This window comes from Vibrio sp. Vb0888 (assembly GCF_033338835.1).
Classification (GTDB): Bacteria; Pseudomonadota; Gammaproteobacteria; order Enterobacterales; family Vibrionaceae; genus Vibrio; species Vibrio alginolyticus.
On sequence record NZ_JAWOTL010000001.1, the window covers coordinates 113,121 to 343,806 of the forward strand.

General features: G+C 43.7%; 190 protein-coding genes and 3 pseudogenes (2 of these 193 only partly in view). 80 read left to right on the plus strand and 113 right to left on the minus strand.

What is annotated here, in order from left to right:
• The 3 genes in view from R7P72_RS00585 to R7P72_RS00595 are tightly spaced (each overlapping or abutting the next) and all read left to right on the plus strand, a layout consistent with a single transcriptional unit that may run on beyond the window.
• Positions 1–211, plus strand: the end of a protein-coding gene (locus R7P72_RS00585) for a 5-oxoprolinase subunit PxpA (protein WP_005376312.1). 545 nt of this gene lie to the left of the window's left edge; the window shows 211 of its 756 coding nt (coding positions 546–756); its start codon lies beyond the left edge, outside the window; its stop codon occupies positions 209–211.
• Entirely contained in the window at positions 211–894 is a 684-nt protein-coding gene (locus tag R7P72_RS00590; protein ID WP_005376314.1) for a 5-oxoprolinase subunit B family protein, read from the plus strand. The genes R7P72_RS00585 and R7P72_RS00590 overlap by 1 nt, the downstream gene beginning before the upstream one ends.
• Complete coding sequence (locus tag R7P72_RS00595) at positions 891–1,826, plus strand: biotin-dependent carboxyltransferase family protein (protein WP_005376316.1); 936 nt, start codon at positions 891–893, stop codon at positions 1,824–1,826. The genes R7P72_RS00590 and R7P72_RS00595 overlap by 4 nt, the downstream gene beginning before the upstream one ends.
• 28 nt (positions 1,827–1,854) lie before the next feature.
• Here R7P72_RS00595 and R7P72_RS00600 read toward each other — a convergent pair whose 3' ends face one another.
• The 3 genes from R7P72_RS00600 to R7P72_RS00610 form a co-directional block, all read right to left on the minus strand.
• Positions 1,855–3,294 (minus strand): FAD-dependent oxidoreductase, encoded by a 1,440-nt coding sequence (locus R7P72_RS00600; RefSeq protein WP_005376318.1) that lies wholly within the window; start codon positions 3,292–3,294, stop codon positions 1,855–1,857.
• A gap of 352 nt (positions 3,295–3,646) precedes the next feature.
• A complete protein-coding gene (locus R7P72_RS00605) occupies positions 3,647–6,103 on the minus strand; it encodes an ABC transporter permease (RefSeq protein ID WP_213907031.1) in 2,457 nt (818 codons plus the stop codon).
• Positions 6,103–6,795: an ABC transporter ATP-binding protein gene (locus tag R7P72_RS00610; protein ID WP_005376323.1), complete on the minus strand. Its 693-nt coding sequence runs from the start codon at positions 6,793–6,795 to the stop codon at positions 6,103–6,105. Before R7P72_RS00610 ends, R7P72_RS00605 begins: the two co-directional genes overlap by 1 nt.
• Between R7P72_RS00610 and tesA the strand changes: the two genes are divergently transcribed.
• The 4 genes from tesA (at position 6,794) to R7P72_RS00630 (ending at position 12,498) form a co-directional block, all read left to right on the plus strand.
• Complete coding sequence (gene tesA / locus R7P72_RS00615) at positions 6,794–7,396, plus strand: multifunctional acyl-CoA thioesterase I/protease I/lysophospholipase L1 (RefSeq protein WP_005376324.1); 603 nt, start codon at positions 6,794–6,796, stop codon at positions 7,394–7,396. The genes R7P72_RS00610 and tesA overlap by 2 nt on opposite strands.
• A gap of 82 nt (positions 7,397–7,478) precedes the next feature.
• A complete protein-coding gene (fabV, locus tag R7P72_RS00620; RefSeq protein WP_005376325.1) occupies positions 7,479–8,678 on the plus strand; it encodes an enoyl-ACP reductase FabV in 1,200 nt (399 codons plus the stop codon).
• A 179-nt stretch (positions 8,679–8,857) separates the two neighbouring features.
• Positions 8,858–10,771, plus strand: a complete 1,914-nt coding sequence (locus R7P72_RS00625; RefSeq protein WP_005376326.1) for a sensor domain-containing phosphodiesterase — start codon at positions 8,858–8,860, stop codon at positions 10,769–10,771.
• A gap of 71 nt (positions 10,772–10,842) precedes the next feature.
• A complete protein-coding gene (locus R7P72_RS00630) occupies positions 10,843–12,498 on the plus strand; it encodes an ABC-ATPase domain-containing protein (RefSeq protein ID WP_005376327.1) in 1,656 nt (551 codons plus the stop codon).
• Between the two features lie 79 nt (positions 12,499–12,577).
• Here R7P72_RS00630 and R7P72_RS00635 read toward each other — a convergent pair whose 3' ends face one another.
• Positions 12,578–13,198, minus strand: coding sequence for a DNA-J related domain-containing protein (locus tag R7P72_RS00635; protein WP_005376328.1), 621 nt, complete (start codon positions 13,196–13,198; stop codon positions 12,578–12,580).
• A gap of 128 nt (positions 13,199–13,326) precedes the next feature.
• A complete protein-coding gene (locus tag R7P72_RS00640) occupies positions 13,327–14,166 on the minus strand; it encodes an isopenicillin N synthase family dioxygenase (protein ID WP_005376329.1) in 840 nt (279 codons plus the stop codon).
• Between the two features lie 242 nt (positions 14,167–14,408).
• On the opposite strand from R7P72_RS00640, the gene R7P72_RS00645 reads away from it, so the two are divergent.
• Positions 14,409–15,005: a DUF2238 domain-containing protein gene (locus R7P72_RS00645; RefSeq protein ID WP_005376330.1), complete on the plus strand. Its 597-nt coding sequence runs from the start codon at positions 14,409–14,411 to the stop codon at positions 15,003–15,005.
• On the opposite strand, the gene cutA is transcribed toward R7P72_RS00645, so the two are convergent.
• The 5 genes from cutA to R7P72_RS00670 form a co-directional block, all read right to left on the minus strand.
• A complete protein-coding gene (gene cutA, locus R7P72_RS00650) occupies positions 14,967–15,299 on the minus strand; it encodes a divalent-cation tolerance protein CutA (RefSeq protein ID WP_005376332.1) in 333 nt (110 codons plus the stop codon). The two genes, R7P72_RS00645 and cutA, sit on opposite strands and share 39 nt — an antisense overlap.
• A gap of 14 nt (positions 15,300–15,313) precedes the next feature.
• Complete coding sequence (locus R7P72_RS00655) at positions 15,314–15,565, minus strand: hypothetical protein (RefSeq protein WP_005376334.1); 252 nt, start codon at positions 15,563–15,565, stop codon at positions 15,314–15,316.
• Positions 15,549–17,258 carry an SgrR family transcriptional regulator gene (locus R7P72_RS00660; protein WP_005376336.1) on the minus strand — a complete coding sequence of 570 codons (1,710 nt, stop codon included), beginning with the start codon at positions 17,256–17,258 and terminating at the stop codon, positions 15,549–15,551. The genes R7P72_RS00655 and R7P72_RS00660 overlap by 17 nt, the downstream gene beginning before the upstream one ends.
• Before the next feature lie 79 nt (positions 17,259–17,337).
• Positions 17,338–17,571, minus strand: coding sequence for a DUF3389 domain-containing protein (locus R7P72_RS00665; protein WP_005376338.1), 234 nt, complete (start codon positions 17,569–17,571; stop codon positions 17,338–17,340).
• Between the two features lie 6 nt (positions 17,572–17,577).
• Entirely contained in the window at positions 17,578–18,012 is a 435-nt protein-coding gene (locus R7P72_RS00670; RefSeq protein WP_005376340.1) for a hotdog fold thioesterase, read from the minus strand.
• 201 nt (positions 18,013–18,213) lie between these two features.
• Between R7P72_RS00670 and R7P72_RS00675 the strand changes: the two genes are divergently transcribed.
• On the plus strand, positions 18,214–19,002 hold the full coding sequence (locus tag R7P72_RS00675) for a M48 family metallopeptidase (protein ID WP_017634168.1): 789 nt from the start codon (positions 18,214–18,216) through the stop codon (positions 19,000–19,002).
• 74 nt (positions 19,003–19,076) lie between these two features.
• Here the strand turns inward: R7P72_RS00675 and R7P72_RS00680 are convergent, their stop codons facing one another.
• Entirely contained in the window at positions 19,077–20,105 is a 1,029-nt protein-coding gene (locus tag R7P72_RS00680) for a site-2 protease family protein (RefSeq protein ID WP_225452562.1), read from the minus strand.
• A gap of 422 nt (positions 20,106–20,527) precedes the next feature.
• On the opposite strand from R7P72_RS00680, the gene R7P72_RS00685 reads away from it, so the two are divergent.
• The 4 genes from R7P72_RS00685 to R7P72_RS00700 all read left to right on the plus strand — a co-directional run bounded on the left by R7P72_RS00685 (position 20,528) and on the right by R7P72_RS00700 (position 25,384).
• Positions 20,528–21,763, plus strand: a complete 1,236-nt coding sequence (locus tag R7P72_RS00685; protein ID WP_005376347.1) for an outer membrane protein transport protein — start codon at positions 20,528–20,530, stop codon at positions 21,761–21,763.
• A 20-nt stretch (positions 21,764–21,783) separates the two neighbouring features.
• Positions 21,784–24,192 (plus strand): VolA/Pla-1 family phospholipase, encoded by a 2,409-nt coding sequence (locus R7P72_RS00690; RefSeq protein ID WP_258460730.1) that lies wholly within the window; start codon positions 21,784–21,786, stop codon positions 24,190–24,192.
• 136 nt (positions 24,193–24,328) lie between these two features.
• On the plus strand, positions 24,329–24,538 hold the full coding sequence (locus R7P72_RS00695; RefSeq protein WP_017634171.1) for a YgdI/YgdR family lipoprotein: 210 nt from the start codon (positions 24,329–24,331) through the stop codon (positions 24,536–24,538).
• Positions 24,539–24,826: 288 nt separating this feature from the next.
• Entirely contained in the window at positions 24,827–25,384 is a 558-nt protein-coding gene (locus R7P72_RS00700) for an alkylphosphonate utilization protein (protein ID WP_258618120.1), read from the plus strand.
• A 184-nt stretch (positions 25,385–25,568) separates the two neighbouring features.
• Here R7P72_RS00700 and R7P72_RS00705 read toward each other — a convergent pair whose 3' ends face one another.
• From R7P72_RS00705 to R7P72_RS00715, 3 genes are all read right to left on the minus strand, one after another.
• Positions 25,569–25,760 (minus strand): hypothetical protein, encoded by a 192-nt coding sequence (locus tag R7P72_RS00705; RefSeq protein ID WP_005376351.1) that lies wholly within the window; start codon positions 25,758–25,760, stop codon positions 25,569–25,571.
• A gap of 279 nt (positions 25,761–26,039) precedes the next feature.
• A complete protein-coding gene (locus R7P72_RS00710; protein ID WP_064354768.1) occupies positions 26,040–27,059 on the minus strand; it encodes a TerC/Alx family metal homeostasis membrane protein in 1,020 nt (339 codons plus the stop codon).
• 622 nt (positions 27,060–27,681) lie between these two features.
• Entirely contained in the window at positions 27,682–29,424 is a 1,743-nt protein-coding gene (locus R7P72_RS00715; RefSeq protein ID WP_005376363.1) for a bifunctional metallophosphatase/5'-nucleotidase, read from the minus strand.
• A 268-nt stretch (positions 29,425–29,692) separates the two neighbouring features.
• Between R7P72_RS00715 and R7P72_RS00720 the strand changes: the two genes are divergently transcribed.
• The gene (locus R7P72_RS00720) at positions 29,693–31,327 is read left to right on the plus strand and encodes an ATP-dependent endonuclease (RefSeq protein ID WP_213907027.1); all 1,635 of its coding nucleotides are present in this window, start codon (positions 29,693–29,695) and stop codon (positions 31,325–31,327) included.
• 153 nt (positions 31,328–31,480) lie between these two features.
• Here R7P72_RS00720 and R7P72_RS00725 read toward each other — a convergent pair whose 3' ends face one another.
• Positions 31,481–31,963, minus strand: a complete 483-nt coding sequence (locus R7P72_RS00725) for a DUF1097 domain-containing protein (RefSeq protein ID WP_054576000.1) — start codon at positions 31,961–31,963, stop codon at positions 31,481–31,483.
• Between the two features lie 228 nt (positions 31,964–32,191).
• Positions 32,192–33,097: a LysR substrate-binding domain-containing protein gene (locus R7P72_RS00730; protein ID WP_005376369.1), complete on the minus strand. Its 906-nt coding sequence runs from the start codon at positions 33,095–33,097 to the stop codon at positions 32,192–32,194.
• A gap of 301 nt (positions 33,098–33,398) precedes the next feature.
• On the opposite strand from R7P72_RS00730, the gene focA reads away from it, so the two are divergent.
• Positions 33,399–34,850, plus strand: coding sequence for a formate transporter FocA (gene focA, locus R7P72_RS00735; protein WP_171342929.1), 1,452 nt, complete (start codon positions 33,399–33,401; stop codon positions 34,848–34,850).
• 137 nt (positions 34,851–34,987) lie between these two features.
• On the opposite strand, the gene R7P72_RS00740 is transcribed toward focA, so the two are convergent.
• The 3 genes from R7P72_RS00740 to R7P72_RS00750 form a co-directional block, all read right to left on the minus strand.
• The gene (locus tag R7P72_RS00740) at positions 34,988–35,557 is read right to left on the minus strand and encodes a YceI family protein (protein ID WP_017634178.1); all 570 of its coding nucleotides are present in this window, start codon (positions 35,555–35,557) and stop codon (positions 34,988–34,990) included.
• Positions 35,554–36,093 carry a cytochrome b gene (locus R7P72_RS00745; RefSeq protein ID WP_005390157.1) on the minus strand — a complete coding sequence of 180 codons (540 nt, stop codon included), beginning with the start codon at positions 36,091–36,093 and terminating at the stop codon, positions 35,554–35,556. The genes R7P72_RS00740 and R7P72_RS00745 overlap by 4 nt, the downstream gene beginning before the upstream one ends.
• 174 nt (positions 36,094–36,267) lie before the next feature.
• Positions 36,268–36,510 (minus strand): DUF2164 domain-containing protein, encoded by a 243-nt coding sequence (locus tag R7P72_RS00750; protein ID WP_005390155.1) that lies wholly within the window; start codon positions 36,508–36,510, stop codon positions 36,268–36,270.
• A 183-nt stretch (positions 36,511–36,693) separates the two neighbouring features.
• Here R7P72_RS00750 and R7P72_RS00755 point away from each other — a divergent pair, with 183 nt between their 5' ends.
• Positions 36,694–37,326 (plus strand): hypothetical protein, encoded by a 633-nt coding sequence (locus R7P72_RS00755; RefSeq protein WP_005376385.1) that lies wholly within the window; start codon positions 36,694–36,696, stop codon positions 37,324–37,326.
• Positions 37,327–37,513: 187 nt separating this feature from the next.
• The gene (locus tag R7P72_RS00760; protein ID WP_017634180.1) at positions 37,514–38,302 is read left to right on the plus strand and encodes an EAL domain-containing protein; all 789 of its coding nucleotides are present in this window, start codon (positions 37,514–37,516) and stop codon (positions 38,300–38,302) included.
• A gap of 27 nt (positions 38,303–38,329) precedes the next feature.
• On the opposite strand, the gene R7P72_RS00765 is transcribed toward R7P72_RS00760, so the two are convergent.
• From R7P72_RS00765 to R7P72_RS00775, 3 genes are all read right to left on the minus strand, one after another.
• Positions 38,330–39,589, minus strand: coding sequence for a DEAD/DEAH box helicase (locus R7P72_RS00765; protein ID WP_005376383.1), 1,260 nt, complete (start codon positions 39,587–39,589; stop codon positions 38,330–38,332).
• 67 nt (positions 39,590–39,656) lie between these two features.
• Positions 39,657–40,259, minus strand: a complete 603-nt coding sequence (locus R7P72_RS00770) for an ACP phosphodiesterase (RefSeq protein ID WP_053303599.1) — start codon at positions 40,257–40,259, stop codon at positions 39,657–39,659.
• Positions 40,260–40,340: 81 nt separating this feature from the next.
• The gene (locus R7P72_RS00775) at positions 40,341–40,514 is read right to left on the minus strand and encodes a hypothetical protein (protein ID WP_017820948.1); all 174 of its coding nucleotides are present in this window, start codon (positions 40,512–40,514) and stop codon (positions 40,341–40,343) included.
• A 314-nt stretch (positions 40,515–40,828) separates the two neighbouring features.
• Here R7P72_RS00775 and R7P72_RS00780 point away from each other — a divergent pair, with 314 nt between their 5' ends.
• Positions 40,829–42,259 (plus strand): methyl-accepting chemotaxis protein, encoded by a 1,431-nt coding sequence (locus R7P72_RS00780; protein ID WP_005376380.1) that lies wholly within the window; start codon positions 40,829–40,831, stop codon positions 42,257–42,259.
• Between the two features lie 430 nt (positions 42,260–42,689).
• On the opposite strand, the gene R7P72_RS00785 is transcribed toward R7P72_RS00780, so the two are convergent.
• Positions 42,690–43,358 carry an HAD-IA family hydrolase gene (locus R7P72_RS00785; protein ID WP_213907026.1) on the minus strand — a complete coding sequence of 223 codons (669 nt, stop codon included), beginning with the start codon at positions 43,356–43,358 and terminating at the stop codon, positions 42,690–42,692.
• Positions 43,359–43,553: 195 nt separating this feature from the next.
• A complete protein-coding gene (locus tag R7P72_RS00790; protein ID WP_161440945.1) occupies positions 43,554–44,063 on the minus strand; it encodes a flavodoxin in 510 nt (169 codons plus the stop codon).
• Between the two features lie 145 nt (positions 44,064–44,208).
• Here R7P72_RS00790 and R7P72_RS00795 point away from each other — a divergent pair, with 145 nt between their 5' ends.
• The 4 genes from R7P72_RS00795 to glgC all read left to right on the plus strand — a co-directional run bounded on the left by R7P72_RS00795 (position 44,209) and on the right by glgC (position 49,954).
• Entirely contained in the window at positions 44,209–44,679 is a 471-nt protein-coding gene (locus R7P72_RS00795; protein WP_005397614.1) for a CreA family protein, read from the plus strand.
• Positions 44,680–44,912: 233 nt separating this feature from the next.
• A complete protein-coding gene (locus R7P72_RS00800) occupies positions 44,913–46,217 on the plus strand; it encodes an inosine/guanosine kinase (protein ID WP_213907025.1) in 1,305 nt (434 codons plus the stop codon).
• 234 nt (positions 46,218–46,451) lie between these two features.
• Positions 46,452–48,200 (plus strand): formate--tetrahydrofolate ligase, encoded by a 1,749-nt coding sequence (locus R7P72_RS00805; RefSeq protein WP_186585332.1) that lies wholly within the window; start codon positions 46,452–46,454, stop codon positions 48,198–48,200.
• Positions 48,201–48,736: 536 nt separating this feature from the next.
• Entirely contained in the window at positions 48,737–49,954 is a 1,218-nt protein-coding gene (glgC, locus tag R7P72_RS00810) for a glucose-1-phosphate adenylyltransferase (protein ID WP_213907024.1), read from the plus strand.
• 97 nt (positions 49,955–50,051) lie between these two features.
• Here glgC and R7P72_RS00815 read toward each other — a convergent pair whose 3' ends face one another.
• On the minus strand, positions 50,052–53,213 hold the full coding sequence (locus tag R7P72_RS00815; RefSeq protein ID WP_005376389.1) for a chitinase C-terminal domain-containing protein: 3,162 nt from the start codon (positions 53,211–53,213) through the stop codon (positions 50,052–50,054).
• A gap of 277 nt (positions 53,214–53,490) precedes the next feature.
• Positions 53,491–54,372, minus strand: coding sequence for an AraC family transcriptional regulator (locus R7P72_RS00820; protein WP_005376392.1), 882 nt, complete (start codon positions 54,370–54,372; stop codon positions 53,491–53,493).
• 206 nt (positions 54,373–54,578) lie between these two features.
• Here R7P72_RS00820 and R7P72_RS00825 point away from each other — a divergent pair, with 206 nt between their 5' ends.
• The 7 genes from R7P72_RS00825 (at position 54,579) to R7P72_RS00855 (ending at position 61,120) form a co-directional block, all read left to right on the plus strand.
• The gene (locus R7P72_RS00825; RefSeq protein ID WP_005376393.1) at positions 54,579–55,727 is read left to right on the plus strand and encodes an iron-containing alcohol dehydrogenase; all 1,149 of its coding nucleotides are present in this window, start codon (positions 54,579–54,581) and stop codon (positions 55,725–55,727) included.
• A 294-nt stretch (positions 55,728–56,021) separates the two neighbouring features.
• Positions 56,022–56,678: a lysoplasmalogenase gene (locus tag R7P72_RS00830; protein ID WP_005376394.1), complete on the plus strand. Its 657-nt coding sequence runs from the start codon at positions 56,022–56,024 to the stop codon at positions 56,676–56,678.
• Between the two features lie 169 nt (positions 56,679–56,847).
• A complete protein-coding gene (locus tag R7P72_RS00835) occupies positions 56,848–57,582 on the plus strand; it encodes an amino acid ABC transporter ATP-binding protein (RefSeq protein ID WP_005376395.1) in 735 nt (244 codons plus the stop codon).
• Positions 57,582–58,379: an amino acid ABC transporter permease gene (locus R7P72_RS00840; protein ID WP_005376396.1), complete on the plus strand. Its 798-nt coding sequence runs from the start codon at positions 57,582–57,584 to the stop codon at positions 58,377–58,379. Before R7P72_RS00835 ends, R7P72_RS00840 begins: the two co-directional genes overlap by 1 nt.
• Before the next feature lie 9 nt (positions 58,380–58,388).
• The gene (locus R7P72_RS00845; RefSeq protein ID WP_005376397.1) at positions 58,389–59,207 is read left to right on the plus strand and encodes a transporter substrate-binding domain-containing protein; all 819 of its coding nucleotides are present in this window, start codon (positions 58,389–58,391) and stop codon (positions 59,205–59,207) included.
• An 81-nt stretch (positions 59,208–59,288) separates the two neighbouring features.
• Complete coding sequence (locus tag R7P72_RS00850) at positions 59,289–60,209, plus strand: amino acid ABC transporter permease (protein ID WP_005376398.1); 921 nt, start codon at positions 59,289–59,291, stop codon at positions 60,207–60,209.
• A gap of 92 nt (positions 60,210–60,301) precedes the next feature.
• Entirely contained in the window at positions 60,302–61,120 is an 819-nt protein-coding gene (locus R7P72_RS00855; RefSeq protein ID WP_005376399.1) for an EAL domain-containing protein, read from the plus strand.
• Between the two features lie 106 nt (positions 61,121–61,226).
• On the opposite strand, the gene R7P72_RS00860 is transcribed toward R7P72_RS00855, so the two are convergent.
• Positions 61,227–61,760: an RNA-binding S4 domain-containing protein gene (locus tag R7P72_RS00860; RefSeq protein ID WP_005376400.1), complete on the minus strand. Its 534-nt coding sequence runs from the start codon at positions 61,758–61,760 to the stop codon at positions 61,227–61,229.
• Between the two features lie 226 nt (positions 61,761–61,986).
• Between R7P72_RS00860 and R7P72_RS00865 the strand changes: the two genes are divergently transcribed.
• On the plus strand, positions 61,987–62,940 hold the full coding sequence (locus R7P72_RS00865) for an endonuclease/exonuclease/phosphatase family protein (RefSeq protein ID WP_005376401.1): 954 nt from the start codon (positions 61,987–61,989) through the stop codon (positions 62,938–62,940).
• Positions 62,941–62,957: 17 nt separating this feature from the next.
• On the opposite strand, the gene cra is transcribed toward R7P72_RS00865, so the two are convergent.
• Positions 62,958–63,938, minus strand: a complete 981-nt coding sequence (gene cra, locus R7P72_RS00870; protein ID WP_005376402.1) for a catabolite repressor/activator — start codon at positions 63,936–63,938, stop codon at positions 62,958–62,960.
• Between the two features lie 373 nt (positions 63,939–64,311).
• Between cra and fruB the strand changes: the two genes are divergently transcribed.
• Genes fruB through fruA form a run of 3 tightly spaced genes read left to right on the plus strand, consistent with a single transcriptional unit; the run spans position 64,312 to position 68,184 of the window.
• Positions 64,312–65,445 carry a fused PTS fructose transporter subunit IIA/HPr protein gene (fruB, locus tag R7P72_RS00875; RefSeq protein WP_005376404.1) on the plus strand — a complete coding sequence of 378 codons (1,134 nt, stop codon included), beginning with the start codon at positions 64,312–64,314 and terminating at the stop codon, positions 65,443–65,445.
• 9 nt (positions 65,446–65,454) lie between these two features.
• Positions 65,455–66,426, plus strand: a complete 972-nt coding sequence (gene pfkB, locus R7P72_RS00880; protein WP_005376406.1) for a 1-phosphofructokinase — start codon at positions 65,455–65,457, stop codon at positions 66,424–66,426.
• A gap of 18 nt (positions 66,427–66,444) precedes the next feature.
• Positions 66,445–68,184: a PTS fructose transporter subunit IIBC gene (gene fruA, locus R7P72_RS00885; RefSeq protein ID WP_005376409.1), complete on the plus strand. Its 1,740-nt coding sequence runs from the start codon at positions 66,445–66,447 to the stop codon at positions 68,182–68,184.
• 82 nt (positions 68,185–68,266) lie between these two features.
• On the opposite strand, the gene R7P72_RS00890 is transcribed toward fruA, so the two are convergent.
• The 4 genes from R7P72_RS00890 to R7P72_RS00905 form a co-directional block, all read right to left on the minus strand.
• Positions 68,267–68,977 carry a hypothetical protein gene (locus tag R7P72_RS00890; RefSeq protein ID WP_005376411.1) on the minus strand — a complete coding sequence of 237 codons (711 nt, stop codon included), beginning with the start codon at positions 68,975–68,977 and terminating at the stop codon, positions 68,267–68,269.
• A gap of 175 nt (positions 68,978–69,152) precedes the next feature.
• Positions 69,153–72,212, minus strand: a complete 3,060-nt coding sequence (locus R7P72_RS00895) for an efflux RND transporter permease subunit (RefSeq protein ID WP_005376413.1) — start codon at positions 72,210–72,212, stop codon at positions 69,153–69,155.
• Positions 72,212–73,273, minus strand: coding sequence for an efflux RND transporter periplasmic adaptor subunit (locus tag R7P72_RS00900; RefSeq protein WP_005376420.1), 1,062 nt, complete (start codon positions 73,271–73,273; stop codon positions 72,212–72,214). Before R7P72_RS00900 ends, R7P72_RS00895 begins: the two co-directional genes overlap by 1 nt.
• Positions 73,273–74,346 carry an efflux RND transporter periplasmic adaptor subunit gene (locus R7P72_RS00905; RefSeq protein WP_031778922.1) on the minus strand — a complete coding sequence of 358 codons (1,074 nt, stop codon included), beginning with the start codon at positions 74,344–74,346 and terminating at the stop codon, positions 73,273–73,275. The genes R7P72_RS00900 and R7P72_RS00905 overlap by 1 nt, the downstream gene beginning before the upstream one ends.
• Positions 74,347–74,506: 160 nt before the next feature.
• On the opposite strand from R7P72_RS00905, the gene vdeR reads away from it, so the two are divergent.
• A complete protein-coding gene (vdeR, locus tag R7P72_RS00910) occupies positions 74,507–75,235 on the plus strand; it encodes an efflux transporter transcriptional repressor VdeR (RefSeq protein ID WP_005376423.1) in 729 nt (242 codons plus the stop codon).
• A 71-nt stretch (positions 75,236–75,306) separates the two neighbouring features.
• On the opposite strand, the gene gcvT is transcribed toward vdeR, so the two are convergent.
• On the minus strand, positions 75,307–76,425 hold the full coding sequence (gene gcvT / locus R7P72_RS00915) for a glycine cleavage system aminomethyltransferase GcvT (RefSeq protein WP_017820967.1): 1,119 nt from the start codon (positions 76,423–76,425) through the stop codon (positions 75,307–75,309).
• Positions 76,426–76,685: 260 nt separating this feature from the next.
• Positions 76,686–77,309 carry a helix-turn-helix domain-containing protein gene (locus R7P72_RS00920; RefSeq protein WP_005376429.1) on the minus strand — a complete coding sequence of 208 codons (624 nt, stop codon included), beginning with the start codon at positions 77,307–77,309 and terminating at the stop codon, positions 76,686–76,688.
• A gap of 379 nt (positions 77,310–77,688) precedes the next feature.
• On the opposite strand from R7P72_RS00920, the gene R7P72_RS00925 reads away from it, so the two are divergent.
• The 3 genes from R7P72_RS00925 to gcvP all read left to right on the plus strand — a co-directional run bounded on the left by R7P72_RS00925 (position 77,689) and on the right by gcvP (position 82,409).
• Positions 77,689–78,984, plus strand: a complete 1,296-nt coding sequence (locus R7P72_RS00925; protein WP_005376430.1) for a serine hydroxymethyltransferase — start codon at positions 77,689–77,691, stop codon at positions 78,982–78,984.
• Positions 78,985–79,037: 53 nt separating this feature from the next.
• The gene (gcvH, locus tag R7P72_RS00930; RefSeq protein WP_005376432.1) at positions 79,038–79,418 is read left to right on the plus strand and encodes a glycine cleavage system protein GcvH; all 381 of its coding nucleotides are present in this window, start codon (positions 79,038–79,040) and stop codon (positions 79,416–79,418) included.
• Positions 79,419–79,544: 126 nt separating this feature from the next.
• Positions 79,545–82,409, plus strand: a complete 2,865-nt coding sequence (gene gcvP / locus R7P72_RS00935; RefSeq protein WP_017820968.1) for an aminomethyl-transferring glycine dehydrogenase — start codon at positions 79,545–79,547, stop codon at positions 82,407–82,409.
• 239 nt (positions 82,410–82,648) lie between these two features.
• Here gcvP and R7P72_RS00940 read toward each other — a convergent pair whose 3' ends face one another.
• The 3 genes from R7P72_RS00940 to R7P72_RS00950 all read right to left on the minus strand — a co-directional run bounded on the left by R7P72_RS00940 (position 82,649) and on the right by R7P72_RS00950 (position 85,300).
• Entirely contained in the window at positions 82,649–83,050 is a 402-nt protein-coding gene (locus tag R7P72_RS00940) for a VOC family protein (RefSeq protein WP_005388788.1), read from the minus strand.
• 250 nt (positions 83,051–83,300) lie between these two features.
• Positions 83,301–84,128, minus strand: a complete 828-nt coding sequence (locus tag R7P72_RS00945) for an MBL fold metallo-hydrolase (protein ID WP_225452537.1) — start codon at positions 84,126–84,128, stop codon at positions 83,301–83,303.
• 266 nt (positions 84,129–84,394) lie between these two features.
• Positions 84,395–85,300, minus strand: a complete 906-nt coding sequence (locus R7P72_RS00950) for a LysR family transcriptional regulator (RefSeq protein ID WP_054730378.1) — start codon at positions 85,298–85,300, stop codon at positions 84,395–84,397.
• Positions 85,301–85,393: 93 nt separating this feature from the next.
• Between R7P72_RS00950 and R7P72_RS00955 the strand changes: the two genes are divergently transcribed.
• From R7P72_RS00955 to R7P72_RS00965, 3 genes are all read left to right on the plus strand, one after another.
• Positions 85,394–86,305, plus strand: a complete 912-nt coding sequence (locus R7P72_RS00955; protein WP_047104114.1) for a DMT family transporter — start codon at positions 85,394–85,396, stop codon at positions 86,303–86,305.
• 196 nt (positions 86,306–86,501) lie between these two features.
• Positions 86,502–86,963 (plus strand): carboxymuconolactone decarboxylase family protein, encoded by a 462-nt coding sequence (locus tag R7P72_RS00960; RefSeq protein ID WP_047104117.1) that lies wholly within the window; start codon positions 86,502–86,504, stop codon positions 86,961–86,963.
• A gap of 104 nt (positions 86,964–87,067) precedes the next feature.
• Positions 87,068–87,808: a helix-turn-helix domain-containing protein gene (locus tag R7P72_RS00965; protein WP_213907022.1), complete on the plus strand. Its 741-nt coding sequence runs from the start codon at positions 87,068–87,070 to the stop codon at positions 87,806–87,808.
• Between the two features lie 119 nt (positions 87,809–87,927).
• Here the strand turns inward: R7P72_RS00965 and R7P72_RS00970 are convergent, their stop codons facing one another.
• The 6 genes and pseudogenes from R7P72_RS00970 to R7P72_RS00990 form a co-directional block, all read right to left on the minus strand.
• Positions 87,928–88,422, minus strand: a complete 495-nt coding sequence (locus R7P72_RS00970; protein ID WP_005388773.1) for a YcxB family protein — start codon at positions 88,420–88,422, stop codon at positions 87,928–87,930.
• A gap of 223 nt (positions 88,423–88,645) precedes the next feature.
• Positions 88,646–88,906 carry a DUF5062 family protein gene (locus R7P72_RS00975; protein WP_005376453.1) on the minus strand — a complete coding sequence of 87 codons (261 nt, stop codon included), beginning with the start codon at positions 88,904–88,906 and terminating at the stop codon, positions 88,646–88,648.
• A gap of 82 nt (positions 88,907–88,988) precedes the next feature.
• Positions 88,989–89,213, minus strand: a pseudogene (locus R7P72_RS00980) (Low-specificity L-threonine aldolase); the annotation flags it as partial.
• Between the two features lie 52 nt (positions 89,214–89,265).
• Positions 89,266–90,126: an immunity 49 family protein gene (locus R7P72_RS00985; protein ID WP_017820972.1), complete on the minus strand. Its 861-nt coding sequence runs from the start codon at positions 90,124–90,126 to the stop codon at positions 89,266–89,268.
• Positions 90,127–90,408: 282 nt separating this feature from the next.
• A pseudogene (locus tag R7P72_RS26350) lies at positions 90,409–90,516 on the minus strand (threonine aldolase); the annotation flags it as partial.
• On the minus strand, positions 90,517–91,377 hold the full coding sequence (locus R7P72_RS00990; RefSeq protein ID WP_017820973.1) for an immunity 49 family protein: 861 nt from the start codon (positions 91,375–91,377) through the stop codon (positions 90,517–90,519).
• 355 nt (positions 91,378–91,732) lie between these two features.
• Here R7P72_RS00990 and R7P72_RS00995 point away from each other — a divergent pair, with 355 nt between their 5' ends.
• The 3 genes from R7P72_RS00995 to R7P72_RS01005 all read left to right on the plus strand — a co-directional run bounded on the left by R7P72_RS00995 (position 91,733) and on the right by R7P72_RS01005 (position 95,166).
• Positions 91,733–92,347 carry a PolC-type DNA polymerase III gene (locus tag R7P72_RS00995; protein ID WP_017820974.1) on the plus strand — a complete coding sequence of 205 codons (615 nt, stop codon included), beginning with the start codon at positions 91,733–91,735 and terminating at the stop codon, positions 92,345–92,347.
• Positions 92,348–92,520: 173 nt separating this feature from the next.
• Positions 92,521–94,281, plus strand: a complete 1,761-nt coding sequence (locus R7P72_RS01000; RefSeq protein WP_017820975.1) for an ABC transporter ATP-binding protein/permease — start codon at positions 92,521–92,523, stop codon at positions 94,279–94,281.
• 492 nt (positions 94,282–94,773) lie between these two features.
• Positions 94,774–95,166 (plus strand): hypothetical protein, encoded by a 393-nt coding sequence (locus tag R7P72_RS01005; RefSeq protein WP_005376463.1) that lies wholly within the window; start codon positions 94,774–94,776, stop codon positions 95,164–95,166.
• Positions 95,167–95,206: 40 nt separating this feature from the next.
• Here R7P72_RS01005 and R7P72_RS01010 read toward each other — a convergent pair whose 3' ends face one another.
• The 4 genes from R7P72_RS01010 to R7P72_RS01025 all read right to left on the minus strand — a co-directional run bounded on the left by R7P72_RS01010 (position 95,207) and on the right by R7P72_RS01025 (position 98,850).
• Positions 95,207–96,211, minus strand: a complete 1,005-nt coding sequence (locus R7P72_RS01010; protein WP_017820976.1) for a metal-dependent hydrolase — start codon at positions 96,209–96,211, stop codon at positions 95,207–95,209.
• A 328-nt stretch (positions 96,212–96,539) separates the two neighbouring features.
• Complete coding sequence (locus tag R7P72_RS01015) at positions 96,540–96,998, minus strand: hypothetical protein (RefSeq protein WP_005388759.1); 459 nt, start codon at positions 96,996–96,998, stop codon at positions 96,540–96,542.
• A gap of 93 nt (positions 96,999–97,091) precedes the next feature.
• On the minus strand, positions 97,092–98,120 hold the full coding sequence (locus R7P72_RS01020) for a phospholipase A (protein WP_017820977.1): 1,029 nt from the start codon (positions 98,118–98,120) through the stop codon (positions 97,092–97,094).
• Between the two features lie 226 nt (positions 98,121–98,346).
• Positions 98,347–98,850, minus strand: a complete 504-nt coding sequence (locus R7P72_RS01025) for a DUF2938 domain-containing protein (RefSeq protein ID WP_005376471.1) — start codon at positions 98,848–98,850, stop codon at positions 98,347–98,349.
• A gap of 84 nt (positions 98,851–98,934) precedes the next feature.
• Between R7P72_RS01025 and R7P72_RS01030 the strand changes: the two genes are divergently transcribed.
• A complete protein-coding gene (locus tag R7P72_RS01030) occupies positions 98,935–99,342 on the plus strand; it encodes a helix-turn-helix domain-containing protein (RefSeq protein ID WP_031778925.1) in 408 nt (135 codons plus the stop codon).
• Positions 99,343–99,414: 72 nt separating this feature from the next.
• Here the strand turns inward: R7P72_RS01030 and def are convergent, their stop codons facing one another.
• The 6 genes from def to R7P72_RS01060 form a co-directional block, all read right to left on the minus strand.
• Positions 99,415–99,921, minus strand: coding sequence for a peptide deformylase (gene def / locus R7P72_RS01035; protein ID WP_005376474.1), 507 nt, complete (start codon positions 99,919–99,921; stop codon positions 99,415–99,417).
• A 234-nt stretch (positions 99,922–100,155) separates the two neighbouring features.
• Entirely contained in the window at positions 100,156–100,620 is a 465-nt protein-coding gene (locus R7P72_RS01040) for an ABZJ_00895 family protein (protein ID WP_005376477.1), read from the minus strand.
• Between the two features lie 32 nt (positions 100,621–100,652).
• Positions 100,653–100,982 (minus strand): YceK/YidQ family lipoprotein, encoded by a 330-nt coding sequence (locus R7P72_RS01045; protein ID WP_005376478.1) that lies wholly within the window; start codon positions 100,980–100,982, stop codon positions 100,653–100,655.
• Between the two features lie 419 nt (positions 100,983–101,401).
• Positions 101,402–102,847 carry an AGE family epimerase/isomerase gene (locus R7P72_RS01050; RefSeq protein WP_085569062.1) on the minus strand — a complete coding sequence of 482 codons (1,446 nt, stop codon included), beginning with the start codon at positions 102,845–102,847 and terminating at the stop codon, positions 101,402–101,404.
• A gap of 107 nt (positions 102,848–102,954) precedes the next feature.
• Positions 102,955–103,497, minus strand: a complete 543-nt coding sequence (locus tag R7P72_RS01055; protein ID WP_170960430.1) for an AAA family ATPase — start codon at positions 103,495–103,497, stop codon at positions 102,955–102,957.
• A gap of 289 nt (positions 103,498–103,786) precedes the next feature.
• Positions 103,787–105,130: a magnesium transporter gene (locus R7P72_RS01060; protein ID WP_213907021.1), complete on the minus strand. Its 1,344-nt coding sequence runs from the start codon at positions 105,128–105,130 to the stop codon at positions 103,787–103,789.
• 215 nt (positions 105,131–105,345) lie between these two features.
• Between R7P72_RS01060 and R7P72_RS01065 the strand changes: the two genes are divergently transcribed.
• Positions 105,346–106,221 (plus strand): universal stress protein, encoded by an 876-nt coding sequence (locus R7P72_RS01065; protein ID WP_005376485.1) that lies wholly within the window; start codon positions 105,346–105,348, stop codon positions 106,219–106,221.
• A gap of 43 nt (positions 106,222–106,264) precedes the next feature.
• Here R7P72_RS01065 and R7P72_RS01070 read toward each other — a convergent pair whose 3' ends face one another.
• Both R7P72_RS01070 and R7P72_RS01075 read right to left on the minus strand, forming a co-directional pair.
• A complete protein-coding gene (locus tag R7P72_RS01070) occupies positions 106,265–106,654 on the minus strand; it encodes a MazG nucleotide pyrophosphohydrolase domain-containing protein (protein ID WP_054574607.1) in 390 nt (129 codons plus the stop codon).
• 26 nt (positions 106,655–106,680) lie between these two features.
• Positions 106,681–107,109, minus strand: coding sequence for a PaaI family thioesterase (locus R7P72_RS01075; RefSeq protein ID WP_213907020.1), 429 nt, complete (start codon positions 107,107–107,109; stop codon positions 106,681–106,683).
• Between the two features lie 211 nt (positions 107,110–107,320).
• Here R7P72_RS01075 and gloA point away from each other — a divergent pair, with 211 nt between their 5' ends.
• Together gloA and R7P72_RS01085 are read left to right on the plus strand one after the other, a co-directional pair.
• Entirely contained in the window at positions 107,321–107,707 is a 387-nt protein-coding gene (gloA, locus tag R7P72_RS01080) for a lactoylglutathione lyase (protein WP_005376490.1), read from the plus strand.
• 11 nt (positions 107,708–107,718) lie between these two features.
• Positions 107,719–108,819 (plus strand): alkene reductase, encoded by a 1,101-nt coding sequence (locus tag R7P72_RS01085; protein WP_054576024.1) that lies wholly within the window; start codon positions 107,719–107,721, stop codon positions 108,817–108,819.
• 117 nt (positions 108,820–108,936) lie between these two features.
• Here R7P72_RS01085 and R7P72_RS01090 read toward each other — a convergent pair whose 3' ends face one another.
• Positions 108,937–109,212 (minus strand): nitrogenase-stabilizing/protective protein NifW, encoded by a 276-nt coding sequence (locus R7P72_RS01090; RefSeq protein WP_054576025.1) that lies wholly within the window; start codon positions 109,210–109,212, stop codon positions 108,937–108,939.
• A gap of 241 nt (positions 109,213–109,453) precedes the next feature.
• Here R7P72_RS01090 and R7P72_RS01095 point away from each other — a divergent pair, with 241 nt between their 5' ends.
• Positions 109,454–111,304: an acyltransferase family protein gene (locus R7P72_RS01095; RefSeq protein ID WP_318110360.1), complete on the plus strand. Its 1,851-nt coding sequence runs from the start codon at positions 109,454–109,456 to the stop codon at positions 111,302–111,304.
• A gap of 79 nt (positions 111,305–111,383) precedes the next feature.
• Here the strand turns inward: R7P72_RS01095 and R7P72_RS01100 are convergent, their stop codons facing one another.
• From R7P72_RS01100 to R7P72_RS01115, 4 genes are all read right to left on the minus strand, one after another.
• Positions 111,384–111,854 carry an RES family NAD+ phosphorylase gene (locus R7P72_RS01100; protein ID WP_005376497.1) on the minus strand — a complete coding sequence of 157 codons (471 nt, stop codon included), beginning with the start codon at positions 111,852–111,854 and terminating at the stop codon, positions 111,384–111,386.
• 1 nt (position 111,855) lies between these two features.
• Complete coding sequence (locus tag R7P72_RS01105; protein ID WP_005376498.1) at positions 111,856–112,308, minus strand: antitoxin Xre/MbcA/ParS toxin-binding domain-containing protein; 453 nt, start codon at positions 112,306–112,308, stop codon at positions 111,856–111,858.
• Positions 112,309–112,482: 174 nt separating this feature from the next.
• A complete protein-coding gene (katG, locus tag R7P72_RS01110; RefSeq protein WP_213907018.1) occupies positions 112,483–114,657 on the minus strand; it encodes a catalase/peroxidase HPI in 2,175 nt (724 codons plus the stop codon).
• Between the two features lie 186 nt (positions 114,658–114,843).
• A complete protein-coding gene (locus tag R7P72_RS01115) occupies positions 114,844–116,385 on the minus strand; it encodes a glutamate synthase-related protein (protein WP_238972398.1) in 1,542 nt (513 codons plus the stop codon).
• A gap of 156 nt (positions 116,386–116,541) precedes the next feature.
• Here R7P72_RS01115 and R7P72_RS01120 point away from each other — a divergent pair, with 156 nt between their 5' ends.
• Complete coding sequence (locus R7P72_RS01120; protein ID WP_005376501.1) at positions 116,542–117,021, plus strand: aminoacyl-tRNA deacylase; 480 nt, start codon at positions 116,542–116,544, stop codon at positions 117,019–117,021.
• Positions 117,022–117,196: 175 nt separating this feature from the next.
• On the opposite strand, the gene R7P72_RS01125 is transcribed toward R7P72_RS01120, so the two are convergent.
• From R7P72_RS01125 to R7P72_RS01135, 3 genes are all read right to left on the minus strand, one after another.
• On the minus strand, positions 117,197–118,609 hold the full coding sequence (locus R7P72_RS01125) for a coniferyl aldehyde dehydrogenase (RefSeq protein ID WP_033906502.1): 1,413 nt from the start codon (positions 118,607–118,609) through the stop codon (positions 117,197–117,199).
• Positions 118,610–118,734: 125 nt separating this feature from the next.
• The gene (locus tag R7P72_RS01130) at positions 118,735–119,307 is read right to left on the minus strand and encodes a GNAT family N-acetyltransferase (protein WP_033906501.1); all 573 of its coding nucleotides are present in this window, start codon (positions 119,305–119,307) and stop codon (positions 118,735–118,737) included.
• Positions 119,308–119,411: 104 nt separating this feature from the next.
• Positions 119,412–119,870, minus strand: coding sequence for an NUDIX hydrolase (locus tag R7P72_RS01135; protein ID WP_053303530.1), 459 nt, complete (start codon positions 119,868–119,870; stop codon positions 119,412–119,414).
• 168 nt (positions 119,871–120,038) lie between these two features.
• Between R7P72_RS01135 and R7P72_RS01140 the strand changes: the two genes are divergently transcribed.
• On the plus strand, positions 120,039–120,944 hold the full coding sequence (locus R7P72_RS01140; RefSeq protein WP_053303529.1) for a DMT family transporter: 906 nt from the start codon (positions 120,039–120,041) through the stop codon (positions 120,942–120,944).
• A gap of 79 nt (positions 120,945–121,023) precedes the next feature.
• On the opposite strand, the gene R7P72_RS01145 is transcribed toward R7P72_RS01140, so the two are convergent.
• Positions 121,024–121,338, minus strand: coding sequence for a DMT family transporter (locus R7P72_RS01145; protein WP_005376506.1), 315 nt, complete (start codon positions 121,336–121,338; stop codon positions 121,024–121,026).
• Between the two features lie 394 nt (positions 121,339–121,732).
• Between R7P72_RS01145 and R7P72_RS01150 the strand changes: the two genes are divergently transcribed.
• Entirely contained in the window at positions 121,733–123,097 is a 1,365-nt protein-coding gene (locus R7P72_RS01150; protein WP_213907016.1) for an endonuclease/exonuclease/phosphatase family protein, read from the plus strand.
• A gap of 284 nt (positions 123,098–123,381) precedes the next feature.
• Here R7P72_RS01150 and R7P72_RS01155 read toward each other — a convergent pair whose 3' ends face one another.
• The 4 genes from R7P72_RS01155 to R7P72_RS01170 form a co-directional block, all read right to left on the minus strand.
• On the minus strand, positions 123,382–123,915 hold the full coding sequence (locus tag R7P72_RS01155) for a DNA mismatch repair protein (protein WP_213907015.1): 534 nt from the start codon (positions 123,913–123,915) through the stop codon (positions 123,382–123,384).
• Positions 123,909–124,295 (minus strand): MAPEG family protein, encoded by a 387-nt coding sequence (locus tag R7P72_RS01160; RefSeq protein ID WP_053349157.1) that lies wholly within the window; start codon positions 124,293–124,295, stop codon positions 123,909–123,911. Before R7P72_RS01160 ends, R7P72_RS01155 begins: the two co-directional genes overlap by 7 nt.
• Before the next feature lie 209 nt (positions 124,296–124,504).
• The gene (gene rarD, locus R7P72_RS01165) at positions 124,505–125,410 is read right to left on the minus strand and encodes an EamA family transporter RarD (protein WP_213907014.1); all 906 of its coding nucleotides are present in this window, start codon (positions 125,408–125,410) and stop codon (positions 124,505–124,507) included.
• Between the two features lie 102 nt (positions 125,411–125,512).
• Positions 125,513–126,235, minus strand: a complete 723-nt coding sequence (locus R7P72_RS01170) for a sulfite exporter TauE/SafE family protein (protein WP_213907013.1) — start codon at positions 126,233–126,235, stop codon at positions 125,513–125,515.
• A 444-nt stretch (positions 126,236–126,679) separates the two neighbouring features.
• On the opposite strand from R7P72_RS01170, the gene R7P72_RS01175 reads away from it, so the two are divergent.
• Entirely contained in the window at positions 126,680–127,210 is a 531-nt protein-coding gene (locus R7P72_RS01175; protein ID WP_005376513.1) for a prepilin-type N-terminal cleavage/methylation domain-containing protein, read from the plus strand.
• Between the two features lie 49 nt (positions 127,211–127,259).
• Here the strand turns inward: R7P72_RS01175 and R7P72_RS01180 are convergent, their stop codons facing one another.
• Entirely contained in the window at positions 127,260–128,240 is a 981-nt protein-coding gene (locus tag R7P72_RS01180) for a chemotaxis protein (protein WP_025998672.1), read from the minus strand.
• Between the two features lie 683 nt (positions 128,241–128,923).
• On the opposite strand from R7P72_RS01180, the gene R7P72_RS01185 reads away from it, so the two are divergent.
• Positions 128,924–129,532, plus strand: a complete 609-nt coding sequence (locus tag R7P72_RS01185) for a response regulator transcription factor (protein ID WP_017635344.1) — start codon at positions 128,924–128,926, stop codon at positions 129,530–129,532.
• Here R7P72_RS01185 and R7P72_RS01190 read toward each other — a convergent pair.
• The 5 genes from R7P72_RS01190 to R7P72_RS01210 form a co-directional block, all read right to left on the minus strand.
• Positions 129,529–130,416 (minus strand): LysR family transcriptional regulator, encoded by an 888-nt coding sequence (locus tag R7P72_RS01190; RefSeq protein ID WP_213907012.1) that lies wholly within the window; start codon positions 130,414–130,416, stop codon positions 129,529–129,531. The two genes, R7P72_RS01185 and R7P72_RS01190, sit on opposite strands and share 4 nt — an antisense overlap.
• A 157-nt stretch (positions 130,417–130,573) precedes the next feature.
• Positions 130,574–131,944: a GGDEF domain-containing protein gene (locus R7P72_RS01195; protein ID WP_005376517.1), complete on the minus strand. Its 1,371-nt coding sequence runs from the start codon at positions 131,942–131,944 to the stop codon at positions 130,574–130,576.
• Between the two features lie 9 nt (positions 131,945–131,953).
• On the minus strand, positions 131,954–132,550 hold the full coding sequence (locus R7P72_RS01200; RefSeq protein WP_017635347.1) for a response regulator transcription factor: 597 nt from the start codon (positions 132,548–132,550) through the stop codon (positions 131,954–131,956).
• Positions 132,543–133,709, minus strand: coding sequence for an EAL domain-containing protein (locus R7P72_RS01205; protein ID WP_017821555.1), 1,167 nt, complete (start codon positions 133,707–133,709; stop codon positions 132,543–132,545). Before R7P72_RS01205 ends, R7P72_RS01200 begins: the two co-directional genes overlap by 8 nt.
• The gene (locus R7P72_RS01210; protein ID WP_318110361.1) at positions 133,693–137,358 is read right to left on the minus strand and encodes an ATP-binding protein; all 3,666 of its coding nucleotides are present in this window, start codon (positions 137,356–137,358) and stop codon (positions 133,693–133,695) included. The genes R7P72_RS01205 and R7P72_RS01210 overlap by 17 nt, the downstream gene beginning before the upstream one ends.
• A 676-nt stretch (positions 137,359–138,034) precedes the next feature.
• Between R7P72_RS01210 and R7P72_RS01215 the strand changes: the two genes are divergently transcribed.
• On the plus strand, positions 138,035–139,255 hold the full coding sequence (locus tag R7P72_RS01215; protein ID WP_213907011.1) for a tyrosine-type recombinase/integrase: 1,221 nt from the start codon (positions 138,035–138,037) through the stop codon (positions 139,253–139,255).
• 79 nt (positions 139,256–139,334) lie between these two features.
• Here R7P72_RS01215 and R7P72_RS01220 read toward each other — a convergent pair whose 3' ends face one another.
• The 11 genes and pseudogenes from R7P72_RS01220 to mads1 all read right to left on the minus strand — a co-directional run bounded on the left by R7P72_RS01220 (position 139,335) and on the right by mads1 (position 158,815).
• Positions 139,335–142,526: a hypothetical protein gene (locus tag R7P72_RS01220; RefSeq protein ID WP_176311527.1), complete on the minus strand. Its 3,192-nt coding sequence runs from the start codon at positions 142,524–142,526 to the stop codon at positions 139,335–139,337.
• A 12-nt stretch (positions 142,527–142,538) separates the two neighbouring features.
• Positions 142,539–143,954, minus strand: coding sequence for a hypothetical protein (locus R7P72_RS01225; RefSeq protein ID WP_176311526.1), 1,416 nt, complete (start codon positions 143,952–143,954; stop codon positions 142,539–142,541).
• 176 nt (positions 143,955–144,130) lie between these two features.
• Positions 144,131–144,431 (minus strand): annotated as a pseudogene (locus R7P72_RS01230) (IS3 family transposase); the annotation flags it as partial.
• Positions 144,432–144,533: 102 nt separating this feature from the next.
• Complete coding sequence (locus R7P72_RS01235; protein WP_176311525.1) at positions 144,534–148,781, minus strand: DUF3883 domain-containing protein; 4,248 nt, start codon at positions 148,779–148,781, stop codon at positions 144,534–144,536.
• Between the two features lie 246 nt (positions 148,782–149,027).
• Complete coding sequence (locus R7P72_RS01240; protein ID WP_213886096.1) at positions 149,028–150,581, minus strand: class I SAM-dependent DNA methyltransferase; 1,554 nt, start codon at positions 150,579–150,581, stop codon at positions 149,028–149,030.
• A gap of 1 nt (position 150,582) precedes the next feature.
• The gene (locus tag R7P72_RS01245; protein ID WP_176311524.1) at positions 150,583–151,500 is read right to left on the minus strand and encodes a hypothetical protein; all 918 of its coding nucleotides are present in this window, start codon (positions 151,498–151,500) and stop codon (positions 150,583–150,585) included.
• A complete protein-coding gene (locus R7P72_RS01250) occupies positions 151,500–153,146 on the minus strand; it encodes an AAA family ATPase (RefSeq protein WP_176311523.1) in 1,647 nt (548 codons plus the stop codon). The genes R7P72_RS01245 and R7P72_RS01250 overlap by 1 nt, the downstream gene beginning before the upstream one ends.
• Positions 153,136–154,944, minus strand: a complete 1,809-nt coding sequence (locus R7P72_RS01255) for a restriction endonuclease subunit S (RefSeq protein WP_176311522.1) — start codon at positions 154,942–154,944, stop codon at positions 153,136–153,138. Before R7P72_RS01255 ends, R7P72_RS01250 begins: the two co-directional genes overlap by 11 nt.
• Before the next feature lie 13 nt (positions 154,945–154,957).
• Positions 154,958–157,723 carry a DEAD/DEAH box helicase family protein gene (locus R7P72_RS01260; protein WP_213886097.1) on the minus strand — a complete coding sequence of 922 codons (2,766 nt, stop codon included), beginning with the start codon at positions 157,721–157,723 and terminating at the stop codon, positions 154,958–154,960.
• 6 nt (positions 157,724–157,729) lie between these two features.
• Positions 157,730–158,635: a restriction endonuclease gene (locus tag R7P72_RS01265; RefSeq protein WP_176311520.1), complete on the minus strand. Its 906-nt coding sequence runs from the start codon at positions 158,633–158,635 to the stop codon at positions 157,730–157,732.
• A 9-nt stretch (positions 158,636–158,644) separates the two neighbouring features.
• A complete protein-coding gene (mads1, locus tag R7P72_RS01270) occupies positions 158,645–158,815 on the minus strand; it encodes a methylation-associated defense system helix-turn-helix domain-containing protein MAD1 (RefSeq protein ID WP_176311519.1) in 171 nt (56 codons plus the stop codon).
• A gap of 223 nt (positions 158,816–159,038) precedes the next feature.
• Between mads1 and R7P72_RS01275 the strand changes: the two genes are divergently transcribed.
• On the plus strand, positions 159,039–160,196 hold the full coding sequence (locus R7P72_RS01275) for a phospholipase D family protein (protein ID WP_176311518.1): 1,158 nt from the start codon (positions 159,039–159,041) through the stop codon (positions 160,194–160,196).
• A gap of 44 nt (positions 160,197–160,240) precedes the next feature.
• Here R7P72_RS01275 and R7P72_RS01280 read toward each other — a convergent pair whose 3' ends face one another.
• Genes R7P72_RS01280 through R7P72_RS01300 form a run of 5 tightly spaced genes read right to left on the minus strand, consistent with a single transcriptional unit; the run spans position 160,241 to position 166,592 of the window.
• Positions 160,241–162,142, minus strand: a complete 1,902-nt coding sequence (locus tag R7P72_RS01280) for a DNA/RNA helicase domain-containing protein (RefSeq protein WP_213886098.1) — start codon at positions 162,140–162,142, stop codon at positions 160,241–160,243.
• A gap of 12 nt (positions 162,143–162,154) precedes the next feature.
• Positions 162,155–162,556 (minus strand): (deoxy)nucleoside triphosphate pyrophosphohydrolase, encoded by a 402-nt coding sequence (locus R7P72_RS01285; protein WP_176311516.1) that lies wholly within the window; start codon positions 162,554–162,556, stop codon positions 162,155–162,157.
• Positions 162,553–163,389 carry an HNH endonuclease signature motif containing protein gene (locus R7P72_RS01290; protein ID WP_176311515.1) on the minus strand — a complete coding sequence of 279 codons (837 nt, stop codon included), beginning with the start codon at positions 163,387–163,389 and terminating at the stop codon, positions 162,553–162,555. The genes R7P72_RS01285 and R7P72_RS01290 overlap by 4 nt, the downstream gene beginning before the upstream one ends.
• A 7-nt stretch (positions 163,390–163,396) precedes the next feature.
• A complete protein-coding gene (locus R7P72_RS01295; RefSeq protein ID WP_318110362.1) occupies positions 163,397–165,421 on the minus strand; it encodes a hypothetical protein in 2,025 nt (674 codons plus the stop codon).
• A complete protein-coding gene (locus R7P72_RS01300) occupies positions 165,402–166,592 on the minus strand; it encodes a hypothetical protein (protein ID WP_176311513.1) in 1,191 nt (396 codons plus the stop codon). Before R7P72_RS01300 ends, R7P72_RS01295 begins: the two co-directional genes overlap by 20 nt.
• A gap of 180 nt (positions 166,593–166,772) precedes the next feature.
• Between R7P72_RS01300 and R7P72_RS01305 the strand changes: the two genes are divergently transcribed.
• Positions 166,773–167,633 carry a WYL domain-containing protein gene (locus tag R7P72_RS01305; protein WP_318110363.1) on the plus strand — a complete coding sequence of 287 codons (861 nt, stop codon included), beginning with the start codon at positions 166,773–166,775 and terminating at the stop codon, positions 167,631–167,633.
• A 226-nt stretch (positions 167,634–167,859) separates the two neighbouring features.
• Here R7P72_RS01305 and R7P72_RS01310 read toward each other — a convergent pair whose 3' ends face one another.
• From R7P72_RS01310 to R7P72_RS01325, 4 genes are all read right to left on the minus strand, one after another.
• Entirely contained in the window at positions 167,860–169,398 is a 1,539-nt protein-coding gene (locus R7P72_RS01310; RefSeq protein ID WP_176311512.1) for a hypothetical protein, read from the minus strand.
• A gap of 43 nt (positions 169,399–169,441) precedes the next feature.
• Positions 169,442–169,564 carry a hypothetical protein gene (locus R7P72_RS01315; protein WP_255201256.1) on the minus strand — a complete coding sequence of 41 codons (123 nt, stop codon included), beginning with the start codon at positions 169,562–169,564 and terminating at the stop codon, positions 169,442–169,444.
• A 133-nt stretch (positions 169,565–169,697) separates the two neighbouring features.
• Positions 169,698–169,904, minus strand: a complete 207-nt coding sequence (locus tag R7P72_RS01320; protein ID WP_079749082.1) for an AlpA family transcriptional regulator — start codon at positions 169,902–169,904, stop codon at positions 169,698–169,700.
• A 125-nt stretch (positions 169,905–170,029) separates the two neighbouring features.
• Positions 170,030–170,467, minus strand: a complete 438-nt coding sequence (locus R7P72_RS01325; RefSeq protein ID WP_213886100.1) for an RNase H family protein — start codon at positions 170,465–170,467, stop codon at positions 170,030–170,032.
• A 228-nt stretch (positions 170,468–170,695) separates the two neighbouring features.
• Here R7P72_RS01325 and radC point away from each other — a divergent pair, with 228 nt between their 5' ends.
• From radC to R7P72_RS01350, 5 genes are all read left to right on the plus strand, one after another.
• A complete protein-coding gene (gene radC, locus R7P72_RS01330) occupies positions 170,696–171,172 on the plus strand; it encodes a RadC family protein (RefSeq protein ID WP_123015105.1) in 477 nt (158 codons plus the stop codon).
• Positions 171,169–171,594 (plus strand): DUF2787 family protein, encoded by a 426-nt coding sequence (locus R7P72_RS01335; protein WP_213886101.1) that lies wholly within the window; start codon positions 171,169–171,171, stop codon positions 171,592–171,594. The genes radC and R7P72_RS01335 overlap by 4 nt, the downstream gene beginning before the upstream one ends.
• A 26-nt stretch (positions 171,595–171,620) precedes the next feature.
• Positions 171,621–172,049, plus strand: a complete 429-nt coding sequence (locus R7P72_RS01340) for a DUF2787 family protein (RefSeq protein ID WP_213886102.1) — start codon at positions 171,621–171,623, stop codon at positions 172,047–172,049.
• Between the two features lie 209 nt (positions 172,050–172,258).
• Positions 172,259–172,819 (plus strand): tyrosine-type recombinase/integrase, encoded by a 561-nt coding sequence (locus tag R7P72_RS01345; RefSeq protein ID WP_025503359.1) that lies wholly within the window; start codon positions 172,259–172,261, stop codon positions 172,817–172,819.
• 100 nt (positions 172,820–172,919) lie between these two features.
• Positions 172,920–173,420 (plus strand): lecithin retinol acyltransferase family protein, encoded by a 501-nt coding sequence (locus R7P72_RS01350; protein ID WP_213886103.1) that lies wholly within the window; start codon positions 172,920–172,922, stop codon positions 173,418–173,420.
• A 50-nt stretch (positions 173,421–173,470) separates the two neighbouring features.
• Here the strand turns inward: R7P72_RS01350 and R7P72_RS01355 are convergent, their stop codons facing one another.
• A complete protein-coding gene (locus R7P72_RS01355) occupies positions 173,471–174,127 on the minus strand; it encodes an inovirus Gp2 family protein (protein ID WP_176311506.1) in 657 nt (218 codons plus the stop codon).
• 448 nt (positions 174,128–174,575) lie between these two features.
• Between R7P72_RS01355 and R7P72_RS01360 the strand changes: the two genes are divergently transcribed.
• From R7P72_RS01360 to cqsA, 3 genes are all read left to right on the plus strand, one after another.
• Positions 174,576–175,538 (plus strand): hypothetical protein, encoded by a 963-nt coding sequence (locus R7P72_RS01360; protein WP_176311505.1) that lies wholly within the window; start codon positions 174,576–174,578, stop codon positions 175,536–175,538.
• A 406-nt stretch (positions 175,539–175,944) separates the two neighbouring features.
• Positions 175,945–176,889, plus strand: coding sequence for a ribosome biogenesis GTPase YlqF (gene ylqF, locus R7P72_RS01365; protein ID WP_054866316.1), 945 nt, complete (start codon positions 175,945–175,947; stop codon positions 176,887–176,889).
• A 337-nt stretch (positions 176,890–177,226) separates the two neighbouring features.
• Entirely contained in the window at positions 177,227–178,408 is a 1,182-nt protein-coding gene (gene cqsA, locus R7P72_RS01370; protein WP_005376522.1) for an alpha-hydroxyketone-type quorum-sensing autoinducer synthase, read from the plus strand.
• 103 nt (positions 178,409–178,511) lie between these two features.
• Here the strand turns inward: cqsA and R7P72_RS01375 are convergent, their stop codons facing one another.
• On the minus strand, positions 178,512–180,557 hold the full coding sequence (locus tag R7P72_RS01375; RefSeq protein WP_005376523.1) for a response regulator: 2,046 nt from the start codon (positions 180,555–180,557) through the stop codon (positions 178,512–178,514).
• A gap of 363 nt (positions 180,558–180,920) precedes the next feature.
• Here R7P72_RS01375 and R7P72_RS01380 point away from each other — a divergent pair, with 363 nt between their 5' ends.
• The gene (locus R7P72_RS01380) at positions 180,921–181,538 is read left to right on the plus strand and encodes an HAD family hydrolase (protein WP_005376524.1); all 618 of its coding nucleotides are present in this window, start codon (positions 180,921–180,923) and stop codon (positions 181,536–181,538) included.
• Between the two features lie 89 nt (positions 181,539–181,627).
• On the opposite strand, the gene R7P72_RS01385 is transcribed toward R7P72_RS01380, so the two are convergent.
• Entirely contained in the window at positions 181,628–182,176 is a 549-nt protein-coding gene (locus R7P72_RS01385) for a GNAT family N-acetyltransferase (protein WP_005376525.1), read from the minus strand.
• Between the two features lie 271 nt (positions 182,177–182,447).
• On the opposite strand from R7P72_RS01385, the gene R7P72_RS01390 reads away from it, so the two are divergent.
• Both R7P72_RS01390 and dcuC read left to right on the plus strand, forming a co-directional pair.
• Entirely contained in the window at positions 182,448–183,572 is a 1,125-nt protein-coding gene (locus R7P72_RS01390) for an acyl-CoA desaturase (protein ID WP_318110364.1), read from the plus strand.
• 359 nt (positions 183,573–183,931) lie between these two features.
• On the plus strand, positions 183,932–185,299 hold the full coding sequence (gene dcuC, locus R7P72_RS01395; protein ID WP_005376528.1) for an anaerobic C4-dicarboxylate transporter DcuC: 1,368 nt from the start codon (positions 183,932–183,934) through the stop codon (positions 185,297–185,299).
• 102 nt (positions 185,300–185,401) lie between these two features.
• On the opposite strand, the gene R7P72_RS01400 is transcribed toward dcuC, so the two are convergent.
• Entirely contained in the window at positions 185,402–185,758 is a 357-nt protein-coding gene (locus R7P72_RS01400; protein ID WP_005376535.1) for a hypothetical protein, read from the minus strand.
• 576 nt (positions 185,759–186,334) lie between these two features.
• On the opposite strand from R7P72_RS01400, the gene R7P72_RS01405 reads away from it, so the two are divergent.
• The 4 genes from R7P72_RS01405 (at position 186,335) to R7P72_RS01420 (ending at position 190,413) form a co-directional block, all read left to right on the plus strand.
• Positions 186,335–187,567, plus strand: coding sequence for an OFA family MFS transporter (locus R7P72_RS01405; RefSeq protein WP_005376536.1), 1,233 nt, complete (start codon positions 186,335–186,337; stop codon positions 187,565–187,567).
• A 68-nt stretch (positions 187,568–187,635) separates the two neighbouring features.
• The gene (locus R7P72_RS01410; RefSeq protein WP_005376537.1) at positions 187,636–189,249 is read left to right on the plus strand and encodes a VRR-NUC domain-containing protein; all 1,614 of its coding nucleotides are present in this window, start codon (positions 187,636–187,638) and stop codon (positions 189,247–189,249) included.
• Between the two features lie 165 nt (positions 189,250–189,414).
• Complete coding sequence (locus R7P72_RS01415) at positions 189,415–190,062, plus strand: AcfA family outer membrane beta-barrel protein (protein ID WP_005376538.1); 648 nt, start codon at positions 189,415–189,417, stop codon at positions 190,060–190,062.
• Between the two features lie 15 nt (positions 190,063–190,077).
• The gene (locus R7P72_RS01420) at positions 190,078–190,413 is read left to right on the plus strand and encodes a YgiW/YdeI family stress tolerance OB fold protein (protein WP_005376539.1); all 336 of its coding nucleotides are present in this window, start codon (positions 190,078–190,080) and stop codon (positions 190,411–190,413) included.
• Between the two features lie 81 nt (positions 190,414–190,494).
• On the opposite strand, the gene yegS is transcribed toward R7P72_RS01420, so the two are convergent.
• The 11 genes from yegS to R7P72_RS01475 form a co-directional block, all read right to left on the minus strand.
• Positions 190,495–191,397, minus strand: coding sequence for a lipid kinase YegS (gene yegS / locus R7P72_RS01425; protein WP_318110365.1), 903 nt, complete (start codon positions 191,395–191,397; stop codon positions 190,495–190,497).
• Between the two features lie 8 nt (positions 191,398–191,405).
• The gene (locus tag R7P72_RS01430) at positions 191,406–192,311 is read right to left on the minus strand and encodes a LysR family transcriptional regulator (RefSeq protein ID WP_005376541.1); all 906 of its coding nucleotides are present in this window, start codon (positions 192,309–192,311) and stop codon (positions 191,406–191,408) included.
• Positions 192,312–192,483: 172 nt separating this feature from the next.
• Complete coding sequence (locus tag R7P72_RS01435; protein WP_005376542.1) at positions 192,484–192,909, minus strand: bifunctional diaminohydroxyphosphoribosylaminopyrimidine deaminase/5-amino-6-(5-phosphoribosylamino)uracil reductase RibD; 426 nt, start codon at positions 192,907–192,909, stop codon at positions 192,484–192,486.
• Positions 192,910–192,958: 49 nt separating this feature from the next.
• The gene (locus R7P72_RS01440; RefSeq protein WP_005376543.1) at positions 192,959–194,260 is read right to left on the minus strand and encodes a BatD family protein; all 1,302 of its coding nucleotides are present in this window, start codon (positions 194,258–194,260) and stop codon (positions 192,959–192,961) included.
• Positions 194,257–195,987: a vWA domain-containing protein gene (locus R7P72_RS01445; RefSeq protein WP_206954607.1), complete on the minus strand. Its 1,731-nt coding sequence runs from the start codon at positions 195,985–195,987 to the stop codon at positions 194,257–194,259. The genes R7P72_RS01440 and R7P72_RS01445 overlap by 4 nt, the downstream gene beginning before the upstream one ends.
• The gene (locus tag R7P72_RS01450; protein ID WP_005376545.1) at positions 195,980–197,050 is read right to left on the minus strand and encodes a vWA domain-containing protein; all 1,071 of its coding nucleotides are present in this window, start codon (positions 197,048–197,050) and stop codon (positions 195,980–195,982) included. The genes R7P72_RS01445 and R7P72_RS01450 overlap by 8 nt, the downstream gene beginning before the upstream one ends.
• Positions 197,043–197,621, minus strand: a complete 579-nt coding sequence (locus R7P72_RS01455; protein WP_005376546.1) for a DUF4381 domain-containing protein — start codon at positions 197,619–197,621, stop codon at positions 197,043–197,045. The genes R7P72_RS01450 and R7P72_RS01455 overlap by 8 nt, the downstream gene beginning before the upstream one ends.
• Positions 197,622–198,584: a DUF58 domain-containing protein gene (locus tag R7P72_RS01460; protein ID WP_005376547.1), complete on the minus strand. Its 963-nt coding sequence runs from the start codon at positions 198,582–198,584 to the stop codon at positions 197,622–197,624.
• A 12-nt stretch (positions 198,585–198,596) separates the two neighbouring features.
• Complete coding sequence (locus R7P72_RS01465) at positions 198,597–199,580, minus strand: AAA family ATPase (RefSeq protein ID WP_005376549.1); 984 nt, start codon at positions 199,578–199,580, stop codon at positions 198,597–198,599.
• Between the two features lie 85 nt (positions 199,581–199,665).
• On the minus strand, positions 199,666–200,967 hold the full coding sequence (locus tag R7P72_RS01470) for an anaerobic sulfatase maturase (RefSeq protein ID WP_053303500.1): 1,302 nt from the start codon (positions 200,965–200,967) through the stop codon (positions 199,666–199,668).
• A gap of 106 nt (positions 200,968–201,073) precedes the next feature.
• The gene (locus R7P72_RS01475) at positions 201,074–202,600 is read right to left on the minus strand and encodes an arylsulfatase (RefSeq protein ID WP_085569083.1); all 1,527 of its coding nucleotides are present in this window, start codon (positions 202,598–202,600) and stop codon (positions 201,074–201,076) included.
• 141 nt (positions 202,601–202,741) lie between these two features.
• Here R7P72_RS01475 and R7P72_RS01480 point away from each other — a divergent pair, with 141 nt between their 5' ends.
• Positions 202,742–203,599, plus strand: coding sequence for a LysR family transcriptional regulator (locus R7P72_RS01480; RefSeq protein WP_005376559.1), 858 nt, complete (start codon positions 202,742–202,744; stop codon positions 203,597–203,599).
• A gap of 135 nt (positions 203,600–203,734) precedes the next feature.
• Here the strand turns inward: R7P72_RS01480 and R7P72_RS01485 are convergent, their stop codons facing one another.
• Positions 203,735–205,282: an arylsulfatase gene (locus R7P72_RS01485; protein WP_005376560.1), complete on the minus strand. Its 1,548-nt coding sequence runs from the start codon at positions 205,280–205,282 to the stop codon at positions 203,735–203,737.
• Between the two features lie 306 nt (positions 205,283–205,588).
• On the opposite strand from R7P72_RS01485, the gene R7P72_RS01490 reads away from it, so the two are divergent.
• The 3 genes from R7P72_RS01490 to R7P72_RS01500 all read left to right on the plus strand — a co-directional run bounded on the left by R7P72_RS01490 (position 205,589) and on the right by R7P72_RS01500 (position 208,620).
• Positions 205,589–205,975, plus strand: a complete 387-nt coding sequence (locus R7P72_RS01490; RefSeq protein WP_005376561.1) for a winged helix-turn-helix domain-containing protein — start codon at positions 205,589–205,591, stop codon at positions 205,973–205,975.
• An 80-nt stretch (positions 205,976–206,055) separates the two neighbouring features.
• Positions 206,056–208,410 (plus strand): fatty acid cis/trans isomerase, encoded by a 2,355-nt coding sequence (locus tag R7P72_RS01495; RefSeq protein ID WP_005376562.1) that lies wholly within the window; start codon positions 206,056–206,058, stop codon positions 208,408–208,410.
• A gap of 18 nt (positions 208,411–208,428) precedes the next feature.
• Complete coding sequence (locus R7P72_RS01500) at positions 208,429–208,620, plus strand: hypothetical protein (protein WP_005376565.1); 192 nt, start codon at positions 208,429–208,431, stop codon at positions 208,618–208,620.
• 50 nt (positions 208,621–208,670) lie between these two features.
• On the opposite strand, the gene torS is transcribed toward R7P72_RS01500, so the two are convergent.
• Positions 208,671–211,634: a TMAO reductase system sensor histidine kinase/response regulator TorS gene (torS, locus tag R7P72_RS01505; protein WP_005376567.1), complete on the minus strand. Its 2,964-nt coding sequence runs from the start codon at positions 211,632–211,634 to the stop codon at positions 208,671–208,673.
• A 43-nt stretch (positions 211,635–211,677) separates the two neighbouring features.
• Here torS and torT point away from each other — a divergent pair, with 43 nt between their 5' ends.
• Both torT and R7P72_RS01515 read left to right on the plus strand, forming a co-directional pair.
• Positions 211,678–212,727, plus strand: coding sequence for a TMAO reductase system periplasmic protein TorT (gene torT / locus R7P72_RS01510; protein ID WP_262631379.1), 1,050 nt, complete (start codon positions 211,678–211,680; stop codon positions 212,725–212,727).
• A 64-nt stretch (positions 212,728–212,791) separates the two neighbouring features.
• Positions 212,792–213,247, plus strand: a complete 456-nt coding sequence (locus R7P72_RS01515; RefSeq protein ID WP_005376571.1) for a methylglyoxal synthase — start codon at positions 212,792–212,794, stop codon at positions 213,245–213,247.
• A 77-nt stretch (positions 213,248–213,324) separates the two neighbouring features.
• On the opposite strand, the gene helD is transcribed toward R7P72_RS01515, so the two are convergent.
• Positions 213,325–215,394 (minus strand): DNA helicase IV, encoded by a 2,070-nt coding sequence (helD, locus tag R7P72_RS01520; RefSeq protein WP_005376572.1) that lies wholly within the window; start codon positions 215,392–215,394, stop codon positions 213,325–213,327.
• Positions 215,395–215,718: 324 nt separating this feature from the next.
• Here helD and yccS point away from each other — a divergent pair, with 324 nt between their 5' ends.
• The 3 genes from yccS to R7P72_RS01535 all read left to right on the plus strand — a co-directional run bounded on the left by yccS (position 215,719) and on the right by R7P72_RS01535 (position 218,675).
• The gene (yccS, locus tag R7P72_RS01525; protein ID WP_005376573.1) at positions 215,719–217,872 is read left to right on the plus strand and encodes a YccS family putative transporter; all 2,154 of its coding nucleotides are present in this window, start codon (positions 215,719–215,721) and stop codon (positions 217,870–217,872) included.
• 189 nt (positions 217,873–218,061) lie between these two features.
• Positions 218,062–218,292 carry a hypothetical protein gene (locus R7P72_RS01530; RefSeq protein WP_005376575.1) on the plus strand — a complete coding sequence of 77 codons (231 nt, stop codon included), beginning with the start codon at positions 218,062–218,064 and terminating at the stop codon, positions 218,290–218,292.
• Between the two features lie 80 nt (positions 218,293–218,372).
• Positions 218,373–218,675: a hypothetical protein gene (locus tag R7P72_RS01535; protein WP_213907008.1), complete on the plus strand. Its 303-nt coding sequence runs from the start codon at positions 218,373–218,375 to the stop codon at positions 218,673–218,675.
• Positions 218,676–218,858: 183 nt separating this feature from the next.
• Here R7P72_RS01535 and R7P72_RS01540 read toward each other — a convergent pair whose 3' ends face one another.
• A protein-coding gene (locus tag R7P72_RS01540; protein WP_318110366.1) for a retention module-containing protein crosses the window boundary here: on the minus strand, positions 218,859–230,686 show its 3' portion. Its footprint extends 6,790 nt past the window's final position; the window shows 11,828 of its 18,618 coding nt (coding positions 6,791–18,618); its start codon lies off the right edge, out of view; its stop codon occupies positions 218,859–218,861.

The following is a 230,686-nucleotide window of genomic DNA, read 5'->3' on the forward strand; positions in this document are numbered from 1 at the left end:
GACTCCTAGAACACAGCCCAATGCCGTGTTAAAAAGCGAGCACGCGATACTTGAGCAAGTCCGGACCTTAGCTGACTCTGGGCGTGTCAAAACCGCTTCAGGCGGTTACATATTATTGGAAGCCGACACAATTTGTGTTCATGGTGACAATGAAGAGTCGATCGCGCTGATCCAAAAGATCCGCCAAAGCCTATACGCTGGAGGAAATTAATGCATAAAGAGAAATTTAATATCTCTTTGATCTCCGAGTGCAGTATTTTCATTAAGTTTGATGAGAGTATTTCTGAAAATGCAGTCGGAGAGCTTGCTCGCAGCATAAGAGAAACTTTCGCTTCAATTGTTATGAACGTTGTCCCCTCCTATCAAACTATTCTCATTGATTACTTACCTTTTCGAATCAACGAAAAGAACTTAGCCAATGAGCTGCAACAAATCGTGAGCCAGTTTGATACTCAATCACTTAAGCTTTCCCAGCCGAATCACATTACTATCCCTGTATATTACTCTGAAGAAACCGCGTTAGATCTATCTCGTTTTAAAAAGCGAGGTCTGTCATTAGACGATCTTATTACCCTGCATACGAAAACCGAGTACGCGGTTTCTGCAATTGGCTTTGCTCCAGGCTTTGCATTTCTCTCTGACGTTGATACTCAATTGCACATGGCAAGGCTTGCCACACCAAGAACTCAAGTGCCGGCCGGAAGTGTAGGAATCGCAGACTCTAAAACGGCCGTCTATCCATCAGATAGTCCTGGCGGATGGAACATTATTGGTAAAAGCCCGCTTGCGCTCTTCTCCGACTCTCCTCCTTTTATACCGTTTGAAGTGGGTGACAAGGTCACCTTTAATGCTATTTCAAAACAAGAGTTTATCGATTTAGGAGGCGTACTATGAGTTACGGTGGATTACTGGTGGAAAAGCCAGGGCCGCTCTCTTTAGTTCAAGACTTTGGTCGTTTTGGATTAGCGCATGTCGGTGTGACTCAAGGTGGGCCGGTCGACGACTATGCTTACAGCTGGGCCAACCATTTGCTTGGTAACGTAGTCAATTGCGTTGCGATTGAAATTACTTTGGGTAACGCTTGTTTTATTGCCTTGCATAACTGCCACCTTGCTATATGTGGCGGTGATTTAAATGCAAAAATAGATGGTGAACCTATTTCAAATTGGTCCGACTTTACGTTGAAAAAAGGACAGAAGCTTCAGTTCGGAGTCGCAAGAAATGGACTCCGCTCCTACCTGGCGGTTAAAGGTGGATTTAATGTTGCTCAGCACTTAGGAAGCGCATCGACCGTCTTGCGAGAATCTCTAGGTGGTTATGATTCAAATGGTGGCGCTTTGAAAGCTGGCGATATTCTTCCCTTTGTCCCTCATAACTTACCGAAACGTAAACCAAGGCAAATGACGTTTCGCTTTAAACCAGATTACAACTTACCCATTAAGCTGAGAGTGATTGAAGGCTATCAGAACGAGGACTTTGATGAAGACGCTCGCCAAGCATTTTACAACAAAGCATTCATCATCTCCCCCAATTCGAATCGCATGGGCTACCGTCTTGAGGGCAATAACATTCGTCCACCTTACGAAGGCGTCCTATCAGAGGGAATTGCATTAGGTTCAATTCAAGTACCTAGCGATGGTAACCCTATTGTGCTGCTCAACGATCACCAGACTATTGGCGGGTATCCTAAATTTGGCTGCGTAGCTCGTATTGACTTACCTAGACTGGCACAGGCGAAACCCGGACAAAAAGTCAATTTTGTGAAAGGAGATAGACTAGGCTTGCAAGAAGTATGGTGCCAATGGGCTCAGTTTTTTGGGTATTAATACAACCACTGAGCCCAAACACAGCCGATTATGCAGGCATACCATAACGCACTGCTAAAGCTTGTGGATAGCCTCGCTCTTGAGTGAGTTTAATCGCGTACTGCTCGACCTCTTGTTCAGACCACTTCACAGCGACCGGATGCTGTGTTTCCACATTTTGGTTAGGATCGATGTCAAACCAGAATTGAAGCATTTTTTGCGCTGCGAGTAGTGTCGATGACGCTTTTACCACCTCTATTCTCGCGTAGTGGTTATCTTCAAAAGTCACATCTGCCGCTCTGAGTACTGGATCTGTGCCGGGAATTTGCTGAGCGCCAAATAATGCTTTTCCTCCTTTTACAGCAGAGTGATAGTCGGGAATGAACTGCGCCATGTGTTTGATGGCATTGTTCGTTCGCTCTTCTAACACTTCTTCTCTCCAGCCGTTACGGATCTTCGAGAGTAAAGGCATAGGCAGTTCAGGTTGAGCAGATGAGTTCGTGCTCTCCACTAAACCATCTTCAAACAGCGTGATTCCTTTTGTCATACCATGAAGTTGAAAGTAACCATCGCCATAAGGCGTCAATTGAGCCATTCCTTTATCGGTTCCACGCGGGCCATGAAAAATAACTTCTGGCCATTGTTGTTGACAGTCTGCCCACCTCGTAACGTAAGCGGCTTTAAACTCCACCAACCTGTCACGCTTGGCACCAACTGTGTTGTCAATTGAGCCTGTTTCAAAGCCACACGCGTTAACCAAGTAGTCGCATGTCATCAGGTAATCGATACCTTCACGTTCATAGCCAAGTTGCCAGTGTTCCCCCATCCAATCGGCTTGCTTAAACGTTGCTTGTGTGAAGACCGAAGCATTAGGAAGCGTATCTAGTGTTAAGTTGGCAATTGCGGCGAGGCGAAAAACACTCCAACCATATTCTTGAACTGCGACAACAGGATACTTTAGCGCTTCAAGATCAGCATGTTGAGCAAAAGGAATGCACCACTCATCGAAGTTTGTAGGATGACTTGGTTGAGTACGTTGCGCGAGAGCTTCTAGCTCCGCTTTTGAATACAGTTTGTAGTATTCGCTTGGCTCGCCGAGCACTTTATTACTCTCATCTTTATCAACGAGCGTCTGATAAGCACTTTTCACAACCTCTAATCGCGGAATTAGTGTGGATGGGTCTCCACCATCGGAATGAGGAACCGCGATGATTGTCGGACGAATATTCAGTGAAAGCGGATACAGGCGAACAGTATCAATAGATTGTGCTAACAAGTCTAAGCATTGTTGCTCGGAAATCTCTCGATATAAATTACCACCAGCATGCAAATGACAAATGGGTGGACCATTTACTAGTGATACGCCCTTCTCTATTACGGAAACTTTAAAACCCAGCTCCGCAAAATGAATTGCTGCTGTTGCACCTGCTACACCGCCACCAACAACAGCGATATGCTTATCTTTATAACTTGGAAACTCAGACTTCATTGCTTCACTAAAAATTTTATAAGGAAAATTCTTTACTAACGGTGGATTCTACTCGTGTTTGGACTTGATTAAAATCACAAAAAGTTCATGGGTTTGCGAAATATCCAACAGCGCCTGTAAAGTGCATTAAAGTAGAAAAAATTTGCGAAAAAGTACTTGACGACATGGTTAAGAAGACACTTTTTTGTGTCTATGTGAATAATAATTTCACTGTAAGACCCATGGCGCAAAGCCTGCAGAAACACCCCACTTTTTACACCATTTAGTTATCCCAAAAGTTATCCACTGTTTTTGTGGATAACTAAAATAAAAGTGTCATGGAGTGTTCCAAATTTGATAACACTCGCTGCGATTAAGTGTTTACTGGCGTTAACAATCTTTTCAACAAACTCATCACTACAAGTGCCAACGTAACAAATGTTGCAAGCGGTAAAGCTATCCACAATTCGGGGTGAATTTGTGCATTGAGATCGAACCCATATGTCATGACTGCGGCCACACAAATTTCCGCAGCGAATACCGCAACACCACTAGCAATCAACGCCATAATTCCGTACTCGGCCCACAGGGTTGTGTTGATCCGTTTCTTACTTGAACCTAATGTGCGATACAAACGAATCTCTTGTTGACGTTGGGACAAGCTTAACCTCAGTAGAGTAAAGATGAGCAGCAGACCAGCAACAACGCCTAAAAGAGCAAGGATGGTGACTGCTGATACGATTTGCTGAATCAAAGCCTGAATTTTCTCGCCCATAGTTCGGATATCTAAAACAGAGACCGTTGGGTGAGCACGTGACATTGACGTCAACAACGCTTCATTTCCTTCTTCAATCCTATAACTGATGAGGTAAGAACCAGGTAAATTAGCCATCACGTCAGATGAGAAAATAAAATAAAAGTTAGGCTTCATGTCACGCCATTCGACATAACGGATGGTATCTACTACTGCATCGTAATTCTGACTGTTTATTACAAAGCGCAGCGTATCACCGAGTTTGATGCCTAAGTCATTTGCTACATCCGCTTCTACAGATACACTCCCTTTGTTTGTCCATTCACCCGAAAGCACATCATTATATTCTGGTAGGCTATCTCCCCATGTCAGGTTTAGCTCTCGACGTATCGCGTCAGAACCTTCTCCTTCGTACTCAATCTCTTTGACGTTTTGACCGTTGATCTCTGTTAGTCGTCCACGAATTATTGGATAAGCTTGTGACCGCGTAACTCCATTTTTGTCTAGGGTTTCTAGGTAGTTATCGAGTTCATAATCACCAATATTCAAAGCGAACACATTTGGCGCGTCTGCAGGTAAGGTTCTCTCCCAATCAGCGAGAATATCGCTGCGCACAAGCCAAATGATAGACAGCAACATCAAAGATAATGCCAAAGCACCAAACTGTAGGCCGCTGGTTACTGGCGTCCGGTTGATACGACTCAACGCAAGCTTCATTGCAGGATGGGTTGACACACGTGCAAACAGCTTTGTGAGTGTGACGCTAACTGCTGCGAGTACCACAAACAGTACCGCTATACCAGTGAGCACGATCCAAACTAAGGTGTTATCTGCATACAGTAAAAGCAGTGGAACAACGGGAACTAGAACAAGTAACATTCGCTTCCAAGAACGTTGCGCTTTACCCTGCTGTAGCACTTCTAACGCGGGAGTTTTAATCAAGCCTAACAATGGTATACCGAGAGCAGGCACCGTAATCAAGACTGCTGAGATAAATGCCACCAAAAATGGTGTGACACCGTAACCAGGAAGTGGCTCGGGTAATAAATCTTTGAGTGGAATGCGTAATAAATATTCCAGCCCGCTCCCTAACAATAGACCGACGACACTGGCACTAATGAGAAGGATTGTGACTTGAATAAATAACCACTTTTCAATCCATCGGCGGCTCGCACCAAGACTTTTCAACATCGCGATAGTTTGTGTCCGGCTGTTCACGTAATTTTGACACGTAAGAACCAATGTTGTCGCCGCCATAATGATGACAATTGCTACTGTCAACGACAGATACTGCGTCGTGCGTTCAAAAACCTCATTACTACGACTGGCAGTATCTTGCGTGCGCCAGCGATCGCTCGGAGAAAGCTGCGTATCATCTTGTAAGCTCTTTAGTGTTTTATCATCGGCTTGTAAAAATAGGCGGTATTGAACTCGACTCCCAACTTGAATTGCTCCTGTTTTATCTACGTCACTTTGATGAATGTATGCAGAAGGCATTTGCTGAAATGGATTAAAGCTCAAGCCTGGTTCCATCAATACTGCGCCTGATACAGTAAACTCGGCATCGCCTATCGTGACGCTGTCACCTGAATTTACGTTTAGTTGAGTTATAATCCGCTCATCAAGCCAGAGTTGGTTCTCTTTAACGCGACCGGCCGGATTATTTTCAAGAACGAGCTCTCCCATTAAAGGGTAATTATCATCCACCGCCCTTACAGAAATAAGCTGCATACCATTATCGCTAAATGCCATAGTGGCAAATCGCGTCATCATCGAACGTTCAAGGCTTTCAGTCGAGGCTAACAACGTGTCCGGAATGGGATTAGCAGACACAAACACCGCATCTGCCGTTAATGCGTCCTTCCCCTGCTTGACGATCACCTGCTCCATTCGTTCTGCTAATGCAGAAAGCGCAAAGATACTCGCAATCACGAGAATAAGAGCAACGCTAATAGGCCAAAGATTCCCCTGCCTTATTTCGCCGAAACTCCAGCGTATCAAACTTTTATTCGACGAGTGCTGTGTTGTACTGTTTTGCTCTGTGGATGTTGCTTCACTTGATGATACTGCAGACATTATATCTCCTCCTTAAGCTCACCCGCCTCCATACGATAGATACGGTCACATCGGCTTGCTAGATGACCATCGTGTGTTACTAAAATCAGAGTTGTCCCGTGCTGTTCATTAAGATCGAATAGCAGCTCAATCACTTTGTCTGCGGTTTGATGGTCAAGATTGCCGGTAGGCTCGTCTGCGAACAACAGCTCAGGCTGTGTCATAAATGCACGCGCTAGCGCAACTCGCTGTTGTTCACCACCAGATAACTGGCTTGGTAAATGGTCGACACGTTTTTCCAATCCAACAGCAGCTAATAATTCCGCTGCTCTTGCTTCATCTTCGGCTTCACCACGTAAAAGACAAGGAAGCGTGACATTACGTAATGCACTCAAACTCGGGATTAATAGGAAACTTTGGAAAACGAAACCTAAAGAGTCAGCCCGAATTTTCGCACGTGCTTCATCGTCCAGTTTTGATAATTCATGACCTAATAAAGTAATTTCGCCTGATGTCGGCGTATCAAGACCAGCTAGCAACGTCATCAATGTTGACTTACCTGCACCGGAAGTTCCGACGATGGCGATTTTTTCTCCTTTTCGGATGTCAACATTTACGTCTTTGAGGATTGTTAATTGTTCTTGATTAGTAGAGACTTGTTTAGAAACCAAATTGGCTTGAACAATAGGTGCATTAAGTACAGGTGTTTGCATGATTCGTATACTTTCCTTAGTTCTATTTTTTTGTTTTTCCGCTACTGCACATGCGAGCGAAAAACTACTTGTCTTGGGTGATAGCTTGAGTGCAGGCTATCAGATGCCGATCGAAGAGAGTTGGCCTAGCTTACTCCCTGATGCGTTGTCAGAACATGGTCAAGATGTAACAGTTATTAATGCCAGCATTTCTGGCGATACCACTGGCAATGGCTTAGCACGGTTACCTCAGTTGCTAACTCAGCATAGCCCTGACATGGTACTTATTGAGTTAGGTGCCAACGATGGCCTAAGAGGTTTCCCTCCTAAACTTATTACGTCGAATCTTTCAAAAATGATTACCATGATAAAAGATTCTGGTGCGGACGTTGTCATGATGCAAATTCGGGTTCCGCCTAATTATGGTAAGCGCTATAGCGATATGTTTTACGATATCTACCCTAAGCTTGCACAGCATCAACAAGTTGCCTTGATGCCATTCTTCTTAGAGCATGTTGTCACCAAACCAGAATGGATGATGGATGATGGCCTTCACCCAAAACCAGATGCACAACCTTGGATCGCTGATTTCGTTGCTCAAGAATTAATTAAACATCTCTAATTTTAATGGTCTAGCTCAATAAGTTTTACGTAACTTTACGTTAATCTATTTTCAATTCCACTCATCGAGGATAGATAACAACATGCGAATAGAACCGTTAATTCAAGGTGTTGTTGCTCGCTCTGCGCACCCCAAAGGGTGTCATGCATCTATTAAAGAGCAAATTGAATACGTAAAGCACGCCCCACAGATCAAAAAAGGCCCAAAACGGGTTTTGATTATTGGTGCCTCCTCTGGTTTCGGCCTAGCGGCACGAATAGCCCTAACGTTCGGTGGCGCTAACGCCGATACCATTGGCGTCTCATTTGAGCGTGGCCCTTCAGAGAAAGGGGTTGGGAGTGCGGGTTGGTATAACAACGTCTTTTTTAAGCAAGAAGCAAATCAAGCCGGGCGTACCGCAATAAATATTGTTGGCGATGCATTCTCTGGTTCGGTGCGCAATCAAGTGATTGAAGCCATTGAAACGTACTTTGAGGGTGAAGTTGACTTAGTCATCTATAGCTTGGCAACCGGTGTTCGACCTAAACCTGAATCTGATGAGTTTTGGCGCAGTGTCATTAAACCTATTGGTGAACCTGTCACTGGCGCTTCTATCATGCTGGAGAACGATAAGTGGATAGAAACCACCTTAACGCCTGCAACAGAAGAGGAAGCCAATGCCACCATTAAAGTAATGGGCGGCGAAGACTGGGAAAGCTGGATTGACACACTCATCAATAACGACTCTATCGCAAACGGCTGCAAAACCATCGCCTTTTCTTACATGGGCCCTGACATCACGCACCCAATTTATCTCGATGGTACGTTAGGTCGAGCGAAAATCGATTTACACCAAACCAGTCATTCATTAAACCTCAAACTCGCCAACTTTGACGGCGGTGCTTACGCAACCGTGTGTAAGGCGTTGGTGACGAAAGCCAGTGTATTCATCCCTGCGCTAAGTCCCTACCTGTTAGCGCTTTATCGAGTGATGAAGGAAAAAGGTACTCACGAACGCTGTATTGAACAAATGCAGCGACTGTTTACTACGAAGTTATACGATCAAGAGAAAGTGCCAGTTGACGGCGAACGCTTGATTCGAATAGATGACTTGGAACTTGAACCGCAAGTTCAACAAGAAGTCCACGCTCTTTTAGAACAGATGAATGCTGAAAACTTTAAAGAGATTGGTGATTACCAAGGTTTTAAAGATGAGTTTATGAAGCTCAATGGCTTTAACTTTGAATATGTCGACTATTCGCAAGACATTTCTATTGAATCGTTAATGTCGCTTAAGCCTTGATGCTTGTTACCTGTTTCAAGGATGAGATATGTGACAACTATTCCTAGTCCTGAACACTTTTCAGGACTTTTTTTGTTTCGAGCCCTAGCCACCCTATACTTAATTAAAAAGCGAGAACAAAATAGAGCAGTCTGCATTTTTAATTCACAGGAAGTGAAACCACGTAAAGGATGACCTATATGGGGAGATTGCAAACATTAGACTACGAAATCCCTGAGTCTATGCGAAGAAGTTGGCAGGAAATCGTCAACTTACTGGCTCAAATAACACACGTACCCACCACATTAATTATGCGTATCCATCCGGATCGCATAGAAGTAAATACATCTAGCGAAACTCTAGGTAATCCTTATCGTACTGGCGATGCAGAGCTGCTTGGTAACGGTTTGTATTGCGAGCAAGTTATAGAACAGAAAGGCGAGCTTGTAATCCCCAATGCGCTTGAAGATGAAGAATGGCAAAATAACCCAGACATCAAACTAGGCATGATTTCTTATTGCGGCTTACCGCTATTCTGGCCAAATGGGGAAACATTTGGAACAATCTGTATGCTTGACTCTGAGAGAAACGAGTACAACGATAGTTACCGTCAGTTGCTTGAAACTTTCAAAGATTCAATCGAAGCACAGCTTTCAGTTGTGTACCAACAACATAAACTTCAGCGACTTAACACCGAGCTAAAGAGTCGAATTGAAAATCGTACCACGGATTTAGCCCAGTTAAGTTACTCCTTAACACAAGAAATTGATCGCCGTAAAGCCGCGGAAAAACAAGTGAGCTACCAAAAAACACATGATCAGGGAACTGGGTTTCTAAATCGCTCTGCACTTGAGAACATTGTCCAATACACCTTACAGTCCCTTGATAGTGATCAGCAATCGCTTGTGGTCATCAACATTGGTTTTAGTAACGCTCGCAGTATTCAGACCAGGCACGGGTTCGAGGTCTTTGACAACATTTTAAAAGAATTTCACTCCAGATTAACCAGACACGGTGCTAGCGGATTTATCACTGGTAGACCAAGTTCGAATGACATGGTTTTATTGATTTGGGGAGAGGATATTGAAGCTCGGTTAAATCAACTATTAGATGATATCACTAAAATTAGCGTAGATGGATTTGTCTTCAACAAAACAGAAATACATTTGCACACGTATATCGGTATAGTTCAAGCTTACAAAGATTGCAGCAATGCTAAGCGTATCCTTCAACATGCATGTTACGCGATGCTTCTATGTAAAGAATCCGGCGAACCTTTTAGTTATTTTAGAGAAAATCATTCGGCGGATCTCAATAGTCACAATGAACTGGAAAGTTACCTTTTACAAGCAGTGCGTAACGACGATTTAGTGTTGTACTTTCAACCTCAAGTAGACTCCAAAACACGTAAATGGATTGGCGCAGAAGCCTTGCTTCGCTGGAGACATCCAATACTTGGCGACGTTTCCAACGAAGCATTGATACATATGGCCGAACAAAACGGGCTTATCTTTGAAGTTGGCTCTTTTGTTCTGCGTACCGCGATAGACAAAGCGAAACAATGGTCTGAGTTAATCGATAACTTCAAAATTGCCGTCAACGTTTCTCCCATTCAATTACAAAACGTAAATTTTGCAGAACAAGTGCAACACCTACTCGACACTTTCCATTTGCCAGCACACTTTCTCGAACTCGAAGTAACCGAGAGCGCTCTAATTGCCGATGAAATAGTAGCACGCACAACGTTAAATAAGTTGCACAAACTAGGTGTGACATTGTCACTTGATGATTTTGGTACAGGATATGCCTCGTTCAGCTATTTAAAGAAATATCCATTTGATGCCATCAAAATTGATAAAAGCTTCGTCCAGCAAATGGAAAAGTCGGACGATGATCGCGCGATAATTTGTTCTATCATACACATTGCGAAAAAACTGGAACTCCAAGTCGTGATCGAAGGCATTGAATCTCCCCAACAAGAGCAGTTTCTCATTGGTGAGGGCTGTGATATCGGACAAGGTTTTCTTTATGGTAAACCTATGCCTTGTAATGAATTTGAGCAAAGTTTGTTTAATCAGCGCCTTTCTGGCGGGCAATACGCCTACTCTTCCTAAGCATTCTCTTTACTATGAGGGCGGTGGTTTCTATAATCGCCGCCCGCTTCTATTAAAAGGCTAATATCTTCATGGATCAGTTGACTGCCACGCTTAAGAAAATTGAAAAGCAGAACTATCGAGCTTATCAGCAAATCAAAGGTCAATACGACTTAACTGATTTCACTTTGTTTATCGATCATGTACAGGGTGACCCTTATGCATCGGCGTCACGTTTTCGTGCGACTCGCGCATGGTCTTTGACTGGTCTTGAGTGGCTAAGAGACGAGTCTCCTGCATTTCAAAGAGCTGCACGTGATTTTATTGCGCGTAGTTTTGAACAGTTTGCTAAACAAGAAAACTCAGTATCAATTTCACTGACAGGCCAAACTGTACTGGATAGCACCGCGGTGTTGTTTACTGAAGAAGGTATTGAACTGCGTTTTCGAGTTAACTTACCAGCCGAAGGTCGTTCAGTATTGGGGAAAAAAGCCAACAACATACTGACTTTCCACCTGCCTAAGTTTATCCGTCGAGCAACTTTAGAGCGTGAACTCGACAAAGCCGCTTTAATTAAGCACTGCCAAGTTGTTGAAGACCAAGATGCCCTGCGAGAACAGTTGGAGGCCAATAACTTAGTCGCGTTTGTCGCAAACGGCAGTATCCTTCCTCGAATTGCAGGTAATTGCGACCTTCCTATGAAAGAAGCCGTTGAGTTTAAAGCCCCTGAATCTCTACAAGTCACTTTACATGCGCCAAACAAGGGCCATGTCACAGGATTAGGAATTCCAAAAGGTATCACACTGATCGTAGGTGGCGGCTTCCACGGTAAATCTACCTTATTAAATGCAATAGAGCGTTCAATTTACGATCATATTCCAGGAGATGGTCGCGAATACATTGTTGCCGATAACAAGGCTATGAAGATTCGTGCCGAAGATGGCCGATGCGTACACCACTTGAACCTGTCGAACTACATCAACCATTTACCAATGGGTAAAGATACGGCGGACTTTTCTACTCAAGACGCATCAGGCTCAACGTCGCAAGCCGCTTGGCTTCAAGAGTCTATTGAAGCCGGTTCAAGCACATTATTGATTGATGAAGATACTTCTGCTACCAACTTCATGATTAGAGATGAGCGTATGCAGGCATTGGTGGCAAAAGGTGATGAGCCAATTACTCCTCTCGTCGACCGCATTGGTCAATTACGAGATGATCTTGATATCTCTACCATTATCGTTATGGGTGGGTCGGGCGACTACTTAGACGTTGCCGATACCGTCATTCAAATGCACGACTACCAAGCCGTTGATGTGACTGAAAAAGCGAAAGAAGTTATCGCTCAGCACCCTACTCAACGCCATAACGAGTCAGAAGAACGTTTACAGACCTTCCCACCTCGAGCACTGAACCGCGTTGCGTTGATGAATATTCTGACTGACGGCAAGTTCCGTGTGAATGCGAAAGGCAAAGAGTCACTTCGATTTGGTAAAGAGTTTACTGATCTTAGCGCTTTGGAACAGATAGAGTCAGCCGATGAAGTCAACACAATTGGCTGGTTATGGTTCCAAATTGCTCAACTTCCAGGTTGGTGTAATCATCCGGCGAAGGAGATTGAAGAAATGCTGTCTGGTGAGTGGCATGCCGCTCTTCCTAAGCAAGGCGACTTAGCCAAACCACGCACACTAGACGTTATGGCTGCCCTCAACCGCATGCGAAAATCTCAGTTTAAGTCATCATGCTAGTTTTGATACGCTGACAGAGACAGTTCAATCAAAAGGCAGCTATAGTTAGCTGCCTTCCTTTATCTTTATTCTTAGCGAATCATTCGTTTCTCAGTACATTCCACGCTTCACAAAGAACTCTAAATCTTTCTGCATCGCCATTTTCTCGATCAGGATGCCAACGAAGCGCGAGTTTTCGCCATTGTTTTCTAATTTCCGCAGGCGTAGCGTCAGTGTTAAGTTCAAATAGTGACAGTGCCTTTGTCTTATCTACGCTGGCTACTGACGAACCACCGATGAACTTTTGATAAGTTGTCCAAAATTCATTCAACAGTCGACGCACTTCATCTTCATCCGCTTCGTAATTGCGCCAATCTAAGTAATACTCACGCAAAGGATCATGAATATCGATCTTATGCCTCAAAGCTTCCATCGAAGACATGAGCTGAATATCCATGGCTTCGACTTGAAGCCAACTATCCGGATACAGAGTGTCTTGCAGTTGATATAATGCATTCATGATCAGGAAATTTCTTTTGAATAAATCCTTATCGGGAGAGTCGTCCAGCTTTGAAATATAACCTTGTTCACCCAACGAGCTTGCCAAGGTGTGCACTTTCCAATTAGAGGGCTGTTTTCTCAGAATTTCTAACATTGGCCAAAGCAGCGGATTTTCTATTGCATGAGGCTCAATACTATTGACAGTACGTTGTCCTTCCATTCATCCTCTCTGACACGAGTTTAGGGCCCCATTCACGGCACAAAAAACATAGTTTCCACTTTGTAGCATAAATGCAAAAAGGCCGATAGTCATTCACCATCGGCCTTTGTAAGGAGATCACGTAAAGGTTAAATAACCCCTAGCTCACGTAAACGTTCCATAAGGTAGCTATGTGCAGTGTAGCGCTCAGATAACACCACTTCCGGCTTTGGATGCAGGAACAACGGTAATGAGATACGTGACTTTTCTTGACGGCCACCCGTAGGGTTGATTACACGGTGAGTCGTTGAAGGGAAATAACCACCTGACGCTTCTTGAAGCATATCACCAATGTTGATGATTAAGTTCCCGAAGTCACATGGTACATCGATCCAATCACCCTCTTTACTCTTTACTTGCAGTCCAGGTTCATTAGCAGCAGGCAAAACCGTTAACAGGTTAATGTCTTCATGCGCAGCAGCACGAATAGCGCCTGGCTCTTCTTCGCCTGTCATCGGTGGGTAGTGAAGCACGCGTAGTAATGTTTTGTCACTGTTATTGATCATTTCTGACAACGCGATAGAGAACTTCTCTTGAACGTCCTTAGGTGCGTACGCTTCAACCCAACCTAATAGCTCTTGAGCAAATGCATTGGCACGCTCGTAGTACTCTAAGATTTCAGCTTTAAGCTGCTCTGGGATCTGCCCCCAAGGGTAAACATGAAAGTACTCTTTGATGTCTTTCACTTTGTGCCCTTTCGCCACTTCAGACACAGAAGGTGGGAAGTAGCCATCTTGGGTGTCTACGTTAAAGTGAAAATCATTCTTTTGATCTGAACAGAAAAACTCATGCCAGTTTTTGTAAATTGACTCTACAAGCTCTTGTGGAATCGGGTGGTTTTTCAACACACCAAACCCCGTTTCTCGTAGAGAGGTAACGAACTGTTGAGCAGCATCGTCAGCAAGATAATCGACAGTTTCCAGTTTCATGGCTTTACTTCTTTTTTATTAGACTGAATCATGGATTCTATGGATGGGCATGTTGTAAATCAAACTTTAATGAAAAGTGCACGCGCAAACGTTTTAATGTTGAGCAGTTTGCCAATAAATCAACATTTTCAGTGATCAAAAAACCCATTAAAATATCAATTGCACACCGTTCAATTAAGTGCAATCATTAACACAATCTATGGAGTCCCACTGTAAGATAAATTGAAGGATCAAATAACTCTATGAAAAGCACCTCGACACTCTTAGGATTAACGATTTTTTATGCCATCGTGTTTTTATTTTCTGCGTTGGAACCTAACTCACGTGCAGTTTGGTTTGCGGAGATTATCCCGGCGATTGGTATTCTTGTTGCTATTTGGGCGATTTCGATTCGCTATCAGTTCAGTAATACGGCTTACTTTTTAATGTTCATCTGGCTCTGTTTGCACACTATCGGTGCGAAATATACGTTCTCCGAAGTGCCGTTTGACTGGTTTAACGACATGATTGGTTCAGAGCGAAATAATTTTGATCGCGTTGCGCACTTTTCAATTGGCCTTTACGCATATCCGATCGCTGAATACTTGATAAACAAAAAACGGTTCAACAAAGCGTTCTCTTGCTGGTTTGCTTTGTTTGCTATCATGTCACTTGCTGCTGGCTATGAGATTATCGAATGGTGGTATGCGGAGTTGGCTGGTGGCGATGAGGGAATTGCCTTTCTGGGCTCGCAAGGTGACATATGGGACGCCCAGAAAGATATGTTGTGCGATACCGTTGGTGCAGTGTTGTCGTTATTCTTAATGTCGGCTCAACGTCGATTCTCTCAACCATTCTAAATAAGGGTTAAACCCATCAACAATTGGAACCTGTACGATTTGAGCGACCTCGTATTCGTGCAGGTTTTCTATTTTCTCTTCCACCAATTCATAAAGTTCTCGACGAGTTTTGATCACCAGCAACCATTCGTTGTCAGTACAAATCTCCCCTTTCCACACATAGTGACTTTCAATAGGCATCGTTTGAATACACGCGGCTAATTGAGCATCTAGCAAACCTTTAATGATCTGATCTCGATTTTTTTCATTACTGGTTGTACTTAAAACCATGCAATAGTCATGTTTCATACTCATTTTCTAGCCCTTTATTATTTCATCGTCACTTTGCCGCCAATCATTTTGTAAGCGGGGGTTCCTCTTACTAAAGTATCTCTTGCAAACTCTTGTCCGCAAGCGGGGCAAATACATGGGGTTTGTGTGAAATCGTCAACAATGCGCTCTTTGAAGCATTTAACCAGTGCGCCTTTCCCGCCTTTACGGTACTTAAATAGTTGAGTTTTACATTTAGAGCAAAAGATATCGACGGTTTTCGTCGGTTGTTTTTTATTCGGTTTCGCCATGGTTACTTTCTATATCCGGTTTGACCCATACATTATTAAAATCAAACCAACCTAAGGCATTACACTTTGCATTTTGTAACGCACCGCTGTGGTCTTTATTCACGCCTAGCCAGCAGTGAAACATAGGAATCACCTGACAGCTTTTTACTAACTGTCGTCCTAGCTCACGCGCAGGAAAGTCTGTGTGCATGCCGGCACGCCATTGATCGACAAGTTTAGCCCATTCACTAAAATCGTAACCTGAACTGAACTTCTCAATATCACTGTAATCCAGGAGCCAGCCCGCCAACGCGTCATTTCGGTTCGTTGCAATGCCCATAGCTTTCACCCAGATATCCACTTCCCCAGGCGCGGGCGGTTGAGAATCATAACGAATAAACTCAACCTCTATACCGTGCGGTTTTAAGAGTGTCTTGATGGCCTTGGCAACTACTGGAAACATCGGATGCTTTTTCTGATACGCTACGGAAATTACCTTATTAGCCTGTGGTACGCTGCCCGCTTCCGCTGGCCTGAGATCAATCCAACCGGGCTTAAGGCCAAAGGCTTGCAATACTCCCAGTTCCATCACTTTATCTTGTGGAACATGCGCGTAAATCTGGTGACTGTTGAGGGTTTGCGAGAGGAACTCTGCCCAACGTGGATCTTTTGCAATTCCGGTGTTTTTGTTTAGTAATAGGAATGTACAGCCAGGGTCCAGCTCGACTTCATCGGATGAACCTTGTTTATCCATCTTCGGCTTTGACAGGCTTGGATAAACCATTGAAGAATAGGCTTCATCGATTACCCACACCTCCACTTGGTCAAGTAAAGGGCGAAAACCAAAGTAGCCATCAAAAGCAGTCAAAATAAGACGCTTATCATCATTCATTTTAACTTGGAACGGCCCTGTCCCTATCGGTTGTCTATCGAAGCTTTCAGAACGCAAAGCACTCGGTAGCAAAATTTTTGCTTGCGACTCACTCAGAGCCAGAGGAAGGTAGCGATCAGGACGGACGAGCTCAATATCAACGGTCCACTCTTGTGGTGAAGACACCCGCTTTATGTGAGAAAACAAGTTCAAGCTATTTAACGCAAGCACACTTTCAAGAACACAACTAGTTGTTAACGGTTCACCGTTATGAAAGCGTACTCCACGACGAAGATAAAAACGCCAATGTGTATCAGAAATTGCTTCCCACGTGTGGGCTAAATCTGGTTGAAGTTGTTCATTTTCATCAAGGCGAGTGAGTCCGCTAAAAATTTGTCTGGCGATGTGCTGTTCAGAACGCCGCATCGGTTTCTGCGGGTTTAACATCGACAATGGTCGATAATAAGGCAAACGCACGACCTGCTCGCCCTGTCGATGTTGAAGCCCTAGATAACCTTGGATAACCTGCGTCAATCGTGCCGCATCGTTATCAAGCGCATCTAGAGCCTGACCGATTTTCCCTTCATCGAGATAACGCCTGGCGAGGTTTTCGCTGACGTCGCTTCGATTACGTTTAAAAACGAGTTTCGAAAGCTTTCCTCGACCCGCTGCCGGATGCCACTCAATCCAGCCCTCTTCTTCAAGTTTATTTAGAACAATACGAGCATTACGACGTGTACAAAACAACGCTTCGGTGATGTCTTCGAGCTGAACGTCCGTATCGTGACCGGAAAATTTTTCAAACAGTGTTTCGAACTGAACACGTAAACGAGGGCTACTCATAAAGAGGAAATTCTTATCTTGTTGTCGATAAGCTAAGTTTCCTCATTTTTACCAAAAAGTGCAAACATCACACTATAGATTATTGAATATCGATACCAATTTCTCGCGAAAGTTCAGCCAGTTGTTCCTCGTTGTCCAGCTTGATAGACCATTTGCACTCTGCTCCATGAGATAAAACAACGTTCGCTCCTCTACCCAGCAACTGAATTGCATCGGTTTGCGCTTGCAAGGTTACCATTGCACTACCGGAGAGCTTAATCACTATTTCACGCTGGGTTGCAATGATTTTTCCTAATGAAAACTCAATCACCATCTTAGTTTATACCGACTTTGTTTTGTGTTGTTTCACAGCGATGGTCAAGCGACTGGTACACACTAAACGGCCTCGCTCATCAGTGATATCGATTTGCCACACTTGCGTTGAAATACCCAGATGAAGCGGTTTTGCCGTACCAATCACATGACCACTTCGCATGGCTCGCACATGGTTCGCGTTAATATCTAAACCGACGCAGTAGCTGCCTTCATCGACAGAGAAGTTTGCAGCCAATGAGCCTAATGTTTCTGCGAGCACGACTGATGCACCACCGTGAAGCATTCCTAAAGGTTGATGAGTAAAGCTGCATACGGGCATGGTTGCTGTAAGGGAGTCGTCAGTGAAATCTGTATATTTAATTTGTAGGTGCTCGATCAGGGTATTTTTTGACGTGGCATTCAGAATCTCTATGCTTACGGGCTTTTTCCATATACTCATTGTTTTACTCTTAGTTTCACAAACTGGTTTGTTAGGTTGTAACGATGTGCTAGGAAGCTAGCATAGACGCTACTTGGGCATAACTTCAAGACGTAACATCTCACCCTCTTTATTAATCAGATGAATAACTTGATCCATGCATCATGTTACTATTTGGGTATATACTATTGCTTCAAAACAAAAAATTAAATGGAGCCTGTTATGAAGGTATGGATGAAAGCCTCTGCTCTTTTAACTATCGCGGGTTTAACAGCGTGTAGCGCATCACCGACGGGTCGCAACCAGATCCTGATGTTTTCAGATCAGGAAATGTCATCGCTTGGCGCTAAATCTTTCGAACAAATGAAGAAAGATATCCCAATCAGCAAAGATCGCAAAACGAATGCCTACGTTCAATGCGTTGCCAAACACATCACTGACACCATTCCCGCTCAATCTGGATTTAAAGACTGGGAAGTCGTTGTTTTTGATAGTGAACAAGTCAATGCGTTTGCTCTACCAGGTGGGAAGATCGGCGTGTATACCGGGCTTTTAGATGTCGCGAAAAACCAAGATCAGTTGGCAACAGTTATTGGTCACGAAGTCGCTCACGTCCTCGCTGACCACAGTAATGAACGTCTTTCACAAAGTCAGTTAGCAAATGCCGGGTTGTCTCTAGCAAACGTTGCCATTGGAGCTTCCGAGTACAAACAGTATCAACAAATGACGATGGCGGCACTTGGTGTCGGTGTCCAATACGGTGTTATTTTGCCATACGGTCGTACTCAGGAATCTGAGGCTGATATTGTCGGGCTGGAATTCATGGCAAAAGCAGGTTTCGACCCACGTCAAAGTGTCGATTTATGGAAAAATATGAGTGCTGCATCAGGTGGTTCTCAACCACCTGAATTCTTCTCAACCCACCCATCGCACAGTACGCGCATTAAAGATTTACAAGCAACCATAAATAAGCTGCCTGCGTATAACGCGAAAGCACCAAGATGTGGCTAATTCATTGCTACTATCGTCTACTACTTAAGCTTGCCAAATAAAAAAGCTCCCTAGGGAGCTTTTAATGATTCTAATCAAGTGCCCAATATCTGTAGCGGCAAACTTAACAAACTATCTCCGAGAGTGGCAAAATACCAGATGATAGAAACAAAACCTCCGACAGAGACCAAGTACCAAGCCAGTGAGAATAGCTGCCCATAACGGGTTAATGGCAATAAATGGCTTTGATGTCGAGCTCTCCATTCCATCACCACTTCCAACATTCCCATTAACAATAAAAACCCTAGCAACGTCAGACCGAAATAGTAACTGATAAAAATGCCTAATAAAGCGGTCGCAATACTGCCAACTAACCCGACCCAAGTATTCATTGAGAAGGTAATACTTTTGAGCACATGGCCACCATCTAATGGTAAAATAGGCAGCAGATTAAATAGGTTTAGCAAGGCGTTAAACACAGCAAGCCCAGCGAAGATCACCTCACCAGTCATCCAATAAAGCAAAGTAAAAACAATACTAAGTACTAAACCGAAAAATGGTCCCATGATTGAGATAACCACATCCTGCCAGCGCGTGTTTATCTTTTCGTCACTTAGCGCCAAACCACCTAGGAATGGAATCAAATAGATTCCTTTGGTCTTCATTCCAAAATACTTCATCGCTCTAATGTGACCATATTCATGAAAAACCAAACAAGCGATCAACGCTAGCGCGAACTCGATGGAAAATAGCCAAGAATATGCAGCGAGACTTGCAGACGCTAACGCCACTTTAATAACTTTCGCACTTTTAAGTGCTTTCATCCCAAGAGATACGAGGCCTATTACACTTAAACGCTTTTCGGATGGTGGCGTAACTTCTGGCACTTGGCGCTCGATGTCTTTTTCATTTCGACAACCTTCATTGACGAGCTCACCGTTAATTGTGACCTTGTAACTCAATTCAAACGGTTGCCATGTTAAAGAACACTCTAAATGACAGTTCAGGATTTCCTCACCCGCAGAGAGCCTAAACTGGTGTAGACAAGTCTCTGCGGTATTGTCACTGGCATCGATTTGAGACACCAACGTATTATCCCAATATAACTGCTGCCACCCAGCCATCGATCCTTCGAGCCTTAGCGAACGACCTAAAAATTCAACATTCAGTAATTCCAATGCGGTTCCTATTGCGTCTATTGAATAACTACATAGCGAGCGCGAATTATGCCTGTGAAGTGAAGAAACAGCAAAGCGAGCTATCTCTTGATTTGATCGTTATTTAACTATAAAGCTCGCAAAACAATTCTGGTCGTACCATTCTCTTCAAAAATATAAAGATAATACATGCCCTTACAAGCCATCGTTTGACCTATGCATCATATTTTAAACGCAAAATACGCTCAAACTTTGACAAGTTATTAAACATACAATTAACATTACATTTACATCATCGTTGTATTTCGCGTATTAACAATTGGTGTAAGTACCACACAACAATTACAAGGACTTCGGTCCAGCATTATGACACCCTAGGAGGGTCAAGGATGAACAAGAAGCACTGCTCTCTGCTTACAATTTCAATATTGTTTGCGTGTAATGCCCACTCAGCGGGCTTCCAGGTAGCTGAACATTCGGCATCTGGTCTTGGTCGAGCATTTTCAGGTGAAGGGGCTGTCGCAGATAATGCCAGCGTCCTTGCTCGTAACCCTGCAGCAATGACACTTTTCAAAGAAGCTCAATTTTCGGGCGCGTTATCTATCATCGACCCTGAAGTCGATGTGTACGACACTGTAAACAATGAACACGCGAAAGATGTCGCTCCTTTACAGATCGTGCCAGCAGGTTATTACATCAGCCCTATCAATGATAACTGGGCTTGGGGTATCGGTATGTTCACAACATACGGTGTTGCTACCGACTATCCAAATGATATTTCCGCAGGTGATATGGCGGGTGACACTTCCCTACTTTCAGTAAACATCAACCCTAATGTCGCTTACCGTATCAACGAGTCTTTCAGTGTCGGTGGTGGTATCAACCTCGTATACGCTGAAGCAGAGCTGACTCGTCACAAAGGCGCACTCGCCGGTATTTTAGGTGGTAATAAGTCCGATAACCTTGTCGGCATGGAAGGCGAAACTTTCGCTTGGGGTTGGAATGTCGGCGCTTTATTTGAGCTAAATGAAAACAACCGTTTTGGCTTTGGCTACCGCTCTAAGGTTGATCTAGATTTTGATGACGGTGAGTTTAGTAGTTACGACTCTGGTCGAGCTTCATCACCAAAAGTGGATGGCCGTTTAAAAATCTCTCTTCCTTCAATTATCGAATTATCGGCTTTCCATCAATTGAATGAACAATGGGCTGTACATTACGGCTGGCAACAAACCGACTGGAGCACATTTAAAGAACTAAAAGCGACCAGTAACGAATGTAATGACGGAGTATGTTTCTTTAAACCTGAGAAATATGAAGACAACAATCGCTACTCCATTGGTGCAACTTACATACTTAATACAGACTGGACATTCCGTGCAGGCTTTGCGTACGACGAACAAGCAGGTGAAGCGACATTGAGTATCCCTGACAGTGACCGTTTTTGGTACAGCGCGGGCCTAACTTACGCAATGAGTGAGAATTTAACTTTCGATGCAGGCTTTGCACTTGTTAAGAGTAAATCAGGCTCTTTCACTGAGACAAATGCTCTGGGTGAAGAGATTAAGTTTGACTCAGAAGGTACTGCTTACATCAGCGCGGTACAGATGAACTACACCTTCAAATAATGGGATTACGGAGTAAACCAATGAAACACACGTTTAAATTATCAATGCTTTGTTCTGCAATCCTTCTTGCTGGTTGTGGTGATGATACCTCCAGCTCTGGTACTTCCGACAAAGTTCAATTTGAAGATGAAGTCCAAGCATTGCTTGATCGCGAAACATCCATCAGTTTTACGCTTCAAGGAGCGAACGCAGATGTACCGGCACCGTCTTACTTATTAATGGACACAAGCGATGGTACGCTTGGTCTGCCAACTGATGGCGATGATGCTTTAACCAACCCTAGAGCCTCGATGAATACGATGGATGGATGGTCAACGTCTATGCCAATCGTTCTGAACTTTAAAGGCGATGGTTTTGCAACGGGCATGTTGCCGTCTGGTGTTAAAGTCATCAAGATTAACCAACGCTTAACCGAGTGGGACGGTAAATCTAACCCAATCGAAGAGGTGCTCGTTCAGAATCAGGACTACGTAGTTCAAGCAAAAGGTAACTCTCTATACGTCCAGTTCTTGGCTGCACTTGATGAGTCAAGCGAGTACATTTTTGCGGTTACACAAGATGTTACTGACGTGAATGGTGAGCCAATTGGTACATCAGCAAGTTATGCGACTGGTAAATCGAAAGAAATCGTTTATGAAACTGGCGACCTTGCTTCTGTTCAAGCAGTCACTCAGGCGGTTGAAGGCATTTTTGGTATCGCCAAAGTAAACCCTAACGACATCGTTTACTCCTCATGGTTCAGTACCCAGTCTGTAGGTGATACGTTAGCGGCAGTCAAAGGAGTAACCGCTACTGGTTTTTCTACCGGCGCAAACACACTAAATACCGTTTACAAAAATGACTCAAACGAAGGTTCAGTTGACTTATCAACGGCCTACACAATAACGCTCGGTGAAACCCAAGACTTTAGCACTGCGCTAGACTCTGACGATGACTTTAGTAAATACATTAGCGATCTAGACGCAGCTAAAACGGCAATTAAAGGCCTTTACATGCAATCAGGTGCCGATGTAAGCGTGACACAAGGTGTGGTAAGACTGCCTCATTACCTGGAAAAAGGCGCAAGCTGGAACATGCAACCAATGGTATCTGCGATGCCAAGCCTAGCGAAGCTAAGCGCAGCATTAGCGGATCCGAACGAGCAAGCAAACATGGTTCAGCAGCTATCAACAGGCGTTTTTGCAAATGATCCTGTTGATGTGACAAAGCTTGCTACAGATCCTACAGAGCAGCTAAAACTTGTTGGAGCTAAGCTTACTCTTACCGATGGTACCCAGCTTGATAGTGAGCGTATCATTACTCGCTACTCGCCTGTTCCCGTAGTGAAATCGGTTGAAGATGTCGAAGTACTGGTCTTCACACCTAAATCTGGCGTCGCGACAGACGTTGTGATTTATCAACACGGCATCACCTCAGCGAAAGAGAATGCGTACGCGTTCGCGTTCAATATGGTAAAAGCAGGTGTGGCAGTTATCGCTATTGACTTACCTATTCATGGTACGCGCAGCTTAGATGAACAACGTTCCGCAAATGCGAATGTACTGGCTTATCTAAATCTTTCCAACTTAGCCGTTGCGCGTGACAACCTACGTCAAAGTGTTCTGGATGTGTTAGGTTTGCGCGCTAGCTTGGTAGTATCTGCTCAAGGCGGTCTTTTAGCTGGAGGTCCTCTGCAAGGCTTCAACCCAATGACGGGTTCAAAGGTCAAAATGCTAGGTCATTCACTTGGCGGTATTGTAGCTACATCTGCCGTCGCAGCAGCAAACAATACATTGGGCAGCCCTACTGCCGATGCGCTGTACACCTTTAGTTCTGCATCAGTACAGAACTCTGGTGGACAAATTGGTAATTTGTTACTGGGTTCAGACAATTACGGCCCTCAGATCAAACATAACCTCGCTTATGCAGCATCAAAAGACTATGCGACTTACGCTGATGCATCATGTGCGGATCTAGAAGATAAAACATGTTACGAAGCATTTGAGGCTGCGGCAACGGAAGCTCAAGTAGCAGCGCTAGAAGCAGGTTTCTCACAATTTATCTATGCAGCACAGACTACACTAGACACTGTCGATCCGTTCACAAACGCTTCAGATTTAGTGGCATCTGGTTCGCTAACGACACCATTCTTTATGACAGAAGTGGATGGCGATAGCACAGTACCAAACAGCGTTCCAAATGCACCATTCGCGGGTACTGAACCGCTTGCTAATAAGCTAGGGTTGAAGACTGTGAACAGTACGGACACTGATGTGAATGCAACTGCGAGCTTTGTACAGTTTAATGCTACTGCATCGCACAGTACTTTTGCTTCGCCAAATGGCACTCTGTCTGATATTGATCATCATGTAGAGATGCAGATGGAAAACACTGACTTCTTAATGGATGACGCACTAACAGGTGTCACTAACACTTCTGTTTTGAAGTAATCGTAACGCCCTTCCTACCAAAGCCCAGTTTCTACTGGGCTTTTTCATTTCAATTGTATTCAAACCCACTCATATTTCCTCTGCTATAGTTAAATCGATGTCTTTGCCTAACTCACTTGTTTAAAAGGAAAACTCTATGCGCGTATTGACTGTTATTGCCACTGTATTACTTCTTTCTGCATGCGGAAGTAGCCAATATCTGATGTCGACAAATGAAGGGAAAATTATTACCTCTTACGGTAAACCAGACCTGAACGAGGAAACGGGTATGTACGAATATGAAGACATGGATGGTAAAGAAATGAGTATTTCAAAAGAGCAAATTGTCCAGATTGTCGAACGTTAACGACAGGCCCTCTGTAAATTAGAGGGCTATGTTCTAGCCACCCTCTCTCTAAATTTACCTCTTTTAGGCTTGTAATCGTTGTAGAATTGACACAACTAATTCATAAGCCAAAACAATTAATAGTGTCTTTTATACTTCCGTATTATTTATTTAGCGAATATTTTACATCTTCACCTTAATCAGGTTGGAGTATTGTAAAATCTAGTCTTTAATTCGCTAACACCCTTTTATTTCTCAGGATAAAGTGGATAATACCGCCACAAAATAACATTACTAAGGTGAGTCCTTATGTCTATTGAAGCTACTCTGCTTGCGCGCTGCGAGTCAAAATGTGAACTGTGTTCTTCTGAATCTCAACTAACTGCATACGCTGTCCCACCTCACGGTAATGTGACGGTTGATACTGCCATCATGGTTTGTGATAAGTGTCTGGGTGAGATCGATGAGCCAAAAGACATTAACCACTGGCGTTGTCTAAACGAAAGCATGTGGAGCCAGGTTCCTGCTGTACAAGTGACCGCATGGCGCCAACTCACTCGCCTAAACACAGAAAGCTGGGCTCAAGATGCTCTTGACATGATGTACATGGAAGAAGAGCAAGTGAACTGGGCAATGAAAGGGATGTCTGCTGACGATAAAACGGTTGACTGTAACGGCACTGAACTTAAGAAAGGTGACGATGTAACAGTAATTAAAGACCTACCAGTAAAAGGCACTAATCAAGTAATCAAGCAAGGTACCGTGATTCGTGGTATTAGCCTTGGCGATGATCCAAAGCTAGTTTCGGGTAAGGCAAATGGTGGTCAGTCGATGTACGTGATCGCAGAATACTGCCGCAAGAAGTAATATCGCACTTCAGTCATGTCAAAACGGGGCACCAATGGTGCCCCGTTTTTCTATACAACACTTAATCTACTCTCATGTCTACCTCCTCTAGAGTGTTTCTTTTCTAGGGCGTAGGTTGAGTAGGCATGTTTTACAAATAAGAAATACCGGCTCATAGGCCGGTATTTCTTACATTATTTCAATATTAACGGTACATACCGATGTCTTTTTGAATATGTGCTGACAAGTCTTCTGCGTAGTAACTGCGTGGCGCAGTGTTATCTACAAATAGAATGTCCAGTAAGTGAGCAATCAGTCCTTTGAAGTTAACCGCGTAGGTTTTCTTATCCATAGAGGTTGGTAAAGCTACATTTGTCATTTGCATTGCTTGTGCCATGATTGCCTCTCTTTAAAAGCAGTAGTCTGTTTAGTTGGTTGTATATTAGTCAGTTTCTTATTGTTTAAGAAATGACAAATTTTACCCATTCAAATTAGAATTTCTAATAAAACAAACTCATTACAAAACTCAAAAATACAAATGAATAATAACGGCATAAATAATCACAATTGCTGTAATCACATTGAATAACTGAACATTACCTGCATAATCGCCCCTTAACTCACAACATATATTTAACAATATTTTTCGTTATTTCTTTTGATTTTTGTGCTTACTTTATATTTTTTGATTAGTAATATTAACGCTAGTTTGACGCTTCGCTTTATTTTTTAGGAGTGATGCCACCACTGCCGATGTCATCACAACAACTAAAAATGTGAGAGACCATGTTGTAGGAATCTCATATTCTGTTCCAACCAATAGCATTTTTACCCCGATAAACATCATGATTACTGATAATGCTGGTTTTAAGTATACAAACTTGTCTAACATTGCTTGAAGAACAAAGTACAGCGATCGCAAACCCAATAATGCAAATACGTTCGCGGCTAAGACTAAAAATGGCTCTCGCGTTACCGCGAATATAGCTGGTATAGAATCCAACGCAAACATAACGTCCATTACTGCAATGACACCAACAACGATCAGCATCGGTGTTGCCACCCACTTACCAGCTTGCTTTAAGATTAAGTGATTTCCTTGGTAGTCATCTGTAACTGGCAATACCTTTCGAATCAACTGCTCCGGATATGGATTAACCTCTTCTGCTTCGCCTTTGTCGCGAGCTAGCTTAACACCTGTCCAAATAAGGAAAGCAGCAAATAAGTACAATACCCAGTGATACTGTGCAAGTAACTGAGCACCAACCGCAATCATGACAGCGCGTAAAACTAGCGCACCTATCACCCCCCAAAGCAATGCTCTCGGACGCAAATGCTCCGGCACACTGTATTGTGCAAAGATGATGGCAAACACAAACAAGTTATCCACGCTTAACGACTTCTCTAGTAAGTAACCAGTTAAGAATGAAATCGTTGCTTTGTCGTTCGTATAAGCGCTATGTGGCGCGTAAAAGTCCCAGAATAAATAAATAGAACCTGCAAAAACAAAGGCAAGCAAGAACCAAAAAACACTCCAAACGATGGCTTTTTTCATCGTGATAACGCCACCACGTGTTTGATAGATATCAAGCGTAACAAGAACAAGGGTAAATAAACCAAAAGCACCATACATCGCTAATGATTCTTGAAGAGGCACCGATTGGCTCAATTGGGTGGTATTTTCGATAAGAGACATATTTCCTCCCATGGCGGAAGGACTTCGTTTGGTGACCTTCCGCAGACAATAACAACCAACAGCCACATAACGATTATGTGCTGCTAGTCAATGAATGCGTTGGTCTCGTTGAAGTGTTGACGTGAATAAACCACGTAACACCTTTACTTACCGGATAAGCTGATGCTTAACGAGATGACGATAAGTAAACTTGCGCTAACTACTCCCCAAACGCCGACATAATAACGCCGAGCGTCAGGCTTTCCAACAAAAAAACCTTGTCTTATCGAAATAAAATTCTTATCAAAAATCAGGAAGCACTATAAAAAGAAAGAAATGGATTCAACCACCTGAACTATAGTAAACAGACAAAAAGCAGCAAATGGCTCAAGACAAACTCTTCATTAGTTAGGGCCCTAACGGGGAAGATAGATACAAAAAAGGAGCATTACTGCTCCCTTTTGTAACATCCACATTCTTAGCAATTCAAAAGCAGCTTAGAGGCACAAAGTAGACCAGTGTTGACCAAATTGCGATCCAGGCAACCACGACTGCCGTATCTGCCCAATCTTTATTCCACATACTGCCATCCTCATCAACCCATGTAGTAAGTGGAGAGCAGCAAAATCAATACCAGTATCTATTATCGACGTCGCTTTGTGTAAAGTTTGTGACTTTGATTCAAACAGTTTGGCTCATCGGTCAGGAGTTCAATAAAACAATCAGCCATGGACAAACTGGTCACACGCCCTTCTCCTTTCATCTCCTGCAATGCGTCGTACCCCTCTTTCCCTTTCATCGTATAGGCAGAAGAAGTCCCTCGATACCAAACATCATCTTGAACACCTACCCATTGTTTACCATCAAAAATCACTAATGATTGAACTCTTTCACCTTTTGGGGCATCTGCGTGGTACTCGAAGTTTAAATTGTAAGTGTACGGATAACTGCCAGATCCAGTGCCTTCTACGCCATTGTTGAGTGCATTATTTATCGCGCCTTCAAGTGCACGGCGAATAGCGCTGCCTTTTACATCGTAAAAGCCGATAGGAACGGCAAAAGGCAACAGCCGTCCGGCAATGTCTGCCACTGTAATGTTGCCAGGGTTCAAAGAGGTTCGCACACCACCCGCATTATGAATTGCAAATTGAACGTCATATCCACGTTTGTTTAAACAGTGCAGAAATGATCGGGCAACGGAGGAAGCCAACTCACTCTCACCAAATTCATCGGGAATTCTCACATGACGCTTTTTGGTGTCAACACTAGCAATGACTTGTGACTGTAACTGCCTGACCTGAGGAATATATTTATCGCTCAGGATCGCTTGAGTTTCCGGGTGTTTCTTACAAACCACGACATTCGGTTGACCATGGATGAAGTCGCACGCGGTTTCGAATACACCTTGGTCGAGCTGTTGGTTTAGCGTCGAGTCCCAAAAAATACGTCGACCCAGCAACAGTTCATTTTGTCCACTCAACATCGTTGCTTTACCGTGTTCATCAAACTCAATGACACAGTGCCCCATTGTCAAAGCATGGAAACCCGCTTGCACCACATAGGTATCATTAATTTTGATACCGTAGGGATCGTCTTGTCCTAACCCTATTGATGAAAAATCACCTTGCAACCGGTGGCTGTGTCCACCAACAATTATTCCAATACCTGCGACTTGCTCAGCTAACTCTAAATCACCTTCATAACCTAAGTGGCTCAGAAGAATAATATTTTTTATACCTGATGAATGGATTTGTTTTACGGTCGCCTTGGCGGTTTCAATTGCTGAGTGAAAAGGCGTGTCTGCATCAGGGTTTGCGATGTCGCTCATTTTATCTATGGATAATCCGAAAATCGCGACCCGCTCACCATGGAATTCTTTAACAATGTATTGAGCGCTCTGTGTATCCGGTTGGTAACTATATACATCCTTGCAATCACTGATACGGTGAGGTTTTTTAAGTGATTCATTGGATAAATCCCAGTTGCCAGCAAGCAATGGGAACTGAGTACGTTGGCAAAACAATGCAACTGGCTCATTCCCCATATCTAATTCATGGTTACCTAACGCCATTGCATCAATCTTTAATGCGTTCAATAAGTCGGCATTGGCTTTGCCTTTAAATAGTGAGAAATACAGCGTGCCTTGGAAGCAATCTCCGGCATGGAGGAACAACATCCCATGACCTTGGCGCTGAGCATCATCTCTTAACTGCTCGACTCTGGTTGCGATACGAGAAAAGCCGCCAGCACTGACATAGGGTTCTAGCGTGAGTTCATTGTTTATCTTAAGCTTTAACTGTAATGACGTTGGTTCAAAGTAGGAATGTGTGTCATTGATGTGTGCCAGTTTGATTCTCACTGGCTTATGATTGTTATTCATCTTCATCTTCTCTTTTTTCATTCCTTATAATAATAAGAAGTGAATCATGACAGAATCATGAATTTTATGAAACTGCGATTTAGGGTTTCATGTTTAAGTGATCACGATGCTGTCCCCCGGCTTTGAAAACAAGCCTCGCTTGTAACGGTCTCTATTCAGTAAGAGGCTCTCGTAATTTTGTGAACTGAGCTTAACTCAAAAATTCCGAATTCATATATGCTTAGGAGTAGCAAAATAACTCTCGATAATTCAAATAATTGCAAGGAGGATTGAGATGAGACTAGAACGCATCGAAATCTCCGGGTTTAGAGGCATCAAACGCCTTTCACTCTCTTTTGACGAACTCACCACGCTCATCGGTGAAAACACGTGGGGCAAATCATCATTGCTCGATGCCCTTTCCATCGCACTACCTGCCAATGGCTCATTGTATCAATTCAAACTGAAAGATTTTCACGTTGACTACTCAATTTCTCATCCACAAACACAACACTTACAGATCATTGTTTGTTTTAAAGCACAGGATAAAAACGAAGTAAAAGCGGGACGCTACAGACGCATAAAGCCTACATGGTGCACCAACGAAGATGGTGAGCAAGTCATTTACTATCGTATTAGTGCGTCTCGCGATGAGCACGGCATTAATACAAAGTACGCGTTTTTGGATCATAACGGCAAACCCAAAAAACTTCACCACTCAGAGAAACTCGCTATTGAGTTAATGACACTTCATCCTGTAATCCGACTACGTGACTCCCGACGCTTCCCAGATTTAAACCATGTCAACGGCGATGGTAAAAATGCTCGGATTGAAAAACGAATCAGCAACACCTGTCGACGCTTATTGGCTATGCCTGGCCATGTGAATAAAGGTGAGATTCGTAGTAGCCTCGACTCAATGCAAACGCTTGTTGAACACTATTTCGCGTTCAGAAGTGTCAGTAAAGGCAACCCACGCAAACCTCGTGATGGTCTTTTCTATACAAGCCCTTCCTCTGATAAAGGCTTGAGTCAGTTCTTGAAAGAAACCAATGACAAACAAAGCCGCTTGCTTTTAATGGGGTTACTCAATGCCTATCTTCAAGCTAAGGGTCCCACCGATTTAAGGCGCTGTGCGAGACCAATACTGATCATTGAAGATCCAGAAGGTCGACTGCATCCAACTCATCTAGCGAGAGCGTGGTCCTTATTGCAATTGTTGCCAATGCAAAAGATATTAACCACCAACAGTGGCACGTTACTCGGTTCTGTTCCACTGTATTCAATTCGACGTTTAATTCGGCTATCAGACAGAACCATCGCTAAGAGTTTAAACTCAACAAAGTTTGGTCGAGATGAGTTGCGCCGAATTGGTTTCCATATTCGTTTTCATCGTTCAGGAGCATTATTTGCACGGTGCTGGTTACTTGTTGAGGGCGAAACCGAAGTTTGGCTTTTTCATGAACTGGCTCGTCAATGCGGGTATGACTTGGCTGCCGAAGGGGTTCAAATCGTTGAGTTTGCTCAATCAGGTCTAAAATCACTCATCAAAGTAGCAAAAGAGTTTGGTATTGATTGGCATGTCGTTACCGATGGCGACCCAGCAGGGAAAAAGTACGCGCATGCAGTGCGAGCACAGCTCGACCATGATCAGGAAAGGCATCGACTTACGGAGTTACCCGACCGAGACATCGAGCACTTTCTGTACAACAATGGTTTTGAACTTTTCTTTAAGGACATCATCAAAGTTCCTCATGACCACCCTATCCCTGCTAAAAAAGTCGTAAATCGTGTTTTGAAAAAACATGCAAAACCGGACTTAGCTTTGGCTATTGTTTCTCATTGTGAAGAGAAAGGCATGGAGTGTATTCCTGTTCTTCTGCGCTGGACACTTAAACGCGTTGTTACCATGGCCAACGGCAATACATGAGTTAGGCGTATTTTACACTCAGCGTATTGTCTTGTAATACAAAAAAAGCACACCAATTTGGTGTGCTTGTATCAAACATCATTAATTTTGATTAAGGGTATTGAGAGGGATAAAACTCAATACACAGTGGATACCAATAAGATCGGGGGTTCACTACTGTGCTTGCTCAGCAAGCGAAGAAGAAGTAGCGGTTGATTTCGTATGCAACCATAGCCCTGTCGCTTTCATTAGATAGCCAAACACACCACCTAGCAACAACGATGGAATGACTAGTTGCCAGTTTCCGTCAGCCGCAAATGTTGCGCATGAACCAATAAAAGTACCAGGGATGTACGCGAGCCAAGCCTGTTTAGCTTGAATACACATGAAGAATGCCACAATAGCGGTAATCACATAGCCAATAATTTCCAACCCCACGTAAGTGGAACCGTGAATAATTACCATTGCCCAGAATACGCCTGTCATATTGGTGATTAAGCTGATACCTAGTCCTTTCAATCCGCTCGTTGGCGCTGCAAAGTAGCTCGTGCAACCTAAAAAACCAGCCCAAGAAAGCAAACCTGAAGAGATGGCGATCCAACCCCATACGCCAGATAAAATTCCAGTAGTGATAGAAATAGCTAAAAGTGTCGTCATGGTAGTCATACCTGCTCGGCTATTATCGTACCTATATGGTTCAATAACTGCCTTCATACATTGAAATCAAGGACACATGTTAGATACATCAGCTCAGCTTATCGGTGATATTGATCACAATAAGATATTATTATTTTCACAATTTACATTAAAAGTTTGACGCAACCGATAAATCAACAGATTTAGGGAATAAACCCAACTCATCTCGTAGGCATGTTTAATCAACCTTTAAAGAACTGAAGGCTTCCCCTTCATCATTCGCAGTCCCTCTCTTTTAATGCAGTCGACTAATGGGTTTTCTGCCATATCTGAGCGCCATATAAATGAAAGCGTCCTTTCCATTTTTAACTCAGGTACATTTAATGCCACAAGATGACCTGCTTCTATATATCGCTCTACATCTAAATACGGTAAGCAAGTAAGGTACTGACCATTAGCAACTAAACTACGTAACACCGGAACGTGTTCGTACTCGCGCCACACATCCAAATCTTCAATAAGGTGGTGAATAGAACTATCAAATGTTTTTCGTGTGCCAGAGCCATGCTCTCTTAGTACCCACTTCGCTTGCTCTAACTGCGCAAGGCTAACAGACTGATTACGCGCAAAAGGATGATGAGAAGCTGCGACAACAGTAAGATGATCACGACACCATACTTCTTGGTGTAAACGGTTATCATCACAGCGCCCTTCAATAATCCCTAAGTCATACTTGTAATCTAATACCCCATCAATCACCCCTTTTGTACTTTGTACACCGAGGGAAATACGCATTTCTGGAAAGTCATTATCAATGATACTGATAAGGTCGGGAACTAAGTGCTCTGCTGGGGTTTGACTCGCTCCCATACGAATCTCACCACTCAATAAATGTTGCTCATAGAAGCCCATTTCAATCTGCAATGCATCTTGTAGCAAGCGTTTTGCTTTTGGTCGTAACCACATCCCCCAATGGGTTAACGCCATTTGCTTGCCTTGCCTCTCAAACAACGGCCTGCCAAGCATCTTCTCTAATTGCGCAAGCGACATACTCGTCGCTGATTGTGTCAAAGCCAATTTTTCTGCGGCTTGGCTTACACTGCCGGTATCTGCAACTGCGTCGAAAACCGCTAATTGCTTAAGTGAGTAGCGCAAAGTGTCCTCCATTATTAGTGGGTATTTCCCAATTCCCACAATTGTTAAAGCATGCCCCAATAAGCAATAGAGTTCATTTTACCTAGCCCCGTAAAGTTATCAATTAATTTGATGAGGTTTCTAAACATTATCAATTTTACCTTACTAACCGTTCTCCCTATTCTGAGTACGCGGTTCGGGAACACCGCAAGCCTCAATGGTTTTGAAACCGAAGTCATTGAGGCTCTTAATAAAAACAACAATTTCATTTTTGAGTTAATAACCAAGGATTTTTTATGCGATTACAAATTAAGGAGTCAATATGGCGGTGACCAGTTCTCAAAATCACCAGTATTTTTCTCCAAAAGAGATGATGGTTGAAGCGGAAAAATTTGCGTTAAGTAAGGCAAACAAAACCAGCAGTATGACATTAAGCCTCGCGATTATGGCCGGCGCGTTCATCGGGTTAGCATTCTTGTTTTACATCACGGTGACCACCGGCAGTACGGGCGCTGGTTGGGGCTTGAGCCGCCTAGCTGGTGGACTCTCATTTAGCATGGGATTGATCCTCATAGTGATCTGCGGTGGTGAATTATTTACCAGCTCCGTCCTATCCAGTATTTCTTGGGCCAATAAACAAATCTCGTTCGGTAAGATGCTTTCGATCTGGGGCAAAGTTTACGTTGGTAACTTTATTGGTGCGATGTTCCTACTTGCGCTGGTTACTGCTGCTGGTCTTTATCAGATGGATGGCGGTCAATGGGGATTAAATGCGCTTAACATCGCACAACACAAACTTCACCACACTCTCATTCAAGCGTTTGCACTCGGTATTCTCTGTAACCTGTTGGTCTGCCTAGCGATTTGGCTGACATTTAGTTCTGCAAATGCAATGACAAAAGCAGCAATGACAATTTTGCCTGTGGCAATGTTTGTCAGCAGCGGTTTTGAGCACTGTGTTGCGAACATGTTTATGGTTCCACTTGGTATTGTTATCGCGAATTTTGCACCTGAATCTTTTTGGGCATCTGTCGGTGTGCCCGCGTCACAATACACAGACCTAAACATTAGCCACTTTATTACCGCTAACTTAATTCCTGTCACGCTTGGCAACATCGTCGGCGGAGCGGTATTAGTTGGCCTTTCAAACTGGTGTATTTTTCGCCGACCAGAACTAAAAGCAGCGAATATTTCTTCTATCACTACAACTACAACACTGTCGTCAGTTAAGGATTTCACCATGAAAAATGCTTCTTTTGTTAAAGACATTATGAACCAAAAACCAGTCACCATTCGTGCAGAAACGCCAATTGCAGCCGCGCTGGATGTGTTACTTGATAACAACGTAACTAGCGCACCTGTTGTAGACGTACAAAATCGATTAGTTGGCTTCTTCTCTGCTCACGATGTGATGGTAGAACTATGGTGTGAGGACTACATTCCGGTGAAAGACCAAAAAGTCGTAGACATCATGAGCCGAGATGTGGTCGCAATTGACGCTGGTGATCGCCTCGTTGATGTTGTGGAATTCCTATGTATCGATAAAGAGCAGTTGTACCCAGCGAGCAGTATGGGTATTGCCACTCGCTTGACGTCTTTGTCTCTCGAAGAACGCGCTAAAAGTATCAAAGTAAGTAAGCCACAAGTGCTTCCTGTGCTTGAAAATGGGCAGATGGTCGGGGTGGTTACTCGTACTGAAGTATTAAAAGCACTACGCCCGATTTTTGGTGAGCGTTTAAACCTAGTGGAAAAAAGCGAGTTAGAAACAGCGTAATTCGCTAAACATTTACAACGTCTATTGGCTTTCAATCGCTATCACTGACGGGTTTATCGATGTTAGTGATGTGATTAAGATAATAAAAAAGCGCTCTTCAAGTGAAGAGCGCTTTTAGTGTATCTAAAAGGAACTAATTACTTCTTAATACCTTCGATATGAAGTTCCATATCGACGTAGCTTGAAGCACCCATTACTGGGATGTCAAAGTCAGCAAGCTCTAGGCGAGTGTTGCCAACAAAGCCAGCGCGCTCGCCGCCCCATGGGTCACTGCCAGCACCAACGAATTCAGCCTCAATAGTAATAGGCTTAGTAACACCGTGTAGCGTTAGATCACCAGTTACATCTAGTTTGCCATTGCCTTTATCAACCACTTTCGTGCTCGTAAAGGTTGCTTCACTGTATTTACCAGCATCAATGAAGTCACCACTACGAATGTGTTTGTCACGTTCAGCATGGTTTGAATCTAGGCTGGTTGTATCAACAACAACATTTACTTTTGAGTCAGCAATGTTGTTTTCATCAAAAGAAAAGTCACCAGAAAATGTATTGAAACGACCTTTGATGAAACTGTAACCCAAGTGGCTAACTTTAAAGTTGATTGAAGCGTGAGCACCTTTGGTATCGATGACATAATCTGCAGCTTGCGCACCAAATGGCAGTGCCATAGCGATAGCTAATCCTGTAGCGAAAAGTGACTTTTTCATTTTGAAGCTCCTAACATTTTTCTTAATGTGTTGTCTTTATCGATAAAGTGGTGTTTTAGTGCAGCAATAGCATGTAAACCTGCAATCAGGATGACTGCCCAAGCTGCATAGAAGTGAATCTCACCTGCAATATCTGATTGGCCTGGGAATAACTCTCCCGCTCCTGGCACGGTGAACCAATTAAACACTTCGATGCCGCGTCCATCAGACGTTGAAATGAGGTAACCTGAAACAAAGATGGTGACCAATAGTAGATACATGACACCATGCGCCGCTTTAGCAGCAAGCACTTCGTAACGTTTGCCTTCTACCTTTGGTGACGCCGTCACATGTTTCCATACGATGCGTGCCAAAGTTAAAATAGCGAGTAAAATACCGACAGAGCGATGGTAATGCGGCGCAGTTCGATACCATTCGCTGTAATAGCTAAGGTCGACCATCCACAAACCCACTGCAAATAGACCAATAATGCACAGCGCTGATAACCAATGCATCACGCGTGCAGTAAGGTTGTAATTCTTTACCAGTGTATCCATCTCAAGTTCCTAGATATATTCCTAAGTTAATGCTGAGCAAGAAACACTACATTAACCTATTTACGTCATATGAAACAGATTATTTACCATCATTTACATCCAGCCAATGGTACCGTATCTATCAAGTTGTTCGAATTTTTTGAAGGAACTTTAAATCGTTTGCAAAACTGAAACTTACAGCTTAACTTCTTGTTCTATCTCATACAGCTCTTCGGAAACTTCTAACATTCTGCGTTCAACCAGTAACTTAGCATCTTCAACACCCTTGTTATAGTAAATTGGCCCTAGTTTTTCTGTAATAAAATCAATTAGAAACTCACTATCGAACTGGCCAATTTCAACATCTAGCTCGTCTTGCATGTAATCTTGAATGGCGGTGGCCAGCGCCTCTTTTTGTGCGCGTTCTAGCTTTATCATTTTTTCCCTTTCAAATTTTTGTTCAACTTCTGCTTCTTTCGTGTTGCTCTATTAAAGATTAGACACGGTCATTTGTGAGAAATTTGGTGTTTAGATCAAGAAGTTGCCGAAGTAAATTAGTCTATTCTCAAAAGACTATGCTAACCTTTTGCAGTTCGTTTTGTAATTATTAAGGGATATTCTTTGCTACTCGACCTAGTTATTCAAAGTGTTAATGATTTTCAAGACGACTGTCTTAAGCTGTGTGAAAAGCATTACCCTGCGGTGCATAACCAAGGCATGAGTGAGCATCATCTTGGTCTCGCGTTTTCAAGAAGGATGGAACATACTTTTCGTCACTTTGGATACAACTGCGTGATAAAGCCAATCGAAGTGTTGGATTCTCCAGACCTTCCCCATCACTATCGAATTTCATCCGACATCGGCACTGTCTGGGTTCTGAGTCACCATATGGTCAGTGCCGGAAAATCTTGCCGGGAAAACTTACTCTCATCAATTACGGAATGGCAGAGTGAATATGGCTATGCCTTACAGCCTAATGACCTACTCTTTTTGGTTTGTGATCATTGGATAAGTCGCAGCAAAACGAGCCGAGAATTGCTTCATTGGTGGATGGGGGAACTACCCGATCAGATCAACGAATACACAGAACAAGGAATCACACTGTACACCAGCGAGTCGCAACTCACGCAATCGTTGGACACTCGATTCGGTATTAGCCCTTGTTACATTAAGTTTGGGCATCCTTTACGGCGTTCGAACAAACAGCAGTTAGTCAGAAAATATTTGCAGTTGTATGCCGTACTGCAATGGTAGCATCAAATTGAAGTGCTGAGATTATCAATTATTTCATCAATTTGTTTGATGTCACTCGACAAACCTACCCATCCATTACCATCGTTCTTGCTTGAGTTAATGAGCACACTTAGATTCATTGCCAATGAAATAGAAAAATTAGCGCGATAACGCTGATGTTGAGACATTGATTTAGGTTGTGGTAACAATGATGAGCATCTCGCAACTACTTAGTTGCATCCGGAAACAAGCCGACGGGCAGTATATTGCGAAATACGCGAACTTCACTCTCCGCAGTGTCTTTCAACCCATATATAAGAACGATATTTCCATCGTTGGCCTTGAAGCACTGGTAAGAATTAGCAATGCCAATGGCAACATGGTTAGGCCAGATCAGTTTTTCCAATCCAAAGCGACTCCCACTCAAGATTTGCTCAATGTTGAACGCTTAAGTCGCCTAATCCATATCAAAAATTTCTCTCAGTCTCGCTTTCACACAAAACAATTGTTTCTCAATGTATTACCGGTAGCGGCAGAGATACTAGTCAAAGACATCACGTATAACCGACTGCTAAAACAAACCATTTATGAATCGCATTTGATGAATGAACAAATCGTCATGGAGTTACTTGAATTGAAGGTGGAGGATGAACTCTCTTTGTCTCAAGCTGCTCGGGAGTTAAGTCTTGAAGGATTTAAATTAGCGATTGACGATTATGGCGTCAATGCATCGACAACTGAGCGAGTGAGAAGCGTTTGCCCAGATATAATCAAGATGGATCGCTCTTTATTGCTAAGGTATGAAAACGGTGATTTTAAAGCGCTTAACGATGCATTATCACTCGCAAAAGCGTTATGCTCTAAAACCGTTATCGAAGGAATTGAAACCGAGCATCAACTTCGCTTAATGAAAAAGCTCGGTTTCGATATGTATCAAGGGTACCTACTTGCTATCCCCCAAACGTTAGACGCCTATGAAGAGGCAAAAACAGCCTGACTATGTAAGAACAAAAGTTTGCGCGGTTTAGCGAGAGCTACGTGATTTACCACGATTCTTATGAATCGCCAATTTTGCTTTTAGCTTACGCTTCTCAGATGAACGACTACGACGACGCCCACCCCCATTTTGTTCAGGCTCAACTTCTTCTACAAGACTTGGTTCGAAACCTGCCAGCCATTCTTGGGGTAAGCGTTGATCAAGCAGATTCTCGATAGCTTGCAACAAGTACTCCTCATCTCTACTCATCAGAGAAACCGCCAAACCTGACTTTCCTGCTCTTCCAGTGCGGCCAATTCGATGGACATAATCTTCTGCTTTGAATGGCATATCAAAGTTCACGACTTGTTCTAGCTCTTGAATGTCTAACCCTCGTGCTGCCACATCGGTTGCAATCAAAGCACGTACCTTACCTTGTTTAAATTCATCCAAAGCTCTTTGGCGGGCACCTTGTGATTTATCGCCGTTGATAGAAACCGCTTTGATGCCATCTAACTTGAGCTCTTTCGCTAACTCATCACTGCCTTGCTTCGTTTTTGTAAATACAAGCACTTGCTGCCAATTCCGCGAGCCAATTAAGTACGCTAGCAATTCACGTTTCCGTTTTTTATCCACTGGATAAACCATTTGTGTTACCGTTTCAGCAGTCGTATTTGCTGGTGAAACTTCGACTTCAACTGGCGATTCCATGAGTTTATACGCTATAGTTTTGATTCGCTTCTCAAATGTCGCAGAGAACAATAGGATCTGTTTCTCAGCAGGCAAACGTCGGAAGATGCGCTGCAAGTCAGGCCAAAATCCCATATCTAACATACGGTCGGCTTCGTCTAACACGAGCATACCGGTTTTAGAGATGTTTACGTTACCATTAAACAGGTGATCCAAAAGGCGGCCTGGCGTGGCAATCAAAATATCAGCGCCCTCTTCTAACTTTCTCTTTTGTACGCCAATGCTTGTACCACCATAAACACACACGATGCGAAGTTCTGTTTCTGCCGAGTACTGATTCAAATTATCAAATACCTGCTGTGCAAGCTCGCGTGTTGGAACCAAAATCAATGCTTGAGGTGTGCCGTTAAGTTTCTTTTGCTGAACGGTTTGTATGATAGGTAAACCAAACGCAGCCGTTTTTCCCGTACCAGTTTGTGCAGCAGCAAGTAAGTTTTTTCCTGCAAGGACGTGTGGAATTGACTTTTCTTGCACTGGTGTTGGCGTCACGATATTTAGATTGCCTAGCGTCTCGATTAGCTTTTGTTCGATGCCTAAATCAGCAAAATTAACAGACATGTGTAACCTCATTATTTTTGGAGCGCAGAGTTTACCAGAGCCCCTAAAGCCATACTACTTTTCTATCTCATTGAGTTGAGTCATTAAGCTGTTGCTGAAAATCATACGACTGGCGCAAAACATCTCGATAAAGTGACGAGAACTTCTCTTCTAATTCAGTGTAATCACTTTCAATCACTTTAAATGTTGTGGTTAAGTCTGCCATTCTAGGACTTCTTTGCGACATCCGATGTAGTGCAAATTCTATATTGTCTAGATCTTGATAGGATTGAAGCCATCGGCCATGCCACATTCTGCTGTGGAGCACCAAAAAACGTGGCGGCAAATGTTCATGAACCTCTCGGTTTACTCGCTCGTATGCCGTTTTTACAAAGTGTTCGAGAGACACGGAATGAAAGTCGTTCCAGTGTTTTGCGAGGCAATGATCCCAAAACATATCTAAAGCGATAGGTGCAAAACGTCTCGCAACACCAGTGAAATGAGGCTTACATTCGTTGACGATTGGATGATGGTCAGTAATACGGTCAACAAATCTATGTAATCTGATGCCATTTGAGATATCGCGATCATACAGCTTGCTTGGATCTCCTTTTACGAAGTCTCCAAGCAAGTTTCCCAATAAATGGCTGTTACTGTGTTCTGCGATATGCAGGTGGGCTAGAAAGTTCATTCGACGCCAGTTTTGGCCTCTAGGGCTTGGTGTGACATGAACCTAGTATAACGTCAATTACGACGAGATGAGAGTGTTCCGCTATTCGGCTTCGTTGTCTGAGCCAACGTATTCCGACAAGATAATGCCAATTTCAAGCGCATCTAGCAGCTCTAGGCTCTCATCGTTTTGGTATTGGTCGCTCATTGTGACCTCCTTTATTTTAAGCTCTCTTGCTTTTACTTGCTGACGGCCTGGCTCTTGCCATATCCACATCAGCAACTCCTTTTTATAGTCTTTATATGACACATTCATGACAGCGAGAAGTAAAGATTTAAAAACCTATGAGCATAATCAAAAGTAAACGATTGCAATTAGATTTCATATCCGCTTAACACTTTAGAGAAATGACTCTTTTATCAACATTCATGTCAATTTAAAGATATAACATACTGTTATAGGCGTCCTTAGATCTCATTTCTTAAACTAAATTTAGTATTCGTTACATATTTTGCTGATTAACTTCGCATATTTTGTTTCGATATAGCAATAGATTTGGTCAATATCTTTTATCTCTAATGGAGCTTTAAATGAGAGAAGTTGAGTTTAGAACGATAGACAGGCTGTTTATCAAGATGTCTATCAACGACAAAATGTGGGTTATATTCCTACTATTTTTAGTAGCCCTCACTTCAGTGGCTGGAAGCCGCTACTTCAATGAAATACAACAATTTGAGCAGCAAGCCATCTCGGCGAGCGAAGCGAAGCTTTCTGGTATCGTTGATGCTCAATCAAACCGCGCTACAGAAATTGACGGCGTATCGAAATCGAACCGCGTAAGCGAGAGTTCTTTTGTCGATGGGTCTGTGACCGCTTATGCCAAGTTGCATTCTGGAGAAGTGATTAAGCTGACTCAAAATGTGTCCACACAATACGAATCGTTAAAATCATCAGCTCTATCGTCACTATTACTCAGCTTCTTATGGGTTATTCCTTTTGCCCTATTCTCTTACTGGGTGGCAACGTTTATCGGAGGAGCTCTGTGGGTTTTATATACAACAACCGAAAAAATTGGTGACGGTGACTTAACCTCTCGTCTTGGTTTCCATCCAGGTCGAGATGAATTCGGTACCATCGGCTGTGCGCTAGACAAGTCTATGGATACCTTAAGTGAACTGGTTAATAGTGTTAAAAATAATGCAACGATGTTGAGCGAGACATCTTCTGCATTCGAAAAAGATATGCAGTTGAGTGAAACCCAGATATCTCATCAATATCAAACGCTTGATTCAGTCGCGACGGCAATGGAAGAAATGACAGCCTCTGCAAAGGAGGTATCAAGTATTTCTCAACAAGCAACGACGCAGTCAGACCAAGATGCCCAGAAGATCGAACTAAGCAGAAGCCGTGTACAAAACGTGATTGGCGAGATAGAGACGTTATCTAGCTATATTGAACAAGCCTCTACGTCAGTAACCAATTTAAACGAGAATACGACGCAGATTAATGACGTGATCACAACGATTAACGCCATTTCAGAACAAACTAATCTGTTGGCACTAAACGCAGCAATCGAAGCAGCCCGTGCTGGTGAACAAGGTCGTGGATTTGCAGTGGTTGCCGATGAAGTACGTACATTAGCAAGCAGAACTCAACAAGCAACAGTAGAGATCCAAGCCATGATTGAGAAGCTTCAAATTGAGAGCCAGAACATTGCTTCAATCACCAACCGAACCGTTCAGCAAGCTCAAACCAGCAGCCAGCTTATTGATGAAATCGGCCATGATGTTACCTCTATTGCCGAGTCAGCACGCTCATTAATGGACATGAGCATTCAGATTTCCACATCTGCTGAAGAACAAAGCGCAGTTGCTAACGATATTGCATCGGAACTTTCAGAAATTCGTAGTCAATCAAGCACAATCAGAGAAGTGGCGGAGCAATCTACCGCTGGCGTCGCTAATCTCACGCAAGCCTCCGTTTCTCTTGGTGAGATATTACAACGCTACCGCACCGCATAACGTTGTGGAACTTATGATCAACAAGGGCTCCTTAGGGAGCCCTTTTCTTTAAACCGTGTTCAACTATTACCTTCGATATTTTCTACGACATCCAAGTGGATATTTGAAGTGAATCTCAAGTTCTCGCTGTACCGGATGAAATAATGTTCTTAAACAGAGCGTTCCGCTATGCTTGATCTTGCCAATTCCAATTTGCTGCTGGAAAACAATATGAATAATTACAAAGACACAAAAGACATAGAGAACCTGAATTGCCCACTCTGCCAAGGAGATGAATATCTCATTTCATCGGATGGCGAGAAATTCACATGCGCTGCTTGCGGATTTCATACAAAAAACTTCTCATCTATCCAATGTCTACATCAAACGCCTTACCTACAGTCTAAACTTAAGCACATCCACAGCTTGAATCCGGTTTGCCATTAGTAGGTCAAACAGAGCAGCCACACAGCTGCTCTTTTAATTCATCTAAATGATGGATGCGAATTACACGCTCGTCCTCAACACGATTGATAGCTTCACCATTAAATAACTGTATCGTTTTGATACCGGCGTTTAGTCCCGCCTCAACTCCTTTAGGCGTGTCATCAATATAAAGACAGTCACTTGGTAAAAAGCCCATGCTCATAGCACTGTACATGATTAAATCAGGCTCAGGCTTCCAACTATTCGCATCGAATGCCGAGAACACTTTGCCTCGGAAAGCATCGAGTAAACCGGTTAACTCCAAAGCGTATTCAATTTTATCTTTAGGTCCATTAGACGCCACACAATATTCGATATTATGCGAATCCAAAAACTGAATTAATCGTTTTGCGCCATCCATTGGCTGTAAGTGACGCACAAAAAGAGACTGGACTTCTTCTCGGTATTGCGGCTCTAAAACATCAATTGGGACTTTGATATCTTTCAATTCTTTAGTATCTAAAAGGATGTCAGCGAGCTTTCCTCCTTTAAAGTGAGAAACGCACTCTTCCATCGTTAACTCAGCCCCATGCTGGTTAAATACATTGACGAGCGCTTGGCAACACAGTCTTTCGCTGTCGACCAACGTACCATCACAGTCAAATATCACGCACTTAATATTGGTAATTGCCATAGCCATCTCCAGACGTCTTAAAGGCTCAAGCCCAAGCTGATTTTAAGAATGTTTGGATTAATCTTATTTGAGTTTGGGATTGTTGAAACGACGAGCTTGGCATTTCATGGAAATAGAAGGGAGCAATTACAGTTTTTCTAAGCAAGATCACCCAACGTCATCTTGCTTTACTTTTTATGCACATTGATGTGTAAGTTAGTCTTCGATAACCACTGAGTCTAACAGTTTTTGCTCGGTGCTTAGTCTTTTAGCCAGATCAGCCACAAACGAGCTTTTGTATTTTGATTCAGAAACAGCAACATCAGAGATGAGTGTATATCCTTCGAGATGGCTAACAATAGCAGCACCAATTGGGACTCCAGATTTAAAACCAACATATAATTCAAAATCTGGCGTGAGGATAATCTGTGTCAGATATTCAATGATCATATCTTTATCATACTGCTGTTCCCAGCGCTGAGATTGCAAGATAGAGAACATAATGGTCAGTCGATGAAAATCGACCAGAAAAATATCGTCGGGGTTAAATTCAGAGTCACTTTCCAGTAATGTGTCTTTGTCGACTACTTGATAGGTTGCTTTTTCTAGCGTTTTGAAATAGACATCGCGCCCTTTCAAACTCTCTGGTGTCGGAAATTCAACTTCGACCAGATCATACAGCCATGTATTTTTACGCTCGATACTGGCTAACTGTTGTTCATTCATCTTGATACCTTCGTTTAGAGCAGTACATTAGCATGAAGCCCGCAACAAACCTAGCGCACATAGACCTTTCCGTGGCTAAATTTTGTTTTAGGTGCAAACCTCTGATAGATTTCATCAATATCTTTCCTAGTTAAGGACAAAAATAATGAAAAAGATGCTGTTAAGTGCATTGCTTGCTACTACTCTAGTTGGTTGTTCAGATAACGATGTTGCTGACGTGGGGCTCGGTTGGTTTACTTTGAAAGACATCAAAGTCGGTGAGTTGAAAGACGAGGTGGTAACAGGTGTCACATGTCACATCGCCTCTATCGAAGCGGATTTCAGCTTAGCAGATCCAAGTGATAGCTCAATATCATGTCGTCAGACTGGCGAAATCACACCGGAAATGATTGCAAAAATAGATAAGAGTAAGTCCGGTGAAATTGTATTTAAGAAGTCAAAAAGCATTTTCTTCAAAACAATGAAGGTTCGCCGTATTTATGATGCCGATAACCAAACCTTACTCTACTTGTCTTATACAACAAAAGAGACCGATGGTAGTTTTAAGCATAGCCTTTCGACAGTCCCACTTTGGGGTACCAAGGCTTACGTTGAGCCAACTGAAGTGAAAAAGTAACGCGGGTAAATTTAGTTAGCGCGGAGCAGGCTCTTTCCGGGCGCTGCTGAGCAACAAGTTTAAAAAACAACCCATTGCAATACGACAAGCCTCATAAATTGCAGCTGCTTTGGTTGCTATTTACTCAGCTCGCTGATTTTTTCAGCGAGCAGACTTCTTTGTAATAAATCGCCACGATTTTCATTTTTTTGTGATACAATCCCGCCTCTTTTTTTTCTCACTCAAGAACAAGCATGAAGTTTCCTGGTCAGCGTAAATCTAAACACTACTTCCCAACTCACGCTCGAGATCCATTAGTAAACCAAATCCGACAGGCACCTAAGCTATATCGCCCAACTATTGTTGGTGTCGGTCAAACCATTGTAGATATCGAAGCACGTGTAGATGACGCGTTTTTAGAGAAATACAACCTGAGTAAAGGACATTCGCTCGTTCTTGAAGAAAGCAAAGCAGATGCACTTTACGAAGAACTGGTTGAGCAAGGCCTGATCACACACCAATACCCAGGTGACACGATTGGCAATACTCTTCACAACTACTCAGTTTTAGCCGATAGCAAATCCGTTTTGCTCGGTGTGATGTCTAAGAACATTCAAGTCGGTTCTTTTGCTTATCGCTACCTTTGCCGTACGTCTTCACGCATGAACCTTAACCATTTACAAACGGTAGATGGCCCTATTGGTCGCTGCTACACCCTAATTTCTCAAGACGGTGAGCGTACATTTGCTATCAACGAAGGTCATATGAATCAACTACTTCCGGAAAGCATTCCTGAAGAGATCTTTGAGAAAGCATCAGCCCTGGTTGTTTCTTCTTACCTAATGCGTGGTAAAGAAGAAGATCCAATGCCTAAAGCGGTACAAAGAGCAATCGACTTTGCTAAGAAGCACGATGTCCCTGTTGTACTTACGTTAGGGACGAAGTACGTTATCGAAGGCAACGCACAGTGGTGGCAAGAATACATTCGCGAAAACATTTCTGTTGTCGCTATGAATGAAGAAGAAGGTGCGGCGCTAACAGGTGAAACAGAGCCGCTAGCAGCTGCTGATAAAGCACTTGAGTGGGTTGATCTCGTACTTTGTACAGCAGGACCAAATGGTCTGTACATGGCTGGTTACACCGACGAGAAAGTAAAACGAGAAACCACACACGACATCCTTGAAAGCTCCCTCGAAGCCTTTAACCAGTACGAGTTTAGTCGTGCGATGCGTAAAGAAGACTGTCAAAACCCAATGAAGGTCTACTCTCACATCGGCCCTTACCTTGGTGGACCACTAGAGATTAAGAACACTAACGGTGCAGGTGATGCAGCCCTTTCAGCCTTACTGCATGACATGGCAGCAAACTCTTTTCACCAAAAAGAAGTGCCTAACTCAGAAAAGCACGAATTACGATGCTTAACCTACTCCTCACTTTCTCAGATTTGTAAATACGCAAACCGAGTAAGCTATGAAGTGTTGACGCAGCACTCTCCTCGCCTATCGCGAGCGCTTCCTGAACGAGAAGATAGCTTAGAAGAGACTTATTGGGATCGTTAAAACGACAACTTTAAAGCTAAAAATATATCAAGGTCACCATTTGGTGGCCTTTTTGTTTTTATCTAGCACTATAACGAGTAGATTTCGTTAGTATGTCGCACAATACGAAGCAGTAAACTCTTTACAAGCCTAACCGAAACAGTACCATCACCAAGCAGACCTTTGCCTCACAATAATACTCGTTATAACTCAGGTAGTTTTTCAACGCTACCTGTGCCACTTTGGGGATTCTCCATGCAGTCAGATATCGAAATTTGCCGAAACACACCACTTTCTTCTATTGATGTTATCGCGGAAAAAGTAGGACTATTGCCCGAAGAGTATGACACTCACGGGAAGCACAAAGCCAAAGTCCACCCAAAATGTTTGGAACGACTCAAAGCAAATGATGACGGTAAACTTGTACTCGTCACTGCGATCACGCCGACTCCTCTTGGCGAAGGAAAAACCGTTACGACGATAGGACTGGCGCAAGGTTTAGCAAAGCTTAATCAATCTGTTATTGCATGTATAAGGCAACCTTCGATGGGACCCGTCTTCGGTATTAAAGGTGGCGCAGCGGGCGGTGGTTATTCTCAAGTAGCTCCAATGGAAGAGTTAAACTTACACCTTACTGGTGACATTCACGCAGTGACAGCGGCGCACAACCTTGCTTCAGCCGCTCTTGACGCTCGCTTGTTCCATGAGCAACGCGAGGGTTATGATGCCTTTGAATCACGCACCGGGTTAAGAGCACTTAAAATCGACACGGCAAGTATTACTTGGAAACGAGTGATGGACCATAATGATCGTGCACTACGTAAAGTCAAAATTGGCCTCAATGATGCAGGAAAAACCATCAATGGTTTCGAGCGTGACGAAGGGTTCGATATTTCAGCGGCTTCCGAGTTGATGGCTATCATTGCACTAGCCAAAGATTTAAAAGATTTACGTCAACGTATTGGGAAAATTGTCGTAGCGTACGATTTGAACGGAAACCCCGTCACTACGGAAGATCTACAAGTTGCAGGAGCAATGGCAGTAACACTAAAAGAGGCGATTGCACCAACACTGATGCAAACTCTAGAAGGTGTTCCTACGTTGATCCATGCAGGTCCATTTGCAAACATCGCCCATGGAAATTCATCCATTATCGCGGACGATATTGCGCTAAAACTGTCAGGTTACACGGTAACTGAAGCCGGTTTTGGTTCGGATATGGGATTTGAGAAAGCGTGTAACATTAAAGCTGCTGCCGCCAACAAAGCCCCGGACTGTGTAGTGATCGTAGCAACATTACGCGGCCTCAAAGCGAATTCTGGACACTACGATTTACGCCCAGGTATGGCTATTCCAGATTCCATTTTTAATCCGGACCAAGCAGCATTGGAGGCTGGGTTTGAAAATTTAAAATGGCACATAAATAACGTTCATAAATACGGTTTACCTGCTGTCGTTGCCATTAACCAGTTTCCACAAGATTGTGTGAAAGAGCTTAAAGCTCTTGAAGAGCTGATTCACCAATTTAATCCCGAAGTTAAAGTAGCCATCAGCACCGCTTTTTCGCAAGGCGGACAAGGCGCAACGGAACTAGCTCAACATGTTATTGATGCGTGTACCACGCCTGTAGAGTTTTGTCCGTTATACAACAAAGAGCAATCATTACTCGAAAAGCTCATGGCAGTATGTGAAGCGGGCTATGGAGCAACCAATATAGAAATGACTCCTATCGCGACTGAACAGCTCAAACATTTTGAGCAATTAGGCTTTAACAACTTAGCGGTTTGCATCGCGAAGACACCACTATCGATAACCACAGACTCCGCAGTCAAAGGCGCACCAACTGGTTTTACCGTCCCAATCCGCGAGCTGCGCTTGTGTGCGGGCGCAGGATTCGTTTACGCATTATCTGGTACCGTGATGACGATGCCAGGCTTACCTGATAAACCCGCATTTATGAATTTAGATCTTGATGATGAAGGAAATATCATCGGTCTCTCTTAGTACAGTGATAACGTATCGCTATCAGTGAAGTGAGCATATTCATTAAGTGAGTGGTCTACTTACCTACCCACTCACTCTCAACAACTGTGAAAAGAGTTGTCTCAGGCCTTCTACTCTTGAATTGTTGATACAAAGCTCTCCTGCCTTACATCAACGCGCCTGTTTTAGACCTTTAGAGTTAAGACGCTAACCCTAAGCCTTGTTTAGCCATAGTTATTAAGATAGAAAACCCTATTTATCTTCTTGTTTTGTCGCCACTTTACATTGTAAATCCATACTTGTTGACTTCTCCTTTCTACAATTTTGCGCCAATTTGATGCACGGGCTATTTAGCGCTTCACTAATATGGTGCAGTTGTCTTACAGTGAAATTTTAACCTCCTTGATTTTTAAGGAGATATTCTATGGCTCGATTCTTGTAGTAGACTTTTCACTAATAAGCACATTAGCACATGCTTTTCAAAACCTCTGCGTTGCATACCACCTCCTTCAGGTTAGCACCGTTTTGATGCATGTCAGAAAGGGAAAGGGAATACTATGGAAGACGCACTTGCCGTAATTTTAGCAGGAGGGATGGGGTCTAGACTCAGCCCACTCACCGATGACAGAACCAAGCCAGCCGTACCTTTTGGCGGAAAATATAGAATTATAGATTTCACACTAACCAATTGTTTACATTCGGGTTTACGCAAGATCCTTGTTTTAACCCAATATAAATCTCATTCACTTCAAAAACACTTACGAGACGGCTGGTCGATATTCAATCCAGAGCTAGGCGAGTACATCACTGCTGTTCCACCACAAATGCGCAAAGGTGGTGCATGGTATGAAGGAACCGCCGATGCGATTTATCACAACATGTGGTTGCTATCGCGAAATGATGCAAAGTATGTGGTTGTGTTATCCGGCGATCATATCTATCGAATGGACTACGCCGCAATGCTTGAAGAGCATAAAGAGAAAGGTGCTAAGCTCACCGTTGCCTGTATGGATGTTCCCGTAGAGGATGCTTCAGCATTCGGTGTAATGGGCACCGCAGAAAACGGGCTCGTTACTTCGTTTATAGAGAAACCTGAAACCCCACCAACTCTTCCTGGAAGCAAAACCAGAAGCCTCGTTTCCATGGGAATCTATATCTTTGATATGGATGTTTTAAAAGAAGCACTCGAAGACGACTCAAAACTCGATTCATCAAGCCATGACTTCGGAAAAGACATCATACCTAAGCTAATTGATACCGAATCCGTTTACGCTTATCAATTCTGTGGAAGTAAAGGGCGCGTCGATAAAGATTGCTATTGGCGCGACGTGGGTACCATTGATTCCTTCTATGAAGCGAATATGGATCTACTAGAACCTGTGCCGCCAATGAACCTTTATCAGTCTAATTGGGCGATTCGTACTTACGAGCCGCAGTTTCCACCAGCTCGTACTGTATCGTCGGCCACGGGTAATGAAGGCATTTTTATTAACTCCATCATTGCTACCGGTGTCATCAATTCCGGAGGCTCGGTACAGCACTCCATTATTTCCTCTAATGTACGCATTCAAGATAGTGCAACGGTAGTCGATTCCATCATTTTTGATGACGTAGAAGTTGGTGAAGGAAGTCAGTTGGTCAACTGCATAGTTGATAAACATGTTCGTATTCCGCCACATACTCAAATTGGCATCAACAAACTTGAAGATGCGAAGCGATTTAAAATCTCAGACAAAGGTATTGTCGTCATACCCGAAAGTTACCAATTCGATTAAACGACAAACTATCACAACAAAAAAGCGCACGATAGTCATCGTGCGCTTTTGTTTAAGTGCCTGTAAACATTAGGCTATAACAAATAATCCATAATAATTAGATGTTACATACCGTTGACCAGCTACCATCTGTACCCGGTTCAGCCGCTGTCCACCAGTTCGCTTGGTAAACCACACCGTTGTGGATGATCTTATCACCTTGGTTAGCGTGGCTTGGATTACCTGCCCAATCCGTTTGTGGCAGAGCTGGGTATGTCACTAAACCTGTCGTATCACACGTACCTGGTTCAGTGGTACCACCACCCGTGCCCGCATTTAGGTCACCAATTGGTAGATCTGGCTGTTCAAACTTAAACGCAAACTCTTTACCACCAGAAATCACTGAGTAGTTAGCCGGACCAGAGATTGGTAGGTAGTAAACCATATCAAGCTCGTAAGTGCCGCCCGCTGGCAAGTCTTTCCATGCTGGTAGAGAGAACGACACACGGTGCATTACGCCATCTAAGCCACCAATGTTGTTTGCTCGAGTATGTCCAGAAGCAATCACTTTCAAACCACCACCTGATTGGTCTTTCGCGTTGTCCGGTGCAGATACTGGGATATCGAATTGGAATTCAGTACCGCCAGGGATCGCTTGACCAGTGTTGTTCGTAAACGTGATTTTCGGGTTAATTGGGTAGTTTTGGTCGCCAACTTTGAAGCCGCCAACACTAACAGTAATGTCTACTGCTTCAGTTGGTGTTGGGCCAGTCGCTACTTTGTTGCCGTAAGGCGTCGCAGACTTAAACTTGTCGTAGATAGCTTTGGTCATAGTGTTACCCATGTGGTATTCACCATTACCCGCCGCACAAGCTTGTTCAGTTGCATCTACTGCCGTACGATTACCATTTGCATCCAGTACGTAACAGTTGTAATCACCGGCTAGTTCCCAGAACATGATACCGCCGATCTCTTTATCGATAACGTAATCGGCTTTCACCTCGATAGAAGCTTTATCTTCCGTAGATAGGAATACGCTCTTCTCTGCGTTCCACAACCAAGGTGCCACAGCAACGCTATCGTAATGACGGGTATAAGTACCAACAAACTTATCTGAAGGATCGTTGACAGGGTCGAGACCGTAAGCAGCTGCGTAAGAGCCCCAAATACCGTTTTCTAGGTTCTTAGCATGCCACATTGGGTTAGAACCAGCGCCCATTTCGTTTCCTTTAGGGTCGGTATCATGCCACATGTTGTCGATACCAATAGCGCCGTGACCACAGTTGTTCTTCTCACCTTCACCTGTGCCCGGTTGGCACTCTGCTTGGTTTGGTAGTGCCGCTCGGCCCCATAGGCCATTTTCGCCACCAGTAACACCTTGCCAACCACGGGTGTAGTAAGGAACACCAATGTTGATACGACCTGCTGGCATAGAACCACGGAAGTAATGGTAAGCCCAGTCTGTGTTCAAGTAACCGATACCACCGTATGCAGCAGTGCCGTATACGTTCCACTGCGCTAACTCAGAGTCTTTACCTGTATCGAATAAAGCCGCGTTATGACCAACGTGATCATTCCAAGCCCCATGCAAGTCGTAAGACATGATGTTTACGTAGTCTAGGTACTTAGTTACATCGAAGGTTTCCATCCCACGTAGCAAGTAACCTGAAGATGGTGCTGCGATAGTCAGCATATAATGAATACCATCTTGCGCGGATGCCGCATCAAGTTTCTCACGCAATACTTTCATCAGCTCTTGGTAAGACGCCCATAAATACTGACGACGTGGTTCCATGAAGTCTTTGTCGTAAGGGTTACCAGCACCAGCCATTGACGTCGGGTATTCATAGTCAATATCCAGGCCATCGAACTTGTACTGACGCATCATTTCAACGGCAGAAGTTGCGAACTTCTCAATACCAGCATGATTAATAGAACCGTCCGCATTCGTCGTCATGGTGTAGAAGCCACCATCAGCTACACGATCGCCGTTCGTATCGAAGTGACCGCCCGTTTCAGCCCAACCACCAATCGAGATTAGCGTTTTAACATCATGTTTTTGCTTGTAAGTTGCTAGTGCACCAAAATGACCTTTAAAACCAAGAGCAGGATCTACCTCAACGCCTGGCCAAGTTTTACCTGTAGCAGGGTTGTTAGGATCATTAACGTCGCCAACGTTTACTTTGCCGTCAGAACCAATGCTCACAAACGCGTAGTTAATGTGAGTAAGTTGTTCCCAAGGAATGTCTTTAACAAGGTAAGTCGCTTGTGGGTCGTCACCTGATCGCCAACTGGTGAAGTAGCCGATTACACGACGTGGGTGATCAGCCCCCATTTTCTCACGACCTTCTTCATCATAAATAGAACAGTAAGGAACATCTACACCCGTTGTTTGATAAAGACCATCAGGACGACAATTAGATGTCACTGCGCCGCCGTTTACTGTTAACGTCGCAATTGCAGAATCTGCTGTTGCTCCAGCATCATCGGTTGCTCTCGCATAAACACTTAATGAGCCAGCTTGTGAAGGGGTTACATCCAGCGTGTATGGCGCTGTTGTAGCAGTGCCAGCAAGCACACCTGCAACATAAAAATCAACTTTAGCAACGGTACCATCCGCATCCGTAGCATTTGCAGTCAGTGTTACGGAACCACCCAGGTCAATAGAGCTCGCAGAAAGCGCGACATCCACTGTCGGCGCTTCGTTACCAGGTTGCGCTGATGCCACAGTTAACGTCACAACACTTGCCGTACTAACGGCACCTGCATCGTCATAGGCCTTGGTAGAGAACTCGTGCTGTCCTTCAGTTGCTGTCCACGATGCAGCATACGGCGCAGACGTTGCCTGACCAACTAATACACCATCAACAAAGAACTCTACTTTGCTAACAGTCCCATCAGTATCTGCCGCATCTGCAGCTAGGTTAACAACATCACCCGCAGTCACAGAAGCCGACGCAGAAGGCGATGTCAGAGTAACCGTCGGGACTTCATTCTGAGGTGGTTCAACCGGTCCAGTGCCATCACAAGCGCCAAGTGTTTCCCACTCGCCCCACTCACCAGATTGCGCTGGATTGTTGTTTTGCGTCCAGTAACGCGCTTTATAAGCATTACCTTCATGCTGAACTTGGTCGCCACCGTTATAAACTTTTGATGATTGCCAAGTTTCTAGAGGGGCACAGTCAACTGCTGCGTAGCTATTGAAGGCCATAAGACAAGAAGCGGTGAGTGTGCTTAGTGTGAACACGTTTTTCACTGCGTTGCCGTTTTTAAGGTGCATAATCGCTCTTCCTTAAGTTATTGTTAAAACAATACTAAATGCGCTAAACGAAGCGCATCTATACTTTTATTTCGACGTAAAATAACTTAAGTACAAGTTGGTGATTTCACACTATCTATTTACGAGTTTTCCACACCGCCTCGCAACAATCCACTAAATGATTGCAACAACGTACCTATTATTTGGCACCAGTAACTAATTTTATAACTCAAATAAATATGTCACTCGCAAATTAATAAAAAAGGTAAAAAAAGTCGCCATTTTGAAATAAAGATCACTAAGCCTTTGTTGACCTTGGCGTTTCATTAAAATGCCGCTTGTACTCGCGACTAAACTGTGATGGGCTCGTGTACCCGACCATTCTCGCTGCATCATTAACACGTCTCCCCTCTAACTGGATCAATTCGCGCGCTTTGTTAAGTCGAACTTTCTTAATATATTGCAACGGAGATTCAAGCGTGACATTGCGAAATGCTTGATGGAAAGCAGACACACTCATGTTGGCTTCTTCAGCCAATGCTTGTACGTTCAACTGTTCATGATACGCTTGATGTACACGATTTAGTGCTTTAGCTACCCTCGCGTAAGAACCTTCTTGATGTGCTAGGTCAAATAAAACATACCCCTCTTTGCTCACCAAAGTACGATACACAATTTCCTCAAGAAGCAACTCGCCAAGCATGATGACATCAAGCTCGTTACACATTGCTTTCATTAACCGTTTGCACGCATCCAACATACCTTCATTCATACGTACCGACTTAAGGCCGCAACGGGTAGCATCCAGACACTTATTACTGAATTTTTCAGCCTCTAATTTTTTAACGAGTTTATGAAGAAGCGTTGGCGAAATATCTATCGAAATGCCAAGTAAAGGCTCATTGTTTGTCGCAAACGCTTCGCACTCTAGTGGCATGGGAACCCCGACAACAAGGTAATCATCGGGCCCATATTGCACTGGTGTATCACCAATATGAATGTTCTTATGCCCTTGACCCAATACGATGATGCCGGACTGATAGACAAACGGCTGGCGATGATTCCCTTTGCTACTGCGATAAAACCATACGCCATCTATCGCTGTTTTCTTCATACCTTCTAGGTCATGCAGCCCCTGCTTTTCAACATATTGCTGCATGATATTTGCGAGAGTGTGCATTAGAGCGCTCCATCAATGACCAACGAGTTTGGTCTCTATTATCGTTTCGAGCACTATACTTCCTCTCGACTTTAACTTTCTAGCTCAAGAGCATTAATTTTGTAGAAATAGGCAAATTATTTACAGAAATCGACCTGTTAACCATCATTAATCAGGACTAATATGCATGTATTCAATCTCCTTCACTGGAAGCAAGAGGGCTAATAATGAACTTTTCTTATGTAAACCCAACCAAGATTTTCTTTGGTCAAAAACAAATCGCAGCAATCAAAGAAGCTATCCCATCCGACCAAAAAGTTTTAGTGGTATACGGTGGTGGCTCCATCAAAAAAAATGGCGTGTACGACCAAGTAGCAGAAGCTCTTGAGGGACATGAATGGCTAGAGTTTTCAGGTGTTGAACCAAACCCAACCAAAGAAACACTCGATAAAGCAGTCGCAATGGTAAAAGAGCATGGTGTTGATTTTATTCTAGCGGTAGGTGGTGGTTCAGTCATCGATGGTTCCAAATACGTAGCAGCGGCATCAATGTATGATGGTGATGGTTGGGATATCATGATTGGTAAGCACCAAGTCACTGAAGCGACGCCTCTAGCTGCAATTTTGACATTGCCAGCAACAGGCTCAGAGTCAAACATGGGCGCAGTTATCACTAAAAAAGAAACTCAAGACAAACTTCCGTTCATGTCTCCAGCAGTGCAGCCAAAATTTGCCGTGTTAGACCCAGATGTAATGAAAACACTGCCAGAACGCCAGCTTATCAACGGCATTGTTGACGCATGGGTGCACGTATGTGAGCAATACTTGACGCTTCCTACCGGTGCAATGGTTCAAGATGGTTACGCAGAAACACTGCTGAAAACTTTAAAAACACTCGGAGAACAGTTTGCGGAACGAGACGACGATATGTGGCGCGCAAACTTAATGTGGTCTGCTAACCAAGCATTGAATGGGTTAATTGGTAGTGGCGTTCCACAAGACTGGGCGACACATATGATCGGCCATGAATTAACCGCTCTATGGGGCGTTGATCATGCGCGTTCTCTTGCAATTGTCCAACCATCGTTACTTCGTAACCAAATGCAGTTTAAGCGCCCTAAGTTAGAACAAATGGGTCGCAACGTATTTGCTCTTGAAGCAGGTGAGGATTTAGCAGAGCGCACAATCGAAGCTATCGAAGCGTTTTATCATCAACTTGATGTCGCAACTAAGCTCGAAAACTATGGTGAGAGCCGTGAACAAGCTATCGATGCCATCATTGATCAACTAAACAAACACGGCATGACTGTTTTAGGTGAAAACCAGGCGATCACACTTGAACGTAGCCGAGAAATCTTAGAGTTAGCTGTCTCATAACTGCAACAATTCTTCACTGCCCTTCCTAGGGTTTAACGGTATTGTGACTTAACAGTCACAATACCGTTTTTTTATGCTATTTTGTAAGCCACATCACGTTCAAAACGAGGAGGCTTCTAAAAACAACGATTCCCTCCAGACAAAAAACCGGCCGTGTTGGTTAGTAAAGAGACAACTGTCCAGCTTTACACAAATAAAAATAATTGAGATCAAAGAACGAGTTAACTCGTTAATTAAGTTTTGATTTGTTGTAGTGATGTACTACATAATTTTGTCTGTTCGAGAAAACACTTTATGTGGCTAGTTGTTGTCGTATTAGCATTCATACATATCATCAGTATCCGTAAAGGCTCTAAATGGCTCTTTTACGTTTCTAAACCATTACCAGTGCTCTGTATGCTTGGTATTTTAATTCAGTCCCCGGCTTACCCAATGCCATATGCGCATTGGATTTTGATTGGCTTATCGCTCTCGTTGCTTGGTGACGTGTTATTAATGCTCCCTAGAGACAAGTTCATTACAGGATTAGTGCTCTTTTGCTCTGCCCATCTCTCCTATAGTTATGGTTTTGCCATCATGTCAGCGTGGCATTTTACACCTTGGCTCCCAATTGCCTTGTTCGGACTCGGTATATGCGTCTACTGGTTGTTCCGACCGGATCTCGGTAAAGAAAAACGGCCAGTTGCTAGTTATATATTGGTACTGATGACTATGTGCTGGGCTTCGATCGAGTATTATTTGAGTGGGAAAACACAATCCTCCTCTTTTGCAGTGCTCGGAAGCTTTATCTTTATTATCTCTGGCATCGTATTGGCTTTCGAACGCTTTGGAGGACGGTCAATATTTTCACGACAAGTTGTCATGGTGACCTACTATTCTGCACAGACACTAATGGTTATGTCTGTTGTTGCGATTGTTGTTCGTTATCCGTATCTCGTTGAACTGAGTTAGTCATACTCTAGACTCTAGACTGCACCAACATTAAAGAAACATGGATGTATCTTGTAAGCGATCTGAATAGAGTCTTAAAATCATCGCCTAAACATTAGCTTATTCTTAATGAAATTACGCGCACAACTTGCTATTGTAAAAGGATATTTTTCCGTTATAGCGTGCCCCTTTGAAAGAGAATACTCCCGTCGTTGAGTTTAGCGACGTAAATAAGTGGTATGGCGATTACCACGCTCTAAAAGACATCAACTTCTCCGTGCATTCTGGCGAGATCGTCGTGGTGTGTGGCCCTTCAGGTTCCGGAAAATCAACGCTCATTCGTTGCATCAACCATCTTGAATCGATTCAAGAAGGCCAGCTTCATGTGTTCGACCAGCCTTCTCACGCAAAATCTCTCAAGCCCGGTAAAATCGGCATGGTGTTCCAACACTTTCACCTTTTTCCTCACTTGACTGTACTGGAAAACCTCACCTTAGCGCCGATTCGCACACTCAAATTATCAAAACAAGAAGCTGAAAAACGCGCAAAACATTACCTAAAGCGAGTCAATATTGAAGAGCAAGCGAGTAAGTATCCTATCCAGCTTTCTGGCGGTCAGCAGCAACGCGTCGCGATTGCCCGCTCCTTGTGTATGGAACCGGATTTACTCCTGTTTGACGAGCCAACTTCAGCGCTTGATCCGGAAATGATCAACGAAGTGTTGGATGTCATGGTTGAGCTGGCTCAAAGCGGAATGACGATGATTTGCGTCACGCATGAAATGGGATTTGCCAAAAAAGTAGCGAACCGCGTGGTATTTATGGATGAAGGCCAAATCTTGGAAATGAACTCTCCAGTCGCCTTATTTGAGACACCACAGCATCCACGCACCCAAGCATTTTTGAACCAAATTTTAAGTTACTGATGATAGTTCGCGTAATCAAACCTGTCCTTCAAGCTTTACTGCAAATGACGCTCCTCTTCATAGCGATTGTGTGGGTGTTGGACTCTGGTGCCGACGCTATGGGCTATCAATGGCAATGGGAGCGCGTACCTGATTACATCGCTTTTTATGAAGATGGCGAATGGTGGCCGGCAGAACTTATTGATGGGCTATTGGTCACGCTTAACATCTCTGCTATTAGTCTATTTTTTACCTTAGTGTTGGGGTTGGTCACCGCGTTACTAAGGCTTAGCGATTCGAAAGTCGGCAATGTTATTGGTACCACTTATGTCGAAGTAATACGTAACACGCCGTTGTTGGTGCAAATCTATTTACTCTACTTCGTGTTTGGCCCCGTGATTGGTTTGGACCGATTCAGCACCGCCGTTTTGGCATTATCCCTTTTCCAAGGTGCCTACACCGCGGAAATATTCCGTGCAGGTTTAAACAGTATTCCTAAAGGGCAATTCGAAGCAGCACAAACTCTCGGACTATCACCGTTTTACACCTACAAAGACGTGATTTTGCCTCAGGTTTTACAGCGCACATTACCGCCATTAACCAATGAAGTGGTTTCTTTGATCAAAAACTCTTCCATTGTAAGCGTGATGGCGATTTTTGATCTAACGACACAGGCACGCAACATCGTCTCAGAGACGGCGATGCCGTTCGAAATTTGGTTTACCGTGGCAGCAATTTATCTTGCTCTCACTCTGTCACTTTCTGGCTTGTCTGCATGGCTAGAACACAAACTCGGAGCCAGTTGGCGCAAATTATAAGGAGATAACATGAAGTTATTCAAAGCGACCATTACTGCATTATTAGGGCTAGCCATAGCTATGCCTACAATCGCGAAAGAAGATGTCGCCACAACCAATGTAGATCAAATCAAAGAACGAGGCACTTTGCGCGTTGGTATGTCAACATTTGTACCTTGGGCAATGCGTAACAAGCAAGGTGAGTTAATCGGTTTTGAAATCGATGTTGCCAAACGCTTAGCACAAGATTCAGGTTTGAAAGTGGAATTCGTACCGACTGCGTGGGATGGCATTATTCCCGCACTACTGGCGAAAAAGTTCGACGTGATCATCGGTGGCATGTCGGTTACGCCTGAACGTTCCAAAAGCGTGTTGTTTACTGAGGCCTACTCGCACTCAGGCGTTCAAGTAGCAGCAAACAAAGAACTCGCCTCTGGTTTTAGCGAATTTTCGGATTTTGACTCACGACGCGTAAAAATTGCGGCTCGTCGCGGCGCATTCACCGTTCAAGTAGCCAGAGAAACCTTCCCGAAAGCGAAGATCCTGCAATTTGATGACGACGTGCAAGCGTTCCAAGAGGTGCTGAATGGTAACGCCCACGCGGTCATTGCTTCTAGCCCAAAACCAGAACATGAGACAGTGAAACACAGCGACAAACTATTCCTTCCATTCTCTGAGCGACTATCACAAGGCAACGAAGCCTTTGCAGTTCGCTTGGGGGAAGAAGATAAAAAGGCCTTTTTCAATAAATGGATTGAAGCAAGAACCCAAGATGGATGGTTAAAACAACGTTATAAATACTGGTTCTCGACATTAGATTGGCAAGATCAAGTCGCGCAAGGCCAGTAATCTAAATGGCTCGTGGACGCCGCGAGCCTATACTCTCCAATCATCCATTTTACTTTTCCATAACTTATCGGAGTCAAATTTTTGGGCGAACACACTACCACTCGCACAGCACCCGCGAAATCCAGCACAGGCTACCTTTTACCGCAATTAAACACACTAGACTGGGTACTACTTGTTATGTGCGGTATCGGTGGTGTTTGGCTGTACCATCGGTCCGCTGTTGGTGTGCATTATTTGTGGCAGTGGAAAGAGGCGCTTGAATTACTTTTCACGCCTAGAGCAGGTGGTGGTTTGCCCTACTTCTTCCAAGGTTTGATTTCGACGTTAAGGCTCAGTATTTGGGGCATCAGCTTCGCATTAGTGTTTGGCACTTTGTTAGGCTTAGCACGCTTCTCTCGTTCCGTTTGGTTGCGCACACCTGCCAATGCGTTTATCCAGTTAGTGAGAAACATCCCTCCGTTGGTGTTTGTTTTTATTTTCTACTTTTTCATTTCTAACCAATTGATCCCGTTACTCGGTTTGGAAGATCTTCTACGAAACTACAACGGCGAACCAAATGCACTACAGCGCTTTCTGTTTGGGCCTTCAAACCTTTGGGAAAACCTTGCCTCTGGCGTATTATGCGTCGGCTTACTCTCTTCTGCCTACATTGCAGAAGTTGTGCGCGGTGGTTTACAAAGTATCGACCAAGGTCAGTGGGAAGCGGCTGACTCATTGGGCTTGTCTCGATGGGTGAAATACCGATTTGTTATCGCGCCACAGGTGCTTAAATCAATAACACCTGCACTTGCCGGTCAAACAATCTCTTTGGTGAAAGACACCTCTATTGTTTCACTGATTTCGATACAAGAAATGACGTTTGTTGGGACAGAGATGGCAAATTCATCAGGGTATATATTTGAAATCTGGTTGATTGTCGGCCTTGCTTACTTCTTAATCTGTTTTGGTCTGTCACTTATTTTCCGCCATATTGAAGCAAAATCGGAAGCCATTTCAAATTAACTCAACCGCATATGTAATTAGGCACATTTGATTCTTCAAATCAGAATTGCACCCTGTTACATTGGCAAGATGCTAAATTTTCGGCGTTTTTCATGGAGTTAAAGAATCAATCCGACTACGAGCGATACATAAAACAAGATAATCTTGGTGAATATTACGTAGTTCTCAATCAATTCACTTTTCACAGTGTTTATCAGCCAATTTTTGATAGACGCCAACGTATTATTGGTATGGAAGCCTTACTGCGTATTCGTGGCATTGATGGTTCCCTAATTCGTCCTGACGTGTTTCTGGCCAATAATGCTCTTGATCCCTACTTTCGCTTATGTGTAGAGTTTTTATCCAGAGCAATGCACATTCGAAATTTTGCACGCTATTTCGCAGGGACACCGATCAAACTGTTTCTTAACGTCATGCCTCAAACGCTACTCACGCTAACCAAAGACATGGGCTTTAAAGATAACGGCCTGCTTTACAAACGCCTTTCCGAACTTGGTATGAGCCCATCAGACGTAGTTTTTGAAGTAGTCGAAGAGTCATGCGGAAATACGGATTTATTAATCAAAGCCGTACAGTTAATGAAAGCGAATGGTTTTATCTTTGCTATCGATGATTTTGGCGCCCAACATTCTGATATCGCACGTGTTCAGCAGCTCTGCCCTGACATCATCAAAATCGATCGTTCCTATTTGCTAGACTACTGCGCCGGAGAAACCTTTTCCATACATAGCGCCGTTGATCTAGCGGATCATATGGGAGCAAAAGTCATTATAGAAGGGGTTGAAGAAGACGTGCAACTACAAGCTATGTATCAACTTAATTTGGATTATTACCAAGGCTTTTACTTAGGAAAGCCTTGTGCCATTCATCACTGGACAGATAGCCTAAACATCGAGACGACAGTGCATTAACACTACCCACTTACAGCACAGTGAAACCAAAAAAGCGCCGATATAATATGCTCGGCGCTTTTTAGTTTTACTCAGATGTCACTTATTTAGTTAAGCGTTCATTTCCCTAGAAAAAATCAATAGAATTACGTCCGCTCTTCGGATCACGAGTGGCTTGCGGTTTGTCTTCTTTTTTGCCTTTCTTAGCAGACTGAGACAACGCTTCTTTCTGCGCTTTACGCTCTTTATGTGCCGCTTTACGGCCTGTTGATTTAGGCCCAGAGGCTTTGGGTGACTTACTTTGACGAGACTTATCTTTACGAGAAGACTGTGCTTCTTTTTTCGCTTTCTTTTCTGCTTTTTGCTCTGCCGTTTCAGGTTCGGTTACTGGCGCATCGCAAACCACAACATAATATTCCTGGTTAAACTCAAAAAAGTCACCATCATACATCTTGCGGCGCTTACGTGTTTCTAGTTCACCATTCACCGCGACATAGCCTTCCTCGATGATATGTTTTGCTTCGCCGCCACCGCTGACCAAGTTTGCGATTTTAAAAAGCTTGTATAGTTCGATTGGATGCGCATCAACATCGATGCCAATCGCTTCGATCTCAATCTCTTCGCCTTCTAAATACTCTTCGTGGTCGTAATCTTGGGTCATGTTACTTACTCTTACTATTTGATGCCCTGAAGTTTAAACGCAATGCTTAAAAATAGAAACCTCTGCCGATGTTCAATCACCGATTCGCCTTGGCATTTGAGCACCTCTTAACCCATTTAACTTGTCGCTCGTTAGCTTGTATACCGATGCGTAGCTCAAACGAAGCTGCAATTACGCAACCTGAAGGTATATACTCTCTAAGTTATTGTTGAAAAGAGTGAATACTTTGTCTCAACCAAGTAGAATTACCTTTGTCACTGCGAACTTGTTTAATTTTGTCGCACCGCCTAACGCCTACTATGATTTCGAGAACATATACTCGTTAGAGCAATGGCGAGACAAACTTTCGTGGACGCAACGTCAAGTTGAAAAACTGGAAGGCGACGTGATTGGCTTACAAGAAGTGTTCAGTATCGAGAAGACCCAGGCATTCTTTTCAACCATCGGCTACCCCTACTTTGCGACCGTTGACACCCCACATGTTGAGGATGAGTACATTTACTCAAGCCCTGTTGTGGCAATCGCCTCTCGGTTTCCAATAGAAAAAGTACAAGCGGTAGAGTTTGACTTAGCAACGCTTGAGCCTTTTGGAGTAAGTGTTGCTCCAGAGTTCAGTCGCAAACCTATCTATGCCCAAGTAATACATCCTGTACTTGGTCATATCGCCGTTTACGTAACGCACCTGAAATCTCAACGCCCGGCCGACTCAGAACAACCAGAAACGTCTAGCACGATTATTGGGCGCTGGTTATCCACCCAGCAAAGAGGCTGGGAAGCAGCGATGTTAAGAGACGCGATGCAAAAGAGGTATCGAAAAGAACCAATGCCGACAGTGTTAATGGGCGATATGAATCAACCTATCACTCCTATCAGCGTTAACAGCGCATTGGTATCCAATACTGGTGACAGCGTCACTGAATTACAACTCAAAGATGGTTGGTTATTGCAAAGTGCCCCCCTGAAGGATGAACGCCCAGCCACGCACTATCATTTTTCCACTGGGAATGTACTCGACTATATCTTGCTCTCACAAGAGTTTGATACCTTATCAGATATATCGGTTGCCGAGGTTGTTGACTATCAGGTGTCTAACCAACATCTGATCAACCCGATTTATGACAGAGATAAAAACGCCAGCGACCACGCATTTGTGGCGCTGACGGCTGAAGTAAAGCTTTGAGCAACCTATTTAGTTACTTAGTGACGTTTCACAATTTTACGCGGGATAAGTTCTACGCCAGGCTTGTAACGCTTGGCGGAAGCGTTGAGTGCTAACTCCATTGCGCTGTCCGCGATCAACTCAAACTGTTGAGGCAAAGAGTTGATTTTCACAGGCAAGAAGTCCAGCAGTCGATTATCACCAAATGTCGCTAAACGCACCTTTCCCATCAGTTCTGGTTTTTCTAGCATTACATCCAACACACCTTCTAACAGTGTGTATGACGTTGTAACAATGGCATCTGGCAATGCGTTCTCTATTAACCATCTCTCTAAGACTTTCTTGCCTTCTTCCCGGGAGAAGTGTTGTCCATAACCCACTGTTGCCGTTTTGCCACCTTGTTGAGAAGCAGATAGAAAACCGAGCTCACGCTCTTTTGAGACTTGAAGATCTTGCAATGCACCGATTAAGCCAATGGACTTAATATCCTCTGACAGTACTGACTGAGTGAGTTCAAGTGCGGCATCAAAATCTTCGCTGATGACACAACAAAAGTGCTCATCATCCATTGGACGGTCTAGCGCGATAACTGGCGTACCAGAATTTTGCAACTTAAGGTAATACTCGTTTGCAGTGGGCATACCACTTGCCACAAACAACGCATCAATGCGACGACTGACTAATGCTTCCGCCACCTTTTGCTCTGTATCAGGATCATCATCAGAGCAGCCAATCAAAATTTGGTACCCCGCTTTCCGAGAGTTCTGCTCTATCAGCTTTGCAAGACGCGCATAACTGGTGTTCTCTAAGTCTGGGATGATAAGCCCAAATGAGCGTGAATTACCTGCCCGCAAGGAAGACGCCGCATGATCTGGCTTATAATTGTACTCATCTACAACGGCCATCACCTTTTTCTGAGTCTTCTCGCTGATGCGGTATTTCTGCGCTTTTCCGTTAATCACATAGCTTGCAGTTGTCTTAGAAACACCCGCTAATTTGGCTATTTCATCCAGTGTCATATTCTAAACCTTATTCTGTGCGCGCGATCATATTAATACATCAACGATCTTTCGATAAGTTGAATTATAAGCTGAACCGATTCAGTATAAAAGCTGAAAGGATTCAGCAAAACTTAAAAATTGACGTAAATCACCCGAACACGCAACAAACCAATTTGTGAGCTAGGCTATAGGACAGCGGCAAAGGCTCGTTTGTTAACGTCAGTTTTTAAAACAGTTTTTCTGAGTCTTTTAAAAAATTTACCAACAAGCTGAATCGATTTAGCTTGAAAGATAAAAGGTTTGAGGAGTGATAAGCGCTCAGAAGCAGCGGCGTTCAACTTCTCACACAGAATACATTTTTAAATTGATACCTTAAGGCTGGAGAAGCACCATGCTTAAGCTAAATAAGAACGACATTACCCTCTCGCAATCAGCGACAGATAAGTTTGAAGCAATAAAGAGTATTGCTCATAGCCTTACTGATAAAGGCCTAGTTGAACGCGGTTACGTTGAAGGCATGCTAAACCGTGAAAACCAAAACTCTACGTTTTTGGGGAACGGTATCGCCATCCCGCACGGTACAACCGACACTCGTGCAATGGTGAAAACAACGGGTGTTGCTGTGCATCACTTCCCACAAGGTGTCGACTGGGGTGATGGCAATACTGTGTTCGTCGCTATCGGTATCGCAGCTAAATCTGATGAACACCTTGGCATTCTTAAACAGCTCACCAAAGTGCTAGGCGCAGATGGCGTAGAAGAGCGTCTGCGTAATGCAAAAAATGAAGACGAAATCATCGCCCTACTGCACGGTGATGTTCAGCTTGAAGCAGACTTTGACGCTTCTTTAATTCAACTGATGTTCCCTGCGAGCGACATGCTACAGATGAGTGCTGTTGCAGGTGGTCTGTTGAAAAATACGGGATGTGCTGATAACGAATTCGTTGCCGATCTCGTTACCAAACAACCAACTCACTTAGGTAATGGCCTGTGGTTAATTGGCAGTGACAAACATGTCACTCGCACAGGTGTGTCATTTGTCTCGACGGCAAACGACTGCGAATATGAAGGTCAAAAAGTGCGTGCACTTTTCGCGTTCGCAGCATGTAACAATGCTCACCAACCTATCCTAAAAACCCTTTCTAATATTGTGTTTAACAATGAACACGGCAAGCTTTTAGATGCATCAGTAGAACAGATTCTTGCTTTGTTCAAAGGTGAAGAAGTCACAGCCGCATCTTCAGAAGAAGGCAATACCGCTGTATTTAAAATCAAAAACTCTCACGGCCTACATGCTCGTCCGGGGGCAATGTTAGTCGCAGAAGCGAAAAAGTTTGAATCCACTATACGTGTTACCAACTTAGACGGAGATGGAAAAGCAGTAAACGCGAAGAGCCTAATGAAAGTCATCGCACTGGGCGTTAAGCACGGTCACCAACTTCAATTTACAGCAGAAGGCCCTGATGCGCCGCAAGCCTTGGAGTCTATCGGAAATGCAATCGCTTCTGGCCTTGGTGAAGGTTAAGGATCCGATATGACAAACAAAACAAATAAGGTTGTCACTATTACGCTCAACCCGGCATTGGATTTAACAGGTTCAGTAAATGAACTAAACGTTGGTTCCGTGAGCTTAGTACAGCAAAGCAATCTCCACGCTGCAGGTAAAGGTGTCAACGTAGCAAAAGTATTGAGCGATTTAGGCGCAGACGTCACGGTTACCGGCTTTCTCGGTAAAGATAACCCAGAGCTATTTCATCAGCTTTTCAATGACATCAACGTTAAGAATGAATTTGTGGAAGTAGAGGGTGCCACTCGTATCAACGTTAAGCTGGTTGAGGCCAATGGCAACGTCAGTGATATCAACTTCCCTGGCGTTCAAGTAGCGGCCGACGAAATTACTCGCTTTGAGGAGACACTATTTCGTCTAGCGGAGACGCATGATTACTTTGTACTTGCAGGTAGCTTACCTGGAGGCGTAACCGCTGAACAATGCGCTGCATGGATAGAAGCACTGCATCAACAAGGCAAAAAGGTGTTGTTCGACAGTAGCAAAGCCGCATTGAAGTCAGGTATTGATGCTCACCCATGGTTAATTAAACCTAACGATGAAGAACTTGGTGATTTTGTTGGCGAACATCTAGCAACACCTGAACAGTGCCAAGCTGCAGCGCAAACACTGAGCGACAAAGGCATAGAAAACATCGTGGTTTCTATGGGACCTGACGGTGTTATGTGGCTCAACCAAGGCGAATGGCTTAGTGCAAAACCGCCTCGAATGCATGTCGTGAGCACCGTTGGCGCAGGCGATACGCTGGTCGCTGGCTTGTGTTGGGGCCACATGCAACTGATGCCTAAAAACGATTTATTGCGCTTCGCTACGGCACTTTCTGCTTTGGCAGTTAGTCAAGTTGGCGTAGGGCTAACCAGTCAGGAAGAACTGGAAAATATCAAGCGACAAACTGAAGTTAGCGCGCTTTACCCTATTACAAACTTAGAACAAAACTAAGGAACAGAAGGTTATCGTATGAATATTGCCATTATTACTGCCTGTCCGAGCGGTGTAGCAAATAGCATCCTTGCGGCAGGATTACTAGAACAAGCCGCCGCAAAATTAAACTGGAATGCCAAAATAGAATGTCAATCAAGTGTGGTTGAACCAACACTATTGACGGAAGCTGACGTTGAACAAGCCGAAGTCATTGTCATTGCGGCAAATACTAGCGTCGACACTTCTCGTTTTGTAGGAAAAAAGGTTTACCAAGCGGAAATTAGCGAAGTAGCAAAAGACGCAACTGCGTTTCTCCAGCAAGCGGTTGAAAACGCCACTTTACTTGAAAAAGCAACCACACTTGCAGCCCCTATCACTACAGATACAACATCAGCATCAAAGAAGATTGTTGCAATCACGGCATGCCCTACTGGCGTTGCGCATACCTTTATGGCGGCAGAAGCTTTAGAAGAAGAAGGCAAGCGTCGTGGCCATCAAATCAAGGTGGAAACTCGTGGTTCAGTTGGCGCTAAAAACCAACTGACTGAGCAAGAAATTGCAGACGCCGATCTGGTGATCATTGCTGCGGATATTGAAGTGCCACTTGATCGCTTTAACGGCAAAAAGATGTACCGCACGAAAACAGGTCCAGCTCTGAAGAAAACAGCCGAAGAGATGGACAAAGCATTCGAGCAAGCCACGGTGTATCAACATTCTGGTTCAGCTAACTCTTCATCTTCCACCGAAGAGAAAAAAGGCGCTTACAAACACCTAATGACGGGTGTTTCGCACATGCTTCCTGTCGTCGTTGCAGGTGGTTTGATCATCGCTCTATCTTTCGTGTTCGGTATTGAAGCATTTAAAGAAGAAGGCACACTAGCAGCAGCCTTGATGAACATTGGTGGTGGCTCTGCATTCGCATTGATGATTCCTGTACTTGCTGGTTACATCGCGTTCTCAATTGCTGACCGTCCGGGTCTGGCTCCTGGTCTTGTTGGCGGTATGCTAGCAAGTTCAACGGGTGCTGGTTTCCTAGGTGGTATCGCAGCTGGCTTCATTGCCGGTTATGCAGCGAAGCTCCTTGCGGACAAAGTAAAACTCCCACAATCGATGGAAGCGCTTAAACCAATTCTGATCATTCCATTTGTAGCAACATTGTTCACTGGCCTTGTCATGATCTACATCGTAGGCGGCCCAGTTTCAGGCATCATGAACGGCCTGACTGACTTCCTAAACAACATGGGTTCTGACAGTGCAGTACTACTGGGTATTATCCTTGGCGCAATGATGTGCTTCGACCTAGGAGGCCCGGTAAACAAAGCCGCTTACGCATTTGGTGTTGGCCTTCTGGCTTCACAAACTTACGCACCAATGGCGGCAATCATGGCCGCAGGTATGGTTCCTGCGCTAGGTATGGGTTTAGCGACCTTCATTGCGAAGAACAAATTTGAACAAAATGAACGTGAGGCTGGTAAAGCATCATTTGTCTTGGGCCTGTGTTTCATCTCTGAAGGCGCAATTCCATTTGCTGCGAAAGATCCAATGCGCGTGATTCCATCTTGTATGGCAGGTGGCGCGCTTACTGGTGCCCTATCGATGCTATTCGGTGCGAAATTAATGGCACCACACGGCGGTCTATTCGTGCTGCTAATTCCTAACGCAATTTCACCAGTATTAATGTATTTAGTGGCTATTGCAGCGGGTACAGCGGTAACTGGCTTTACTTACGCATTCTTAAAAAGCAAAGCAGAAGCGAAGCAAGAAGTCGCAGCTTAATTAGAGCGACTCCGGTTAACAATGCCACCCTCGAATTTGGCATTTAGCACCTCCCTTTAATTCCGGTTAAGGGAGGTGTTTTTTATTCCGCAGCCGGAACGGCTACAATGTCTACTTCCCCACTGCTCATATCCACCGTTGCTTGATAAGCGCTATGCGGATCACCGTAGTGCTTGAAGGTAAAGTGGTAAACGTTAGCTGGCGTCCACAAGGTTTTTGACTCTGCGGGCAGAATGTCATAGCCGTCTTGCTGATAAAGCTCTGTCGCCATTACATTTGCGATTGCCGCCTGCTGGTTAGCGTCTCGATCCACCTTTGGCTCTAGTGACGGGTTACTTGGATAAGACTCACCGTTGTAACTCATGAGTCGATATGAGCCATTACTCCAAACGATAAAGTCCTGCCAACCATTACTGTAACTGTCGGCTAGTACAATAGGCGTGCGAGTTACCGACATTCGATTAATAACGTTTCCCTCATTATCAAACATATATGCAGAGCAGCCACCACTACCACAGAAATAGCGATCTTGAAGCAACACTATGTGTTCTGCCTTGCCGTCGCTGTTTAGGTCGGCGCTACCCGATAGATAACGTAGATTGTCTTGCTCGAGCGACAGCCCTTCAGGGGCTAAAACCTTACTATCAATCCAACTGGAAATGACTTCAGCACTAACACTGTTGACTTTAGGGGCAGGTTGTTTGGTTTCTGTCGGCATGCTATCCGTCGCGGTGCAGCCAACCAAGGTGAAAGAACCAACGAAGAAGAGTCCGTTTAATATGCGCTTATTCATGTAATCTCAATCTTTGATGTGTCGTTACATCAGTATACGCATGATTTGCATTGTAATCGTAAGAAAATCATTAAAATCAAGCAAATGAATGGTTTGGTATATATTAGTAAGATCAAAAAAGCCCCGAAGAAAACCTTCAGGGCTAGGCAGGAAGCTGGCAAATAGCCAGGAGTCCCTATGCAGTGGTCGGTTTTACCCTAAACAGAATTGCAAACATCACTGGCACCACTATCAGTGTCAGTACAGTAGCAAAACCAAGACCTGCCATAATCGTTATTGCCATCGAGCCAAAGAAGGCATCGAAGACCAGTGGAATCATCCCCAAGATAGTCGTTAGCGCAGCCATACTTACCGGACGAACGCGGCTTATCGCACTATCGACAATCGCCAGGTAAGGATCTTTACCTGACTCCAACTCAAGGTTAATTTGGTCAAGCAACACAATACCGTTTTTCAAAATCATGCCACTTAGGCTTAACAAACCAAGGAATGCTGTAAAACTGAACGGCATGTTCGTGGTAAGCAAACCAAAAGCAACGCCAATGATCGCTAACGGAACGGTGAACCAAATGACCAACGGCTTTTTGATTGAGTTAAACAGTAAAATAGTAATGATGAACATCAACAAGTAACCCATCGGCAATGAACCGAATAGGCCTTCTTGTGCATCTTTGGATGATTCGTACTCACCACCCCATGTGATTTCGTACCCTTCTGGAACATGCAATGCCATCACTTTAGGCTGTACACGAGCAAATAAGCTTGCTGCCGTGTCGTCACTCAACACATCATGGTCCGCGAGAACGGTTAACGTACGCTTACGGTCACGACGCTGAATTAGCGGCTCACTCCAATCCAGTTGAACGCCATCAATCACTTGATCAACCGGAATATACGTTTGCAACGAAGGACTCCAAATGGTCACGTTTTGTAGTGATTCAAAATCTACGCGTTCTTCTTCAGGAAGGCGTGTCATAATTGGCAACGTATGTGTACCATCACGCAAGTAACCTAAGGTGCTACCACCAAACGCCATTTGCAGTGTGCTTGAAAGATCTTCTTTCGAAATACCTAAGCGACGAGCTTTAGACTCATTGAAAACGGGTACAAGTTCCTTGGTGCGCTCTCGCCAATCGTGACGAATGTTTCGGGCACCAGGATCGGTATGAAGGATGTCTTCAACTTGCACCGCCAAGTCACGTAAAACTTGTGGATCAGGGCCAGTAATACGCGCTTCGATCTTAGACGCTGGTGATGGACCAAATTCCATCAATTTAAACTGGAACGTAGGCGCATCAAATGTTTTCGCCAGATTCTCATCTAACTTATGCAGTAAACCAAACATTTTCTCACGATCAGTCGCGCGAACTTGGAACTGAGCGTACGCTTCGTAACTTTTTTCTGGTTGATAGGTTAAAGCAAAACGCTGTAGGCCCTGCCCAATCGAAGCAGAAACAAAGTCAATATCATCTTGCTGACGAATGTAGCTTTCGACCTCTTCAGCTTTTTTGATCGTTTCACGGATGTCAGTACCCTCTGGCATCCACATATCCACGTAGAACATCGGCGTATTCGATGGTGGGAAGAACTGCTGTTTTACATTACCAAATGCCACGACAGCACCCACTAATAGCGCCACCATGCCAGCAACGGTAAGCCAGCGGAATCGCAATGCAAATTTCAGCGATGCCCCAAATACGACAAACAACCAGCCTTTATAAGGATCATCTTCGCTAGTACCTTGCTCTTTGTTTTCCTCTTTCAACAAAAGATCGGCAAGGAAAGGCGTCAGTGTAATAGCGGTAATCCAGCTTAAAAATAGTGAGAAACACAGCACCCAGAATAGAGAGCCCATGAACTCACCTGTCGCATCTTGCGACAAGCCGATAGGTGCAAAAGCCGTAATTGCAATAACAGTCGCGCCCAGCAAAGGCCATTGTGTTTGCTTTACAATATCGACAGCCGCTTGAACTTTGGTACGCCCTTTCTTTAGGCCAACCAATATGCCTTCCACGACAACAATCGCGTTATCAACCAGCATACCTAAGGCAATAATTAACGCGCCAAGAGAAATACGATGCAGTTCGATGTTGTTGTAATTCATCAAAATGAAGGTACCAAATACCGTCAATAACAACACAACTCCAATGATGACACCACTGCGTAAACCCATAGTAAACAGCAACACAATGATTACGATCGCCACTGCCTCCGCTAGACTAATTACAAACGCTTTAACAGATTCATCCACCTCATTGGCTTGGTTGTAAAAGTAGTTCATATCGATGCCAGCAGGCTTGATAGACTCAAGGCTCGCGAGCTCCGCATCCAAACGTTCACCAACCTCAACCACGTTCACACCCGATGCAAACGAGATACCGATATTAATCGCTTTTTGACCGTTAAAGAGTACGACGTTGCCTGGCTTCTCTTGAATACCGCGAGAAATCGTTGCTACGTCTTTTAGACGAATTAGATTTCCTGTGTCACGGCCATGAATGATCAGATTTTCTAGTGCTTCTACAGTGTTTAAGGTGCCGCTTGGGCGAATAACAAGGCTTTCGCCATTGACCATCACTTCCCCTGCTGAAACCACATTGTTTTGCTGGTTCAACAAGCTCGAAACCACATTCATGTCTAAGTTCAGTGCAGCAAGGCGATCAAGTGAGATCTCAACGAATAGCATTTCTTGCTGATCGCCCGTGATGTCTACCTTACCAACACCATCAACAAGCTCGATTTCACGGGTCAGGTAATCCGCATAACGTTTCAGCTCTACATAGTCGTAATCGTCACCAGTGAGCATTAACATCACGCCATAAACGTCACCGAAATCATCAATGATCTGTAAAGACTGAACACCTTGAGGCAATGATGGTCGTAAATCATTAATTTTACGGCGCATTTCATCCCAAATTTGCGGCAGTTCATCAGGACCATAGTCCATTTCCATGCTCACCGTTATTTGAGACATACCATTAGAAGACGTAGAGGTAATTTTGTCGATATAAGGGAGTTTTCGAATCTCTTTTTCTAGAGGATACGTCAGCTCTTCTTCAACTTCTTTTGACGTCGCGCCAGGGTATGTTGAGATGATCATGGCATCTTTGATCGTAAATGCCGGGTCTTCTAATCGTCCAAGCTCCAAAAATGACGTTAAACCACCAACAGCAAGGATAATAATGAACAACCAGCTGATGACTTTGTTTTTTATTGAATACTCAGCAATGTTCATTATTGGTTATTCTCCACAACATCCACATGTTTACCTTCGCGTAATTTACGCAGATTTGAATTAATCAGAATATCGCCCTGGCTAACACCTGACGACACAATGGCTCCATTGCCATTCACTTGAGAAATCATGACAGGCACTCGTGTGACAATGTCACCTTCTTTTTTCCACACAAAGAACTCATTCCCTTCACTGCCTGCTTGAAGCGCCGTGACAGGAACACTGTAACCATCAATAGAGGTAATGCCCGCCTTCACCATATCGACCAAAACGCTTACGCTGGTTCCCGGCAATATCTCTGTTTTTGGCTGTGGCATCGTCAAGTACATTTCGTAGGTTTGAGTTTCAGCGTTGGGTTCACTTGTGTGCTCTAAATAGTCCAAAGCAAATCTGCCATCGATGCCGGAGAAGGTTGCTCTAGGCTTGTAGCTCATGCTGTCTGAGTTTGGGTCTACCATCGCTAAAACATTGTCGGAAAGCTCAATACGCACGTAAACCAAATCGTTTTGGTATAGGTTTAACACGGGTTCACCAATTGCCACACGCTCAAAACGTTCTTTGAAAACATCAGATACTTTACCGGCGAACGGGGCGAATAAACGGGTGTAATTCAATTGATTGGTCGCGTTATAGAAAGTAGCCTCAGCTAGCTCTTTATTGGCGGTTAGCTCATCAAGTTCCGCTTTTGAAATCATTTGACGTGCATGCAAGTCTTCACCGCGTTTAAGCTGACGAATTGCGAGTGTGTATTGTGCTTCTGCGTCATTCACGGCTTGCTTCTCTTTGCTATCATCTAGCTTTGCGATCATTTGCCCCTGCTTCACAACGTCACCCGCTTTAACCAATACGTGCTGAACTTCCCCAGCGCGGCGAAATGCCATTGGCGTTTGCTCTGCAGGCACTACTATGCCTTTGAACGCGCGATGTTGACTTTGTACTGGTGCATCCACCGAGATAGTCGACACAAAAAGTGGCTGCTCGACGATAGCTTGGTTTTCATTTTTGCACCCTGTTAAAACTGCAAGTGCAATCGCAGAGATCGTAAGTAGAGAACGTTTCATTAAATGCCTCCCTCACGAACCCAAGCTTTCACCACTTGTCCTTCAACCAGTCTCTCAACACCAGCAATAACAACGTAATCATTGTTATCAAGCCCGGCTTTCACACCACCTGCTGCGTCAAGTGACACAGTGACTTTATTGACCTGCTGCGTGCTTCTGTCCATTACCCAAACTTCACCTTGCGTCCCATTTTTGTTGACCCAAGCAGACTGAGGTAACGTCATCGCGTCCGATACATGTTGTTTAGCAATGTGTACCTGCCCAGTCATACCTGTCAGCAAATTGCGATCTTCTGGTCGAGTGATGGTCACGATCGCCTCATAACTATTGGTATCGATGTTTGGCTGCGTCGAAATTTCTTTAAATTGCCCAGGGATACGTTTTCCTGGCTCGCTATCCATCGTCACCCACATATCGGAGTTTTGCAGTGACTCAAGTGATACAGATTCCGCATAACTTACTGGCAAGGTGAAAGATACATCCAACGTCGTGTTATCAATGAGATTCAAGATCTCCTGCTTCTCTGCTACTACTTGAAACGGGTTGACATAGGTATATGACACAATGCCATCAAACGGTGCGTGAATTTTGGTATAGCTCAAATCGGTTTTAGCTTGTTCGTAGTTCGCCAATGCCGCTTTATATTGAGTTTCTTTCTGATCGTACTCATCAGTACTAATGAGTTTTTTTCCGTAAAGGTTTTTCGCGCGGTCCCATTGTGTTTTCGCTAACGCGTACTGCGCTTGAGCGGCATCTAACGCAAGCTGAAGATCTTTAGGGTCTAACGTTGCGAGCACTTCACCTTTTTGGACTTTTTGACCCATGCGTACACGTAATTCATCAACCTCTCCACCAACCTGAAAAGAAAGCTGCGCGCGATGTGTTGCATCAATACGCGCTAAAAAGGCGTGCGAGTCTTCAAGTTCTAGGTCTTTCACCGCCAGTAATTTTACAGGTTTGATTAAAGGTTCAGACGGCTCAGAAATGGCTTTATTACACCCAGTTAGCATCCCAGAAAGACTTAATGTCACCACTGCGCCAACTAAAGTGCGCCTTAAATATTGTTTTCGCACCCGCTTTCTCCGTAGGTTTTATATATTACACAGCCGTGCAGTATAAGCAGAATTTGAAATTGATCAACATATTTTCCAGGTGGATAGCAAATTAATTAGTCAAAGCGTTCGGTTTCTGGTAAAAGTAAGCGCGTGATTAATATTCGGGAAAATTCGAACTATGAATGAAAGAAAGCAGGGGCGTAGAAGTGCTGAAGCAGCAGAACAAACTAAGTGTCTGATCCTTAAAGTGGCAGCAGATATGTTTTGTGAACTTGGTTACGAGCGTGTCTCGCTGCGCAATATCAGTGAAAAGGCTGGTGTTTCACATAGTTTGATCCGTCACCACTTCGGCAGCAAAGAGAAAATCTGGCAAGCGGTTAGCGATGCAATGGACGAGTTCATGCAGTGCTATATGGCTGAACTCATCAATGAAATGCCGGAGAACACACCTTCGAATAGAAAAATTTATCTGTTTATGGTTCGCATGCTAGCATTTGCTCTCGTCAATCCTCATCCAGTACAGATGATCGCCGATGCCATTCGACAAGGCGATGACGGTGCTCTGCTGCAGTATTTCTTAAAGTCAAAAGATGAGTTCGCTGCGATATTTACCGGAATTTTCGAGCAGTACAACAGCGAAAACCCTAATGCACAATTTGATCAGTGGGAATCAAAGTGGCAAATGTTGATCTTCGCACATGGTGCTGTCAGTCTCGCGCCAATGATGCAAGAAACATGGCCGGATATTGCAGATAATCGCGAAAAACTGCTGATCAAGCATTGGGAATTGTTTAATACCATTATGGCCTCTCAATTTGGGATCCCAAAAGAAGAGATGATTCATCCGGAAAAGCTTGAAGATATCGTTATTGATATGTGCTGTACTATTGATGAAGCAGTAAACTAAAAGTAAACAAGCGAAAAGAAGACATAAAAAATGCCGAGCTACAAAGCTCGGCATTTTTGTTTCAATTCGTTTTAACCACGGTAGTAGCGTTGTGGTACGAACGGCATTTTTTCAACTGTCATTGGTAGCATTTTACCACGCACTTCAGCGAACACTTCAGTACCAATCGCCGCCAAATCCGCACGAACATAACCCATTGAGACTGGCTTACCTGCATTCGGACCCGCCGTACCGCTGGTTACAACGCCAATTTTAACGCCGTCAGCATCAAACAGTTCAACACCTTCACGCACTGGCGCTTTGGTTTGACCTACTAGACCCACACGCTTACGCGCCACATCTTTAGTCTCAATCTGCTTAAGAATAATGTCTGCGCCAGGGAAACCACCTTCACGTTCACCACCAATACGACGAACTTTTTGGATACCCCATAGCAAGCTCGCTTCAACAGGTGTTGTTGTTGTGTCTAGGTCATGACCGTATAGACAAAGGCCACACTCAAGACGAAGCGAATCACGAGCACCAAGGCCAATCCATTCAACTTCATCTTCAGCAGTCAGTTTACGTGCTAGCTCTTCCGCTTTGTCAGCAGGAACCGAGATTTCGTAACCGTCTTCGCCTGTATAACCACTACGAGAAACAATGCACTCGGCGCCTAAAATATCGACTTTACGAATATCCATGAACAGCATTTCAGAAACTTCTGGTGCAAAACGCGCCAATACAGCCGCCGCTTTAGGGCCTTGGATTGCAAGTAGAGCTCGGTCTTCGATAATTTCTAGCTCAACACCAGATGGTAAATGCGCTTGTAGGTGTGCGATATCTTGCGCTTTACATGCTGCGTTCACAACCACAAACAGATGATCGCCTAGGTTAGCCACCATCAAGTCGTCCATGATGCCGCCCTCTTCATTAGTGAAAAAAGCGTAACGCTGTTTACCCGACTCAAGATCCACAATATCCACTGGAACTAATGTTTCTAGGAACGCAGCTGCACCGTCACCAATTAGGCGAAGCTGTCCCATGTGAGAAACGTCAAACAGACCTGCCGCATCACGAGTATGTAAGTGTTCCTTCTTTACGCCTAGAGGATACTGAACAGGCATATCGTAACCCGCGAACGGGACCATTTTGGCACCAACTTCAACGTGAAGTGCGTGTAGTGGTGTTTTCAGTAGTTCTTGAGTCATTTTCGTCTCCATTTAGATAGACCCGAGAATGCTATCGGCATTCGATGTGTTTCCAATAATAAACATGGCTCATTCTATTTTGCACGAACAAGACGTAGATCGACTTGCAAAAGTGTGACTCTTAACATTTTAATCACAACAAATCGTACAAAAAAAGCGCTTTAATGAGCAAGTTCTCATCAAAAAAGCGCCTTTTCATCATAACGACCACCAACAGCAATCGTTTGCTTTCACTATAGGAAATTTACAAGTATTTATCACTATTTGGCTGTCACCCACAAAATGAGCGCATCTTCCTCGCTAACACTGGTCAACATATGTCCCATATTTGCATCGTAATAAACGCTGTCTCCCTCGCTTAAAACAACAGGTTCGTAAAACTCAGAATAGAACATGACCTCACCAGATAAGATAAGCAGAAATTCTTCGCCATCATGACGAACCCAGTCTTTATATTCATCAAAACTACGAGCTCGAATTTGGCTCTTAAACGGCATCATTTTCTTATTGGAAAGTTGTGTCGCGAGCAGTTCATGTTCATAAGTTTGTGTTGGGTGTGGTTTACCTTCATTCTTCTTGGTAACATCCCTACGCCCTGTCGCTACCTTTTTTCTAGGTGGCTCAAATAGTTGTGGCATGTCAATTTGTAAGCCAAGTGCCAATTTTTGCATCGCTTGAAACGTCGGGGAGATCTGCTCATTTTCTATTTTGCTCAGTGTAGATCGAGCAAGCCCGGTTCGCTGACTGGCCTCTTCTAATGTGATACCGAGTTTCGAGCGGATATCCTTAATACGCTGGCCCAGTTTTAACGGCTCGATATTTTGGTCATGTTGCTCTTTTGCCAACGTCATCGATGGGTATTCATCGTAAATACTTTCTGCCATAAATCCCTCTATAGATATCCATATTTTTTGTCTTACTCGCATTGTGCATGAAGCACATAGTGGATAGAAGTCCACCAAGTGAATTAAACCGTGCTCTTGTTAACAAATTTTGAAATCTTGTTTCCTATAGGAAATTTTTGGTTGATTGTTCCCGTCACAGGCGCTATGTTACCAACTTGTTAGATGTAGAGATGCATATTTCCGTAAGAGATTGGTAAAGGAAACACGCAATCCAACGGAGTTTTTGCCCAAATTTAGGGCCGGATGTTCACTCTGTTCTGCTACGCAGTTCAGCTGTTTTTGAGGACAAATGAACCACAACCGCAAATCATAACTCATCTATTGCGGGTTCATTTTCAGATTTGGAAGGTCAACTACCATGAATAAGAGTTACCCTAACCACAGCTTGGAAAACTTTTTCTCTACCAACCTCTCTGCGACAGATGATGCTGTCTTTGCTGGAATTCAAGCGGAATCCGCTCGCCAAAACGAACAAATCGAACTTATCGCTTCTGAGAACATTGTTTCTAAAGCGGTAATGCAAGCTCAAGGCACATGCCTAACAAACAAATACGCTGAAGGCTACCCAGGTCGTCGTTACTATGGTGGTTGTGAGCACGTAGATACAGTGGAAGCCATTGCTATCGAACGCGCAAAAAAACTTTTCAATTGTGAATACGCAAACGTTCAACCACACTCAGGCGCACAAGCAAACGGCGCAGTAAAACTAGCACTGCTTCAACCTGGTGACACCATTCTTGGTATGTCTTTAGACGCAGGTGGTCACCTGACGCACGGTGCACGCCCTGCACTTTCTGGTAAATGGTTTAATGCAGTTCAATACGGTGTTGATCGCGAAACACTGGAAATCAACTACGAAGATGTTCGTGAGCTAGCACTTGAGCACCAACCTAAAATGATCATCGCAGGTGGTAGCGCTATTCCACGTACTATCGACTTTGCAAAATTCCGTGAAATCGCAGACGAAGTAAATGCAATTCTTATGGTCGACATGGCACACATCGCCGGTCTTATCGCAACAGGCGCGCACCCTAGCCCACTGCCACACGCACACGTTGTTACGACTACAACACACAAAACATTGCGTGGCCCTCGCGGCGGTATGATTCTTACTAACCACGAAGACATCATTAAGAAAATCAACTCAGCCGTATTCCCTGGCCTACAAGGTGGCCCACTGATGCACGTTATCGCAGCCAAAGCGGTCGCATTTGGTGAAGCGCTTGGCCCTGAATTTAAAACTTATATTGATTCGGTGATCAATAACGCAAAAGTCCTAGCGGAAGTATTGCAAACTCGCGGTTGCGACATCGTAACTGGTGGCACAGACACGCACCTAATGCTGGTTGACCTTCGTCCGAAAGGGTTGAAAGGCAATAAAGCAGAAGAAGCTCTAGAGCGTGCTGGGATCACATGTAACAAAAATGGCATCCCATTCGATACAGAGAAGCCTATGATTACATCGGGCATCCGTTTAGGAACGCCTGCGGGTACAAGCCGCGGCTTTGGCGCTGAAGAATTCAAACTCATCGGTAATTGGATTGGTGACGTACTGGACGGTTTAGTGAACAACCCTGAAGGTGACGCAGAAGTTGAAAAACGCGTTCGCAAAGAAGTAAAAGAACTTTGCAGTCGCTTTCCTCTATACCAGTAAACGATTTTTTTAAAATCATAATAATTCCTGACAAGTTATTCGGAGATTAAGCAATGGACAAAACACTGAAGTTTGCAGATAGCCACGAGTGGGTACGTGACAACGGTGACGGCACAGTAACAATTGGTATTTCTGAGCATGCACAAGAAATGCTAGGTGACGTGGTATTCGTTGACCTACCAGACGTAGAAGACGAAGTTGAAGCAGGTGAAAGCTTCTCTCTCGTTGAATCTGTAAAAGCAGCGTCAGACATCTACGCACCAATCACTGGTGAAATCGTAGAAATCAATGAAGAACTAGAAGACAGCCCAGAGCTAATTAACGAAGAGCCGTACGAAGGTGGCTGGATCGTAAAAGTGAAGATGTCTGATGTATCTGAACTAGATAACCTGAAAGACGCAGACGAATACCTAAACTCTATCGAAGAAGAGTAATTAGGATGTGACGAAAGCTGTTCCCTAGCCTGTTTAGAGAACAGCTTTTTTTCTAGGTTCGGACGTATAATTTAATTTATCAGTAACGCAAATCCGTTACCCGAACCAAGGAGTAGGTAAAGGACAATGACTGAATTACTTCAAAGCCTCAGCACACAAAACGAGTTCGTTGCTCGCCACAATGGACCAAACAAATCTGACCAACAGAAAATGTTGGAAGCGATCAACGCAGTTAGCCTAGATTCGCTTATCGACGAAACCGTACCAGCACAAATTCGCCTAGAGCAACCAATGAGCTTGGCAGAAGCGAAAAGCGAAGCAGACATGCTGGCAGCAATGCGTAAGTTCGCCGATCAGAACCAAGTTAAACGTACATTCATTGGTCAGGGTTACTACAACACCTTCACGCCGAACGTGATTCTACGCAACGTGATGGAAAACCCGGGCTGGTACACTGCTTACACCCCTTACCAACCAGAAATCTCACAAGGTCGTTTAGAAGCACTTCTAAACTACCAACAAATGGTGATGGATCTTACTGGTATGGAAATCGCGAACGCGTCATTGCTCGATGAAGCAACGGCAGCAGCAGAAGCGATGACACTTTGTAAGCGTGCGGGTAAAAGCAAGAGCAACGTATTCTTCGTTGCTGACGACGTTCACCCACAAACCATCGAAGTAGTAAAAACTCGTGCGAAATTCATCGGCTTTGAAGTCTTGGTTGGTTCTTTAGAATCACTACCAGAGCAAGACGTGTTCGGCGCACTAGTTCAATACCCAAGTACAACAGGTGAAGTTCGTGACCTAACGGACATCATCGCTAAAGCGCAAGCAAACAAAACACTAGTGACTGTAGCAACGGACCTTCTTGCTTCTACCCTACTTAAACCTGCTGGTGAAATGGGCGCAGACGTAGCAATCGGTTCAGCACAACGTTTTGGCGTGCCGATGGGTTACGGCGGTCCACACGCTGCCTTCATGGCAACACGTGACAAGCACAAGCGTACTATGCCAGGTCGTGTTATCGGTGTTTCTATCGATACTAACGGCAACCAAGCACTGCGCATGGCAATGCAAACGCGTGAACAGCACATCCGTCGTGAAAAAGCGACATCAAACATCTGTACTGCTCAAGCACTGCTAGCGAACATGGCGTCTTTCTACGCGGTTTACCACGGCGCAGAAGGTCTACGCACGATTGCTCGTCGTACGCACCACATGACAGCCATCCTAGCCGCTGGCCTAACTAAAGGCGGCTTCGAGCTTGCTCACAACAGCTTCTTCGACACCATCACTATCAACACAGGTGCACAAACTGAAGACCTATACGCGAAAGCACTAGCCGCAGACATCAACCTACGTAAGTTGGGTACTCAGCTAGGTGTGAGCTTCGACGAAACCACAACCGTGGCAGATGTAGAAGCCCTATTCGCAGTATTCGGTGTGAAAGAAGAAGTCGCAGCACTATCAACTGAAATCGCAGGCAACGAGTTTGCAGCCATTCCAGAAGCATTGCGCCGCACAACAGAATATCTAACACACCCTGTGTTTAACACGCACCACAGCGAAACACAGATGATGCGTTACCTAAAACAGCTAGAGAACAAAGACTTCTCACTCACGCACGGCATGATCCCACTGGGCAGCTGTACGATGAAGCTGAACGCAGCAGCAGAGATGATCCCAGTTACTTGGCCTGAGTTTGGTTCGATCCACCCGTTCGCACCAGCAGAACAAGCAGCTGGTTACGCAGCACTCGCAAAAGACCTTAAAGAAAAGCTATGTGAAATCACTGGCTATGACGCATTCTCACTACAACCAAACTCTGGTGCATCGGGTGAGTACGCAGGCCTTATCGCGATTCAACGCTACCACGAAAGCCGTGGCGAAGGTCACCGCAACGTATGTTTGATCCCAAGCTCTGCGCACGGTACTAACCCTGCGACAGCATCTATGGTGTCAATGAAAGTGGTTGTGGTTAAGTGTGATGAAGAAGGCAACATCGACATCGACGACCTAGCAGCGAAAATCGAGAAACACAAAGACAACCTATCAAGCATTATGATCACTTACCCTTCTACGCACGGCGTTTACGAAGAGAAAGTGAAAGAAGTGTGTGAAATGGTTCATGCCGCTGGTGGTCAGGTTTACCTAGACGGCGCTAACATGAACGCGCAGGTTGGTCTAACATCACCAGGCTTCATCGGTTCAGACGTTTCTCACCTAAACCTACACAAAACCTTCTGCATCCCGCACGGTGGTGGCGGTCCGGGTATGGGTCCTATCGGTGTGAAATCTCACCTAGCTCCTTTCTTACCAGGGCATATTGAAGACGGTGTAGAAGGCGCAGATTTCGCAGTATCAGCAGCAGATATGGGTAGCGCTTCTATCCTGCCTATCTCTTGGGCTTACATCGCAATGATGGGCGAAGCTGGCCTAACAGATGCTACAAAAGTAGCAATTCTGAACGCAAACTACGTGATGGAAACACTTCGCCAACACTACCCTGTTCTTTACCGTGGCAAAAATGGCCGCGTAGCGCACGAATGTATTATCGACATTCGTCCGCTGAAAGAAGAAACAGGTATCAGCGAAGAAGACATCGCGAAGCGTCTAATGGACTACGGTTTCCACGCACCAACTATGTCGTTCCCTGTAGCGGGCACGCTAATGGTTGAGCCAACGGAATCGGAAGATCTAGAAGAGCTAGACCGCTTCTGTGATGCGATGATCGCTATCCGCGAAGAAATGGAGAAAGTGAAAAACGGTGAATGGCCACTGGATAACAACCCACTTGTTAACGCGCCACACACACAAGTTGATCTTTCAGCTGAAGATTGGGACCGCCCTTACTCTCGCGAGATTGGCTGCTTCCCGTCTAAAGCGACCAAATCTTGGAAGTACTGGCCAACGGTAAATCGCGTAGATAACGTATACGGTGACCGTAACCTAATCTGTTCATGCCCAAGCATCGATAACTACGAAGATTAATTTTTGTAGAATCTAAATAAACAAAGGCGAACCGATTGGTTCGCCTTTGTTTTTGGTGTGCCGCCGTAACATTTGTTGATACATCGAGAAGGAATGATGGCTAGTTATTGTTTGCACAAAAGTGATTTAGAAATACAGTGACTTCTGAGAACCTTTGAATTAGCACTAATATCTCAGAGCCTTAAAAGCTTGTTGGAAACTCCTCATGAACACTATGTTATGCAGGTGCTATGTAGTTTCTAGTTCAGTTGCAGTAAGTCCCATTTATTACCATAGAGATCTTGGAACACCACCACTGTCCCGTATTCTTCCACACGAGGCTCTTCATTAAATACAACACCATTTTTCTTCATCAACTCGTAGTCACGCCAAAAATCATTAGTTTGCAGAAACAGGAAAACACGGCCACCTGTTTGATTTCCTACTGCATGCGTTTGCTCCGGTGTACTCGCTTGAGCTAAAAGTAGGTTTGTACCATTGGAGTTTGGAGGAGAAACTTGAACCCAGCGTTTACCACCACCTAGGTTGGTATCTTCAACCAGAGTGAATTGAAGTTTTTGAGTATAGAATTCGATAGCATCGTCGTAATTTTCAACGACTAGAGCAATGTTTCCGATTTGCTGCTGAACAGTTTTGGCCATGATGATTTCCGCTGTGTCAAAACGCTAATTGTACGCTATTTTGAGACTTTTCTAGAAAGCACGTAACGCCTTGCAAATGTTTAAGGCACACAATACGAATGTTTACGCACAGCGCCTTTGCCACTAGAACCGACAAACAATACAGCTACCACAAGTGTCGAATCTTGATTGAGCAACTCATCAAAGCCTTAGCTATAACTCAAGAGCAAATCTCTAACCTAATAACGAAGGCTGCTCGTATACCACGGTATTATAGTTCTTCTAGTTTTCCCTTAGCTAAATCTTCTTGTTGCTTAAGGAACATGAAGAAGTTTGCCTCACTGATAAACGGGTTACCGCTTGTACCGAGCTTCTTCCTATTTTCAAAAAGGAAATTTTTATGTGGATGGTTCGAAAGGTTAACGTTCACAATAGGTGCCTGTAGTGAAATTTTTCGAATTTTCTCCATGCTAGTCAGGAACTGGCCAATAACTTCTGGATCATTGCTACTTACGCTATGCCCACCAACGATAAAAGCACGATATTGTTCGCCATTATCTTCAACAGTGAAGTCTAAGGAATAATCACCTTCCGTGTGGCCAGGTGTGAGATAGAACTTAAACTCATGTCCACCAATAGCCATAGAGCTATCGCTTTTTATCTCTATGTCTAAATTTGGAGGAAGGAACTTGTTCTCACCTTCGCTTTTGTTTGATTGCTGTATAGATAGTTCATGAGCGCTTTTGGTCATCACGACTTTGGAACCATACTTCTCTTGAAGTAACTGGGCGCCCCCAACGTGGTCAGAATGCCCATGAGTTACCAATATGTGCGTTATTGGCTTATCTTTTAGCCCTAGCTTCTCTAGGTTGATAGGTATCCACTCAGAGTAAGGGAAGTCAAGCGTATCAATGATAACGAGTCCGTCGTCTGTAGCAATGGCATATGATGAGACCCACTTGTCTCCTACATAATAGACATTATCAAACATCTGAAATGGTTCTACATAACCGTTCTTATCATTCATTGCTGGAACATATTGACTTAAGGAAGCAAAAGACGAAGCACTGAAAAGTAAACCTACAATAATTTTTTTCACGAAATCACACACAAATATATCCTTAATAATTTCTTATAGAACCTCGCGGATGAGAAAGCTCTAAACGATTTTCAGAGGCAAATACAACTGCAAATACTTTCTACTTAGCTTGAATTTTAGCTGACCGAATCACTTGTAAACTCGAATCCCATTAACTGCCTATGTATTCATGATTCTTTTAGAGGTTAAATAAATGAACTCAATTGAAGCAGAGTCATGAAGCTTCACTTGAGGTTACCGGCACAGCACAATGTGATAAACCTCTTTCAAGCAAACATTTGAATGCGATTTTTCCAATTTAAGACATGTTCAATAAATGCATCAACTCTTGCAGGCCTTTTATCGCGGTCTCGATACATAATGAATACTTCTTTACCCGAGCATTGCCATTCCGGCAACAAAGGCAGCAGGTTATGTTGATCATGATTTAGCTCATGAAAGTAATAGGTTGGAATCCACGCAATTCCTAAACCATGGATGACGGCGTCTCTAACTAGTAGTACATCATTTGAAGTGAATTGAAACTTTAGCGGATGATCAAATGTTTCATTGGTGATTTGATTAACTAATTTCCATTGGCTGTCGTTGTTTACCGTAATTAGGCGATGATGAACAAGTTGTTCTGGATGGGTAATCGGTTGGTGTTGTTCTAAATAGCTTCGTGATGCACAAAGCGCAAATGGAATCGACCATAATTTCTGAGCAATCCAGTCTTGTTCAATAAGATCACCAAGACGAAAACTAACATCGACACGGTTAGATACAAGATTGATTTTTTCATTCTGTACATCTAAATCGATACATATCTTCGGATGTTGCTCTGCAAATTCATAAACGCACCGCTTTAACCACATCTGTGTCATGTTAATTGGCGCTGATAGTTTTATCGTTCCGCTTAAAGACTGACGCTCAGTCGCAATTCTCGATGTCACATTATTTAAGCTAAGAAGTAATGGCTCACAGAGTTGATAATATTTTTCGCCATCAGTTGTTAACGCAAAGTGGTGTGCACTGCGGTTAAATAGTCTGCAATTTAAGTTTGTTTCCAGCCTTTTTAACTTCCGGCTTAGCGTGGCTAACGGGACATTAAGACGCTCAGATGCTTGTGTTAGGCTTTGATAACGAGCAACAGAAACGAATAACAAAAGGTCATCCAAAGAGTGACGTTCCATATTTGGGATTAACCCTCTTAAATTTGGCTATTAAAAATCAAATATGAAATATATAGCATTATCGCGTCAAGTTAATTTTTATCAGGAAGATCTATGTCTAAGCATTTATCAATTTGGTGCGGTGTTGTTGTCGCTATCTTTTTTTGGTCTAGTAATTTTAACGTAATAAAGGCTATTAATAGCGATGTCTCTCCTTTGGATTCAGCGACGTTACGGTTTTCCGTTGCAGCTTTAATACTCTTGTTGATAAGAGGTACTAAACGCTCTCCATATGGAGCCAAGCTCACACGAAAAAGTATGTTGTCGTTGTTTGTTATAGCAACCGTGGGTGTAACTATCCAAAACTTCTCTATTTTCTCTGCAATGAGCTTTACTACCCCAGTGAACGCAGCGGTTGTTCAGGCAAATCTACCACTTGTCACTATCTTGTTGTCGGGCTTTATTCTCAAAACTTCCATTTCGGTTAAAACTATTTTAGGTGCACTAATCAGTTTTTGTGGAGTGGTAATCGTCATTACAGGGGGAAATATTCATTCTATTAGCAGCAATAGTAATATTGGTGATCTATACATGTTATTTGCTTTAATTAGTGGGTGTTTATACACAATTCTAGCGAAGCGTTTAACATCTCATATCCCAGTAACTCAGCAGTTACGTTGGGTGTTAAGTATTGGTGCCATTCAAATGGTCGCTATAGCGATGTACCACGGCGACTTTAGCCGTAGCTTAAATGCCATAACATTTAAAGACCTATCACTAATAGCGTACATGAGCCTGTTTGGCACTTTGATCGCTTATTACTTTTGGATGAAAGGTGCTATCGTTCTTGGTCCAGATAAAATGTCTCCATTATTTAATATTATGCCGGTATTCACTCTACTGATTTCGTTCATTTCTGGTGAGCAGGCTCAATGGGAAAATGTTTTAGGCGTCTTTATCGTTGCGGCTGGCGTGTATATAGGTAACTCAGCACCTTTTGCTCGTTTACGGAAGGTGGTGGAGTAAAAATAGACGCCAACCTTAAGTCGCATTATTTAGAGCAATACTTTGTTAATTGGCATAAGTTTTCTTGGTTTCCAATAGGTACACTTTTCGCTTTCGTCGTTCACTCTTTTATCTAACTTTATTGAGTGCATGTCGAAAATCTTCAATCTTTTGCTAAGAGCGTTTTTTACTATGTAAAAAACAGAGGAGAATGACCATGAAAAAACGACTCAACTATATTGAAGTAGCGCCAAAAGCAATAGAAATCCTATACGCTCAGGAAGCTTACTTCCATGAACAATTTAGCCAATCAGAAACTATGAACATGATCATATGGGAACTGGTTAAGTTACGCATATCGCAAATCAATCAATGTGCATTTTGTATCGACATGCATAGTAAAGATGCGCTTAAGTTAGGTGAAAAGCCGGAACGCATATGGGGGCTTAGTGCATGGAAAGATATGCCATTCTACAGCGATGCAGAACACGTTGCACTAGGTTGGGCTGAATTACTAACTGCTGGCCTACCAGTAGATGATGATAGCTATCAGCTGACCTTGAATACCTTTGGAGAAGAAGCTATGGTCAACCTAACAATTGCGATCAACGCGATCAATAGTTGGAACCGAATAGTTAAGGCATTTAAGCCAAAGGTTGGAGTCTATAAACCTCGATAATTCTATTTGACGGTTCTTACTTGTAAGCCACTGCTTATACCTCAACTTAATAGGATGAAAAGTACATGTGTATCACTTTCTCATTTAAGTTGAGGTTAAATAGGATGATTCATTTGAACTTAGAATTTGATATTTTAAAACCTCAAAAGGCTTTAGCTGGCTATGTTCAAGCCATTTGGTCAGCATCCGTCAAACCTGATACGACGCAAACCGTACGTAAACAATTACTCAGTGATGCTGGTACAGGTGTGGTATTCATTTTACAGAATGAAGTACAAATAGATGGTGAGTGGCAGACGCCGGGGGTTGTCCTACTGCCTATAAGCATTCTGGCACATCAGGTCTGCCTACCGCCAGGCGCGGTGATGACTGGCGTACGCTTTCATCCTGCTGTTGGTTATCAACTATTTGGTAAACGTCTAGAACAGCTATTGCGGATTCAAGACGACCACCCTTTGGCTTCTTCTGCACTAGCAACATTTGAGTCTCTGCAAACAGCTCGTTCGGCATATGCAAGGATTTCTACGTTATATCGCTGGGTTCAAACACTGATTGAGGAATATGAACCGCAGTATGTCGGCCACATTATTGAACAACCTACAGGGACCATCAGTCAGCGCCAGAGAGAGCGCAATTTTCAGAAATGGTTGGGGATTACTCCTAAACATTACCAACGCATTAAACGAGTGAAGCACACTTTAGAGCAACTCCGAGCGCAACCCGATCTTACTTTATCGGAATTGGCGCTGGAGCAAGGCTTTTCCGATCAAGCACACATGACTAGAGAGTGTAAGCAGATTGCGCGCATGACACCGAAGCAGTATGTCCGAAAGAGAAACCTCTAAGCCTTATTAGCTTTCTACATCAAACCCAATTGATTCAGAACCGACGATATACTTGCTACAATGTTCGATCATATATCACCTACTTTTTAGAACGCTCATTCCAGCTTGATATGAGCTGGTTAGCTCGCTTTTGATGCCGCGTGCTGCTCTACCATAAACGCGATCACTTCTTCGTTTAAGCAAGATTTGCTGATGTATTGGCGTTGTTTACCAAGGTGAAGGATAAAGCCCAAATCAGTTTGTTCGAGTTGGTCGATTTCATTCCAAGCGAGGCTGCGGTCAACTTTACCGCTTTTGTAGCGCACGCCATCTGCATTCACTTCAAACACCACTTTACTGCCGCGGCTTGAGCTGATGGTTTGACGCCACAGCCACCAAGTTCTTTTGAAGTAAACGCTGCACGCTTCAATCACACTCAATACGATAAAGAACCAACCGACGTAACCGTTAGGTAGCAGTTCAAACTCCAATAAAACCACACCAAAAATTAGAAAGAGGATCCCTTTCAAATACGCTTGCGGGAACTTAACTGGCTGGCTAGTTTGATCATAACACTCAGCAAAAAATGGCTTGTCGAGTGTGTATTCTGTAGTGAATTCGAAATCTTTAGACATGTATGGTTACTTCAAGGCTTCTGTAAATGAGTATTCTTGGTTGCACTCTTGCAACGCGAGCATTGTAGCGCTTCTCTGGCTTTATCTTTAGCCCTTTTGATGCTGTTTTGTAAATCAATGATAACGAAACATTAGAAGACCTCGGTGCACTCGCCAAGATCAAACAAGGCGAACCATTTGGCTCGCCTTGTTAATTAATGACCTATATGACTTATGAGGTTTTCTACTTTAGAGGGTCGTTGTCTGGCAATGCACTGTGTATCCAGACTGCCAGTCGGTGTTTGATGCTTGCGCCGTCTAGCTTGCTTTCCGGTAATGGGGTGATCTGTTTGGCATCAACCAAGAATAGGTAAATCGCTTTTACTCTTAGAGGTTGTGGTGACTGAGGAAGGTCAAAGCCTTGTAGCTTCGCCATCTTCCCACCAATCTCTAGTGCCTTCTTAACCAGTTTGTCTTCATTGTGAAGTTTGGAGCTTTTTGACATTGATAAATCCTCTTCTTCGCTTCAATTAAGAATACATGAAGTGTCGCGTATGGCGTGTTAGTAAGCTCGCATATTGATAAGTTTATGCCTTCTTACCGAGTAACTGATTGAAAAACGACCTTAATTCGTCATCACCAAGATTGAGCAGGTAGTCACCAATATACCATTCAACAATCGATTGATTTGGATGTGCCGTGACTTGCGGGTTACCAAACCAAATGCCCTTTTCCGTGGCAAACGTGTGTTGGAGTTCTTTCAACTCTTCGCAGCTAAATGGCAGGATAAGGTGCAACATGTTTGCTCGAGGTGCTGCCGAACGGCATTGCTGCAGACACTACATAAGGTGTTCTATTAATGATTTATTTAGAACAAAGATCCTGTTCACCGTAAACGAGCCATTTCGGCAAATATGCGGTTTCTGGAATTGTCCAGCCATACTTATCGTATGCCAATGCAGCAAGACCAATCAGTTTCAAAGAAACATTCCCTTTTGGCGAATAACGAACATCTTCATTCATGTAGAACTGGTAATGCGCCTCTAACGCATCTCTCAGTGCTTCTTGATAATGCGCCTCATCGCCATCGATAATGGCAACAAACACATTCACAAATGGAATAAACAAAGAATGTACATAGGGCACTCTGGTTGATTCTAAGTATTGCGGAGAAGATTTCTCCATCACAGTTTGCAATAACTCAGGTAACGCTGATGAATTGCTAAATACACCGTTAACGAACTCGACTAGCGCAACATCGAATGGATCTTTTAAACGCACTAACGACTCATCCATGATGGTCATCAGCTCTACGCCGCGCCAATCTCTCGCGGCCATCGTTAAACAGATTTCATCCAACCAAGCATCCATCGTTCCCCCTGCAACAGAACGGTTACCTACTTCCGAAAAATGTCGGTGCCCAACGGAGAATTCAACAACTTGCTCTGAATGATTGGCCAGCAAGTACACGTTATTCAGTAACTCAAGCGCCCTTTTTATGTAAGCTGGCGAGGCCTGATGTTGTCCGAATTCGGAAGCGGTGAAGAATGCCTCAAGCGAATCCCAAGCATCGCCTTTCATTCTTTTAAGAGGTTGCTGATAAAAAGATTGTTTTTCATCAAGCATTTTTTCCCAAAAACTATAGAAACGTTCGTCTTCTTCACGAAAAATACGCAATTTTCTTTCTTCAGGTATCTCTAAATAGTGATTTTTCATTGGTTCCATCGTTCCCTAGCCTCGCATTATAAGTTGTTCTAATTTTTGCCGTGATGATAATCATCCTCAAAATCAAGCATTGAATGATGCCGAAGTTGTTTTATGAAATCAATTTATAATCAGTATCTTATATCGAAAAGCAATACTTAATTGAAATGAATCGAAAAGCCGCCTGTGTCCAGTTAGTTGTTTTGTAACAAGGTTTCGGCATAAGGCTACGATGATTAACTGATGTAGCCGATCAGATCGTAACTTCCTGATTTAGTTCCATCGAATTACGCAACAAAGCCCAATGATCTTGTAGATTTGTTTTGTTCGCTCAAACAGAGCCCGCAGCTGCGCCAACCTTTCATCGAACGGCATTGCCGCAGACACTACATAAGGTGTTCTACTAATGATTTATTTAGAACAGAGATCATGCTCACCGTAAACGAGCCACTTTGGCAAATATGCGGTTTCTGGAATTGTCCAGCCATACTTATCGTATGCCAATGCAGCAAGACCAATCAGTTTCAGAGAAACATTTCCTTTTGGCGAATAGCGAACATCTTCATTTATGTAGAACTGGTAATGCGCCTCTAACGCATCCCTCAGTGCCTCTTGATAATGTGCCTCATCGCCATCGATAATGGCAACAAACACATTCACAAATGGAATAAACAAAGAGTGTACATATGGCACTCTGGTTGATTCTAAGTATTGCGGGGAGGATTTCTCCATCACAGTTTGCAATAACTCTGGTAACGCTGATGAATTGCTAAATACACCGTTAACGAACTCGACTAGCGCAACATCGAATGGATCTTTTAAACGCACTAACGACTCATCCATGATGGTCATCAGCTCTACGCAGCGCCAATCTCTCGCGGCCATCGCTAAACAGATTTCATCCAACCAAGCATCCATCGTTCCCCCTGCAATAGAACGGTTACCTACTTCCGAAAAATGTCGGTGCCCAACGGAGAATTCAACCACTTTGTCTGAATGATTGGCCAGCAAGTACACGTTATTCAGTAACTCAAGCGCTCTTTTTATATAAGCTGGCGAGGCCTGATGTTGTCCGTATTTTGAAGCAGTGAAGAATGAATCAAGCGAATACCAAGCGTCGCCTTTCATTCTTTTGAGAGGTTGCTGATAAAAAGATTGTTTTTCATCAAGCATTTCTTCCCAGAAGTTGTAAAAATCTTCATCTTCCTCACGAAAAATACGCAATTTTCTTTCTTCAGGTATATCTAAATAGTGATTTTTTATTGTTTCCATCGTTCCCTAGCCTCGCATTATAAATTGTTCTAATTTTTTGCTGTGATGATATTCATCCTCAAAATCAAGCCGTGAATGATGCCGAAGTTGATTTATAAAATCAATTTATAATCAGTATGTTGTATCGAAAGTTAATGCTTAATTGAAATGAATCGAAAAGCCGAAAAACATTTGAAATATAAGGCTACCGCACAAGCCGCGATGGGTAAGCCAGAACGTACCTGTCCATAAACAGTGGACGACGAATACTGACTTTGTGGAGTAAAGATAGACAGATATTCACCATTGTGTTCGCCTTTCTTTTTCTGTCGCTTTCGATAATACTCTTGCGCAATATTACTCAGCTGGAAATTTTATGCCTCAAGCAAACTCTGTGGTCGTACTCGACTTTGAAACCACAGGTCTCTCTCCTACTTTAGGTGATCGCGCAATAGAAATTGGTGCAGTAAAGTTAGTCAATGGCGAGGTTGTCGATAGTTTTCAGCAACTCATGAATCCCGGTTTCAGAGTGAGTTCTTTCATTGAGAACTACACCGGCATTACCAACAATATGTTGCGATCGGCACCAAGCTGCGAAGAGGTAATGGCGTCATTTAGTGAGTTCATTGCTGGCGAGAACCTTATCGCTCACAACGCGTCCTTCGATAAACGATTTTTAGATGCAGAGCTTGAACGAATCAACTGTGGTTATTCGGGTGAGTTTGCTTGCACCTTACTGGTGGCAAGACGGCTCATTCAAGATGCCCCATCACATAAGTTAAGTGAACTTGTTCGCTATAAAAATATCGACAACGACGGCGTTTTCCACCGTGCACTAGCCGATGCGCAAATGACAGCCAAGCTTTGGCTCTTAATGGTCGAAGGGATAGAAAACTCAGGCGTCGAAAAACCAAGTTTTCAGTTGATGCAAACGGTCAGTAAAACAGCCAAAGGAAAAGTCGACCTGCTACTCGCCAAAAGCCGTGCGTAACCCCCTCCGAACTAAAAGCTGATTCTAGCCTCTTAGACGTTTAAGTGATTTTCGATATACATGCGATATTGGTTATCCCAGTTAATTTCCTAATCCGAAAGCGGCAGTTCGCTGGTCTCACCAACCAAACTGGCTTACTATGCCAGGTACCTAAAACGCTTTGTGAGTCACTCATGAGCAGAAAAAATAACAAAAATCTCAGCATTCTTCTTAAACTCAACACCTTTATTGCACCTTATAAATGGCGGGTTGCGGCAGCCTTGGTTGCCCTTGTCGCGACAGCAAGTTTGACGTTATCCGTTGGCTATGGAGTGCGCATTCTTATCGACCAAGGCTTTGCTCAGCAATCATTGCAAGAGCTCACCAATGCGATTCAGTTTATTGTCGGTGTCACATTGTGTATTGCCATTGGGACTTTCTTTCGCTTTTACCTTGTCTCTGCCGTAGGTGAGCGCGTTAGTGCGGATATTCGCCTTGCGGTGTTTAACCATGTGATTACGCTGCATCCGAGCTATTTTGAGACTAACAGTAGTGGCGACATAATGTCGCGCCTGACTACCGATACCACATTGCTGCAAAGCATTATCGGTTCATCGTTCTCAATGGCGATGCGTAGCGCTTTGATGTGCTTTGGTGCCATCATTATGTTATTCGCTACCAACGTTAAGCTCACGCTGATTGTGCTTGCTTCTGTGCCTTTGGTTTTGGTACCAATTTTGTTTTATGGACGACGTGTGCGTGCGCTCTCTCGTCAAAGTCAGGACTCAATGGCTGATGTTGGCAGCTACGCTGGAGAAGCGATAGAACATATTAAAACCGTGCAAAGTTTTAGCTCAGAGTCGCATGAACAAGCGGCTTTCGCTGTCGAGGTGGAAAAAGCTTATGAAATAGGCAGACAGAGAGTAAAACAGCGCGCGATCCTGATATCAGGCGTTATTGTGATTGTGTTCAGCGCGATTTCAGGCATGCTTTGGGTAGGCGGCAGCGATGTGATTCACGGAAAAATGTCTGCGGGTGACCTAGCCGCATTTGTGTTTTATGCCATTATGGTTGCCTCATCGACTGCAACCATTTCCGAAGTCATGGGTGAATTGCAAAGAGCCGCAGGTGCTACCGAACGGCTGATTGAGATCCTTCAAGTAGACAGTGATATTAAAGCGCCAAGCAACCATTTGCCTGTCCGTTCCGACATGCCTGCTGAGATTAACTTTAATTCGGTGAGTTTCAACTACCCTTCTCGCCTAAATCAACCAGCAATCAAAGAATTAAATCTAACCGCTGAACAAGGAAAAGTACTGGCGTTAGTCGGCCCTTCTGGTGCAGGTAAAACAACACTATTCGAACTGCTGCAACGATTTTATGACCCACAGCAAGGGCAAGTGTTATTTGGTGGTGAAGATATTCGACAGTTCGACCCAAACGAACTTCGACGTCAAATGGCGCTCGTACCACAACAACCAGCGCTGTTTAGCCATGATGTTTTCCATAATATTCGCTACGGTAATCCTAAAGCGACGGATGAACAAGTTATCGAAGCCGCGAAAAAAGCCCATGCCCATGAGTTTATTGAGAAGCTTCCCGAAGGCTATCACAGCTTTTTAGGCGAGCGCGGCGTTAGGCTATCGGGCGGACAAAAGCAGCGCATTGCGATTGCTCGCGCGATTCTAAAAGATCCAAAAATCTTACTGCTAGACGAAGCTACCAGCGCCCTTGATAGTGAAAGTGAACATCACGTTCAGCAAGCACTTGAAGCTCTAATGAAAGGACGCACAACGTTGATTATTGCTCATCGTCTTTCGACTATCCAACATGCGGATAAAATTGCGGTGCTCGACAATGGCGAGTTAGTCGATGTTGGTAACCACCAATCATTAATGCAAAGCTGTGAGTTGTATCAGCGACTTGTGGCATTGCAATTTAAGCACTTGGAGTAACGCCTAGTTAAGCGTTCAAAAGTAAGCAAAGGCGGACCAAATAATTTAATAACAGGAGTTTAACGATGTTTTTGTGTCAGTCCAGCGAGCCTTGGCGAGACTAAGAATCTAGCTCTGAGTGGTTAATGAGATAATTTAGACCATGAAGAGCTAGGATAGAAGATCCCACATCATGTCCCATCGTCGCTGTACAAGGTGACGAAATACAAAAGATGCCACTCGCAGTTAAACGAGCGGCATTAAACCAAGCAGCTCGCCTTTTAACAAAGGAATTCCAGTAAGAATCCAGTAACGAGCGTATTCTCCCTTCAACTAGAAACACTCGTTCACAACTACCATATAAAACCCAATCAACTTCATTTGTAACAATTAAGGTTTCAAAAATAGGAAATCATTACTGAAAAAGTTTACCGCGTTTTGTGTTGCTATCTATGGTTACAATGCTTGAGACATCAATGCCTTCAAACCAAGCAACACAAAAGCGGCACCGATATGAACAGCGAAGCGAAACAACTATTTTCTTATCTATGTCAGCGATACGATGCGCTTTCTCAAGAGCTTGAGTCTCGCCCTTTTCCTGAATTTTCTGAGACTATTACTCATCCTCTTGGGCACTGTTTAGTCCGTTGCCCAGCAGGTAGCCAACGCTTTTCTATTGTAGCAGTCAACTTTGCACCCTCCGTTCGCGGGCAAGGCGTGCTTACTGCATTTATCGACTACATCAAAAGCAATCCTTACCACTACCAAGGTGTTGAGGTTGCAATCATTGAAAACAAGAACTTAGCTAAACGGCTTTTGTCTCTTGGCTGGAAGTACAAGTCCCTGTTTGGCAAGATTTTCTTCGCTAGCAAGCCGACCCTAGTAAAGGACTTTCAGTCTGCGTAATAGTTATTACGAAACCGCATCGACATCCAAAGTAAAACCATCACTCAAAATCCGTAAGCATGTTGAAAAAAACTTGGCGATCTTCTGCAGTACTTCCTCGATGAGCAGTGTATTCAACGTGCGCGTCTGCGCTGGCTTTTGGGGATAGATTGATGCCCCATAACGCATTAATTTGGTTTGGTACGATGGAATAACGCATATCAACAATTCGCATTTCATTATTCGGATCCGTCGCTACAAAACCGTTTGAAAACCAACGGAAACGTTCGATGTCTCTTGCTTGTTGCGATTGCGGGTTTAGCCACGGAAATTGCTCTTTTATATTTAACTTTGGAGTTGATTCGCCAGGGTAAATTTTTATTGAACGCCCCACCCTTACGGCATCTACATAGTAGCTCTCTTCCGTTTCATAAATTAGTTTCCAAACCAAAAGATTGCTGAAACTTGGTTTGGCTTTTAATTGTATAGCGTTGTGTTGTCGCTCTTTGACGATTTCCCAACCAGCTACTTCTGCTCTATCTCGTTGTATCGTTCCAAGACTTAGGTAAGCCAGGCACCATAAAAATGCAATGCGGGCATAGTTTGGGCTTCGCTTCAGTGCAACAAACAAAAGCAATATTAAAATAGGGAGTGTGAACGCGGGGTCGATTACCGAAATAGTGTTCCAAGCATAACGCGTGTTGCTTATCGGCCATAGAAGCTGTGTTCCATAACTGGTGCATGCGTCTAATAACGCATGGGTACTATAACCAAGCGCGCAGTAAAACCAACTCTGCCGGAAGCTTAGTCCTCGCTTTTTTGCGAACAATGGATACAACAACAAAGCACAAATGAAACTACCAAACGGGATAAACAAGAGCGAGTGAGTAAATTGGCGATGGTATTCCAAATACAGCAAAGGATCAGTTGAAGAACGGATTAGCACATCTAAATCCGGAGCCATCCCAGAGACCACGCCCAACACGCCAACAACTGCAAGGTTTCGCTTGTTGCTCACCGCCAGTGGCAAAGCTGCACCCAATAAACCTTGCGTTAACGGATCCATCGTTCACTTCCTTTAGATAGATGAAGCTCAGCTGGAAAGCGTACACGCTCAATAGTCGGTTCCAATTTAAAAACCAGAAGGTTCTTCGACATAAATTATCCGCATTTAAGTGGAAAATAATACACGACTTAGTCATGCATTTGCTTGTTTAGCAACAAACACCTTGATTTAGTGTAAGAAGGAATCACGCCGTTCGCTAGTGAACGAACAAATCTGAGTCTAGGCTTGTTTGGTATTTCAAACCCGAAGGTTTATCTGACGCGAAAAAACAAGGCGATCCAAATGGCTCGCCTTGTTTCTAATTTACTGAACGATAAACGACAGGTGTTTAGTCTTGAGGATTCTCTTTCGCGTTGATTTCAGCGTAAGTGTGCAGCAGCTCCGTCAATGTTTTTACCCACGCAAAAACATCCGAAGGTGCATTTTCGATTAGTTTTTCCACTAGCGCACAGTGTGTTTCTAGCGTGATGGCCTCTTCCAAACGGAATGAGATCGCGTAGAAATGCCAAAGCACCAATCGCGTCATTCGCTCGCTATTTTGCTTTGCGTTGTCTGAGTCATCAAACGCTTGTTGAATTTCACTCAGTGCGATTGCTGTCATGCGTAGCATTGCATCAAGACGTGCAGACAACATGCGGTCTTCACTATCCACTTCTTCTTGATCAAAAGTGAACAGCTCATTCATCACGTCTTCTGGCACCATTTTACTGATCATACGAGCACTAAACTCTTCCAGCTCATGGCGAGGCATAGTTACAAGACAATCGAAGGTGTAATCACGAAGCATAAAATCACTCTAGGTTAGAAATCAATTTCAGCCTCGCATTCTAAATATTGAAATTTCAATTGCCAGTGTTAATTTCTATCCATCTACGAAAAACTACAAAACACCGTTGATTGCAATACCAACACCAATCCGCTGCTGATTATGATCATAGTCGATCAAGCTCTTACCATAACCCGCTGAGTATTGTGCGTACCCCTGAACTTTGCCCCAAATCGGAAATGACACACCCAGTTCTGCAAAACCCTTATGTGTTTGAAAGTTCTGGCGACCTAAAAAGGTAAACTCGTAACCATTCCACTTGTAAGCACTCGATAGCTCAAAGTGTCCCATATAGTCTTCGATATCCGGGTTATCATCACCTTTGGGATCATTAGGCGATGTCTTTTCATCTTCAGGTATACGCCACCAAGGCTGGATAGAAACCGCAAAATTGTCTTTTGCAAAGGTTAAGTTGGCATAGACACGGTTCCAACTGCGCGATAGCTCCTGTCTCTGACCGTTAGACTCATGTTCAATACCAAAACCTAACCAAGTCGAACCATCAAGTGGTTTCCAGTCTGTTGGGGTGTAGTAAAAAAGCTCTGGACGATAATTGGTTTCACGGAATGGACGAGATGCTGCACCCGTGTATACCTGCCAAAATGATTTAAGAGTCATTCCAAAAAACAGACCATCTCCATCAAACAACAAGTCATCATAGTTCATTGGTACTTTAAAACTGATTTGGAACTCCGCCTCTTCCTTACGCAGTTCATCGCCGTATTTGGTGTCGGCATACGCGCGTTTATTTACACGATCACTGTATGTAAACGGAAGAATATAGTTAACGCGATGCGCGACTAGGCTAAACGGTTCGAACGCGTTTTCTCGTTCTGATTCCAAACGCTTGTCGACCAAACTTTCCTGAAGTTCTTCAGGCTCTTCAATTTCTGGATCTGCGGGCACTGTGCTGGTTACTGTGTCAAGCTCACACTGCGCGCGAATGCTCTTTATGGTTTCTTCACCTTTGCTTTGCTTTATTTTGTCTAGCAAACATAAATCATAAGCACTGGCTGTTTCTCCCATCGCAACTGGCGCTGCCAATAAACTCAGTATTGATATCCCTGCCACTTTTGAAGCCATCTGAAACCCTTAATATTCTTTATGTCAAACCAGATAATTTTAGTTTTTCTTGGTAAACCGCTTGCCATTCTGACGTTAAGGCAATGTTAAATGTCCGCCGACTTTACGTCTTGGATAAATGCAACAGACTTTAGACATATCGGTCAACTATGATCAAAGCGCAAAAAACAACCAAGAGTTGAGCATCATAGATAAAAGCCACTCGTTTGCATGATGCTCATGTTCTCTATGCAAAATACTGGCTCGTAACTTTGATTGCAAACCCGGCTATGAATAAACCCAAACCATAACCCAAATGCGCCAATGTGCTAAGAAAACGGGCTTTCCAAGGTGTTGGGGTTTTACTCGCAGCAAAACCAAATCCTAGACAAGGTTGAATGACCAAAAATGGGAAGATCAACGTTACCACGCCTGTAATTAAGCTGGGCATTAGACTGGGCTCTACCAACCAATGATGACCAAAAACAGTAACGTGAGCCAAAGCGAAAGTAACGCCGATGGCATAATGCAAAAACCAGCCAAGTGACTTTTCTCCCGGCATCGCCTCTGACGCCATAATTGGCGCATGCATAAGCTTTCCTTGGGGCATGTACAAAACCCAGCGCGCAACCAACGCATAGTTTAATGAAGGAATACCAAACACTCTCCTTTGTAACCATGCCCATAAATCCATTATCAAAGTGGCACCAATCCCTATTAGCACCGCTTGCAATCCCATTAAAAGCAGCATTTTTCTCTCCTCAAGTTTTTGATTTGTTAAGGTCTTAGTTGCATGCTACAACTTAAAGCCAACTTGAAGTCAATGGGGAATAATATGGATATTGCAGAAGTGGTTAGAAAATCAGGATTGCCGACTTCAACGCTCAGGTACTACGAACAGCTGGGGTTAATTCGCTCGATAGGAAGGAATGGATTGAGACGCCAATATTCACCAGAGGTACTCAATACACTCAATTTAATTAGTTTGGGGCGTATCGCTGGAATATCGCTTAACGAAATGGCAGAAATGTTGAATCAATCAGAAGTTTCAAAGCCATATATCGATCGTGACTTACTAACGAAAAAGGCACTTGAGATTGATGAGCAAATAAAACGTTTGAAAGCGGTGCGAGACAGCCTAAACCATGTTGCCACCTGCCCTCATGAGTCACATATGGACTGTTCTTCATTTCAGAAGCTTATGAAGGTCGTAAAGCGTTATGTCCCCCAAAAGCAGAGATAAACCGCTCTCCCTACCGTCCTATTCTTGATTTACAAGGAAGTAACTCGCGGTTGTGAGTTACTTCCTTTCATATTACTTAGCTTGCGATTTTACGTACTTCTTCACTTTTTTCATCGCCATTTTTTGCTTCAGCGGTGAAAGGTAATCAATAAACAAGTTACCCGATAGGTGGTCAATTTCGTGCTGCATCACAATCGCCAAGAACTCACCGCTCTCAATTGTAATCGGGTTGCCATCACGGTCTAGTGCAGAAACAACAACTGACGTGTAACGCTCTACATCTGCGTAGTACTCAGGAACAGATAGGCACCCTTCTTGACCAAGTGCTTTGTTTTCTCCGCTCACCACTTCTGGGTTGACTAAGATTAAAGGATCATTGCGTTCGTCAGAGATATCGATGACAACAACCGCCTCTTTTCTGCCCACTTGGGTTGAAGCTAAACCGATACCATTGCCCGTTGCGTAAAGTGTTTCTAGCATATCGTCGATCAACGTTTGTATTGTCGATACATCAGTGACTTTTTCTGCTTTTACTTTAAGCCTTGGATCAGGAATTGAGAGAATTTCGAGGACTGCCATACTTACCTTTCATATCTATAAATCGTAATTCGTGGCGAATTATACACACGTTTCTCGATACATAAACCTGCTAAGCTATCTTGCGCACAAGGCATAAACCATTAACTCAAACGACAACACAATAAATGGGTTTGCCTTTTAAACAAAAAATCCTACAAACAGGAAACTAAAACGCCAGCACATTATGGCTGGCGTCTTGTCATGATCCTAATTGAATCGTTTGTTGTATTTTATCTACTGACTTTCCTTGGCTTTGAGTAACACTCTAATCGCCATTTTCTCACCACTTTTTAAAATTAAGTAGGCGATGCCAATCGTTAGTAGCATTATGATAGCAATAAAAATACTTACCCCACCGAGCTCAGATAATAAATAAAACGGAGAAATATCTAACGACATTAAGATAAGAGAGAACACTACCAAACTTGCTAAAGTCCACAGTAAAACAGCATACCATCTTGTTTTTGATGGCATTACATCTCCAGTCTTGTAGCCGAAGTAATAACCAACACTCATGGCTGGGATTAACGTGCTAAGAAAGCCTGTACCACTCATTTCTATCCCAACAATATATTCAATGGCCAACAGCAATGCAGCCCAACAAACGGACGCCAAACACAACAGAGACGTAACAAGAAGTACCGATGGTGGCTGGTTCATTTCTGATTCTGAATAGTTACTTTTTAATTCCACTTTCATTTCTTTCCATTTATTTGAATAAAATAAGCGTTTTAGATCATGCTTCCGCTTGGACAACCTAGAGAAACAACACCGCCATAACTCGTTGTTGGCGTAACTACCATGACTAAATCAACAGGAAGAAACACAACGTCCGTTGCTAACGACAAAGGAATGTCAATCAATGATAGTGGGTATAACGCGATAGAAGTAATATCAGATCTTAAATAGCAAGGTTGTCGTGCGACTGATAACGCGGTGCCTGAAAACGGCTTTCCGTATCCGCCACCAGCATGCGCATCTATAGATGAACACCCCACCATTAAAGATGCTGACACCACAAGAAATACAACTTGTAGCTTTTTAAATAGTTTTATTTTCATTTAACCTAGATTCCAACTAACTGTTATTTTTTAAAACTAAACCCTCTCTCTCAAATTGTATATTCAATAAGTTTACTCATATGGGCCCAGTGCAACCATGTTAATACGTTCTATGTATCAGAAACAATTCATTTATTTCCAATGACACTAGTGAGACTATGCGACGTGATTGGAATCTCACTTAAGTTTTCATGGACCTATCGCGCTGAAAATTGAATCCTCTACCTGTCATAAAATAAAAAGCCGTCAAAACCAGTGGTTCTGACGGCTTTTTATAAGCGCCCAGGGGTCATTACCTACACAATTACTGCTTGAAGCTTATCTAGTGACAGACCTAGATAGCTAATAGTCATCCTTGCTATCGGAGGACTTTATTGGCTTTTACGCGGACTTTAACTAACACATCACCATCGACCAACCTAAGGTCGAATATTGGTGAATGTCGCGGTGGCGACTCCATCACTTTGTGACGACAACGATTTTACGTCTGCGCTAAAGTAATACGGATTAAGTGGCATTTTATTCTCTGCTGGTCGCGCGTAGTAAAGCTTGGCGGGCTGTTTTGCCATTTGTTGCGCGTACAAATACCCGACCAACGCATGTTCAAACTGGTGGTAACCATTTCCCCAATGGAACGCTTTGGTTGATTTAGGACTCAGACCGACTCCTCCATATTGATGATCCACCCATACGTCCATAAAAGTGGGTAACGTGTATTGAAGCGTTTCTTTCATCGAACCATCGACAAGAGAAACTGTCATCGCCGCTTGATCGAGTTCTGCCCATTCCCAAGACGAGCTATAGTGCTTGTATGGTCTTGATTGCCAAGCAGGAATGCTCTCTTGTGCCCATTTACTCTGCCATTCTGGTGAGAAAAGTGCTTTGACTTGCTCAAAGTTTTGCTGATATTGCGCTTGCTTAAGCGTGTGTTTCATTCCTTTGAAACCAAACTCTGTCCAATTGGAATTTTCCAACAACTGACCAGTCAGATACGTCATCCAATACGCCTTGATGGTGTGTCCAAAATCATTGTGTTTCGCATCTGGCATCATTACCGCTTTGTGGTGTATCGCGCCATAAAAGCGCTGCTCTTTGACGGAATGGTAGTTATCTAGCATCACTTTCGTCAGCCATTGCAGATCTTGCTTCCACTTGGCTTGCGCTGGCGCTGGTAAAAGTGGCGCCGTTAACAACAGATAGCCATTGATCTGGTCAAGTTGAGCGACTAGCTCTTGCTGCTTCGCACTTTCCCCATCACCGTCTTTCAAAACCCAAGCCAGACCGCGATCATCGCTTCGTCGGTATTGTTTAAATATAAACGCTTGCTGGTCGATGAGCGCTTGTTCGACCTTTGGATCTTGAGTCAAGTAGTAGTACATCGCCAAACCCACCAAGGCGTAAGCTTGGTCTTGAGAAGTTCGTTGTTGCCACTCCATCCCCGGTTTCCCACTACGCGTAAAGCTCACAAAGCCGCCGTTTTTCTCATCTTGTAGATGATCAATCAGGTAATAAGCCCCTTTCTTTGCCAGCTCTAATGCTTGCTTGTCACCCGTAAGATGAAAAAGCACGCCATAAGCGTAAGTTTGGCGCGATTTCATGCGGGTGTATTCGCGATCGAAGTGCGGGCTAATCCACCCTTTGTTTAATTCTCCACACGGCTTTTGTGGGTCGAGAATGACACCGTTATCACAACGAAAAGTCGGAAAATTCCCCGCAGGTTGTCCATGCGCGCTTTCCATCATCCAATATGGGGCTAGGCCATTCGTCACATGGTTTAACCAATCATCCCCCGAAGGCAGGCCTACATCAGCAAAGCTGCTCATGCTCGTCGTTGCGAGCAATAAGGTAAGATATTTAAAAGACATAACACTCAATTAAGTTATTGAATTTTATCCAGTATAAATAACTCCCTTTACGCATATTGTTGTCGTGCTCACAATCGCCTTACGCATTTGTTTGCATCAATCATCTTTCAGCCTTGTTCGATGACTGAGCCGAGAATAAACGCTACTCTGTCTTCGACTGACATTTTGGGCACTTCGATCAATTGATAACCAAATTTGTGATAAGCGTTGACCATCTGTTGATACGTAGCCACCGCTTCAGAAAAATCTTGCTTTCGCTCTTCGTCGTTGCTGAATATCGACGTCCACGGTGGAAAAATGAATACTTGAGAATGATAACGAAGCGTCTGGCAATGCGTGATGAGCTCATGCGAGATTGGCAGTTGTTCCAACTTACTGTAGCCATATACGTCCACAATACTGCGATCAAAAAACACATTCCCTTGGTGGACATTGAAAGCTCGGTAATTGCTCACTTCTGCCTTCATCATTTCGTCTCGAAAAGCTTGTTTGTCATTCCAAGGTAATGCTGAACCGTGATTGGCAACCTGCGTTTGTATTATTTGACGGCCGGTTTCTGGCGCGCAGATAAAACCTTGTGTTTTTAGCTGTTCGATTACCGAAGTTTTCCCTGCACCGGGACCACCAGAGAATACGATAAGTTTATTCAAAATCTTTTCCTTATTTTTTGTTTGAGTGAAGTAATGCGTGTACAGCCAGGAAAATGGGCATCATCTGGCGTTTGAAATTGGCATTTGGCACGCCAGCGTTAAGCGAGATCGGTAGTGGGAAATTTGGGGAATAGAACTGGGCAGTGAAGAGATATACAAAGTAAGAACCGAAACGACGTGTTCATCGGTTATGGAAAACGGAGGAATGCTGAGTGAAGCAAGCTCGCCCAAAATACTGGGTTGGGAAATGGTGCGATTGGTTCTGCTAGTTAACGCGTCAATTGGATATTTATATCAAGAAAATGGCACCTAAGCCTAAGAACGCAAAGAAACCAACGACATCGGTAACGGTCGTCAATACTACCGAGCCAGCCACGGCGGGGTCAATGTTAAACTTTTTCAACGTGAATGGTATCAACGTACCCGATGCCGCGGCCGCCAAACTATTGAGGAAAATGGCACAGCAAATAATAAGCGCCAATGGCAAAGAGTCAAACACCATGTAAACGACACCCGCGATCACCAATCCCATAATTAAACCATTAATGGTGGCGATTTTTAATTCCTTATTCACCAATAGCTTCAAGTTACTTTGGTGCAAGTGGTTTAGTGCGATACCTCGAATGGCCACCGCTAAGGTTTGGCTACCCGCGATGCCGCCCATACTCGCCACAACGGGCATTAAGATCGCAAGCGCAACGACTTGCTCGACCACATTATCAAAAAGCCCAATGATGGCGGAGGCTACGAAAGCGGTCAGCAAGTTAATCACCAACCAAAGTGCTCTTAGCCTTGTCGCCACGCTTAATGGTGTGAACAAATCTTCTTCGCTTCGTACGTTTTCTGCCACTACAGCTTGTAGGCTGAGTTCGCGCAACGTAATCGCAATGGTCGCCATCGACAAGACGCCCATAATTTTGCCACCAGCCATGATAGGAAACCAATGTGCTCCACCATCAATCGAGACTTGTTTGCTGACGCTTTGAATCGTTTGAATATCTTCTAGAATTGGCGTAACTACGGTCAAGTCGGTAAGTTTGATATGATTTTCGTGCAGCAACAGGGTATGCGGCTCTATCGTACCAATCACACCACTTGCATCACGCACAATAATCAACCGCACAGGACTTTGCCCGCGTTTTAGCAGCTCGGTTTTGATGCCTCCTACGCTGTTTTTAGGGTTTGCGACCAGAAAGTGAGGCTCGGCATAACGTCCAACTTTGTTGTCTTCATACGACAATGCTTGTTGGATATGCGCGACCGACTCTTCATTTTGGTCGATAAGGTACTCATCCACAAACTCGGTCGGTAGAAAGTCCGCAAAGATGATCAGTTCTGAATCCGTTATGTACGCCAAGCGTTCATGTTGTAAGTCTTTATTGAGTGATTGATGAATGTGCTTGGCGGTGTCGTATCGGAGCAAATTTAATACCGTCCAATACTTCTCAGGCGGCACTGCTTCTATGACACGCTTACGGTAAGCAATGTTGACCGATTCCAAAATGTTCGCAATCTGTGCTTCTTGATAGTCTTTCAAAAAGCTCAAGTCTTCGGTCGATTCTATCGCTTTAATGATCTCAGCAAGCAAATGTGGCACTTTGCGGTTAATTTGCAATTGGTTGGAATCTATCATTACTTTTACCTATAGCTTTCACTACCACATTCGCCGTATTGACGATATGTGCTATCCGAAGGCATGAATTCTTGATGTTAAAATTCTAGGCGATAGTTGACTTAATTGCGGAATTTATATTTCGCTCGCAGAAACAAAACGCCTCTGCATCAGTTCATGGTATAGACTTGAATGTGTGTCAGGCTCATTCGCCTTGTTTGATAATGGAGTAATCAATGGCACCTGTATTTTTTCTGACTCAGCAGGCCGCCTTACCAAGTCGTAAGGTGCTTCGTAAAGTGATTCAATTTTCGACAGCGCTGGCTCAGCCTATTGTAGTTTTAGTGGAAGACCATCGCCGAAGTGAAGATCACGCATTCGCTCATTTTCTCAGTTTCAACTCTGACCATATAGAAAAAAGACAAGCTGAGTTTGAAGCTTGGACCTTAAAGTTCAACGCATTAATTGTCGAACTTTGTGAAGAAGAAGAGCTTGAAACACCAACGCTCTCTTACGAGCATTTCAAAGGGAGCCATTGGGTTGAGCAAGTTGCGAAACGACTTGTTGACCACACTGACTTACTGCTCGTGGGACACTTTAACAAACACGAGATTCAAACGATGCTCACAGAACTAGCACAACAAGATTGCGACTTGTTGCTACTGAGTGAGCGGTCATGGCCTTCTCACGCCAACATGCTTTGTGCAATCGACCCACTTCATCGAGGGGATGAAAAGTCGATAGTAGATAAAGCCATCGTCTCGCGAGGCTCAAAATTAGAACAAACCTTAAGCGGGAAAATGACGCTCGTTTACTGCCGATACGTCGCGCCATACCTCTCTCGCTATCGTGCAGAGATATTAAGCAATCAAAAAGCAGGCATTACAGATTTTATTACTGCGCAAAAGTTAACGCGAGTTCCATTACTATTACCGGAAGGAAACCCTGAAACGGCGTTACCAAAAGCAGTTAAGCAATCACAAGCAGCGATTTTGATTATGGGTGCATGTAAACGAAGCATGTCATCCCAATTTTGGTCTGGCAGCACTGTAGACACGTTACTTGACCAACCACCTTGTGACCTACTGTTGGTCAACAGCTCCAAGGGCTGACTAGGTATTCCCTATTAATCTATCCTTTCAATACCAAGCGCAGTTATTGGCTCTTTACATCTTCTAACTGCGCGACTTCATGCTCTGCGTTCAAGGCTTGTTTCTGCTGCTGTTTTATTTCATCCCAACTGCGTCCCGACTCAATCGCAGATACACGCTGATCGTATTTGTTGCAGGCTCTTTCGAGTACTTTCTCAGGATCTATCCCCTTTTCTCTTTCCAACGCTTTTAATACGTTAAGATAGTTCCACAACACATCGCCTAACTCGTCTTCCAAATGACAAAGGCGATCCTCACGAATCTCTTCGCGGACTTCATCAACTTCTTTGCCAATGGCCTCCAGATAAGTCTCTACACCTTTAAACCAAGTATTGGTTTGGTCATATTGAGATTTTCTCGTCGCAATTGCATACAGCTCATCAAATTTCTTCATTGCCTCTCCGTAGAACACGTTTTTATTTATGCCTTTTTAGGACGAATAAACTTCCCTTTAGCCGTCACTCTAACTTCGCTTTCGACCCGCAATTGAGCCACCAGTTGATATATACCGCGTCGTTCACCTTCACAGTGTGCAGTAATCGTGACTCGATCATCTAACTGAATAGGTTCATGGTAGCGCACATCCAACTGCGCCGTAAGGGCTTGAATGTCTTTAGATAACAAACAATGCGTCATTGCACCATCGAGAAGCGAACTGGCAATACCACCATGCAACAGGTCTGTGTAACCTTGATGACGCGGTAAAACGTGAAACTCTCCGACAACAGAGCCATCGGCTAGGTATTGGTAGTTCACGGCCAAAGAGTTCGGATTCACATTAATTGAAGAACAAACCGCACATTGATGATGAGATTCGTGAGTGTAATGACAATAGCTGTTTGTAGACATGATAGTAACTCGGTTTCTCAAAAGAGTAATTAGCATATGCCAACAATTAAAAAGAAACGGCGAGTAATCTTTGTTTGCATGTTGCAGGGCCAGCAACCTCGCTTTTCATAACACTAAATAATCATTTTAATAATTAACGATAATTTCCAGTTTATTTAGAGTGGCGATATGGTTTGCATAGTGATTACGCAACGTTATGAAAAGGCGACTTATGAAGTTTCTCCACACGATGATCCGTGTAGCTGACCTAGACAAATCTATCGAATTTTATACAAAAGTTCTGGGAATGAGTGTTTTGGATCGTTTTGAAAACCAAGAATACCGTTACTCACTGGTGTTTGTTGGTAACCCTGATCAACCAGATGGCGCGACCATCGAGCTAACTTATAACTGGGATACCGACAGTTACGACTTGGGTAACGCATTCGGACACATGGCACTGGGGTCTGAAGATATTTACGCCGCTTGCGAAAAAATTAAAGCGCTTGGTGGCAACGTTACTCGCGAGCCAGGTCCAATGAAAGGCGGAGAAACTCACATCGCGTTCATTAAAGATCCCGATGGTTACCAAATCGAACTTATCCAAACTCAAAAATAACGAGGTTTCCTATGACAGACGCATTATTTCAACCCATTCAACTTGGCTCTCTCTCATTAAAAAACCGTATCGTTATGCCTCCGATGACGCGCTCTCGTGCTTCTCAACCAGGTAATATCGCTAACGACATGATGGCGACCTACTATGCTCAACGTGCTGAAGCGGGCTTAATCGTTGCTGAAGGCACACAAATTTCGCCAATGGGTCAAGGCTATGCATGGACACCAGGCATTTACAGCCCAGAGCAAATTGCTGGCTGGAAAAAAGTAACTAATGCGGTGCACGAGAAAGGCGGCGTTATCTTCGCGCAATTATGGCACGTTGGTCGCGTGACTCACCCTGATAACATTGGCGGTGAGCAACCTATTTCTTCTTCTGAGCTAAAAGCAGAAAACGTGAAAGTATTTGTCGATAACGGCACAGACGAACCGGGTTTTGTCGACGTGGTTGTGCCACGTGAAATGACCAGACAAGACATCAAGAACGTTATTGAAGAGTACCGCCAAGCCGCACTAAACGCGATAGAAGCCGGATTCGATGGTATCGAGCTTCATGCAGCGAATGGCTACTTGGTTAACCAGTTTATCGATTCTGAAGCGAATAACCGCACCGATGAATACGGTGGCTCTATTGAAAACCGTCTGCGTTTTCTTGGTGAAGTGATAGAAGCGATGACGCAAGCTATTGGCGCTGAGCGTGTTGGTGTTCGTCTTGCACCATTCACTTCGTTAAATGGCACCGTTGATAGTACGCCAGTCGAAACCTACACCGCCGCTGCAGCGCTGCTTGATAAACTCAATGTGGTTTACATTCACATTGCAGAAGTAGATTGGGACGACGCGCCAGACACTCCGCACAACTTTAAAACCGCAGTTCGTGAGGCGTACAAAGGTACACTGATTTATGCCGGTCGTTACAACGCAGAAAAGGCGCAACACGCGATTGAAAGTGGTTTAGCTGACATGATTGGCTTTGGCCGTCCGTTTGTTGCAAACCCAGACTTACCAAGCCGCATCAAGCATGGCTATCCACTGGCAGAACATGACCCTGCCACATTGTTCGGCGGCGGTGAAAAAGGCTTAGTGGACTACCCTGCGTACCACGCGGGTTAATTCATCTACGTAAAGCTGATTCGCAACTCGCGACAAACCAATAGCTTGCCCAAAAGAACCTTGCTCTTCCCCCTGTGACGCCAAGATGCAGGGTTCTTTTTAGGCAAGCCACCAGAATTAACGTCTTTGACAAGATGTACAACCTCGACACGCAGAGCGCGTCTTTTTACTGAGCAAACTGCGTTGTACTTTACAGTAAGCATTCTTTAAAGCACGACGACCTGAAAACCAATCATCCGGTTTAGTGAGGATTAAGTAGCCGTGAAACCTCTTAACCAACTCGGTTCGATTGTTTTCGATAAATCGGCTATCAAACTCGATGTCGAAGTAATTCAAAGCCTCTTCGATACAAGTAAAGCTGGCAATTGTTTCCTGAATCGTATTCTTTGTCATCGTTTCTTTAGCGTAATCATTTTCAATGAAGTCTAAGTGCCTCGCGCTTTACGTTCTTTGATTTAGCGCTTCTTAAGATCATTCTTTATGGGGTTTCCATATTGAAATTCAATTTGGGAATTCGTTAACCCACCTAGCATTTTCATTTTGAAAATCACTTTAAAGCACTAATTTAAATAAACATTATTTCTGGTTCATATTTTGCTCTACTTCATTAAACGGAATGTTGGAGCAACACGATATGACTTACAGAGCAGAAGTAGACGGATTAAGGGCGATTGCTGTCACGTTGGTGATTTTGTTTCATGCAGGAGTTGAGCAATTCGCTGGTGGCTTTATTGGCGTCGACGTATTTTTTGTGATCAGCGGCTATTTGATCACTACCATCGTGATTAACGACTTAGAAAACCAGAAGTTCAGCCTTGGTGATTTTTATGAGCGACGCATTCGTCGCATACTCCCCCTCTTACTGGTGGTGATCGCCGTCAGCTATTTGATGTCTTGGTGGCTCTTTTTGCCGCAAGCACACAAAGACGTTGGTCAATTTGCGGTGTCTTCCATTCTTTCGGCATCCAACATTCTTCTGTATTTGAAAGGCCACAATTACTTCGGTTTAGAAGATCAAGCCAACCCGCTGTTCCACACATGGAGCTTGGGCGTTGAAGAACAGTACTACATTGTCATTCCTTTGCTACTCATGCTACTCGCTCGTGGTAAAAACGCGTTTTACCTGACTTTTTTCATCGCGGTATTTGCGCTGAGTTTGATGACTATTGTCTATACGAGCAACGATCCTGATTTCGCCTTCTACATGATCTTCTCTCGTGCTTGGGAACTGGCAACCGGTTCATTACTCGCATTAGTGATGAGAAAAGTCCAAGTTCAATCTAACGATACTCTAGCAACCATTGGCATCGTTTTGATATTGGCTTCCGCGCTTTTGTTTGAAAAATCGCAAGATGGCGCGGGCATTACGCTGCTGGTGCCGGTCATCGGTAGCGCGTTGGTGATTTTGTTTGCCTCTAAAGACAATGTCTGCGGTAGATTACTGAGCCTAAAGTGGGTCGTGTTCGTCGGCTTAATCAGCTACAGCTTATACTTGTGGCACATTCCATTATTTGTCTTTTACCGCTACGTGTTGGACACAACACAAGACATCAATATCCCACTTTACGTTGTCACTCTTTTTGTACTTTCTTACTTCACTTGGCGCTTTATTGAAAAGCCGTTCCGTAGCCGAAAAGCCATGAGCATGCGCACTGTGTCCGCGGTTATTGTGTTGTTGACGTTGCCCTTGCTAACGCTCGGCGTTATCGGTCATCAAAACGGTGGTTTTCCAGAAAGAAGCGCATTTTTCGAGGCCATGCGAGTTAACAACGGTTATGGTTTAGATTGCAACGGCAACACCAACGTTAACGATGTGTGCTCGTCTGCGCCGCAGCCCGCCATCGCTGTGTTAGGCAATAGTCACAGCATGGTTTACGTGAAGCGTCTATCCGAAGTAACACCAACTGGCGTGGTGCAACTTACTCAAGATTCCTGTGCGGTCGGTTATGTCGACATCCTAGAAGCTGCTGGCTCAATTTCTTGCCGACAGTTCTTCAATGAGGCTGTCGATACAATTCTAAGTACCCCTTCCATTCGTCGCGTTGTTATCTCTTCTAATTTCAATAAAGAGCTTTCACAAGCCGATTATGAAGCATCATTAACCAAATTATTGAATGAACTGAAAGGAAAGGAAGTGGTCGTTTTCGGTCCAACCCCTTCTGCACCTTTTCCGGTAGGAGAATGCCTTTGGAAAGCGCGTTTGTTTGGCGAGACAGAAGAGTCTGCCTGCGACTTTTCTCCCAAACAACATCACCCTCAAAACGTGGCGAAGTTAGTGAACTACTTTGAGCAATTTGAGCACGTTGAGTTTGTCGACTTGACCGATGCCATTTGCAGAAATGGCGTATGTCGAATGAGAGTTGGAGCAAACAATGCGATGTATACGGATGACAGCCATTTATCTTACAAAGGTGCTGAGTTGGTGCTTGGGCATTACCTCAACACTACAAATGAAGCGCAACAGTTCACTTACGACCGACAATAACCAAGGAAATAAACTTTTATGCTTCAGCGTTTATCTCAGGTAAGCGCTGAATGCTTTAAAGCAAGACAAAGCTAGGCGTCTATTTGAAAATGCGCGGATCAAACGCGAAATCGAGCTTTTCGGCTTTCTTGATGATCTCTTTCATTTTGGGATGATTTGGATTCACCACGTAGTTTTTATCACGAGGTGAAATCGTTGAAGGCACTTGCAGCGCGGCAAACTCTGGATGAGGATCATTGAGAAACTGATCACCAATGTACTGTGTAGACTCGCTCGCCGGTATTGCTCGCCACGTCACAGGGAGATCTTCTTCATCTAAGGTGGCGATGAGGTATTCTGGCATTTCAATACGATATAAATCGTAAAGTTTGGTGATAGCAGGATCGTTGTTTACGTGAACAAACACTTCCAACGAGCAAAGGGATTCCGATTCAGAGAAGTAGAGGGCTTCGGTTCCTTTTGAGTTCCATCGCCCTCCAAATAACTTTGCGCCAACGGGGCTGAATGGCGTGTCAGCAAATTTCTTTTGTGTGAGACGATAGAGCTTCATATTACGAGAATACCCCGTGCTCTAAACGGCCGATCAAATCTTTTACGATTTCAAAATCCACCGTGGTCGAGACCATATCAAGTGGACGTTTTCCACCTAAGCCATACACATTCTCTCTCATCCATTTTAACGCGCGCTCTTCGTCGTCAAACAGTTCTGTCGCGAGTTTCAATAACATCGCTAATCGATAGATTGCGTCACTTTCTTGCGTATTGAAGCGTTCATCGTTTTTTAGACGACGCTTGACCGTGCTGACAGGTATCAATGTGACGTTTTGAAACTCACTCTGAGAAAGCTTCACACGCTCAACAATATTGCGATACACCTTTGGCTCAAAGCCTTTGTGAACCGCATCAGTGCGACCTGTTTCAGCGTCTTCAATACCCAACATAAACCAGAAATTGGCTTTATGAGGTTGTTTCGGTTTGAAGCTTTTTAATGCTGCAGTTGCCATATCAAGCTCCTGTGGTTCATATGGTCCAGTTATTATGGTTCAAATGAGCTTAATTTTCAATCAAAGTAACAATCAAAGTAAAAAGATAGGTAAAGAAAAAGGCGAGCTTTTCGCCCGCCTCTCTTACTTATTCATCAACTTTGTTTACGCATCTATCGATGAACATCGTTTCACTTATTGCAAGTCAAAACGATCCGCGTTCATGACTTTCGTCCATGCGGCGATGAAGTCATGGATGAATTTTTCCTGATTATCATCTTGCGCATACACTTCCGCATACGAACGCAGGATCGAGTTTGAACCAAAGACAAGATCCACTCGAGTAGCCGTCCACTTCACAGCGTCGGTTTTACGATCACGGATTTCATATTGATTAGCACTCACTGGTTTCCACGTATATGCCATGTCAGTAAGGTTCACGAAGAAATCATTCGACAAAGTGCCGACTCGCTCAGTAAATACGCCCTCTTTTCCACCGCCGTAGTTACTGCCTAGAACGCGCATACCACCGATAAGTACCGTCATTTCTGGCGCCGTTAGCCCCATAAGCTGAGCACGATCTAATAAAAGCTCTTCTGGCTTAACCGCGTAGTCTTTCTTCAACCAATTTCGGAAACCGTCAGCAACAGGCTCAAGTACTTCGAACGATTCCACATCCGTCATCTCTTGGGTGGCATCACCTCGGCCTGGCGCGAATGGCACGGAAACATCATGACCTGCGGCACGCGCAGCCAGTTCAATACCTACGTTCCCAGCAAGCACGATAGCGTCTGCAACACTACAGCCCTCTTCTGCTGCTATTTTTTCTAGCACAGCAAGAACACGGCTTAGACGTTCAGGTTCGTTCCCTTGCCAATCTTTTTGCGGAGCCAAGCGAATTCTCGCGCCATTTGCACCTCCTCGACGGTCAGAGCCACGGTAAGTACGCGCGCTATCCCACGCCGTACTGACTAACTCACTAATGGATAGGCCACTTGCTTCAATTTTTGTTTTCACTAAATCGACATCGTAGTCTGTCTTACCTGCGGGCGTTGGGTCTTGCCAAATAAGATCTTCGCTTGGCACATCTGGGCCGAAATAACATGATTTTGGTCCTAGATCGCGGTGTGTCAACTTAAACCAGGCACGAGCAAAAACGTCATCAAAGTACGCAGGGTCATTTTGGAACTTTTCTGCAATCTTACGATATTCAGGGTCCATTTTGAGCGCCATATCGGCGTCGGTCATGATTGGATTGTAGCGCTTAGAACCGTCTTCAACATCGACAGGCTTGTCTTGTTCTTCAATGTCGATTGGCTCCCATTGCCATGCGCCGGCTGGGCTCTTTTTCAGTTCCCAGTCATACTTAAATAGTAGGTGGAAGTATCCGTAATCCCATTGTGTAGGGTGTGTTGTCCAAGCACCTTCAATACCACTCGTTACCGCGTCACGGCCGATACCACGTGTTTTGTGATTAATCCAGCCAAGACCTTGCTCATGAACGTCTGCTGCTTCGGGCTCTGGGCCAAGGTTTGCGGCATCACCATTACCATGACACTTACCCACCGTGTGACCACCAGCTGTGAGCGCGACGGTTTCTTCATCGTTCATTGCCATTCGCGCAAAGGTCACTCGCATGTCATGTGCTGTTTTGAGAGGATCTGGGTTACCGTCTACCCCTTCAGGGTTCACATAGATAAGACCCATCATTACCGCAGCAAGCGGGTTTTCTAAATCTCGCTCACCAGAGTAGCGGCTGTTATCAGCGTCACTTGTGGCTAACCATTCTTGCTCAGAGCCCCAGTAAGTGTCTTTTTCTGGGTGCCAAATGTCCTCTCGTCCAAACGCAAAGCCAAAGGTCTTAAAACCCATGGATTCGTACGCCATGTTACCGGCAAGGACAATCAGGTCTGCCCAACTTAGTTTGTTGCCATATTTTTTCTTGATTGGCCATAAAAGGCGTCGAGCCTTATCGAGGTTGGCGTTATCTGGCCAAGAGTTGAGAGGAGCAAAGCGTTGGTTGCCTGTAGCAGCACCGCCACGGCCATCCGCAATACGATAACTGCCCGCTGCATGCCATGCCATTCGGATCATTAAACCACCGTAGTGTCCCCAGTCGGCAGGCCACCAGTCTTGGCTATTAGTCATTAAATCTTTTAAATCTTTTTTAAGTGCTTCGACATCTAGCTTTTCCAGTTCTTCTTTGTAATTAAAGTCCTGACCAAATGGGTTGGTTTTGGAGTCGTGTTGATGCAGGATGTCTAAGTTCAAGGCATTCGGCCACCAATCCATCACCGACTTATCTGTAGATGTTTGCCCACCATGCATAACTGGACATTTACCTACCGAACCGCCGTTTGCTTTGCTCATATAATGCTCCTTCGTGTCGTGGTTGTGGTAACCACTCTTTGTTATTCAATAAATCGAATATCCACCTCAAACAGCGTAGTTCATACACTGTTTTTTTAGTTAACGCCAAGTCAAAATTTCAAACATTTCAGCGAATAAATAATTGTTATCAAACATGTACCTATATGCAGAAAATATGGATAGAGATCAGTTTAAGTCCATACCTGAATACTTAATCCCAGACAGCCTCGCCATGTTGTGATCCCAGGTAGCTAAATCATGATGACTAAATTCATTCAGAGCGTGATGACCACACGCCCTCGCCATGACTTTCATGAGCTCAACCGAAGATTCGAAGAAATTTTTCAGTTGCTGGGATGACTTTTCAACGTCGAGACGCTGCCTCAAATCGGCATTTTGTGTCGCAATGCCTGCCGGGCAATTATTGGTGTTGCAGATGCGAGCCGCGACACAACCGATCGATTGCATCGCACTGTTTGCTATCGCTACTCCGTCTGCTCCAAGTGCCAACGCTTTGACAAAATCCGTAGGAACTCGCAACCCACCGGTGATGATTAATGTGACGCCGTCACTTGCACCTTTTTCATCTAAATACTTACGTGCACGAGCTAATGCAGGAATGGTGGGCACACTAATATGATCACGGAACATAGTTGGCGCCGCACCCGTGCCACCACCGCGACCATCTAAGATGATGTAATCAGCCCCAGCATCAAGCGCAAACTGAATGTCTTGCTCAATATGGTTGGCACTGAGTTTAAATCCAATTGGAATACCGCCTGTGATGCCACGAACTCTGTCAGCAAACTTTCTGAAATCGTGAGTAGTGTGAAGATCTTTGAACGTTGGTGGTGATATCGCTGGTTGTCCCTCGGGGATGCCTCTCACCTGAGAGATCTTACCTACATTTTTATTTGCAGGCAGATGACCACCCGTGCCCGTTTTTGCTCCTTGCCCGCCTTTGAAGTGAAACGCCTGAACATTAAGAAGCTTAGATTCGTCGTAGCCAAATTGAGCACTAGCAAGCTCATAGAAATACCGTGAATTAGCGGCTTGCTCTTCCGGTAACATGCCACCCTCACCAGAGCAAATCCCAGTCCCTGCCAACTCTGCACCTTTTGCTAGCGCAATTTTCGCCTCTTCAGAAAGTGCGCCAAAACTCATGTCCGACACCAACAAAGGAATAGCGAGTCTGAGCGGCTTACGCGCATTTGGTCCCACAATCAACTCGGTAGACACAGGAACGTCTTCCAACAACGGTTGTGTCGCCATTTGCGCCACCATGATTTGTATAGCATCCCAATGTGGTAGCAAATGCCTAGGAACCCCCATTGCAGCCATCGGACCATGATGACCGAGTTTAGAGAGTCCTTCTCTCGCTAATTGGTGGATAAACTCGAGGGTTGGTTCTTCTTGAGTAGCAGACGCCGTTGGTTTGTCTCTTTTCTCTCGCTTTTGTTCCGGTCCCTCTTTACCGACTTGCTCTGCGGTAAATCGCTTGTGTGTACCATCACAAAAAGGAGCATTGGCGGTATGCTTACATTGGCAGAGATAGGCATCTTCGTCTTTTTCCGCACTAAAGCTCATTGGCTTTAAGCCGGTTCCCGAATGAGACCCATCGCAGTAAGGTTGTTTTTTAGAACGCCCACATCGGCAGAAGTAATATTCTTGCCCAGCTTTCAACTCTACTTTGATCGGCTTGTTATCAGCGATGATTGGCTTGCTCATGTTGCCCCCTATTTATTATTGTTAACCATGCTTTCTCGCTGGCTTGCAATAAGCGTAGAACAGGAGCGTAAAGAGCGTCAGTGTCGCCGAGTAAAATGCGCGATTGTCGCCCGACTAACCTATACTTTTTATGGGTCTCATACACGTGGAGGCTATATGACGATTGCAACCCGATTAGATGAATATTTGACTGAGCATAACATTCACTTTCAAACCGTGAATCACAGCCACAGTCATAGCTCGCTACAAAGTGGTGTTGCAGCAGGTGTGCCTTTAATGAATATCGCAAAAGGTGTGATTCTAGAGGATCATGAAGGGCGTCATATGATGGCGGTCTTACCTGCCAACAACAAAATCAGTTTGTCGAGATTAAACGACGAATTTAATGCCACCTTCCACTTGGTGAAAGAGCGTATGGTTTACCGACTCTTCACCGATTGTGAACACGGCGCTATTCCACCGATTGGTAGCCCTTACCACATGTCGACAGTTTGCGATGAAAGACTAGCAAACTTGGAACATGTCTACCTTGAAGCTGGCGATCATGAAACTCTGATTAAGCTGGACCGAAAGGCGTTTAAAGAACTGATGAACGACTGTAGATATCTAAGATTCAGCAGTGAAGTTCTGCATTAAACTTGCCAAGATCTCTCGACACTTCCTGAACAAGGCTCTTTCAACAAGAGCCTTTCTTTGTTTTGTTGGTAGCACGCGATGGAAGTTTCTCGGACTTTGGTGCTCAGCGTTTCAGAGCATATAGAAACAAAAAACCGCCTATTCGGGCGGTTTTTTATCAATCAAATCATAATTATTATCGAACAAAGATCTTTTGGATCGCTTTTATCGCCATAGCCCTACGGCGCATTAATACGCTCGTTCTTGGCAACCATTTCGGTGTGTGAAGAATGGTTTTCGCATGACTAAAAGTTCTGAATCCTTCCTCTCCGTGATAATGCCCAATACCCGATTCACCAACGCCACCAAAAGGCGCATCTTCAGCGCCAACATGTAAAACCGTATCATTAACGCCGACGCCACCACTGTGGGTGTTGCGTACAATATGTTTGATGGTCGATTTGTCGTCCGACATAACATACAGCGCAAGTGGTCTTTGGCGCTGATTAATGTAGTCAATCGCTTCATCAACGGCATTGTAGGGCTTAACAGGTAGAAATGGCCCGAAGATCTCCTCTTGCATGATTCGCATATTCGGCGACACATCCGTGACCAAATGAGGATACAGAAGTCGTTCCTCTTGGGGCGACGCTTCAACAGTGTGAAGGTTAGCACCTTGCGCTTTTGCATCCTCAAGTAGCGCAGTCAAACGATCATATTGTCGTTGGTTGACAATATGGGTCAGCTTTTGATTCTTGTTGGATTTTAAATAGAGCTTTTCAAAACGTTTTAAGAATAACGAAATGAACTCTTCGACACGTTCTTGCGGTACAAACGCGTAGTCAGGCGCGACACAAATCTGGCCTGCATTAATGCATTTACCAAACAAGATAGCATCAACGGCTTTCTTCATGTCTGCATCTTTTGCAATGATCACCGGGGACTTTCCACCCAACTCTAACGTCACCGGGGTAAGGTTTTCCGCTGCCGCTTTTGCCACTGCGCGACCAACACTCGTAGAACCCGTGAACAAAAGGTGATCGAATGGCAGTTGGCTGAATGCTTGTGCGACGTCTGCTTCACCCTCAAAAACTTCGACATACTCAGACAACCCACGGCAAATATCGACGATGACTTTATTGGTTTTTGGCGTAAATTCGCTGAGCTTCATCATCACGCGGTTGCCAGCAGCCAATGCTGTCACTAAAGGCGCAAGGCTCAAAATCACAGGAAAGTTCCACGGTGAAATGATCCCGACGACACCTAACGGTTGATACTGAACGGTGACTTTAGAAGGTGCGAGCAATAAGCCGGATTCGCGCTTGCTGGGTTTGCACCATTTTTTTAGTCGTTTGAGGGTATAATTAATATGCGAGACCGTTGGCAAAACGTCGGTCATGGCGGTATCAAATTCTGAACGATAGCCAAAATCGTCACTTAACGCTTCAACCAAAGCTTGTTTGTTCTCAAGCAGCGATTTTTTTAACAAAACGAGGCGCTGTTTACGTTCATCCAAACTAGGATAAGGCTCGGCTGCATATGCCGCTTTTAAGCGTTCGAGGCTTTGCTGTAACAAGTTATCTACTTCAACCTCTGTGATTGCGTTCATGATGCTTCTCCTAGCCTAGTTTCTACCAATGACGCTCCAAGTTAACACGAGCGCAACAATGTTACTATTGTAGCGCTCGTGAAGTTAGAGTTCGAACTCTGATTAAAATATCTCTGGGGTGGATACTACATCAAACGTAGTTCATAAATGCCTAGTCGTTGAGAGCGGTCAAGCATATCAAACTCATGATCAACGTATTCTTTTAATGTGGCGCCTGCACGCTCAGCAATATTGATGCTAGCGATGTTATCTTCCATACAATGGAACTGAATGAATTGTGCGTGCCCTTTCTGCTTCAAAAAAGGGATCAATACTGCGAGTACTTGATCAATCACACGATGGCCTCGCCCATTATTGGCAAGCCAGTAGCCAATTTCAGTAACACGTGTATGTAAATCCACACCTTTAATGCCAATAACACCCGTAAGCTGCTCATCAAAATAAATTGCACACCAGTGGGAATCCAGCGCGTTACTGTTCACTCGCAGGGAAATGTAGTTCACGGCCTCTCTATGATTCGTGACAGAATCCGTCCAAGGTAGATAGCCCTCGAGGCTCTCTCGGTGAGTGTTCACAACCTCTAGTAAAGCGGACGCGTGTTTCGTGTTGAGGGGCTCAATTGAGACCCTTTGCGAGACGGAAAAACGCTTCTGTAAGTGATTTCCTTGATACGTCTCTTGGCATGTAACTTCATCCATAGATGTTATTCCTTTTTATTGTGAACGCTCAGCGCAAATCCTAACGCTTCATTTTATGAGAACAAACCTCTCTATAAAAACTAATCAAAGCCGTTGCCGTTCATTTAGCCCTTTTGATCGATCAGCGTAAATGGCGTTAGTGATGCCACATCTACATAATGCTTCCATACATGTTCATAGAGGTGATGCTGATTGGCAAACGGAGCCAGCTGCTTAGCTTCTTCAAGCGTACACCAGCGATACTCTGTATGCTCTTCGTTAAGAACAACTGATTGGTTAGGCGGACAAAATAGCACAAAACATGGGATAACCATGATACGGTTATTTTTTGCTTCGTAGAACTGCTCTAGAAAGTCTGCTGTATGTAACTCAACTTGGTCAATTCGTGTCTCTTCTTTTAACTCTCTTAAAATGGTTTGCCACCCGGCTTCACCCGCTTCGATACCACCTGCAACATGGCACCAATAGCCACCTTTTACGCGTTTGAGTAACAGCATTTTTTCTATGCCATCAATTTTTGAAATGACAACGCCTGAAACATGCGTTGCTTTTATCGGGATCATGTAAGCTCCTTAAATATCGAGTTTTTATTGTTACGCTGAGAGAGGCAGATTAATTGCTACGTATTTTACTGTTTATTCATCTTGTCGACAGAAGTGTTTGAGTTGAGAGGATTTAACCGCTAACTAAGTATGCTAAAGTGAGATCTGTCGCAACAAATGAGCAGTAAAATGTCCAATTCATTCAACACTATGATTCCCATCGGTGTGCGCTTTATGGTGCTTTCCGCGTTCGGCTTTGCTCTGATGTCGGCTACAGTAAAGCACGTCGGCAACTACGGTATCCCCGTTTTTGAAATCGTTGCAGCAAGAGCGCTCGTTTCACTTATCATTAGTTATTTCGATGTAAAGCGAAAACGAATTTCTGTATGGGGCAATAATAAGCCATTACTATTTGCACGCGGTGCTGTGGGCACGATGGCTCTGATGTGTGTATATTATTCAGTGACCACCTTACCTTTAGCAGAAGCGACGATATTCCAATATATTCATCCGGTATTTACTGCACTACTCGCCGTATTTTTCTTGAAAGAGCGCATCCAGCCGTCAACTTTCCTTTGTATTACGTTGTGCTTACTCGGCATCTATATCATGGTAAGCCCAGAAACTGGGCAAGGCTCAGATAGCGCTTTACCAATGTTTAGCGTCATGATTGCGATCTTAGGCGCATTTGGTAGCTCAATTGCCTACGTCATTGTCAGAAAACTGAGTCAGACAGAAGACAGCTCAGTGATCATTTTCTATTTCCCGTTGGTTGCTCTCCCCGCTTCACTCTTACTGATTGGCGACGATTTTGTAATGCCCGATCTATATCTGACTTTCATGTTGGTTCTAGTTGGTGTCTTTACCCAAATTGGACAATTGGGGTTAACCAAAGCGATGCAAACTCAACAAGCGGGTAAAGCCTCCGCTTATTCGTATATCCAGATCGTATTTTCTGTGTTGTTGGGCATCATTTTCTTTGGCGAGGTTCCGATCATTTGGACGTACGTCGGTGGCGGTCTGATTGTTACAGGCGCATTAATTAATGCGTTTGGTCATCACTTACGGTTACCTTTTATTAAGCGCAACGCTTGATATACCTACCCAGAACCGTAAACACGACATTTAGAAAAACAGCCAGAGTGACTCTGGCTGTTTTGTGTTTAGCCTAACGTTAAGCTGATATTTTTAACCCTGCGATACCAGCGACAATCATTAGCAAGCTTAAGGCTTTGATAAGTGTTGCTGGCTCATTGAACAGATAAATACTCACGACTGCCGTGCCTATTGCGCCAATCCCTACCCATACGCCATAAGCAATGCCTAAAGGCAAGGTTCTTAACGCAATGCCAAGCAACCAAAAGCTCAATAACATAAAGACAATAGTGAATGCCGAAGCACCGAATTTGGTAAACCCTTGTGAATATTTAAGACCGACAGCCCATGCGATTTCACACAAGCCCGCAATGAAGAGAATTCCCCAAGCCATGTCACATTTCCCAACGAGATGGGGTCGTCCCCGAGAAAAGATAGAGCGGTGAGGTCGTCCTCACTTCTGATTGACTGCTTATTATATACAGAAATTTAAACATAAAAAATAAAACACGGCGATAAGCATACAACTCAAACATCTCATGCACGCTTAAATTCTACGCTTTTCTTTTTAACGGTGGCGGACTCTCTATTTCGCATCAATAACGACACCGTTTTTTAACAATTTACATATAACCTTCTGGTGTTGAAAGTGTTGCATTTATTGCACAAATCACACAAAAACTAATTGAACATGTAAATATGAAAACGTTTGTGTGACTAATATCGCTTAAAACAATGACTGATGACTTTAATATTCAGCCGAATTAATTATAAGGTATGACGTACCCATGAAAGCAATCAAAACCTCTATCGCTGTCCTTGTTGGCGCCGCTCTACTATCTGGATGTAATGACGATACTGAATACGTCAATGTTCAGCCTAAAGAAGTAAAAATAGCGACTTACAACCTCTCTTTTGACCGCGCTACCTTCGAAACTTTGGTAGATGAAATGAAAATTGAACCAACGCAGCAAGCTGCGTTGGTCACCTCTTATTTAGACGGTTCAATCGCAGCCGAAGACAAAACCACTGCGGAAAAAGTCATTCAAATTCGTAACGTTGCAGCAATCATTCAAAAGAATCGTCCTGATGTTCTCATGATGGCGGAATACAACAACGATGGAACAGGTGAAAACAAAGCAGCCATTGAAGGATTCCAGAAGAACTACTTGTCTGTCGCGCAAAGTATCGATGGCGCGGGCGGTGAAGCAAACCTTGAGCCTATTGAATACCCTTATGCTGAATCTTATTCAACCAATACAGGGTTGTTGAGTGAGTTTGATCTCGACAACAACGGAACCGCAGGTCAAATGCCAGGTGATGCATGGGGCTTTGGCATGTACCATGGTCAATATGCATTTGCCCTTATGTCTAAGTATAAAATTGACACAGCAAACACACGTACATTCCAAGCATTTAAATGGAAAGATATGGAAGGTGCGACAATTCCAACCATTACTATCTGTGACGGTTCGCAAAAGATTCCAGACGGCATGAAGTGTGGTGATGAATGGTACTCAGCGGAAGAGTGGGATCAAGTGCGTCTATCTTCGAAAAATCACGTCGACGCGCCAATCATCATTCCAACTCGCAATGGCGAGGAAGTTGTACACTTGTTGATGTCTCATCCTACTCCACCAGTATTCGACACCGGTAAAAACAAAGCGCAAAACGCAGCAGAAGTGGAGTTTTGGCATCATTACATTCAAGGCAAAGACTATTTTTACGACGATGCGGGTAAAACAGGTGGCTTAACGAACGGCGCTAAATTCGTAATGATGGGTGATCAAAACCTTGATCCAGTGGCTGGTGACGGCATTAGCTCTGTAATGCAGAAGCTGCATAACGATCCATTGGTTAACCAAACCGTGATGAATGGTGAGCTTTACCCAACAAGCTTTGGTGCAGCTGAACACGCTGTTGACCGCAGTTCAACTCACCCATATCCGAATCGCATCACTTCAACGTTTGGCTTAGGGGTAGACTATGCCTTGCCTTCAGCAAATTTGAATGTAATAGACTCTGGTGTGTACTGGTCAGCGTCTTATGAAGAAGGCCGTAAACTATTTAACGATGCACGTATCGGTAAGTATGGTGATGGTAAGGATGTATCTTCCGACCATCGCATGATCTGGATTAAAGCACAGTTCTAGACTGCATAAAAAAAAGCCAACCACAAGGAGTCGTGATTGGCTGTATATATTTGTGAACAAGATGGTTCACTAACAACGTCAGTTGGCTAGGTGACCCTCGGCTTAGAAAGGGTCACTCATACTAAAGCATGAGACGTGCCAACTTTTCAGCGCACAAAAACAGGTTGTTATTTAATCACTTTCATTAAAACTTAACCAATAGCTACTGTTTGCTCACAGAATAAATTGCAATTTGCAAACTACCATTGGCATTTCGCAATAAACCTGATCTTTAGCTCTTGCTTTTATTGCTTCCTAGCTAAGTCGCGTGCAAGGATTAACGCAAGTCCGAATACTTGCAAGAAGAGTCCGATATTCTTGTACCAAGCGATCTTTTCATCCTGCTTTGCCATTACCTCATTGAGCTCTACATTCTCAATGTAGTAATTATCGATGCGGTCTCTATACGAAGCTTGTGCCTGATTTATCTTTGACATTAGTTGAGGAAGTTGATCAATTTTTATTTCATCCGACTCGTTATGAACCCAAGAAGATAAATGCCCTGCTAATACCTCTTCTAGCTCTAAAGGTATCGCTACGCTCTTACTTATGTGCACATGCAGCAGTAAAGCTTCTCTTTTCCTTTCTAGGGTTTCCACACTGTTCCATGCGAGTTGGATGGAATACAAGTTTTCTGCTGTTTGCTCTGCGAGCTGCGAGTGCTGTTTACCCAACTTATCAAGGACTAAGCTAGTAACGATGATCGCGCCAATATTCAGTACTAATCCAATCAGAACGAGTACCCAAGGTGGTGGAATGTAACGTCGCAGACTTACCATAACTTATCGTATGGCAGGTAAATCATATTTAACACAACCAATGAAAGTATCACCAGAAATGTCACCTGCATCCCTCTAATGCGCTTTTTCAAGTCTTTTTTCAATATGCCTTTAGCATGAATAACTCGACCAATTACAAAAATAATACCGGTGAGATGTATCCATGTTGGGTAAGCACTATTGAATTCTAAAAGTGCCATTAAAATCAGGGTGATGGGGATATATTCTGTCGCATTACTCTGGGCACTACGAGCAATTTGTAGAGCCTCTACCTCACCATCTGCATAAGCAATTTGATTTAAGCGACGTTGCTTAATTACTTGAACAGCCAACCAAATAATGAGTATTGCGAGAATGTTGGCATACAGAGCTGTGATCATATGTCGTCCTTCTTGATCTGGTTTTCACTTATATAAGCGTGTCACTTGGCTATAACTATAGCGGTATCATTATGATAATGCGTCAAATAATCTCAAGTTATGATTTCTATTCGGGCAAAAAACGAAAGCCAATGCTTCATGACATTAAAAATGCCCTCGAATGGAGGGCATAAGAATAAAGAAGCTAATATGTGAGAATATTGAAACCACTATAAGGGGTGTTTGACCAGCTTTTTGCGCCGATGCCCTTTGATAATACTTTCAAAAATTGTGAATAACAGCCCTACCCAAATAAATGCAAAGGTCACCGCTTTCACTTCGTCAAACAACTCGCCAAAAAACATAACTGCCAACACAAACTGCAAGCTTGGCTCGATGTATTGCATTAGACCGACGGTTGATAAATTAGTTATACGTATTGCGATAGAATAAAATACGAGTGGTAAAAGTGTGATAGGTGCACTGCCAAAATACAAAAGCAATGTTGTGGTATCTGTGCCCGAAGCCATTTCACCAGTTGCCCATTGTTTATAGAGCAAATATGCGAGTGCAACTGGAGTCAGTAACAACGCCTCAACAAACAAGGTTGTACTCCAGTCATAATTTATCTTCTTCTTGTACAGCCCATACAAAGCAAAGAACAACCCCATCGTTAGTGCGATAACGGGTAGCTGACCATAGTGAATCACTTGATACATAACACCAATTGTTGCCAGCACGATTGCAATAAGTTTGCCTTTTGAGAGCCTATCCCCAAGAATAAATACGCCCAGCGCAACAGATACTAATGGTCCAATAAAGAAGCCTAAGCTGGCATCGATGACCCGATGATGGGTCAAAGCCCAAGTGAACGCACTCCAAGAAATACACATCAAACTGCTCGCCACAAACGTGTACCACAAGGATTTTTTATCAAGCCAGATTTCTTTCCAATTCAGCCCTCGACGGGTTATCCCAAGTACAATTAGAAACCCGACAGGTACAGACCCAATGATTCGCCATGCTAGCAACTCATCCATAGAAGCATTCGGTAAATAACGATAATAAATTGGTAGCAATCCCCAGATCACAAAGGAGAATGCTGCCATAAAAGTGCCATAACGAGTGTTATTCATAAAACTATCGCCCATCTAAACGACCAATTTGGCGTAAGTAAACAAGTCCGCCATACATAAAAAGGAATGCAATCCCGCAGTGACTTTATGATGCAGATGGCATTATTGGCTCAACGCTTGTACGACGGCGGTAAAGCCACTCACAAAACACAACATAAGTGCCCCAAACCGAATCTTTTCTTTTGGTAACGACTGGGTAGTTTTCATTGCTAGCCAGTAACCAAGCGCCGCAGCAGGTAATAGAGGAATAGTAATGACCAAATGATGCAATGTGAAGAAGGCCACTGGGATTTGTACTATTAGTGAAATAATCGAACTGAAAACAAAAAAAGCCGATAAGTTGCCGCGTAACTGATTTGCTTCTTGATGCTGCAACAATAACGCCATCGGAGGGCCTCCAATCGCAGAACTGGTACCAAACAACCCAGAAAAGAAGCCAGCACATGTCATACGCGAAGGCGTAGGCTCAACCCGAAACGGTAAAACACTCACCAAGACTGCAAACAGCACCAACAAACCAATCCAAAGCGTGAGAGTTTGTGTAGATACAAAAAAGAGTAGCAAGCCACCAGCAATTGATCCCGGCACTCGCCCAATCAACGCCATCTTTAAGCCGCCGATTTCAACACTACTGCGGTGCTTCATCGCATTCATCAACGAAATAAATAACGCGACTAAACAGATTGGCGCAGGAACATATTCTGGCGCCCAAAGAATCAGTAAAGGTGCGGCAACAATAGCCAAGCCAAAACCGATTGCGGTCTGGACATAAGAGCCAAGAAATATCAAACCTATTGCAAGGAAGTTTATCGAATCGAATTCCATTTAGATTATTCTTATATTTGAAAAATAAACACAAAACCAAAGCACATTCACATGGTGAATACCTCAGGCATACTGCGATATGAATTCCGCGTAGCATTCATCAAAGTGAATAAAAAGACAATCCATTTGTGCGGTTCGCCCTCATTTGCATTTTGTATTTCATTCCGCTGATGTACATGTTTGCTTACATCGAAGAGGATTCATGCTCGCCTGTTCACGCAGCATTTCTTCAGCGGAATTAATGACCTCTTAAAATCTAGCAGAATTAGACCCGTGAATTCTCCATTGCATTTAATGGATTCAGTCAATTAGTGCGGCGTCGGTATAGCACTTTACAACTCACCTCTTTATACTACTGATCGATTTATCATTACCGTACTTATTTACACAATAAACAAGTGTACGGTCAGTGTTTTTCTACCTTTAACTTGCTGTGAAAATAATATGAAAAAACAAACGGGATTTACTCTAATAGAGTTAGTCGTAGTTATTGTCGTGCTCGGTATTCTTGCTGTCACTGCCGCGCCACGCTTTTTAAACCTTCAAAGTGATGCACGTGAAGCTCGTTTGGAAGGAATGAAAGGCGCTATTGCGTCAGCATTAGGCGTCGGTTATGGGAAAATGGCGATTGCGGGATTGGAAAGCAAGCCTTACGTTTCAAACTTCGTAGACAGTGCTTTAATGGCAGATTTACCATTTGACGGCTGTAATATTGGTGGTTCAAAGCGCTGTGTTTTTTTATATGGATATCCTGATTCTGATAGCGAATCGATGAAGTTACTCGTGCAAGGACTGAACGAAGAAGACTCGGATTGGAAAACATTTCATCACCCGGCTGGTTCAACAACTCGCGAAATGGTCATTGCTGCAGCCGACGAAAAAAGAGCTAGCCTTACACAATGTGGAATTTTATATGGGCCACCGCAGACTCCAAACGAGAGTTACACCTTAGATATTCTTCCCTGCCCTCAATAAAAATAAGGCTGCCAATCGGCAGCCTTATTTGTTTCATCTGATCGGTTTTTTACGCAAAGTTAAACACGTATTTATCCATCATATTCACCATGCGGCCAATCTCTGGCTTGGTAATCGTATCATTTGCGCCAAGAGATAGTGCTTTCGCTCGGTTATCCTCACTCATCAATGACGAGAACATAATGATCGGCATTTCATGAAACGCTTCGGTATCTCGTAGTCTCTTCACTAAGTGCATACCATCCATTCGAGGCATTTCTACGTCCGTAACCACCGCATCTAATAGCTCTTTAACTGGCAAGTTTTCTTCTTTCGCGACCTCGATCAAGCTCATCAACTTCTCATGCGCCTCACCACCGTCTTTACATGTGATCACATTGTAACCTGAAGAAGCTAATGTATCTTGGATCAAAGAGCGAATAAATGCTGAGTCATCCACCACCATGATCGTTTTAGCATTACGCTTACCGACCATTCTCTGGTTGAGATCCACCGACTTGTCCCCTTTCACATCGTATTTTTCCATACTCAGTTCTGGGTTGATGTCTGCGATGATTTTTTCAAAGTCGAGAATCATGATCAGGTTGCCTTCTTTACGGACAACGGCTACTACACAATCTTGTTCGCCCGCTTCCAAAAACTGACTTGGTGATTCCACATCATTCCAAGAGATACGATGAATACGCGAAATGCTGTCAATTAAGAAGCCATTGGTCATTTTGTTGAAATCCGTAACGATTACAAACTTGCGCTCCAGATCTTGTCGTGTTGGCACACCTAACCAACCAGCTAAATCCACTAAAGGCGTCAGTACATCTCTGGATGAGAACACACCAATCATATGAGGTTGTGCGTTTGGATAATCGGTTGTTTCTGGCACGCGAATCACTTCTCGTACTTTCGCAACGTTAATGCCGTAATAACAAGTTTTTGTGCTGCCATCTGGCAATGTTTTTTCTAAATGAAACTCGATGATTTCAAGCTCATTGGTACCACTTTCTGTCAAAATGGTGCTGGTTACGTTACTCATAAAGCCAATTATCCAACCAAAAATACGCATCAGAAAAGTTTGATGCAAACGCCATGAGAAGCCGTTCTCTGGCTAAAAATCCAAAAGTCCTTTGTAGTCGTTACAACAAAATTTGTAAACCATCAAAAGGACGGCTAACGCACATTTCCATACCAAACCATGTAAAATTGTCTCATTTTTGAACACGACATTATGAGTGGCCAAAGTGCGAATTAACACCTCCACTTTTAGCGGCAGAGTCAATGAAAAGTTTAGAAATAATTTGAAGTAATGTTCAGCGTCAATAGCCAAACCTATCTAACAGATATCATTACAAAGTTGGCTAGCGTGCTCATGCCTGGTGTAGAACACGCTCTCTTCAAGTGGCTTGGTATAAAACTGCGCTTGCTAACACACGGGTTTAAATCGAAGCGCTAGAGGCATCGCAAGAAAATCTGAAGGCATAGAACACTGAAAGAACACTTTCAGTTTGTTAGTTTTCTGTCAGCGTAAGTTTTAAGCAATCATCCTATCACTAGGTATTTCAATACCTGACATCGTTATTCCCATAATCAAGACACTGATTTTCACTTTTGGAAAGAGTCATTTTCCTTCCTCTTAGCAAGGTTTTTCCTACAATCCTATTCATCCAATTGCGCTGTCGCCTGACAGCACACTAGTTGATGTATTAGGTGAGGTTAACTTTGAATAATGTTCTTATTATCGACGCTCAACCATTGTATAGCGAAGCACTTGCTTCTCTAGTTGAATCTATAATCAACGCAGCTGAAGTGATTCAAACCACTGACAGTGCGGAAGTGATGGATCTTGTCCGAGGCCAAAAGATTGATTTGATTATTTTAGACGTAGTGCTTGGCGACCGCGATGGTATGCGTTTAGCCAAAAACATTTTAGCGACAGGATATCGTGGCCGACTGTTATTTGTTTCTTCACGTGACTACTCGAGTCTTTCTAAAGCAGCGTACGAAATGGGCGCAAATGGCTTCTTAAGCAAACATGAAACAAGAGAGACCATTATTGACGCAATTGTGAGTGTTTCACGCGGTTACTCAATGTTTAAGTCGACTCACACACCATCGTCGGGTAACGTAACACTTTCAAATCGCGAAGCCATGGTGTTCCATTATCTTGTACAAGGCTACTCAAATAAGAAGATTTCTGAACAACTTTCACTCAGCGCTAAAACAATCAGCACCTACAAAACGCGTATTCTGAAAAAGTACCATGCGGACACGTTGATTGAACTTCTGCATACTATTCCTCAGTCAGAAAACATTGAGTTTTGCCGCTAAGCGCTCATGTATTTTGCAATAGCACCGATTAACAACTGGTGCATTGCATCATGTCTTAAGCTTTGCTTCACCTGTACAACCACTTTTGGCCAGCCATCTGGGTAAAAATGCTCTGGCACTCTTATAAATCTATATCCATCAATTGGCGCCTGATATTCAAGTAACACGGTTGCGGCGCTTTTTTGCTTAATTAGCTTCAATACGCTGCTTACGTTGTCTAGAGCCGCAATACGGTTGATGACCATACCGTGGCTTTCCATTGCACGCTTAACGAGCTGCTCTTTCTCTTTCCAACCGATAATCTCTAACATGATAAAGGGAAGTTTGGCCGCTTCTTCCAGGGTGGTAATTCCCAGCTCTTCAGGGACAACTACCACAGCAGGCGCATAGCCGATGAACTTCTGATAAACAGATTTCGGAACATCCTCGTTGAAGTAATGTAACTGCGCATCCACTTTGCCTAGGATTATCTCTTCTATCGTATACTCTGTAATCGTTGCTATCGAAATGTGCGCCTTGGGAAACAGCGCCATTAAATCCATTGCAAGTAAATGCCCAAATGAGTATTGAGCGGTTTGCGGCAAACAAATGGTGATGTCTTTTTCGTAATTTTCCGGTTCAAACTCATCTCTAATTAGACAAGTTTCAAGCTTCTCGAGTGCATCGGAAATTTTAGGTAATTGACGTTTTAAATAGTCCGTCGGTTCCATGTGGTGAGGATGCCGAATAAACAATTCATCGTTTAGCTGGAGTCGCAATCGGGCAAGGTATTTGCTAATTGACGCTTCGCTCTTCCCCATCGCTTTCGCAACGGGCTTGAGCTGACGGTGCTTATCCAGTAAGACAAGTATTTTAAGTAAGTTTAAGTCGAGATCTTTGTTCACGTGCGACACCAGATGTAAGGTCGAGAATAAATAGAGCAATCACTATTTGTTGACTGCTCTAATATAAAAGACCACTCATTCTGTTTGGTCAAATTAATCAAACAGTTATGTCATGGTTATGTTCCGTAACTTTGCATTTAGTCAATACCAGACCTGCTTAATGGGACTTTTGTCTGTGTTTTTTCATCTCATAGAGATCTTCATCTGCACGTACAATAACGTCCTGAAGCGTTTCGTGTAACTCATTCGCCGCGATACCAGTACTCACACTAACTTCGATATCCAAGGTCTTTAGTCGGTTATCTTTAACGACACTACGAAGCTTCTTCGCCAATATTGAAGATTGGCTGATACTGCAACCTGGCAGAATCGCAACAAACTCATCACCACCAGTTCGAACTAGATAATCACTATTTCGAAACACTTTAGACATAGCATCAGCAATAATCCCAATAACTTCGTCCCCTACATGGTGACCGTAATGGTCATTGATTCGCTTGATCCTATCGCCATCTATTGCAATGACGGAATATGGCGCGGTTTCCAAACGACGTTTGAATTCGCTATCTTGAAAGACTCTGCGGTTAAACAATCCCGTTAAATCATCTTTCGTCACGTTCGTCAGTGCTTTCGCGAGGCGAAGTTTGCTCTCTTTAGATTCATAAGCTTTGTTGTAATACGCTAAAGTTACGAAAAAGAAGATGATAAACAAGAACACGTAATCCAGTACAATTTTACTGAATGGGTACATGTAAACAATGAGATTGTTGTTGTCTGCGACATATGATTGGGTGTACGCGAATGATGGAAAGGGGTAGCCAGCGAAGTAAATCACCATTTGCTTGTTCCCATTCGCAATTTGAACATCCACCGCTTTCCCATCATTATAAAGCGGCGAGAGGTACAATTGTTCCGAAAACTCTCCCACTAACTCACCTTGAAAGTAAACCGGACTCATGATGCTTATCGCCATGTCATCGGAGTATGTCGTTTTAAATGGTAGGGAAAACAATACCCGGTCCGTTAGTTGCTCTTTCCACGCGGCTAACACACAAGAATAGTTACTTTTACACCAATCAACATCAAATGTGGCTTTCACTCCCTCTAGCGCTTCAATCGGTCTCTCTAAGATGAGTTTGTTTCCAGTATAAGAACGAAAATACATAACGGCATTTTGTCGATTGAACGCATTTGATAAATACGCTTCAGCCTGATGAAGCGATTTCCGTGCAACAGCTTCAACGTAATTGAGTTTTTCATAAGGTGACAGGGAGTAAATCGCATCTTGAAAGCTCAGCTCTGTTTGCGCTTCTACTTCACTCACGCTCATGCCTTTGTATTGCTCGAGCTGCGCTTCCGTCAATAGCCCCATGAGAATTACTTTTTGTTTTATTTTGGCTAAATTATTCGCGTAAGTGTTGAACTGCTTTACTTCATAAGAAATTAACACCGCACCAATCATTGTGACAGAAGTGACGAATAGTAATGTTGCGATGAAAAGAGACAACGCGATACTTTTAAGTGTCATGATGCGGTCTTACGCCCCCGCCACTCTTGTTAGCTCAACAATGTTCTTTACGTTAAATTTATCCAATAGACGGCGTTTGTATGTGCTGACTGTTTTGTCACTTATTGATAGCACTGAAGCGATTTCTCTATTGGACTTTCCTTGTAGTAAATACTTCATTACTGCACTTTCTCTGCTTGAAAGTTGTGGCATTTCTCGAACGCTGTTAACAACTTGCTTAAATTTGAAGAAGGTATACCCCTTCTCTACCGCTTCTATCGCGTCTTTAAGAATGTCGTGATTTTCCGATTTACACACATAGCCATCAGCGCCAGAACGAAAAGCCATTTGGCTGTACATTTGGCTAGTTTCAGCGGAGAAGAAAATGACTTTGCCTTCATAACCATGGGATTTGATACGTTTGTAGAAATCAAACCCATCGCAATCTGCCAAGTTCACATCTAAGATCAACAGTTGAATTTCTTCCTTTTTCAATATTTGTAATGCCATCTTCGCTGATGTTGCAGTAAATACCCCATTTGTTTTCCCTAACTCTTCCAACAACGACTTGATTGCAACACAAACGAGAGGATGATCGTCAAAGATCAAGTAATTCAATTTATTCATATCTTTCATTTAGTATGGTTATGGCTTCTAGTGGCATGGGTTTATCAATGTAGAAGCCTTGGCAAAGATCAATCCCATACTCACGTATCGCTTGCAGTGTGACTTCGTCTTCAATACCTTCCGCGACCAGTCGTATATTCAAACTTTTCGCTAACGCGCAAATAGCAACAACGATGTTGCGTTTTTTGATGTCGCATTCGACACCTTGTACAAACGAACGATCGATTTTTAACTCGTTGAATGGCAGTTGAGCCAGTTTTTCAAACGTTGATGAACCCGTGCCAAAATCATCTATTGAGACAGTGACACCGTTCATCCTCAACTTGAGTAAATTCTTGTACAGGGACGCGCTAGTCTGAAATGTATCTCGCTCTGTAATTTCAATGGTGATTTGTGATGGGTCAATCTCGCTCTCTAAACATTGCTGTAAAAAGTAATGAGAGAACGCCGTATCTTCTAAATTTTCATGGTCTACATTGATGGATACGTTTTGCGTCAATCCGCGGTGTTTCATGTCATAGATAACATTACTCAATACAGCTTGAAACAACTCTCCAGAAAGGCGGCAACGCTCTACAATTGGCAAAAAATAATGAGGGGGTAACACACCATAAATAGGATGATTCCAACGCGCGAGCGCTTCATACCCAAGCACTTCCCCACTTTGCACATCGACTAAAGGCTGGTAATAATTTTTCACTCGCCCTTCAGCCAGAGCAAACAGGAATTCTTGATCTTCCACTTCAATAGGTTGAGCAAAGCTGACTTGTTTCGCTTTTTCATCTTTTATTTTACCCAACAAATCAACGACTTCATTTTCATCGTATGGCTTAGGCAGCTTCCCTAATACTTCAAAGCTAAATCCCTCGCACATGGCTCTTACCGCAGAAATAATGGTCAATTCCATTGCACTGACCAGTACAACTTGCCCCTGGTACTGGACTTTATCGAGCATTTCCATCATATCGATGCCGTCTTTTCCGGGCATTTGGATATCACAAAAAATTACGTCAAAATGTTGTTCCTGCACACTCTGAATAGCGGCATCCACACAGTTAAAAGGGATGACTTGCGCGCAATAGCGATCCAATATTTGCGTAAGTATTGTGGTTTGTAGCGGATGGTCATCAATCACCATCACATTAAATTGTGTATTCATTTGTCTCTACCCAATAGTTTATGTTTTCGATCTCCTGCTCGATTCGTAAAATTAGCTCCGCTGTTCGCCTGTCAAACTCCGCAGCAGTAACTCGTTCTGCCTCAATGCAAAGCTCAGTCAGCATGCTTACCCCTATCGCCCCAACCGCTCCTTTGATGCCATGAATGACCCGTTTTTTGTCTCGCTCAGTCGATGCGGCGTTTAAGTTTTTTATATCTGTAGACATTGATTGACTAAACACGCGCGCAATCTCTTTTGCGTCCTGTGCTTTGAACCGTTTAATCCAGCCGGGCAGCCTACCCCTCTCTTTTTCGCCAATAAATGGAATCAAAACGGTTTTTAATTGATTAAGGTCATAGGGCTTGTAGAGCACATCATCAATGCCGATATCCTGTGTACGTTCAATGGCAAGACGAGCATCTTCTGCTGTCACACCGATGATTGGAATTGCTTTAAATTCGGAGTTTTTCACGTGCCTAACAAGCTCATAGCCATCCATTTCTGGCATATGAAAATCGGTCAGCAGCAACACAACGTTTTCATCTTGGTTGATGTATTCCCATGCTTCACGGCCGTTATTCACAATGACAGGTTCGATTCCAAGTTCATGAAGCTGCATTGCTATCACACTTTGGTTAATGGGATTATCTTCTGCGACCAGTACCGTGCCGAGAACCCAAGAAACCACTTCTTGATTTACGTCACTAAGCTTGGTTTCTTGCTGCGTTTGGCTGAGCAAATTGAACAATGTATCTGGATATTGAATCTCTCTTAGCGTAAGACTGCCAAGTACCCTTTGTTCGTCACGCAGCATTAGGCCATTAAAACTGGCATCGCTGTCGTGTATAGGGTGAAGGTTCGCCACCATTGTTTTTAACGTCGCTGGACGCATTTTCCACGCGTCACACCACTGGCGAATATTAAGTGGTAAGCTCTCGCTATACGTCCAGTTCAAACAAACGTCTGGCTCAGAGTCGCAATGCTCAATTGGCAGTCTGACAGTAATCGTCGTGCCCAAGCCAAATTGTGAATCGATGCAGAGCACGCCGCCCATGCAGTCGATCAATCGGTCAACAATGCTTAGCCCCAATCCAGTACCGCCATATTTACGCGTAATAGTGTCATCCGCTTGAACAAAAGGATTGAGAATGCCTTCGAGTTGGTCATCCGTCATGCCGATACCTGAATCCGCCACTTTCAAAATAAGCTGCTTTTCATGAAGAATGACACTGATTCCAACTTCTCCTTCGGCAGTGAATTTCATCGCATTGGAGAGTAGATTGGTGGTAATTTGCACCAATCGCAGCGCGTCGATTTCAATGAAAGCATTCGAAAATGGTTTGATTGTCACTTTGTAATCCAAACCTTTCGCAAGCGCTCGTGGTTCAAAGCTTCGAAACACATCGCACAAGGTTTTAAGCAAGTCGGTCTTAACTGGGGCGACGGTTAAGTGCCCTGCCTCTAATTTTGAATAATCCAGTACTTCGTCTACTAGCGTATTCAAATGATTGAGCGAGCGTATGGCTTGGGCAATTAACTCGCGATTTGAATCTGTCGTCACTTGGCGATTTAGCAAATCGAGGATGCCGTGTGCTGCCGACAATGGCGTTCTTAATTCGTGACTCATGGTTGCCAAAAAGTTTTCGCGCGCACGTACCGCGGTTTGCGCTTCTTTTTGCGCATCGATTAACGCCTGCTCACGTTCTTTTTGCTGGGTAATATCTTGAATAACAGTCAGTACAAACTTGTTCTTACCGCTAGGAGAAGCGATGACTTTGCGTTCTCGATATACATGTTTAATATCAAGTTCACAGCCCGACGAGGCAACCTCTTCTGAAATACGCTTTCCAGCGATAACAGTGGTCAGTTCATCAAAATTATTCACCAGAGGAGCGTGCGCAGAATCACTTTTCAACTTACATTGTTGGCACTGTTTACTGTTGTAGTTGGCACAATTGCTCATCTCCATATGGTTATTTTCACTATGGATAAAAACCAAGCTATTGATCTCTTTGATGATGTCCATCAGCCATTGCTTTTCCGCTTCCTCATTGTCAGCATTAAATTCGGCTAACCTCACTTTAAGTCGCATGTGAGATAAGATGAAATACGCCGCAATTAACATGAGACAGAATATGAATGAACCAGCAACAACAAATGTAGCGATCTGCTCCGCGTCATAGCCATAAGTCAGTTTGAAGCTTCGGTGAGAACGCAGCAGTTTTTCGATCTCGTTAGAATCAATGGTTTCGATGATGCTGTTCAACATGTGTTGAAGTTGTGTATTGTGGTTTGCAACCGCAAATGCATTAGAGAACGTCAAAACGTCCTCCGCATTGATCACCAAGCCATCGACTTGATCTTGTGCAATCATGTTGTGAACGATGTCGTCAGGAATGTAAGCCACATCCAAAACGCCCGATTTCAAATCGGTAAGCAGCTTTTTCAAATCATCATAATGATCAACTTGGCCTTGCTGCCAAGTGCCCAAATGAACTAACCCTTGCTTTTTCAAAGTGAGCAGAATACCCGCTTCTTTCAGTGCAGATTTATCGCGCTTGCTCTGCTCCGCTTGGATAGCCACGTAATTACTGTGCATGAATGGTTTAGTGAACAACCAATCTGACTTAGGTAGCTCACCCACATAAGAGATGGGGACTATATCGGCATCAAATGCCGTTAATCCATTTGAAAGGCTCGACGTCGGCTTCACATACTTAAAGCTCAAGCCAGTACGAGACTGCAATAAGTCGACAAAATCTGGAAAGAAGCCATCTAACTCGCCCGTTTGCGAATCTCGGTAGAGAAACGGATAAACTTCGTCACTGCTGCTGTAAGTTATCACTAGTTTGTTTTGATGATTACGTCGGTAATCTACCAATAACTTATCACTGATATGGTAAGGATTTTTCGAGGCGACGGAGCGAATGTTTTTTCCATTTTGCTCCCACTGAAGGATTTTGTTGATGTCATCGATCAGACTCTGTTTGTCCAACGAAGCGATAAAACTCACCTCTTCGTTTTTCAACCAACTGGGAATATCGACAACCCCTTTTACAATGTCATTCAAATCCAAATATTGGGTAATACCAACATAAGTGTAAATCAGCGCGTTCGCTTTACCTCGCTTAACTTCATTAAACGCCTCTAAACGTGTTTTAACATAATGTATCTTATCGATACCACGTTCAGTGAGGTTGTCACAATACACACTGCCCTCAACACACACCCATTTAAGATCACGCGCATCACTATCTCGGTAAGTGGCATTCCGATACCAAACAGCGATAGTGCTCGAAAAGAAAGGCATCGAAAACAAGAAACGCTTTTCTCTTGCTGCTGTTTTACTAAATCCAACCGCACCATCAATCTTCTTGCTTTCGACATCCGCAAGTAAAGACGGAATATGCTTGTAAGTCCGAAGTTCTAACTCATAATCCAAAGCTTTAGTAATGTTAGACAAATACTCAAGACTAATTCCGTACGAAGGACCAACGCTACCGTCAAACGAGTCTTTAGCTTCGTCTTGCGCAATAACACCAACGATGACCTTCGGTTTAGGACTCTGTTTGGCAGTTGAGCAAAAAGAACTCGCTAAAAAAATTAAGGCGACGGACGATACCGTAATACTTCTAAGAATACTGAGCATGACTGCTTCCTCTGAATGGAAGCTCAGACTAGTTTTTGTCAGATAAAAGTCAAACTTAGCTCAATAGTGAAATAAAAATAACACTCTGATATAAAAGTAAAAAACCAAAATTCGTCAGAACAATCTGACAACACAATCCACCTTTGACTACACAGCGTTTGCGTTCGGTCTCTCACCCAGACGGATATTCACTGCGAGTCGGTATACATAAGGGATGTGTGCTTTTAGGTTTGCACGCCATAGCTTTTTACTTTCATCTTGAATGATTCATCATCATTCCATGATAAACTGGCGTATTAACATGAAAGAAAGCTCAACTCCGCGGTTTCGAGCAGCTTGAAGTAAACACAGTTTTAGAAAATGCGTTCTAGTATTGTATTACTCAAGACTCACATTGCTACTTTTACAACCGCTGGAGCATTAGAAAAATTAAGGTATTAAATTCAAATGGTTAATAACTCAATCCAGTGGTTTCCTGGACACCCGCATTAAAATCCCACAACTTACCAACTCATCTCATTTATCATTTAGTATCAATAAGTTAAACAGCACCTAAATTCCAGAACGTCCCACAAAATATCGCTAAAAACCATCATTTTGGTACCCCACCTGGTACCCCACCAAATCAATTTACTATACAATGATCTTCAAGTAGTCACCTCAAAGATCATTGGCCATGGCAAAACGAATCACTGATACAACAATCAAAGCTCTCGTTATCAAAGACAAGGAATATACATTCACTGTTGAAGAGGGTTTACAGCTACGTATTCGGCCTAAACGTTCAGATAAAGGGATAGGCACTAAGGCATGGCAATTTAAGTACCGTCACCCTGTAACGCGAAAAATAACCAAAATTTCAATGGGCACCTATCCTTCACTACGGCTTGCAGCAGCGAAACTCGAAGCAGCCGAATATCGGAAGCAAATAGCCGAAGGTATCGATCCAAAACGATTCAAAGAAGATAAACGAATCGAAGAATTACGTAAGCACAATGACAGCTTTCTTGAAGTTTCAACCATGTGGTTTGATAGAAAACGTAAGTCAGTCAGCGCATTTCATGCAGAGCGAATCTGGAGAACTCTGGAAAAGTACGTATTTGATAACTTAGGGCCCCTTCCAGTAAGTGACATTACTCGACGTGATGCAATTGAAATGCTACGCCCTATCGAAAAAGACGGAAAACTATCCACCATCAAAAGAATTTGTCAGAGCTTAAACCAAATTATGGAGTATGCGGTAGCAAGTGATGTGATTAACGCTAACCCACTAACCAAGATGATCAATTCATTTGAGAAGCATAAAGTAGAAAACATGCCTACCATACGCCCCGAGCTGCTAGGTGAATTTATGACTCGTTTACGGCAGAATGAAAACATTCAAGATAAGACTAAACTACTTTTGTTATGGCAGTTGCACACTATTTCTCGCCCAAAAGAAGCAGCTAGAACTCGCTGGAAAGACGTTGACTTCCATAAGCAATGCTGGACTATACCTGCCGAAGAGATGAAGCGAAGACAAGAGCACAGAGTTCCTTTAACCAAACAAGCGATCGACATCCTTGAAAAGATCAAAGTTCAAAGCAGCGGCAAAGAGTTCGTTTTTCCCAACGAACGTAACTCTGATAGCCATGTGAGCGTCTATACGGCTAATGCTGCCTTAAAACGTAGTTTAGGATTCAAAGATGAACTCGTTGCACATGGTTTAAGAGCTATTGCATCTACCACCTTACACGAACAGGGCTTTGATACACTGCACATCGAAGCTTGTTTATCACATATGGATAAAAATGTGACTAGAGCAAGCTATAACCGCTCTGACTTCTTCGAGCAAAGGAAAGAAATCATGCGCTGGTGGAGTGAGTTTATTGCTAAAGCTAAAGCACAGGATAACTAATAAGTTAAGTTGGTGTAAAAGCAAAAGCCACTTAAGGGGGAGGAGCAAATCAGCACTCCCCCTTTCATTTCATCTATTACTACGATTTCGGATTAAAGATGTACCGGCCACATCTCAAAAAGGTTTCATGGGAATTTGGTGAGTAAATAGACAACAAACCTTGTTCGTTAGCTACCATGTTTTGCCAGTAACCCTCCTCAAGAGCCAGCTCTTCAAAACTTTCCCCAGTCTGGCTTACATACAAAGTGTCGCGGCCTCGACGCCCCAAAAATAAGCTGACATCATTCAGATGAACGCAAACATCAATGCAAAAATTCTTGTTTTGGAGTTTCCATTCGTAGCCATTTTTATCCGATACCATTACTTGATTTGAGTAAAAACACATCAATTTTTGACTCATAGGCACGATGATTGGCGTATTGTATTGGTCATCTTCGCTTTCCCATGTACAGTTACGCCAACCCTTCCCATCAATATAGTATCGGACAAACGAAGTCACATTGTTCTTCTTTTTCGACCTAGTATAGAAAGAATCGTACTTACAGAACGCGAGCACAGTATTTCCACCAGGCAATGGCAACAAACTATCAACCACCATGCCTTCGGAAAGACTTGGTTCCTCTTCCCAACGTTTCCATTTATCATCGAGGTTAGCGGCACAAAAAACAGCAACCTTGTCATAATAGCCCGTCTTATTTGAATCAAAAATAAGACCTTTCTCAACGTATTTGTACTCACGTAGTTCTGTAAAGCGCCACAGCCATAGACCATTGAAGTAAAAAACATTTTCTGTACTAGTAAAATCGTAACCAAGATCTTCTGGGAAATGGCTTTGTTTCCAGTTTTGTGCATCTTGAGAATAATAAAAGCCCTCGTTGTGCCCGACAAAGGCTATCCACATGCCACTAACACAAACAAGTTGGCGAATGTGCGGTGTTCTTTCACTAAGGTCTATCTTATTCCAGTTTTCACGGTCTAGGCTGTGGTACAACTGGTTACCATTAGCAACGATTAGCCATGCTGTATCGTCTGTTTTTATATCGTTGATCGTTTCTGGATCACAAGGCGGATGCTCTATTTCACTCCACTCAATGTGGAATAAGTGTTTTATACCTTGTTTTTCGATAGTAACTGACTGTTTAGCAAGTTTTTCCTGACGCTGCCGTTCAAGCTGGTCAGCACGTTGTTTTTCTCTCAGCTCAATGACTGACTCCCCAAACTGGCCTTTTATGAAAAGTTCTAATTGTTCAGATACCTCAGTACAAGCGTCTGAAAAAGACGTGAGGGTATTGTCTAACTGACGCTCGAAATGGCAGAACTGGTCGTGCCATTCTTCATTGGCAACAGAATTATCCAACTCAAAATCGCCAAAGCCTGATTCATCCTGGAACGCAATCGGTGGGAATCGCCATCGCGCCAGCTCATGATTCCCCTGTTTCAACACACTCGAATGCTCAGAGATAAACTTACTGACCTTCTTACGTGCATCATTGAGTGAGGATAAACAGGAAGTGCGGCCAAGAGTATATGCCGCACTCCCAACTTTATTTCCAATCTTGCCCATAAATGAGTCGTCTAGTGCATCCATGAAATATGCATATTCTATAGATTTCATTGTCGTAGACGTCAGATCTATGGAGATATCTATTGCCTCCGAACTCGCACGAATCAGCTTAGCTCTTAAGTCGGCGAACACTTTGTCGAAGTGGAGCTCACGATAGCCAATGACATTTATCCAACCACTGGTTTTATGTTGAAGTCTCTCTGCTATCGCAAGTACCTTCTCTTCATCTTGCTCAGCAATCATCGCCAACATATATGGAAAGTGCTCCTTGAACTGAGCAGGTTTTAGCGAGTTTAAGACACGTAACATATTAGGTGACTCAATTGGTGTATTACACAAGGTCAACAAATAAAATGCATCAAGCAACCAAGTATAGGCCCTATCGTCCTCTTTCAGCAGTTCTTGCAGGGTTGCCAAGTTGTCTTGCACTTTGTGTGGACTGTTCACCAGGGCTGCAACTTCCGCCATCACCTGCGGGCACCCCGCTTTATTAGCCAACAACTCAATAAATGCCTGGCCTTCTTTAGTCAACGACCCGAAGCCATCGATACATAATGAGAAAAGCTGCAAATAGTTGTAATGAGCTTCTTTGTCGTCGATGCCGTCAAAGAAGGTATGGACGTTGATATCAGGTAATATCGATATCAGTGCCACAGGTTCAGTATCTTCGATAGAATTATTAGACAAGGCATCCACACCGTTTTCCGACTTATAGATCTCCAAAGTCAGTAGGCTGCCTCCGATGATTTCCTCAATCAGATCTCGCATGCAATACTTTGTTTCTAAACCAGAAAACTCTCGGCCAAAAAATCGGGAGACAATGCGTTCTCGCTTCTCGTCACTGTCGCAGACTTCAGTGTCTGAGAGAAGGTCGATGATTCGGTGATATTCATCAGAAAGATAGTAGAGCGAATTGAACGCCAATCCCGAGATATTCTTCTGAATAAAGTAGGAATCAGCAAGGTGTTCGTTGTATGACAACTCTATGAGCGAGCGGTAGCACTCAATACTGCTTGCTTCAATTTGATCTATCAATTCGAGAATAAAATCTAGTAACTTAACTTCTTGATCACAGTCAACTTCCAGCTTCTCTAGGGTAACGATAAGGTGGTTGATGTCCTGTGATGTGAGCATGACTCCAGGATGACTTCGCATAAAATCATACGCTAGATTCAGGACCAACAACGCCTTAGGCATCGACCTAAACCGACGCTTGTTCACTTCAATATTCAATGACCATTGATAAAAACTGGCATTGTTCTCTACACGAATAAGGCGGCGGTTTATTTTATCGACCGCTTGGAAAAGAAACTCGCGGGTTTCAATGATGTATTCATTCATCGTTCCCAAGTTGTTGCGGATGACGGCAATACCTTGCGCGTTAATCAGGTTTTGTTGCTGCAGTTGCTTAAGGTAATGCCAAGCGAATTTCTGCATTTGTAGCGCATCAACCTGATTCTGCAACTGGTTCTCACGGTTTTGACCACTTAACGCTCCGGAAAAGCGCTTGAAAAACCCACTTTCGACCTGTTGTTTCAAGCGCTCTTCACTACAAGTGAAAAGCCGAGAGGCATCCATTGCGAGTTGTTGGGTCACTACTGTATTATTTCTGTGTTGCGCAACAAGCGCCTCAACCATTTCCTGCTCTGCGTTATTCAATGGCTGTTGAAAAATTTCTTGGGGTACAGCTTCAATTATTTCACTCATCGAAAATATGCCTTAAAGATTATCGATTAGGTTCTTCAGTTGTGTACTTTGGTCTGCCATCGTTTTAACTTGGCTAGTAAAGTGACGCTCAGACAAATACAGACCTTTATGGAACTCTGCATAGAAAGCTTGAGACACCTGCAGATACTCCAAGGCCTCATGCATGATCATCGCGTTACTTACGACACTCTCTGTCGCTTCAAGTGTTAGACGGAAGTTTTTCTCAATATGGTTGTCGATGGCAATGCTCATCGCCATTGTCGTGATCAGCCCGCCGATGATCGCACCAACCAATGCGCCAGCTGGTCCACCTAGGGAACCAACCGCTGCACCAACAGAGCTACCAGCAACTCCCGCACCAGATTGCAATAAGTGTTGACCAGATCGAGTTTCGAGTTCTTCTCGGGTAATTTTGCCTGCCGCGAATAAGACGACGTTCTGAACCACATCCACCGCACAGACAGCCGCTGCTGCTACACCATTGTTCGCAAAAGCTCGCTTGAATGCGGAACCTGCAAACAACATCGGTAAGTTTCTTGCTGTCATGCTGACCGTAGCCGTGGCAACACCCGCTTTCAGTGCGCTATCACCAGCAGCGATGGCCGTATTCTGCAGAATCTCGAAAGTGGCTTGCTCAGCCGTAATCTCCCCATCCCTCACACGTTTAATCGATTGAAACGTGTTGACGCTACCTGCAATGACAGTGGTGATTACCGCAGCCGATTTCGCGGCGCGCAAGCTCTGTTGAACAGTCGACTTATTGAGATAATCCTTTTGCATGCTTTCATGCAATTCCTTACCTTCCTTGTTTCCTGTACCCAAACGCTCTGCGTCGCGTTTGCTAAGTCGCGTTGACTGGACACCATCGTCATCAAGATTTCCAGTTGTCTTATCGCGCACTGCTTTAGCCGCTTCAGCTACCTCCGGACGTGTTTGACTATTTCTGTGCATATCTTTTTCTGCAGCAGCTTTGATCTGGTCAATTTGGTCTGAAGGACCAATAAACGCATCACTATCTTTATATTTGGCGATGCCATCTTCTGTAGCTCTGAACGCCTTTTGAGTCGATTCGCCATCTTTGAAGTATTTAAGTTGTGCACCAAGTACTTGCTCGTCCCCTTTCATAACAACGATATCGTGGGTCGAATGGTTTTTGGCAAGGGGAGAGTTGGCAAAATTATCAGTAAAGGCTCGAACCTCCTTATCTTTTAGAATAGCGTCCAAATTAAATGATTCAGCATGCCAAGTCTCTGCAGCGAAACCGCCTTTAATTGCGCTGTTCTGGGCTGTACTCGCAATTTTATTAATAATCGCGTTAGCCTGATTTATCTCTTGTAGCATTTTGCCAATTTGTTCTGATGCCTGATGAGGCCAAATTGGGCATAGGCTAACGGCATTGTTTAATGCTCTTTTACGTTCATTATTCATTGTTATTCCCTAACCAAAAAACGATATCGACGCTATGCAGATATAGCTACACAAAACTCCATGACACCAATAACGCTACAAACTTTGTCTTCTCTAGACCCTAGAACCAAATTTAAAGACCAGCCACTTAGTGCAACGGTCAACTTAATTTGGAGACTAGTTTAGGCACTTTGTGGTCAAGTAAAACTGGCCACGGTTTTATAAGGGAACCAGAACTGTTGTTCTGGCTCATTTGATATTAATCCACCATTGTATTGGTGTGGACGATGCTGGTTGTAATAACCAACTAGGTAATCGGTTACTGCTTGGTGCGCCTCTGTAAAACTTCTATAGCCATTCGTTTGTACCTCTGAACACTCGCTCCATAGTATCCCAACAGTTCCCTCGACGAATCGTACTTTGAGTGATTCGGTATATCCATAGCAACTGACGATATTTCTTACTCGTATAATGGCAACCTTGGGAGTGAGGCAGCACACTTAAGAACTTAAGCTAATGATTTAATTAAATATACTAAAAGTAAATATCGATAAGTATTACCCTGGGTATTACTATATACATTGCATCAATGCCAAGAGGTTAGTTCACCACCACTTCGTTAGCGTCGTCACCATATGTAGCATTTGTGCTCACCTCAAACTCTTCTCTATTCTTAGATCTATCCATGTGAACATAGAGAGAGTGTTCAATAGCGTCTACATCATTCAAAGGGTTCTGCAAAATACTCAAGCTATATTCACCAGATGATGACTCATTGAGCCGATACAAATAATACTTATTGGCATACTTACTGGCGGCATCCTTTTCATTTCCTCTAAGTTCGATGGATGCTCCTCGATTTCGTCTGCCCTTTACCTCAATAAATCGCTCTACTAAACATAAGTCACGACAATCATTGTTCTTGAAACGGTCACGGTCTTCCTCAGAGCTAAAGCTTATAACATCACAACCGAGCCCTTCATATCCCATATACTGCCCAACTAACAGCGGGAAACGTGGCGGTTCGAAGCTCTCTTCTATCTGCATGATTTTTTGTTCCGCAATATCTCCATTCACGGGGGTATACGACGTTGAACTTTTTCCTACAGTTGAGCTTCTAGTTTTTTTGACTCGTAATTTTTGTCTAACTGGTGACGACACAGCTTCAGCGTCAACTGATGTTATCTGTATTGGACCGCTATCGTTACCAGTGTTACCTACTTTATCCATGGTAGTCGGAGCATCTGAATGCTCCTTTGGTACATTTAATTCCATACCTTTACCTTCCGTAACGTTGGTATGTTTTGGCTCTTCCAGCACTGGAATATCTGGCAAGACAGCATCACTACTAATATCCCAATTGTCTGTGCTAGCGTATAGGCTCGTTAGCTCAACATCTGTTACTTCCTCTCCTAAGATTCGACTCAAAAGAGCATGTCGCTCATCCTTATGGCACCGAAATAACCTAGCAAAATCACTACCATTGGCAATACGAAACAACGACGCTAACGCCTCTCCTATAACGTCTGCTAGCATATCCGAATCGTGCCTAACTACCGAGTCTGAGCCTCTAACATATAAGGTTTCACCATCAATTAGCCAGCCCCACTCTGAGAGCTCATAAGAGCAATCAACATCTTGAAATTTCATTTGAACATGTAAGCTAGAACAGACCTTTAATATCAACTTGTTCAATTGCCCTATGTACTGAGCTTGCCCTGACTGAGATTTACGCAAAAACACGAAAAATGGCTTAACTTGCTGGAAATATATGTTCAGGTCAGAATTTGTCGCCGCAGCTGCAAAGTGATCAACTGTCTGTTTGATAGCACTGCGATCTATCGTTCGAATACCAAAGGCACTCTTGACTTTGTCTGCTCCTACTCGATTTGGCAGCTCAACTATCGCAAGATGCTCTAACAACTCAACTGGTAAACCATCTGAATCATTATGATAAAGCTCATCAACAGAAAAATACTTAAAGTTGTTCGCTTTTTTACCCCACATTTGACCAGAACGAATGAACCTAGGTTTCATTACTGACTCTTGGCCGCTAGATGAGTCAATCGCATTTAACATCCAACGATATAACGTTTTAGCCGCGGTAAGTACTGGCTGTCTTTCTGGTAACTCAAGCAATTTGCTGTAAATATCGTCCAGTGAGAGTTCAGCTACATTCGTCGCTACTCCTGACTTGCGCCAAGACTCCACGACATCTCTCAAGTCCATACCGTACTCTTTCGCCTCGATGTCGCTGATTCTTGTAGGCTGCGGAAAGATAGCTTGATTCGAGATGTCAGTGATAACACAGTCTTTTGGTCTCAACGCTGTTTTATTAGTGCCTCTCACCCACCTCGTATTTTCTAGCTTCCATTGGATAAAGCCGTGTACGTTCCCTCTATATGGGCGATTATTTCGGTCCCATTGTTTCTTGGCTTCAATAGTGGCATAACGCTTATCTTGCTTAAGCCAATGCACAGCTCGTTCATCATGAGTTAACCAAGCAAGGATCGCGGTATATTTTTCGGATAACAGGATGTTGTCTATTCCATCTAGTGTTACGTAGCTAACAAGAGAAAGATTAGCCGCCATTAGCTCTTCAGAAGAGTTAAAAAAGTAATCATGACCAAATTGCACAGGAAATCGAAGATGCGTGATTACCATATCTAGGTAGCATTCATTTTTGTCGTTGGTCACTAGCTCACGCGGCCACTTTGCAACACCTATCCATTCTAAAAAATCACCCCAGTCATCATTAGCCTTTAATTCAATACAGAGCTCGCTTGGTGGGACGATCAGCTTGTCAGGGCTATTGGTGTATAACTGTTGAGTTATTTTTCCACTTAAGCCATACCCGTCACCCATGTAGAGATATTCAGATTTAACCAATGACCCCGACTGGCTCGGCAGTTCAATACTAGTTTTGTCGGGAAAACTGGGTCTTTGCTTTGATTGCCCCTCAGAATGATAAAAGTCGTAAACCACTTTCAATAGCTCACTCTCGATAATCTCAGCTTGCTCTGGATACGCTTTTTTATGCTTATTCGCTTGTGATCTTAAGTCATGGATGAGTCGTCCAAAGGAATACTCTTTGAGCCCAAAATCCTTTAACTTATTTTGTAAGATACGAACATCTGATGCATCGAGTCTCTCAGTTAATCTATCCTGCATTCCCGTATCTAGAAACCATAACTTAACCCAATCAGGTAAGCCTATTGGAGCTCCTCCGGTTGGGGATATATATACCATTTCCGTATCTGGGACGCTTTCCCCAAAAGTATCTAAAAAAAGAGATGGAGTATAAGCACTATGGCGAACATTGTTAGATCTTAAACCTACAATTAAAGCGACCCTTTCTTCCTGGCTTAAACTATGATGTGCACAGATTCGTTGTCTAATAACATCACCAGATAATTCACTAACCCCGAGATCTCTCAGCCACTGAAGCTGCACTTCCCCTACTGGTACTACATCATTAAAGCTGTCAGCAGGTAGCCACTTAGTCGATGCTCCTTCTATAGTGAAGGCCTCATTTGGTTTTACTGCAATACCACGAAGGGTTGGTACTATCGATTTAGATCGACAAAATTTTAGTATTTTGGCTTCTAAATCAAACCTGTTTAAAGACTCTGAATAGTGCTCCATCGGCATAGCGACCCGGAAGCCAGCGTTGCTTCCAGTTGAATTGTCGGCTGCACACTCTTCTGCAACTTCAGCTAAGAATGCTGCTAATTTTGTAAAAACAAAATGATTACTTTTACAATTAGTTAGGTGGTTGCGGCTTTGGTCTAACTCTAGTGTTGCATGGCAAACAACCGGAAGGGGTAAAGTAATTTCTGTTGGAAAGTAACTAAACAGTGGTGACGTCTTAAGCTCTGAACTCTCTACTACTTCAGGCACCGCAGTAATCAACTCATATTTGAGCTCACCGCTTGAGCTATTATCAAGATGGTCAGAATCAACCAACCCAGATGAACGAAATACCCTCCATATCCCTATAGGAACATCATTGGCTAAAACCATAGCCGCTAAGTCATCCCCACTCTTTGACCAAGTGAGCTCCTTTTCATCCGGTAAAAGAAATTTAATTTCATCTAGATGGTCAACAAACAGCAGCATCTCCGGACGTAGGGATTTCAGCTGATTCAAAGCCACACTATATGACTCGCTGTTTTCAAAAGGAATACCAACTACTGTCTCATAACCATGATCACGCCAATAGCTACACCTTTCTTTGATCGGTAGGGTTTCAGAACAGAAATACTGGTCCAAGTCATTCGATTCCGAATAAGCAGGAAAAGGTAAAGTAGGCAAAATTGTTGATGACGTTACTGCTTGTTCTTTTTTGACAAGTTCTGCTAACTCCGGAGAGAGTGTTTTCAACTCTTTTAGCTTCTGTTTACTGTTTTTGTCAGTGTACGCAAGAGCTAAGGATCCACTTAATATGATTGGTCTATTTGTCCAGTTCAAAATGGAGCGAAAGCCGAGTCCTTTACAGCCGATAAATCGCCCTTCCCGCAACCTCTTCGGGCTTAGATGAGCATTTTGAAGAGACTTAACACCCCCAACTGAAAAAGCAACACCATTATTAGCAATCAATACCCCTTCTTTAAAAAGCTCAATTACAACTTTACCGCTAATATCTGCTTCTCTTGCTTGGTCAGCTGCATTTTGTAATAGCTCTAAAATCTCTCGACCTTCATAATCATTACTTGTGGCGGTTTCACTTCGGAAATCACGGATAAGATTCGATGGTTTAGCGACATATGAATCCTTAGTTTTTTTCTCTTCAGATACTAGAATTTCAAACCACTGTTTACTTGTTGAGGGTATTAACGTGTCATTCATGATTACTACCTAGGTAATATAGTGGCTACGTTCCCGTTAACTGTTGGTGATTTTAGCACGAGGCACCTAACACTATGATTTCGTTGAAATGAGTGTCTAATCTTAGAATGCTAATAGCATTGGTAAGCTTTTGATTTTTAATCGTAAATTATTCTAAAAACATTTAAAGGGAACAGAGCCAATATAGTTTACAAAACAGGCTGCCAAAGCAGCCTGTTTTTACTATGAGTTAAACCGAGAAAAGCGTTAATCTTCGTCTTCTTCTACAAGCGCTTCTTCTACGCTTTTGAACTCTTCTAGCGCTGCGGTAAGCAGCTCAACAATCTCATTTGCGATGACTGCTGGCGGCTGAAGATTTTCCGTATCCTCCAGTGACTCGTCTTTCAACCAAGTGATATCGAGATTCGTCTTATCTCTGGCGATGATCTCGTCATAGCTGTATTCACGCCAACGACCATTTGGCCCGGCGCCAGTCTCTTCGTTTTGTACTTCAGCCCATGTCGCGACACGCGCTTTGAGGTTACTCGGTTTATAGAGCTCGACAAACTCATCAAAGTCACTACGAACGAGTTTGTTCGTCTTTAATGTTTTATGCACGTTGGTCCGATAGTCATAAACCCATAGGCTCTTAGTCCACGCTTCTTTTGAAGCAGGCTTAGCATCGAAGAATAATACGTTTGCTTTCACACCTTGAGCGTAAAAGATACCCGTTGGCAGGCGCAAGATAGTGTGCAGGTTGAAACGAGTAAGCAGCTCTTTACGAATTGTTTCACCAGCCCCCCCTTCAAACAACACGTTATCAGGTAGTACGACAGCGGCTTTGCCAGAGTCCTTTCCGTCAACTCTTAACATATTGCCGATGTGTTGAACGAAGTTAAGTTGTTTATTCGAGGTTTCTGCCCAAAAATCTTCACGAGTATAAGTCAGCTTTTCTTTCTCTAACTTACCAGTTGAGTCGTTAATGATAGTTACTGAGCTCTTTTTTCCAAAAGGAGGGTTAGCAAGAACCATATCAACTTTGTTAGATCCAACCTCCTTCGCCAATGCATCTGATGTAGATATTGGGCACTCTTCAGCACCAATGCCGTGAAGATACAGGTTCATGGCACATAGACGAGCCACCGAATCTGAAATGTCGTTACCACTTATCGCTTCATTTTTCAGGAAACGGTTCTCTTTTTTAGTCAGTGCTTTTGGTGTTCTTTCACCTGTTTTTCTATCAATATCAAAAGCAACATAGTCGTGCGCGACGGTTAAAAAACCACCGGTACCACAGGCTGGGTCAGCGATCTTCTGCATTGGCTTTGGCTGCATTACATCGACGATTGCTTCAATGATTGGGCGCGGAGTAAAGTATTGACCTGCACCTTTCTTTTCACTTTCAGCACCTTTTTGTAACAAGCCTTCATAAATCTCGCCTTTGACATCAATACTCAACGATGACCATGACTCTTTATTGATCATGGATATCAGGCGCTCAAGTTTCGCTGGGTCTTGAATTTTATTCTGGGCTTTTCGGAAGATCATGCCCAGTGTACCTTTTTGGCTACCTAAGCTTTCCAGTGTATGGCGATATTCCATCTCTAGGTCTGAGCCGTCTAGCTCAATAAGTTCGGCCCAACGCTTCGCGGCTAAGCTCTCCCCCTCTTTACCACCTTCTGCTCGCTCAGAAGACATTTTTAAGAAGATCAGATAGGTGAGTTGTTCCACGTAATCGCCATACCCTACGCCTTCATCACGCAACACATGGGCATAGTTCCACACTCGATTTACGATATCACCAGTTGTTAATTTGTTCATGTTAATCTCGGTCTAATATTTCTTTAACCCACGCGTTCTCTTCAAACTCTCTTAAATATAGTTTTGCCGCAGTGTTAAATTTCGTTGTCGTACAAGAAGGTCTAATCATTTTTATAAGTTCCTTTTTATTCGACTTGATTTGAATCGATCTCATATCCACACCATCTTCTAATAGCTTATTGGTGTTGGCGATGATTTGCTTAATTCTCTGCCTAATTGCTTTTCGGGCTTTTTTCGTAGGCTCATGATTCAAGTGATATTTATCGATCGATTCTTTTGCTTTTTGGTAATCTTCCGAATCTTCATCGCTACAGTTAGGACAAGCTTCACCGTTTTTATTAAAAGTTAAGAGCTTGTAGTCATCTTCATCAGATGGGTCTAACAGCTTAGGCTTTTCAGCATTATTATCATCCTTAGATCTATTCCAATCTGGAGGAGTAAAAACTGGAAAATGGTCTTGCTTACCTCCAGCAGTTTCCACTTCAACTCGCCTGGAATTACAGTAAGTACAAGCATATCGATAATTTGACCATTCGAATGCAAGCCACCAGTAACCCGGATGATCAGGACATTCAGCAACCTTTCCTTTTGGCCTAAAATGATCAATAGGGTTGTCAGACCGCAATTCGTTACTTTCGCAATACCAACACTTTCCATAAGAACGCTTTGCCAAAATATCACTTAGCAGTGACCACACGTTACTTTTTGCTGAGATGGCTTTTTTACGAGCTTTTACTTTTTCAATCGCTATTTGCTCAGCTCTTTTTTGTGCATCCCAACCTTGTTCATCAGCCTTAGCGTTAGTAGCAATTTCTGCAGCATCAATTTTACCGTTAACGTATTCCCAAGCATCTTCGACGACTTCATCCCAATCATCGGGAAGAGCTAGGTCTACCTCATCTATATCGATATAGCGCATTACTCATCAGCCTCTTCAGCATCAAGCTCAGCAAGAATGTCATCGGTCATATCTGCCAGTTGCTGTCTATCTCTATCTGACAAAAAGGTCTGCGTGAATAGCTTATCACCATGCTTTCTGCCCCATGCTTTAACAAAAGCAGAAAAATATGGGTCTGAGTAAGCATCAAGAAAACCTGATTTATCTAACTGCTCTTGCAGTTCTTGATATCGAGACTCTTCTTCATCTGTACGCTCATCCTTTGCCAGCAGAATTGCATGTTCATCTAGCTTTTCTAATGTTTTAGGGTCCAAATCAGAGCGTAGCCCAAACATGTCACTCATAAGAATGCCTGAGAATCCCATACCTTTAGGCTCATAGAGCGGTGACGCAGCAAAAACTTGCAAGCTATCTTCGTCACGCTTCATGATTTTGATTTGTTCTTGCTTCAGAGTGGAAATGACAATTGGATCATGTGTCGCCAAAACAATATGGCTGTTATCCACCGCCCCAAAGTCTGCCTTCTCCTTGGTAACATCCAAGTTGAAGCCTGCAACCTCTTTTAAGAAGTTGATGTACTCCATACTCCACGCAGGGTTTAAGTGCGTGTCTGGTTCGTCTAGCAAAAATAGGGACTCATCATCACGAGTAAAACGCAGTAAACCAAGAACGGTAATCAGTTGTTGTTCACCTTCACTCAGCTCTCTAAAGGTTAACGACTCATCAGTACCATTCTTGTTCTTCACTTTTACTCGAATACGTACTTCGTGTATCAGGTTGGAAAAATAGATACTTTCTAATAACTTAAAGAAATCTTTATCCGAAGTTTTGTCACCCACCTTCTTCAGAGCTTCCAAATCCTTTAAGTACAAAAAAAGAGCCTCAATATTGTCGGCATTCTTTTTCATCGGATGAGGAACTTTCATCGTTCTACGCATTGGAGCTAAAGATGCTGAGAACAACCGATCTAAAAATGGTCTCACAACACCTGATGCGTTCCAAAATCTTGAATCGCCTTTCTTACTCGTCCAATCCGGCTTGTTAAGCACAAATAGCACTGATTCAATGCCCTCTATAAAAAGCTTCTCTTTTAGAAACTTTTTAACTTTTTCATCCGCACCTAGAAAGAACGAGAGTAGAACAAAGTTACTGTGTACTTTTTGAGCATAAAACAATGGTCTTAACGGAAGCGTTGTTTCGTTCAAACCATGCTTTTCAGGGTAAAGCAGTTGATCTCTAAATTTACGCTGGTGGTCATAAAAATGCATGGCTAGCCGGTCACTAGGTCCCGAGTAATAACCAAAAACGTTCGAAGGTAAGAACTGACGAGTTTTATCCTTAAAGAAATCCGTTTGTTTGTCGGTTATAACCTCCTCAGGACTACCTTCAACATGCACTAGAACCTTATACTGGTCCTTTTTCACTGCCGCTTCATTAGCTTCGACAATGACGCGGTTGCCACGACACAAATACTCTAGCTTGTAAGAAAACGAAGGTGCTTTGTGTAAATCAAGGTCACGAAAAATTATTACCAATGCTTCAATAACATTCGATTTACCCGCGCCATTCCAACCAATGACGACTGTCACGAGTTCATTTTGGTCAAAGTCAATCTCAATATCTTTAAGATTCTTGAACTCACTGATCCAGAGTTTATCAAGCTTCATTTGGCTTTATTTCCTTGTATTCAAACAGATCGCCTTGCTTAACATTATCCACTTTAACTGAAGTAACATTGACACCTTTCGTCGAGGTAACATCCTTGAGCTCTTGGTAAAACTCTTCGACTGTCTCGGGTGTAACCTCACCATGAAATCCTGATAGTTCAAACAGCTCATCGACGTTCAATGGTTTCTTAGATTCCATAAGCACATCAATGATCGGGCGTCTTTTCATTTTTTTTGCTCTCGCTGTAGGTTTCTTTTTTGCAAGCTTGGCTTTTTGCTCCGCCTGGCCTTTCTCCAAATGGATCTTTTCTAACAGTTGCTCAGCAGTTTCTTCCGTAGCATGGTTTTCGACTAGTTGGCCAGAAAATGCCTTTGATAAGATAGATGACTTTAACTGTTCACTATGTTTAATTTTCTTCGTTAACTCATCTTCGGTTCGTTGCGCTGCCTCAAGCTTATCCGTGACAAGCTTCGATATTTCTATAGCCTCATTTATAGAAGGCAATGGAATTGGTAACCCCGATATTTTCGATATACTCAGTGTATATAGACCCGAGGTAGAGCTCGCTACAGATTTAATTTGTTCTCGACCAGGTAAAGACATCAACCAATAAACGACAAAGTCACAAAGCTCTTTATCGATTAACCGAACTTTAATTAGATGGTTTTGATGTACACATGGACTGATCGAATCATCCCATACAGCCAATCGACCTATTTGATCAGGGCTACCGTTACCCTCTACAATGAGTAGATCTTTATCTTCTAGCAAGACTCGATCTAATTCTGTATCAGTAACCCCTATTTCTTGTATATCTTCTAGTCGCAGTTCATTGGCATATACGTTTGCTACACGCAAATAAGGTAGTTTCTTCTCAAAGCTTTTCCTTTTACTGTTCTTTGTTAAGCCTCCACTAACCACGCCTAATGACTCGAAATAACACCATTCCCAAGCACTTGGAACAACAAGGGGTTGCTCTTTCTGATTGAATGACTTCGGAGCTTTATATTTATCCTTCCATTTATCGTTCTTAGGTGTCTTACCCTTCTCTTCAAAGGCTTTAAGCTGCTCTGCTTCCCAGTTAGCTCGGCGCTCATCGAGAATACGTTCTAGCAACTGTTCCGCAGGCTCTAACTTGTCTGCGTTTTGCGCACGCCACTGTTCTGTTAGTTTTCCTGTAACTGCATCTTTTAGAACGGATTGGCGATAATGTTGCAGCTTAGCTTTCGCTTGCTTTAGCCCTTCGACACCTGCGTCTATGGAGGAAAATAATTCTTCAATCTTAGTGACAATTAGTCTTTGTGTACTCAATGGAGCAAACGGAACAAGTACCTTATTGACAAAGTCTTTACTTATGCCGCCCTGAGCTGCCCCTCTAAAGTCTTTTAAAATTTCCTGCTGGCCCTGCGATGACCAAAGAAAATAGAATATGAACTCGGGCAAAATATTGTCGCTTACTTTGCAACGAAATAAATGCTCGTTGATCACTGCCTTTTCGTAAGGGAATGATCTTGAAACAAACGATGTTTTGCCCGTTGTTGCACCGTCTTTAACTACTAGAATATCCCCAGGTTCAATACGGCCTCGAGTCATACTTTCAGCAAACTCTTCTGGTACAAATTTGATCTTGTCGAATTTAAAGCCTCCATCGGAAGATAAATGCTCTCCCCCTAAACTAGGAACTCCTGATTCATAACCAGATACGCCACCTTTGGGGCGAGTTCCCGCTTCAAATGAGATAAGCAACGACTCTAAAGGTGTAGAACACCATGATTGCGGCAATGTTTTTTTGTCCAAAACTTATTCTCTTTTAGGCTATTAAATAACCATTCAATTCATTTACTACGTTATCCAGCTTGTCACCAAATAACTGCTTTGCTTTGAACACCCCTCCTTGCTGGTTAAACGGGGCGTAATCAAAGTCTTCGATCATCATCTCTGCGTTTTGGGCGATCTGCTGTTTAATCATTTCCAACCATTCAAGCTGGCTTTCATCAAACTCAACACCAGTTTGCTGTTGCTGGCTTAGCCACGCATTAAAGCGCCGTTCGACCACTTCTGGGAATGGTTCGAGTACATCTTTTAAGCCTGTTGCATAACTAACTAGGCTTACGATATTAGTTAACAAGGTCGCAGGTGGTACACCTTTTACTTTGGCTGCTTCGAGCTGCTCATACGCCTTCCACACTTCAATAGGGGCGAGATTATAAGGCGGCGCTTGAATGTTTTCAGCAAGTTCTTCAATCTGATCGTAACTCAAATGTCGTTGTTGGTACGGTTTGCTGTAAATTAACTCAATTGCGGTGAGCTCATCTTTGTTGTCATCCATAAACTGCTTAAAGCTCTTGATAATATGCTCGGCTTTTTCAGCATCAAAGCCAGCATCGATAAGTTCATCAGCACTTTCATCAATGATTTGGTCCGTATTGCGCCTTACCTTTTCCACTAACTCTCGTACATCAGGATTGTGAAATGGTTTAACGGCAGCGTCGGCTAAAGGCTTATAGACTTGATCTCGTTGTTCGACCGTTGGTGCGTCGGTGCCAAACTTTTCTATCGCTTCTTGCTCAAGGTAGTCTTCATTCGTTGCATGTATCAGCTCACCCGCCACAAGCGCGAGTGGTTTGCCCATAAACTTAGTCAGTTCTGCACGTCGCTTGTCATCCAACTTTAGGTCTAAGCGGATTAAGCGGTTACCCAAGCTTCGTAGTGTATCAGCATCTCGATCACCTCTAGCAATTTGCTCCATCAGTTTTTCGGTAGACACTGATGGTTTCTTCTCCATCGCTTGGCTTTCCGTTTTATCTGACTCTGTCACTCCGACTGCGTCAACTAAGACAAATTTGGTTTTCGCTTTTGCATCCGGCGTAACAAGGTGTAGAGAACTGGTATCAATCACTCGAGTACCACGTCCTTTCATCTGTTCATAGTAGGCTTGGCTGCGAACATCACGCATGAAGATAACGCACTCAAGAGGCTTAATATCCGTACCTGTCGCAATCATATCGACGGTCACAGCAATACGTAGCTTTGGGCTTGTACGAAATACTGCAATGGTGTCTTCGGCTTTCTTCTTGCCAACCCGATAAGTTACCTTTTTACAAAAATGATTGTCTTCATCAAATACTTCTCGGACTTTATCCACGATACGGTCTGCGTGATCATCATCTTTGGCAAAGATCAGGGTTTTAGGGACCCAAGAGCGTTCACTAAAGCAATCAGGTAAGCATCTATCCTTAAAAGCGGTTAGAACGGTTGTTATTTGGTTAGGCGCAATAACGCTTCGATCTAGCTGGGTTTTATTATAACTCTCATCTTTATCGAGGATCTCCTGACGCTTTTTCTTAGTCAACCTATCACGGATCTGTACAGCGGTCCCCGCTTCTATTAAGTCCCCTTCCTCTGACTTTTTGGTTTTGATTCGGTAGATGTCATAACCAACATTAACTTTATCGATGACTGCATCTTCATGAGTGTATTCAGAGACCAAGTTTTGATTGAAGAAACCGATGGTTTTCTTGGTTGGTGTCGCCGTTAGCCCGATCAAAAATGCGTCAAAATACTCGATTACTTGCCGCCACAGGTTATATATTGAGCGATGACATTCATCAATGATGACCAAATCAAATGTCTCAATCGGTATCGCTGGGTTATAGTTTACCGTTCGAGGTTGTTTAGCATCGCTACCTACTTCTACTTCATATCCAGAGCGCTCATCAGCGTCATCATCGAGTTCTGAACCTGAAAGCTGTGAGTAAAGCCGTTGGATTGTCGAGATAGTCACTTTCGTTGTATCCGCGACGCCTGTGGTACCCAAAATATTTACATTGTAGTGAGACGTAAATTTTCGACCGTCAAGTGGGGTATCGTATTGCTCAAATTCTTTCTTGGCCTGGCGACCCAGATTACCTCTATCAACCAAGAACAAGACTCGCTTAGCTTTTGCGTATTTTGCTAAACGAAATATTTGCGTAACGGCAGTAAATGTTTTCCCCGAGCCGGTAGCCATTTGCAACAGAGCCCTGGGTTTGTTCTTTTTCAGTGAGTCTTCTATCCCTTTGATAGCATCGATTTGACAATCACGAAGACCTTGCGTGTCCAATTCAGGTAGATCCAACATACGCGCGCGAAGTGTTTTCTCTTCCTCTAGCCACTTTTTCAATGTCTCTGGCTTATGAAAATGGAAGACATTTCGGCTACGTGCTTTAGGGTCTCGATAGTCACAAAAACGAATTTCTTCACTGGTTGCTTCGTAGGTAAACGGTAACTCATCCATCCAACGCTGTGTGAATGCTGATTTTGATAAGCTATAACGTTCACTTTGCCCAGCAACACCACCTAGAGAGACTCCGTCTTTCTTAGCCTCAATAACACCACATGCTTTCCCATCAATGAAAAGCATGTAATCCACTGGACCTGTAGACGTATCCATCTCTCTAATAGCGATTCCGTGGATGCCTTGCTGGCCTTCGTAGAGATTGAGGCGCTTCTTATCCTGGATAGTCCAACCTGCATCCACCAGCTTTTGATCTATGATTAATCTCGCCTGTTCTTCTGGCGTGAGTTCTTTATCCATCGTGGGTTATCCTTCAAAAAACTCTTCATCGATACGCTTGATATGCAAAACCTGCTCATCGCGGCTACCAATGTTGTAGCGCAGCATCAGCTTAGCCAACTCTTTACCATTGATAAGCACTATGCGCATACCTAGGTCTTGGGCTGTTTGGATAGCTGATGAGGTAAATTCGGATGTGGTAATGAAGATTCCTTTTTGAGCTTTCTTCAGATTGAGCGCACCAAAGAAGTCTCGGATTTCTCCTGCACCAACATTGTTACCGTCAGCATAACGCTTGGCCTGAATGTAAACCTGGTCAACACCAAGCGGATCTTGATTAATCACGCCATCTACACCGTTATCGCCACTCTTTCCTAGCGTATGAGCCATACCCTCATTGCTTCCGCCATAGCCCATTGCTAGTAGCAGGTCGATCAGTAGTTGCTCAAAGAAGGCTGAAGACACTTTACGTGTTCGTGACAAAATATCAGCGGCTAATGCGTCGTTAATCTGTTTGTAAGCGGCCCTTAGTACTTCATCTGGCGTCGCATCACTATCAGACACTATTGTCTCTTTAGCTTTGTCTGAATCACCGTTCTTTTGTTTAGTGAATACATTGAAGTCATCAAAACGTTTAAGGTATTGGTTATTGATCTCTTCGCCACTGTTTAGAGCTTCTTTCCCCAAGTCTGTGATCACGAAATGCCCACGCCTTGTTGAATCCAAAAGCCCTGCTTTCGCTAGATAGGTTTTGGCCCATCCAACTCGGTTCGTGAAAGCTGCTTGTCGCCCGCTGGGAAGAAGCTCTGTTCTCTCGTCTTCCGACAGGTTGAATTGCTCCGCTAGCAAGTCTACAACGTTGCTAAGCTTAACTTCTTCATTCTTCGCAGCCTCTAGCACTGGCTTCATTAAATCTTGATAACTTGGAAGCATCTAAAGCACCTACGTTTTTTGTTTTTCGATCCACGCTTCGAGATCTTCACGTTTGAAGCGCCACGAACCACCTACTTTAAAACCAGGCAGCTTACCTTCGCTTGCTAATCTATATGCTGTTTTTTCGGCCAACTTTAGGTAAGCAGCGACCTCTTTCAACGTTAAAATTTGGTCTACCATTCAGAGTGTTATCTCATATTGGTTTAATTCATCAGAATTGATCGTGAGAGAATATGGGAAAATTGGGGAATGGGCAATGATCTGGCACCCAATACGAGACTAAGTACATTTATTTTTACCGACGTTCAATTTGAGACTAAGCCTAGAGAACTAAGTCATCTCCATTTGAGATCTGCCTTATTCGTGCGTTAATTAGCTAAAACTTAAAGTTAGGAGTAATACCTTGATTATTACCAATGGACTTGATGACAAACAAGCCTTTGCAGCGAAGCTAACTAAATTTGGCGACGATTGTGACGAAGCCTGTTTCATCACTGCTTTTTATACTCAAGAGCAACAAGTAAAAATTCTAAGCCGAGCTGGTAAAAAAGTTCACCTTACTGTCTCGCTTAGGCCACCAACATGCCCAAGAGCACTCAGAGAAACACTGTTACTTCCAAATGTGACGGTCCACTTTTTGGGTCGAGAGTTACACTCCAAAATCTACGCATTTGAAAAAGGTGATAGAAATTCACTGTCGGGTGCTGAATATAACGTAGCTATTGGCTCATCGAACATGACCAACGGCGGCCTATACAACAATATTGAAACGAACATACTTCTAGAAGGTAAACAAGCTGAAGATGGATATTTACACGCTCAACAAATATTCAAATTAGGTAGTCCGCTAACCTCAGACGTCCTAGATCGATACGAGGAAGAGTTAGCTACATTTGAAAAACCACAGTTCAATGACATCATCGCTTCACCTGCGGTGCTAGGTGCTGGCTACGAACGAGTGCAGAATGCGGTTAAATATGTCGCTAAGCTCTGCGAGGATGACATCAACCTCAATTATTCTGATGTACCAAAATCATTTGTTATTGATCATTTTTGGCACTTCATTGTGGAAGAAAAGAGAAGTGATAAAGAGTTCCTTAGGCAACAAACTGTCAATGGGCCAAGCGAACCTTTAACTCGAGCCCTCTTCGAAGAGTTTATACAATGGGACCAAGCTGGTGAGCAATATTGTCGCCAGATGCTTGAACGAGCGAACAACCTTAGGTCACTGCTGTCTTTAAGCTCCCTCAACAAAAATCAATTAAAAGAGCTTTACCTTACTTTTCACGCATCCCGTTATGTCGATGATCGGTACACTGGCAAGGCAGAGGCATTTGCGACACGTAATACTTCTAAGCAAGTCTTAAACTCACTTCATCACTTGGCTAATGAAGCCATACCGATTTCTGAGAGAGTGGCCGATTTACAAAGAAGTAGCTTCTCTTTATTCGGCCTCGGGGATTCAGCTATCAAAGAATTTAATGGCTGGTACTATCCTAACAAATACCCCATTTGGAATAAGAAATCTGACAGAGCTTTAGAGATACTAGGGTTTGGTTGAGTAAAAAAGACAATCACCACCAGCTTCTGCTGGTGGTGATTATGTTATAAAATTTTCATGCCACAAGACTTCAAATATCCATATGTTTCCTGATCATCACATTTAATCACTAACCCACTGCGCCCACGACTAAGTAATACTCTATAGCTACCCTCTGTGTAATGTTCGTACTGACGCAGGTCAGCCACCACCAGCTTTCCGTTGCGATAGACCATATCCTGCCCCCAGTTAAACAGAGCAAGTGATAGTTCTAAACCTTGACAACTAAACTCAGTACAAGCCGCATCAAACTGGCAACATGAATTTTCAGAGCTTGGCGGCTCAACGTACCAGGGCCCAATGTGTTTACCTGGTTTGTATTTATCTTTCTGGACTTCCTCAATAAACTTGCCACCTTGGCTGGACATCAACCAGCCTGTTCTAAAGGCGTCTTGAAGCTTGTTTCCTTCGTGCATAGTTTGTTGTACACCCAGAGCATAAGTTTCAGCAGTTTGCTTGTTTTGAGTCAGCCGCAATGGGTAGTCAGCCTGAATATCTAAAGCGACTCGTTGCGCTTGCTCAGGGTTATTAGATAGGACCGCTTCAATCCACTTGTCCAAGCTTTCCGTATAGGCCTGCCGAATGGGCGTTTTAAGGTTATACACGTCTTTCTTAATTGGCGTAATGAGCTGCATTTTACCGGCGTGAAGCGATGGCATAATGGGGACTACTTTGCCGTTTTGTGCTCTTATTGCTGCATCTAGGTCTGCTAGCATCTGATCTAGCTGCATCTCATTGCGATGGATCGCTTGACCATCCCCCACCAAAAGCACCAATACTCCAAACGGTTGACAAGCAAGCCAGTTACAAAACAGCATTAACTCAGACGGTGATTGTGATTCTCTCGGGCTTGCTTTGTCCCACGCTCGCTGCGCCTCATCAAATACAACAAAAGTCTCTCTGCGTGATTTTAGTGAGCGCTTTAGATCCTTCTTGAAAGGGAGCAGATCTTGGATCATCACTCGACCATCAATGACCTTATCTACAATCCGGCCAACTGACTGCTTACCACTATAATCTAACGTATGTTGTAGTACCTGAACGAGAGGTCCATTGCCAGAAAGAAAAATAGGTTCACTCTGCTTTGCGCTCTCACTACGTGCAATTTCCGCAACGGAACTAATGCCCAGTAATGTCTTACCGGCACCAGGGCGCCCATGAACGACAACAACATATCTTTGCTGCTTATCCCTAGCATGCTGATAAAGCTTTAACAGTGCCGCACGTGCCTGGTCAATATTTTCACCGGCCGAGGTTTTTAACGTAGGTATTTTAGCGTCGAAAAAAACCTGGGCAGTACCATGAAGTATGCTCGGCTGACGATAAAACTCACCTTTTGCCCACTGGAGTACATCATAGTAACCTGGGTTGTTTAATGACGTTATAAGCTGTGACGCTAATTGGAGTGCCAAACCGTTTTCTACGATGTCACATACGACATTTGGGTGTTGAAACGGCTTAGCGCCAGGCTTGGTGAGTACAACAAAGCCATGACCGACTAGGTCAATAGATTCACTGTGATAGCGTCGCATTGTTTGCAAATCAGAGTTTGCTCGAAGAATTTCGTATTCAGAGGCCTCTTGCTTATGTTTGAACTCGACTACAAACAATTCGCCAGCTAGAGTAACTAGGTTAACATCCGCCGCTCGTTTTCCGCCTTCACCAATCAATTCTTGTTCAAAAGCTATCCAGCACTTCCCTGGTTTCACTTGGGTTTCTGCAAGGACGTGATTAAGGGTAGACGTCATTACATCGTATTCAGTTTCCCAAGCGTAGTGTTGCGCAGGATCGAGAGCTTGCGTCCAACTCAAACTTCGATGAAATGTCACTAACGACTCTAGAAAACTAGCTTTGTCTGTAGAAAGAAAGTCTTGCCAAGTCCCATCCCAGCCTGCTTTTAGGTCCATTTTCGTTATCCTTCAGAACGTAGACTGTAGTTTTTCAACGGCCGGTATATCAGCCGCAGCCCAATCAACATCCCAAAGTTGGTCTTTGGATAACCAACGAGAGTCAATATGCTCTGTAAGCTCAAGTTCGCGCGTTGGTACCTCAATAACAAAACAATGCATGGTGATATCAAAATCAGGGTAGCTATGCTCAATCGTCAACAAAAACTGTGGTTCAGTAACGGCAATTCTTAACTCTTCATCTAGCTCCCTGGTAATAGCTGCAACAAGCGTTTCGCCTGCTTCTACTTTACCACCAGGGAACTCCCATTTTTTACTAACATAATCGAGTTTCGATGGCGCTCTTTGTACGGTTAGGAACTCGCCTTCATTTTTCAGGACAGCCGCGACGACTTCAATGTGTTTTTTACTCATTGATTCTGCTCTTCTAATAATTTAATGCTACGAGATTTTAAAACCTCAACATCCTTTGCGTCATCTACGATGTGCATTTTCTTGTGGCAATTGGGGCACAATGCGACTGTGTTTTCAGCCGTATCGTCTCCACCTTTGGAGAGCCAAACGATATGGTGCGTCTCGAGATAAGGCTCGCCTTTCGCATTTTTAAATGGCGCAGGTTGTAGACAAAGTTGGCACTGACCTTTAGCTAGGCGTTTAGCCAATTCTGCTACCCAAACATTTCGTTCGTAGCTGGTGGATTGTTGTTGGTACCGTGTAGCGGTTTTTCCACCTTTCGTCGCCAAAGACTGAAGATCCTCAAGCGTCAACCTCTTGGCCTTGCGAGCTCGGACGCTCTCGACGCTATCTCGATCTTCTTTTTTTACCTGGCGCTCACCCGTTACAAGCTTTAGAGGGAACAAATATGCCTTTCTTGGATTACCTTGTTCATCATCTTGCGTTTCCGCGTACGGTTCACCGTCGAGAACGACTTCGCCAACATAGGTGTATTCTTGGTCCTTAAATACCTCAAATAAGTGAAGAGCGACACCATTGGTTCTCGATTCAGCTAGCGTCCTATTCTGCTGAAACGTTAGGCTTTGATGGCCTTTAGAACCCATGCCTGTATAGTGGAGAACGTCACCTACCCACCGGTCATCATAAATAGACTTTATGTGGTTCGATACAATGACCAATGTATTGGTTTTATGCGAGCGGCGCATGCCGCCTTGTGGGCTACAACCAAATGCTTCGCATAACTCAGTGTTGTTGAGTTTTGTTCCAGCTTTAAGAGAGTTAAATTTATACACGGCCTATCTATACCTTACTTTTGTCTTTGTTATGCTCTAACAGATATTTCCTTAGCTCAATTGCCCTCTCTGATGAAACGGGTTGACCGTAGAGATAGCCTCCTTGATCAAGCCAGTCCCAAAACGACAGCAATTTGCCGAGCCGAATTTTATCGACTCTCGCGTAAGACCTTTCACAAGCTGCTTTGTAGAATTCATTTAGCTGGAAAGCCAACCTCCCTACAAAGTTGTTCAAAGCTTCTTCAACCCAATCTTGTTCCAGTTCTTGAAGTTCTAATGGCTCCTCAATACATAAGAGGTCTCCCGCTTGAAGAAAAGTATCAAAATAGCTATGTTCAGAATCCCAGCTACCCATTAATGCCTTCCAATTCCTGTTCAAAAACTGCTCTTTAGTTCTGCGTTTAATCTCATCTAATTTATCTTTTAGCTCTTGAGTTTCTAGAGGTGATTTATGGAGAGAATATGCTGAAAGCTGATGTGACATAGCAATACCCAATGGACTATTAGTCTCGAACAACTGCATACGTTTCTCCAGTGGGTAGCTGAGAAGATCATTAGTGATGCTCCATATGGCCACTGGTTTAGGTAGAGCTTTGGCAAGAGATGTTGTTTGAGCACCAATTTTTTCCAAAAGAACGTTCAAATAACGCGGCCAAACGGGAGAAGACAAATCGCTAGATATGACATCCCAATAATTGCTCACAACATCTGCTAGGTGGTATCTGAGATCGGTTAACTCTTGAACTGTTACACCTTGATTAAGCACTTTTCGGACGTAAACTATTTGATGGCGTAATCCTGCAAGCTCCTTGGCATGCTCTATACGTTCAGCTTTCCTTTGTCGCTCTTCAAGCCTAGTGTTTTCTCGGGCGATTGCTTGACGAGCTAATTCAAGTAGGGAGTTCCGTTCTTCATTCTCCTGCAATACATAATCAAAGCATTCATTTATCTCATCTGATAAATGCGTAATTGCTAACGAAGAAATCGCCCCCTTCTCTCCACGAGAATCAATCTGATCAATCAATTGATAGATTCGTTTTACTGACTGCCGAGATTCTCGTTGAGCCTTTTCCTGTATGGCAGCTGACAGTTCTTGTTGCTTTCCATGCAGAGCAGCTTTTGTATTGATTGCGTATGGCAGCCTTTCTGGAGACAACATTAGGTCACTCAATGCCACCATTTGACACCCATAGCTCATCTCTAAGAAAAGCTCTGTTGATTGAAAATCAAACTCGGGGAAGTGTGCTTCGAAGTAGAACTCTCCGCTCTCTTGGCTTTTAACTAACGCTTCTTGTGAGAAAACAAAGGCATTACATTGGATGTCTTTCACTTTGCTCTCAAACTCCGCAAAACTTTCAGGGTGAGCCTCTAAGGCAGTACCGTACATGATGTAATAGAAAATAGAATCGCTTCGACCTTCACTAAACAACCAAATCAGGTTGATCTCTTCCCCTAAGAAGAACTGCTCGCGAGCATGGATTATTTCTGGGTCCAACCAACCTTGAATCAACTCTATCGCGAATCGATTACCATCGGTGTCTTCAAAGCAAATATCAGGCTTGCGCCATTTGTTGGAAGTGCCTTTTTCTGCAAAGACAAACTTTTCTACTTGGATAGAATCACGCTTTATCTGATCTGATTCCCTCAATGTACCGGCAATAAAGTGCTTTGTGCGAAAGTGCCATTGAGTTTCATGCATTTCAGCTTCAGTAAATGCAAAATCACCATGGTAGTCACTGTGAAATGGACAATCGACCTCGTCTAACTCCGGAATATGCTTGTGATAAAAAGCAGCCCTACTAGTCGCGCTTCGTGCCCGGTATCTTACAGGGAGGCCACAATAACCACATTGAATAAAGTCTTCACCTTCCGCGTTATGAACTACAATTTTCTTCTTTATAGATGCTGTACGAACTTCATCAGGTGTTGAACCATATAGCCCCAGATAATCACTGGCTAATATTGGACCCTCGATGCCTTTAATCTGTAGCTCCCAAAGGTCGTTCTTATAATCACTGTTGATATGCTTCATCGATATTACTCGAGCTGTCAGTTTTGGAACCCTTCTGTTTATCATTTGTTCTGATACTACTACTCATTCTGTCTTTTGCGTTTGAACTAGGTAATAGCACATAGGTTGCAGTAGAGATCTTCGCTCCTGCGAACATTGCTAACACGCAAAAAATCAATAGGCGTACAGCTTTTGAAGGAGCATGATCTCGAAAAGACTCTAAACTTATTTCGATTTTTTCCGACAGACCATTTAGAACATCAAAATATTGATAAGGAATTATTACAGGAGGGTCAAATGGTTCAAGTTTCCCATTTGTTAGTTCGAAATCTCTTAGCGTCCAATGATGACATTCCAAAGTGACACTACTGCCACTACAAATGTGCGTGTTAATTTGATCGAGCAATAGTTTAGTCTCTGACCAACTTGCCCCGAAAATATCATCCGATTTGCTGAACCGGGTAACACCTGAAACAGGCCCATACATACGAAAGCTTGAAACCGAACGAACAAAATAATCCTCCAGCAACTTGGCCTGATACTCGGTCAAAAAAGGCTCAATTTCGTTACTACGGAGATAATTTAGTGCTATACGATTTTGGTTTAAGATAGTTTCGGCTCTCTTTGCAAAGTCCAACTCGAGCTCATTTTGATTGCCCCACTTCTTAGCCTCGTCACCCTGCATCAATAAAAACGCTGCGGCCAGGACTAAACCTGATGGGTACCATATATGATCGATTAGTGATTTTACTTTCTTGTCATTGAGTATGACCTGAAGATGCAAAAATATAGACCAACCAAAAAATAGAACTATAACCAAAAGACTGATAAGACCATGTAAGTCTCCAACACCATCTGAATAAGGACTGCCACCAGCCTCAAAATGATGTCTCTTCATAAGTTTACCTACAACCCATTGTGGGTCATACAAAGTCACAAGACCAGGGATAGAGAGGATTAATGAGTATACACAAATACCGCTCCATCCTGTCTTTTTGTATATGGTGTAAACAGATACAACTAAGCTGATAACTATCAACAACGACAGAATAATCATCCCCATTCCAACATGGTATGTTAATGAACCGCTCGTGAATATCTGTACCGAGCCACGGGTAACAGTCTCATATAGTTGAACTAGTTGCCTTGCAGCTAGTGTCAATATTTGTATATAAGGAAAGATAAATTCCATTGTTAACTCTCTTAATAGCTCTGCGGTTGATTTGAAGGAAGCACACAACATGCTAAAACCTAATATCTTCACCATAAAATTGCGCTGTACTGTTCTAGTTGATTTGATAATATGACGATAATGACTACAGGTAAACAACGAATACATATACATGTAGCGTAACTAGACAGGAATTTAATAATGAGTAAATGGCCAATAAGATGGGATTTATTGTTCCGGTATAGAATGATAGAAGTCATTGCTTTGTGGGAAGGAAGGTTAACTACGAACCATTTGATTAAGAGCTTTGGTATTGGCAGGCAGCAAGCTTCGAAAGACATCAACACCTATCTAGCCGATATCGCTCCAGGAAATCTTGTTTATGATAAACAGCTGAAAGGCTACAAGCCCAGTGATAGCTTCGTCCCACAGTTGACTAGTGGTCATGCTGATGAGTATTTGCACATTCTTTCAAGAAGTGAAGATATAACCATCACATTTAAACAACTCGATATGGGATTTGAGAATGTTTCAATGATCCGCCCTGTAACTCGTAATATATCACCACAAATATTGCGCCCTTTAGTTCAAGCTATTAGAGAGAAAAAACGTGTCGACATAGGCTACACATCGCTCAAAGACGGCTTTGAAGTTGAGCGGATTATCTCTCCTCATACCCTCGTTTGCACACCTCTACGCTGGCATGTTCGGGCCTATTGTGAGCATGCTAGAGGTTATCGTGATTTTGTTCTCAGCCGCACGAGAGGCATTCCAATGCTTGAGGACAAAAGAGTAAAAGGAAGAGAGCATGACGAGTTATGGAATACTCTCCTAACAGTTGATTTAAAACCTGACCCACGACTAACAGAAGCTCAAGCCAATGTCGTTGAGCATGACTACGGTATGGAAAAAGGTAGACTCGCAATACCAACCAATGCTGCGTTGGCTCGCTACGTTCTTGATACCTACAATATAGATATTAATGTATTGGATTCGAACCCTAAAGGTCAGCAGATTATTGTGGCGAACTTTGAGGAGCTAAAACAGTACTTATACTTCTAACTTGAAAGAAATCAAACACATTGGTGATTTGTACTAATTCAGACCTGATCTGACAGTTACCCACTTTTCGACTCGGTGCCTGTCAGATTATATCTAAGTTAGATTCCATTTTTCCAATCATTGGCTTCGTGTTAAGTGATCATAGCTGCCAGTACCGTGCAGTCTTCATTAACGCATATACTGTACGCAAGCTATCTTCCGACTCAGGGTCTTCCATTCCTCGCAATCAACGAACCTTGATTCCGAGATAATCTGCCCACGCAACGGTTTTTTTGAACTCTCTGTAATTATCAGCTTTAGCGCTGCTTTCAATATATTGATTAACGAGCAAGTATTGCTCCTGTCCTGCAGAATAACGTGCTAAAGAAAAAGCTCGTTGAAAATGAGTATGTGCATTTTGATAGTCTTCATTTCTATAGTGGAAAATAGCTTTACACCATTCCACCTGCCAGCATAGCATTTTGCCTAGCTCAGCAATTTCGACTCTATTCTTATACTCATCAATTTCACTTAATGACGTTGCTTTTTTCTTGAGTTTTAGCCCTTCATCCAGCAGCCGAGGAAAATCACTAGACACCAAGTCGTTAGTCGGATTCTCATGATGCTTCACTAAGCTATAAGTCATGGCAGGCCCAATATGAACTATCAACTTCCTGAACTGCTCGATGCGGCTAGTGCCTTTGCTGTCCATGTTATATTTGATGCCTTGGGAGCCCCATTTAATTTTATCAGCCCTAAGCCACCACAACTCCATTACGGCACTATACCAATAGTCTTGTCGTTCAAGCGCCAGAACGTCCATATTGTTAACACGCTCTAGCACTAACACCCTATAGTGACATGTCTCTCTATTAAACCTCCGGTACTGCTTCCTAAAACCGATAACGAGTTGATGTAAATAATCATCACCATAAGCGTTTTGAACAGACTTGAAGCAATATGTTGTAAATCGCCTCAAAAAGAGTGCTACTCGATAAGCGTTAACCTGATTTGGAGTAATATCTCTGCTGTATCTTTCATCACCAATCTCGGCCAGAGCTTCGATTGAATCATTCAGCACTTTAATGAGAGCATGCGTACTGGGTAGCTGCTGGCCTGAGGTCCACCTTTGTGCATTTTCAAGGTTCCGTTCATAACGCTTGTATTTTTCTACCAATTGCTTGTTTGTCTGATATGAAATATCACACTGAGCTGGGTTATGGAACCTGATCTGAGATAAGCCCTGAGAGCTATATATCCATTGCCACACTTTGGTTATTGGAAACTGAACTGTCTCCTCCTTGGCGTCAAAGTTCACCTCCGGCAACCACCAAAACTTGTCTCCAGGTAATGATAGACCTGATGCATTAACGTCGAATGCCAACGAGTTTTTAAATAATGAAGTTAATACCCTATCTATTAAGCGATGCTGAACTACCCACTTAATCGTCTCGGGAAAAGACAGATATGTTCCATCGAGGCGGACAAGGTCTCTATATTGGTCCAAAGCATCTTCGATTGAAGCCATTATGGCCAATGTTACTCGAGGGTCATCCACTAACTCGAACACTATTTCACCAAATATACTTAGTAGATCTTCTAGTTGAGTACTAATCTTTGAGTTTTCACTCGCTAACCGCGCAAGGCTTTTCTGTATAGCCTTTTTGTGTTTCTCTCCTCCAATAACTGAAGTTTCATCCTTCTTCTGAGGGAGGATTCCGGCAGCATTAAAAAGCTCCCGAACAACCTCGCCTATAGTTGGAAAACGATAATGTAATTCTGTCATTTCATTCAAAGGGCCTGAAAACAGGCCCTCTCCTACCTTCTAGTTATCCTTTCTTAGGAGCAGCCACTCCTCGTCCACCACCTGATTTATTCCCTGTTGTTGACGGCCAGTTTCCTCCTGGACCAGGGTGGCTTGATGGACCGCGATTACCTTTGCTTTTTGTCATAATGTATCTCCTTTGATTAGAACTGCACAATTGCAGTACATCTCAAAGACTATCCTCTAGGACATAATTCAAATACCTGCTTTTTAGCGACGTGTTCTTCAAGTAACAATATTATCTGGCGGTAAGTAGCCAATTAACGCCCCATCAAGCACTCCTCCATCCACTCATCTACCTCACCTTCCACCCAGGCCACGGCCCTATCCCCCAAACTGATGGATTTTGGAAACTCACCATCATTCATTTTTCGGTAAATCGCTGAACGGCTTAATGCAGTCTTTTGCATTACTTCTTTTAGCTTTAGAAATCTCATGGGACGTTCTCCTATACTGTGTGTTCCCATGGGATTGACTGGCACGTAGAAAAATACTGTTTTTTGCCCCCAGAGCTTTGTCTGCAAAGCTATAAAATTCGATAACAACAAAAAAGAATCACTTGCTGGAACTACCAGCAAGTGATTCATTGTCCTTACAACTGACGTTTCGTCGCAAGGAGAGCGTATCTATAAGCTGCATCTTTTCCTGCTGAACAGGCAGCGACTTTTCTCACCTCAACATGCTTCTCCGCGCTTCTTTCATCCACCAGCCGCCAGAGCTCTGCATTAGCTATCGATTCTTTATTTGCTTTACGCCAATCTCGTCGCTTCCAGCCATCTAACCACTCATTAAAGCCCTTGACGCAATAATCGCTGCTTGAATAGATAATATCGCCATCTCTCGCATGCTTTAACCCAAAAGCAAGCGCTGACAGCTCTAGGTAAGTTTGGTCTGCGACATAGTCAAAATACTCCCAATCTTCATGTTCAATGCACGCATCATCATCGATCACGATTAAGCCAACACCGCCAACAAGACGACCTCTTTTCTTTCTCACCATGGCCGCTTCTACATAAATTTCTGTCTTCATTGTCATACTCTCCAGAGACTAATAAGCCGATACATTCTTTGATTTGGCTTGATTGTTAATAACTTGCTTTACAGCGATTCCTACATAACAACGGCAAGTCAGTTATTTTTTACCTGTCTCTGGGCACGCTTGCTTTCTATCCTCCAATTCCTAACAAGCCTGATTTAAAACCCTTTCAGATATATTTCATCAGTACGCATAACCAAACAGATAGTCTAAGGAGCCCTTATGCGTACCCCAAATACTGACCATGACTACCCCTTTGAGACTTCAGAACTCAATGAGCTGCTAGAGCGTGCAGCCGAAGCTCTAGCTACGAAATACAAACGTGAAGGCACGTTCACTAATCCAACCAATGTTAAAGAGTATTTAAAGCTCAAATTAGGAGCACATGAGCGTGAAGTGTTTGCCGTGATGTTTCTTGATAACCAACATCAATTGATCAGTTTTGAAGAGTTGTTCTTTGGCACGATTGACGCCGCTTCGATTTATCCCCGTGAAGTATTGAAGACAGCACTAAACCACAACGCTGCCGCGGTGATTTTTGCCCACAACCATCCTTCCGGCATTGCTGAGCCTAGCCAAGCCGACAAACGCATTACTCAGCGACTTATCGACGCTCTAAAGCTCGTGGATATCCGTGTCTTAGACCACATCGTTGTTGGGGAAGATTGCGTTTCATTCGCTGAGAAGGGATTGATATGAGTGAGTTTATTGTTTCCGGACTTAGTGATGATCTCGTTACTCCAATGCATTGCTTTCTTGATGCCCTGCTATTGGACAGCACCATTCCTAATACAGTTGAGCGTTTGGCGTTAAACATTCGCTCTCAAGAGACTGACCAACGATTTCAGCCCATTGAAATTCAACTAGAACGCACATCCAGTGATTCGCCCTGGCAGCTTCGCTTTATCGCAACCTTTGATGTTGTCGTCACAGGCTCGCCACAAAAAGAGTTATCGCTGTATTTCAACTTCGCGGGTTGTTGGTTCTATCACCCTGAAATTAAGCAGTGCAGCTTACAACGGCCAGAAGTACAAACCTTACTCGCCAGTTGGCTTAAAGCAGTCACTCGCTCGCTCATCGCACACTCTGCAATCTCAATCGACATTACCCCCATTTGCTAATCTCCATTTCCCTCAAAGAGGTCACTATGAATCAAGCTGCTAACCTGGCTATGTTCGCATGCAAGCGAGCCAAGCCTTCACACCAACTCAAAGACTTAATCAAACGTTCTATTCATGATGTTAATTACCGAGGACGGCTAACTATCCGATTTAAGGACACCAGTTACCACCCGAAAGATGGAGGGTTTCATCCTGTCTCTATCACTATCGATATTAAAGACAGCCATATTGCCATTAGTGAAATAACGGACCGCGTTTATGTGGGTGACGAAACACCGGAACTGGTTCCCGACCTGACTTTTGATTTTGCTAACAACGTCGCTTTCGCACGCTTTAGCGGCTGGCTTGGCATGCACCTACAAGAAACCACGGAGCTGTATGAAATGTGGGAGTGTAACTTTCTAGCTTATGTGGCAATGGACGCTTACAACCAAATTCAGATTAAGTGTGGCTAGCAACCAAAGCCAATCCACTTACTACCCCAAAACACTCCCCTTCCGTTACCAAGCATTCAACAAAACCACCAGCATAGAGCTACGCCGATGCCTGCTTCCCATATTGTTAAAACGGGAAGCTTCAATCCCTTATTGCACAAGGGTTTCTTGATATCGTCAGCTCTGTGCTTCCCCAAACACCTGACTACAGACAAAAAAGGAAGCAGATTATGGCTGAGGTCCAAGCAATCAAAAACGATGACACCATACGCCTGATTGGTCATTTGCTGAGTATTCGTTGTCATCCACAAATGGCCGATGTATGGAATATCGGATTAAACCTGGCACTGAGGATTTCTGATTTGTTATCGATTCGCTTTGAAGACATTCATGGTGACCGACTTATTATTCGTGAAAGTAAAACTGGCAAACTGGCAAACATTCAGCTCAATACCAAAGCGCAGCAGCATATTGCTAGATTAAGGGAGCAACATCCCGACCACATCTATTTGTTTCAATCCCACCGATGCCAACAGTTGAAAAACAAACCACCGCAGCCAATCACGCGACGTGCTGTGTCCATGGCATTTCAACAAGTAGGCCAAGAGCTAAATATCGCTTTAGGTACTCATTCGATGAGAAAGACGCGAGGCTACTTTCTTTACCAATCCACAAAAGATATAGGCCGTGTAATGAAAATGCTTCGTCACACATCTGAGGGCGTCACGCTTCGCTATATCGGTATCACTCAAGATGAAGTCGATAAAGACTTTGTTTCTCTTGAGCTTTAAGCCTAGTCATTTCGTGAGGGGGCGGGACCGCCAATCCCTTATAAACATTAGGCTCAGAGCATTTTGAGTTTCGCCATTATTACATTTGAGAGCAAATAACATGAACCCATATAACGCGATAGGAAACTTTCTAGTTGGCAGCTTATCGAAAAGCTTAATCCAAAATTTATTCTGGAAAACGAATAGCCCAGTAAGAGGTAGCATTGTGTATTGCGATCTCGCATTTGGATATGCTGAACATTCAGGTGTCTACGTGGGAGATGGACGTATCATCCACCGTAATGGCAAAGGTCTTATCGAGGCCGTATCAATTCATAAATTCCTGGCAGATACCACAGCCCTTTCCATTTACGTGAGTTGCAATGCGCAAGGTAGAGCCATTGGCAATGAGTTTACCGCTCAAATTGCAGAAGCCATGCTTGGCATACAGACAGACTATTCCCTGTTAAATGAAAACTGCCATCAGTTCTGTAGCTACTGTCTAAGTGGTGACATCTTCTCAAACACCTTCACATTGACTCAGCTTAAACGTGACGCTCAGGCGCATATTCAAGCGAGTCAGTGGCGCGTATGGGACTTAAGGCATCGTAATAAAGGATAAGGGGATTCTCTCCCCTTTATTTTTGTCGGAATCGAAAAGTGAGTGATAGATTACCGATAGCTATTACCAAAACATCGATTTCCTTCACCGTAGTTCTTGGTCCTTCTTTTTGCCAGGTAGCTAATTCTGTAAAACAGCTCACTATACCAATAAGAAAAATCTTTGTGGTTTGAGTCCAAATAGTAGCCATGATTTCTAGGGAAATAGACCAAACGATGACAATCTTCGGCTTCACACCCAAGTGCACTCGCCCAGGATTTTATCACTAAAGCGGCTAAACTATCTTTTCCTGAATAGTCACCCGCCCTGCAAAATCGTTCTTTATTGAGAAACAAAACTACATGATAGTGATCGTTATATGATGTATCTCGTTCTCTTGCCCAGGCATATCTGACATTACATGAATGAGCTCTTTTTCCCTCTCGACGCTTCTTTCGCGCCTGAGCATCAATTCGAGCGCTCAGGGACTCTATAAAACGCTTCATCAAATTTGTTCGCCTGAGGTTGTAACTGACTATTTCATCACGGCTAAGACAATCGAAGAAGCTATCATCAACTGGCAACCTGAGGTCTACTCGAATAACATACACTCTCGGGTACTCTTCTAGAGCGTTGTTCATTGTCGTGAGCAATCTGTCGAGATAGAGCTGGTTATTTTCCTCCAATGAACCCTGAATAGTTAGTCCATGGTAAGTTGATTCTTTCATGAGTTGGTTCCTGTGTTATTCATCCACAGATATCCCTACTCATCTTATTTTTTACCTTAGCTCTACCACCTACTTAAGGTAGGTATAATTCCTATAGTTGCCCCCCTTATTTTCAGATAATAGTCATACCGACACTTCTACTCCTCCGTTACTTGGTCACAAACGTTGCAGGGCAATGCTGCATGTAATACGGAAATCCTGTAATCCACTCAGAAGTTATGTGTATCTAACCAAGCTTATCTCACCATTCAGACCAATATTATCAATATATTGCCCCATCATAATTCATAAAATCACCATTAATAATTTACGAATAACTCACGAATTAACAGCACAAAAATCACGCTTAAACCACAAAAATTCACCCTAAAATCACTACATTTACTACACAGTAATATGCTGAAGTGGTACATTGGACACTGAACTTAACGATAGAGGCATATAAATAATGGCATTTCACGCACCTAAAGAACCATTTAATGCTGATTCCTTCCGTGAATGCAGTTTCTATATCAACTATCTCAGTCAAGCCCTTAATGAGCGTACTTTCCTGCCGATAGAAGATTTCAACAGCATCCAAGAGTGTTTGGATGCTCTTAGAAAGGAACTATCTCGCCTAGAAAGAAAAGGAAAAATTAACAGTAGCCACATCAGGAAGATGCGTGCTGATTTTCAAAACTGTCAGCTATCTGATGAGGATTTTTTGTGGCTCCATAACTCAGATGAGCGTTTCTGTAACTGGGTATGGTGTTACCTGAAAGAACAAAGCAAAACATTTGATAGAATGAATTTTCGAGATCTGCTTCGAAGAGACAATTCCAAAAAAAAACAACTACATGATTTTGGCCTCGACCTTGATGTTTGCAGAAACTTTGATGGATTATCACATGACGCTTTCAAAACAATGAGCAATAACTTAACTACGAGGAAAAGCAATATCATTGATAGCTTTAGGAGTTCAGAACTAGAACTATCACAGCAACGTAAAGTTATTGAAACATTGCTAAGCACTTGGGAGTCCATTCTTGAAGACACTAGAATGTCAGCCTGGCTTGAAGAAAACCAAGAAGCTCAGAGCACTTGGTCTTGGAATTATATAAAAGATACAGGTTACAGACTTCAGTCAAAAGTCTGGAGAGTCTCAAGTGAAAAAGACAAGAGAGCAGCTATTGTTGCGGTTTTCGATATGCTTCATGATAAACCAGATCGTAAATCACTATTGATCGGTAAAATGAAGCGCGCATGGAGTCAAAAAAAGTTTCGAGAGAAAAGTAATGGTAAGAGGCCCTACAGCGTATCTATGACAGAAAGAACGAAGAAACGATTGATGTGGCTGGTCGAACAAGAGGACAGTAACATCAATGAAATCATTAAAAATCTCATTGATACGCGCTTTGAGCAATTGAAATAACATAAATGTTGGTTGTAATACTAAAAACAGTAACTGTAACTCATATACGTGTAATGTATATATATGATTCATAGAGATGGTTTCATTTTCCTAAGCTGGAGGTAGAGCTTGTACTCTTCTCATAAACCGCTCTTTCTTGACCTGGCATTGCTGGGATATCTATTCAGATAAAGGTATTTGATCAGATATCCCAATAACCCGGCTAGCTGCGCCCTTTTTAGTTAAAGTTTAATCGACTAAGATTTTCGTCCTAACCGTTAAAGTGTTAAAATGATCACATTATTGCTGTCGTGGCTTCAGGTGACACGTAAAGTACTTCTAGTACCCCACTATCTGATTTTTTCTTTTGGTACCCCACTTGATACCCCACCGGCTTAACCATAAAAACAAAAGGTATATTTTTCAAATGGTTAACAACAATATTCAATGGTTTCCTGGCCACATGCACAAAGCACGTAAAGAGATCGAAGAAGCAATCCCTCAAGTGGATGTGATCATCGAAGTACTGGATGCTCGTATTCCTTTCAGTAGTGAAAACCCTTTGATTTCTCAAATCCGTGGTGACAAACCTGTCGTTAAAGTTTTGAACAAACGTGATTTGGCCGATCCAGAATTAACTCAACTGTGGATTGAGCACTTGGAGCAAGAGCAACATGTAAAAGCAATGGCGATCACGACTTCTGAACCACAAGAAGTGCATCGAATCATGGAGCTTTGCCGCAAACTTGCCCCACACCGAGAAGAAATTGGTAAAAACATTCGCACCATGATCATGGGCATCCCAAACGTTGGAAAGTCGACGATCATTAACACCCTCGCAGGTCGAACAATCGCTGTAACAGGTAACCAACCCGCGGTTACACGTCGTCAACAACGTATCAACCTGCAAAATGGCATCGTATTATCTGATACTCCAGGAATTTTATGGCCAAAAGTGGAAAATCCACACAGTGGCTTCCGCCTTGCGGCTACCGGCGCGGTAAAAGATACAGCGATGGAATATGACGAAGTCGCATTCTATACCATTGAATACCTAGCAGCTCATTATGCAGACAAGCTTAAAGAGCGTTATCAAATTGAAGAGCTTCCAGAATCAGATATCGAGATCATGGAAGAAATTGGTCGTCGCCGCGGTGCACTACGTGCAGGTGGACGTGTTGACTTGCACAAAGTATCAGAGATCTTATTGCACGAACTTCGTCAAGGCACTTTGGGCCAAATTACATTAGAACGCCCAGAAATGATCACTCAAGAGCTGATTGAAGTCGAGATTGAAACCGCCCGTAAAGAAGAAGAGAAAGCGAAGCGTAAAGAAGAGCGTCGTAAGCGCTATTTACGTAATAAGCGATAAGCTTGTCTCTTATCTACTCATGTTTCAAGGCGCGATTTTCGCGCCTTTTTTGTTATCTAATGCGCCCATTTTTTTCACTTTTCAAACTTTATATTCCTCATCCAAAATCCCAGATATGAAGCACGAAAAAACACCGCAAAATCGCCGTATAAACTTTAAGCACAAACTAGTTTAGACCCCGGGCCCCTATAGAGTTACAGCCACCATCCAACCCTCAAATGTCGAGTTTGCAAGGGTCTGCAAACTTATGCAACCTGGTTAGTGACACTCTCCCCAAAATCCGCAATATGAATAAGTGTCAGCGCTGGCGTTTTTCCATATGAAGAAGAGATTTATTATGAGTGAAACTATACAAAGCAAACCACTTCCCTCCTTTATCGAGGAACGCCTAGATTTTTATATTCAAGATCTAATCGAACCGAATGAGAACAAAAAACACCTTGTTCTTGGTAAACGCCCACCGTGTAATGCCGTTGTCCTGCAAAGCAATGATTACCTTGCACTGTCTCATAATAAGGAGATTCAAAACGCGCATCGTGATGCGATTTCCCAGCACGATGACAACGTCGTGATGTCCGCGATTTTCTTACAAGATGATGAATCGAAACCTGCATTTGAAACGCAACTAGCCAGTTTCGTTGGTATGCCTAGTTGTCTACTTTCTCAATCTGGTTGGGCTGCGAATGTCGGTTTATTGCAGACTATTTGTGCACCGAACATACCTGTGTACATTGATTTCTTTGCACATATGTCTTTGTGGGAAGGCGCACGTATTGCCGGAGCACAAATTCATCCGTTCATGCATAACAACACCAGTCACCTAAGAAAGCAGATTTCACGTCACGGTTCAGGGATCATTGTTGTGGATTCGGTTTACAGCACTATCGGGACCATCGCTCCTCTACGTGATATCTACGAAATAGCACAGGAGTTTGACTGCGGCCTGGTTGTAGATGAATCACACTCTTTAGGTACACACGGTCCACAAGGTGCGGGGATACTGCAGGGTCTTGGCTTAACTCATAAGGTAGATTTTATTACCGTTAGTCTTGCCAAGACATTTGCTTATCGTGCTGGCGCGATTTTAGGCCCAGAAAAACTGGCGAAGACGCTTCCGTTTGTGGCGTACCCTGCAATATTTAGTTCTACCGTATTACCGCAAGAGATCATTCGGCTAGAGAAAACACTGGACGTCATAAGAAAATCAGATGATAAGCGAGATATTCTGTTTGAAAGAGCCAAGTCTTTAGCCGTTGGTTTAAAACGCATTGGATTTACTATTCGCAGTGAATCACAAATTATCTCATTAGAATGCGGCAACGAGAGAAACACTGAGCGAGTCCGCGATTTTCTCGAAGAGCGAAATGTTTACGGCGCAGTGTTTTGCCGCCCTGCAACTGGAAGGAACAAAAACATCATCCGTTTTTCAGTCAATGCCGACATGACAGCTGCTGAAGTTGATCATGTACTCACTGTCTGCCAACAAGCATTTGCACACCCTGACTTAGAGTTTGTATAAGTTAGTGTGTAGATAAAACTAAAGAGCTCAACAGTTTTGCTGAGCTCTTTATTCGTGTTATTCGTTGTGAGCAACTCGCCTCAAGAAAACAAGTCGCGAATGATTAGATCCAGTTTGCGATTTTATCGAACAAGCGATTTTTATCCGCCGGTTTTACGATGAAGTCAGACATACCCGAAGACCCAATTTTGTCCAACGTGACAGGTGAACTATCCCCTGTATGTGCAATAATAGGTACCGACGCATAGTTTTTATCCGAGCTTCGAATTCGCCTAGACGCTTCTACACCATCCATAATTGGCATTTCGATATCCATCAGAATGAGATCAACATCTTCTTGCTCTAGTGTATCCAGAGCCTGCTGCCCATCTTCTTTCTGAATCACTTCAAAGCCTTGCTTTTCAAGTAACATTGCCGTGAATTTACGCAAAGATTCATTATCATCCACGACCATAATTGTGCGCTTATTTGAATTATCTAACGTCACCGAGGCCGTTGGTGTCGATACATAGCTTGAATCATATAAGAGACGCTCAATAGTTAGTTTAGTATTCAATAACCAGGCTTGCGTTTCGATCCAAATAGGTTCATATGCAGCCTTGCGTGCTCTCTGAGTCGGATGATGCTCAAAAAGATAAACGATGCGTGCTTCAGTGAAAGACAAGAGAGATTCTAATCTATCCAATTGGTTTGCTCTTGGATCTAAGCTCTCAAGATCGATAAAAATCAGATCGAATTCGAACTCGTACTCTTTCTTTTTGAGTACTTGGTTGGCATCTAAAATCGTCGAGTCAAAGCCCATAAAACGGCTAATATCTGTTACTTTAGACACCAAGATATCTTGGCTAGTCACCGTTAGAATGGTTTTGAGTTTAGTCAGATCGTTTTTGATTTCAGTAACGGTATCAGATGTCGTTAGTGGGAAAGTTAATGTAAATTGAGACCACTCCCCTAACTGAGATTGACACTCAATGTTCCCCCCAAATGAACGCATGACTTTTTTACAAAACGGTAGACCCAAACCATAACTTCCTGATTTGCCAGTGGTGTAAAAGTCTTGAAAGATATTGCGTAGAACATCAGGAGCAATGCCAGCACCATTATCGGTTACAACAATTTGATTAAAGCGTTCTGAACTTATCATGGATACATGTATGTGAAAATCTTCAGATTTACGGTGATGGAAGGCATTCTTGAAGAGGTTATACATAACGTATTTAAGTAACGTATCACTACCTAGAAACTCAAACTCACTTCTCGCATCCAGCGATATGGCAAATCGATCAGTGGAACGTTTATAACTGAAGCTTTCAATTGCCTGTTCAACGACCGAGTGAACTGAATATTTTTTGAAGCTAGAACGAGAAACTCGATTTTCATCAATCGAAGTTAGCAATAAATCGATGGTTTCATTACCCGATTGGATAATGTTCATTGCATCCTGACTCACTTCACGTAATAAGGTGACATCCTCTACACTCATGACGTACTGCTCTTTTCCTGCCTCTTTCATGTTGGGCAAGATCGACTGGATAACATCTATTGAAGTGCAAAGCCCACTCAACGGGTTACGCATTTCATGTGCGATCCCTGCCCCGAATGATTTTGCCAGCGAGACTTTCGCTTCATGTTCAACTTGGTTACGAAAATAGAACAAATTACCGAAGACATAAATAAACAGAAAGATTGGCACATGAGTCCAATCCATGGTCAAGTCAAGATGGAACCCTTTTGCAACCCAAGCGAAGAATGTTGCTAAACCTATCCCAGCAAAGGTTTGAGCAAACATGACCCTAGTAACATGAACCAGTAAAATGTGTAAGAAAATTGCAGACATAAACGACATAACCCATACATTGGACCAGTCATTCATCAGTAACATATAAAAAAAGAAAAACGGTAAGCACAGCGTTATCGTCACTTGGTAGTAAATAGGAACATAATCTCTCCAAGTCGATGATAAGCGGTTTCTAAAAATGATGCCGAAAAACAATAACGAGCAAAACAATCTAAGAGATAAATTTTCATAAGCCTGTGGAAAGGCAAACTCCCAGACAAAGTAGTACAGCGGAAAGCCAAGAAACCCCATCCAGCCAACGAGAGTTAGGTTTGGTTCTGCATATTGATAAACCTTACGTATCGAGTCCATATAATCTGTTTTGCTTACTCCGCCTGACGCACAATAGTGTGATTTTGATTCACTTTTATCGTTTTATTATTAACTAATTATATATTAATCATCATTTATAAGCAGCGCGAAATGACGTAAACAGCTCGCAATACTTATCTTTAGTTTCAATCTTTTAAGACAGCTACACTTGATTTACAACCAAATAAACAAAGTTGCATATAGTTTAGTGCAATTTTGCGATAATCGCTCTGTATTCAATTGGATGTTAATCTCATTTTGTGTAAGAAACTTAAGTCGCGCCTTTGGCACGACTTTCCAACGATTCAAAAACAGCACTCACCGCATATAGCGTGGTGAAGAACAATTGGCTTGGGGTGTGTTATGAATTCTGTCCAGATAAAAAATGTCATTTTTGATGTAGGTAATGTGTTGGTACGCTGGTCTCCAGTAGAAATCGTTCGCTTAACATTTGGTGGTTCCGTAGAATCAGAGAAAATGGCTCAGATGCTATTTTCATCACAAATCTGGAAAGATTTAAATAAAGGGACTATCTCCGAAAGGGAAGCAAAACAGCGTTATCAACGTGAACACCAAGTAACGACGGAAGAAATGGACCGCTTCTTTTATTATGTAAAACACACTCAAATATTACTTTACGGCAGTATAGAGCTGTTAAAACGAGTAAAAAGAGCCGGATATGGCGTATATGCGCTCACAGACAACATCAACGAAATTGTGGAACATCTTCGTACTACCTATGAGTTTTGGCCACTGTTTGAGGGAGCAATCATCTCTTCTGAAGTTCAATTACTAAAACCACAAGCGGAGATCTACCAAACTCTACTTTCAAATTATCAGCTTAACCCCGAAGAGACAGTATTTATTGATGACATGCCTTACAATGTTGAAGGTGCCCGAGCAGTTGGCATGGCTGCTATTCAGTTTGAAAATGCTCAGCAATGTGAGCTCGAACTAAAAGCCATGGGGGTTAACTTCTAGAAAGCTTTTAATAAAACATAACGTTAGGGTGCATAAACAAAAAAGAGCAGTGTTGAGACTGCTCTTATCTAATGTTTTAGAACGCTAGGTTAGGAGTAAATCACGTTTTCCTCAATCCCACTAACTAATGACTGGGCGTTCTTCCAACGGAATACTTTTTCTAACACCTCTTTGCCATCAGGTGCGCGCCAAGTTCGCTCTTGATCCTCTTGTCCACCAATGTGGCGATAGAATTCAATCGCAGAAATGTTTTGCGACACAACTTCTAAATAAAGACCTGTGTCTTTAAAGTACTGCTGTTGCCATTCTGCGACAGCAAGTAATAGCTGCTTACCAATCCCACGACCACGGTAACTGTCATCAACATGCAATGCGTCAATAAAGGTTCCACGCTCGAAATCATGGTTGCCGAACACACAAACAAAGCCAAGTAGCAAACCTCCCTCCTCCGCCAAGACAATGTGCTGATTGAATGGTGGGTTGGTCAAACGGGTTTGCCAAATCAGTAGTTTGTCGTCAATCGCTTCTTTCTCAAGATAGTTATCACTAAGAATGCCACGGTAATGACGCTTCCAGCTATCCGCATGAAGATGTGCAATGCGCTCGTAGTCCTTATATTCCGCTAATCGTAAATCCATTACGTATTCCTATTTTCTTACATTTTTGCTTCTTTATAGAGTCTCGGTATATTCCACCTTTATAACACTTGTTTCTTGGCAGATTTTATACACCTTAAGCCAGAGCTCATTTTTTAATACTACTCATTATTCAATTAAAAGCAAAATATCCCATCAAGTTCCTTAATCTACATCCAAAGGAATAGTCACATTTGTCTAACTTTAATTTGACTTACATGTGTACGCTGATATTCTGGCGAACAGTTGTTAGCTCAAAGTTAGGGATACACCTGTGACTCAAAACAAACCACCTGTTATCTGGTTGAATACATTAATATTTTCTGCCAGTTTTGTTCTGACTTTTATTGTAATGCCTTGGTATGCATATCATTTTGGACTGGGTTGGGAACATCTAATTTGGGGAGTGATTGCATTTAGTTTTACTAACCTTTCTATTACAGCAGGCTATCATCGTCTCTGGAGCCACAAAACATACGAAGCTCATCCTATTTTGCGCGCCATTTTTGCGATTGGAGGAGCATTTTCTTTGCAAAATAGTGCATTACATTGGTCTGCTGATCATCGTGTGCATCACAAACATGTCGACAATAACGATAAAGATCCGTACTCAGCCAAGCGGGGTTTTTGGTATTCTCACATTGGGTGGATGTTACGTGATTACAATAAATCAAAGGAAAACGAATATACAAACTGCCGTGACCTAAAGCGCGACAAAATCGTCATGTGGCAGCATAAGTATTATGTTCCACTTGCCCTACTGACTAATATTGGTTTCCCAGTCATACTAGGACTGATCTACGGTGATATCTGGGGGATGTTATTGGTCGTTGGTGCAGCTCGACTCTTTATGAGTCACCATACAACTTTTTTCATTAACTCCCTCGCACATATTTGGGGTAAGCAAACTTTCACAGACAAAAACACTGCTCGCGATAATGGTGTACTCGCCTTTTTCACATTTGGAGAGGGTTACCATAATTTCCATCATATTTTCGAGAATGACTATCGCAATGGCGTGTATTGGTGGCATTACGACCCAACGAAGTGGTTGATAAAGTCATGTTCTTGGCTAGGACTCACATCTAAGTTGCGCACAACGCCTACATTTAGAATTGAAAAAGCCCGTGCGAGTCAACTTTTGAAGAAAGCAAGAGAAAAGCTAGAATCGAAACCGAACACGCAAACAATCCTCGATCAGCTACAGCACGAGTTTGATACTTTAGTTCATCACATGCAGGAATACTACGAGATGCGCAAAGAAGTACTCGGTGCCAAAACTGCCAGTGTGGTAAAAAAATACGAATGTTCTGTAACGAAAATGAAGTACCAGCAAATTAAAGCAGAGTTCGAACGGCAGCAGCGTAGTTGGAACCTTATGGTTCGTCGATACGCATAGTTTATCCTCATTCTTACGATTACTTAGCTTCGCTTCGGCGAAGCTTTTTTGTTGTGAAGAGTGTTTTCCAATAATTGCTTACTGAGTAAAGTCTTTTTCCTATTGTGAATCAATTCACTCTTTATTCATTCACTTTCCTAGTCATATTTTCCTTCCTATAAATAGCTTCAAACCAGCACATAACACTTAGAAAACCAAATTCCAACAATACAATCTAACGAAATTATTTATTAAATTATTATTTGTCTCAGATCATGCAAGCCCCATATTTGTCTCGTGCCACAGCTAAGAATTCTGTAAATTCCTTGTCATAAACTGAAACAGTTTCTTTCTTTTTCACATAACATTCGGAGATCCCTATGTTAGAGCTCTTAATTGGCTTAGTGGTTACCATTGCGGTGGGTTACTTTATTGTCAAAGGCTATAAAGCTGCGGGCGTGTTACTGACCGCTGGTATTGCTTTACTTCTTATGACTGGCGTTTTGGGGCACGACGTGCTGCCGTCAAAAATCACCTCAACTGGTAACATGGTGACAGATGCGCTTGAATACGTGAAATACATGCTTCAATACCGCGGTGGCGGTCTTGGTATGCAAATCATGCTGCTTTGTGGTTTTGCGTCATACATGACTCATATCGGCGCGAACAACGTGGTAGTGAAACAGTTCTCTAAACCGCTTTCTGTCATCAAGTCTCCTTACGTCCTTTTGGTAGCGGCTTACATTGTGGCGTGTTTAATGTCTCTTGCGGTAAGTTCTGCAACAGGCCTTGGCGTACTATTAATGGCGACATTATTCCCAATGATGGTCGCGATGGGCATTTCTCGTCCAGCAGCCGTTGCAGTGTGTGCCTCTCCAGCGGCAATCATCCTTTCTCCTACTTCTGGTGATGTTGTTATCGCAGCAGAAAAGTCTGGTTTAGAGCTTGATGTGTTTGCGGTACAAACTGTGTTGCCTGTTTCTATTTGCGCAATCATCGTCATGGCAGCGGCAGCGTTCTTCTGGAACAAATACTTAGATAAGAAAGAAAATACACCAATGGAAAAAATTGATGTATCAGAGATCAAAGCTGACGCACCAGCGTTTTATGCAGCTCTTCCTTTTCTACCTATCATCGGCGTTTTCCTATTCAACGGTCGTACCATTCCAGGACTTAGTCTAGACATCTACACTATTGTGGTTGGTTCGATTTTCCTTGGAGCTCTGATCCATTATGTTGTAAATAAGTTCGATGGTAAGAAATCACTAGAAGATTTAGATTCTTGTTACGCAGGCATGGCTGACGCGTTCAAAGGCGTTGTGATGCTTTTGGTTGCCGCAGGGGTTTTTGCACAAGGTCTGATGTCTATCGGAGCTATCGATAACCTACTTCATCTAGCAGATAATGCTGGTGCAGGCGGCGTTGCTTTAATGCTTATTCTAACTGCATTGACAGTTGCAGCAGCAATTGCAACGGGTTCGGGTAACGCGCCTTTTTATGCGTTCGTGGAGTTAGCACCATCTTTGGCTGCGAAAATGGGATTAAACCCTGCTTTCCTAATTATCCCGATGCTTCAAGCATCAAACCTAGGCCGCACTATCTCACCAGTATCTGGCGTAATCGTTGCGACATCAGGTATGGCAAACATCAGCCCGTTTGAGGTTGTAAAACGCACATCCGTTCCAGTTCTAGCAGGCCTTATCACGGTGATTATTGGTACTATGGTGCTTGTTCCAATGAGTGCCTAACGGTATTGCCACGATCAAACTAAAAGCAATATCCGAACAAAATTACGTTTAATTAAAAACGCCAGCAAATGTGCTGGCGTTTTTTTATTCTAATGTGTTGATTTACGCTGACTTAAATCGGTCAGGAATCTTAGTGATGCTCTCTCTGTAGCTAAACCATAAGTAGGTAACGGCAAGCGAAAAGAATAAATATGAAAGTGCGAATACGATTGGAGACGTGATTAATTCCGCGGACATTCCCCACATCACACCGACTACGGTTATCGTCAACTTAGAAAGCATACCGCAAATGAGTAGGAATAAAGCAAGCTGTGGAAAGCGCGAGCTGCGAAATGCGAAGAAATAACAGCTACCTACCGCTAAAGAAGCAATAGATAAGCCCAACATAAATGAATGGATGTGGTCTGCTGATGCGATACCAGCGGATACCGAAGCCATGAGTAATAGGAACAGTTTCATAAGTCACCTCACAACAAATCTAAAAAGCATCCCTTCATAAATGAAAACTCATTTTTCACTATATTCTGCGCCTAAAATCAGCAATTACAAGTTACTTTTTTGCTCACTTAATGAACATAAAAGCTAATCAGCTTCAATTATTACAAAAGGTTAACAATTAAAAATTAAGAAACCCTTTGCATCTGATACTTACGACAGTTAGATGATAAATTCGCCATTTTTGTTACAGACGGTTAACATGGAAACATTTTGAAATTTTTTATTTGAAATGTGAACTGTGCACTCAACAGCGTAAAACCTCTCTGTCTTGACTCATCATTCGTTATTAGCGAACAAAAAATATCACTTTTTTACAACGTTCTTACTACATACAAAACCATGAATTCACATCCACTTTTAATGTTGCAAATTATTTTATCAGTAACCGTAAAAAGAGATTCCAATCACATATTTATTGGTTATAATCCGCGCTCATTGCGTTAAACGTTGAAAAACGCAAACTAATTTTGAGAAAAAACATCTTTAAACCAACCTTCTTTGCGGCATTGCCAATAAGAGGAAAAACTGAGAATAAAAATGAGCAAGATTGATAAAGCTATGCGCATCCTGTTAGCAGGGTTCTGTATCAACCTTTGTCTTGGCATCCTGTATGCTTGGAGTGTATTCAACAAGGCACTGGTAACTGAATCAGGCTGGAGTGCTGCAGAAGCTTCTGCACCTTACGCAACTGCAACCATCACTTTCTCTATCTGTCTTCTTATTGCAGGTATTCTTCAAGACCGCATGGGCCCTCGAATGATCCTTATCCTAGGTACTGTTCTTACAGGTCTGGGCATGATCGCGTCTGGCTTTGTTGACACTCCACTCATGCTGAACATTACCTTCGGTGTGATCACAGGTGCAGGTATCGGTTTTGGTTACGCATGCCTATCACCTTCTGCGATGAAGTGGTTCCACGCTTCGAAGAAAGGTATGGTTAACGGCATTATTGCGGCAGGTTTTGGTCTAGCGGCTATTTACCTCGCGCCAGTAACTTCTGCGCTAATAGACAGCATGGGCATTCAAACTAGCTTTATGGTTCTTGGTGTTGGTATCCTAACGATTGCGGTTCCTCTTGCAGCAACCATCAACAACCCACCAGCAGACTACACACCTGCGGAGCCTAAAGTAAAAGAAGGCCAAGCACCTAAAGCGGTGAAAAAGTCAGATGACTTAACTTGGAAAGCAATGTTGAAAACGCCACAGTTCTACTCTCTATGGATCATGTACGCGTTTGCAGCTTCTGTTGGTCTAATGATCATTGGTAACATCACGACAATCGCAAGCGTTCAAGCAAACTTGCCAAACGCGGTTTACCTAGCGTCTATTCTTGCTGTATTCAACTCTGGCGGTCGTGTTGCCGCGGGTATGCTTGCAGATAAAATCGGCGGTGTTCGTACGCTTCTACTTGCGTTCGTTCTACAAGGCGTAAACATGGTACTGTTCGCGACGTTCGACTCTGAGTTTACACTGATCATCGGTACAGCAATCGCAGCGGTAGGTTACGGTACACTTCTAGCGGTATTCCCTACTCTAACGGCTGAGTTCTACGGTCTGAAAAACTACGGCACTAACTACGGCGTGCTTTACACAGCATGGGGTATTGGTGGTGCAATCGGCGCAGCGGTTGTTGGTTTCTCGATGACAAATGGCGACGGCTACACCTTGGCTTACACAATTTCTTCAGCAATGATGGCAGTATGTATCGTACTTGCGTTCATCACTAAGCCATTGTCTGAAGCGAAAGTAGCACAGCTAAAAAACGCATAATTGCGAATTGATTTGATAGCAAAAAGGCTTAACCTATGGGTTAAGCCTTTTTTTGTTATCGGTCGTTTATGGAAAGCCCTATCGAACTTGCACCAGACTACTATCTAGAGAACTTCTTTAAGCTGACTCATCACGCAGTAACTTGGTACAGCGATTTACTGACCAAGGAAGAACACGCATGGCTTTGCTCGTTTGATTCTTTGAGCAAACACGCCCAGTGCCTTTTGGTACGTTTATACAGCCGAAAGGGATGTTGGTTTCGAAGTGATAAGCTGAGTTATCAAGAAATACCTTCTATCAATGAAGCGCTGGCGGAATTGAGTCAACATGAGTTTGTAGCCCTTTCCCCACCCCTTTCTCATCAAGAGTTAGCGGCCAATTTACTGACCAAACCAGAAATCTCTGCGCTTTATCCCGAACTGCCGAAATCACTCAAGAAAGACGCCCTTGTCGAACGTTTGAGTAATACGGAATTTGATCGTATAGAGAAGCTTGAGTTTACGATCGTCAAACTCAATTCAGCTCATATGATCGACGTGTTGCTCACTCTGTTTTTTGCCAACACCCATCAAGACTTAAGTCAGTTTGTGCTTGATGACTTAGGTTTGCATCAGTTCGAGCAATATCAATTGAGTAAAGTGCGCCGTTTCTTTGATTCACGTGAGCAAATAGACCGTTTAATTGAACTGAGCCAGTTGGCCAACCTGTACTGGCAATTTGACCGAAAAGACAAAGCCAATCTCGACTTATTAATTGAGGCAATGCCTCAGCCCGTTAAACACCGTTACGTAGATCGTAAACGCGAGCACATGTTGAATGACATAGCACGTGATTACGAACGGCTTAATGATCTAGAGACCGCCCTATCTCTATTTGGCCAAACTCAACTCACACCGAGCCGAGAACGACGCGCACGTATCTATGACAAATTAAACCATGATGATTTATTTGGTGACATTGTCACAGATATGCTTAACTCACCGATCGATGTGTCTGAGCTCGAAGTTGCACAAAAACTTGAGCAACGGTTAAAACGAAAACAAGGCGAGAAAGTGCCAAGAGTGACGAAGCCAACCTGTACGGAATACCGCCTTGAACTGGATTTATCTCAACAGAGAGTCGAACTCGCCAGCAAAGCGTATTTTGAGTCCTTAGGCTGGACTGTATTTTACGCCGAAAATGCACTGCTTAATGCATTACTTGGTCTCACTTTTTGGGATGCGATTTTCGCTCCCATCGAAGGCGCATTCATCAATGCCTATCAACATCGTCCTCTGGATTTGTACCATTCTGATTTTGTTACCAAACGCCAAGCTTTGATAGATGCGACGTTTGATATGTTGGAAACGGGCAATACTTATACGTTGTTAACTAGATACGATGAGAAGTTTGGTATCAGCAATCCATTTGTGCATTGGAGCTTAATAAGTAAAGAGCTACTCGAAATGGCACTCGATACAATCCCAACTAACATGTTGATGGCGCTATTTAAAATACAATTGAGTGACCTAAAGCTTTACCGCAATGGGATGCCTGATCTGATTGCTTTTAAAGGAAACGAGTTCGAATGGATTGAAGTAAAAGGGCCAGGCGATAAACTCCAGGATAACCAATGGCGTTGGATCAAAGAGTTTACTCGCCTTAATGTCCCGTTTGCGGTGTGTTACGTCGCAGCAACTTAACTTACTCTATATAAAGAGCTTGGTGTTTGTTCACTCAAACCGCCCCTCGGTTATCGCCCCTTGCTCTTTTTTCTAAACATTTTTTCGTTTCTTCACGATCGCTTCACGCTTCTTCACACAAAATGCGCTTCTACTCACTAAGTTGATTTGAAGAGGCAAAATAAAATGAACAAAACACTTCTTGCGTTACTTGTTACCTGCTCAGTTTCGGTATCTGCGGCTCCTTATGTAGGTCTGGAATATGGACTAGGCACCACTGACCATGATTTGGAACCTCACTTTTCAACTGACAACGTAACACTCAACCCTGAGCTTGAAGACGGTATTTTCTCAGGCTTTGTCGGTTACGCATTTAATGACAACTGGGCATTGGAACTGGGTTACAGCCAGTTTGACCTTGATGATAGTCGTTCAAAAAACCTAGGTATCAAGTCAATCGATGGCAAAGATTACCATCATGAAATGGATTGGGATGCGTCAATCAAAGCCAAGCAAGTGTCGTTGGCTCCTGTGTTTAACTATGCATTAAATGATAAATGGACAACAAAATTCAAAGCGGGTCTAACGTACACGGAATACAACGCCAAGGTTTCTAAACATCAAGAATACGAACTTGTCACGAACGACGATGTGGAAATGACCAACACGCTTTTCCATAGCGCGGAGAAAAACAACGAGCTAGGCGCAATGTTCTCAGTGGGTGCGGAATACAGAATTTTCCCGCAGCTCACCATAGGTGTAAACGCAAAATATCAACTAGACCGATACGCGAACACTGCATCCTTTAACGTAGGCACAACTTATTACTTCTAATATAAGGAGATGATAATGAAAAGAGTATTGTTAACATCCATGCTTGCCCTACTTTCAAGCTCGGTTTTCGCCGCGTTTAATGGTCCAGAAGTCAGTGCAATCAATACGGTGAAAGAGGCGCGCAACGCAACCGACGACAGCGCTGTAGTGCTAACCGGGCATATTGTTCAATCATTTGGTAACGAGACTTACTTGTTCAAAGACAACACTGGTGAGATCGAAGTAGAGATCGACAACGAAGATTGGATGGGTCAAGAAGTGACACCAAAAGATACCGTAATGATTCGAGGAGAGGTTGATTCAGATTGGACAACTACGCAAATAGACGTTGAGACCATTCAAAAACGTTAAGAAGTTGACTAATACCTCAACACAAATAACACAGCCACATTTTAGTGGCTGTGTTACGCAATAATCATGGAAAACGCTCGTTTAGCTAGTCAAGCAAGGGCAATCTTGCGGTACGACTAATCGTATACTCTTAGGCTGAACATCAAATCTAATGGTTCTCGAATGATAAGGTTCTCCATCTAAATTAAGAGGCAATGGATTCGGAAAATCTATCTCCAACCAGCTTGCTTTAGTGTACTTCACAAACTCTCCTTTCTCACTCGGGTTATTGATCTCGTCGATTACTTTAGGCAGCTCATGAGGTAAAAATGGGCGCACCAATGTTAGATCCATCATCCCATCATTAATCATCGCTTTTGGAGCTAACTCTTGCCCACCTCCAGCAAGGCGCCCATTACAAAACGCACCGAGCAACATTTCTCCCTGATACGCGCCACCTTCAATCTTTATTGTTCCGCCATATGGTTTAAAGCCAAGTGCTTTTATAACACCAGTTAACGTGTAAGCTCCGCCGCCAAGAAAGTTTTTGAGTTCAACAGGCGTTTCTGCTGTAACTTCTGCACCAAACCCTGCTGTTGCCACGTTAATAAAGCAGCGATCGTTCGCTTTGACGCAATCGACCAAAGCGGACTGCCCCTCAACAGCAAGAGATAAAGACGCCTTAATGGAATTAGGTACTTGAATAGCGGTAGCAAAGTCATTGGCGGTACCAAGGGGAATAATGGCTAACTCAGGGCGTTTTTCTTTGTCAATTTGAATAATCGCAGAAGCCGCCTCATTGACGGTCCCATCGCCACCAGCGACAACAATACGTTCAATGCCTTCATCAACCGCTTCTTTAACTAGCCGCGGCATGTCTTGAGATTCCCACGTCACACGCACCTGTACGTCGATGCCTTTTTCTCTCATTTTCATGATTGCATCTCTTAACTCTGGATTCCCAGCTTTTTTTCCGTTAAGGATGGCACGTATTGTCTTTTTCATTGCACTTCCTATTGGTTGATGACTTTTCCTGCTTGCTTAATCTGTGAACGTAACCACTGATGGGCGCTGTCGTTTGTGCGACTAGGATGCCAGATTGTACAAAGCTCATACATTTGTTCATCAAATGGCATTGATAAAGATTTAACATGATAGGTGTTATTGAACAAGTTGATCATCGACTCTGGCATTAAACCAATGTATTCACTACCACAAATAATTGGGAGCATTTCTAGTACGCCTGAGGCTCGATACTTAATCTTTCTCTTATCCAAGTCGACAATGTCATCGGCGTTTAACAAGCTCTTACGACTCTGCCACTGCGAAACCACTACGTGTTCTTCTTCAAAAAATTGTTCAGCCGTAATCTCGTCATTCAGGCGTGGATGCGCTTCGCTACATACCACCACCAAACGCTCCGTAAGTACAGTTTCCAGTTTTAACACCGTTCTTGCTCTTGGTGTGATATCAATGATCAAATCGTATCGTTGTAACCGCAGATCACTTTCAAAATCTTCCGTAAAAAGCGGATGTACTTCTAATGCAACATTTGGCGCCGACACACGGATTTGTTTCATGACTTGAGGTAGCAACTCAAAGCTTGCAACGGACACACAGGCAATAGAAAACACTCTATTCGACACTTTAGGGTCAAACTCACTAGAGGCCGATAATGTCGAAGTGAAATTTTGTACTGAAGCTAGAAGAGCAGGATAAATATCCATCGCAAACGAGGTAGGCTCGACACCTTTAACGCAACGATGAAACAATGGATCATCGTAGATATCACGTAGCCTTGCTAGCGCTTTACTCACCGCAGGCTGGGTGATGTTTAAACGCGCCGCCGCCCGAGACAAGTTACGCTCTTCATAGATGGCAGTGAAAATGGGAATAAGATTAAGGTCGGTCGGTTTCATGCTATTAAATTTTTCAAAAGTCACTTTCTCTATTTTAATCTAACAGCATGATCCTTCACGTAGCCAAGTGCAATAAATGGGCGGTATCGCTTGTTTTAATGAGTTTTAACTCAATTTTGACGCACTTCATTCACCACATAAACTGGCACCATAGTGCAACGTAAAGCTTGACTTAGGCTTTGCCTAGGTAAGGGGTAAGAAACTCGCTGACTTCCTCGCCGCACAAACCCGTTTCTACCTCTATACCTGCTTGTTTTAGAATCTCGATACCTCGACCACTGTTGCGCGGGTCGGGGTCCAATATGGCTACGACGACTTTGCTTATGCCGGATTTGACTAATGTCACCGCGCAAGCTGGCGTGCGACCAACAAACGAACACGGTTCCAGCGTAACGTATGCCGTCACCGATTCTAACGAGCCTTGATACGCATTCAGCGCTTCCACTTCCGCGTGATTGCCACCAATCGCTTGAGTATGACCTTCAGAAACGATTTGATTGTCTTTCACTAACACGCAGCCAACCGGCGGGTTGGGTTGACATTCAGGAAGCGCATTTTTGGACACTTCCAATGCGCGGCGCATAAACTCTTGGCTCATTTGAACTCTATTCTCTAATAAAAACGAGGCGCTATATTAGCGCCCCGTTTTATTCATTGTCATCTCTTCCAATGACTTTGTCCAGTTCTGGTAACGCTCGCGGAATACGGAATTTAAAGCGTTTTTGTTTGGTCTGGACTTTGCGCCACATCGACTTCAGTAAATGAGCGCTATTTTCACCATTTTGCATTCGCGACGCACTTTTTTGCCACGATTCACTCGTATCGGCTTTGGTCATTTCTAGCTCGGCCGTATTTAAACGCAATTGTTTGTACAATATGGTCCTTGCTTCAGACCAACGTTTAGCCTTTAACAAACGGTGGAACGTCAGCCATGCTGGTGTCGGTCTGTTGCGGTAGTAACGTTTAATGGCTACCAATGAAATAATCACAAAACCCAGCAACACAAGCGTGGAAACAATCCATTCAAAGTACGTTCTGATGAAGGACTTCAACGTGTGCTTCGCGGCAAAAGTTTTGCCCTCTAACATCACCGTTTCCACTTGCTGAGTCTTACTGTTCCACCAACGGAACTCATAATCCGACAGGGTTAATTCACCACCTTGTTGAATCACGTACACGCTCTCTTCTGTGCGTGTTGACTGGTAATCACCACGTGTTTGCGTATCTGTCAAACGGTGGGGTTGAGGATACGCTTGATAACGGGTTGTTGATTCTCCTTTCAACAAGTCTGGTAGCAATACAGATAGTGAATCTTGAGCCGAAATGGTGATTTTACGCGTGATTGCATCCCCAACTTTGAGTGACTCAGTGGAGGTATCCCACTCTTGCTTTACCTCTACATCTGTTGCAGAAAACCAAGGTGTCTCACCACTCAGCAGGCCCGATGGCAATACGGTTTTGAACTTAATCGGCTGGGTGTAAAGTGTGCCTGACACCTTCTCGCCGTCCGGCGCCGACACCTGAACGCCCACTGCGACAGGTGGAATCACAAAATCACCAGAAGCTTGAGGATACAAAGTCACTTCCCAGCGTTGACGCGACCAAGTTTGTCCCTCTTTTTGCTCAGTAAAGTTGGTTGCTAGTTGATTACGCTGTTTGGCGATAACATTGGGTATTTCAATATTGCCAATTCTCGTACCACCCGTAAACCAACGCGGCGTTGCCACTTCGATGGTTAAAATAACTTGCTCATTGACGCTAAAACTTGGTGTTTTCCGCTTCTCTCCAGCCGTTGGTTGTTTACCAACCCACGCTTGTAACTCAACACCATGCTCTCGTTGAACGTCACGAATATCTTGAGCCAACACACTACTGCTCAGGAGGAAACCGAAACAGATAACTAACCACAAGGGTAAAGCAAAGTGCGTAAAACGGTGGCTTTTCATCATTGCACCGCCTCCTCTGTATTTTCGTTCGCAGTAGAGGTTGATTCTCCGGTTTCTATTGAACGCAATTGAATCTGAAACTTCGCATTTAAGAAGTATTTAGGATCCGCTTCGACTCGCTTTAACCATTTGTCGGCTAATTCTTGGCTACCTAAGATGTCGTCTGCACTTAACGTCTCTTTAATCATCAACTCCGCTGACGTTTTTTCATCCGCCCCTTCTGCGGTTTGAGGGTTGTCGCCTAGCTCGGTTGACGCCTCTTGCTCTGTTCCGGCTTGACTTTCACTCATCTGATTTATCTCATCGACGATGCCAGCAATCACTTTCAAGTTGTGCTCAACATCAGGTCTTAACGACTCGCTCAACGTTGGCTTACTGGCTAGGGATTTTAACAAGTCACGAGCAGCCAAATATTCTCGCTGACGCGCCAATGCGCTCGCCGCATTGTAAAGACCGTAATCTCTAACCTCTTCGGACGGGTCGTTTTGCATTTCCAAAAACGCACTGTGCGCGAGCTCAAACTCGCTAGCGTAGTAGTACGCCGTGCCTTTACGTAATGGATCGACAAAGTGTTTTGCAGCTTCTAAATACGCTTGTTGGTTGAACAAACGCTGTCCTTGTTGATCTGGCGTTAGCCACAAATCCCACCACCATTGCGCCACCTTGTCGAAAGCCGTCACTTTTTGCACAACTTGTGGCTGCTCGGCTTTAACTGAAATGTTCTCGGCCAATGCACTTGTTGGCATCAATAACGTGCCGCTCACCATTACAATCACGCACCACTGCACTAACCACCCTTTTCTAAACCACAGCATCATGATCAGCGCGATTGGGAACAGAATTTGATACCCCATGTCTTTCCAAGGCATTGAAGATTCGCCATTAAGCTGCATATTGCGCTCAACGTATCGATTCAGTTGCTCGATATCACTATTATCGACGGTCACTTCCACCAATCGACCGTTAGCCTGACTAGCCAGTTCTTGTAGAGAATCCAAATCCATTGGGTTGTTACTCACAATGTCAGCATTCCCTGCCGCAAGAATTAACAGTTGATAAGATTTGCCCGAGAAATACGCTTGGTATTGCTCAATCGTGGCTGGATTAACGCCATCACTCACCAACAGAACGGTAGAGCCTGGTTGACCTTGCAATTGTTGGTCAATTAACGGCAAGGCTTTTTCGGCAAGCTTACCTTGCACGGGCATAATTTCTGGCGTAATGGCCGCCAAAAACGGGTCAAATACTTTACTGTCTTGAGTTATAGGCATCGCGACATGAGCACTGCCCGCAAACACGACTAACCCCGTTTTTCCGCCTTTTCGCACGGCTAGCAAATCGCGTATTTTCTGTTTGGAACGCTCAAGGCGGTTTGGTGGGAGATCTTTTTGCAGCATCGATTCGCTGTTATCAAGCACCACCAGCAGAGAGGCTTTATCTTCGCCAAAGGGGGAAGATTCACGTTGCCACGTTGGGCCTGCACAAATCACAATGGCGATGAACACAATCAGCATCAAGAGCTTAAGCGGCAGTTGCTTACGCCAACCTCGCTCACCTATCGTCAAAGCATTGCGTAAATGTTCGGGCAGAATATCCTTCCAGCTTGGCTTGCTTTCTTCTCGCCAGCGTAACCACACCAAGAAAAACATGGGGACCAAAGCCAGTAACCACAGTGGTCGAATAAAATGAAACTGCGTAAAGAATTGCGTCCAACTAAGAGAATCAAACATCGCTATCTCCTAATGATGATCGTGTAACAGCCCTTCTTTTGAGTGTTGCGACGCTGAACGCGAGCAAATGCATGATGACCACTAACGCCATCAAGTAATGATGAAGGCTTTGTTTTGGGCGGTATGTGGTGCTTTCGTAAAGTTGAGGTTCCAGTTTGCCAATTTCGTCGTAGGCAGCCGATAGTTCATCACGGTTGAGTGCTTCAAACGCTTCACCGCCGGATTCTTTCGCAATGCGATGAATCGTGTCCATATCCAACGCGGTTTCACCTATCGTTTCCGGATCGCCCATCGCAATGACGTGTACTCTCACGCCTTTGGCTTTCGCAACTTTCGCCGCATCAATCGGTTCAACAAAACTGCCCGTGTCGTTACCATCGGTTAATACAATCGCGACTTTTTCACGGTTTTGGTCTTGTTCTAAAGCACCACGCGACTGATCGCTTTGCTCAAAAACTTTAATCGCTAAGCCAATCGCATCACCAAGATGGGTACTCTGCCCTGCCATTGCCACATCGGTTTGGTTAAGCAGTTCGAGCCACACTTTTTGGTCTGCGGTAAATGGCGTTTGCACGAAAGCAGCATCACCAAAAAGCACCAAGCCTAATCGGTCACCTTTACGAGACTGAACAAACTCCGACAGCACTTCTTTTGCCGCATCAAGACGAGAAATTTTTTCGCCTGTACGTGAGGTGAAATCTGGCTCGGCCATGGAGCCCGAAAGATCCACCACCACCATCACATCGCGGCCTAAACTCTCGCGAACTTGAGGCTCGCCTAACACGGTGGGTTTTGCCATCGCACACACCACCAAAAGCCATGAAAGAATTAACGTTGCTCGTTGCCACCAACTCGGGGTCAACTGGCTTGCACCTTCTGATGGCGTCTCGCCAATCGCTTCCACCAGCTGACTAAAAAACGGCACTTTGATCGCCATTTGCTTAGTGCGATATGCGGGCACCAAGTAGTACACCACCAACGGCAAGGGCAAAACCAGAAACCACATTGGGTGAGCAAATTCAAAACCTGACAAACCAGTTATCGATGCAAGAAGATCATTCATGTTGACCTCCCTGATGTGCTTTGCGTTTCAATCGTGGTGATTTATTTGCCGCGCTTTTTTGAGCATCACAACGGTGCTCACTCACCCAGTTTTTCGCACGAGCAATAAGCGTTACTCGCTCTTCGTTGGTTAGCGTAACGCTTGGGTCAACAATACTTTGTAGCCAGCACTTTGAAAGCTCATCGTTAAAAACCATTTGCGAGTTTGCTTGAGAATCTTCGGTTTGCGGATACAGCGCATCGAGCTTGCGCAGAAAGGCGGTATCAAACAATTTCGCGTTGCGGCTATCAATATGAATCAGCACTACTTTAAGCACAGAGAACAATACTTTTGGCATGTCTTTGTCGCTCGATTTGATTTGCGAAATCGCCAGTAGAGCTTCTTTTCGGTAACGATTATGCCACCATTGCCGAGCCAATCGATATACGACATACACCAATGCAATGAGCACAACCGCCGCTAAAATTTTCCAGCCAATAGTTTGCGGGTACCAACTCACGCTAGATGGTACAGCCACATCATGCAGCTCTCTGAGTATGTAGGTACTCGGAGGCGTAGGAAGATCACTCATTTAACGCCCTCCTACCAGTTTTTGGAATTGTTTAATGTGCTCACCTGTCGTATCGAGTTCGATGTGCGGAAGGTGTTTCATCGCCATAAGTTGAGAGAGTGATTGACGCTGTAAGCTAGTTCGAGCCTCAAGCTTTGCGCTCGCAGCTTCTACCTTTGCGTTGCTGTCTAAATTGAGTTGATACTGCCCATCACCAACCACCCATTTCGATTTTGCCAAATCGTCTGGTAGCGCTTGTTCTAATGGGTCACTGACCATCACAGCAAGAACATCGTTGTGCTGTTGTAGCTGTTTAAGGTGATCAAGGTGGTGCTCCTCGCAGTCGCTCCAGTCGCTGATAAAAATCAAAGTGGATTGCTTGAGCTTCATGCGTTTAATAAGCTCAATCCATTGACTGAACGTTACTTTTTCGGAATTGCGGGAGTCCACATTGAGCGATTGATTGGCTTTAGCGAGACGTTTAAGTTGCGCCAGAAGATCGTTTTGCGAACGCTGTGCCTTGCTGTGAAACAACGCCTGCTGGGATGCGATGACAAAACCGACTCGGTCGCCATCTTTTAATACTCGCCACCCACACATCGCTGCGATCTCTGCCGCGACAACTGATTTCATTACTTGCGTCGAAGCAAAAAACATTGTGCTTCTCTGGTCGACACACACGATTACGTTGCGATCTTTTTCTTCTGTATAACTGCGTACATGCGGCTTACCCGTACGCATCGTAACTTTCCAATCAAGGTTACGAATATCGTCACCCAATTGGTAATGGCGCAGCTCTTCGAAGTTCAATCCACGACCGCGAAACAACGAATTGTGTCGGCCAGAGAGTACGCTACCCGCCTTTAGGTGAGGAAGTAAACTGAATGATTCTGCTTGTGCTTGCAGACGTACTAAACGAGCGTAATCGCAGTACAAACGGGGATCCATCCCCTGTGATTTTGGCGCAAGAGTTGGCTTAGCCATAATGCCTCCCACTTACCCAATTTCTACACAATCTAGCAGCTCTTGTACGACTCGTTGGTGATCGACTCCGTCTGCTAGTGCGTCGTAGGTCAAAGAAAAACGGTGGCCCAATACAGACGGAACCATGGCACGCACATCGTCAGGAGTCACATGGTCACGTCCTTGCATCCACGCATACGCACGAGCGCATTTGTCGAGTGCGATGGAAGCACGAGGACTAGAGCCAATCTCAATCCATTTTGCTAAGTTTGAATCGGCATAACGCTCTGGCTTACGAGTCGCCATCACTAACGCAACGATGTAGTTTTCCACTAGGTCCGATACCACGATGTTTGGTAACTGACGGCGCGCTTCTAGCACCACGTCTGGCTCGATGTGTTTTGGCGTAATAATTTCGCTGCTGGTTTCCGCACCCAATTCTTCACTGCGCACCAAACGAATGATGTCACGTTCGGCGTCATCTTCTGGATAATCGACGGTAACCTTCATGATAAAGCGGTCCATTTGCGCTTCTGGCAGCGGGTACGTGCCCTCTTGCTCTACAGGGTTTTGCGTTGCAAGCACCATAAATAAGTCTGGCAATACGTGAGTTTTATCGCCTACCGTTATTGTGCCTTCGGCCATGGCTTCAAGCAGTGCCGCTTGTACTTTGGCTGGTGCACGGTTGACCTCATCAGCAAGTACAATGCTGTTAAAAATTGGCCCTGGCTGAAAATGGAGTTGCGGCTTACCATCCAGCTCTTGATAAACCTCAGTACCCGTCACGTCAGATGGTAAAAGATCCGGCGTAAACTGGATTCGACCAAAACTGGTGTTTAACAAGTTCGCCAAAGATTTTACGGAACGTGTTTTTGCCGTTCCCGGTAAACCTTCTAGCAGAATATGCCCATTTGTTAATAACCCGATGACTAAAGCTCGAACCACGTGGCTTTGTCCAATGACGCTTTTTTCTGTTTGTTCGATGAGTTCTTTTATCGCTTGTTGTGCGTGGTTCATAGGATACCTTTTCAATGGTTTAAGCCGTCTTTTCGATAGTTAAGTATAAGAACAAATGAAATAACTTAAGGTTATATTCACTATGTTATCTTTGCGGTTCTTGAGATTGGAGAAGTTGTGCAAGACCAACCAACATCGGTAACGCATAATCAAAGAACATTTTGATTCCCGAACACAAATAGTTTAGACCACTCTCACCATTCGGCGTTTTGATCAAACGGTTTTTTGGGCACTCACCCCAACAATAAGGCAAGTAAGGGCATTGCTTACAATACGTCGGCAATGAATCGCGTTTTGCCATGCCAAAAGTATATTGTCTTGTAGAGAAGGCCATTTCATTCAGTGAGTGTTCATGAATGTTGGCGAGTTTGTATTCTGGATACACATAGTGGTCGCAACTGAACACGTCGCCATTGTGCTCAATCGCCAACCCTTTGCCACAAAACTCCGCCGTCACGCAAAGCTGAGACGGTTTCCCCATTACTTGCGCCACCGCGGTTTCAAACAGATTAACCAGCACACGGCCAAGATCGTTATTCACCCACTCTTCAAAGGTCGCCATTAAAAAGCGTCCCCAGTCTTCAGGATCGACTGACCAATCCGTTACAATCGACATTGGATGCCCCGGTTTAGCCAGATCACTGCCTTTGGTTGGGATCATCTGTTCGTTCCAAAACTGCGGCGCGGTTGTTTGGAAGTTGTTGGCTTCTACCACCGGCGCAAACTGAATATAAGTCACACCCAATTCTTGGGTTAAAAATCGATATACTTCGAGCGGGTATTTCGCATTGTGACGATTCACCGTGACCAACGCGTTGAATTTCACGCCATGCGCTTTGAGCTTATCTACCGCTTTCATCACGAGATCAAACGTTGGCTTACCGCTGCGGGTTTTGCGATATTTGTCGTGCAGTTCTCGTGGTCCATCAATCGACAAGCCAACTAGGAAGTTGTGCTCTTTTAAAAACGCACACCATTCATCGTTTAGCAAAATGCCGTTGGTCTGAAGGTCGTTTTCAATGCGAACGCCTTTCGGCTGATGTTTCTTTTGCAAAGCTACGACATTGCGGAAATAGTCCAACCCAAGCAGCGTCGGCTCCCCGCCCTGCCATGAGAATACAATTTCTTCGCCATCCTGACTTTCGATATAGCTTTTCACGAACGCTTCCAGTGTTGCGTCGTCCATTTTTGGCTGCTTTTCTTGGTGCAGTAGATTTTCTTTATGCAGATAAAAGCAGTACTGACAATCGATGTTGCACTTTGCTCCGCCTGGCTTTGCCATCACATGGAATCGACGGTCATACGCGCCCAGAACCGGCGCTTTAGACGCCGTTTTAAGAGGAACAATAGGCATAGTAGTAGAATGGCGAGGGGAAATCTTACTCATACGTTTCTCACTATTACATATACCCAAATAACCTCGTGAGCGCTGTACAGCAAAAGTGAAGCTATTTGGGTATATAGCGCTCCAAAAAGCGCTATATAATCTTAATTTACTTAGAAGACTTAGGTACGAACGAACCTGCTTCCATACGAGGAGGGAATTCTTTGAATGTACCCATCACCTCTTTCACTGTATCCATTGCTGGCATCATTAAGAATGAACGCTCGTACATCCAACGAGAATAACCCATGCCTTGATCGCCTCGTTCAAATGGATCAATGCTCAAGTCAAAGATCAGTGGCACACGAAGTTTAGTGAACGGCTTACGCCATACATCCATACCCGTTTCATTCTCTTGAATCATAAAGTGGAACTTGTACTTTCCTTGGCGCAATGCCACAAGATCGCCGTCGTCACTCCAGTAAACGAACTCATTTCGTGCGGATTTGTCTGACTTACCCGTTAAATATGGCAGTTGGTTGTAACCGTCTAGGTGAACTTTGTAGTCCATATCGCCAACTTTTTTGCCTTTTAGTAATTCGTCTTTAACTTTGGTATCACCTGCCGCAGCAACTAGTGTCGGGAAAAAGTCCTCTAATGACATCATGCCGTTGAATGTTTTACCTGCCTCAATTTTTCCAGGCCATTTAATCAACATTGGCACACGGAAACTCCCTTCCCAGCCAGTGTTTTTCTCTGAGCGGAACGGTGTCATCCCAGCATCCGGCCACAAATCAACCATAGGGCCGTTGTCAGTGGTGTAAACAATGATTGTATTGTCATCCACACCTAACTCTTTGATCTTGTTAAGTAGCTGACCGATTTGGTCATCGTGCTGCTTAACACCATCCGCGTAGAAACCAGCGCCTGTTTTGCCTTGGTATTCTTCAGGAACATGTGTGAAGTTGTGCATGCGAGTGGTGTTAAACCAAGTAAAGAACGGCTTGTCCGCTTTTACTTGCTTTTCTATGAAGCTCTCTGCGGCATCAAGAAACTCACCATCAACATTTTCCATACGCTTACGCGTTAGTGGACCGGTATCTTCGATTTTGCCGTCAGCGTAAGAATGGATAACGCCACGAGGGCCAAATTTCTTCTTGAACTCCGGATCTTTAGGGTAATCCACGTTCTCTGGCTCTTCTTCTGCGTTCAAATGGTATAGGTTGCCGAAGAATTCATCAAAACCGTGGTTGGTAGGAAGATGCTCGTCTCGGTCACCTAAATGGTTCTTACCAAATTGTCCAGTTGCGTAACCCATTTGTTTAAGCACGGTTGCAATCGTCGGATCTTTTTCCGAGATACCTTCCGGAGCGCCTGGTAAGCCCACTTTTGATAGACCTGTACGTTTTGGCATTTGACCAGTGATGAATGAAGAACGGCCTGCTGTCGAGCTTTGCTGTGCGTAGAAGTTAGTGAACTTCGCACCTTCTTTAGCAATGCTATCGATGTTTGGCGTGTTGTACGCCATCATGCCTTGGTTATAGGTACTAAGGTTCCAGTAACCAACATCATCACCAAAGATGACAAGAATGTTGGGTTTGTCCGCTGCATGTGCAACTGCAGATGCAGCGCCTAATGCTAACGTACATGCGTTAAGTACGAGTTTTTTACTGCTCGTTTTGGTCGCATTTTTCATATTATCTCCAAGAGTTCGCTAGTGCGTAAAAAACGGTATTCGCTTTTCAATACCATTGTTGATATAAGATAAAGCACTAATTTCAGGCGATAAATGCAGTCAAAATTAGTTAACCTATAAATTAAATTTATGAGTGACGTTATGGACTTGAATTTGATCCAAACTTTTCTTGTTGTTGCGGAGTTTCAATCTTATACAAAAGCCGCGGAACAATTAGGGCTTACACAACCTGCTGTGAGCGCTGCAATAAAGCGTTTAGAGCAAGTCGTAGATAAGCAATTATTCGTTAAAAAAGGACGAGGTATCGCACTAACCTCCACCGCTTATCAATTACTGCCGCAATTCCAGCAAGCGGTTAGTATTATTGACAATGCGATATCTGATAGAAATCATTTTGAAGTGTGTTGTTCGGAAATTTTGTTGCACATTATGGACCCGATAAAGAACACTATTTTTTATGAATCACCACCCGAAAAATTCCTATTATTTGAGCTGTTAAGACAACAAAAAGTCGATCTAGTAATCGATACGGTGATCACGAAAGATGCAGCGTTTATTATTGAAGATGCCTATGAGGAAGAAGCCGTGGTTATCTGTCGTGAGAACCATCCCCGTGTACACGGCACGCTCACAAAAGAGCAATTTTATGAGGAAACTCACTGTTTATTTTCAGGAAAATGGAACAACATGTCGGGGTTCGAGCAACTAGCAAAGGAAACAATTCAAGAAAGAAAAGTCGACTTGATCACATCTTCGCTAGCGGGCATGGCGCTGTATGTCGCCCAAAGAGACAGTTTAGGGATCGTGTCTCAATCTTTTGCAAACAAGTGGAGCAAAGCGCTCAAACTTCAAATTTTGCCCTGCCCCATTTCGATACGCTCTATCCCTTACAAGTTCGTCTACCATAAGCGAGAGGTAAACAACCCAGCCCACATCGCTCTACGTGAAAAAATCAAAGCCAACTTAACGGCAGCCCACTACGAACCAATTTGTTTATAAATCTTGTCAATTGAAGCGTTAGGCGTTTTCTTCATCAAGCTTTCTACAAACCTTAATAGATAGAATTTTACAGATAAAAAAAGAGGCTCACTTTAATGAGCCTCTTTCTAGATGTGGAACTTCACTTAGCTTTTCTTACTTATTTGGGTTCTCTTTTAGTTTCTCCATCACTTGATCGAGCGAGAAGCTTGCTGCTTTTTGCCTTGGTGGGAACTCTTTAAACGTTTCAAGGAATCTGCCTACGTAAGCTTGCGCAGGAACAAGCATGTAAGCACGGTCTAGCATCCAATCGTAGTAAGTGTTAGAAGTGATATCAGCCACTTCGTAAGGATCCATACGCAAGTTGAAGATCTTAGGAACACGAAGTGTGGTGAATGGTTCAGCCCAAATACGCAACGTACCTTTTGCTCGTTGCTCCATAAAGACCAGCTTCCATTTGTTATAACGAAGTGCAGTTAAGTCTCCATCATCTGAGAAGTAAAAAATTTCTTCACGTGGGGCCTTATCCTCTTTACCAGTCAAATATGGTAGGAAGTTATAGCCGTCTAGGTGAACTTTGAATTTCTTACCATTCGCACTATAACCTTTGAGCAATTTCTCTTTGATATTGTCATCACCCGCGGCAGCAACGAACGTTGGCATCCAGTCCATGTGATGCATGATATCATTCGAAACAGAGCCAGCTTTAATTTTACCCGGCCAACGTACCATCGCAGGAACTCGGTACGCACCTTCCCAGTTGGTATTTTTCTCTCCACGGAATGGCGTTGTGCCTGCATCTGGCCACGAGTTCATGTGTGGGCCATTATCGGTGGAGTAAAAGACGATTGTGTTGTCTTTAATACCCAAATCATCCACTTTTTTCAGCAGCTGACCTACATGATTATCATGCTCGACCATACCATCTGCATACTCGCTGATGCCTGTTTTTCCAGAGTTCTCTTCTTTCACATGAGTACGGAAGTGCATACGAGTTGCGTTCCACCAGACAAAGAAAGGTTTTTCAGCCTTGACTGCACGATCCATAAAGTCGAGTGCCGCATCTAACGTCTCTTCATCCACGGTTTCCATGCGCTTGCGAGTTAGAGGTCCTGTATCCTCAATTTTGCCATCAGCGTACGAACGGATAACGCCGCGCGGACCGAACTTTTTACGAAACTCAGGATCTTTAGGATAATCGACGTTTTCTGGCTCCTCCTCGGCGTTCAAGTGATAAAGGTTGCCAAAAAATTCATCGAAGCCGTGATTAGTAGGAAGGTGCTCATCTTTATCACCTAAGTGGTTTTTACCAAATTGCCCTGTCATATAGCCCATCGGCTTCAGCATTTCGGCAATGGTTGCGTCCTCTTCCTTCAAGCCAAGATCAGCACCTGGAAGCCCCACTTTACTCAAACCTGTTCTAAGAACGGTTTGGCCCGTAATGAAAGTAGAACGGCCCGCTGTACAAGATTGCTCACCGTAATAGTCAGTGAACATCATGCCTTCTTTGGCGATACTGTCTATATTTGGTGTTTTGTACCCCATCAAGCCAAACGTGTAAGCACTGAGATTGGACTGGCCAATATCATCACCCCAAATGACGAGAATATTTGGTTTCTCTGCTGCGATACTGCTACTTGTCGCACCGATTAAAGCGGCGGCAAGAATCGCTAATCGGCGTTTAACGCCATATTTCGCTGTCATATAAACCTCTGTGTGTATTAGAAAAGTGCTTCCTGCAACAGAATGTATAGTTCACAAATAGCGGATAAGCGAATTTACTAAATGAGAATTCTTTCTATCTTTGCCTAACATTACACCGTTATTTGTAGCTAATACGCACTCCAATAGCACTTTAGTTCAGAGCGCCATCGCATCATTCATCACTACTGGTAATCTCAAGTATTAAGATTGTCTACGCATATCACAGTGCTCATAAAGTACCTGATTGCTTTTATATAAATATTAATGATAATACGTTTTACTACTATTAATAATTAAGGTACCCGTGTGCTTGACTCCAAGGTTTCAAATGGAAAAACTTCCCAATGCCAACACAACGGCGTTCACCATAATGATGAGGAGCTATTACTAGATAAGCGCACTCACTCTGTGGTACTCAATTACTTGCCAAACAAGAAATCTGTTCAGTTAACAAGCATTCAATTTAAGCTGCTGCAAACTCTCACTCACCATCAAGATCAAGTGCTTAGTAAGCATTTTCTTTACGAAACAGTACTAAAACGTGAATTTACTGAACATGATCGAGCACTCGATATGCACATGAGCAGAATGAGAAAGCGTCTAGTTCACGAAGGCGTTCCAACAGACAGAATTCAGACAGTCCACCGCCAGGGTTACATTTTCAAGCGCTCAGACAATCAACAGAAAAATTAACGCTAATTGACCCAACTTTTGGTAATTGACCGCTTATTTTGCTTTAATTAATGCAAATTCTAATCACGTAAAATAACTCAATGAATTTGCGCTTAATTTTTACACTTTGCATTGCTACTTTGTTTGCCGGCTGTGCAACCTATGCTGGTCTTAACTATGACCAACTGTTTGGTCCACAGCTCGTGCGTGAACGCACAGTTGACGTGGAAACCCCTCAAGCAAACTTCTTCCAAAGCGAAGTTAAACCCATTATGGATAACCGCTGTGTCGTCTGCCACGCGTGCTACGATGCACCATGCCAACTTAAGCTCTCTTCTGTTGAGGGCATTGACCGTGGTGCGAGTAAAGCACTGGTATATGAAGGAACAAGACTCACAGCCGCAGCACCAACACGCTTATTCGAAGATGCAGAAACAACCCAAGAGTGGCGCGATGCGGGTTTTCATCCGGTTCTCAACGAACGTGATCAAAGCATGGCAGCCAACATTGATGCAGGACTTATCGCACGTTTGCTACAACAAAAAGAGCGCCACCCATTGCCTGACCAAGTCCAGTTAGAAGGCTTTGACTTTTCGATAGACCGAGAGCAAACCTGTCCGACGATTGAAGAATACGAGCAATACGAGAAGGATAACCCAACCTGGGGCATGCCTTTTGGTATGCCAAATCTATCAAACAGTGAATACCACACACTCATGACTTGGTTGGAACACGGCGCAATAATGAACGTTCACCAACCTGTTAGTGAGAATGAGCAAGCGCAAATAGATAAGTACGAAACATTACTTAACCACTCTGATTTGAAAAATCAGCTGATGGCTAGGTATATATATGAGCATTTGTTTTTATCTCATCTCTACTTTTCGGAACTCGATGAAGATCCCCGATTCTTCACGCTCGTCCGCTCTGCGACACCACCAGGACAGCCCGTCAAACGTATTTCAACGCGTCGCCCGTACGATGATCCAGGGGTTGAACGTGTGTTTTATCGAATTATTCCAGAGCAAGGGACCATAGTAGATAAAACTCACATGCCATTCGCGTTAAACAAGCAACGCATAGAGAACTGGAAAACTTGGTTTATTGATGCTGATTACATGGTTAGTCAGCTACCGAGTTATGAACCAGAAGTTGCTGCAAACCCGATGACATCATTCATCGACCTTCCAGTGAAGTCGCGCTTTAAGTTCATGCTAGATAATGCACAAAATACAATAATGGCATACATCAAAGGCCCAGTTTGTCGTGGCCAACTGGCATTGAATGTTATCAATGATCGCTTTTGGGTGTTTTTCCTTGATCCAGATAAAGCAGACATCCCAGAAGTAAATGAGTTTTACCGATCTCAGGCTGATAATCTAAAACTACCGGCAGAGCAAGAAAGTAACACGCTACCTGTTACCAACTGGGTCAAGTACGCGCGTCAACAAGCTCGCTACCTAGAGGCTAAATCTGAGTTCACTAATAACTGGTTTAAAGAAGGTGAAAACCTATCCACCGATGTAATTTGGGATGGTAATGGCACCAACCATAATGCGGCATTAACGATATTCCGCCATTTTGATAGTGCTTCTGTTGTTCAAGGGTTAGTTGGTGAACAGCCTAAAACAGTGTGGATTCTTGACTACGCGTTACTAGAGCGTATCCACTATTTGCTTGTTGCTGGGTTTGACGTTTACGGTAACTTCGGCCACCAGCTCATGACACGAATGTTTATGGACTTCTTGCGTCTAGAAGGCGAAAGTAACTTTATCTCGTTGTTACCCGCCGATATGCGCCATGAACTTCAATCTAGCTGGTATAAAGATCAAAGCCCGCAGTTGAGTGACTTTTTACAACGAAATGTGAAGCCGTTTAACCAACCAACCAGCGTTCAGTATAAGAGTGACGATCCAAAAACAGAGTTGGTGGAGTTGTTGAGCGAACATGTTTCAGATGTGCTTCTGCCTCGCTACGAAATTCAAGACACGGCTCTTTCTGCGAGTAGTGAAAAGCAACTAAAACGTATTGACCACGTTCGTGGTGAAGGCCTAAAAACCGTTCCGCAAATCACTATGCTTATGGTGAGAAGTCAATCAGGGGAAGATGAACTGTTCACCTTACTTCACAACAATGCACACACAAACATCTCTAGCTTGTTTGATGAAGAAAGTAACCGTGACTTTGCTAACGATGATATGACCATTGTACGCGGCGTTGTGGGAAGCTACCCTGCGGCATTTTTCTCGATCAACGAAAACCAAGTAAAAGATTTTGTCGATCAATTTAGTGCCATCCAAAACGAGTCCGATTACGTTAAGTTATTGGATAATTTTGCGATTCGTAGAAGCTCAGAAAAATTCTGGTCATTTAGCGATCGTTTACACAATTGGTACCGTACAAAACAACCGATCGAATTTGGATTACTTGACTATAATCGTTTTGAGAATCGATGATGATTTAAGGGGGTTCTCATGGGTATCCGAGATAACATTGCCGCTCTTGAACAACAGATTTACGTTGCTTGTTCTGAGGGAGACTACGAAACGGTCAATATGCTTGAGCATCAACTCGAATACTTGCGTGGCAAAGTGGAACATCCTTTTGATGATGACCCTTATGCCCTAGACACTCGATTCGAGTGGGAAGATGACATGACCGAATAGAAAAAACCTCCGGAAAGCCGGAGGTTTTTTTATTTTCAATGCTCGATGGATTACTTCGCCATTAACTCATCCAGAGCTTGAATTGATGCAGACACTTGAGAAACTAAATCATCTTTAGTCGCATTATAGGTATCTAGAGGTTGAGGCGCGGCTTCAATTGCTTGGCAAGCGTTCATTAGCGCAGTTAGTCCTAAACTTCCTGCACTGCCCTTTAATTTATGGGCAAGGTTCTTTACTTCTTTACTATCATTGTCCTCAGCAGACGCTTGCAGCTTGCTTAATACATCGGTGCTGGTGGCTCTAAACAGATTAATAATGTGCAACATCTTATCTCTGCCCAAGATTTTCATATCGGACTCAATCACGCTCGGATTAATGATAACCACATCGGGTTCCTTTGTTTTAGGTGCTTGAACGACCTTTGATTGTAGCTCTTGTTCTTGAGGCGAAATTTGATCAAACGGGGTACAGTCGGCATTTTGTGGCAACAACAACGGCTTTCCGTCTAGCGCATCCTGAATCAATGCCGCGAGTGCCTCTTTTGCCAATGGCTTAGGCAAGTATCCGTCAAAACCAGCGGCTAGATAGCGCTCAACTTCTTCCGCAAAAACGTGCGCAGACACTGCAATCATTGGCGTGACGGCAAGCGCTTTATTGGCCGGCTTATCACACTCAATCCGCTTTAAGCGTTGGATCAACTCAGTTCCATCACAATCAGGGAGGTTGATGTCGACCAAAGCGATATCAAAATCTTGTGTGCTGATCAGTTGCTCTGCTTGTGAGCCGTTTTCTGCCATCACGACTTGGTGCCCCATGCTTTCTAGAAAGCCTTCCGCGACCACTCGGTTGACTTCATTATCTTCTACTAGCAAGACCTTTGCTTTCACTTTGCAACGTGCGGTTGCCACGGTTCCTGTTTCAATAGGTTCGCTTTCCTCTAACGGAATAGAGAACCAGAATCGGCTACCATTTCCCTCTTCGGAATCGACTTCTAAAACACCGCCCATCGCTTCAATGATTCGCTTACTGATGGCAAGTCCAAGCCCCGTGCCTCCAGTTTGGCTCATCCCACCTTCAGCTTGCGTGAAGGCATCAAACAACGTTCTCTGGTATTTTTTGGCAATTCCTATTCCAGTGTCTGATACTTCAAACAGGACTTGCGACTCGTCCTCAGGGTTCAGGCTAACGTAGATATCAATTTCTCCTTCGTCAGTGAACTTAATCGCGTTACCAACGAGATTGTTCAGCACCTGACTGATTCTGGTGACATCCCCTTTCCAGTAGCGACTAACATCACTTTCAATATGGTAGGAGAACAGCAGCTTCTTCTCTTGTGCTCGACTGTTCATTAACTGGAAAGTGTCCTCCACCATTTGGTGTAAATCAAAGCCCATGTGACGAATTTCTAAATGCCCCGCTTCAATCTTGGAGTAATCCAGTACATCATTAAGGATCGCGAGCAACGTTTTACCACTACGATTAATGATTTCCGCATAACGCTTTTGAATTGGGTTGAGGCCTGAGTCAATCAACAAGCGTGCTGTCCCCAACACTCCGTTCATTGGCGTTCTTATCTCATGGCTCATCGTCGCCAAGAATGCCGATTTTGCTCGGCTCGCTTGCTCTGCTTGCTTGCGAGCTTTAGCGTGATTCAAAACCTCTTCATTCAAACGGCGGTTTGCTTGTTTTAACTGCGAAGTGCGCTGCTCAACGAGCTCTTCTAAATGCTCTTTATGCTCCTCAAGCTCTCGCTTGGCTTGAGCTTCACCCTCTGCTACCACTTTTAGTGCTTGCGCGGTATTACGAGCCGTGATGATGGCCTGCCCCATATGCGCCAACTCATCTTTGCCTTTCACTTCCAACTCAACCGCTAAGTTACCCTGCGCCACAGACAGCAACGCAGCGGAATATTCAGCTAACCGCTTCACAACAGAAAGGTACACCACACGCCATAAAATCAGCACCAATACAATCAAACCAACAATTGAAATAACGGTTAGAGACCACTGAGCGAATTTCAGTGTGCTGGTCAATTGGTCTACAGCGACGGTAGTGGTTTTGTTTGAATCATCAACCAATTTGTTGACCGTGCCATTAAGCTCTGAGAACAACTCTAATGTCTTTTGCATCAGTTGTTGTGACTGTTCGTTATTCTCGTATTGCTGCATCAGTATAGAAAATACGACCTGACGCTTACCAAGCTCTATGAGCAGTTGGCTCATTTGCTTAGAGCGCGTAGGATCTTCCACAGCGAGTACACGGCGTTGCATGATTTTGAGGTTGCTATCGAAATCACTTTGAACCTGTTGAATTCGCTCAATATTCGTTAATGTCCGAGCCTCTTCAATCTGATTCAACATTTTAAAGGCCAACAAGTGCAGTTCATGCAATCGCTCAGTCAAATCAAGATCGACCTCCACCAGTGCATCTAGCGCCTGATAAACTTGCGATTTTTTATTCGATTCTAATAAGTCATAAATATGCGTGACGTTAGCAACAGCAATGGTGCTTGTATTCTGAACTTGCGTACGAGTTAGTTGTTCTAGCTCTTCACTGAGCAGACGCATTTCTTCAACACGAGTATCTATCTCTTTTGCAAGCCACAGCTTTTTTTCAACCGAAACACCGAGTTCTGCCAAATTGTCGATAACGTTCTGGACGTTATTCTCTAAAGCTTCTAACAATTGAGAATCGAACGACTCACTCCCGAGCTCCTTGATGTGAGTGAGTAAAGACTCGAGCTGTTCGAACAGCACTCGCCCTGACTCCTTTCTTTCCTGCTCGTTTCTTGCGTTCGACAACATTTGTACAGACGAAATAATACGAGTACTCAACTCAGAGACTTGCCTCGCCTCAATCATGGCGGGAATCGCAGAATCCACGACATTTCTTTCGGTTTTGGCAACCAAAGAAAATCCAGACACACCAATAAGTGCCGATAACATGACCAGTATTGCCATCGCAATGAAAGACAACAAAAGTTTACGACCGATGCTTGCAGTTGCTAGCAGCATATTTTCATGACCTTAATGTTCGTGTTCAGCGACATATTACGTTATATTTTGCAGTGTTTACTTAATCTATGCCAACGAACTTCATTTCATGGTTAAAAATCAACACTCATTTCGCACATTTTTCAAACATTCTGCAGCCACTTTAACCCTAGTTGCTTCTTTGCCAGCGGTTGCCGCAGAGAAAATATGTGCAATATACCCTCACCTAAAGGATTCATACTGGTTGTCAGTAAACTATGGAATGGTGTCCGAAGCGAAAAGAGAAGGTGTCGAGCTACGAGTCCTTGAAGCGGGCGGCTACCCAAACAAAACCCGTCAAGAACAACAACTCGCACTGTGTAACCAATGGGGAGCAGATGCGGTTATCCTTGGGACCGTGGACCCACAGGCTTACGAGCATTCACTTAAAAATTGGGTGGGGAATACTCCCGTTTTTGCTACTGTGAACCAACTCGACTTGGATGAAGAACAAAGTGAGTTGCTAAAAGGGACTGTCGGTGTTGACTGGCATTGGATGGGATACGAAGCGGGTCAATATTTGGCCGCTCGCCATCCAAAGGCGTCAGGAAAAACCAACATTGCCTTACTTTTGGGGCCGCGAACTCGTGGTGGTACGAAACCCGTTACTGCCGGATTTTATGAAGCGATACAAGGAAGTGATATCAACATTGTTGACTCATTTTGGGCAGACAACGACAAGGAGTTACAACGTAACCTAGTTCAACGTGTGATCGATATGGGAAATATAGATTACATTGTTGGCAGTGCAGTGGCGATTGAAGCGGCCATCAGTGAGCTGCGCAGTGCCGGCAAAGCTGAGGAGATCGGTTTAGTTTCTGTGTACTTAAGTCATGGTGTATATCGAGGCCTGTTACGTAACAAAGTACTCTTCGCACCAACAGATAAAATGGTGCAGCAAGGTCGGCTTTCCGTGATGCAAGCAACGCATTACTTAAGGGGTGAAGCTTATGACAAACATGCCTCACCAACCATCAAACCACTGACTCCGAAGACGCTTCATGACGACACGATCGAAGAATCGTTATCTCCGTCAGAATATAGGCCGACATTCCGTGTTAAGGCTGTTGATTGAAAGACCAAAAACGTGTTCTATTGAGTCACAACAATTTTAAAATCATATAAACGGAAACATCTTGATGCAAAAAACCATTCGTACCATGCCAACCCATAAACATGTGGCTTTGGTCGCTCACGACAACTGCAAACCTGAGCTACTTCGCTGGGTAAAAGAAAACAAAGAAAAGCTACAGAGTCACTTCCTTTACGCAACTGGCACGACAGGACACATGCTGAGTAAAGAAACTGGACTTGCGATCAAGAGCATGATCAGTGGTCCGATGGGCGGTGATCAACAACTAGGCGCTCTCATTTCAGAAGGCAAAATCGACGTTCTCGTTTTCTTTTGGGATCCACTGAATGCCGTACCTCACGACCCAGATGTTAAAGCGCTTCTTCGTATTGCTAGTGTTTGGAATATTCCTGTAGCAACGAACCGAGCCACCGCTAAGTTCCTGTTTAACTCCCCTCTTCTTGAGCAAGAAGTAGACATCGAAGTTCCGGATTACGAAGCCTATCTTGCTGAGCGCATGTAAGCTTTGATGCCAACCAAATAAAGCAAAGGCGATACCAAGTATCGCCTTTGCTGTTTTTAACATTCTAAACGTTGCATTTAACGGGAAGTCACGATGGGATAATCACCATTAACGAGCTCTTGAACGAATGCAGATCCCGCGCCAGTATGCGTGATCCAAACCTTCTCTTTCGCACGTGTAATCGCCACGTAAAATAGCCTGCGCTCTTCTGCGTAAGGGAATTTGTCTTTGGATTCCGTCAACGCACCATCAATGTGAATTTGCTTCTTCTTAGCGGGGAATTGCCCCTCATCCACAGAAAGAATAATCACAAAGTCAGCTTCGCGTCCTTTACTCGCATGGCAAGTCATAAAGCGAATATCGAGATTAGGGAAACGTCGCAACCAATCGTCGAACAAATCGGGCTTATGGTAATGGTTGCGTCCTAGCAATAAAACTGACTTGGTTTGCTTGGCTTGTTGATTCAAGTGATCCAAGATCTTTTCCACTTGATTGCTCGGCGCGGTATGTACGCTCTTCTGCTTGCGTTGTTTGTGGCTGTTTAGTGTTTTCGGCAACTGCGATGGGTTTTGCTGCACGAATGTATTCGCTACATCACCAATCTGATTGTTGAAACGATAAGTTGTATCTAAGTGATGAACGGTTGAGTGAGCAAAGCGTTCTTTAAAGCCAGTGATAAGATCGACATCCGCTCCTGCAAACTGATAGATCGCTTGCCAATCGTCGCCAACAGCAAATAACGTCGCACCTGCTTGTTTCTGAGTGGATTCACACAGTGCTTCAATCAATGCCAGACGGTCTGGAGAGATATCTTGATACTCATCGACCATAATAAAGCGCCATGGCGAGACAAACTTTCCTTTATTCACATAATCTGTCGCACGACTGATCATGGTTGGGAAATCCACTTGGTTGCTTTCTTTAAGCATTTTCTGCCACGCTGTAAAACATGGCCAGCATAAGGCGAGTTCACTATTTAAACGCGTATAGTCTTGGTGGTTTACGAGCTTTTCTTGTACTTGCTTTTTGGTCAACCCTACCGCCGCTAAATGAGACAGCTGCGAATCTAGCCAAGCGATCAGTTTTGGATTTTCTGAATGGCTTCCTAACTCATCATCCCCTTTTAGGTACGCAATCGGCCATTTGTCTAAATGTTTTTGCCAACGTTTAAAGTTGGTGGGTGTCATCCAATGTTTTTTCAACCAGTCTACACACCATGCCGTTCGTTGATTTTCGTCCAACGCTAAAGGGCTAATTTCGACAGGTTGCTGTTCGACTTGTTTAAGAATATACAAGCCCAACTGATGGAATGTGTTGACGCGCACACCGTCTGCCGCCATGCCCACTTTATCTACTAAGCGTTCTTTCATTTCAGTCGCCGCATCACGACCGAACGCTAACATGAGAAGCTCTTCTGCTTGAGCCTGATGGCTTTGCAACAAATAGGCAACTCGTGCGGTTAAAACGCTGGTTTTGCCCGAGCCGGCACCAGCAAGAACTAAGTTGTGGTCGTCGTTGAGTAATACCGCATATTGCTGGGATAAATTCAAAGGAGAGGATTCAATTTGATTAAACAGCACTTCCCAATTTGGACGTTCTGCTTCTAGCCAATCGCGATTACGTTCACCAAGCGCCTCAGAGGTATCAATGAGCCAAGGCTCTATTTGCGACATACGATTCGGCATTCGCATTTTGGCTTCTTCTAGGGTGGTTTTCATCTCGCTTAACTCTTGGTTAAGACTTTCAACCCAGGAGACCACTTGAGAATGCGATAAGTAAGCAGGCAAGTGCTTTAGTTTGTAAAGCTCTTCTTCCCACTTAGGTAGATACTCAGCCAGTTTTCGGCACTGAGTGTTGTGCCACTCTTGATATTGACGAACGGCCTCAAGCGCGAACTTTCGGCATTGTGGCCACGGTAAACCTTGGACTAGCCAGCTTTGTTGTTTGCCTTCGTGTTCATGAGCAAAAAACTGTAAAGAGCTCCATAATAACCCACGCTTTACGCTAACTTTGCCATTCCAGATCGTAAAAGGAATATGTTCTTCACTGCCTATCGAGCTTAATAAAACACTGTTCTCTTTTATTTCGACGTGATGGTACTCATTTTGAATAAAAAACTGTGCTTTGCTAGTGGCAGTAAGCTGCATGAAACGTGCGCCTTTTAGTTTAGAAGTTGTCGATTTATATCATTTTAAGGCGCTAAATTGTAGCAACGGCGAGCACCTAAGTAAGCTTCTTCTTCTATTCTTTAATAAAATTCACATTACTGTCGATTTAATAACCTAAAGCTGAGGTTATTTGAAGCTGGCTTTACAATCCTCAATACATAACCTGGCAGTTTTAATATAAGTCAATGACATCCCTGCTGATTTTATCAGCAACCACGAATTTTTCTTAAAGTAAATCATAAACGCGCTATAGTGGGTCTGGTAGTATTCCCCCTGTTCTTCATCGGAAACATAAGGCGCATTGTGCAAGCAACTTCTAAATTTCGGCTATATTGGGCAAACAAGACGATAAATTACAGCGTTCTTATCCTTATTACCTTACTGGGTGTGGTTATCCCAACTTGGTACTTCGAGCAAAACACGCTGATAACGCCATTAATATTAGGCGTTATTGCTGCTGCTTTGGCTGAAAGTGATGACAGTTTCACTGGACGCATCAAGGCTCTGATTCTCACCTTTCTCTGTTTTGCGCTTGCTGCTTTTTCAATTGAAATCTTGTTCGATACCCCTTGGGCTTTTGCGTTGGGATTATTTATCTCAACCTTCGGCTTCATCATTCTTGGAGCGATAGGTCCTAAGTACGCGAGTATTGCTTTTGGTTCGTTGCTGATCGCTATTTATACTATGCTTGGCGCACATGAAAGCACCAACATTTGGTTTCAGCCACTACTGCTTTTGACTGGTGCCGCATGGTATTACTTCATGTCCATGATTTGGCAGATATTTTGGCCTCTTCAACCGGTGCAACAAAGCTTAGCCAATGTGTTCTTCCAAATGGCGAATTATCTTGATGCGAAAGCCAAGCTTTTTCACCCTGTGACCAACTTGACGCCACAACCGCTACGGATTGAAGCTGCAAAATGCAATGCTGCCACGGTTACGGCACTAAACGCTTGTAAAACCACATTACTTAACCGATCGAAACGGGGTCACATTGATGGGCCTAGTGACCGATTTTTAAATATTTACTTCATCGCTCAAGACATTCACGAACGCGTCAGTTCTAGCCATTATCGCTATCAGGATTTAGCGACCGAATTTGAACGTTCTGATGTGCTGTTTCGTTTTAAATATCTTTTGGAGTCTCAAGCCCAAGCGTGTCGTGATATTGCACTAGCCATTCAGCTAGGAAATGAATACTCCCATACCGATCAATCTATTCTGGCATTAGCTGAAGTACAAAACTCTCTTGCTTATCTAGAAGAACAAAAGCAAGGGCACTGGAAACGTCTGCTGATGCAGTTAACATATTTATTCAATAACTTAGCGACGGTAGAAAAACAACTTAATAACATTAACAACCCAGATGTTGAAGGCCTCGAAGAAGATACCCTCGCCGATACCAACCCACACACGCTAAAGGCGATGTGGCAGCGTATATCAGCAAATTTACACAAAGATTCGATGCTGTTTCGGCATGCATTACGTATGTCAATTGCCTTAACGATTGGCTATGGAATCATTCAAATATTCAACATCGACCGAGGTTACTGGATACTCTTAACCACTTTATTCGTATGCCAACCGAACTACAGTGCCACTCGCCAAAAATTGACGGCGCGAGTAATAGGTACATTAGCTGGTTTGTTGATTGGTGTACCATTGCTGACTTTTTTCCCTTCTCAAGAAAGCCAGTTAGTATTTATCGTTATCTCTGGAGTGATGTTTTTCGCCTTCCGGATGAACAACTATGGGTACGCGACTGGTTTTATTACACTGCTCGTCCTCTTCTTATTTAATCAACTAGGTGAAGGTTACGCAGTTGTCCTTCCTCGACTAGCAGATACCCTCATCGGGTGTGTGCTTGCAGTAGGAGCTGTATTAGTTATTTTGCCCGACTGGCAGTCGAGAAGGCTTCACAAAGTTATGTCGGATGCGATAGAGGCGAACAAGCAGTATCTCGATCAGATCATTGGTCAGTATAGAATCGGCAAGAAAGACAATTTGAGCTACCGTATCGCTCGCCGCCAGGCCCACAATAATGATGCCTCACTCTCTTCTGCGATTAGTACGATGCTGGCGGAGCCTGGCAAATATCGCGCAGCTGTTGATGAAAGTTTTCGCTTCCTAACGTTAAATCACGCAATGTTGAACTATATTTCTGCATTAGGCGCGCACAGAACTCGCATCGAAGATGAGTCAATTCATAAACTCGTTTTAGATGCTCACCGTTGTATTCATCAGCATCTGGATGTACTTCATAAACAGCTTCACCAGCATTGTGAGGAGTGTGACCTATCTAATATTGATGATGCTGGACTCGAGCAACGCTTAAACGAATGGCGCGATGAAGACGACAGCTCTGCCCGCATGGTATTGCAGCAACTTCATCTTATCTATCGCATGCTCCCAGAGCTTCATTCACTTGCTAGTAAGTTTGCCGTCAGGGTAAGTTAGTAACATTCAAACCATATGTAAGAGGGAAGCGCTATATCGCTTCCCTTTTTCTTTTTACGTTTCCATCTACCCCAAAGTGGGTAATTATGTACCTTCTTAGGAAAAATCTGACGTATCACTTAACACACCTTGACAATATTCGGACAAAAAGCAATCGATCAAATTCTAATCTATTTTGGTTGAATAAATATGTTGTATCCAAAGGATGAAGAATTTCGGGCAACGACGGATAAACCGAATCACGACGAAGGTATTGAGATGAACGCACAACAATTTAATGAACTTAAACAAAAGCTCAGTGATTTAACGGCAAGTCAGTTAAAGTCATTACAAGGTGAGATCAGCGTGAAACTAAATAAAGCGCAAAAACCGGTTCTATCTGGTGAAGAAAGAGAAATGCTTGCCAAACTGTTTGCCTAATCAAGTCATTGATATAAAACACTTGAACGTTTTATAAACTCCACCTATGCTCTCACTATCATAATGTTGGGAGTAGTGATATGCCTGTATCGGGAATTCAATCTGGACACCACATCGTTCAGATGTCACAACAAATGGCCGAGAAAGCTGCACATGGCATTAGCAATAATGTAAGTAAGGTAAAAGAAGAGCTTTCTGATCACAACAACGATTTAGCTGCGGTTGCGGATGTCGCAATAACAGCCTCAACACCTAGCCTTCCCTCTCAAAAAGTTGAATCTCTCATCAACCTCGCACAAGCCGCTGGTTATAACCGAGTTGGCGCGTCTGTCATAGAGAAAAACAATGAAATCATTGGCAGCTTGCTAGACATCCACGTTTAGGCGATTTAACGTCAAATTATCGCTATTTTAATTTCAAACTATCACTATAACGTCGTAACAAGATACCCCCTTTGCTTCGTTCTTGCTTTCTATTTCGATTCAAATATCTCCTGTTTAAAATCAAGCGTTCCCGAAAAAATGGGCGGCTTATCAGAGCCGCCCATTTTTGTGTTGTATACAGGTTTATCCGTTGTCAATAACACCGTTGTTCAGCAATGACTCTACAATCTCGTTGGAGCTGAGACCGTTGAAGTCGATTGAAGTACCTAAGTTTTCCACGACAATAGTCTGCTGAACATTTGCATCCGTCGTAATGTTCAGAGAAACACTTTCCGTCGATGCATCGTAGTCTGCTGAAATGTGACCAAGCAGATCATCCATGTCGATCATTGAGTTATTGAGATCAGAGATAACTTCACGTAAATCGATACTGTCTTCGTTAACAGTGAAGTCAGTAATGGTATCCACTGCCCCTTCATCAACGGAATCTACCGTCCACTTGAAGATATCGCTGCCGTCTCCACCCGTTAAGATATCTGAACCTAAGCCACCGATAAGCACGTCATCGCCATCGCCACCCAGAATAACGTCGTCACCGTCGCCACCAATCAAATTGATACCTGTGTCTCCACCGACTAAATAGCTGTCGTCCACTGCGGTTGACTGGTCAATATCGTCGCTATCACTACTCACATCCAAACTAATTTGGACAGGTGAAGACTGCGCTTCATCGCCATTAGATTCCGTTGATATCGCCGTAAGCGAAATATCGTAAGAACCGACATCAATACCACTGTTAGTATCTGTTGCGACAATTTCTAGCGTATCAATTTCATCGCTTGGTACTGTCCAAGTGGTACCATCGAAGCTAATGCCTGATGGAGAAACGCCACTTGTTACCTCAGCACTAGCTGGTACGCCCGTTAGTTCCAAAGACAGCACCTCGTCAATATCAGTAAGCGCCGCCATGATTCCGACAATCGCTAAACCTTGACTGCTCGCGGTTTGGCTAGCCGCAATTTGACGAATGTAATTAAACTGAGGATTGATACTCAATGTAGGTGCATCAGCTACAGGTGTCACATTGATAGTGAAATCTTGATTCGCTTCCAATGCGGTACCCGCATTTTCGAAGTACACGCCGTTGTCTTCGACTTTCACCGATAAAGTGATTGAAGCTGCGTTGACATCTCCTGCATCCACAAATACACCCTCAGAAGCGTCTGTTGCTCCAAGAACGGAGTTAATATTATCTGGTGTGCCCATTAGGGTTATTTCACCAGCCATCCCCGCCCCAACAGTCACACCACTACCTGCTGGCGGCTCGACACGAAGGTCGCCCTCGGTAACTGTAAGAGTCACCGTCATGATTTCATTCGCCTGCGCACCAGTGAAGTCGATGTCACTTACACTAATACCCGTTATTTTCTGGCCATCGGCTTCGTTGATCGTATCCGTTACCGATGTTGCAGTGATTTCAGGTGCGTCATTGGTCGCTTCAACATTCAACACTGCTGTGCCCGCGATTGTAATTGGGTCTGGAGCGCCGTTAGTGGTTCCGTCATCTGTGATTTCATAAGTGAAATTAACGTCACCAAAGAAATCTGCTGCGGGTTCAAACGTCCACTCTGTCGCACTCACTTGAGTCAGCGTGCCGGAAGCTGGGTCCACTAACGCAACATTATCGACGGTCAAGTTGTCTGACTCAGGATCACTTGCGTTGCTCAGCAACTCAGTAGCCGTAATAGTTACCGAACCACCATCTTCTTCGGTACTACTCAACGTTACCTCTGATGTTACCGGTGCATCGTTCACCTCAGTGACTTCGAAGGTCGCCGTTCCTGACACCGTTTGAGGATCTGAAACACCGTTCGTTGTACCGTTGTCGGTAATGTCGTAGGTCAAATCGACCTTGCCGTTGTAGCCAGGCGCAGGAGTAAATGACCATGTACCTGTTACGTTGTCGAAATCCAATGTGCCGCTGCTTGGATCAACCAACTGGACATTGCTCACCATCAAGGTGTCGTTTTCAATATCAGACGCATTCGCCAACAAATCAGCTTGGGTAATATCAACCGCCGTACTGTCTTCTGCGATATCAGAAAGTGTCACTTCAGACGTCGTTGGAGCATCATTGACTTCCGTTACGTTGAACGATGCGCTGCCGTTAACCGATTTAGGATCTGATGCACCATTTGTCGTGCCATCATCTGTAATGGTGTACGTGATTTCAACTGGACCGTTGTAATCTGGTGCTGGGGTAAATTCCCACTCTCCCGTGCCACTGTTGAAAGTAATGCTGCCCGAATTCGGATCCGTTAACTGAACATTGCTGACCGTGAGGTTATCGTTCTCTACGTCTGTCGCATTCGCAATAAGATCCGCTTCAGAGATGGAGAACACACCACTATCTTCTTCAATATCCGGTAGCGTCACTGGCGTAGTTTCTGGGGTATCATTCACCGCTGTCACTTCAATATTGAAGCTGCTGCTGTTGGTATTTAGGGTGTCATCTACCCCACCAATGACGATACCTTCATTACCTTGGTCATCGACTGTCACGTCCACCTGAACGTCACCAAAGAAGTTCAGGTCTGGATTAAACTCAATCAGACCGTCTGCAATGGCATTGTTTAGATCGGCCACTGTGCCTTTCAGTTCAACGGAGTCCGTACCATCACCGCTCACGGTTAGGTTGTAAGTAGCGATGAGCGTTGGATTAAGCTCCAAGATACCGCTGTCGACGTTCACATTGAGTACGTATTCAGCATTCGGATCATCGAGTACGGCATCAATATCGGTAATGCTGAAACCATCAAGCAGCATTGGCGTATCTTCTGGTGTTTCCACATCCACGGTATTGACGAACTCTGGACGATCGTTCACTGCTTCAACATCAACAGTGACATCAAACTCCTCTGCGGAGCCCAAGCTTTGACTGCCATCGAGCCCAGTATCAACGGCTTGCACTTTGAAATGCAGCGAACCATCCCATGAGTTATCGTTGCGATCCCCAGAATTAAACACCACTTGATCCAAGTCTTGAGCATTGATTTCTAAGACAAAAATGCCGCCGCCTTGGTCAGTAAACACTGTCCCATCAGGTAATGAAACACTCGCCCCATCAGGGACATTGGAGACCTCAACTCTCAGCGTCTCTGGATCATTTTCCTGGTAGTTTGCACCATCTCCGATGGACTCTTTGTTATCAACCACTAACGCATTTACATTAATAACAATGTCTTCGCCCTCATTACCTGCAGCCGAAGTATCGGGATTCACATCAACATCATCACCAATAGGATTGACAATAAGCGTAAAGTTGTTGTTTCGTTCCGTTGGAACTTGTAGCAACTCCTCTTGAATGAAGACCGTAATACCTATCTCAGCCTCGCCACTAAAGTGTTTTGGCGGTTTAATTTGGATGTCACTCAGGTCAATGGACGTCTGAGTGAGATCTTTTAGTTGAATACTCCATTCGCCCCCACCGTTGTTCTTAACAACATAATCAGAGGAATTGGATTTAACGATAAAGTCATCAGGAAGCCCCGTTAACTTGAGTGAAACGAAACTCTCAGAACCGTCATTATCGTTCAGGCTGATCGAAACACCAGAGCCCGATTGATTCAGCGAAATTAAAGTATCTTCGTCACCAATCACCGTGATTGGCTGCGTCGGATCGGCACCTATAATGGTAATGTCATCAACGACTGGCGTAACTTCAAATGTGACATCGTCAGTGAAGGTTCTCACATCTATATTATCGCCAGAGTTATTCAAGATAGACTGATCAAACACAGCTTCATCAGTAATTTCTCCCTCGATATTAATCTTGACGGTATTTTGGCCACCACCTACGGGGTAATTTTCTTTTGGCTTAAACAGAACATTGTCAAGCGCACCAGCTAAAATCTCAGCTTCATTAAACTCAATACTGGTTCCTAAGCTGTTACCATTGGCATCAACAAACTCACCTAATGTTGTGTCATCAAGCTCTAACTTGATGTTCGTTAGTGTTTCTCGACCACCTTGAGTGTTGTTAAATTGATCGGCAAAATCAACACTCAAGTTAAGTTGGATTAAGCCATCTTCGTAACCAACACCATCCGCCGTGGGAACGTCGTTATTTAGATCAGTCACAGGTTGTTTGTTTGCATCCAAGCCGAAAGTACCGACGATATCTACTCTTACATTTGGTGTGACATCGCTATCCAACGGCTGATCCCCGGCTGAACTCGGAACGTCTGCAACCGGTAAAACCTGAACTGGAAACTGGACATTATTTTCTTTTTCATCACCGGACTCAGTGTCTTTAGTGACAAACCGAATTGGTAATTCGAAATCACCTGCGTAATCTTCTGCCAAGTGCATCGTCAAGCCATCAAGGCCAGTAATATTTCCACTCGCATCGATATGGGCTTGGAACACGTATTTACCATTGACAAAATCAACATCCGTCCCCGTGATCACCAAACCAGGAGGAATGCCAGGAGCTGTCGGGTCGACGATAATAGTTAAGACATCTTCCACACCATCTGCATTAATCGCATCGACTTTCGACGTCAACTGAGCACCAAGGTTAATAGAATTGTCTTCCAACGCTTGAATTTGGACATCATCAGCCACCTGAATCTCTGCCGCTACACTCATTTTCGGTGTGAGGACGGTTGGAAACTCTAGTGTCACATCCGTTTGACGCACGACCGTCGCATCTTTTTCGTTGCCCAAATCCTCGCCCAAATCATTTACTTCTGCGTAAATGGTTAAGCCAATTTGAGAGAGACCACCGTTATCGCCATCGTCACTGTCATCGTTTGGTGTTAAATCAAGTCCAGACGGCGCTTTAATTGAGAAGTTGTCTTCATTGGTTACTGTCCAACGACCTCCACCTTCATTTAGTGCACCGACGATAACCAATTGGTTGAGGATCTCAGGGTCCACATTGTGAAATTGAACAACAAGTTGAGTCACCACTTCATCTGAAGACGCATCAAACTCTTGATATTTAATGATATGAGCACCAGATTCGCCCCCCATAGAAGTGTTGATCGTAAAGTCAATGTTACCTTGATCGTCTGACTTCACGATATCGGTAGCACCACCACCACTTTCAGTGACAAGCAGACGGGTTTGGTCATCTATTGCCCCCGTTTTATCCTCTGGCTCAACGATTGGATTAACTTGGACATTCACCGTACCATTGATGGTTTTCTCAGCGATACCTTCACCGGGATTCGAAGCGTCAACATATTCATGGTCAATCTCTTTCACAGTGACGGTCGTGGTCAAGTCAAAGTCAGTACTTGAATCCTGCTCCAACTGGACTTGAACATAGCCACTTTGAGAGATTTTAGCGGAAAAATCTTGCTCTGATTCACCGGCTTGCGGTGAAAGCGTTAGTGTTCCAGAAACAAGCGCTTGTGCCACACCATCTACATAGACCGTGCTGCCTGGAGGAAATCCAGAGATGGTTACATCACTAAAGAATTCATCGGTATCAGGGCTTTGTACGAGCGTCGGTTTCCAATCGATGTCAAAGCGCGTATCTTCATCTCCCTCCGATCGAACAACGTAGTTATCTTGAGCGTCAATAACGGGTTCGACCTTGATCCTTACCTCTCTTTCAATCACACGACTATGACCATCATTCTCGGTAACAATGATCGTCCCTGTAATCGCAATGTTTTCGGTTGAAGAGGCTTCTGGAATAATTTGAATACCGGAATTAAAATTCAGCCCAGTGATGTTTGCTTCGTAAATCGGTTGACCGTTACCATCATAGCCAACAAAGGTGAGGTCAACGCTTGAACCGTCTGAATCTACGACACGAACACCGTCGGGGATGTTGGACAGGATAACAGTAATGGCTTCTGAATCATCCTGTGGTCTATCGGCAACTTCACCAGATACAACCGAGAAGTTGAGGTTTACAACACCATTCTCTTCAATAGTCGTCTCTATTCCGGCCACATCTCCGTCTACGAATCGGTTCCAAACGTTCCCCGCGTCAATTAATACCGTGTCTGGTATGTCAGCAACACCTTTTACACCAACGATGACGGTCTTACTGCCCAGTGACAACACATCTTCTGTCGTACCGGTAGACAATGATGCTGTGTCTTTCACAATGCCTTCGACATTGAAAGTAAAGTCATCATTGCTGTGCAACGGAGGAAGAACTTCGACGTTCGCTAATTCAGACTCTGGCACTTCGTAATAAAGTACATTGCCGTCTGAATCGGTCACTTCTACTATCTGACTTGGGTTTGCTGAGTCCAGCCACACCAAAGTAACCCCATCAATTGAGAAGTTAGAAATGCGCACAAATAACGCTTCAGAACCATCTAAGTCCGCTGATGGTTTCATGGTGATCACTTCACTTAATTGGAGTGGATCGTGATCAGTGACAGGGTCTACCGTATTTTGAGTTCGAGCATTATCCTCAAACACATTAATTCGGTTTACAGTAAAACTACCTTTATCCGCAACTGGGTTTACATCAATAATGATGGTTTCGGTTTCTGAGCGAGCGGTATCTTTCCCAAGCAGTGGATTGTTGTTTTCCGTCGTAATAGCGGTGACATCAATTCTGATTTCGCCCGAGAAGTTATCTATCGGATCAACTTGAACTTCATCAATTCGGCTTGCATCCACCAGATAAACACCACCGGATTTTGGTATCGCACTACCATCTGAATAGACTAACTCTGCGTTACCTTCTCCTTGTGTAAAGACAAGCTCGTACACAATGCCTTCTGGGTTACTAGTGTCTTGGGTTTCAGCCGTGATGTTAAGTGCGACATTGTTTCCATCTTCATCAACCGAGTAGTTAAATTCGCTGCTTGCCGTCCACGTTGCAATATCTGCGACGGCAGCAACTTCAATGTCTAAACGACCATTAATCGTATGATCTGGCGTACCATTGTTAAGAATTTCCACGCGGATACGAGGATCGATACCAGAAGCATCGGTTGATGTATGACGATCTGGTACGAAGTACAAGTTATCTAACGAGACAAGCTCACCATTGAATGACTGCTCAACATTTGATGCGTCGAGAACAACCGTATTGCCCACAGATGTTAATTCAATGTAGTTGCCACTGCCGTCTCTGTAGTAGAACGTACCGTTGTGAGTATCAGCATCTCGAATAGTGATGTCACCTAAGCTCTCGTTACGGTCGATATCGTGTAAATTGATAACCAAGTCGACTTTCGCAGGGCTAACATCCAGCGTCGACAAGTTGTCCTGAGTATTTGCAGAGTCAACGCCCACAACGACACCATCACGCCCTTGGTCTTCGAACGCAGTAACGGTAGACGTGTCAATTTGCGCATTGCGGTCTCTTATCGAGATATCCACATCGGCATCTGCGATATCGCCATCACCATCGGTTGCAACAACGTTGATGGTGAAATCAATCGAGTCGGTTTCGGTATGGTCAAGATCGTCATTCGGACGGAATGACACACTGCCATCGGTTCGAACAACCAAACGACCGATTTCAGTATCCACTCCGTCAAGAACCTTGTGAACAAATACGACTTGGTCGCTGCCGTTCAAATCGACAGAATCAGAATCAACACCGTTTTGCTTAAAGTAAATGCCTGAATCATCAGCCGAGAATGAAGTCACTTGTGCGCCGTCAGCACCAAGGTCATCATCCCCCTCTACAGGGTCTCGGAATAAACGAACCGTGCGGCTGCCTTGTCCCTCAACACGCGAAATAGATGCATCGTGCAAGGTTGGAACATCATCGGTAATCGTCACTGGTAAGTTAATACCTGCCGTATCGCCATCGACATCGGTCGCAAAGACTGGGAGATCAAGTATGAGTGTATCTTCGCCTTGAGTTGAGTGATCTAGCGCACCCTCAAGCGTAAACTTGTAAGAGCCGTCAGCGTTCAAAACTAGCGTGAACACTGAGTTACCATCAGGTGTTTGACCTTGATAAGTAAAGTTGTTGTTGCTTACCGCGGTTTGAACTAACGTCACCGCAAGACCACCTGAAGTTACTCCTGGTATCGGGTTAGAAGTAAGATCCAGCTGATAAGAGACAACGGTATCTGCCCCTTCCACCGTATCGAAATTGCCTGTTGCTTCTAGGCTGTCTTTGTTGGTTGCCTGGGAGCCGTTGGCAAGGTCATCCTCATCAACAGCCAAAGCATCTGCTGATTTAATTTCGGGAATGTCATCAACTACGGTAATTGGAAGATTTAGTGGTGATGACGTGTCACCATCAAAGTCTGTTACTGTAATTGGAATATCAATGACAAGGTTGTTTTCACCTTGAACAGCGTCGTGGTCGATTGGTCCCAACAGCTCAAATTGGTAGCTGTCATTATTCGCATCAAGAGACAGCGTGAAGATCTTAGTTGATGTGCCAGTAATAACCGCTTCGTAACTGGTTACTCCACCATTCGTGCCTACTAGATTCAACTCGATGCTGCTGCCGTTCGACGTTAAACCAGACACGACTGCATCGAGGTCTGAAACTTGGTAGCTGACAATCTTGTCTGCACCAGCAACGACCTCAAATCCGCCGTTCAATACCGTAGAATCATTACTTGTCGTGTCAGAGCCACCGGCAAGATCATCTTCATCAACGGTTTGTTGGCTAGAGTCTGTCACGTTCACAATAGCTGGAACATCGTCCACCACGGTGATCGGCAAGGTGATGTTATTGGACACATCGCCATCAAAATCAGTCGCGTTGACTGGGAAGTTGATGACTAACGAGTTCTCATCGTTACCCGTAGGATGATCAAGTGCGCCCAACAGTTCAAATTCATAACTGTCTGCTGAACCATTTAGCGTCAGTTTAAAGACGGTGTCCGTCGTACCTTGTACATAAGCTCGGTACTCAATCACACCGTTTGAATTTGAAAACTCAACCAACTCGAGCGGTTGACCACCTGAGGTAAGTCCAGATACAGGCGACGTTAAGCTATCCAACTGGAAGCTAACGATAGAGTCGGCACCATCCGTAACGTCAAAGTTGCCACCAATGATATTGGATTCTGGCGTGTCGTCCGAACCTTGGCTTGGAATATCATCCTCATCCACAGACAAGGTACTACCAGAGCTAATAGCATCAATGGTTGGCTTGTCATCTACGATCGTCACTGGCAAGGTCGCAGTGATGGTATCGTTGTCGCCATCCGTGATCTTCACAGGTAGATTCAACAAAATTTCATCAGAGTTAACCGCGTGATCTAACTGACCAGATAACTCAAAGTCGTATTTACCATCTTGATGAAGTGTCAACGTGAAGACCGTCACTCCACCCGGTGTTTGTCCCACGTAAACAAGCGCGTCAGCAGTTGAAGCGCCAACGTCTTGAGAAAGTGTTACCTCTTCTCCACCCGATTTCAGGTTCGGGATAGGATTTGAGCTTAGATCCAATTCGAAAGCATCAATACCATCTGCGCTAGTGACTTCGAACTCACCTGATACCGTTAATGGCTCTTTCGTTCCATCAGAACCAAGAGGTAAGTCATCTTCGTCGACACGTAGACTTTCAATATTGGTAACAACTGGAACATCGTCCACAACGGTAATTGGCAATGTGAAGGCTGGTGAAGTATCACCATCATTATCTGTCGCCGTCACAGAGAGGTTAATAACAATCTCGTTTTGCTGATTACCATCGGGATGATCAAGCGGCTTCTGTAAATCGAACTCATAGGAGTTGTTCGTTGCATCCAGCGTCAGTTCGAAAACCACTTCAGCAGGATTGCCAGCAACACCTTGGTATACGTTCACGCCGTTTGCGCTAGAAGACAGAACTAAGGTGATAGCTTCACCATCTGAAGTCAGTGACGCAACAGGCGTGGTCAGGTCACTCAGCTGAATAGAAGCAACTTGGTCAGCACCTTCGGTGATATCAAAAGTACCTGAAATAACAGTATCTTCTGCACTTGCAGCATCCGTACCTGCTGGTAGGTCATCTTCATCAACGGTTTGTTCGCTGCCTGCTAGTAAACCATCAATGGTCGGAACATCATCCACAACCGTAATTGGTAAGGTGATGTTGTTCGACACGTCTCCATCAAAGTCCGTCGCGTTTATCGGTAAATTGATGACCAGTTCATTTTGGCCATCAGCATTTGGATGATCGAGAGGAGCAAGCAAATCGAACGTGTAGCTATCATCAGAAGCATCAAGGGTCACACGGAATACTGGTGTCGCCGTGCCATCAATACGAGCTTCGTAAACTGAAACGCCACCTGCGTTTGATACTTCAATCATAACCAGTGATTGACCACCAGAGGTCAGACCTTGTACTGGCGTCGTTAGGTCAGAAACACCGTACTCGACAATACCATCAGAACCATCAGTCGCGATGAAGTTACCTGCAATGCTGTTCGACTGCGTACCATCAGATCCGACTGTTGGGATATCATCCTCATCAACCGTTTGCACACTTGTTGCTTCGATGCCACCAAGTGTCGGCTTGTCATCAACGATCTTGACAGGAATTGTCTCAGCAGACGTGTCGCCATCAAAATCTGTTGCGATGATTGGGAAGTTAAGCGTTAACTCATCACTATCAACAGCATGATCAATTGGCCCTTCTAGCGTGAAGTTGTAAGAGCCATCAGTATTCACTGTTAGCGTAAAGACCGCTTCAGTACCCGCTGTCGCCTCGTAAGTAAAGCTTCCATCACCATTTGCAGTTTCCGTCAGTGTGACTGCCACGCCTTGTGATGTAAGGCCAGCCACTGGTGTTGCAGACGCGTCAAGCTGATAGCTCACCACTCGGTCAGAGCCTTGTGTGGTAGTGAAGTTGCCATCGATTGAAATCGGGTCAGTCTGATCTGAGCCAATCGAGCCTAGGTCATCTTCATCAACGGTAATCGCATCGACATCGGTAATAGTTGGCTTATCATCCATGATGGTGACTGGGATCGTTTCTGTGGTGGTATCACCATCAAAATCCGTCGCGATGATTGGGAAGTTCAGTGTCAGCTCATCATTACCCGTCGCATGGTCGATTGGACCTTGCAGCGTGAAGTTGTATGAACCATCCGTATTAACGGTCAGCGTAAATACGGCTTCAGTTCCTGCTGTCGCTTCATAAGTGTAGCTACCGTCGCCGTTTGCAGTTTCCGTCAGCGTGACGGCCACACCTTGTGATGTCAGACCATCAACTGGTGTTGCAGCAGTATCTAATTGGTAGCTCACTACCCCATCAGAGCCTTGCGTTGTAGTGAAGTTGCCATCGATTGAAATTGGATCTGAGCCATCAGAGCCAATCGTCGCTAGGTCATCTTCATCCACACGGATTGCGTCTACATCAGTGATGGTTGGTTTATCATCAACGATGGTGACAGGTAGTGTTTCCGTCGACGTGTCGCCATCAAAATCTGTTGCGATAATCGGGAAGTCGATTTGTAGACTGTCACTATTCACCGCATGGTCTAGTGGACCTTGCAGAGTAAAGGTGTAGCTGCCATCTGGCTTCACAACCAATTCAAATACGGCATTGCCATCTGCTGTGGCAGTGTAAGTAAAGCTGCCATCACCATTTGTTGTCTCAGTAAGCACGACAGGCTCACCATGAGAGGTCAACCCTGCTACTGGATCTGCTGTTGCATCAAGCTGGTATTTAACAACGCTGTCTGAGCCTTCAGTTGTGGTGAAAGAGCCCGACATAAACGCATCATCGTTTTGGTCTGAGCCAATTGAGGCAAGGTCATCTTCGTCTACTGTTAGTGGGACAACGTTATCGATGGTTGGAACGTCATCAGTAATCGTGACTGGAATAGTCGCGGTTGTCGTATCGCCATCAAAGTCTGTTGCAATGATTGGGAAGTTCAGAACCAATTCATCGCTGTTTAACGCGTGATCCACCGGCCCTTCAAGGCGGAAATTGTATGTGCCATCAGCATTAACATTCATGGTGAAGACCGGATTGCCATCCGCGGTAGCCACGTAAGTGAAGCTGCCATCAGCATTCGCATTCTCTACCAAAGTAACAGGCTCACCGTGAGAAGTTAAACCTGCGA

Excerpts from the sequence above, each read along its gene's own strand:
- R7P72_RS01130 (WP_033906501.1), bottom strand. The coding sequence starts at position 119,307 with ATGGATGAAGTTACATGCCAAGAGACGTATCAAGGAAATCACTTACAG.
- R7P72_RS01495 (WP_005376562.1), top strand. The coding sequence starts at position 206,056 with ATGAATTTGCGCTTAATTTTTACACTTTGCATTGCTACTTTGTTTGCC.
- R7P72_RS01200 (WP_017635347.1), bottom strand. The coding sequence starts at position 132,550 with ATGAATAAATTGAATTACTTGATCTTTGACGATCATCCTCTCGTTTGT.
- R7P72_RS01380 (WP_005376524.1), top strand. The coding sequence starts at position 180,921 with ATGAATTCTGTCCAGATAAAAAATGTCATTTTTGATGTAGGTAATGTG.
- R7P72_RS01440 (WP_005376543.1), bottom strand. The coding sequence starts at position 194,260 with ATGATGAAAAGCCACCGTTTTACGCACTTTGCTTTACCCTTGTGGTTA.
- R7P72_RS00760 (WP_017634180.1), top strand. The coding sequence starts at position 37,514 with ATGATGAGCATCTCGCAACTACTTAGTTGCATCCGGAAACAAGCCGAC.
- gcvP (WP_017820968.1), top strand. The coding sequence starts at position 79,545 with ATGACTGAATTACTTCAAAGCCTCAGCACACAAAACGAGTTCGTTGCT.
- R7P72_RS01515 (WP_005376571.1), top strand. The coding sequence starts at position 212,792 with ATGCAAAAAACCATTCGTACCATGCCAACCCATAAACATGTGGCTTTG.
- R7P72_RS01030 (WP_031778925.1), top strand. The coding sequence starts at position 98,935 with ATGGATATTGCAGAAGTGGTTAGAAAATCAGGATTGCCGACTTCAACG.
- R7P72_RS00990 (WP_017820973.1), bottom strand. The coding sequence starts at position 91,377 with ATGGAAACAATAAAAAATCACTATTTAGATATACCTGAAGAAAGAAAA.
- R7P72_RS00955 (WP_047104114.1), top strand. The coding sequence starts at position 85,394 with ATGTCTAAGCATTTATCAATTTGGTGCGGTGTTGTTGTCGCTATCTTT.
- R7P72_RS00590 (WP_005376314.1), top strand. The coding sequence starts at position 211 with ATGCATAAAGAGAAATTTAATATCTCTTTGATCTCCGAGTGCAGTATT.
- R7P72_RS01415 (WP_005376538.1), top strand. The coding sequence starts at position 189,415 with ATGAACAAAACACTTCTTGCGTTACTTGTTACCTGCTCAGTTTCGGTA.
- R7P72_RS01125 (WP_033906502.1), bottom strand. The coding sequence starts at position 118,609 with ATGAACGCAATCACAGAGGTTGAAGTAGATAACTTGTTACAGCAAAGC.
- R7P72_RS01040 (WP_005376477.1), bottom strand. The coding sequence starts at position 100,620 with ATGAAAGTGGAATTAAAAAGTAACTATTCAGAATCAGAAATGAACCAG.
- R7P72_RS01350 (WP_213886103.1), top strand. The coding sequence starts at position 172,920 with ATGAACCCATATAACGCGATAGGAAACTTTCTAGTTGGCAGCTTATCG.
- katG (WP_213907018.1), bottom strand. The coding sequence starts at position 114,657 with ATGAGCAAAGCAAACGGCGGTTCGGTAGGTAAATGTCCAGTTATGCAT.
- R7P72_RS01310 (WP_176311512.1), bottom strand. The coding sequence starts at position 169,398 with ATGACAGAATTACATTATCGTTTTCCAACTATAGGCGAGGTTGTTCGG.
- R7P72_RS00975 (WP_005376453.1), bottom strand. The coding sequence starts at position 88,906 with ATGTCAAAAAGCTCCAAACTTCACAATGAAGACAAACTGGTTAAGAAG.
- R7P72_RS00680 (WP_225452562.1), bottom strand. The coding sequence starts at position 20,105 with ATGGCTGGGTGGCAGCAGTTATATTGGGATAATACGTTGGTGTCTCAA.
- R7P72_RS00765 (WP_005376383.1), bottom strand. The coding sequence starts at position 39,589 with ATGTCTGTTAATTTTGCTGATTTAGGCATCGAACAAAAGCTAATCGAG.
- R7P72_RS00705 (WP_005376351.1), bottom strand. The coding sequence starts at position 25,760 with ATGGCACAAGCAATGCAAATGACAAATGTAGCTTTACCAACCTCTATG.
- R7P72_RS00660 (WP_005376336.1), bottom strand. The coding sequence starts at position 17,258 with ATGAGTAGCCCTCGTTTACGTGTTCAGTTCGAAACACTGTTTGAAAAA.
- R7P72_RS01090 (WP_054576025.1), bottom strand. The coding sequence starts at position 109,212 with ATGACAAAGAATACGATTCAGGAAACAATTGCCAGCTTTACTTGTATC.
- R7P72_RS01435 (WP_005376542.1), bottom strand. The coding sequence starts at position 192,909 with ATGAGCCAAGAGTTTATGCGCCGCGCATTGGAAGTGTCCAAAAATGCG.
- R7P72_RS00700 (WP_258618120.1), top strand. The coding sequence starts at position 24,827 with ATGTCTATTGAAGCTACTCTGCTTGCGCGCTGCGAGTCAAAATGTGAA.
- R7P72_RS01140 (WP_053303529.1), top strand. The coding sequence starts at position 120,039 with ATGTCCAATTCATTCAACACTATGATTCCCATCGGTGTGCGCTTTATG.
- R7P72_RS00600 (WP_005376318.1), bottom strand. The coding sequence starts at position 3,294 with ATGAAGTCTGAGTTTCCAAGTTATAAAGATAAGCATATCGCTGTTGTT.
- R7P72_RS01050 (WP_085569062.1), bottom strand. The coding sequence starts at position 102,847 with ATGTCTTTTAAATATCTTACCTTATTGCTCGCAACGACGAGCATGAGC.
- R7P72_RS01535 (WP_213907008.1), top strand. The coding sequence starts at position 218,373 with ATGCCTGTATCGGGAATTCAATCTGGACACCACATCGTTCAGATGTCA.
- R7P72_RS00625 (WP_005376326.1), top strand. The coding sequence starts at position 8,858 with ATGGGGAGATTGCAAACATTAGACTACGAAATCCCTGAGTCTATGCGA.
- R7P72_RS01250 (WP_176311523.1), bottom strand. The coding sequence starts at position 153,146 with ATGAAGCTTGATAAACTCTGGATCAGTGAGTTCAAGAATCTTAAAGAT.
- R7P72_RS00860 (WP_005376400.1), bottom strand. The coding sequence starts at position 61,760 with ATGACCCAAGATTACGACCACGAAGAGTATTTAGAAGGCGAAGAGATT.
- R7P72_RS01170 (WP_213907013.1), bottom strand. The coding sequence starts at position 126,235 with ATGGAATTCGATTCGATAAACTTCCTTGCAATAGGTTTGATATTTCTT.
- fruA (WP_005376409.1), top strand. The coding sequence starts at position 66,445 with ATGAATATTGCCATTATTACTGCCTGTCCGAGCGGTGTAGCAAATAGC.
- R7P72_RS01500 (WP_005376565.1), top strand. The coding sequence starts at position 208,429 with ATGGGTATCCGAGATAACATTGCCGCTCTTGAACAACAGATTTACGTT.
- R7P72_RS01095 (WP_318110360.1), top strand. The coding sequence starts at position 109,454 with ATGACTTACAGAGCAGAAGTAGACGGATTAAGGGCGATTGCTGTCACG.
- R7P72_RS01180 (WP_025998672.1), bottom strand. The coding sequence starts at position 128,240 with ATGAGTAACGTAACCAGCACCATTTTGACAGAAAGTGGTACCAATGAG.
- R7P72_RS01060 (WP_213907021.1), bottom strand. The coding sequence starts at position 105,130 with ATGATAGATTCCAACCAATTGCAAATTAACCGCAAAGTGCCACATTTG.
- yegS (WP_318110365.1), bottom strand. The coding sequence starts at position 191,397 with ATGAAAAAGACAATACGTGCCATCCTTAACGGAAAAAAAGCTGGGAAT.
- R7P72_RS00995 (WP_017820974.1), top strand. The coding sequence starts at position 91,733 with ATGCCTCAAGCAAACTCTGTGGTCGTACTCGACTTTGAAACCACAGGT.
- R7P72_RS00960 (WP_047104117.1), top strand. The coding sequence starts at position 86,502 with ATGAAAAAACGACTCAACTATATTGAAGTAGCGCCAAAAGCAATAGAA.
- mads1 (WP_176311519.1), bottom strand. The coding sequence starts at position 158,815 with ATGGTAGACCAAATTTTAACGTTGAAAGAGGTCGCTGCTTACCTAAAG.
- R7P72_RS00740 (WP_017634178.1), bottom strand. The coding sequence starts at position 35,557 with ATGAAAAAGTCACTTTTCGCTACAGGATTAGCTATCGCTATGGCACTG.
- R7P72_RS01240 (WP_213886096.1), bottom strand. The coding sequence starts at position 150,581 with ATGAACAAATTAACAACTGGTGATATCGTAAATCGAGTGTGGAACTAT.
- R7P72_RS01105 (WP_005376498.1), bottom strand. The coding sequence starts at position 112,308 with ATGGCAACTGCAGCATTAAAAAGCTTCAAACCGAAACAACCTCATAAA.
- R7P72_RS00815 (WP_005376389.1), bottom strand. The coding sequence starts at position 53,213 with ATGCACCTTAAAAACGGCAACGCAGTGAAAAACGTGTTCACACTAAGC.
- R7P72_RS00830 (WP_005376394.1), top strand. The coding sequence starts at position 56,022 with ATGTGGCTAGTTGTTGTCGTATTAGCATTCATACATATCATCAGTATC.
- helD (WP_005376572.1), bottom strand. The coding sequence starts at position 215,394 with ATGCAGCTTACTGCCACTAGCAAAGCACAGTTTTTTATTCAAAATGAG.
- R7P72_RS01265 (WP_176311520.1), bottom strand. The coding sequence starts at position 158,635 with ATGCTTCCAAGTTATCAAGATTTAATGAAGCCAGTGCTAGAGGCTGCG.
- gcvT (WP_017820967.1), bottom strand. The coding sequence starts at position 76,425 with ATGACTCAAGAACTACTGAAAACACCACTACACGCACTTCACGTTGAA.
- R7P72_RS00670 (WP_005376340.1), bottom strand. The coding sequence starts at position 18,012 with ATGAGTATATGGAAAAAGCCCGTAAGCATAGAGATTCTGAATGCCACG.
- R7P72_RS01420 (WP_005376539.1), top strand. The coding sequence starts at position 190,078 with ATGAAAAGAGTATTGTTAACATCCATGCTTGCCCTACTTTCAAGCTCG.
- cqsA (WP_005376522.1), top strand. The coding sequence starts at position 177,227 with ATGAGTGAAACTATACAAAGCAAACCACTTCCCTCCTTTATCGAGGAA.
- R7P72_RS01300 (WP_176311513.1), bottom strand. The coding sequence starts at position 166,592 with ATGGAATTTATCTTTCCTTATATACAAATATTGACACTAGCTGCAAGG.
- R7P72_RS00675 (WP_017634168.1), top strand. The coding sequence starts at position 18,214 with ATGAAGGTATGGATGAAAGCCTCTGCTCTTTTAACTATCGCGGGTTTA.
- R7P72_RS00725 (WP_054576000.1), bottom strand. The coding sequence starts at position 31,963 with ATGACGACACTTTTAGCTATTTCTATCACTACTGGAATTTTATCTGGC.
- ylqF (WP_054866316.1), top strand. The coding sequence starts at position 175,945 with ATGGTTAACAACAATATTCAATGGTTTCCTGGCCACATGCACAAAGCA.
- R7P72_RS01025 (WP_005376471.1), bottom strand. The coding sequence starts at position 98,850 with ATGCTGCTTTTAATGGGATTGCAAGCGGTGCTAATAGGGATTGGTGCC.
- R7P72_RS00840 (WP_005376396.1), top strand. The coding sequence starts at position 57,582 with ATGATAGTTCGCGTAATCAAACCTGTCCTTCAAGCTTTACTGCAAATG.
- vdeR (WP_005376423.1), top strand. The coding sequence starts at position 74,507 with ATGAATGAAAGAAAGCAGGGGCGTAGAAGTGCTGAAGCAGCAGAACAA.
- radC (WP_123015105.1), top strand. The coding sequence starts at position 170,696 with ATGCGTACCCCAAATACTGACCATGACTACCCCTTTGAGACTTCAGAA.
- R7P72_RS01010 (WP_017820976.1), bottom strand. The coding sequence starts at position 96,211 with ATGGATCCGTTAACGCAAGGTTTATTGGGTGCAGCTTTGCCACTGGCG.
- R7P72_RS00985 (WP_017820972.1), bottom strand. The coding sequence starts at position 90,126 with ATGGAACCAATGAAAAATCACTATTTAGAGATACCTGAAGAAAGAAAA.
- R7P72_RS01345 (WP_025503359.1), top strand. The coding sequence starts at position 172,259 with ATGGCTGAGGTCCAAGCAATCAAAAACGATGACACCATACGCCTGATT.
- R7P72_RS00825 (WP_005376393.1), top strand. The coding sequence starts at position 54,579 with ATGAACTTTTCTTATGTAAACCCAACCAAGATTTTCTTTGGTCAAAAA.
- R7P72_RS01325 (WP_213886100.1), bottom strand. The coding sequence starts at position 170,467 with ATGAAGACAGAAATTTATGTAGAAGCGGCCATGGTGAGAAAGAAAAGA.
- R7P72_RS01335 (WP_213886101.1), top strand. The coding sequence starts at position 171,169 with ATGAGTGAGTTTATTGTTTCCGGACTTAGTGATGATCTCGTTACTCCA.
- R7P72_RS00695 (WP_017634171.1), top strand. The coding sequence starts at position 24,329 with ATGCGCGTATTGACTGTTATTGCCACTGTATTACTTCTTTCTGCATGC.
- R7P72_RS01530 (WP_005376575.1), top strand. The coding sequence starts at position 218,062 with ATGTTGTATCCAAAGGATGAAGAATTTCGGGCAACGACGGATAAACCG.
- R7P72_RS00895 (WP_005376413.1), bottom strand. The coding sequence starts at position 72,212 with ATGAACATTGCTGAGTATTCAATAAAAAACAAAGTCATCAGCTGGTTG.
- R7P72_RS01455 (WP_005376546.1), bottom strand. The coding sequence starts at position 197,621 with ATGAGTGATCTTCCTACGCCTCCGAGTACCTACATACTCAGAGAGCTG.
- R7P72_RS01385 (WP_005376525.1), bottom strand. The coding sequence starts at position 182,176 with ATGGATTTACGATTAGCGGAATATAAGGACTACGAGCGCATTGCACAT.
- R7P72_RS00900 (WP_005376420.1), bottom strand. The coding sequence starts at position 73,273 with ATGAAACGTTCTCTACTTACGATCTCTGCGATTGCACTTGCAGTTTTA.
- R7P72_RS00630 (WP_005376327.1), top strand. The coding sequence starts at position 10,843 with ATGGATCAGTTGACTGCCACGCTTAAGAAAATTGAAAAGCAGAACTAT.
- R7P72_RS01305 (WP_318110363.1), top strand. The coding sequence starts at position 166,773 with ATGAGTAAATGGCCAATAAGATGGGATTTATTGTTCCGGTATAGAATG.
- R7P72_RS01360 (WP_176311505.1), top strand. The coding sequence starts at position 174,576 with ATGGCATTTCACGCACCTAAAGAACCATTTAATGCTGATTCCTTCCGT.
- R7P72_RS00820 (WP_005376392.1), bottom strand. The coding sequence starts at position 54,372 with ATGCACACTCTCGCAAATATCATGCAGCAATATGTTGAAAAGCAGGGG.
- fruB (WP_005376404.1), top strand. The coding sequence starts at position 64,312 with ATGCTTAAGCTAAATAAGAACGACATTACCCTCTCGCAATCAGCGACA.
- R7P72_RS00805 (WP_186585332.1), top strand. The coding sequence starts at position 46,452 with ATGCAGTCAGATATCGAAATTTGCCGAAACACACCACTTTCTTCTATT.
- R7P72_RS01065 (WP_005376485.1), top strand. The coding sequence starts at position 105,346 with ATGGCACCTGTATTTTTTCTGACTCAGCAGGCCGCCTTACCAAGTCGT.
- R7P72_RS01340 (WP_213886102.1), top strand. The coding sequence starts at position 171,621 with ATGAATCAAGCTGCTAACCTGGCTATGTTCGCATGCAAGCGAGCCAAG.
- R7P72_RS00950 (WP_054730378.1), bottom strand. The coding sequence starts at position 85,300 with ATGGAACGTCACTCTTTGGATGACCTTTTGTTATTCGTTTCTGTTGCT.
- R7P72_RS01210 (WP_318110361.1), bottom strand. The coding sequence starts at position 137,358 with ATGCTCAGTATTCTTAGAAGTATTACGGTATCGTCCGTCGCCTTAATT.
- R7P72_RS01355 (WP_176311506.1), bottom strand. The coding sequence starts at position 174,127 with ATGAAAGAATCAACTTACCATGGACTAACTATTCAGGGTTCATTGGAG.
- def (WP_005376474.1), bottom strand. The coding sequence starts at position 99,921 with ATGGCAGTCCTCGAAATTCTCTCAATTCCTGATCCAAGGCTTAAAGTA.
- R7P72_RS00745 (WP_005390157.1), bottom strand. The coding sequence starts at position 36,093 with ATGGATACACTGGTAAAGAATTACAACCTTACTGCACGCGTGATGCAT.
- R7P72_RS01470 (WP_053303500.1), bottom strand. The coding sequence starts at position 200,967 with ATGAGTAAGATTTCCCCTCGCCATTCTACTACTATGCCTATTGTTCCT.
- R7P72_RS01235 (WP_176311525.1), bottom strand. The coding sequence starts at position 148,781 with ATGAATGACACGTTAATACCCTCAACAAGTAAACAGTGGTTTGAAATT.
- R7P72_RS00595 (WP_005376316.1), top strand. The coding sequence starts at position 891 with ATGAGTTACGGTGGATTACTGGTGGAAAAGCCAGGGCCGCTCTCTTTA.
- R7P72_RS01160 (WP_053349157.1), bottom strand. The coding sequence starts at position 124,295 with ATGATCACAGCTCTGTATGCCAACATTCTCGCAATACTCATTATTTGG.
- R7P72_RS00790 (WP_161440945.1), bottom strand. The coding sequence starts at position 44,063 with ATGAATGAACAACAGTTAGCCAGTATCGAGCGTAAAAATACATGGCTG.
- R7P72_RS00925 (WP_005376430.1), top strand. The coding sequence starts at position 77,689 with ATGAATAAGAGTTACCCTAACCACAGCTTGGAAAACTTTTTCTCTACC.
- gcvH (WP_005376432.1), top strand. The coding sequence starts at position 79,038 with ATGGACAAAACACTGAAGTTTGCAGATAGCCACGAGTGGGTACGTGAC.
- R7P72_RS01460 (WP_005376547.1), bottom strand. The coding sequence starts at position 198,584 with ATGGCTAAGCCAACTCTTGCGCCAAAATCACAGGGGATGGATCCCCGT.
- R7P72_RS01000 (WP_017820975.1), top strand. The coding sequence starts at position 92,521 with ATGAGCAGAAAAAATAACAAAAATCTCAGCATTCTTCTTAAACTCAAC.
- R7P72_RS00605 (WP_213907031.1), bottom strand. The coding sequence starts at position 6,103 with ATGTCTGCAGTATCATCAAGTGAAGCAACATCCACAGAGCAAAACAGT.
- R7P72_RS00720 (WP_213907027.1), top strand. The coding sequence starts at position 29,693 with ATGAGACTAGAACGCATCGAAATCTCCGGGTTTAGAGGCATCAAACGC.
- R7P72_RS01480 (WP_005376559.1), top strand. The coding sequence starts at position 202,742 with ATGGACTTGAATTTGATCCAAACTTTTCTTGTTGTTGCGGAGTTTCAA.
- pfkB (WP_005376406.1), top strand. The coding sequence starts at position 65,455 with ATGACAAACAAAACAAATAAGGTTGTCACTATTACGCTCAACCCGGCA.
- R7P72_RS01475 (WP_085569083.1), bottom strand. The coding sequence starts at position 202,600 with ATGAAAAATGCGACCAAAACGAGCAGTAAAAAACTCGTACTTAACGCA.
- R7P72_RS01070 (WP_054574607.1), bottom strand. The coding sequence starts at position 106,654 with ATGAAGAAATTTGATGAGCTGTATGCAATTGCGACGAGAAAATCTCAA.
- R7P72_RS00685 (WP_005376347.1), top strand. The coding sequence starts at position 20,528 with ATGAACAAGAAGCACTGCTCTCTGCTTACAATTTCAATATTGTTTGCG.
- R7P72_RS01150 (WP_213907016.1), top strand. The coding sequence starts at position 121,733 with ATGAAAGCAATCAAAACCTCTATCGCTGTCCTTGTTGGCGCCGCTCTA.
- R7P72_RS00665 (WP_005376338.1), bottom strand. The coding sequence starts at position 17,571 with ATGGTGATTGAGTTTTCATTAGGAAAAATCATTGCAACCCAGCGTGAA.
- glgC (WP_213907024.1), top strand. The coding sequence starts at position 48,737 with ATGGAAGACGCACTTGCCGTAATTTTAGCAGGAGGGATGGGGTCTAGA.
- R7P72_RS01315 (WP_255201256.1), bottom strand. The coding sequence starts at position 169,564 with ATGACAAAAAGCAAAGGTAATCGCGGTCCATCAAGCCACCCTGGTCCA.
- torS (WP_005376567.1), bottom strand. The coding sequence starts at position 211,634 with ATGCTGCTAGCAACTGCAAGCATCGGTCGTAAACTTTTGTTGTCTTTC.
- R7P72_RS00775 (WP_017820948.1), bottom strand. The coding sequence starts at position 40,514 with ATGTGGATATGGCAAGAGCCAGGCCGTCAGCAAGTAAAAGCAAGAGAG.
- R7P72_RS01245 (WP_176311524.1), bottom strand. The coding sequence starts at position 151,500 with ATGCGCTATATCGATATAGATGAGGTAGACCTAGCTCTTCCCGATGAT.
- R7P72_RS00715 (WP_005376363.1), bottom strand. The coding sequence starts at position 29,424 with ATGAAGATGAATAACAATCATAAGCCAGTGAGAATCAAACTGGCACAC.
- R7P72_RS01075 (WP_213907020.1), bottom strand. The coding sequence starts at position 107,109 with ATGTCTACAAACAGCTATTGTCATTACACTCACGAATCTCATCATCAA.
- R7P72_RS00800 (WP_213907025.1), top strand. The coding sequence starts at position 44,913 with ATGAAGTTTCCTGGTCAGCGTAAATCTAAACACTACTTCCCAACTCAC.
- R7P72_RS01445 (WP_206954607.1), bottom strand. The coding sequence starts at position 195,987 with ATGTTTGATTCTCTTAGTTGGACGCAATTCTTTACGCAGTTTCATTTT.
- R7P72_RS00940 (WP_005388788.1), bottom strand. The coding sequence starts at position 83,050 with ATGGCCAAAACTGTTCAGCAGCAAATCGGAAACATTGCTCTAGTCGTT.
- R7P72_RS01465 (WP_005376549.1), bottom strand. The coding sequence starts at position 199,580 with ATGAACCACGCACAACAAGCGATAAAAGAACTCATCGAACAAACAGAA.
- cutA (WP_005376332.1), bottom strand. The coding sequence starts at position 15,299 with ATGAGTATGAAACATGACTATTGCATGGTTTTAAGTACAACCAGTAAT.
- R7P72_RS00785 (WP_213907026.1), bottom strand. The coding sequence starts at position 43,358 with ATGGCAATTACCAATATTAAGTGCGTGATATTTGACTGTGATGGTACG.
- R7P72_RS01260 (WP_213886097.1), bottom strand. The coding sequence starts at position 157,723 with ATGGATAAAGAACTCACGCCAGAAGAACAGGCGAGATTAATCATAGAT.
- R7P72_RS01320 (WP_079749082.1), bottom strand. The coding sequence starts at position 169,904 with ATGGGAACACACAGTATAGGAGAACGTCCCATGAGATTTCTAAAGCTA.
- dcuC (WP_005376528.1), top strand. The coding sequence starts at position 183,932 with ATGTTAGAGCTCTTAATTGGCTTAGTGGTTACCATTGCGGTGGGTTAC.
- R7P72_RS00770 (WP_053303599.1), bottom strand. The coding sequence starts at position 40,259 with ATGAACTTTCTAGCCCACCTGCATATCGCAGAACACAGTAACAGCCAT.
- R7P72_RS00965 (WP_213907022.1), top strand. The coding sequence starts at position 87,068 with ATGATTCATTTGAACTTAGAATTTGATATTTTAAAACCTCAAAAGGCT.
- R7P72_RS00655 (WP_005376334.1), bottom strand. The coding sequence starts at position 15,565 with ATGGCGAAACCGAATAAAAAACAACCGACGAAAACCGTCGATATCTTT.
- R7P72_RS01120 (WP_005376501.1), top strand. The coding sequence starts at position 116,542 with ATGACGATTGCAACCCGATTAGATGAATATTTGACTGAGCATAACATT.
- gloA (WP_005376490.1), top strand. The coding sequence starts at position 107,321 with ATGAAGTTTCTCCACACGATGATCCGTGTAGCTGACCTAGACAAATCT.
- R7P72_RS00635 (WP_005376328.1), bottom strand. The coding sequence starts at position 13,198 with ATGGAAGGACAACGTACTGTCAATAGTATTGAGCCTCATGCAATAGAA.
- R7P72_RS00890 (WP_005376411.1), bottom strand. The coding sequence starts at position 68,977 with ATGAATAAGCGCATATTAAACGGACTCTTCTTCGTTGGTTCTTTCACC.
- R7P72_RS01155 (WP_213907015.1), bottom strand. The coding sequence starts at position 123,915 with ATGGTAAGTCTGCGACGTTACATTCCACCACCTTGGGTACTCGTTCTG.
- tesA (WP_005376324.1), top strand. The coding sequence starts at position 6,794 with ATGATTCGTATACTTTCCTTAGTTCTATTTTTTTGTTTTTCCGCTACT.
- R7P72_RS00690 (WP_258460730.1), top strand. The coding sequence starts at position 21,784 with ATGAAACACACGTTTAAATTATCAATGCTTTGTTCTGCAATCCTTCTT.
- R7P72_RS01115 (WP_238972398.1), bottom strand. The coding sequence starts at position 116,385 with ATGAGCAAGCCAATCATCGCTGATAACAAGCCGATCAAAGTAGAGTTG.
- R7P72_RS01015 (WP_005388759.1), bottom strand. The coding sequence starts at position 96,998 with ATGCTTCGTGATTACACCTTCGATTGTCTTGTAACTATGCCTCGCCAT.
- R7P72_RS01430 (WP_005376541.1), bottom strand. The coding sequence starts at position 192,311 with ATGAAACCGACCGACCTTAATCTTATTCCCATTTTCACTGCCATCTAT.
- R7P72_RS01195 (WP_005376517.1), bottom strand. The coding sequence starts at position 131,944 with ATGACACTTAAAAGTATCGCGTTGTCTCTTTTCATCGCAACATTACTA.
- R7P72_RS01045 (WP_005376478.1), bottom strand. The coding sequence starts at position 100,982 with ATGAAAATAAAACTATTTAAAAAGCTACAAGTTGTATTTCTTGTGGTG.
- rarD (WP_213907014.1), bottom strand. The coding sequence starts at position 125,410 with ATGAATAACACTCGTTATGGCACTTTTATGGCAGCATTCTCCTTTGTG.
- focA (WP_171342929.1), top strand. The coding sequence starts at position 33,399 with ATGGCGGTGACCAGTTCTCAAAATCACCAGTATTTTTCTCCAAAAGAG.
- R7P72_RS00920 (WP_005376429.1), bottom strand. The coding sequence starts at position 77,309 with ATGGCAGAAAGTATTTACGATGAATACCCATCGATGACGTTGGCAAAA.
- R7P72_RS01410 (WP_005376537.1), top strand. The coding sequence starts at position 187,636 with ATGGAAAGCCCTATCGAACTTGCACCAGACTACTATCTAGAGAACTTC.
- R7P72_RS00970 (WP_005388773.1), bottom strand. The coding sequence starts at position 88,422 with ATGTCTAAAGATTTCGAATTCACTACAGAATACACACTCGACAAGCCA.
- R7P72_RS01225 (WP_176311526.1), bottom strand. The coding sequence starts at position 143,954 with ATGAATAATGAACGTAAAAGAGCATTAAACAATGCCGTTAGCCTATGC.
- R7P72_RS01175 (WP_005376513.1), top strand. The coding sequence starts at position 126,680 with ATGAAAAAACAAACGGGATTTACTCTAATAGAGTTAGTCGTAGTTATT.
- R7P72_RS01085 (WP_054576024.1), top strand. The coding sequence starts at position 107,719 with ATGACAGACGCATTATTTCAACCCATTCAACTTGGCTCTCTCTCATTA.
- R7P72_RS00645 (WP_005376330.1), top strand. The coding sequence starts at position 14,409 with ATGAAAAGCACCTCGACACTCTTAGGATTAACGATTTTTTATGCCATC.
- R7P72_RS00855 (WP_005376399.1), top strand. The coding sequence starts at position 60,302 with ATGGAGTTAAAGAATCAATCCGACTACGAGCGATACATAAAACAAGAT.
- R7P72_RS01135 (WP_053303530.1), bottom strand. The coding sequence starts at position 119,870 with ATGATCCCGATAAAAGCAACGCATGTTTCAGGCGTTGTCATTTCAAAA.
- fabV (WP_005376325.1), top strand. The coding sequence starts at position 7,479 with ATGCGAATAGAACCGTTAATTCAAGGTGTTGTTGCTCGCTCTGCGCAC.
- R7P72_RS01405 (WP_005376536.1), top strand. The coding sequence starts at position 186,335 with ATGAGCAAGATTGATAAAGCTATGCGCATCCTGTTAGCAGGGTTCTGT.
- R7P72_RS00795 (WP_005397614.1), top strand. The coding sequence starts at position 44,209 with ATGAAAAAGATGCTGTTAAGTGCATTGCTTGCTACTACTCTAGTTGGT.
- R7P72_RS01450 (WP_005376545.1), bottom strand. The coding sequence starts at position 197,050 with ATGAATGATCTTCTTGCATCGATAACTGGTTTGTCAGGTTTTGAATTT.
- R7P72_RS01020 (WP_017820977.1), bottom strand. The coding sequence starts at position 98,120 with ATGGCTTCAAAAGTGGCAGGGATATCAATACTGAGTTTATTGGCAGCG.
- R7P72_RS01145 (WP_005376506.1), bottom strand. The coding sequence starts at position 121,338 with ATGGCTTGGGGAATTCTCTTCATTGCGGGCTTGTGTGAAATCGCATGG.
- R7P72_RS01485 (WP_005376560.1), bottom strand. The coding sequence starts at position 205,282 with ATGACAGCGAAATATGGCGTTAAACGCCGATTAGCGATTCTTGCCGCC.
- R7P72_RS01215 (WP_213907011.1), top strand. The coding sequence starts at position 138,035 with ATGGCAAAACGAATCACTGATACAACAATCAAAGCTCTCGTTATCAAA.
- R7P72_RS01280 (WP_213886098.1), bottom strand. The coding sequence starts at position 162,142 with ATGGACCTAAAAGCAGGCTGGGATGGGACTTGGCAAGACTTTCTTTCT.
- R7P72_RS01100 (WP_005376497.1), bottom strand. The coding sequence starts at position 111,854 with ATGAAGCTCTATCGTCTCACACAAAAGAAATTTGCTGACACGCCATTC.
- R7P72_RS00780 (WP_005376380.1), top strand. The coding sequence starts at position 40,829 with ATGAGAGAAGTTGAGTTTAGAACGATAGACAGGCTGTTTATCAAGATG.
- R7P72_RS00710 (WP_064354768.1), bottom strand. The coding sequence starts at position 27,059 with ATGTCTCTTATCGAAAATACCACCCAATTGAGCCAATCGGTGCCTCTT.
- R7P72_RS01400 (WP_005376535.1), bottom strand. The coding sequence starts at position 185,758 with ATGAAACTGTTCCTATTACTCATGGCTTCGGTATCCGCTGGTATCGCA.
- R7P72_RS01205 (WP_017821555.1), bottom strand. The coding sequence starts at position 133,709 with ATGAATACACAATTTAATGTGATGGTGATTGATGACCATCCGCTACAA.
- R7P72_RS01285 (WP_176311516.1), bottom strand. The coding sequence starts at position 162,556 with ATGAGTAAAAAACACATTGAAGTCGTCGCGGCTGTCCTGAAAAATGAA.
- R7P72_RS00845 (WP_005376397.1), top strand. The coding sequence starts at position 58,389 with ATGAAGTTATTCAAAGCGACCATTACTGCATTATTAGGGCTAGCCATA.
- R7P72_RS00750 (WP_005390155.1), bottom strand. The coding sequence starts at position 36,510 with ATGATAAAGCTAGAACGCGCACAAAAAGAGGCGCTGGCCACCGCCATT.
- R7P72_RS01220 (WP_176311527.1), bottom strand. The coding sequence starts at position 142,526 with ATGAGTGAAATAATTGAAGCTGTACCCCAAGAAATTTTTCAACAGCCA.
- R7P72_RS01005 (WP_005376463.1), top strand. The coding sequence starts at position 94,774 with ATGAACAGCGAAGCGAAACAACTATTTTCTTATCTATGTCAGCGATAC.
- R7P72_RS01375 (WP_005376523.1), bottom strand. The coding sequence starts at position 180,557 with ATGGACTCGATACGTAAGGTTTATCAATATGCAGAACCAAACCTAACT.
- R7P72_RS00610 (WP_005376323.1), bottom strand. The coding sequence starts at position 6,795 with ATGCAAACACCTGTACTTAATGCACCTATTGTTCAAGCCAATTTGGTT.
- R7P72_RS01295 (WP_318110362.1), bottom strand. The coding sequence starts at position 165,421 with ATGAAGCATATCAACAGTGATTATAAGAACGACCTTTGGGAGCTACAG.
- R7P72_RS00640 (WP_005376329.1), bottom strand. The coding sequence starts at position 14,166 with ATGAAACTGGAAACTGTCGATTATCTTGCTGACGATGCTGCTCAACAG.
- cra (WP_005376402.1), bottom strand. The coding sequence starts at position 63,938 with ATGACACTGGATGAAATAGCCAAATTAGCGGGTGTTTCTAAGACAACT.